This is a genomic window from Ruegeria sp. BF8, from assembly GCF_056538625.1.
Genome location: NZ_JBQFTL010000002.1, coordinates 445,398 through 624,902 on the forward strand (window position 1 = coordinate 445,398; position 179,505 = coordinate 624,902).

General features: G+C 62.6%; 162 protein-coding genes and 2 tRNA genes (1 of these 164 cut by a window edge). 74 read left to right on the forward strand and 90 right to left on the reverse strand.

Annotated elements, in window-relative coordinates:
• On the reverse strand, nucleotides 1–2,507 hold the 5' portion of the coding sequence (locus ACR0LD_RS09775) for a cyclic nucleotide-binding domain-containing protein (protein WP_170366023.1). 490 nt of this gene lie to the left of the window's left edge; the window shows 2,507 of its 2,997 coding nt (coding positions 1–2,507); it begins with the start codon at nucleotides 2,505–2,507; its stop codon lies off the left edge, out of view.
• Nucleotides 2,508–2,722: 215 nt separating this feature from the next.
• On the opposite strand from ACR0LD_RS09775, the gene ACR0LD_RS09780 reads away from it, so the two are divergent.
• Nucleotides 2,723–3,115, forward strand: a complete 393-nt coding sequence (locus ACR0LD_RS09780) for a DUF3307 domain-containing protein (RefSeq protein WP_093964572.1) — start codon at nucleotides 2,723–2,725, stop codon at nucleotides 3,113–3,115.
• Here ACR0LD_RS09780 and ACR0LD_RS09785 read toward each other — a convergent pair whose 3' ends face one another.
• The gene (locus ACR0LD_RS09785) at nucleotides 3,116–3,577 is read right to left on the reverse strand and encodes an Lrp/AsnC family transcriptional regulator (protein WP_244952314.1); all 462 of its coding nucleotides are present in this window, start codon (nucleotides 3,575–3,577) and stop codon (nucleotides 3,116–3,118) included.
• A 139-nt stretch (nucleotides 3,578–3,716) separates the two neighbouring features.
• On the opposite strand from ACR0LD_RS09785, the gene ACR0LD_RS09790 reads away from it, so the two are divergent.
• Nucleotides 3,717–7,145 carry an indolepyruvate ferredoxin oxidoreductase family protein gene (locus ACR0LD_RS09790; protein WP_480636667.1) on the forward strand — a complete coding sequence of 1,143 codons (3,429 nt, stop codon included), beginning with the start codon at nucleotides 3,717–3,719 and terminating at the stop codon, nucleotides 7,143–7,145.
• On the opposite strand, the gene ACR0LD_RS09795 is transcribed toward ACR0LD_RS09790, so the two are convergent.
• The 7 genes from ACR0LD_RS09795 to ACR0LD_RS09825 form a co-directional block, all read right to left on the reverse strand.
• Nucleotides 7,133–7,864, reverse strand: coding sequence for a hypothetical protein (locus tag ACR0LD_RS09795; protein ID WP_480636669.1), 732 nt, complete (start codon nucleotides 7,862–7,864; stop codon nucleotides 7,133–7,135). The two genes, ACR0LD_RS09790 and ACR0LD_RS09795, sit on opposite strands and share 13 nt — an antisense overlap.
• A gap of 54 nt (nucleotides 7,865–7,918) precedes the next feature.
• The gene (locus tag ACR0LD_RS09800; RefSeq protein ID WP_480636670.1) at nucleotides 7,919–9,223 is read right to left on the reverse strand and encodes an NAD(P)/FAD-dependent oxidoreductase; all 1,305 of its coding nucleotides are present in this window, start codon (nucleotides 9,221–9,223) and stop codon (nucleotides 7,919–7,921) included.
• Nucleotides 9,210–9,896: a TetR/AcrR family transcriptional regulator gene (locus ACR0LD_RS09805; protein WP_170460224.1), complete on the reverse strand. Its 687-nt coding sequence runs from the start codon at nucleotides 9,894–9,896 to the stop codon at nucleotides 9,210–9,212. Before ACR0LD_RS09805 ends, ACR0LD_RS09800 begins: the two co-directional genes overlap by 14 nt.
• A gap of 1 nt (nucleotide 9,897) precedes the next feature.
• A complete protein-coding gene (locus tag ACR0LD_RS09810) occupies nucleotides 9,898–11,442 on the reverse strand; it encodes a trimethylamine methyltransferase family protein (RefSeq protein WP_480636672.1) in 1,545 nt (514 codons plus the stop codon).
• Nucleotides 11,443–11,444: 2 nt separating this feature from the next.
• Nucleotides 11,445–13,847: a GcvT family protein gene (locus ACR0LD_RS09815; protein WP_480636674.1), complete on the reverse strand. Its 2,403-nt coding sequence runs from the start codon at nucleotides 13,845–13,847 to the stop codon at nucleotides 11,445–11,447.
• A gap of 78 nt (nucleotides 13,848–13,925) precedes the next feature.
• Nucleotides 13,926–14,555 (reverse strand): glutathione S-transferase family protein, encoded by a 630-nt coding sequence (locus tag ACR0LD_RS09820; protein WP_170357059.1) that lies wholly within the window; start codon nucleotides 14,553–14,555, stop codon nucleotides 13,926–13,928.
• Nucleotides 14,556–14,647: 92 nt separating this feature from the next.
• Nucleotides 14,648–15,145 carry a class I SAM-dependent methyltransferase gene (locus tag ACR0LD_RS09825; RefSeq protein WP_170340388.1) on the reverse strand — a complete coding sequence of 166 codons (498 nt, stop codon included), beginning with the start codon at nucleotides 15,143–15,145 and terminating at the stop codon, nucleotides 14,648–14,650.
• Nucleotides 15,146–15,376: 231 nt separating this feature from the next.
• Between ACR0LD_RS09825 and ACR0LD_RS09830 the strand changes: the two genes are divergently transcribed.
• Genes ACR0LD_RS09830 through ACR0LD_RS09850 form a run of 5 tightly spaced genes read left to right on the forward strand, consistent with a single transcriptional unit; the run spans nucleotide 15,377 to nucleotide 22,594 of the window.
• Entirely contained in the window at nucleotides 15,377–17,149 is a 1,773-nt protein-coding gene (locus ACR0LD_RS09830) for an ABC transporter ATP-binding protein (protein ID WP_170340386.1), read from the forward strand.
• Nucleotides 17,142–19,055 carry an ABC transporter substrate-binding protein gene (locus ACR0LD_RS09835; protein ID WP_170369774.1) on the forward strand — a complete coding sequence of 638 codons (1,914 nt, stop codon included), beginning with the start codon at nucleotides 17,142–17,144 and terminating at the stop codon, nucleotides 19,053–19,055. The genes ACR0LD_RS09830 and ACR0LD_RS09835 overlap by 8 nt, the downstream gene beginning before the upstream one ends.
• Before the next feature lie 13 nt (nucleotides 19,056–19,068).
• Nucleotides 19,069–20,097, forward strand: coding sequence for an ABC transporter permease (locus ACR0LD_RS09840; protein WP_093964561.1), 1,029 nt, complete (start codon nucleotides 19,069–19,071; stop codon nucleotides 20,095–20,097).
• On the forward strand, nucleotides 20,094–21,248 hold the full coding sequence (locus ACR0LD_RS09845) for an ABC transporter permease (RefSeq protein ID WP_170357056.1): 1,155 nt from the start codon (nucleotides 20,094–20,096) through the stop codon (nucleotides 21,246–21,248). Before ACR0LD_RS09840 ends, ACR0LD_RS09845 begins: the two co-directional genes overlap by 4 nt.
• Entirely contained in the window at nucleotides 21,245–22,594 is a 1,350-nt protein-coding gene (locus ACR0LD_RS09850; protein WP_480636678.1) for a CoA transferase, read from the forward strand. The genes ACR0LD_RS09845 and ACR0LD_RS09850 overlap by 4 nt, the downstream gene beginning before the upstream one ends.
• Nucleotides 22,595–22,678: 84 nt before the next feature.
• Here ACR0LD_RS09850 and ACR0LD_RS09855 read toward each other — a convergent pair whose 3' ends face one another.
• Nucleotides 22,679–25,051, reverse strand: a complete 2,373-nt coding sequence (locus ACR0LD_RS09855) for a mechanosensitive ion channel family protein (RefSeq protein ID WP_170529402.1) — start codon at nucleotides 25,049–25,051, stop codon at nucleotides 22,679–22,681.
• Between the two features lie 373 nt (nucleotides 25,052–25,424).
• Here ACR0LD_RS09855 and ACR0LD_RS09860 point away from each other — a divergent pair, with 373 nt between their 5' ends.
• The 7 genes from ACR0LD_RS09860 to ACR0LD_RS09890 are packed head-to-tail and all read left to right on the forward strand — an operon-like array spanning nucleotide 25,425 to nucleotide 31,923.
• Nucleotides 25,425–26,639: a glycosyltransferase family protein gene (locus ACR0LD_RS09860; protein ID WP_170340379.1), complete on the forward strand. Its 1,215-nt coding sequence runs from the start codon at nucleotides 25,425–25,427 to the stop codon at nucleotides 26,637–26,639.
• Entirely contained in the window at nucleotides 26,636–27,883 is a 1,248-nt protein-coding gene (locus tag ACR0LD_RS09865) for a glycosyltransferase family 4 protein (RefSeq protein ID WP_480636680.1), read from the forward strand. Before ACR0LD_RS09860 ends, ACR0LD_RS09865 begins: the two co-directional genes overlap by 4 nt.
• The gene (locus tag ACR0LD_RS09870; RefSeq protein WP_480636682.1) at nucleotides 27,883–28,959 is read left to right on the forward strand and encodes a glycosyltransferase family 4 protein; all 1,077 of its coding nucleotides are present in this window, start codon (nucleotides 27,883–27,885) and stop codon (nucleotides 28,957–28,959) included. Before ACR0LD_RS09865 ends, ACR0LD_RS09870 begins: the two co-directional genes overlap by 1 nt.
• Nucleotides 28,956–29,540: a histidine phosphatase family protein gene (locus ACR0LD_RS09875; RefSeq protein ID WP_480636684.1), complete on the forward strand. Its 585-nt coding sequence runs from the start codon at nucleotides 28,956–28,958 to the stop codon at nucleotides 29,538–29,540. Before ACR0LD_RS09870 ends, ACR0LD_RS09875 begins: the two co-directional genes overlap by 4 nt.
• A complete protein-coding gene (locus tag ACR0LD_RS09880) occupies nucleotides 29,537–30,679 on the forward strand; it encodes a glycosyltransferase family protein (protein WP_480636685.1) in 1,143 nt (380 codons plus the stop codon). The genes ACR0LD_RS09875 and ACR0LD_RS09880 overlap by 4 nt, the downstream gene beginning before the upstream one ends.
• Nucleotides 30,676–31,428 (forward strand): polysaccharide deacetylase family protein, encoded by a 753-nt coding sequence (locus tag ACR0LD_RS09885; RefSeq protein ID WP_170444386.1) that lies wholly within the window; start codon nucleotides 30,676–30,678, stop codon nucleotides 31,426–31,428. The genes ACR0LD_RS09880 and ACR0LD_RS09885 overlap by 4 nt, the downstream gene beginning before the upstream one ends.
• Before the next feature lie 18 nt (nucleotides 31,429–31,446).
• A complete protein-coding gene (locus ACR0LD_RS09890) occupies nucleotides 31,447–31,923 on the forward strand; it encodes a class I SAM-dependent methyltransferase (protein WP_093964551.1) in 477 nt (158 codons plus the stop codon).
• On the opposite strand, the gene ACR0LD_RS09895 is transcribed toward ACR0LD_RS09890, so the two are convergent.
• Nucleotides 31,924–33,066 carry an alpha-D-ribose 1-methylphosphonate 5-triphosphate diphosphatase gene (locus tag ACR0LD_RS09895; protein ID WP_480636687.1) on the reverse strand — a complete coding sequence of 381 codons (1,143 nt, stop codon included), beginning with the start codon at nucleotides 33,064–33,066 and terminating at the stop codon, nucleotides 31,924–31,926.
• Nucleotides 33,067–33,118: 52 nt separating this feature from the next.
• Here ACR0LD_RS09895 and ACR0LD_RS09900 point away from each other — a divergent pair, with 52 nt between their 5' ends.
• Nucleotides 33,119–33,802, forward strand: a complete 684-nt coding sequence (locus tag ACR0LD_RS09900) for a DUF1045 domain-containing protein (protein WP_480636688.1) — start codon at nucleotides 33,119–33,121, stop codon at nucleotides 33,800–33,802.
• Here the strand turns inward: ACR0LD_RS09900 and phnN are convergent.
• The 7 genes from phnN to phnG all read right to left on the reverse strand — a co-directional run bounded on the left by phnN (nucleotide 33,778) and on the right by phnG (nucleotide 39,028).
• On the reverse strand, nucleotides 33,778–34,332 hold the full coding sequence (gene phnN, locus ACR0LD_RS09905) for a phosphonate metabolism protein/1,5-bisphosphokinase (PRPP-forming) PhnN (protein ID WP_170451063.1): 555 nt from the start codon (nucleotides 34,330–34,332) through the stop codon (nucleotides 33,778–33,780). The two genes, ACR0LD_RS09900 and phnN, sit on opposite strands and share 25 nt — an antisense overlap.
• Nucleotides 34,329–35,012 carry a phosphonate C-P lyase system protein PhnL gene (gene phnL, locus ACR0LD_RS09910; RefSeq protein WP_170451065.1) on the reverse strand — a complete coding sequence of 228 codons (684 nt, stop codon included), beginning with the start codon at nucleotides 35,010–35,012 and terminating at the stop codon, nucleotides 34,329–34,331. The genes phnN and phnL overlap by 4 nt, the downstream gene beginning before the upstream one ends.
• A 24-nt stretch (nucleotides 35,013–35,036) precedes the next feature.
• On the reverse strand, nucleotides 35,037–35,807 hold the full coding sequence (gene phnK / locus ACR0LD_RS09915; RefSeq protein ID WP_170357044.1) for a phosphonate C-P lyase system protein PhnK: 771 nt from the start codon (nucleotides 35,805–35,807) through the stop codon (nucleotides 35,037–35,039).
• Nucleotides 35,804–36,664 carry an alpha-D-ribose 1-methylphosphonate 5-phosphate C-P-lyase PhnJ gene (locus ACR0LD_RS09920; protein WP_174819621.1) on the reverse strand — a complete coding sequence of 287 codons (861 nt, stop codon included), beginning with the start codon at nucleotides 36,662–36,664 and terminating at the stop codon, nucleotides 35,804–35,806. The genes phnK and ACR0LD_RS09920 overlap by 4 nt, the downstream gene beginning before the upstream one ends.
• A 235-nt stretch (nucleotides 36,665–36,899) precedes the next feature.
• Nucleotides 36,900–37,991, reverse strand: a complete 1,092-nt coding sequence (locus ACR0LD_RS09925; RefSeq protein WP_480636691.1) for a carbon-phosphorus lyase complex subunit — start codon at nucleotides 37,989–37,991, stop codon at nucleotides 36,900–36,902.
• Nucleotides 37,992–37,994: 3 nt separating this feature from the next.
• Nucleotides 37,995–38,570 carry a phosphonate C-P lyase system protein PhnH gene (gene phnH, locus ACR0LD_RS09930; RefSeq protein WP_480636693.1) on the reverse strand — a complete coding sequence of 192 codons (576 nt, stop codon included), beginning with the start codon at nucleotides 38,568–38,570 and terminating at the stop codon, nucleotides 37,995–37,997.
• Nucleotides 38,567–39,028, reverse strand: a complete 462-nt coding sequence (gene phnG / locus ACR0LD_RS09935) for a phosphonate C-P lyase system protein PhnG (RefSeq protein WP_480636695.1) — start codon at nucleotides 39,026–39,028, stop codon at nucleotides 38,567–38,569. Before phnG ends, phnH begins: the two co-directional genes overlap by 4 nt.
• A gap of 102 nt (nucleotides 39,029–39,130) precedes the next feature.
• On the opposite strand from phnG, the gene phnF reads away from it, so the two are divergent.
• Nucleotides 39,131–39,847 carry a phosphonate metabolism transcriptional regulator PhnF gene (gene phnF, locus ACR0LD_RS09940; RefSeq protein ID WP_170527506.1) on the forward strand — a complete coding sequence of 239 codons (717 nt, stop codon included), beginning with the start codon at nucleotides 39,131–39,133 and terminating at the stop codon, nucleotides 39,845–39,847.
• 6 nt (nucleotides 39,848–39,853) lie between these two features.
• Here phnF and ACR0LD_RS09945 read toward each other — a convergent pair whose 3' ends face one another.
• The 5 genes from ACR0LD_RS09945 to phnC form a co-directional block, all read right to left on the reverse strand.
• Complete coding sequence (locus ACR0LD_RS09945; protein WP_170357039.1) at nucleotides 39,854–40,471, reverse strand: LbetaH domain-containing protein; 618 nt, start codon at nucleotides 40,469–40,471, stop codon at nucleotides 39,854–39,856.
• Nucleotides 40,472–40,495: 24 nt separating this feature from the next.
• On the reverse strand, nucleotides 40,496–41,863 hold the full coding sequence (gene phnE / locus ACR0LD_RS09950; RefSeq protein ID WP_480636697.1) for a phosphonate ABC transporter, permease protein PhnE: 1,368 nt from the start codon (nucleotides 41,861–41,863) through the stop codon (nucleotides 40,496–40,498).
• The gene (gene phnE, locus ACR0LD_RS09955; protein ID WP_170357037.1) at nucleotides 41,860–42,741 is read right to left on the reverse strand and encodes a phosphonate ABC transporter, permease protein PhnE; all 882 of its coding nucleotides are present in this window, start codon (nucleotides 42,739–42,741) and stop codon (nucleotides 41,860–41,862) included. Before phnE (ACR0LD_RS09955) ends, phnE (ACR0LD_RS09950) begins: the two co-directional genes overlap by 4 nt.
• A gap of 66 nt (nucleotides 42,742–42,807) precedes the next feature.
• A complete protein-coding gene (gene phnD / locus ACR0LD_RS09960) occupies nucleotides 42,808–43,710 on the reverse strand; it encodes a phosphonate ABC transporter substrate-binding protein (RefSeq protein WP_170339782.1) in 903 nt (300 codons plus the stop codon).
• Between the two features lie 68 nt (nucleotides 43,711–43,778).
• On the reverse strand, nucleotides 43,779–44,600 hold the full coding sequence (gene phnC / locus ACR0LD_RS09965; protein ID WP_170357035.1) for a phosphonate ABC transporter ATP-binding protein: 822 nt from the start codon (nucleotides 44,598–44,600) through the stop codon (nucleotides 43,779–43,781).
• 184 nt (nucleotides 44,601–44,784) lie between these two features.
• Between phnC and rpe the strand changes: the two genes are divergently transcribed.
• A complete protein-coding gene (gene rpe / locus ACR0LD_RS09970) occupies nucleotides 44,785–45,474 on the forward strand; it encodes a ribulose-phosphate 3-epimerase (RefSeq protein WP_170365258.1) in 690 nt (229 codons plus the stop codon).
• Between the two features lie 153 nt (nucleotides 45,475–45,627).
• On the opposite strand, the gene ACR0LD_RS09975 is transcribed toward rpe, so the two are convergent.
• The 6 genes from ACR0LD_RS09975 to ACR0LD_RS10000 all read right to left on the reverse strand — a co-directional run bounded on the left by ACR0LD_RS09975 (nucleotide 45,628) and on the right by ACR0LD_RS10000 (nucleotide 53,251).
• Entirely contained in the window at nucleotides 45,628–47,118 is a 1,491-nt protein-coding gene (locus tag ACR0LD_RS09975; protein ID WP_480636700.1) for a class I adenylate-forming enzyme family protein, read from the reverse strand.
• 39 nt (nucleotides 47,119–47,157) lie between these two features.
• The gene (locus ACR0LD_RS09980) at nucleotides 47,158–47,577 is read right to left on the reverse strand and encodes a PaaI family thioesterase (RefSeq protein ID WP_480636702.1); all 420 of its coding nucleotides are present in this window, start codon (nucleotides 47,575–47,577) and stop codon (nucleotides 47,158–47,160) included.
• Nucleotides 47,558–48,685 carry an acyl-CoA dehydrogenase family protein gene (locus tag ACR0LD_RS09985; RefSeq protein ID WP_480636703.1) on the reverse strand — a complete coding sequence of 376 codons (1,128 nt, stop codon included), beginning with the start codon at nucleotides 48,683–48,685 and terminating at the stop codon, nucleotides 47,558–47,560. The genes ACR0LD_RS09980 and ACR0LD_RS09985 overlap by 20 nt, the downstream gene beginning before the upstream one ends.
• Nucleotide 48,686: 1 nt before the next feature.
• Nucleotides 48,687–49,877 (reverse strand): acyl-CoA dehydrogenase family protein, encoded by a 1,191-nt coding sequence (locus tag ACR0LD_RS09990; RefSeq protein WP_480636705.1) that lies wholly within the window; start codon nucleotides 49,875–49,877, stop codon nucleotides 48,687–48,689.
• A gap of 102 nt (nucleotides 49,878–49,979) precedes the next feature.
• The gene (locus ACR0LD_RS09995; protein WP_480636707.1) at nucleotides 49,980–51,155 is read right to left on the reverse strand and encodes an acetyl-CoA C-acyltransferase; all 1,176 of its coding nucleotides are present in this window, start codon (nucleotides 51,153–51,155) and stop codon (nucleotides 49,980–49,982) included.
• Complete coding sequence (locus ACR0LD_RS10000; RefSeq protein ID WP_480636709.1) at nucleotides 51,155–53,251, reverse strand: 3-hydroxyacyl-CoA dehydrogenase NAD-binding domain-containing protein; 2,097 nt, start codon at nucleotides 53,249–53,251, stop codon at nucleotides 51,155–51,157. The genes ACR0LD_RS09995 and ACR0LD_RS10000 overlap by 1 nt, the downstream gene beginning before the upstream one ends.
• Nucleotides 53,252–53,502: 251 nt before the next feature.
• Here ACR0LD_RS10000 and ACR0LD_RS10005 point away from each other — a divergent pair, with 251 nt between their 5' ends.
• The 3 genes from ACR0LD_RS10005 (at nucleotide 53,503) to ACR0LD_RS10015 (ending at nucleotide 55,061) form a co-directional block, all read left to right on the forward strand.
• Nucleotides 53,503–54,321: a cyclase family protein gene (locus ACR0LD_RS10005; protein WP_170365241.1), complete on the forward strand. Its 819-nt coding sequence runs from the start codon at nucleotides 53,503–53,505 to the stop codon at nucleotides 54,319–54,321.
• Nucleotides 54,322–54,323: 2 nt separating this feature from the next.
• Entirely contained in the window at nucleotides 54,324–54,719 is a 396-nt protein-coding gene (locus tag ACR0LD_RS10010) for a carboxymuconolactone decarboxylase family protein (RefSeq protein ID WP_170357026.1), read from the forward strand.
• A 123-nt stretch (nucleotides 54,720–54,842) separates the two neighbouring features.
• Nucleotides 54,843–55,061 carry a DUF1127 domain-containing protein gene (locus ACR0LD_RS10015; RefSeq protein ID WP_480636712.1) on the forward strand — a complete coding sequence of 73 codons (219 nt, stop codon included), beginning with the start codon at nucleotides 54,843–54,845 and terminating at the stop codon, nucleotides 55,059–55,061.
• On the opposite strand, the gene ACR0LD_RS10020 is transcribed toward ACR0LD_RS10015, so the two are convergent.
• The 6 genes from ACR0LD_RS10020 to ACR0LD_RS10045 are packed head-to-tail and all read right to left on the reverse strand — an operon-like array spanning nucleotide 55,058 to nucleotide 62,677.
• Complete coding sequence (locus tag ACR0LD_RS10020; protein WP_480636714.1) at nucleotides 55,058–56,356, reverse strand: aspartate aminotransferase family protein; 1,299 nt, start codon at nucleotides 56,354–56,356, stop codon at nucleotides 55,058–55,060. The two genes, ACR0LD_RS10015 and ACR0LD_RS10020, sit on opposite strands and share 4 nt — an antisense overlap.
• A gap of 10 nt (nucleotides 56,357–56,366) precedes the next feature.
• Nucleotides 56,367–57,473 carry a mandelate racemase/muconate lactonizing enzyme family protein gene (locus ACR0LD_RS10025; protein ID WP_480636716.1) on the reverse strand — a complete coding sequence of 369 codons (1,107 nt, stop codon included), beginning with the start codon at nucleotides 57,471–57,473 and terminating at the stop codon, nucleotides 56,367–56,369.
• Nucleotides 57,470–58,576, reverse strand: a complete 1,107-nt coding sequence (locus ACR0LD_RS10030) for a mandelate racemase/muconate lactonizing enzyme family protein (protein WP_480636718.1) — start codon at nucleotides 58,574–58,576, stop codon at nucleotides 57,470–57,472. The genes ACR0LD_RS10025 and ACR0LD_RS10030 overlap by 4 nt, the downstream gene beginning before the upstream one ends.
• Nucleotides 58,573–59,151 (reverse strand): dimethylsulfonioproprionate lyase family protein, encoded by a 579-nt coding sequence (locus ACR0LD_RS10035; RefSeq protein WP_480636720.1) that lies wholly within the window; start codon nucleotides 59,149–59,151, stop codon nucleotides 58,573–58,575. Before ACR0LD_RS10035 ends, ACR0LD_RS10030 begins: the two co-directional genes overlap by 4 nt.
• Nucleotides 59,148–60,227 (reverse strand): alcohol dehydrogenase family protein, encoded by a 1,080-nt coding sequence (locus ACR0LD_RS10040; protein WP_480636722.1) that lies wholly within the window; start codon nucleotides 60,225–60,227, stop codon nucleotides 59,148–59,150. The genes ACR0LD_RS10035 and ACR0LD_RS10040 overlap by 4 nt, the downstream gene beginning before the upstream one ends.
• On the reverse strand, nucleotides 60,224–62,677 hold the full coding sequence (locus ACR0LD_RS10045; RefSeq protein ID WP_480636724.1) for an FAD-dependent oxidoreductase: 2,454 nt from the start codon (nucleotides 62,675–62,677) through the stop codon (nucleotides 60,224–60,226). The genes ACR0LD_RS10040 and ACR0LD_RS10045 overlap by 4 nt, the downstream gene beginning before the upstream one ends.
• Nucleotides 62,678–62,745: 68 nt before the next feature.
• Here ACR0LD_RS10045 and ACR0LD_RS10050 point away from each other — a divergent pair, with 68 nt between their 5' ends.
• The 10 genes from ACR0LD_RS10050 (at nucleotide 62,746) to ACR0LD_RS10095 (ending at nucleotide 70,925) form a co-directional block, all read left to right on the forward strand.
• Nucleotides 62,746–63,633: a MurR/RpiR family transcriptional regulator gene (locus ACR0LD_RS10050; protein ID WP_480636726.1), complete on the forward strand. Its 888-nt coding sequence runs from the start codon at nucleotides 62,746–62,748 to the stop codon at nucleotides 63,631–63,633.
• Nucleotides 63,630–64,754 (forward strand): aromatic ring-hydroxylating oxygenase subunit alpha, encoded by a 1,125-nt coding sequence (locus ACR0LD_RS10055; RefSeq protein WP_480632586.1) that lies wholly within the window; start codon nucleotides 63,630–63,632, stop codon nucleotides 64,752–64,754. The genes ACR0LD_RS10050 and ACR0LD_RS10055 overlap by 4 nt, the downstream gene beginning before the upstream one ends.
• Nucleotides 64,738–65,130 (forward strand): carboxymuconolactone decarboxylase family protein, encoded by a 393-nt coding sequence (locus ACR0LD_RS10060; protein ID WP_170357019.1) that lies wholly within the window; start codon nucleotides 64,738–64,740, stop codon nucleotides 65,128–65,130. The genes ACR0LD_RS10055 and ACR0LD_RS10060 overlap by 17 nt, the downstream gene beginning before the upstream one ends.
• 191 nt (nucleotides 65,131–65,321) lie before the next feature.
• Nucleotides 65,322–66,524 carry a 3-oxoadipyl-CoA thiolase gene (gene pcaF, locus ACR0LD_RS10065; protein ID WP_480636728.1) on the forward strand — a complete coding sequence of 401 codons (1,203 nt, stop codon included), beginning with the start codon at nucleotides 65,322–65,324 and terminating at the stop codon, nucleotides 66,522–66,524.
• Between the two features lie 15 nt (nucleotides 66,525–66,539).
• Entirely contained in the window at nucleotides 66,540–67,532 is a 993-nt protein-coding gene (gene paaA, locus ACR0LD_RS10070) for a 1,2-phenylacetyl-CoA epoxidase subunit PaaA (protein WP_170340298.1), read from the forward strand.
• Nucleotides 67,533–67,555: 23 nt separating this feature from the next.
• On the forward strand, nucleotides 67,556–67,840 hold the full coding sequence (paaB, locus tag ACR0LD_RS10075; protein WP_005978248.1) for a 1,2-phenylacetyl-CoA epoxidase subunit PaaB: 285 nt from the start codon (nucleotides 67,556–67,558) through the stop codon (nucleotides 67,838–67,840).
• Complete coding sequence (paaC, locus tag ACR0LD_RS10080; protein WP_170390804.1) at nucleotides 67,840–68,601, forward strand: 1,2-phenylacetyl-CoA epoxidase subunit PaaC; 762 nt, start codon at nucleotides 67,840–67,842, stop codon at nucleotides 68,599–68,601. The genes paaB and paaC overlap by 1 nt, the downstream gene beginning before the upstream one ends.
• A gap of 6 nt (nucleotides 68,602–68,607) precedes the next feature.
• Complete coding sequence (paaD, locus tag ACR0LD_RS10085) at nucleotides 68,608–69,069, forward strand: 1,2-phenylacetyl-CoA epoxidase subunit PaaD (RefSeq protein WP_170340292.1); 462 nt, start codon at nucleotides 68,608–68,610, stop codon at nucleotides 69,067–69,069.
• Nucleotides 69,070–69,079: 10 nt separating this feature from the next.
• Nucleotides 69,080–70,153, forward strand: coding sequence for a 2Fe-2S iron-sulfur cluster-binding protein (locus tag ACR0LD_RS10090; RefSeq protein WP_480636731.1), 1,074 nt, complete (start codon nucleotides 69,080–69,082; stop codon nucleotides 70,151–70,153).
• A gap of 13 nt (nucleotides 70,154–70,166) precedes the next feature.
• Nucleotides 70,167–70,925 (forward strand): Phenylacetic acid catabolic protein, encoded by a 759-nt coding sequence (locus tag ACR0LD_RS10095; protein ID WP_170365211.1) that lies wholly within the window; start codon nucleotides 70,167–70,169, stop codon nucleotides 70,923–70,925.
• Here ACR0LD_RS10095 and ACR0LD_RS10100 read toward each other — a convergent pair whose 3' ends face one another.
• From ACR0LD_RS10100 to paaG, 5 genes are all read right to left on the reverse strand, one after another.
• Nucleotides 70,926–71,141 carry a hypothetical protein gene (locus tag ACR0LD_RS10100; protein WP_170390801.1) on the reverse strand — a complete coding sequence of 72 codons (216 nt, stop codon included), beginning with the start codon at nucleotides 71,139–71,141 and terminating at the stop codon, nucleotides 70,926–70,928.
• A gap of 71 nt (nucleotides 71,142–71,212) precedes the next feature.
• Nucleotides 71,213–71,809, reverse strand: a complete 597-nt coding sequence (locus ACR0LD_RS10105; RefSeq protein ID WP_170436209.1) for a TetR/AcrR family transcriptional regulator — start codon at nucleotides 71,807–71,809, stop codon at nucleotides 71,213–71,215.
• Between the two features lie 3 nt (nucleotides 71,810–71,812).
• Complete coding sequence (gene paaK / locus ACR0LD_RS10110) at nucleotides 71,813–73,123, reverse strand: phenylacetate--CoA ligase PaaK (RefSeq protein ID WP_480636733.1); 1,311 nt, start codon at nucleotides 73,121–73,123, stop codon at nucleotides 71,813–71,815.
• A 15-nt stretch (nucleotides 73,124–73,138) separates the two neighbouring features.
• Nucleotides 73,139–73,567, reverse strand: a complete 429-nt coding sequence (gene paaI, locus ACR0LD_RS10115; protein ID WP_170357010.1) for a hydroxyphenylacetyl-CoA thioesterase PaaI — start codon at nucleotides 73,565–73,567, stop codon at nucleotides 73,139–73,141.
• Nucleotides 73,568–73,569: 2 nt separating this feature from the next.
• Entirely contained in the window at nucleotides 73,570–74,355 is a 786-nt protein-coding gene (gene paaG / locus ACR0LD_RS10120; protein WP_170365204.1) for a 2-(1,2-epoxy-1,2-dihydrophenyl)acetyl-CoA isomerase PaaG, read from the reverse strand.
• Between the two features lie 166 nt (nucleotides 74,356–74,521).
• Between paaG and ACR0LD_RS10125 the strand changes: the two genes are divergently transcribed.
• The 12 genes from ACR0LD_RS10125 (at nucleotide 74,522) to ACR0LD_RS10180 (ending at nucleotide 87,946) form a co-directional block, all read left to right on the forward strand.
• The gene (locus ACR0LD_RS10125) at nucleotides 74,522–75,541 is read left to right on the forward strand and encodes a TRAP transporter substrate-binding protein (protein WP_170405156.1); all 1,020 of its coding nucleotides are present in this window, start codon (nucleotides 74,522–74,524) and stop codon (nucleotides 75,539–75,541) included.
• 56 nt (nucleotides 75,542–75,597) lie between these two features.
• Complete coding sequence (locus ACR0LD_RS10130; protein ID WP_170454181.1) at nucleotides 75,598–76,104, forward strand: TRAP transporter small permease; 507 nt, start codon at nucleotides 75,598–75,600, stop codon at nucleotides 76,102–76,104.
• Nucleotides 76,101–77,453, forward strand: coding sequence for a TRAP transporter large permease (locus ACR0LD_RS10135; protein WP_149775555.1), 1,353 nt, complete (start codon nucleotides 76,101–76,103; stop codon nucleotides 77,451–77,453). Before ACR0LD_RS10130 ends, ACR0LD_RS10135 begins: the two co-directional genes overlap by 4 nt.
• 43 nt (nucleotides 77,454–77,496) lie before the next feature.
• Nucleotides 77,497–79,527 (forward strand): phenylacetic acid degradation bifunctional protein PaaZ, encoded by a 2,031-nt coding sequence (gene paaZ, locus ACR0LD_RS10140; protein WP_480636736.1) that lies wholly within the window; start codon nucleotides 77,497–77,499, stop codon nucleotides 79,525–79,527.
• Nucleotides 79,528–79,578: 51 nt separating this feature from the next.
• Nucleotides 79,579–80,379 (forward strand): PaaX family transcriptional regulator C-terminal domain-containing protein, encoded by an 801-nt coding sequence (locus tag ACR0LD_RS10145; RefSeq protein ID WP_170365194.1) that lies wholly within the window; start codon nucleotides 79,579–79,581, stop codon nucleotides 80,377–80,379.
• A 72-nt stretch (nucleotides 80,380–80,451) separates the two neighbouring features.
• A complete protein-coding gene (locus ACR0LD_RS10150; protein ID WP_170509020.1) occupies nucleotides 80,452–81,933 on the forward strand; it encodes a flavin-containing monooxygenase in 1,482 nt (493 codons plus the stop codon).
• Nucleotides 81,930–82,904, forward strand: coding sequence for an alpha/beta fold hydrolase (locus ACR0LD_RS10155; RefSeq protein ID WP_480636738.1), 975 nt, complete (start codon nucleotides 81,930–81,932; stop codon nucleotides 82,902–82,904). Before ACR0LD_RS10150 ends, ACR0LD_RS10155 begins: the two co-directional genes overlap by 4 nt.
• A gap of 71 nt (nucleotides 82,905–82,975) precedes the next feature.
• Nucleotides 82,976–83,052, forward strand: a tRNA-Met gene (locus ACR0LD_RS10160).
• 231 nt (nucleotides 83,053–83,283) lie between these two features.
• Nucleotides 83,284–84,663: an amidohydrolase family protein gene (locus ACR0LD_RS10165; protein ID WP_480636740.1), complete on the forward strand. Its 1,380-nt coding sequence runs from the start codon at nucleotides 83,284–83,286 to the stop codon at nucleotides 84,661–84,663.
• Nucleotides 84,664–84,670: 7 nt separating this feature from the next.
• Nucleotides 84,671–85,474 carry a DUF3299 domain-containing protein gene (locus tag ACR0LD_RS10170; RefSeq protein ID WP_480636742.1) on the forward strand — a complete coding sequence of 268 codons (804 nt, stop codon included), beginning with the start codon at nucleotides 84,671–84,673 and terminating at the stop codon, nucleotides 85,472–85,474.
• Entirely contained in the window at nucleotides 85,471–86,652 is a 1,182-nt protein-coding gene (locus tag ACR0LD_RS10175; RefSeq protein ID WP_480636744.1) for a carbohydrate porin, read from the forward strand. The genes ACR0LD_RS10170 and ACR0LD_RS10175 overlap by 4 nt, the downstream gene beginning before the upstream one ends.
• Before the next feature lie 52 nt (nucleotides 86,653–86,704).
• Nucleotides 86,705–87,946, forward strand: a complete 1,242-nt coding sequence (locus ACR0LD_RS10180) for a dipeptidase (protein ID WP_480636746.1) — start codon at nucleotides 86,705–86,707, stop codon at nucleotides 87,944–87,946.
• Here ACR0LD_RS10180 and ACR0LD_RS10185 read toward each other — a convergent pair.
• The 11 genes from ACR0LD_RS10185 to ACR0LD_RS10235 form a co-directional block, all read right to left on the reverse strand.
• Complete coding sequence (locus ACR0LD_RS10185; RefSeq protein WP_480636748.1) at nucleotides 87,943–89,055, reverse strand: alpha-hydroxy acid oxidase; 1,113 nt, start codon at nucleotides 89,053–89,055, stop codon at nucleotides 87,943–87,945. The genes ACR0LD_RS10180 and ACR0LD_RS10185 overlap by 4 nt on opposite strands.
• Nucleotides 89,055–89,609, reverse strand: a complete 555-nt coding sequence (gene comE / locus ACR0LD_RS10190; RefSeq protein WP_170369871.1) for a sulfopyruvate decarboxylase subunit beta — start codon at nucleotides 89,607–89,609, stop codon at nucleotides 89,055–89,057. The genes ACR0LD_RS10185 and comE overlap by 1 nt, the downstream gene beginning before the upstream one ends.
• Entirely contained in the window at nucleotides 89,606–90,112 is a 507-nt protein-coding gene (gene comD, locus ACR0LD_RS10195) for a sulfopyruvate decarboxylase subunit alpha (RefSeq protein ID WP_480632571.1), read from the reverse strand. The genes comE and comD overlap by 4 nt, the downstream gene beginning before the upstream one ends.
• A gap of 49 nt (nucleotides 90,113–90,161) precedes the next feature.
• Nucleotides 90,162–90,572, reverse strand: a complete 411-nt coding sequence (locus ACR0LD_RS10200; RefSeq protein ID WP_170441386.1) for a universal stress protein — start codon at nucleotides 90,570–90,572, stop codon at nucleotides 90,162–90,164.
• A 22-nt stretch (nucleotides 90,573–90,594) separates the two neighbouring features.
• On the reverse strand, nucleotides 90,595–91,575 hold the full coding sequence (locus ACR0LD_RS10205) for a zinc-dependent alcohol dehydrogenase (protein ID WP_480636750.1): 981 nt from the start codon (nucleotides 91,573–91,575) through the stop codon (nucleotides 90,595–90,597).
• Entirely contained in the window at nucleotides 91,572–92,333 is a 762-nt protein-coding gene (locus ACR0LD_RS10210) for an SDR family NAD(P)-dependent oxidoreductase (protein ID WP_475142824.1), read from the reverse strand. Before ACR0LD_RS10210 ends, ACR0LD_RS10205 begins: the two co-directional genes overlap by 4 nt.
• Nucleotides 92,326–93,633, reverse strand: a complete 1,308-nt coding sequence (gene hisD / locus ACR0LD_RS10215; RefSeq protein ID WP_480636752.1) for a histidinol dehydrogenase — start codon at nucleotides 93,631–93,633, stop codon at nucleotides 92,326–92,328. The genes ACR0LD_RS10210 and hisD overlap by 8 nt, the downstream gene beginning before the upstream one ends.
• A 12-nt stretch (nucleotides 93,634–93,645) precedes the next feature.
• Nucleotides 93,646–94,974: a TRAP transporter large permease gene (locus tag ACR0LD_RS10220; RefSeq protein WP_170340241.1), complete on the reverse strand. Its 1,329-nt coding sequence runs from the start codon at nucleotides 94,972–94,974 to the stop codon at nucleotides 93,646–93,648.
• Nucleotides 94,975–94,985: 11 nt separating this feature from the next.
• On the reverse strand, nucleotides 94,986–95,498 hold the full coding sequence (locus ACR0LD_RS10225) for a TRAP transporter small permease (protein WP_480636754.1): 513 nt from the start codon (nucleotides 95,496–95,498) through the stop codon (nucleotides 94,986–94,988).
• Nucleotides 95,499–95,594: 96 nt separating this feature from the next.
• Nucleotides 95,595–96,740 carry a TRAP transporter substrate-binding protein gene (locus tag ACR0LD_RS10230; protein WP_170356993.1) on the reverse strand — a complete coding sequence of 382 codons (1,146 nt, stop codon included), beginning with the start codon at nucleotides 96,738–96,740 and terminating at the stop codon, nucleotides 95,595–95,597.
• 24 nt (nucleotides 96,741–96,764) lie between these two features.
• Nucleotides 96,765–96,947 (reverse strand): hypothetical protein, encoded by a 183-nt coding sequence (locus ACR0LD_RS10235; RefSeq protein WP_170365134.1) that lies wholly within the window; start codon nucleotides 96,945–96,947, stop codon nucleotides 96,765–96,767.
• A gap of 135 nt (nucleotides 96,948–97,082) precedes the next feature.
• Here ACR0LD_RS10235 and ACR0LD_RS10240 point away from each other — a divergent pair, with 135 nt between their 5' ends.
• Nucleotides 97,083–98,108, forward strand: a complete 1,026-nt coding sequence (locus tag ACR0LD_RS10240; RefSeq protein WP_480636757.1) for a LacI family DNA-binding transcriptional regulator — start codon at nucleotides 97,083–97,085, stop codon at nucleotides 98,106–98,108.
• Nucleotides 98,109–98,122: 14 nt separating this feature from the next.
• On the opposite strand, the gene ACR0LD_RS10245 is transcribed toward ACR0LD_RS10240, so the two are convergent.
• Together ACR0LD_RS10245 and ACR0LD_RS10250 are read right to left on the reverse strand one after the other, a co-directional pair.
• Entirely contained in the window at nucleotides 98,123–99,094 is a 972-nt protein-coding gene (locus ACR0LD_RS10245; RefSeq protein ID WP_170339623.1) for a LysR family transcriptional regulator, read from the reverse strand.
• A 90-nt stretch (nucleotides 99,095–99,184) separates the two neighbouring features.
• Nucleotides 99,185–101,620 (reverse strand): GcvT family protein, encoded by a 2,436-nt coding sequence (locus tag ACR0LD_RS10250; protein ID WP_480636758.1) that lies wholly within the window; start codon nucleotides 101,618–101,620, stop codon nucleotides 99,185–99,187.
• A gap of 185 nt (nucleotides 101,621–101,805) precedes the next feature.
• Between ACR0LD_RS10250 and ACR0LD_RS10255 the strand changes: the two genes are divergently transcribed.
• Entirely contained in the window at nucleotides 101,806–103,323 is a 1,518-nt protein-coding gene (locus tag ACR0LD_RS10255; protein ID WP_480636760.1) for a trimethylamine methyltransferase family protein, read from the forward strand.
• An 83-nt stretch (nucleotides 103,324–103,406) separates the two neighbouring features.
• Nucleotides 103,407–104,375, forward strand: coding sequence for an agmatinase (locus ACR0LD_RS10260; RefSeq protein ID WP_480636762.1), 969 nt, complete (start codon nucleotides 103,407–103,409; stop codon nucleotides 104,373–104,375).
• Here ACR0LD_RS10260 and ACR0LD_RS10265 read toward each other — a convergent pair.
• The 8 genes from ACR0LD_RS10265 to ACR0LD_RS10300 form a co-directional block, all read right to left on the reverse strand.
• On the reverse strand, nucleotides 104,372–105,352 hold the full coding sequence (locus tag ACR0LD_RS10265) for an arginase family protein (RefSeq protein ID WP_170390782.1): 981 nt from the start codon (nucleotides 105,350–105,352) through the stop codon (nucleotides 104,372–104,374). The genes ACR0LD_RS10260 and ACR0LD_RS10265 overlap by 4 nt on opposite strands.
• A 61-nt stretch (nucleotides 105,353–105,413) precedes the next feature.
• A complete protein-coding gene (locus ACR0LD_RS10270; RefSeq protein WP_480636764.1) occupies nucleotides 105,414–107,003 on the reverse strand; it encodes an ABC transporter permease in 1,590 nt (529 codons plus the stop codon).
• Complete coding sequence (locus ACR0LD_RS10275) at nucleotides 106,996–108,033, reverse strand: quaternary amine ABC transporter ATP-binding protein (RefSeq protein WP_480636766.1); 1,038 nt, start codon at nucleotides 108,031–108,033, stop codon at nucleotides 106,996–106,998. The genes ACR0LD_RS10270 and ACR0LD_RS10275 overlap by 8 nt, the downstream gene beginning before the upstream one ends.
• Before the next feature lie 84 nt (nucleotides 108,034–108,117).
• Nucleotides 108,118–109,068, reverse strand: coding sequence for an ABC transporter substrate-binding protein (locus ACR0LD_RS10280; protein ID WP_170356986.1), 951 nt, complete (start codon nucleotides 109,066–109,068; stop codon nucleotides 108,118–108,120).
• Nucleotides 109,069–109,415: 347 nt separating this feature from the next.
• The gene (locus ACR0LD_RS10285) at nucleotides 109,416–110,192 is read right to left on the reverse strand and encodes a heme ABC transporter ATP-binding protein (RefSeq protein ID WP_480636768.1); all 777 of its coding nucleotides are present in this window, start codon (nucleotides 110,190–110,192) and stop codon (nucleotides 109,416–109,418) included.
• Entirely contained in the window at nucleotides 110,193–111,266 is a 1,074-nt protein-coding gene (locus tag ACR0LD_RS10290; RefSeq protein WP_480636770.1) for a FecCD family ABC transporter permease, read from the reverse strand.
• Nucleotides 111,263–112,111 (reverse strand): heme/hemin ABC transporter substrate-binding protein, encoded by an 849-nt coding sequence (locus tag ACR0LD_RS10295; protein ID WP_480636772.1) that lies wholly within the window; start codon nucleotides 112,109–112,111, stop codon nucleotides 111,263–111,265. Before ACR0LD_RS10295 ends, ACR0LD_RS10290 begins: the two co-directional genes overlap by 4 nt.
• A complete protein-coding gene (locus tag ACR0LD_RS10300; protein WP_480636774.1) occupies nucleotides 112,111–113,163 on the reverse strand; it encodes a hemin-degrading factor in 1,053 nt (350 codons plus the stop codon). Before ACR0LD_RS10300 ends, ACR0LD_RS10295 begins: the two co-directional genes overlap by 1 nt.
• A 306-nt stretch (nucleotides 113,164–113,469) precedes the next feature.
• On the opposite strand from ACR0LD_RS10300, the gene ACR0LD_RS10305 reads away from it, so the two are divergent.
• From ACR0LD_RS10305 to ACR0LD_RS10330, 6 genes are read left to right on the forward strand one after another with little or no spacing between them, the layout of a single operon-like run.
• Nucleotides 113,470–115,434: a TonB-dependent receptor domain-containing protein gene (locus ACR0LD_RS10305; RefSeq protein WP_480636776.1), complete on the forward strand. Its 1,965-nt coding sequence runs from the start codon at nucleotides 113,470–113,472 to the stop codon at nucleotides 115,432–115,434.
• Between the two features lie 23 nt (nucleotides 115,435–115,457).
• Nucleotides 115,458–115,904 (forward strand): hypothetical protein, encoded by a 447-nt coding sequence (locus ACR0LD_RS10310; protein ID WP_480636778.1) that lies wholly within the window; start codon nucleotides 115,458–115,460, stop codon nucleotides 115,902–115,904.
• Nucleotides 115,905–115,908: 4 nt separating this feature from the next.
• A complete protein-coding gene (locus tag ACR0LD_RS10315; RefSeq protein ID WP_170356980.1) occupies nucleotides 115,909–116,574 on the forward strand; it encodes a MotA/TolQ/ExbB proton channel family protein in 666 nt (221 codons plus the stop codon).
• The gene (locus ACR0LD_RS10320; protein WP_480636779.1) at nucleotides 116,564–116,935 is read left to right on the forward strand and encodes a biopolymer transporter ExbD; all 372 of its coding nucleotides are present in this window, start codon (nucleotides 116,564–116,566) and stop codon (nucleotides 116,933–116,935) included. The genes ACR0LD_RS10315 and ACR0LD_RS10320 overlap by 11 nt, the downstream gene beginning before the upstream one ends.
• Complete coding sequence (locus ACR0LD_RS10325) at nucleotides 116,932–117,327, forward strand: ExbD/TolR family protein (RefSeq protein ID WP_480636781.1); 396 nt, start codon at nucleotides 116,932–116,934, stop codon at nucleotides 117,325–117,327. Before ACR0LD_RS10320 ends, ACR0LD_RS10325 begins: the two co-directional genes overlap by 4 nt.
• Nucleotides 117,324–118,064 (forward strand): energy transducer TonB, encoded by a 741-nt coding sequence (locus ACR0LD_RS10330; RefSeq protein ID WP_480636783.1) that lies wholly within the window; start codon nucleotides 117,324–117,326, stop codon nucleotides 118,062–118,064. Before ACR0LD_RS10325 ends, ACR0LD_RS10330 begins: the two co-directional genes overlap by 4 nt.
• 23 nt (nucleotides 118,065–118,087) lie before the next feature.
• Here ACR0LD_RS10330 and ACR0LD_RS10335 read toward each other — a convergent pair whose 3' ends face one another.
• Complete coding sequence (locus ACR0LD_RS10335) at nucleotides 118,088–119,017, reverse strand: LysR family transcriptional regulator (protein ID WP_480636785.1); 930 nt, start codon at nucleotides 119,015–119,017, stop codon at nucleotides 118,088–118,090.
• 111 nt (nucleotides 119,018–119,128) lie between these two features.
• Here ACR0LD_RS10335 and ACR0LD_RS10340 point away from each other — a divergent pair, with 111 nt between their 5' ends.
• Nucleotides 119,129–119,572 carry a cupin domain-containing protein gene (locus ACR0LD_RS10340; RefSeq protein WP_170339584.1) on the forward strand — a complete coding sequence of 148 codons (444 nt, stop codon included), beginning with the start codon at nucleotides 119,129–119,131 and terminating at the stop codon, nucleotides 119,570–119,572.
• 5 nt (nucleotides 119,573–119,577) lie between these two features.
• Complete coding sequence (locus ACR0LD_RS10345; protein WP_480636787.1) at nucleotides 119,578–120,387, forward strand: glutathione S-transferase family protein; 810 nt, start codon at nucleotides 119,578–119,580, stop codon at nucleotides 120,385–120,387.
• Nucleotides 120,388–120,559: 172 nt separating this feature from the next.
• Here ACR0LD_RS10345 and xylA read toward each other — a convergent pair whose 3' ends face one another.
• The 4 genes from xylA to xylF form a co-directional block, all read right to left on the reverse strand.
• Nucleotides 120,560–121,867 carry a xylose isomerase gene (gene xylA, locus ACR0LD_RS10350; RefSeq protein ID WP_480636789.1) on the reverse strand — a complete coding sequence of 436 codons (1,308 nt, stop codon included), beginning with the start codon at nucleotides 121,865–121,867 and terminating at the stop codon, nucleotides 120,560–120,562.
• Nucleotides 121,868–121,876: 9 nt separating this feature from the next.
• Complete coding sequence (locus tag ACR0LD_RS10355; RefSeq protein WP_480636860.1) at nucleotides 121,877–122,608, reverse strand: ATP-binding cassette domain-containing protein; 732 nt, start codon at nucleotides 122,606–122,608, stop codon at nucleotides 121,877–121,879.
• A 71-nt stretch (nucleotides 122,609–122,679) separates the two neighbouring features.
• Nucleotides 122,680–123,978, reverse strand: coding sequence for a sugar ABC transporter permease (locus tag ACR0LD_RS10360; RefSeq protein WP_170339578.1), 1,299 nt, complete (start codon nucleotides 123,976–123,978; stop codon nucleotides 122,680–122,682).
• A 63-nt stretch (nucleotides 123,979–124,041) separates the two neighbouring features.
• Entirely contained in the window at nucleotides 124,042–125,061 is a 1,020-nt protein-coding gene (xylF, locus tag ACR0LD_RS10365) for a D-xylose ABC transporter substrate-binding protein (RefSeq protein ID WP_170365098.1), read from the reverse strand.
• Nucleotides 125,062–125,212: 151 nt separating this feature from the next.
• Between xylF and ACR0LD_RS10370 the strand changes: the two genes are divergently transcribed.
• Complete coding sequence (locus tag ACR0LD_RS10370) at nucleotides 125,213–126,430, forward strand: ROK family protein (protein ID WP_480636792.1); 1,218 nt, start codon at nucleotides 125,213–125,215, stop codon at nucleotides 126,428–126,430.
• A complete protein-coding gene (locus ACR0LD_RS10375; RefSeq protein ID WP_480636794.1) occupies nucleotides 126,420–127,931 on the forward strand; it encodes a CRTAC1 family protein in 1,512 nt (503 codons plus the stop codon). Before ACR0LD_RS10370 ends, ACR0LD_RS10375 begins: the two co-directional genes overlap by 11 nt.
• On the opposite strand, the gene ACR0LD_RS10380 is transcribed toward ACR0LD_RS10375, so the two are convergent.
• From ACR0LD_RS10380 to ACR0LD_RS10395, 4 genes are all read right to left on the reverse strand, one after another.
• Nucleotides 127,932–129,233: a cytochrome-c peroxidase gene (locus tag ACR0LD_RS10380; protein ID WP_480636796.1), complete on the reverse strand. Its 1,302-nt coding sequence runs from the start codon at nucleotides 129,231–129,233 to the stop codon at nucleotides 127,932–127,934.
• Nucleotides 129,230–130,186 (reverse strand): aldose epimerase family protein, encoded by a 957-nt coding sequence (locus ACR0LD_RS10385; protein ID WP_480636798.1) that lies wholly within the window; start codon nucleotides 130,184–130,186, stop codon nucleotides 129,230–129,232. Before ACR0LD_RS10385 ends, ACR0LD_RS10380 begins: the two co-directional genes overlap by 4 nt.
• On the reverse strand, nucleotides 130,183–131,637 hold the full coding sequence (xylB, locus tag ACR0LD_RS10390) for a xylulokinase (protein ID WP_480636800.1): 1,455 nt from the start codon (nucleotides 131,635–131,637) through the stop codon (nucleotides 130,183–130,185). The genes ACR0LD_RS10385 and xylB overlap by 4 nt, the downstream gene beginning before the upstream one ends.
• 473 nt (nucleotides 131,638–132,110) lie before the next feature.
• Nucleotides 132,111–133,604, reverse strand: a complete 1,494-nt coding sequence (locus ACR0LD_RS10395) for a BCCT family transporter (RefSeq protein WP_170454122.1) — start codon at nucleotides 133,602–133,604, stop codon at nucleotides 132,111–132,113.
• A gap of 173 nt (nucleotides 133,605–133,777) precedes the next feature.
• On the opposite strand from ACR0LD_RS10395, the gene ACR0LD_RS10400 reads away from it, so the two are divergent.
• From ACR0LD_RS10400 to ACR0LD_RS10410, 3 genes are all read left to right on the forward strand, one after another.
• Nucleotides 133,778–134,860: an AI-2E family transporter gene (locus tag ACR0LD_RS10400; protein WP_480636803.1), complete on the forward strand. Its 1,083-nt coding sequence runs from the start codon at nucleotides 133,778–133,780 to the stop codon at nucleotides 134,858–134,860.
• Between the two features lie 72 nt (nucleotides 134,861–134,932).
• Entirely contained in the window at nucleotides 134,933–135,208 is a 276-nt protein-coding gene (locus ACR0LD_RS10405) for a hypothetical protein (protein WP_170339561.1), read from the forward strand.
• A gap of 11 nt (nucleotides 135,209–135,219) precedes the next feature.
• Nucleotides 135,220–135,690, forward strand: coding sequence for a phage holin family protein (locus tag ACR0LD_RS10410; protein ID WP_170339560.1), 471 nt, complete (start codon nucleotides 135,220–135,222; stop codon nucleotides 135,688–135,690).
• A 14-nt stretch (nucleotides 135,691–135,704) separates the two neighbouring features.
• Here ACR0LD_RS10410 and ACR0LD_RS10415 read toward each other — a convergent pair whose 3' ends face one another.
• Genes ACR0LD_RS10415 through napF form a run of 8 tightly spaced genes read right to left on the reverse strand, consistent with a single transcriptional unit; the run spans nucleotide 135,705 to nucleotide 142,202 of the window.
• Nucleotides 135,705–135,962, reverse strand: a complete 258-nt coding sequence (locus ACR0LD_RS10415; protein ID WP_093964456.1) for a hypothetical protein — start codon at nucleotides 135,960–135,962, stop codon at nucleotides 135,705–135,707.
• A 12-nt stretch (nucleotides 135,963–135,974) separates the two neighbouring features.
• Nucleotides 135,975–136,670, reverse strand: a complete 696-nt coding sequence (locus tag ACR0LD_RS10420) for a NapC/NirT family cytochrome c (RefSeq protein ID WP_170367712.1) — start codon at nucleotides 136,668–136,670, stop codon at nucleotides 135,975–135,977.
• A 30-nt stretch (nucleotides 136,671–136,700) separates the two neighbouring features.
• The gene (locus ACR0LD_RS10425; RefSeq protein ID WP_170339556.1) at nucleotides 136,701–137,138 is read right to left on the reverse strand and encodes a nitrate reductase cytochrome c-type subunit; all 438 of its coding nucleotides are present in this window, start codon (nucleotides 137,136–137,138) and stop codon (nucleotides 136,701–136,703) included.
• A gap of 12 nt (nucleotides 137,139–137,150) precedes the next feature.
• Nucleotides 137,151–138,068 (reverse strand): quinol dehydrogenase ferredoxin subunit NapH, encoded by a 918-nt coding sequence (gene napH / locus ACR0LD_RS10430; protein ID WP_480636806.1) that lies wholly within the window; start codon nucleotides 138,066–138,068, stop codon nucleotides 137,151–137,153.
• A complete protein-coding gene (gene napG, locus ACR0LD_RS10435) occupies nucleotides 138,065–138,883 on the reverse strand; it encodes a ferredoxin-type protein NapG (RefSeq protein WP_480636808.1) in 819 nt (272 codons plus the stop codon). The genes napH and napG overlap by 4 nt, the downstream gene beginning before the upstream one ends.
• 27 nt (nucleotides 138,884–138,910) lie before the next feature.
• On the reverse strand, nucleotides 138,911–141,403 hold the full coding sequence (gene napA, locus ACR0LD_RS10440; protein WP_480636810.1) for a nitrate reductase catalytic subunit NapA: 2,493 nt from the start codon (nucleotides 141,401–141,403) through the stop codon (nucleotides 138,911–138,913).
• Nucleotides 141,400–141,693, reverse strand: coding sequence for a chaperone NapD (locus tag ACR0LD_RS10445; protein ID WP_170365080.1), 294 nt, complete (start codon nucleotides 141,691–141,693; stop codon nucleotides 141,400–141,402). The genes napA and ACR0LD_RS10445 overlap by 4 nt, the downstream gene beginning before the upstream one ends.
• Entirely contained in the window at nucleotides 141,690–142,202 is a 513-nt protein-coding gene (gene napF / locus ACR0LD_RS10450; RefSeq protein ID WP_170434145.1) for a ferredoxin-type protein NapF, read from the reverse strand. The genes ACR0LD_RS10445 and napF overlap by 4 nt, the downstream gene beginning before the upstream one ends.
• 281 nt (nucleotides 142,203–142,483) lie before the next feature.
• On the opposite strand from napF, the gene ACR0LD_RS10455 reads away from it, so the two are divergent.
• Complete coding sequence (locus ACR0LD_RS10455) at nucleotides 142,484–145,783, forward strand: adenylate/guanylate cyclase domain-containing protein (protein WP_480636813.1); 3,300 nt, start codon at nucleotides 142,484–142,486, stop codon at nucleotides 145,781–145,783.
• A gap of 5 nt (nucleotides 145,784–145,788) precedes the next feature.
• Nucleotides 145,789–146,997 (forward strand): hypothetical protein, encoded by a 1,209-nt coding sequence (locus ACR0LD_RS10460; RefSeq protein ID WP_480636815.1) that lies wholly within the window; start codon nucleotides 145,789–145,791, stop codon nucleotides 146,995–146,997.
• Here ACR0LD_RS10460 and ACR0LD_RS10465 read toward each other — a convergent pair.
• Complete coding sequence (locus ACR0LD_RS10465) at nucleotides 146,978–150,646, reverse strand: flavoprotein (protein WP_480636817.1); 3,669 nt, start codon at nucleotides 150,644–150,646, stop codon at nucleotides 146,978–146,980. The genes ACR0LD_RS10460 and ACR0LD_RS10465 overlap by 20 nt on opposite strands.
• A 350-nt stretch (nucleotides 150,647–150,996) precedes the next feature.
• Between ACR0LD_RS10465 and speB (ACR0LD_RS10470) the strand changes: the two genes are divergently transcribed.
• Nucleotides 150,997–151,962 (forward strand): agmatinase, encoded by a 966-nt coding sequence (speB, locus tag ACR0LD_RS10470; protein WP_480636818.1) that lies wholly within the window; start codon nucleotides 150,997–150,999, stop codon nucleotides 151,960–151,962.
• 12 nt (nucleotides 151,963–151,974) lie between these two features.
• On the opposite strand, the gene ACR0LD_RS10475 is transcribed toward speB (ACR0LD_RS10470), so the two are convergent.
• Nucleotides 151,975–152,493 (reverse strand): ZrgA family zinc uptake protein, encoded by a 519-nt coding sequence (locus ACR0LD_RS10475; protein ID WP_480636820.1) that lies wholly within the window; start codon nucleotides 152,491–152,493, stop codon nucleotides 151,975–151,977.
• A gap of 284 nt (nucleotides 152,494–152,777) precedes the next feature.
• On the opposite strand from ACR0LD_RS10475, the gene ACR0LD_RS10480 reads away from it, so the two are divergent.
• From ACR0LD_RS10480 to speB (ACR0LD_RS10525), 10 genes are all read left to right on the forward strand, one after another.
• Complete coding sequence (locus ACR0LD_RS10480) at nucleotides 152,778–154,049, forward strand: imelysin family protein (RefSeq protein WP_480636822.1); 1,272 nt, start codon at nucleotides 152,778–152,780, stop codon at nucleotides 154,047–154,049.
• Between the two features lie 116 nt (nucleotides 154,050–154,165).
• The gene (locus ACR0LD_RS10485) at nucleotides 154,166–154,459 is read left to right on the forward strand and encodes a (2Fe-2S)-binding protein (protein ID WP_170599022.1); all 294 of its coding nucleotides are present in this window, start codon (nucleotides 154,166–154,168) and stop codon (nucleotides 154,457–154,459) included.
• Nucleotides 154,407–154,892, forward strand: coding sequence for a bacterioferritin (gene bfr, locus ACR0LD_RS10490; RefSeq protein WP_149776400.1), 486 nt, complete (start codon nucleotides 154,407–154,409; stop codon nucleotides 154,890–154,892). Before ACR0LD_RS10485 ends, bfr begins: the two co-directional genes overlap by 53 nt.
• Nucleotides 154,864–156,399, forward strand: coding sequence for a di-heme oxidoreductase family protein (locus ACR0LD_RS10495; protein ID WP_480636824.1), 1,536 nt, complete (start codon nucleotides 154,864–154,866; stop codon nucleotides 156,397–156,399). Before bfr ends, ACR0LD_RS10495 begins: the two co-directional genes overlap by 29 nt.
• A gap of 3 nt (nucleotides 156,400–156,402) precedes the next feature.
• Entirely contained in the window at nucleotides 156,403–157,413 is a 1,011-nt protein-coding gene (locus tag ACR0LD_RS10500) for an imelysin family protein (RefSeq protein ID WP_480636826.1), read from the forward strand.
• Nucleotides 157,414–157,416: 3 nt separating this feature from the next.
• Nucleotides 157,417–158,505: a DUF1513 domain-containing protein gene (locus tag ACR0LD_RS10505; RefSeq protein WP_480636828.1), complete on the forward strand. Its 1,089-nt coding sequence runs from the start codon at nucleotides 157,417–157,419 to the stop codon at nucleotides 158,503–158,505.
• A gap of 99 nt (nucleotides 158,506–158,604) precedes the next feature.
• Nucleotides 158,605–160,494, forward strand: coding sequence for a biosynthetic arginine decarboxylase (speA, locus tag ACR0LD_RS10510; RefSeq protein WP_480636830.1), 1,890 nt, complete (start codon nucleotides 158,605–158,607; stop codon nucleotides 160,492–160,494).
• 23 nt (nucleotides 160,495–160,517) lie between these two features.
• Nucleotides 160,518–161,729: a saccharopine dehydrogenase family protein gene (locus tag ACR0LD_RS10515; RefSeq protein WP_170340139.1), complete on the forward strand. Its 1,212-nt coding sequence runs from the start codon at nucleotides 160,518–160,520 to the stop codon at nucleotides 161,727–161,729.
• Between the two features lie 130 nt (nucleotides 161,730–161,859).
• Entirely contained in the window at nucleotides 161,860–163,029 is a 1,170-nt protein-coding gene (nspC, locus tag ACR0LD_RS10520; RefSeq protein WP_480636832.1) for a carboxynorspermidine decarboxylase, read from the forward strand.
• Entirely contained in the window at nucleotides 163,026–163,868 is an 843-nt protein-coding gene (gene speB, locus ACR0LD_RS10525) for an agmatinase (RefSeq protein ID WP_480636834.1), read from the forward strand. The genes nspC and speB (ACR0LD_RS10525) overlap by 4 nt, the downstream gene beginning before the upstream one ends.
• Here the strand turns inward: speB (ACR0LD_RS10525) and ACR0LD_RS10530 are convergent.
• A complete protein-coding gene (locus ACR0LD_RS10530) occupies nucleotides 163,865–164,455 on the reverse strand; it encodes an HD domain-containing protein (protein WP_480636836.1) in 591 nt (196 codons plus the stop codon). The two genes, speB (ACR0LD_RS10525) and ACR0LD_RS10530, sit on opposite strands and share 4 nt — an antisense overlap.
• A 104-nt stretch (nucleotides 164,456–164,559) precedes the next feature.
• On the opposite strand from ACR0LD_RS10530, the gene ACR0LD_RS10535 reads away from it, so the two are divergent.
• The gene (locus tag ACR0LD_RS10535) at nucleotides 164,560–165,396 is read left to right on the forward strand and encodes a LysR family transcriptional regulator (RefSeq protein WP_217360140.1); all 837 of its coding nucleotides are present in this window, start codon (nucleotides 164,560–164,562) and stop codon (nucleotides 165,394–165,396) included.
• A gap of 2 nt (nucleotides 165,397–165,398) precedes the next feature.
• Here ACR0LD_RS10535 and lptF read toward each other — a convergent pair whose 3' ends face one another.
• The 8 genes from lptF to ACR0LD_RS10575 all read right to left on the reverse strand — a co-directional run bounded on the left by lptF (nucleotide 165,399) and on the right by ACR0LD_RS10575 (nucleotide 178,117).
• On the reverse strand, nucleotides 165,399–166,538 hold the full coding sequence (lptF, locus tag ACR0LD_RS10540) for an LPS export ABC transporter permease LptF (protein WP_170365045.1): 1,140 nt from the start codon (nucleotides 166,536–166,538) through the stop codon (nucleotides 165,399–165,401).
• Between the two features lie 51 nt (nucleotides 166,539–166,589).
• Entirely contained in the window at nucleotides 166,590–168,029 is a 1,440-nt protein-coding gene (gene qhpG, locus ACR0LD_RS10545; RefSeq protein WP_480636838.1) for a flavin-dependent monooxygenase QhpG, read from the reverse strand.
• 11 nt (nucleotides 168,030–168,040) lie between these two features.
• Nucleotides 168,041–169,348: a radical SAM protein gene (locus ACR0LD_RS10550; protein ID WP_480636839.1), complete on the reverse strand. Its 1,308-nt coding sequence runs from the start codon at nucleotides 169,346–169,348 to the stop codon at nucleotides 168,041–168,043.
• A complete protein-coding gene (locus tag ACR0LD_RS10555) occupies nucleotides 169,345–171,102 on the reverse strand; it encodes a ferritin-like domain-containing protein (protein WP_480636841.1) in 1,758 nt (585 codons plus the stop codon). Before ACR0LD_RS10555 ends, ACR0LD_RS10550 begins: the two co-directional genes overlap by 4 nt.
• A complete protein-coding gene (locus ACR0LD_RS10560) occupies nucleotides 171,095–172,795 on the reverse strand; it encodes a hypothetical protein (RefSeq protein WP_480636843.1) in 1,701 nt (566 codons plus the stop codon). The genes ACR0LD_RS10555 and ACR0LD_RS10560 overlap by 8 nt, the downstream gene beginning before the upstream one ends.
• Nucleotides 172,796–172,839: 44 nt before the next feature.
• A complete protein-coding gene (locus ACR0LD_RS10565) occupies nucleotides 172,840–174,399 on the reverse strand; it encodes an FAD-binding oxidoreductase (RefSeq protein ID WP_480636844.1) in 1,560 nt (519 codons plus the stop codon).
• 123 nt (nucleotides 174,400–174,522) lie between these two features.
• Complete coding sequence (locus ACR0LD_RS10570; protein ID WP_480636846.1) at nucleotides 174,523–177,837, reverse strand: adenylate/guanylate cyclase domain-containing protein; 3,315 nt, start codon at nucleotides 177,835–177,837, stop codon at nucleotides 174,523–174,525.
• 204 nt (nucleotides 177,838–178,041) lie between these two features.
• Nucleotides 178,042–178,117: transfer RNA gene (locus ACR0LD_RS10575), tRNA-Trp, on the reverse strand.
• A gap of 144 nt (nucleotides 178,118–178,261) precedes the next feature.
• On the opposite strand from ACR0LD_RS10575, the gene ACR0LD_RS10580 reads away from it, so the two are divergent.
• Nucleotides 178,262–178,966 (forward strand): lysophospholipid acyltransferase family protein, encoded by a 705-nt coding sequence (locus tag ACR0LD_RS10580; protein WP_480636848.1) that lies wholly within the window; start codon nucleotides 178,262–178,264, stop codon nucleotides 178,964–178,966.
• Between the two features lie 45 nt (nucleotides 178,967–179,011).
• Entirely contained in the window at nucleotides 179,012–179,401 is a 390-nt protein-coding gene (locus ACR0LD_RS10585; RefSeq protein WP_480636850.1) for a hypothetical protein, read from the forward strand.
• 6 nt (nucleotides 179,402–179,407) lie between these two features.
• Here ACR0LD_RS10585 and ACR0LD_RS10590 read toward each other — a convergent pair.
• Nucleotides 179,408–179,505: EF-Tu C-terminal domain-related protein (locus ACR0LD_RS10590; protein WP_480636862.1), on the reverse strand; the 98-nt coding region annotated here is incomplete at its 5' end.

The following is a 179,505-nucleotide window of genomic DNA, read 5'->3' on the forward strand; positions in this document are numbered from 1 at the left end:
ACAAACATGTCGAAAGCGCCGGGGTTCTTGAACTGTTCGTTCAGGTAGATGATCGTGGCGTCCGGAAGCAGCTCACGCAGGTTTCTGAACACAGCCACCTGCGTGTCCATGCCATAGCTCGCCAGCGCGTTTTCCAGTATAAGGATATCCGGCTTCTTGATCGTCGCGCGGGTAAAGGCCAAAGGCTCGGCCAGCGCGGCCGGCAGGTTCTGCCCGCCCAGCGCGACCGGTACATCGTAGATCAGCTCAACCACCAGCGGACGGGCTCCGTTTTCGGTCAGCACGTCTGCGATCACTTTCCGAACCTCGTCCGACCGCGCGCCCCCGATCTGGCTGACCTTGCCGAACAGCGCATTCTCCATAACCGTCAATCCGGGCGCAAAGGTGGCCGGGTCCAGCGGCTCGAACACGTCGTTCAGGCGCTCCATCAACTTGTCGGAATGGCTGTGCCGCAGTTCGAGGATGCGGTTCTTGAGCTCTTCGGAAAAGGCCGGCCCAATCTGTTCGGCCGAGATCACGAAAGGCACGGCCAGCAGGCTGGCCAACTGATCATCGTCCAACCCCGATGCGCCGGTTTCCCGGGTCCTCTCTACCAGGTCGACAGCGGCTTCGTAGGTGGCGGCCTCGAGACCCAGCTTGCGGAACAACGGGTGATCCGTCCCGTCCAGACCAAAGATCTGACGCAGCATTTCGATCACGTCACGTGTCAGGCCGACCAGTGTTTCATCCAGACCCAACTCGCGCAACTGCCCCAGGAAAACGGTCTGCCGGGCCAGCAACTCTTGCGTCACCTGCACGCGTGGCACAGCAAACAGCAGGTTTTCGGCAACGGGCAGCGCAGCGTTGTACGTCATGCGGTCGAAAATCAGGGCTTGCGACTCCAGACCGGCCTTTTTGACGGCGTCCTGCACTAAGGGCCGCAGCTCGATCAGCTTGGCAGCAAGGTCGGGGTGTTTTTCAGGATCGAAACCCAACTCGGCCCCGCGTTGGAACAAGGTGGGCCCGGAGCCCAGTCCGTCGATCAGCTTCAGCCACCAATCGCGCAGCTGCTCGGCCGTTTCGAACCCGGCCAGGGAAGGGTCCAGCCAAGTGGCCCGGAAGGGATCGGGGCTGTTGCCCGCACGCAGCGTTTCAAGGTGGTCCGCGTCCTCCGGTGGAGCGGTCAGAGGCCTGAGCTGCATCGGCATCATCACGTTGCCGCCAACGGTTCCCTGGAACATCACCGGTCGCGATGTGGCATGACCGATCCGGGCCGCCACGACGGCCTGGTGCAGCGAGGACAGGTTAACACCCCCGATTTCGACCCGGCCCGAACTTGGCAGGATCTCCCGGGTCAATAGATCCGCCAGGGCCCGGCGGTCCTCTTCGCTGGGGGCCGCGATCCCTATGGTCTTGCCGGCAGGGAAGGTCAGGTTCAGATCATCCAGAACCTGATTGCCATCCAGATCACGCACCGAGACCTGCTCCAACTCGATCGGGCCATTCAGGTGCGGTCGGCTGTCGGGCTCGCCTTCGAACAGGGTTTCATCCAGCATGCCGCTCGGGGCGAACCGTTCGATGACCACCTCCCAGCGCAGAGACATGTCCTGTGTCTGGTTGTAATAGGTCAGCAGTTCCTTCCAGGGCGAGCTGAGGTCCTTGTAGGCAGCGAGCGCGGCCACGAGAGCACCGAGCGAAACTGACCCCTGCAGAACCAGCAAACCACCGACCAGGTAGAATAGGAACGGAGTCAATTGAGAGATGAAGTTGTTGATGAACTTCATGAAGAATTTTTTCTGGTAGATCTCGAACCGGATGCTGAACAGCCGGGACAGTTGATCTGAAATCAGCGCTCGGCGGTGGCGCCAGCCGCCGTTCTGCCGCAGGGTTGCCGCGCCTGCTGCATTCTCGCCGATCTGAGCCGCCAGTACGCGCACCTCTTGGATCCGGCGCTTGTTCAACAGGTTGATCTGGCGCTGCAATCGCGGGATCAGCCAGGCCTGCAATGGGATCAGCGCGACAGCAGCCAATCCGAACCAGACGCTTTGCAGGAATAGAAAGGACAGGATTGTCAGCATCTGCCCCGCCTGAAGGACAGGCTGGCTGATCGCATCGCCCATCAGCCCGCCCATCGGCTCGCTTTCGGCGGTGATCATCGAGACCAGTTCGCCCTGACTGACGCGCTCGAAATAGGGTTGAGGAAACAACAGTGCGCGATTGATCAACTGGTATCTGAACCGGCGCAGCATTCGTTCGCTGAGAACGCCTTTCATCGTGTTGATGCGCATCTTCATCAAACCATGCGCCAACACCGCCGCCAAAAAGGCGAAGCACAAAATTACCAGAAACGTCGTCTGCGACAGACTGTATCCCCAGACATCCACGATCTCGCTGGAGGCGCCGATTGCGTCGTTGATGATGCGTTTGGGCAATTCAAGCGTCAGGTACAGCAGCGGGAACAAAGTTGCCGTCACGGCCAGCAGAACAAGCTGATCACGCTTGGAATACTTCCAAATAAATCCAAAAATTGAACGTTCTATGGCCCCTGCCCCTACTGGTGACCCGAAACTGTTTTGCAGCGATCCTGCCGCGGTCAAAGCAGCACGACGGTACTGCAATCGCGCTTGGATAGGCAAATGGTTTCCAAGGCGAAAACTATTTCGACTTGTGTGAACTAGTTCATTTGCGATCCTGTCTCATAGCCCTTAGTCTGAAGGTCAGGACGATATCGGGAGGGTAGTTATTGCCTGCTACACTTGGCACTGTGTTGCTTCTGCTGTGTGCACTGCAGATCAAACACATGTTTGCCGATTTCTACCTTCAAACGCCCAAGATGCTGTCTGGGCGGGGGGAGTACCTGCATGTCGGGCGCGCACAGCATGCCGCGGTGCATGTTGTGGGCTCAGTCGTGGTTTTCCTGATATTCGGCGCGCCGCTTTCGTTCATTCTGATCATCGGTGCGCTTGAGTGGATCGTGCATTTCAATATCGATTTCGCCAAAGCCAGCTATTCCGACAAGAAACAATTGCAACCTGATCAGGCCGCCTTTTGGCGGGCCGCCGGTCTGGATCAATGCCTTCACAACCTCACTTACATCGCGATGGCCTGGGCCTGGGTTGAATTCGTCGCGCGCTAGTCAGAACTCGACCGAACGATTGCGTTTGACCGCGCGCAGTACCACATTCGTCTGCGCACTTGCCACGGCCGGCAAACGAAACAGAAACCTCTCCAAAAAGACGTTGTAGGCGGCAAGATCGGGACACTGCACTCGCAGGTGATAGTCTGCTTGACCGGTCGTTGCGAAACATTCCTGAACTTCCTTGCAGGTTTCGATTGCCCGGATGAACTCCACGATCTTGTCGGGATCATGCCGCGTCAGATGCACATGTACGATCGCCTCGAACCCCAACCCCAGCGCGACCGGGTTCACAACTGCGCCGTAGCGTTCAATGATCCCGGCCTCTTCCAATGCGCGCACCCGTCTCCAAAGGGCCGAGGTCGACATACCGACCGCGTCGGCTAGGTCCGCATTCGACACGCGGCTGTCCCTTTGTAGCAGGGTCAGAATCCGGCGATCTCTGTCGTCCAGCTGCATCATTTGGTAAACCTTTTCGTCTTCTTAGCGTTTATCGGCAAATTTTTTCGAAATGATATCAAGCTTGCGGACCCATTGGCACAACATTTCGCAAATACCGAACTACAGTTGTTCAATCTCAAAGCCAATCCAGGTCCAAGCCATGAGCCGCCACGACAGCACTCTTCGCACTTATCAACTCACAGACCGGTACGAACAGACCGAGGGTCGCGTGTTCCTGACCGGCACGCAGGCGCTGGCGCGCATTCTGATGGATCAGGCGCGGCGCGACCGCGATGCCGGGCTGAACACGGGCGGGTTCGTCTCGGGCTATCGCGGCTCGCCCTTGGGCGGGCTGGACCTGGAGCTGTGGCGCGCGCGCGAACGGCTGAAATCCGACCGCATTACGTTTATGCCCGCAGTGAACGAAGATTTGGGCGCAACCGCCGTTCTGGGAGCGCAGCAGGCGACGCTGGACCCGCAGTGCGAATTCGAAGGCATCTTCTCGATGTGGTATGGCAAGGGGCCGGGCGTCGACCGCTCGGGCGATGCGCTGAAGCACGGCAATGCCTATGGCTCGGCGCCTAAGGGCGGCGTGCTGGTCGTGGCCGGCGACGACCATGGCTGCGTCAGCTCCTCGATGCCGCACCAGTCCGACGTGGCCTTCATGGCATGGTTCATGCCCACGCTGAACCCCGCCTCGGTCGAGGAGTATCTGGAATTCGGCGAATACGGCTTTGCACTGTCGCGGTTTTCCGGCACCTGGGTCGGGTTCAAGGCGATCTCGGAAACCGTCGAAAGCGCCCGCTCGGTCGAGCTGCGCCCCGACCGACAGTACATCCTGCCCGAGATCGAGCTGCCCCCCGGCGGGTTGCATGTTCGCGCCGCCGACCTGCCCTCGCCCGAGATCGAGACCCGCATCCAGCACAAGCTGCGCGCGGTCCGCGCCTTTGCCGAGGCCAATCCGATCGACCGGCGCATCTATGACATCGACAACGCCAAGTTCGGCTTTGTCACCACCGGAAAGGCCCATCTTGACCTGATGGAGGCGTTGCGCCTGCTGGGACTGGACGAGGCCGCCTGCCGCCGTCTGGGCATCGACATCTACAAGGTCGGCATGGTCTGGCCACTGGCGCGGCGCAACGCGCTGCGCTTCGTGAAGGGCAAGGCCGAGGTGCTGGTGGTCGAAGAAAAGCGCGGCATCATCGAAAGCCAGTTCAAGGAATATTTCTATGACTGGCCCGGCGACAAGCCGCACAAGATGGTGGGCAAATACGACAGCCACGGCGAGCCGCTGATCCCCTGGACGGGTGAACTCAGCCCGCTGATGCTGGTGCCCATCGTGGCCGACCGCCTGCACCGGTTTTTCCCCGAAGAGGACCTGCCCGCCAAGGCCAAGGCGCTGACGGACCAGCCGCCGCAACTGATCAATGTGCCGGGCGCGACCCGCACGCCCTATTTCTGCTCGGGCTGCCCGCACAACACCTCGACCAAAGTGCCCGACGGCTCGATCGCGGCCAGTGGCATCGGCTGCCACGTCATGGCCTCGTGGATGGATCGCCACACCGTCGGCTATGCCCAGATGGGCGGCGAAGGCGTGCCGCATGTGGTGGCGTCCAAGTTCAACGGCGGCAAGCACATCTTCCAGAACCTCGGCGAGGGCACCTGGTATCACTCGGGCTCGCTGGCGATTCGGCAGGCGGTCGCGGCCGGGACCAACATCACCTACAAGATCCTCTACAATGACGCCGTGGCCATGACCGGTGGCCAGCCGGTGGACGGCCCGGTCAGCGTCGCCGGCATCGCCCAGACCTGCCGCGCCGAGGGCGTGGAACGGATCGCCGTCGTCTCGGACGACATCTCGAAGTTCCACCACGCGGATTTCCCGTCGGAAACCACGTTCCACGACCGCGCCGAACTGGACACCTTGCAACGCGAGTTGCGCGAGATCCCGGGCGTGACCGTTCTGATCTATGAACAGACCTGCGCCACCGAAAAGCGCCGCCGCCGCAAGCGCGGCACGATGGAGGACCCCAAGCGGTTCGTCTGGATCAACGATCTGGTCTGCGAGGGCTGCGGCGACTGCTCGGTCGAGTCCAACTGTTTGAGCGTCGAGCCGCGCGAAACCCCGCTGGGCCGCAAGCGCAAGATCAATTTGAGCTCGTGCAACAAGGATTTCTCGTGCCTCAACGGATTCTGCCCCAGCTTCGTGACCATCGAAGGCGGCGAACGCCGCAAACGCATGGCAAAGCTGGAACTGGCAACACTCGAGGACGGGCTGCCCGACCCTGCCCTGCCCCGCCTGGACAAACCGTTCGAGCTGCTGGTTACCGGCGTGGGCGGCACGGGTGTGGTAACGGTGGGGGCGCTGATCACGATGGCGGCCCATCTCGAGGGGAAAGGCGCCTCGGTCCTGGATTTCACAGGCTTTGCACAGAAATTCGGAACCGTTCTCAGCTATATCCGTTTGGGAGACACTCCAAACGCATTGAACCAGGTCCGCATTGATCAGGGCGCGGCCGATGCGGTGATTGGTTGCGACGTCGTCGTCAGTTCAGCCCCCAAAGCCTCGGCGCATTACCGCAAGGGTACGCGCGTGGTCCTGAACCGGGCGGAAATGCCGACCGGCGATATTGTTCTGCGCCGCGACGCTCAGTTGCAGGTAAATGCCCGTGAACAGGCCATTCAGAACGTGGTCGGGGCGGAAAACCTGTTCGGTTTCGACGCCAACGCGGTGGCGGAAACCCTGCTGGGTGATGCCGTGTTTGCCAATGTGATCATGCTGGGTTTTGCGTGGCAGCACGGTCTTGTGCCGGTATCGCAAGTCGCGCTGGGTCAGGCGATTCTGCTGAACGGCGTCGCTGTCGAGAAGAACCGTCTGGCTTTTGCAATCGGGCGCAACATGGCGGTTCGTCCGGACGTTCTGGCGCTGCCTTCCGACGACGTTGGTTCGGAAGAAACTCTGGATCAGATGATTGCGCGCCGCACCGCCTACCTGACCGAGTATCAAAACGCGAAATACGCGCAGGCCTATGCCGATCGGGTCGCCGCCCTCCGTTCGGCGCTGCCACAGGCTGACGAGACCCTGCTGCGCAGCGTCGCTCGCAACCTGTTCCGCTTGATGTCCTACAAAGATGAGTTCGAAGTCGCGCGGCTGATGACTTCGGACCATTTCGCAAAGGATCTGGCCAACCAGTTCGAGGGCGATTTTGCGGTCCGCTTCCACATGGCTCCGCCCCTGCTGAGCCGCAAAACGGATGCCCGGGGCCGACCGCTGAAAAAGGCGTTCGGACCTTGGATGCAGCCGGTTCTGCGGGGCCTGTCAAAGATGCGGGCACTGCGCGGAACAGCTCTCAATCCGTTTGGCTATCATGCCGAAGCGCGCCTGCACCGCGATCTGCTGAATTGGTACCAGGGGCTGTTGGACCGCCTTGTGGCAGAGTACGGGGATCGGGATACCGAAACGTGGCAAAGCATCCTGTCCTGCGCTGACGAGATCCGCGGTTACGGCCCGGTTCGGATACAAGCGGCCGAGACCGCCAGACGAAAGGTCGATGACTTGTTGCGCGCGCCGCGCGCTCAGGCCGCCTGATCCAGCGCCGAGGCTTTGTAGGCCGCAAGCCAAGCCGCATCCAGCCGGTCGACAACGGCTGGATTGAACCGGTCTTCGACCTCCCAATACCGGCCGGATGGCACCATGTAGCCTGCCTCGTACTCGGCCTGCAGCAGAGCATCGACGTGTTCAGTGCGCGGCCGGGCCTCGGGGATCTTTTCGGTATGAGAGACGGACGGATAGACCAGCCGGCTGGGTCCAACGGACAACCGCACCACGTTGCAATCCTGACGCGCCGCCAGCAGCGCCAGCCGTGCCGATTTCGCCTCGAGCGAACGCAGGGTGACGTCGGCACGCAAGGGATCGGCCGTTCCCTGGCCGTAGAAATGGGTATTGCCCGAGCGCGGATAGATCATGTCGCAGCCAAAGAAGGCAATCACCGATGGTTTGAGAGCGCCCAGCGCCCAGTACCCGGCGGTAAAGGCCATGGTGCCTCCGGCATAGACGAAACCGCCATACGCGTTCTGGATCGGGACATAATCCTGCGCCGTCACGATGCGCTGTGTCGCTGTCAGACAGTCGGGACGGTTCTCGGCCGGAAAATCCTCGGGATGGATCAGGAAATCCCAATCTTCGCGGATGCGCCAGGCGTTGTTGATGACCACGATGTGAGTGAACGGCCCACGCGCCCATTCCCGTGCCGCCAGCGCTGCGGGCGCACTTCCCAAGATCAGAACTTTGGTGTCATTCTCCGCCATCGCGCCCGCCCTTTCTCAGTGTTTCCCGAGAGCTAGCGCATTTGTCCGGCTTGGCTAGCCAAGGACCGAAAAACTGCTTTCGGCGTTGATCGGGCGCCTGCGAGAATAGAAGCCGACGTCGATGCTGCGTTGGATATGGGGCAGCTCGAATTGCAGGGGCTGTGCGTCGTGATCCGCCCCGCCCTCGCAATACTCGACCAGCGTGGCCATCATCTTGCCCGCAATCGGTGCGTTCTTGTACTGGTTCCCGCTGGTGCCGCAGGCCATGTAAAACCCGGGCAGGCTGGACTTGTCATAGATCGGAATCCAGTCGGTCGAGGCGTCGTACAGATCGACCACTCCCCGCGTTCTGGACGGGATGCCCAGGCTGGGAACGCGCTGCGCGTATCGCATAGCCTGCGTCGTCCACTGGTCGGTGAAGTCGTGGTTGTAGTGCACATCGTCCTGGCACCACTGATGCGGGTCGCAGTCCGGGTCTTCCGAGCCGATCAGGATATGGTTGCCATGTTCCGGCCGGCAGTAGCAGGCGATATCGCCGTCCGATACGATGGTTCCCTGACGCTCGAAATCGAACCCTTCCGGCGCGGGAACGTGGACCACCTCCTGCCGCAGCGGGCGGGTTTCGATGGTCATGTCGTCCAGCACACCCGCCATGCGGTTGATGATCGACGATCCCGGTCCGGCCACGTTGATCACCACCGGCGCGTAAATCTCTTCGCCCGAGGCCAGCCTGACGCCTTTGACTCTGCCACCATCCTGCAGAATTTCGACGACCTCGGCCCCGGTCCGCACCTGCGCGCCGCGCTGCGTGGCCGCTTGCATCAGGTTCTGCGCGGACAGGGCCGGGTCTGTGACATAACCGGCCTTGGGCCAGAACACCGCCCCCTGCATCCTGCTGCCATTGGGCTGACCAAAGGCTGGATCGTCCATCCGTTTGGCCGGGGCAAAACTGTCCAGAGAATAGATCGGCAGGCGGTCGAGTAACTGTTCGGCCGACCATTCCTCAAACGGGCAATCCAACTCGGCACTGTATTTCATGTGCCTTGACAGGTGGCCGTTGGCCTCGGTTTTCATGACAAGGCAGCCCGTCTCGCGGAACTGCGCCAGATCGGCCCCATCGGGCAGGCCAAGATAGTCGGCCCAGTCGCGCCAGTAATGGTAGCCCTCCCACGCAAAGGCTGTGCCGTCGAAGGTGGAGTAATGCATCCGGATGATCGCGCAGGACCCGGCGGTCGAGCCGTGCCCCACCTGCGCGTTGCGGTCCAGCGACAGGGTCTTCCAGCCGCCCTTGGCCATCTCGAACGCGATGGCCGCGCCGATCACGCCGGTTCCGATGATGATTGCGTCAGGCTGGCTCATGGCTTGATCCTCCCTCCCAACAGCGCTTGGCATAGGCGCTGAATTCCTCGATTTCCTCGGGCCGCGGTTCGACCCCGGTAAAGACGTACAGGTAGTGCGGCACCAGAGACAGGCGCGTGGCCAGCGGCTCGTTCAACTGCGCCAGATCATAGCCGATCTGCATGTAATACAGCACGCGCGCGCGGGTCTCGGCCTCGACCGCCTCATAGCCATGGCGGGCGAACATGGCCCGCAGCGCGGCCAAGCGGCGGGCATCGGACTGGTCCAGCATCCGCCGCACCTTGCCCGACCGCCGCGCCCAGTCGCGCACGGCAAAGTCCAGCGCCGTGTCGAACAGGGCGGTGTTGACCACGCAGCGATGCACGTTGCAGACGGCAGCGGTGATGGTCTCGGCCGGCGCTTCGGCCTGCGCGATCAGGGCGGCGGTGTTGGTGGCCTGCCAGCGATCCAGCAGCGCGTCCAGCAGGTGCTGCCGGGATTTGAAGTACCAGTAGAACGAGGACCGCGACACCGCCATGCGCTCGGCCAGGTTCAGCACCTTGACCTGCTCGACCCCGTCCGAGATCAGCACGTCCATCGCCACGTTCAGCCAGTCGTCGCGCGTGACCTTGACGTTGCCGACCAGAGGCTCGGCCTTGGGGTCGTCACGATGCAGGATGGGTTTGCTGTTCATATCAACTCTCCGGCGGCGCGCCGCCCTCGGTGGTTCGACGGGCAATGAAATCACGCATTGCGTCCAGCCCCGGCTGGTCCTGCGCGGGTGGTTCGAAATTGTTCAGGATGTCACGCCAAACCGCAGTTGCCCGGTAGTTCGCATCGACCGATCCGCGTTCGGTCCAGGTACCGAAATTGGCATAGTCATGCAGGTGCGGTTCGTAGAACTCGGTAGTGTAGCGCTCCATAGTCTGGCTGGCGGCGAAGAAATGGCTGCCGGGCTCGACCTCGCGCAAGGCAGTGTCAAAGCCAATCTCAGCCTGACCGGCCTGAGCCCCTGCGCACAGCTCGGCTACCATGTTCAGCACCTCGGCATCGCAGACCAGCTTTTCGAAGGACACGGTCAGCCCCCCTTCCAGCCACCCGGCCGAATGGATGATCACGGTGGCCCCCGCCATCAGGCAACCCCACAGCCCGAACTGGTTTTCATTGGCGGCCTGCACGTCATTGGCGTTCGAGGCCGAGCCGGCCGCCGACCGCCACGGCAGCCCCAGATGCCGCGCCAACTGCCCCGCCGCCAGCGAGGCCTGAAAATGCGAGGGCGTGCCAAAGGCCGGGGCGCCAGATTTCATGTCCACGTTGCTGGTGAAGGTGCCATAGCAGACCGGCGCGCCGGGATTTGCCAGTTGGGTCAGGGTCAGCGCCGCCAGCGCCTCGGCATGGGACAGGGTGATCGCGCCCGCGACCGTGATCGGCGCCATCGCTCCCATCAAGGTGAACGGCGTGATGATCGACATCTGCCCGTGGCGGGCAAAGTCGGTCAGCCCCTGCGCCATCGGAATGTCCAGGGTGCGCGGGCTGTTGGTGTTGATGATCGTGTAGCAATGCGGGTGGGCGCGGAACTCGTCATCGGACAGACCGCGCGCGACGGCCAGCATCTGGAAGCAATCCATCACCTGCGGCGTCCCGCGCGAGAAGAAGAACGGGAACTTGTCGGTCAGCTCGATCTGCGCCTGCGTGGTGAAATAGTGGCGCAGGTGGGTCGGCACGTCCTGCGGCTCGACCTGCGGCGAGATCATCTGGAACACGTCGAAATGATGGGTGAGCTTCAGGAACTCGAGGTAATCCTGCCCGCTGGCCGGGCGGCGGCCGCGCTCCAGATCGGTGGCATTGGGCGCGCCTGCGCCGGGCTGGAAAACAAGGCTGCCCAGTTCCAGCGTAAAGTCGCGATGCCGCGCCCCTGCCCGGCAGGCGATGGATTTCGGGGCCGAGGCCACCGCAGCCTCGACCAGATCGCGGCCGATGAACACCATCTGGCTGTCTTCATCCACCCGCGCGCCTGCAGCGGCAAAGAGGCGCCGCGCCTCGGGCAGCAGGACCTTGACGCCCAGTTCCTCCAGCGTGCGCAGAGCGGTTTCGTGCATGTCGGCGATCTGGTCGACGGGAAAGACCTCCATCACCGGAAACGGGTTGCGCAACTGGCGATAATTCACGTCCCGATGGGTCGCGGGTGCGGACTCCGCACCCCGGCCCCGCCTTCGCCGATCCCTGCCCCGGGCCGCCACGATCAGCCCCGCATCGCCTTGCCCTCGGGATCATAGGGCGACGGCGCGATTACCCGCGCGGGCCGCTCGACCCCGACCACGTGCACCGACAGCTCGGTGCCCGGCTGCGCCTTGTCGCGGTCCACCAGCGCCATGGCCAGCGACTTGCCGATGTAATGGCCATACCCGCCCGAGGTCACGAAACCCACGCGCTTGTCACCAGCCCAGACGGGTTCATACCCGCTGGCGTCGGCATCCAGCGCGTCCACCTCGAGCGTGACTTGAACCTGCGCCGGGCCGTTGCCCTCACGCTCGGCCAGTGCCGCGTCCTTGCCTACGAAATCCTTGTCCCAGTCGATCCAGCGGTCCATGCCGGTCATGCCGGGGGTGTAGGCCTGGGTGAACTCGGCCGACCAGATGCCAAAGCTTTTCTCAAGTCGCGTGGACAGCATCGCGTTGAAGCCGCATTCGCGGATGCCGTCGCTGGCCCCGGCCTCAAGCAGCGCGCGGCGCAGGGCGATGTGGTCGCCATACCGGCAGTTGATCTCATAACCCTTTTCGCCAGTGACCGACATGCGGGCCACCCGGGCGCGCACGAGGCCGATGTCATAGTCACTGCAGCCCATGAATTTCAGGGTTGAGATATCCTGTTCGGCCAGTTTCTCGACCACCGCCTGTGATTTCGGGCCAACCACGGCAAAGCCGCAGACCTCTTCGCCGAGGTCGCGCACCTGTACGCCATCGATCATGTGATCGTCGAACCAGCGCATGTGCCAGGCCCGCAGGTAATAGCTGCCCATGATCCACCAGGTGCCGTCGCCCCAGTTCAGAACCGTCAGGTCGCCCTTGAGCCGCCCGTTCTCGCCCAGCATCGGCGCCAGTTTCGCGCGGCCCGGTCCCGGCAGTTTCGAGGCCATCACCTTGTCGAGCCAGATTTCCGCATTGAGCCCCGAAACCTCGAACCGTGAGAACCCGGTGATGTCCATCAGGCCCACGCCTTCGCGGATGGTGCGGCATTCCTCGGCCACGATGTCGAAGGCGTTCGAGCGTTTCAGGGTTGGCGTTTCCTCGAACCCCTCGGGCGCGAAATAGAGCGGCACCTCGAGATCCCAGCTGACCCCCCATTTGCAACCCGCTTCGGTCATCGCGTCATGGGCCGGCGACATTTTCAACAGGCGTCCGGCGGGCAATTGCTCGTTCGGATAGGTCATCACGAAACGGCGTGAATAGAACTGGCCCGTCGTCTCGCGGATGTAGCGCTTGTTCTGGGCAAAGTCGCCATAGCGCGCCACGTCCATCGGCCAGGCGTCGGCCTCGGGCTCGCCATGGATCATCCATTCGGCCAGCGTCTTGCCGACGCCGCCCCCCTGCAGGAACCCGGCCATCACCGCGCAGGCGGTCCAATAGCCGCGCTTGCCCGGCACCGGACCGACCAGAGGGTTGCCGTCCGGCGAGAAGGTGAAGGCACCGTTCACCCATGTCTTAATGCCAACGTTCTGGATCGCCGGATAGCGTTCGAAGCCCAGCGTCAGTTCGTTCTCGATGCGGTCCAGCTGCTCCTGAAACAGCTCCTCGCCATAATTCCACGGCGCGCCGTCCATAGCCCAGTGTTCGTGATCGACCTCGTAGATGCCGACCAGAACACCCTTCTGGTCCTGCCGCATGTAGGTGAAGCCCTCGAGATCCACGGTCATCGGCATCTCGAAATCGGCCGCTGCGACCTCGGGCACCGTGTCGGTGATCAGGTAATGGTGCTTCAGTGGCGACACCGGCAGTTCGACCCCTGCCATGCGCCCCACCTGCTTGGCCCACAGGCCGGCGGCGTTGACCACATGCTCGCAGGTGATCGTTCCCCTGTCGGTCACCACCTGCCAGCCATCGGCGGTCTGGATCAGTTCCTCAACCTTGGTTTCCTCGTAGTATTCCGCCCCGCGTTTTTTGGCTGCGGTGGCATAGGCCTGCACGGTGCCGGTGGTGTCGATGTAGCCCTCCCGGTCGGCCCACATCGCGCCCAGAATGCCGTCGGTGGACATGATCGGGCAGCGTTTCTGCGCCTCTTCCGGGCTCAGCAATTCGCAGTCGTCGATGCCAATGGACTGAAAGATGCGGTAGTTCGCCTGCAACCACTCCCACCGTTCGGGGGTTCCGGCCAGCGTCAGGCCGCCGGTCATGTGCAGGCCGATATTCTGGCCCGATTCCTTCTCGATCTCGCTCAGCAAGTCGATCGTGTAGGCCTGCAGCGCCGCCATGTTCGGATCGGCGTTCAGCGCGTGGATGCCCCCCGCCGCGTGCCATGACGACCCCGAAGCCAGCCGCCGGCGTTCCAGCATAACCACATCCGGCCAGCCGAACTTGGCCAGATGATACAGAACCGAGGCGCCGACGACGCCACCCCCGATGACTACAACGCGATACTGCGATTTCATCCCGACCTCCCCTGGACGATTCCCAAAGGACGCTAGGGGCACTGTTCACTTCTGTCTAGACATTTCTGTACAGTGCTGTCAGGCGCTGGCGCTGGGTCGCGCCTGCACGCTGTCGAACCAGGCCCGGGTTGCCGTGTTGCCCTCGGGGATGCGCATCTTGATGACACGGGCGAAATCCACGAACACGAAGGTCGAGATATCGGCCAGCGAGAACGCCTCGCCCGCGATGAAGGCGCTGTCTTGCAGACGTTCTTCGAGCAGGTCGAAGAACGCTCCGACGCGCGCGAGGCCGCGTTCGGCCAGTTCCGGGATCTGCGCGTGGTTCTGCGGTCCGGGGATGGCGCGGTCCTTGAAGGCCGGATGCGTGTTGCGCAGCGCGTCTGCGATGGGCGCCCCGCCCTGTTGCTCGACGATCGCGTTCCACATCAGCACCAGCCCTTTCTCGTCCGGTGTCCGCCCCATCAACGGAGGCTCAGGGAAGCGCGCCTCGAGATAGGCAGCGATGCCGAGGTTCTCGGTCAGAACGGTCCCCTCGTCGGTAACCAGAACCGGAATGGTGGCGCGGGGGTTCACCTTTCGGAACGCCTCGCTCATTTGCTCGCCCTTGGCGATCGAGATGTCGCGGGTTTCGATCTGCAGCCCCTTTTCGGCGATGAACATCCGGGCACGGCGCGGGTTCGGGGCGGTCGAGCAATCGTAAAACAGCATGGGCGGTCCTTTGCGTGAACGTCACGCGTAGGTTAGACCGCCCGCCGTGCCGGGATCGAGTCCCCGCGCAAAGTGACCCTGCGGAACGCCGCTCAGCGCCGGTAGATAAAGCAGCGACCCGGAACCGCATCTGCGGGAAGGGTCTGCTCCGTAAGCGTCTCGAAATACATCCGGTCGCTCGAGACCATCAGCCCGCCCTCGGCCAGAAGCGGTTCGATCAGGGGTGACACAAAGCGGGCGAAGGCATCGTTCTTTTCGCGGTTGTGGCCGCCCAGATCGGCATGGATCAGGCTGGCGGTCGCGCCGAACCGATCCAGCGCGGCGGGCAGCGTCTCGCGCACGTCGCCCAGGATCAGACGATCTTCGGGCGGAGTGGAATCGGGGTGCGAGGCCACAGCGCGTTCGAACACATAGACGGGTCGGTTGCGGACCCGGTTCATCATGTGATGATAAGTGCGCCCGTTTCCCAGACCCAGTTCGAACACCGGACCGGCCAAATCGGCCGTGTCGGCAATCGCGAAATCCAGACATGCCCGCTGCGAGACCATGCGATCAATGAACAGATCCAGTCGGCTTTGCGCGTCGGACATTGCGAAATATCTCCCTGATACCTTAACGACCACCAATCGCGGCCAATCGCGGCTTTGATGACAAAAACTCAAGACTTTGTGTAGGCACAATGCACTGTTCGTCACGTTTCCGCGACATTTCAGCCCAAGAAGGTATTTGACTAGTCGCCCCCAAGCGCGCGAAACTGCGACAAAAAAACCAGGGAGTTCAAAACCAATGTCACGTGGTGGCCACACGGGTGGAAAGCCCGCATGACGGCCTTGCTGTCTGTCCGAGACCTGAGCATCGGTTTCGGCGCCGGGGAGCCCGTCGTCAGAGATGTGAATTTCGATGTCGAGGCCGGGCAAACGCTGGCATTGGTCGGGGAATCCGGGTCGGGCAAGACGATCTCTTGCCGGGCGGTGCTGCGCATTCTGCCCAGAACGGCCCAGATCCGCAGCGGCGTGATGCAGCTGAACACCTCCAAGGGCAGCGTCGCGCTGTCCGAAATTTCCGAACGTGAGATGCGTGGCATCCGCGGCAATCGAATTTCGATGATCTTCCAAGAACCTATGCGGTCGCTGTCTCCGTTGCACAAGATCGGAAACCAGGTCAGCGAAGTTCTGTGGCTGCATCGGGGCGCCTCCGAGTCTGAGGCCCGCAAGGAAGTGCTGTCGCAGTTCGAACGCGTGGGTTTTCCCGATCCAGCGCGTGCCTATGACTCGTATCCCTTCGAACTTTCGGGCGGGATGCGTCAACGCGCGATGATCGCGATGGCGATGGTGTCCAAACCGGAATTGCTGATTGCCGACGAACCGACAACTGCGCTGGATGTGACGACCCAGGCTCAGGTGCTGGGCCTGATCAAGGATCTGCAGAAAGAAACTGGTATGGCGCTGGTTTTGGTGACGCATGACCTGGGCGTGGTCGCCAATATGGCCGAACAGGTCGTCGTCATGCACAAAGGCCGGGTGATGGAGGCGGGTTCAGCCGAGCTGATCCTGAATGCTCCGGCCCATCCCTATACCCGCCAGCTGTTTGATGCGGCCCCCGAGATCCCGGACAAGGAAGCCGTGGGAATTCCGATGCCGGACGAGGATCTGATCCTCGACATGAAGGATGTGTGCAAGACCTACACGATGCGGTCGTCGCGCGGTTGGAAAGCGGGCAAGCTGATTTATGCCTGCCGGGGCGTCGACCTGAAACTGGCCCGCGGCAAGACGTTGGCCGTAGTCGGCGAAAGCGGATCGGGCAAGACCACCGCGGCCCGGATCGCGCTGGGGGCCGAGTTGCCAGACCCGGGCGGCGAAGTGCTTTTTCGCGCCGCGCCGGGCGAGGACCCGATACGCGTCCACCAGATGACCCGCGAGGAGCGCACGGCGTTTCAGCGCAAGGCTCAGATGGTGTTTCAGGATCCCTACAGTTCTCTGAGCCCGCGCATGCGCATTCAGGATGCGATGACCGAACCGCTGGAGATCCACAATATCGGTACGACGGCCGAGCGCCGCGACAAGGCCGCTGAGATGCTCGAACGCGTGGGATTGAACGCCGGGATGCTCAAGCGCTACCCCCACGCTTTCTCCGGCGGTCAACGCCAACGCCTGTCAATCGCCCGTGCGATGATGCTGGATCCGTCCCTGATCGTCTGCGACGAGCCGACATCGGCTTTGGACGTTTCGGTCCAAGAGCAAATCCTGACCCTTCTGGAAAGACTGCAGGACAGTCTGAACCTGTCCTATCTTTTCATTTCTCACGATCTGGCCGTGGTCGCCCGTATCGCGGACGAGGTCGCGGTCATGCGCCAGGGGCTGGTCGTCGAACAGGCTCCACCCGAGACGTTGTTCTACAACCCGCGCCACCCCTACACCAAGGCTCTGATTGCCGCACAACCCGAACCCGATATCAATCGTCCCATCGATCTGAAGCTGGTCGCCCTTGGCGCCGGGTCTCCGGACAGTTGGGATGACGCCTTTAGATTCTCTGACACCATGATACCTTCACTCGTGGAAATGGAGCCCGGCCATAAGGTACGTTGCCATGTTTAAGACCACTCGATTCAAGTTTCTGGCCGCCGCGCTGACGCTGGGCGCGGCGCTGCCCGCCTGGGCCGACACCCTTCCCGACCTGCAGGAAAGCACGTTCTGGAAAGCCGAGGTGGACATCGGAAACCTGCCCCCGGTGCAAGATCGCATCCCGCAGGAACCGCTGATCGTCGACCTGTCTTCGAAAGGGCGCGAATTCGGCAAACAGGGCGGAACCCTGCGCACGATGGTCACCCGGTCCAAGGATATCCGGCAGATGGTGGTCTATGGCTACGCCCGACTGGTGGGCTTCGATGCCCAGTACAATCTGGTCCCCGATCTGCTGGCGTCTTACGACAACGAAGAAAACCGCAAGTACACTCTGCACCTGCGCAAGGGGCACAAATGGTCGGACGGCACACCTTTCACCTCGGAAGACTTCCGATACTGGTGGGAAGACGTGGCCAACAACGAGCTCCTCAGCCCGTCCGGCCCCCCAGATTTCCTGCGGGTTGAGGGCAAACTCCCCACTGTCACGTTCCCGGACGAAACGACGGTGATCTACGAATGGGACGACCCGAACCCGAACTTTCTGGCCTCACTGGCGCAGGCGCGACCACCATTCATCTACCGCCCTGCTGCGTTCCTGAAGCGTTATCATGAGAAATATGCCGACAAGGAAAAGCTGGACTTCGAGGTCAGTGACGCACGTGTCAAGAGCTGGGCCGCCCTGCACAACAAGCTGGACAACCTCTACAAGTACGACAATCACGAACTGCCCACTCTGCAGCCGTGGCTGAACGCGAGCTCGGGCAAGAAGATCCGGCACAATTTCGTCCGCAACCCCTATTACCACCGCATCGACTCGAAGGGTTTGCAACTGCCATACATCGACGTAGTCGAGATGGAGATCGTGGCTCCCGGCCTAGTGGCGGCCAAGGCCAATGCCGGTGAGACCGACCTGCAGGGTCGTGGGCTTGATTTTCGGGATGCCTCGATCCTGAAAAAGGGCGAAGCCAACGGAAATTACAAGACGCTACTCTGGAAAACCGGTGTTGCGTCACAGATCGCGATCTACCCCAACCTGAATTTCGAAGACGAGGTCTGGCGCAATGTGCTGCGCGATGTCCGTGTCCGTCGCGCTCTTTCGCTGGCCATCGACCGTCAGACCATCAACCAGGCGCTGTATTTTAAACTGGCGCATCCGGCCGCCATGTCCGTTTTGCCTGCCTCGCCCTTCTACAGTGAAGAGAATGCGCAGGCCTGGGCGCAATACGACGTCGCACAGGCCAACGCCCTGCTGGACGAGGTCGGGCTGACGCAGCGCGACAAGAACGGCATACGCCTGTTGCCGGACGGCCGCCCCATGGAGCTGGTGATCGAGACGGCCGGGGAACGCCAAGAGGTCGAGAACGCGCTGCAGATCGTGACTGATACGTGGCGGGAAATCGGGGTGAAACTGGTCATGCGTCCGCTTGACCGCGACATCCTGCGCAACCGTGTTTTTGCCGGCAATACGATGGCTTCGGTCTGGTATGGCTGGGATGATGGCATCCCGCAGCTGCATACGTCACCGGTTTACCTGGCCCCGACCGACCAGGTGTTTCTGGCCTGGCCAAAATGGGGGCAGCACTATCAAACCGGCGGCGAAGCCGGCGAGCCGCCCGATCTGCCCGAAGCCCAGCGTTTGCTGGAGTTGAACCACATCTGGGAACTTGCAAAAACCGAGGATGAACGCCGGGCGGTCTGGGAGGAGATGTTGAAGATACACGCCGACCAGATCTATGGCATCGGAATTCTGAACGGCGCGCCCCAGCCGATCGTGGTTTCAAACCGTCTGCGCAATGTTCCCGAACAGGCCATGTGGGCCTGGGAACCCGGCGCGCATTTCGGAGTGCACCGCCCAGACGAATTCTTTTTCGCCGACTGACAGGAGCGGATAGATGATCATGCTCCGCTACGCGGTGTATCGCTTTTTCACGATGCTGCTGACCCTGTTGGTGGTATCGATGCTGATCTTCGTGATCATCAACCTGCCGCCAGGAGATTATCTCAGCAATCAGATTGCCGAGCTGCAGGCTTCGGGGCAGTCGGCCGGTGTGGCCAAGGCGGAATTCCTGCGAAAGGAATACGCTCTGGACCGCCCAATGTGGGAACAATACCTGATCTGGGTCGGCTTCTTTCCCGGCCCTCATGGGTTTGAGGGGTTGCTGCAGGGCAACTACGGCTGGTCCTTCGAATTCGATCGTCCGGTTGCCGACATCGTCGGGGACACGCTGTGGCTGACCGTGGTCGTGAACCTTGCCGCGATCCTGTTCGTCTATGCCGTGGCCTTGCCTCTGGGCGTTATGGCGGCGGCCAAATCGCGGACCTGGGTGGACTATTCGACCGCCTTCGTGGGGTATCTGGGATTGGCGACGCCCAACTTTCTGCTGGCGCTCATCCTGTTTTATTACGGGCACCGCTACCTCGATTTGCCCATCGGCGGATTGATGGACCCGGTGTATGAGGGGCAACCCATGAGCTGGGACAAGATGAAGTCCATCCTGGTTCATCTGATCGTGCCCACATTCGTGATCGGCACCTCGGGCGCCTCGGCCATGATGCAGCGCCTGCGCGCCAACATGCTGGACGAATTGGGCAAGCCATATGTTGAAACCGCTATAGCCAAGGGCATGTCGCCGTCGCGGATGCTGACCAAGTACCCGCTGCGCGTCGCCTTCAACCCCTTCGTGGCCGACATCGGCAACCTGCTGCCCTCGATGGTGTCGGGATCGGTTCTGGTTTCGGTGGTGCTGGGTTTGCAGACCATCGGCCCCACGCTGCTGACGGCGCTTAAGACACAGGACCAGTTCCTGTCAGCCTTCATTCTGATGTTCGTGGCGCTGCTGACGCTGATCGGCACCATGATCTCCGACATTCTGCTGGTCATGCTTGACCCGCGTATCCGGTACGAGGGGCGCGAAGCATGAGCAAACTTCCCGACGGTCGCTTTGTCGACGACGCCCCGTTTGATCCCGAAGCATCTTTGCAGCAATTGGAGCGCAGGGATCTGGACGCCCCGAATTGGGTTCTGGTCTGGCGCAAGTTCAAGACACACCGGCTGGGTCTGATATCGGGCATTTTTCTGCTGCTGTGCTATCTGATGCTCCCGTTTGCAGGGTTCATCGCGCCTTATGGCCCGAACGAACGAAATGGCGAACATCTCTACGCACCGCCCCAATCGGTGAACTGGTTCCACCAGGGCGAGTTCATTGGGCCGTTCGTCTACCCGATCGTGGCCGAGGCCGACCTCGAGACGTTCCAATGGAAATTCGTCCCTGACACCGAGGATCCGCGACCCGTGCGGTTCTTCTGCGAGGCATCCGAGTACAAGCTGGCCGGGCTCATCCGGTCAAACACGCATCTGTTCTGCGCCCCGGAAGGCACGACACTGTTCCTCTGGGGTTCGGACCGGCTGGGCCGCGATATCTTCAGCCGCATCCTCTATGGCGCGCAGCTGTCGCTGACCGTGGGCCTGATCGGCATTTCGGTCTCGTTCTTCCTTGGCATCCTGTTCGGGTCGCTGGCCGGCTATTTCGGCGGGCGGATCGACTGGGTCATCAACCGCGTGATCGAAATCCTGCGGTCTTTGCCCGAACTCCCCCTGTGGCTGGCACTATCGGCCGCGGTTCCGTCGAACTGGTCGCCGGTTGCCGTGTTCTTCATCATCTCGATCATCCTCGGCATCCTCGACTGGCCAGGGCTGGCCCGATCCGTGCGCGCCAAATTCCTGTCGCTGCGCGAAGAAGAATATGTGCGCGCCGCCGAGATGATGGGTGCCAGTTCCGGCCGGGTGATCCGCAAGCACCTGTTGCCGAACTTCATGTCACACCTGATTGCCTCGGCCACGCTGTCGATCCCCGCCATGATTCTGGGTGAAACGGCACTCAGCTTCCTTGGCCTCGGCCTGCGGGCACCGGCGGTCAGCTGGGGCGTGATGCTGAACGACGCGCAAAACCTCGCCTCGATCGAGATCTATCCGTGGACGGCCATCCCGATGCTGCCGATCATCGTGGTGGTGCTGGCCTTCAATTTCCTGGGTGACGGGCTGCGCGACAGTCTGGACCCTTATCAGCAATGAGCCTGCTGGCTTCGCTTCCACCGTCCGAGGCCTATCGGGTCGCCGGCTCTGGTGCGCTTCCCAGCGCATTTGCCGTGTCCGAGCTGGCAACAGCCAGCTTTGCAGCCGTGGGCCACGAGCTTGGACGGTTCATGCAGGCCACCAATCTTGTCTCGCTCCCACCCAATGCGATGGTTGATCACCGCCTCGCGTCACTGTGGTTCGGATACTCGTTCAAGCCCGAAGGCTGGGATATGCCAAGCCTCTGGGATCCGATCGCGGGCGACTATCGGGGGGCCGATGGCTGGATCAGGTTGCACACCAACCTCCCCCACCATAGGGAAGCGGCCCTCAAGGTTTTGGCGACCGAGGGGAATCGTGCGGCGGTGACGCAGGCCATCAAGAGCTGGTCGGTCTCGAACCTTGAAACGGATATCGTGGCGCAGGGTGGTGTTGCCGCCGCCATGCGCAGCCGGGCCGAGTGGCTTGACCACCCTCAAGGCCGCGCCGTGACGCGGGATCCGTTGATCGGCTGGCACGGCCCACGCCGGATCACGCTGCGCGACAGGCCTCAGGCGCGCGCGGATCGGCCTTTGGCCGGGCTTCGGGTTCTCGACATGACGCGCGTGCTGGCCGGCCCGGTTTCCACCCGCACGCTGGCCGGGTTCGGAGCCGAAGTGCTGCGCATCGACCCACCGGGTTGGGATGAGCCGGGCGTGATCCCCGATATCTCGCTCGGCAAGCGCTGCGCGTATCTGGACCTCAAGCCACCCGCTGGCCTGGAAAAGCTGCAAGAGCTGCTCGCGCAAGCGGATGTCTTTGTCCATGGCTACCGCCCCGGTGCGCTGGATGCTCTGGGCCTGACCAAAGAGGTGCGCGATACGGTCGCTCCAAACCGGGTCGAGGTTACGCTGGATGCCTATGGTTGGCAGGGGCCTTGGGCCACCCGTCGCGGATTTGACAGCCTCGTCCAGATGAGCGCGGGGATCGCTGACGCCGGTCGCGTTTGGGCCGGAGCCGACAAACCCACCCCGCTGCCAGTTCAAGCACTTGACCATGCCACCGGCTATTTGATGGCCGCCGCTGTCCTCTCGGCCCTGACAGAAGCGGCTTCGGGGCATTCGATCATGGATGGGCGTCTGTCGCTGGCGCGCACCGCCGAGTTACTGGCCAGCCTCGCGAAATCCGAGACAGGCGACCCGATCACCGCTGCCGAACCCGGGGACTACGCATCCCGATCGGAAGAGTCCGGCTGGGGCCCCGGCAAACGGCTGAAACCCGCGCTGAGCGTCGGTGAGGCACGGATGCACTGGCCGATCCCGGCATCCCGGCTCGGCACGTCCGATCCAACGTGGCAAACCACCTGAACAAAGGCCCGACCGCCGCGCGGCCCTGCCCAACGCTTGGAACGGCGGCACACCTGCGCCGCAGGTCAAAGGGGCGGGAGCGCCCTAGCGGTCGTCTCCACCGGGGCCGATATCGTCCAGATAATCCTCGTCAATCGCGGCTTGCACCGCGCCGGTGACCGCCTCGCGTTGTTTCGGAGACAGGTCTTCGGGCTCCTTGCCATCGGCCAGTCGTACCGTGACTTCGCGGTGTGCAAACTTGATGCCTTCGCGCGCGAACAACTCGCGGATTTCTTGGTACACCTTCTTGCGCACCAGCCACTGGTCGCCCGGCTTGGTCATGAACTTCACCCGGATGATCATCGCGGAATCCTGCATCTCGATGACGCCCTGTGACTTGAGCGGCTGGATGAAGTTGTCCCCGATCACCGGGTCCTCCAGCAACTCCTGTCCCAGCTTCTTGATCAGTTTACGGACCTTCTCGACGTCCGTGTCATAGGTCACGCGCAGAGGCAGTTTCATGATCACCCAGTCGCGCGAGTAGTTGGTCAGAACCTTGATTTCACCAAACGGGATCGTGTTCAGGGCCCCCAGATGGTGGCGCAGCTGGAAAGACCGGACCGAGATTTTTTCGACCGTACCTTTGACATCTCCGATGTCGATGTATTCTCCCTTGCGGAACGCGTCATCCAGCAGGAAGAACGCGCCCGAGAAAATGTCCCGCACCAGGGTTTGCGAGCCAAAGCCCACGGCCAGACCGACAACGCCGGCGCCTGCAAACAGCGGGCTGACATTTATGCCAAGTTCCATCAGAACGATCAGCACGATGGTCACGACCACCACGGCCAGTATGGCGCCCCGGAACAGAGGCAGCAGCGTGGCAAGGCGGCTTTGACCGCCCTCTCCGCCCTCGTCACCCAACTCGGCTTCGGCGGCTCCATCATCGGTTTCTTCGGCGATTTTGGTGTCGATCCAGATCCGGAAGAAGTGGAACAGGATGTAGCCGATGAACAGGATCACCATCACATCCAACGCCCTGCCAATGGGCAAATCCTCGCTCCAGCTGGCTTCGGGATTCCAGATGACGACCAGTGCGTAGATGCCGACGACAAAGGCCAGGATGCCCGCGACACGCCGCGCAAGATCTTCGTAGGTCACCAATGTGTGCTTGCGCTTCTCCGCCTCGGGCGTCTCCGAGGTCCGCATGGTATCTTCATCGGTATCGAGTTCGGCATTCAGAGCCTCGATCTGCCGGTTGCGATCGAAGTACCGCTCGAGCAGATAGTTCATGGCGCCATATGCGATGACGACCGACATGAAGATCATGTAGCTGCTTGCGACGATCGGCAGCGAGTCCTCGGTCTCGAGCACCAGATCCACCGCCAGCTTGAACCAGCTGAAGACCAGATAGACGATCAGGGCCGGGGCCCAGCCAAATGACACGAACCGCAGCAACCAGGACACCTGGTCTGGCTGGCGGCCGCCTCGGATAGCGTTCGAAATGGCCCGGGCGTTGAACAGGATCATCAGGATGTTTCCGACCATCCCGATCAGGGTCAGCCCGCCATAAACCATCGCGTAGACGTTGTAGTTCAGCCCGAAATCCGCCACCCAAGTGGAAAACAGAACAGCTGTGATGTCATAGGTCGCCAGCGCCGATGCCCAGATGTACAGCCGCTTGGCGTCACGGTCCGAGAATGGCGGCAGCCTGTACTGGCTGAGATACGGCGACAGCACCATCCGCCACAGGTCGGAAACCGTACGTGACAGGAAAAACGCCGTGAAAATCGCCGTGACGGTGAACTGGATCGAGATATCTTCGGCCTCGCCAAAAAACAGATACCCAACGATCAGAGCCATCAGCATTGCAAACACCGTGGCCCCGATACCCATCAGAAACCGGAACACAAGGAACGGCATCTTTTCCCGATACCCCTGCGGGTTTTCCTTGATCCGGGCGACGACCCACCGTCGGGCAAAGCGCTTGCCGTACAGCTCGATCGACAGCCATCGGCCAACCATCAGGAACAGTATGTTCCATCCCAGCACCTCGACATAGGTGAAAATCCGGCCATCAGGACTGGTTTGCTCGAGGATGTAGCGCACCTCGAAGATCGAATAGGGCAACGCCTCAAGGCGGGATCGCACGGCTTCGCTGAACTTGGCAAAGCGCTCCTGCGCCTTCATCAACTGCGAACTTTCCGCCATCGGATCATGAGCGACGTCCTCGGGCTGGCCACCAGCCTGCCCGACCGAGGATACGACCTGCCCGGCGCTGTCAATGACGATCACGCTGGCGCCCGCCTCGGTCGCGGCGCGGATCGCGGCCGCGACATCGTTGTCCTGCGGGGCCTCTGTTTCACCGGACGCCCCGGGATACCCCGGGATCAGCGAGGTCTGCGCCGCCGCACCGGTCGCGAAGGCCAGAGCGATTGTCCACGTCAGGAACAGTACACGGACAAGAAAGTTCGGTTTCATAAGGTCTTGCATCCTGATCTCTTGCTGCACGACAGCCTATAGAACGCACCGGCCTTGATCAAACGATCCACTCGCCGCTTCCCGACATCGTGTAGGACCGTGTTTTTGGCGCAAGCCCAAAGGCAGGATGTTTCCAACCCTATGGAATTCCTATAAGAGCAGGCAGCATCCGGCAAATCCGGGCTTTGCCAACTTCGGGGAATGTTGCAGGCTTCGCGTTATTGGTGACTTGCGCAATGGCTGTTGCCAAATCGCAATGATTGACGCATTTGCGGCTTTGACACAGACCCTTTGGCAGGCGGCGTCAAAAAATATAAGATAACTGGTGCGAAACGCGCGGAAACTGCACCGTAACAAAGATACGAGCGAGGGCATGAGCCTAGGCATCGACGACAAACAGACCGGTCGCGCTCCGCGCATAATGTTCTACAGTCACGATACGTTCGGACTGGGTCATCTCAGACGCTCCCGAGCGCTGGCTGCGGCAATGACGCGGGCGAACCCGCGGGCCTCGGCCCTGATCCTGACGGGCTCGCCCGTTGCCGGGCGCTTCACTTTTCCGCGGCGCGTGGACCATGTACGCCTACCGGGCGTGACAAAGCGGGCCGATGGTTCGTATGCCGCGCGCACGATCGGAATGGGGATTGACGAGGTCACCGAGCTGCGTTCGGGACTGATCCAGACCACCGTGCGCCAATTCGATCCGGACGTCGTCGTCGTCGACAAGGAGCCGACCGGATTCCGAGGCGAACTGCTGCCCACCCTGGAACAGCTGCATCAATCCGGGCGCGCCAAACTGGTGCTGGGTCTTCGCGACGTTCTGGACGAGCCCGAGGTTCTGGCGGCGGAATGGGCCCGAAAGGACGCAGTCGCCGCGACCGAGAAATACTATCACGAAATCTGGGTCTACGGCCTGCGGTCGGTTTATGACCCGACAGAAGGATTGCCGCTCAGCCCGTCGGCGCAGGCGCGGATTCACTGGACCGGCTATCTGCGCCGCGATCTCGGCCCTGTCGGCGAACCTCCCGAGCAGCCCTATATCCTTATCACGCCCGGAGGCGGTGGCGACGGGAAGGCAATGGTCAACCTTGTCCTGTCCGCATATGAAAAAGACCCTGATCTGTCCCCGCGAGCCCTGCTCGTCTATGGCCCTTTCCTGTCGGGTGAGTTGCGCGAAGAATTCGAGGCCCGCGTGGCGGCCCTGAACGGTCGTGTAACGGCGGTCGGGTTCGAATCCCAGATCGAAACCCTGTTCGCCGGCGCGGCGGGTGTGGTCTGCATGGGCGGATACAACACGTTTTGTGAGGTGCTATCGTTTGACAAACGCGCGGTGATCGTCCCGCGAACCACCCCGCGGCTGGAACAGTGGATTCGCGCCTCGCGCGCCGAGGAACTGGGCCTTGTGCGGATGCTGGACGAGACCCGCGATGGGTTGACGGCCGATGCGATGATCACGGCCATTCGCAACCTGCCGCAGCAGCCCCTTCCCTCGCAGGCGATCCGGGCTGGTTTGCTGGATGGCTTGGACTATGTCTCTGATCGGGTCGAAGCCCTGCTGAGCGTGGAACAGGAACGAGCGACCGGATGATCGACGCAGAGCCGAGACTGGCGGTGTTGGTCAAAGGTTGGCCGCGCCTGTCCGAGACGTTCATCGCTCAGGAACTGGTTGCTTTGCAGGATGCCGGCCACGCCTTTGACATCTGGTCATTGCGCCACCCGACCGACACCAAGCGCCACCCCCTGCACGACCGGTTTCAGGGGCAGGTGCATTATCTTCCCGAATACCTGTACCAGGAACCCCAACGCGTATTGGCGGCGAGACGAACCGCACAGGCGCTTCCCGGTTATGCACAGGCCTACCGGGTGTGGCGACAGGATCTGCGCCGCGATCCCACGCACAACCGGATCCGCCGCTTTGGGCAAGCTTGCGTTCTGGCCGCGGAATTGCCCGGCGGTACACGCGCGCTGTATGCCCACTTCCTGCATACCCCGTCCTCGGTTGCCCGCTATGCAGCAATCATGCGCGGCCTGCCGTGGAGCTTTTCGGCTCACGCCAAGGATATCTGGACGTCGCCCGAGTGGGAAAAGCGCGAGAAACTTCATGCTGACACCTTCGGAGCGGCGTTCGGCGCAACCTGCACCGAGATCGGCGCGCGGCACTTGCGCGATCTGGCCGATGACCCCGCCCGTGTGGATCTGATCTATCACGGGCTGGACCTGACGCGATTTCCTGAGCCGCCCGCACGAAAGCTGCGATCCGTCGATGACCGGTTCCATATGGTATCCGTCGGACGACTGGTTGAAAAGAAAGGCTTTGATCGCTTGATCCACGCCTTGGCCATGCTCCCCCCAGAGATCGACTGGCACTGGACCCACATTGGCGGTGGCACCTTGTCGGACAACCTGCGCGGCTTGGCGGAAAATCTGCTTCTGCAGGATCGCATCACCTGGAAAGGCGCCTGCGATCAACCCGAGGTCATTGCGGCCATGCGCGAGGCGGATCTGTTCGTGCTGCCCAGCCGCATCGCCGCGGACGGGGACCGGGACGGACTGCCCAATGTCCTGATGGAAGCCGCGTCGCAAAAACTGCCGATCCTGTCCACTCCGGTCTCGGCCATTCCCGAATTCATCCAGACCAACGTGCACGGCATCTTGTCCGATGACGAACCCAAGGCGCTTGCAGACGCTATTTCCACCCTGGCCGCCGACCCGCAGAAAGCGGCAATCATGGCCGATGCGGCTTATGACCGCTTGCTTGCCAGTTTTCGCATGGACCCTGGCATTGCACGTCTATCCCGCCGCCTGAAAGCCTTGTGCGCGGAGGGTGCCTGATGGTTCGGGTCGCCTTCTATGCGCCGATGAAAGCCCCAGACAGCCCGGTACCATCCGGCGACCGCGAAATGGCTCGCAACCTGATGGCTGCAATCGGGGCCGATGGGCATCTTGTTGATCTGGTCTCGCGGCTGCGCATCTATGACAAGACCGGAGACCCGGACCTTCAGAACCGTCTCTACCGCGAAGCCGCGGCCGAGGCCACCCGACTGAGCACAGAACTGCCTGCGGATACAGGCCTCTGGGTGACCTATCACAACTACTACAAAGCTCCGGACCTTTTGGGGCCCGCGGTCTGCCGGGCGCGGGGAATACCCTATGTTCAGCTTGAGAGCACCCGCGCCATGTCGCGCCTTTCCGGGCCCTGGGCCGGCTTTGCCCAAGCTGCGCACGATGCCTGCGACGCCGCGCAGGTGATCTTCTATCACACAGCAAATGACTTGATCACACTGAAACGCGAGCGGTTCGGTGATCAGTCATTGATTGAACTCCCACCCTTCCTGCCCCGATCGGACCTGCCTCGACCCTCTAGATGCGCGGGGCCGATGCTGACGGTGGGAATGATGCGTTACGGGGACAAGTTGGAGTCTTTCCGCATTCTGGCCGATACGCTGGCATTGCTGAATGGGGATTGGACGCTGAACATCGCCGGCGACGGACCAGCCCGCCCGGATGTCGAGGCTTTGATGGCCCCCTTCGGCACAAGCGTCCGGTTTCTGGGCCTGCTCAGCCGCGATGACCTTGAAACGATCTACTCCGATGCTGCTCTGTTGGTATGGCCGGGCGTCAACGAAGCCTACGGGATGACCTATCTCGAGGCGCAGTCCGCGGGCGTCCCCGTTGTCGCCCAGGATCGCCCGGGAGTGCGCGACGTACTGGCGCCTGCCAATCATCCTGCCCCTGATTACGGCGCCGCCGCGCTGGCCGAGCGAATTGACCGGCTGCTGTCCGATCTCGAACTGCGTCGGAGCGAAGGTCAAAAAGCGCGCGACTACGTGGCCGGCCGTCATTTGATGCCAAACGCAACACGGACGTTCTGGTCGGGTGTTTCTTCGCTGGTAGGGGAGATGTCATGACACGTCTGGCCCTTCTGCGCCACGGTCATACCGCCTGGAACCGCGCAGGGCGCATTCAGGGGCGCAGCGACATCAGCCTCGATGATCAGGCCAAGGCCGAACTGGCCCGATATCGCTTGCCAACTCCTTGGGACCGGGCCGAACTATGGTCCAGCCCCCTGACCCGCGCCAGCGAAACTGCGCGGCTGGTCGCCGGGCGCGAACCCGCAACCTCGGCCGCCCTGGTCGAGATGAATTGGGGCGACTGGGAAGGCCAACGCGGGGAAGACCTGATTGCAGATGCCAACACTGGTTACCGGCATATCGAGGATTGGAGCTGGGAATTTCGTCCCCCCAACGGCGAAAGCCCGGCCGACATTCGCCGCCGCCTTGTGCCATGGCTGTCCAGCCTGACCGGTGACAACGTAGCTGTCTGCCATATCGGAATCATGCGGGTCATCCTGGCGCTTGCCTGGGGGTGGGAGTTCACAGGCCCCGCGCCGTTCCGCATCAAACGCAATCGTCTCTACGTGGTCGATTTGGAGCAAATGCGACCGGAGGCTGAGCCCGTCCAGCTTATCCCGCGCGAGGCCGGGTCATGAGGACCATGATCGTCGTCACCCATCTGCTGGGGACCGGACATCTCAGCCGAGCCTTGACCTTGGGTCGGGCTTTTGCGGATGCCGGACACGACGTGACCGTCGCATCCGGCGGGATGCCCGCACCTCAACTGAACACGGATGGAGTTTCCCTGCTGGCGCTGCCACCCCTGCGTTCGGATGGTACCGATTTCACACGGTTGCTGACGGCCGACGAAGATATTGCAGACGCGGCCTATCTGAACTCCCGCGCTATTGCCCTGACCGAGGCTGTTCGACGAGTAAACCCCGATGTCCTGATAACGGAACTCTATCCCTTCGGCCGCCGTAGCCTGGCCGGCGAATTTCTGGCCCTGCTGTCCACTGCGCGGTCACTGCCGTCCTGTCCGGTTGTTCTGAGTTCGGTCCGGGACATCCTCGCGCCACCGTCGAAACCCGCCAAAGCTGTACGGACCGAAGAAATCATTGTGCGTTTCTATGACGGCGTACTGGTTCATTCCGACCCCGAAATCACGCCGCTGGATGCCAGCTGGCCGGTTACAGGCAACTTGGCCGGACGCCTGTTCTATACGGGCTTTGTTGCCCCGCCTGCGCCGGGTCCTCATGAACAGGGGGAAGGAGCGAATGAAATCCTGGTCAGCGCTGGCGGCGGATCGGTCGGACAACCGATCTTTCGCGCGGCCATCGAGGCCGCTCAAAAGATGCCCAACTGGCGCTGGCGCCTGCTGGTCGGCGGTCAGGATGCCCAAGACCGGATTGCCGAACTGAGGCACATGACAAATGGCGAAAATGTCCTTCTGGAACCCGTACGTCCGGATTTCAGACAAATGCTACCGCTGGCCGCAGCCTCGGTCAGCATGTGCGGGTACAACACCGCCATGGACTTGCTGCAATGCGCGACCCCGGCCGTTCTGATCCCATTTGACGATGGCAAGGAAGTGGAACAGACCCTGAGGGCAAAGAGCCTGGCGCGCCTGCCTGCGGTCGACGTGCTGCCCAGCGCGAAGCTGACCGGAGGGACATTGGCCCAAGCAGTCGACCGCGTCCTGCATCAAGGCTCGCGCGAACCCTTGGATGGCGGGTTTGACGGTGCCCGCAAGTCGGTAGAGATTGCCACCTCGCTCTGGGAGGCTCGGCAATGACAACCGATTGGACACCGCTGCGATCCGAATTGCAGGTGTGGCGAGAGGCTGGGCTTACGCTTCCACTGTGGTGGCGGGACGATGACGCGATCGCGCCCAGCCGGCATTTGGAGCGTTTAGTGGGCCTGTCATCCCGAACCGGGCTGCCGGTTCATTTGGCCATCATTCCACGCGATGCCAGTCAGGATCTGGTCGACCAAATTGCCAACCAGACCAGCTTGGTTCCGGTGGTTCACGGCTGGGCGCACCAGAACCACGCGCCTGAAGGCGAAAAGAAGTCCGAGTTCCGCCTGCATCGTCCGCTCGCCTCGATTGTGTCTGATGCACACCATGGCTTCCTGCGTTTGCAGGAGTCCTTCGGTGATCGTCTGTGCCCGATGTTCGTCCCCCCTTGGAACCGCATCGCGCCCGAAGTGACGGCAGAGCTTGCGGAGATCGGCTATCAGTTCCTGTCCACGGCCACGCCCAGAACGCACGTAGAAGCAGCGCCAGGCCTGACTCAGGTCAATACCCATCTGGATCCGATCGACTGGCGCGGTACGCGAGGGTTGGCCGATCCGAATGCGTTGATCGCCAAAACCGTCTCGATGCTGCAGGATCGCCGCGAGGAACGTGCCGACCCAACCGAACCTTTTGGCGTGTTGACCCATCATCTTGTCCATGATCAACAGATCTGGGACTTTACCGAGGCGCTTCTGGATTGTCTCATGGCGGGCCCCACACGCGTCTGGTCCGCAGGACCACACTGATTACCCGAGGAGACATTGATGAGCCGACTGGATTCCATGCTGCGACGCCTGACCGCCCAGCGCGACGGGCTGAACTGGGCTGCGGCGCGGATCAAAGGGCTGAAAGGCGATGTTCTGGACATGGGTTTGGGCAACGGCCGCACCTATGACCACCTGCGCGAGATCCTGCCCGACCGGCGCATCTGGGTCATGGACCGGGTTCTGCAATGTCACCCGGACAGCACCCCTCCGGCCGAAGATTTTCTGCAGGGCGAGGCTGAACCGATGCTGAAGAAGCTGGCCGAAGATGGCCCGCGGATCGCATTGGCGCATTATGATTTCGGTCGCGGGATCAAACACGAAGACGTGGCCGAAGCGGCGAGGCTCAGCAAGCTGATTGGCTCGGTCATGGTTCCAGGCGGTTTGCTGATATCCGGCCAACCGCTGGAAGGGTTCGAGCAGATCAACGGCCCGGACTCCATCGCGCCGGACCGCTATCTGTTCTACTTGGCCTGATCAAGCCACGCGCTGCCCGCGCGACCAGACCGCGGTCAGGGCCGGGACGTCGCCCCGCATTCGAAAACGGATCAGGTCTGCCCGCAGCCCCGGTTTCAGAGCGCCGCGATCCGCAAGGCCCGCCGCCTGTGCCGGAGCCCGTGTGACAGTGGCGATGCCACGCGCCATGTCATCCCAGATGCGCCCAAGAGTAACGGCTGACAGCAGCAAGGCTGACGGCACATAGTCCGACGACAGAATGTCCAAACACCCCAAGTCGGCCAGTTCCCGTGCTGCCACATTCCCAGAATGTGACCCGCCCCGGATCAGGTTTGGCGCGCCCATCATGACCTGAATGTCATGAACGTGACAGGCCCGTGCGGCCTCGACCGTCGTTGGGAATTCGGCCAGCCGAATGCCATGACGGGCGGATGTCGCCACTTGCGCCTCGGTCGTGTCGTCGTGGCTGGCCAGAACCGCTCCGAAGCGGCGCGCGGCGTCCACGGCCTCTTGCTCATGGCGGTCTCCATTGCGGTCCCTCAGCCCCCGCAACTGGTTGAGGTGCCGTGCGAACATGTCGTCATCCATAGCGTACTTGCCTTTGAGATAGGCTTCGAACTTGGACAGGTCCCTAAACTGGCGCTGGCCGGGCGTGTGATCCATCAACGAAACGATGCCAACCCGGTCTTCTGGACCGAATTCCTGCAATTCCTCGACCAGCGTCTCAGAACAGACTTCGGCGCGCAGATGCAGAAAGTGGCTGATCTTGAGTGCGTCCTGCTCTCGCAACTCCCACAGCTCGCGCGACAGTCCGCGCGCGTATTTCAGATACCGTCCAGCACCGGAGGGGATCGACCCCACCCGCATGGCGTCAAAGACCGTCGTGATCCCGGTGCTGGCCAGTTCCGCGTCATGCGCCAGAATGGCTGCGGCATGGGGCCAGTCCACCTTGGGCCGCGGCTGGATGTGGCGTTCCAGGTTGTCGGTGTGCAACTCGACCAGGCCGGGCGACACATAGTCCCCACCACAGTCAATCGCGCCTTTCGGAACAGCCGCGCCGGTGTCTATGTCAGCGATCGTCTGGCCAACGATACGGACACACCCCCGGACGGTCTCATCCGGCAGAACAAGCAACGCATTGGCAAGGGTCAGTTCATCTGTCATCGGATTTTCACGTGGTTTGAGGTAAGGAGAGGCCACGCAACAGGAGGCCATTGTGAATTTTGCGCGATACGCGATCTATTTCGTTCCCCCAGCCCAATCCGACTGGAGCAGGTTTGCAACCGCGTGGCTGGGGTGGGACATCGATGCGGGACGGACCGTCGACCATCCGGCCATCGACGGGTTGGACGTCGCCTCGGTAACACAAGTGCCGCGCAAATACGGGCTTCATGCCACGATGAAGCCGCCGTTTCGCTTGCGTGAAGATCAGTCGCTGTCTGCTTTGCAGGATACCTGCGCTCGTCTGGCCGGTAAATTCGCCCCCGTTTCGCTGGACGGGCTCGAAGTTGCACGCCTTGGTCGGTTTCTTGCTTTGCGGCCCGTGGGCGACACACGAGACCTGAACGCGCTTGCGGCGGCTTGCGTCCGCGACCTGGACCCTTTTCGTGCCCCGGCCTCGGAAACCGAGATGAACCGGCGCCGAGCGGCCGGGTTGACCATGGAGCAGGACGCAAATCTGACGAATTGGGGCTACCCATACGTTCTGGAGGCTTTCCGTTTTCACATCACCCTGTCCGGTCGCCTGAGCAAACCGATGCTGGCAAACGTGCAAACCGTGCTGAACCAACGGCTTGTCCCATTGCTGCCAGCCCCTTTTGACATAGGGGAACTGGCCCTTGTGGGCGAGGCTGAAGACGGGCGGTTCCATATGCTTCAACGGTACGCCCTTTCGGGTTGAAGACCGGACAAGATGGTTTCAACGGTCGCATCCAGTGACCCGGAATTGTCGACCTCGATCACGTGGTTCAAGCCTTCGGGCAGGGCTGCAGTGGCGCGCCCCAAACGCCGGGCTTGATCAGCCGCGCTTTCCCGGCCGCGCACTGCCAGACGTTGTGCCAGAACCTTTGGTTCGGCCGTCAGGGATATCACGATCAGCTCTCGAAATTCCTTCTGCGCCTCGGGCAACACAGCCCTTGAGAGGTTGACCAGAACCGCATCGGCCCTTCGGCGTTGGTCCGTGATCGCAACGGGTATGCCGTAGTGCAGCCCGTGCGCGGCCCAGCACAGAACAAAGCTGCCCTCTTGGACCATTGTTTGAAACGCCCGGTCGGACACGCGGTCAAAATCCTCACCGCCTTCGCCATGGGGACGGGTGATGACTCTACGCACCCTTTCGAAGTTCGACGCGCGCGCCAGCAGTGCTTGGATCACGCTGTCTTTTCCAACACCCGAAGGCCCGACAACTGCAATGACCGGGGCCATCTTCATGCCGCCGCCCCCGGCGCAAACTGCGTGACGTCGACCACGCGGCTGCAGACCCGGTCACGGGCCTCTTGGTCGTGGAATATCCCAATGATCGCCGCGCCGCGGGCCTTTGCCTCTTGGATCAGGGACAGCACGGTTTCGCGGTTTCGTGCGTCAAGGCTGGCCGTGGGTTCATCCAGCAACAGAGCCGGATAGTCATGCGCAAAACCACGCGCGATGTTCACCCGTTGCTGTTCACCGCCCGAAAATGTCGTGGGACTGAGGCGCCAAAGCGGTTCCGGGATATTCAGGCGCTGAAGGAGGCCCGCTGCCTTGTCCAGTGCGGTCTGCCGCTCGCACCCCTGAACCAGAAGCGGTTCGGCCACGACCTCCAGCGTCGGCACCCGCGGCACCACGCGCAGGAACTGACTGACATAGCCCAGGGTCTCCCGGCGGAGTTGCAGGATCTCGCGCGGTTGAGCCCGGGCGACGTCGAGGCCGCCCACCCGCACCTGCCCCGAGGCCGCCAGGTAGTTGCCGTAGATCACCCGCATCAGTGTGGACTTCCCGGCCCCGCTGGCCCCGGTCAGGGCCACGCATTCTCCGGCCCTGACCTTTAGCGACGCGCCCGCCATCACCGGGATCACGGCGCCGTCCTGATTGTGCAGGGTAAAGCTCTTGCTCACGTCGATCAGTTCAATCATCGGATTTCATCTTTTCTGTAGCATTCAAACCTGCAGGACGCTGGACACAAGCAGTTGCGTATAGGCATGCTGCGGGTCGTCCAGCACCTGATCGGTCAGCCCCGCCTCGACCACCTCGCCATCCTTCATCACCATCAAGCGATCCGCCAGCAGCCGCACCACGGCAAGATCATGGGTGACGATGATGGCGCTCAGCCCCATCTCGCGCACCAGACCGCGCAGCAGGTCCAGCAGCCGCGCCTGCACCGAGACGTCCAGCCCACCGGTCGGTTCATCCATGAAAACCAGCCGCGGACCGGTCACCAGGTTGCGCGCGATCTGCAACCGTTGCTGCATGCCGCCCGAAAACGCGCTGGGGCGGTCGTCCACGCGGCTTTCCGCTATCTCGACCCGGCCCAGCCAATCCAAAGCCTGCCCGCGGATCTGGCCATAGTTCCGGCTCCCCACGGCCATCAGCCGTTCGCCGATATTGCCGCCGGCGCTGACCGACATGCGCAGCCCGTCGCGGGCATGTTGATGCACAAAGGCCCAGTCGGTGCGCCCCAGCATCCGGCGGGCCGGTTCCGACATCGTGACCGTGTCCACCGGCCCGTCGGCGCGGGTATCAAAGATCACCTGCCCGGCATCCGACTTAAGATGCCCAGCCAGACAGTTCAGCAGGGTCGACTTGCCCGACCCGCTTTCGCCGACGATCCCCATTACTTCACCGGGGTAGAGGTCGAAACTGACATCCCTGCAGCCGATCCGCGCGCCATAGCGCTTCTCGATGCCTTTGACCTGCAAGAGCGGGGTCATGCCGCATCCTCCTGCGCCAAACGGCCTTGGTGTCCGGCCTCGCGGCGGGACCGGCAGAAATCGGTGTCCGAACACACGAACATCCGGTTGCCTGCATCGTCCGTGATCACCTCGTCCAGGTAACTGTCTTCGGCCCCGCACAGATCGCAGGCGTGATCGGCCTTGCTGGCCTCGAACGGGTAGTCCTCGAAATCGAGGCTGACCACCCGCGTATGCGGCGGCACCGCATAAATGCGCTGCTCGCGCCCGGCCCCGAACAGCTGGATCGCGTCCATTTCCAGTTTCGGATTGTCGAATTTCGGGATCGGAGACGGGTCCATCACATAGCGGTCGGCCACCCGGACCGGATAGGCATAGGCCGTGGAAATCGCGCCGTGCTGGCTGATGTCTTCGTAGAGCTTCACATGCATCAACCCGTATTCCTGCAGGCTGTGCATCTTGCGCGTCTCCGTCTCGCGCGGTTCCAGAAACCGCAGCGGTTCGGGGATCGGGACCTGATAGACCAGGATCTGATCGTCGCGCAGCCTGGCCTCGGGGATACGGTGGCGGGTTTGGATGATGGTCGCCTTCCCGGTCTCTTCGGTCGTGGCCACGCCCGCCGTCTTCTCAAAGAACTTGCGGATCGACACAGCATTGGTCGTGTCATCTGCTCCCTGATCGATCACCTTGAACACATCGTCCGGTGTCAGCGTCGCGGCCGAGACCTGAACCCCGCCCGTGCCCCAACCATAAGGCATGGGCATCTCACGGCTGGCAAACGGCACCTGATAACCCGGAACGGCCAAGCCCTTGAGAATGGCCCGGCGGATCATCCGCTTGGTTTGTTCGTCCAAATATGCGAAGTTATACTCATTCATTTGATGTATCACTTTCGTTTTTTGGTGTTGTTGTGGACGGTTTTCTGGTTACCTCGGCCTTCGCGGTCGTCATGCTCTACTTTCTCTGGCGCAGGATACATTCCCAGCGACGGCGCCGGGCCATGCGGCGGGACGCGCGAGGCGAATGGTCTGCGATCAGCGCGGACGCGCCACGCCGGGCTGCGGCTGGCAGGGCATCTCGGCCGGCGGACAGGATGCAGGAAGGGCACTGAAGTCATTCGGCGGCCTCGCGCGGTTCCAGGCGTTCTTCGGCTTCGCGGCGCAATTTGCGCACCAGTTCCAATTCGGACTGGAAATCGACGTAATGCGGCAGTTTGATATGCTCCAAAAAGCCGGTCGCCTGAATGTTGTCAGCATGGCTGAGGACGAATTCCTGATCCTGCGCCGGGGCGCCCAGATCGTCTTCGCCCAATTCCTCCCAGCGCAAGGCGCGGTCCACCAGCGCCATGGCAATGGCTTTGCGCTCGGACTGGCCGAAGACCAGCCCATAGCCGCGCGTAAATTGCGGCGGCTCGGTCTTTGATCCCTTGAACTGGTTCACCGTTTCGCATTCGGTCAGGGCGATCTCTCCGATCTCGATCGCGAAGCCCAGTTCGGGGATATCCATCTCGACCGCGACGGTGCCGATGCGCAGCTCACCCACGAAAGCGTGGTTGCGGGCATAGCCGCGCTGGGTCGAATAGGCCATGCCCAGCACGAACCCCTCGTCCCCGCGCGTCAGTGCTTGCAGGCGCAGGGGGCGGTCCGCCGGGAACTCCATCGGTTCGCGCGTTAGGTCGCCGGGCGGTTTATCGCTGGCGGGTTCGTCCTGGATCAGGCCTTCGTCCTTCAGGAATTTGGTGATGTGCGGGGCCGGTTCATGGCGCGGCGCGGCGGTGAGGGCCTCAGGCACCGCGCCGTCGGCGGCCAGTTTGAAATCCAACAGGCGGTGCGTGTAGTCGAAGGTCGGGCCCAGAACCTGCCCGCCCGGCGCATCCTTGAACGTGGCCGAGATCCGGCGGTCGCAGGCCATGCCGCCGGTATCGACCGGGGTCGAATAACCAAACCGCGGCAGGGTGGTGCGGTAGGCGCGGATCAGAAAGATCCCCTCGATCAGATCACCCCGCGCCTGTTTGATCGCCAGCGCGGCCAGATCGGGATCGTACAGAGAGCCCTCGGCCATCACGCGGTTCACCGCAAGGCTGAGCTGTTCACGGATCTGGGCCAAGGACAATTCGGCCACGCCGGGATCGCCCCGGCGTTCCTCTGCCAGCCAGGCATGGGCGTTTTCAATCGCCTTTTCGCCCCCTTTGACGGCTACGTACATGGCCTAACCCTCGGGCTGGATGCGGGTGCTGCGCGGCAGGGCCGCAACCATATCCCCGCAGGTGAAGAAGAAATCGCACCCCAAGGGGTACAGGTCCGAATTGGCCTGAACCGCCGCGACATCGGGCACGGCCAGGCGCGCAGTGTCGCGTATGCCCGGCCCTCGCAATCCGGCACCGGAAAGGTCTAGCGCGTCACACTCCACGATCAGGGTGGCGGATCGGTCGGGGTATTCCGGCGTTCCGATCAGGTATTGGTCCAGCGGCACAAGGTCCTGCCAGCAGCCAACGGCGAAATCGGCCTGCGCGGCGGGCACGAGGGGCGCACCGGTGTGGAAGGTCAGCCATTGGCGAATGGCCGGGTTGTCGGCCCCGCGCGCCAGATAAACGCCCGTGTCCGGGTCGCACAGCGTCAGCAGCAGCGTTCCCGCGGCGACCGACAGGCCGTCGGGCGGGGTCGCGCCGACCAGCTGCCGCAACTCACCCGGCCGCGCCATCACGGTCATGGCCGCACGAAAGGCGTGGGCCGCCTGAACCGGCGCATCGGTGAAACCGCCTGAAAAACGGGTCTGTGGGGTCATTGATCCTCTCCCCGAACCATCGTGAAGAACTCGACCTTGGTGGCCGCAGCCTTGGCGGCCCGGGCCGTTCTGGCCGCCTGGACCTGGCGGGTCAGCGGCTCCAGGATTCTCGCCCGCACCGCGTCGGCGTGCCCGGTCTGCATCAGCGCGTCGATCAGAGCGGCGGTTTCGGCATGGGTCTTGTCGCGCCCCTGCACATATCCGTGGCCCTCGGTTCCGTCAGGCAGAACCAGAGCGCAGCGCGTGACTGTCATCTCGCCCAGATTGAAGGGCGCGCCCGAGCCGCCTGCCCGCCCCCGCACCATGACGCCGCCGATCTCGGGCGTGCGCAACCACTGGAATTCGGAACTTGCGCCATAGGCGGTCCACAAGGCAGCCAGCGCCTCGGCCGGCGCACGTGCCAGAAGGCCCAGCCAGGCCCGTCGATCACCCGTCGCGATTTTTATCTGATCCGCCATCAAAGCCTCTTGGCCAAGTTGTCTACAACTACTATACAACTAGACAAATAATAGCGGAGCAAAGGGTGACTCGCAACGAATATGCTGTGAAGTTTTGATGACATGAGCCAAACACCGATCTGGAAGACCATCGCGCTGGCGCTGACCGCCGACATCGCCGAGGGGCGCTTTGCAACCGGCGACCGCCTGCCGACCGAGGCGCAGTTGGCCGCGACCCACGGCGTGAACCGCCACACGGTGCGCCGGGCCCTGGCCGAACTGGCCAAGCAAGGGCTGGTGCATCCCCGCCGCGGGGCAGGCGTGTTTGTTTCGGCAGCCGCAACCGATTACCCGATCGGCAAACGGGTCCGGTACCACCAGAACATCTCGGCCAGCGGCAAGATCCCGGGCAAGCAGGTGCTGTCGCTGATCACCCGCGCCGCCGACAAGACCGAGGCCGAGGCGCTGGCCCTGGCCCCCGGCGACCCGGTGCATGTCTATGACGGGTTGTCGCTGGCCGATGGCCAACCGATCGCGGTGTTCCAAAGCGTCTTTCCCGCCGCGCGCCTGCCCGACCTGCCCGAAGCGCTGGCCCAGAACGGCTCGGTCACGCGGGCGCTGCGGCACTGCGGCGTGGCGGATTATACCCGCATCTCGACGCGCCTGACCGCCCGCGCGGCTGATGCGATTCAGGCCCGGCACCTGCACCTGATCGAGGGCGCGCCGGTTCTGCATTCGGTCGGCATCAACGCCGATCCGCAGGGGCATCCGGTTGAATACGGCAAGACCGTCTTTGCGGGCGAGCGGGTCACTCTGACGCTGGATGACGATCACGGGTGATGCCGGTCAATCCTCGTATTTCTCCAAAAACGCCTCGGCGGGCAACGCGCGGAAATCCGGCAGCGCCGCGCGCAGTCGGGCATTGTCCCAGTCCCACCAGGCCAGAGCCATCATACGCTCGGCCACGTGTTCGGGGAACCGGCGTCGGATGGGGTGGGCAGTGACGCCGCCGACGATGGTATAAGGTGGCACGTCCTTGGTCACGATCGCCCCGGAGGCTACGATTGCCCCGTGCCCGATCGTCACCTCGGGCTTGATGATGGCCGCGTGGCCGATCCAGGTGTCATGCCCGATATGCGCCAACCGCCCGGCGCGCCGGGCGAACCAGTCCGCGTCGTCCTCGGCATCGTCCCAATAGTCGGCCGAGCGGTAGTGGAAGTGATGCAGCGACGCTTTCTCGATCGGATGGTCGGTGGCGCCGATCCGGGTGAAACTGGCGATATTGGCGAATTTCCCGATCCGTGCATTGGCGATGTCGCAGGTGCGGTCGCAATAGGTATAATCCCCAAACACCGAATTCGTCACCCGCGTTCCGGCACCGATTTCGACAAAGGCGCCAAAGCTGCTGCCGGTTATCTGGCAATCCGGGTGAATGAAAGGCTGGTCCGGTCGCAAGCGCGCCATGGTCTGCAAGTCCTCGTATACGGTTCAAGGCAACATCAGGGGCTTGGCCTGCGGGTCGCGCGGTTTGCGCGCCTTGGGCGGCCCGCCCTGGATCAACCGCCTGCGCAGCCAGCCCGAAAACCAGTCCATCAGCATGACCATCAGGATGATCAGCACGATGTAATAGGCGACTTCCTCCCAGTCTTTCTGGGTGATAATCGCCTGTGTCAGCAACAGACCGATCCCGCCCCCGGTTATCGCCCCGATCACGGTTGCGCTGCGGGTGTTGGATTCCAGGAAGTACAGGAGCTGACTGAGCAGAACCGGCGTGATCTGCGGGATCACACCGAAACGATATTTCTGCGGCGCATTGGCCCCGGTAGACTGCACGCCCTCGATCTGCTTCTGATCAACATTTTCCAGCGCCTCGGAGAAGATCTTGCCGAAGGTGCCGGTATCGGTGACCAGGATGGCCAGCGCCCCTGTTAGCGGCCCTGGCCCGAAGGCGCGTGCCAGAACCACCGTCCAGATCAACGCATCAACACCTCGCACGAAGTCAAAGATACGACGAGTGGCAAATCGGACCGTTCTAAACGGATTGAAATTTCGTGTCGCCAGAAATGCGAGGGGCAAAGCGATCATCCCTGCCCCCAATGTACCCAGAAAAGCCATCAGAAGCGTTTCAAAGATCGCCCACGCAACATCCTGATGGCGCCACATCTTGTTGGTCCAGAAATCGTCAAAGATTTCTGCGGCCTCGCCCGAAGCGGCACGCCCCATCAACTGGCTGAAAGACTGACCGTGATAGGGGCTGTCCAAAGTGAACCAGAACAGTTCCCAACCGTTGAAATACCGGAACACCTCGGCCCGGTTGCGTGTCACGGTCAGCCGACCCGCCGGCGTGGTGATCGCCAGGCGATTCTTTGACATGTTGATCCAGTCCGGCACCTCGGCAGTCGGTAAGTCGGCCTGCACTCCGGCAGACCGGCTGGGCGTTGCGCGCACGGTTCCATAACCCGGGATGTCATATTCCACGGTTTCAGGTCCAAAACGAACGATGTGGCCATCTTGCAGGTCAATCACGGTGGTTTCGCCCAAAGCGACCCATTCCGGCGCAGTGCCATCCGGGTAAGCGCCCTTGCGCTCTCCCTCGATCGCAACGGACACTTCTCCGTTTCGATTGTCCCGCGTCACATGTGTCTTGTAGCTGTAGCTGTCGGATACAAGCGTCTTGCCGTTTTCCCAGTTGGCCCGCTCGGCCAAGCCGGGCACGTCAAAGACAAAGAAAACATAGATCAGGTATAGAATGACCAGCCCCGGCAACCCGAAACTCAGCGCCCGTTTGCGCCGAAAGATGTGGTCGGTTCTGGCTTTCAAGTCGTTGATCGGCAGATCAGTGGCAAAGGTGCTCATGCTGCGGCTCCTTTGGCGGAACCGTGTGTCAGACGGTCACGCAAAACGCCGGACAGCTGATCCACGGCCACGATGGTGACGAACAGAAGCAGAAAGATGGCCGCCGCCTCGTCGTAACGCCCCTGCCCCCAGGACATGGCGTTGCGCAACTCGTACCCCAAGCCGCCTGCCCCCACGAAACCAAGAATGGCCGAGGCGCGGATGTTGATCTCGAACCGCAGAAGAGCGTAGCTGACATAGTTTGGCCCGACCTGCGGGATCACGCCCAAATACATCCGCTGCGACCAGTTGGCGCCAACCGACTGCAGCCCCTCGACCGGTTTCAGAGAGGCGTTTTCATTCACTTCGGAAAACAATTTGCCCAGGGCACCGGCAGTGTGAATGGCGATGGCAATCATTGCAGGCACTGGCCCGCCGCCAAGAACAAAGATCAGAACCAGAGCGATGACAATTTCCGGAACGGCCCGGCAAATATCAGAAATCCGCCGAAAAACGGGGATCAATGACGGCCACAGCGCCATGCCGCGGGTAGACATCAGCGCCAGAAAGGTGCCGCCCAGAGTGCCCACCAGCGTGGCCGCGGCGGCGATATTCAGTGTTTCGATCAGCGCGGGGAAGAACTCGACCAAATTCGCGGGCAATTCCCCGATCTTCTCCCAGGCCTCCGTCAGAACCTCGGCAGGGTAATCGAAAATGCGGTTCCACCCATCGGCAAAACTACCGGCGTTTCGCATGTCGGCGGTCCGGAATCCGGCCGCCATAAGTGCCACGAACAGGATCAGAAGTATCCCACCGTAGACCCGTTTTCGACGGGTCATGCTGGTGTAATCCTCCCGGATCCGGTCGAGGCCGGCGGATCCCGCGGTCAGGTCGGTCATGAAAGGCTCCGATGGGGATAATGGGGTCCGGTTTGCGGCCGGACCCCGAACAGAAGTTGCGCAGGCTTAGTTCGACTTCAGCTTGCGGGCCTCAATGATGATTTCGTAGGCCTCGTGGGTGATCGGCTCGAACGCTTTGGCTTCACCTGCGGCCACGCCATAGAAGCACTCACGGTCTTTGTCGGCCAGCCCGGCCATCAGAGCCGTCATCTTCTCTTTGACATCCGCCGGCAATGCCTTGCGCAGAACCACCGGACCTTCGGGGATCGGCTTCGATTTCCAGATTTCCACCATGTCGTTCATGTCGACCAGTCCGGCATCCACGGCGCGGCGTAGCGCGCCCGAATTGTAGCCGTCTTCCCAGTTGCCCAGACCGTCGGCCCAGGTCACGCCACCATCCACGTCACCGTTGTTCACGGCGACGATCGTCTGCTCGTGGCCACCGGTGAACTTCACCTCACCGAAGTAGTCACCCGACTCCATCGTCGCACCCGTTGCCTGAGGGATTTCGATCGAGGGGATCAGGTAGCCCGAGGTCGAGTTCGGATCACCAAAGCCAAACACCTTGCCTTTCATGTCATCAAGCGAGGTGATGCCGCTATCCTTGCGGGCGAACCCGACCGAGTAGTAGCCATACCCACCATCCACGTTCACCTTGACCAGAACCGGTTCGACCGCCTCGGGGTCGCTCAGATAGGTCTTGGCATAGGCGGAGGCGCCCAGCCAGGCCATGTCGATCGTGCCGCCCAGCAGGCCCTGGATCACGCCGTTGTAATCGGCCGGGGCGAACAGCTTGGTTTCGACACCCAGCGCGTCCTCGGTGTACTCACGCAGACATTCGTTGTTGTTCAGCCGGTCCTGCGCGTTTTCTCCGCCCAGGATGCCGATACGGAATTCGCTGATCTCCTCGGCCATGGCGGGCGCGCTCAGGGCGGTGGTCGCGACCAGGGCGGCAACTAGTTTCTTCATCTGTCTCTCTCCAGGTTGATTGGCCCACCCCATTCATCGGGCCGGGCGATAAATGAGGTGGTTTGGGCTCAGATCGTGGCCTCGGCTTCCATCAGAGCCTTCCGGGTGGCATCCAGTGTTTCGATCTCGGTCGAGGTCGCGGCCTCGGAGAAGCTGGCATCAGCGCCGTAGATCTCGCGGGCGACGCCGGTGGTCAGCTGCTCGGGCAGGCCGTCGAACACGATGCGCCCGTCGCGCATGCCGACCACGCGGTCGCAATAGCGGCGCGCGGTGTCCAACGTGTGCAGATTGGCGATCACGGTACGGCCGTCCTCTTCGTGGATGCGGCGCAGGGCCTGCATCACGACCTGCGCATTCATCGGATCCAGCGAGGCGATGGGTTCATCGGCCAGGATGATCTTGGGATCCTGCATCAGGGCGCGCGCGATAGCGACACGCTGCTGCTGCCCGCCCGACAACGCCTCGGCCCGTTTAGGGGCATGTTCGGCGATGCCAAGTCGGTCAAGAATGTCGATGGCGCGATGGATGTCTTCCATCGGGAACAGATTGAACATGGTCGCCAGCGTCGAGTGCCGGTTCAGCGTTCCGTGCAACACATTCGAGACCACATCCATGCGGGGCACAAGGTTGAATTGCTGAAAGATCATCGCGCAATCGGCCTGCCACGCACGTTTTTCGCGCCCTTTCAGCGTGGTCACGTCGCGCCCGTGAAACAGGATCTGCCCGGCGCTGGCATCGGTCAGGCGGTTGATCATACGCAGCAGGGTGGACTTGCCCGCGCCCGACCGCCCGATGACCCCGATCATGCATGGCTTGTCGACGTCCAGCGTTGCGGTGTCGACGGCGGTATTGTCGCCGAAGCGCTTGGTCAGTTTTTCGATGCGCAGCACGTGCCACCCCCAATTCGTGATGGAGGTCGTCTACAGCTGGTGCTCAAAGGTGATGTGTCGATCCGGTGAAGCTTTTGTAACGGGCTGAAAGCCGATGGCCTATGCAAGGGCTGGGCAATACCGCTCGTCCCGTCTATACGCGGGCTCAACACCTGAACCATCAGATCTGTCACATGAGGCCGCCATGAGCTTTGACCGCAAGATCAAGATCGCACCGTCGATCCTGTCCGCCGATTTCGCCAATTTCGGACAGGAAATCCAAGCTATCGAGGCCCAAGGCGCCGACTGGGTTCACGTTGATGTGATGGACGGGCATTTCGTGCCAAACCTCACCTTCGGCCCGCCGGCGGTCAAAGCGTTCCGCCCGCATGTCAAGACGGTGATGGATGTGCACCTGATGATCACGCCGGTCGACCCCTACATCCAGGCCTATGCCGATGCCGGCGCGGACTATCTGACGGCCCATGTCGAGGCTGGTCCGCACACGCACCGCACGTTGCAGGCGATCCGCGCGGCGGGCATGAAGGCAGGCGTGGCGCTGAACCCCGGCACCCCGGCCGAAGCGGTCGAACACCTGCTGGATCTGGCAGATCTGGTCTGCGTGATGACGGTGAACCCCGGCTTTGGCGGGCAGAAATTCATCGACATGACCGCAAAGGTGAGCCGCCTGCGCGAGTTGATCGGAGACCGCCCGGTGCATATCGAAATCGACGGTGGCGTCGACACCACAACCGCCCCGCTGGTCGCGGCAGCCGGCGCGGACGTTCTTGTTGCCGGTTCCGCGGTCTTCAAGGGCGGGTCGGTTGCGAACCCGGACGTCTATGGCCAGAACATACGCGCCATTCGCGCCGCAGCCGAAGGCCACGCGGTCTGACGGCGGCTCCCGCCCGTCGTCGACGTTTTTTGCAAAACGCCTCCTCCCCTTGGGCCCGGCATCGCGCATGGCGCGATGCCGGGCCCAAGGCCGCAAGCGGGATCGGCGCAGCCAATGTCGCGCGGGCGCGGGAGCGTTTTGCCGCCCCTGCTCCTAGGCCAGTTGATCCGCGAAATGCGTCAGCAGCCTGTGTTTTAGAATCTTGCCCGTAGGCGCCGCGGGCAGTGACGTGGCCAGCACGATCCGGCTGGGCCGCTTGTAGCCCGCAAGACGCTCGGCCACGAACTTCGCCAACTCTGCCTCGGACACAGCGCCGATTTCAGGCACCTGAACAAAGGCCAGCACCTGTTCGTCGCCGCCCACCCGATGCCCGATCACCGCAGACTGGATCACCTGCGGATGGTCGTTCAGCGCGGTCTCGACTTCGGGCGGATAGACGTTGAAGCCGCCGTGAATGATCAGTTCCTTGGCGCGGCCGACGACGTGCAGATTGCCCTGCACGTCGAGGCGGCCGAGGTCACCCGTGCGCAACCATCCCCGGACCAGAACCCGGCCCGTTTCCTCGCCGTTGCGATAGTACCCCTTCATCACATGCGGGCCGCGCGTCAGGATCTCGCCCACGCCATCTCCGCCGCCGGGTATGCTTTCGTCAATGTGCAGCTCGACCCCCGGCAAGGGCGGGCCGACCGAGATATCCGGATCCCCGATCCGGTTGTGCGAGGCGCAGATCCCCGCCGTGCTTTCGGTCATGCCATAGCCATTCTGCAGTGCGACGCCATAGAACGCCTCGGCCTTGCGTTTCCACGCCGGATCCAGCGGGGCAGCCCCGGACGAGGTGTAGCGCAGGGCGTCCGACGGCAGCCGCTCCAACCCCTGTTCCTTAGCATATTGCATCAGCAGCGCATGCATCTGCGGCACACCCGAAAACACCGTGACGCCCGCGTTCAACGCGGCAAAGGCGCGGTCCGCCGCGAACCGGGCATCCAGCTGGACGAAGGCCCCGGCCAGCGCCGACCCGGTGACGATCGAGGCCAGCCCGAAGATGTGCGAAATCGGTAGCACGCCATAGACCACGTCATCCTGCGTCAGCCCCCGGAAATTCGCCGAGGTCAGCCCGCCGAACCGCAGGTTTTCGTGGGTCAGCATCACACCCTTGGGCGTTCCGGTCGTGCCGGTGGTGAACAACATCGCCGCGACATCCGTCAGATCGGGGTCGGGCGCGCTCGGGTTCGGCGCGGCCAGGTGCATCTGCCCGAAGGACCCGGAAACAGGCCGGGCCCCGGCCCTTCGCGCATGATCGAGCGCCTCCGGCGACTCCTCGGACGTGAACAGGATCACCGCCGGGGTGACGTGATCCACGATGCGCACCAACTCGGCCGCGGTCTGACGGGCGTTCACCGGTACCACGCAGGCCCCGATCCGGGAACAGGCAAACAGCGCGGCCACTGCCGCACAGCAATTCTCGAGCACCAGCATGACCCGATCGCAGGGGCGCACCCCCGAGGCCAGCAGGATGCCTGACAGATCGGAAATCGCGCGGTCGAGGTCAGCAAAGCTCCAATTGGCGCCGAACCCGTCGGCGAAGGCGCGGGCCTGCGGGCGGGTCCGGATCTGGGCACCCGGATAGTCGTGCCATTTGTTCATGTCCCTTCGCCCTCCCCCGCGCCGGAACCGGTTTTTCGCTCAGCGTTTCGTGGTGCGCTTGAACACACCCGCCGCCGTTGCGATCAGGGTTCCGTCGTCGCCGTGCAACTCTCCGGTCACATAGGCCAGCGTGCGCCCGCCACCCGTTGCACGCCCGGTGGCCGTCACGCGCCCCTGACGCACCGCCGCCACATAGCTTGTGTTCAGTGACAGGGTCAGAACCAACGGATGTTCGTCCCGGTCGAACCAGGCCGAGGCGGTGTTGCCGCAAGCCACGTCCAGCAGCATGGCGATGATGCCGCCATGCAGGATGCCCTGGCTGTTCAGATGATCCGCCCGGATGGTCAAATGGCACCGGGCCCGGCCGTCGGGCTCGGACAGATCCACCTCGAACCCGATCGCGTTCTGACAGCCCGACCGCCGGACCTTTGGGTCGTCTTCAGGCCGCGCCGAGTGCAATGAACCGCTCCAAATGATAATCCGCGTCGCCGAACCTGTGATCCGACATGACGATCCGCTTGGCAATATGCGCCAGCTCATATTCCTGCGTCATGGCGATGCCGCCATGCATCTGGATCGTTTCCTCGGCCACCAACCGGCCCACCCGCGACACCAGGTTGCGGGCCGCGGCGATCTGCCGGTCGCGATCGGGCGCTTCAAGGTGACCGGCCGCGTTGATCACCGCCGAGCGCGCCTGCTCCAGCTCGACCAGCATATCCGCGAACCGGTGCTGCAGGGCCTGAAAGGTCCCGATCGGACGGCCGAACTGCTTGCGCGTCATCAGGTATTGCCGTGTCAGTTCCACCGCGCTTTCCATCGCACCCAGCACCTCGGCGACCAGCGCGACATTGGCTGCGGCCACAACGTTCATCAGCGGCTCGAACCCCTGCCCCGCCGCGCCCAGACGCGCGGTTTCCGGCAGGCGCACATCGTCCAGAGTGACCTCGGCCGCGCGGCCCCCGGCCAGCATCGGATACCCGCGCAAGCCCAGACCCGGCGTGCCAGCAGGCACCAGAAACAGCGAAATGCCGTCCAGATCGAACGGCCCGCCCGTTTCGCGCGCGGAAACGATCAACTGCCCGGCGACCTCGGCATTCACGACCACAGCCTTGCGTCCGTTCAGGATCAAGTCCGTGCCGTCGGTCCGCACGGTGGTCTCGACCCGGCTCAGGTCATACCGGCTGGCAGGCTCCCCATGCGCCAGCGCCAGATGCAGCGCGCCCGAGACCACCTGATCCAGCAGCGCCCGCTGATCGGGGCTGCCCACCTGCGCGATCAGCCGACCGCCCAGAATGCAGCTGTCCAGAACCGGCTCGACCACCCCGGCCCGGCCCAGTTCCTCGAACACGGTGGCGATGTCAAAGCCCGCCCCGCCGAACCCGCCATCCGCTTCGTCGAACAGCGCGCCCAGAACGCCCAGATCGGCCAGTTCGCGCCAGATGTCGGCGCTGAACCCCGCCGGGCTGTCCAGAATGTCGTTGCGCACCAGAGTCGTATATCTGTCGGCCAGATAGCGCCGCAGCGTGTCCTGCAGCATCTGCCGTTCTTCGGTCAGGTTGAAATCCATCTCAGCCCCCCATCTTGACCTTGGCGATGATCCCGCGCTGGATCTCGTTCGACCCGCCGAAGATCGACAGTTTCCGGTTGTTGAAATACTGGGCGGCGACCGGCGCGGCATAGTCCGGCCCGATCGGGTCGTTGTCGCCTGCCACCGCCTCGGAGGCGAAAGGCATCGCATAAGGCCCCACCGCGCGGCGGGCCAGGTCGTTGATCTCCTGCCGGATGATCGTTCCCTTGACCTTCAGCATCGAGCTTTCGACCCCCGGTGCCTGTCCGGCCGCAGCCTGGCTGATGATGCGCATGTTGGTGGTGGCCATGGCCATCAGGTCGATCTCGACCCGCGCCAGCCGAGCGGCGAAATGCGGGTTCTCGATCAGGGGGCGGCCATTCGCGGTTTCGATCCGGGCAATCCGTTTGACCATGTCCAGCCCCGCCTGGCTGAAGCCGACACCGGCAATGTTGGTGCGTTCATGCGTCAGCAGATACTTGGCATAGGTCCAGCCCTTGTTCTCTTCGCCCACCAGGTTTTCGACCGGAACACGCACATCGTCAAAGAACACCTCGTTGACCTCGGGCGTGCCGTCCAGCAGGACGATGGGGCGCACCTCGATCCCCGGCGTGTTCATGTCGATCAGCAGGAACGAGATCCCCTCCTGCGCCTTGGCCTCGGGGTCGGTGCGCACCAGGCAGAAGATCCAGTTGGCGTATTGCGCCAGCGTGGTCCAGGTCTTCTGGCCATTGACGACATAGTGGTCGTCGTCGCGCACCGCGCGGGTCTTCAGCGAGGCCAGGTCCGACCCGGCACCCGGCTCGGAATAGCCCTGGCACCACCAATGTTCACCATTGAGGATGCGCGGCAGGAAATACTCCTGCTGCGCCTTCGAGCCGAATTTCTGCAGCACCGGGCCCAGCATCGACAGGCCAAACGGCACGATACGCGGCGCATAGGCGGCGGCGCATTCCTCCTCGAATATATGGCGCTGAACCGCGTTCCACTCGGCGCCGCCAAACTCCTTCGGCCAGTTGAAATTCAACCAGTCGCGCTCGTTCAGCGTGGCGTGCCACCACTCATACCCTTCCTTGCCGATGTTCCGGCCAGCCCGGATCTTGTCCGAGATCTCCTTGGGCAGCTTTTCGGCCAGAAAGGCTCGAACCTCGTCGCGAAAGGCCTTCTCCTCGTCCGTATAATTCAAGTCCACAGCCGCCCTCCTCCTCGACGCGATCGGAACTTTGCCTGCTCGGCCCCCAGGGCCGGGCTGCGCCGGGCCGGCCCGCGATGAGCTGGCCCGGCGCCTCTTTCTTCAATATATCTCGAACAGACCGGCCGCGCCCATGCCGCCGCCGATGCACATGGTCACGACACCCAGCTTGGCCCCGCGCCGCCGCCCTTCGCGCAGCAGATGGCCGACCATCCGCGCGCCGGTCATGCCGAACGGATGCCCGATGGCGATCGATCCGCCGTTCACGTTGCATTTCTCGTCATCGATTCCCAAACGGTTTCGGCAGTACAGCGCTTGCGAGGCGAAGGCTTCGTTCAGCTCCCACAGGTCGATGTCCTCGATGCTCAGACCATGCCGTTCCAGCAGGCGTGGCACCGCAAAGACCGGGCCGATGCCCATCTCGTCGGGCTCGCACCCCGCCACGCAGAACCCCTTGAACGCACCCAAGGGCTCCAGCCCACGGCGCTCGGCCTCGGCGCTGTCCATCACGACCACGGCGGCCGCGCCGTCCGACAGCTGACTGGCATTGCCGGCGGTGATGTAGTTTCCGGGGCCGCGCACCGGCTCGAGTGAGGCAAGGCCTTCCAGCGTCGTGTTCGGGCGGTTGCATTCATCCCGGTCCACGGTGACCTGCCGGTGCGAGACCTCGCCCGTCTCTTTGTCCTTGATCGCCATGGTGGTCTGCATCGGCACGATCTCGTCGTCGAACTTGCCCGCCGCCTGCGCCGCCGCGATGCGCTGCTGCGACCGCAGGCCGTAGGCGTCCTGTTCTTCGCGACTGATGCCATAGCGCTCGGCCACGATGTCGGCGGTCTCGATCATCGTCATGTAGATCGCGGGCTTGTGCTCCTGAATCCACGCCTCGGGCACCGGGCGGGTTTTCGGCTGAACCAGCGAGATGCTCTCGACCCCACCGGCCACGATTGGCCCAGCGCCGCCCTCGGTGATGGCCTGCGCCGCCAGCGCCACGGTCTGCAGCCCCGACGAGCAGAACCGGTTCACGGTCATGCCCGAAACGCTGACCGGCAGCCCGGCCCGGATGGCGATCTGGCGGGCGATATTGCTGCCGGTCTCGCCTTCGGGGAAACCGCAGCCGATGATGCAATCTTCGATCTCGGCGCCATCCAGCCCCGACCGCGCGACCGCGGCCTGAACCGCGTGGCCGCCCATCGTGGCGCCGTGGGTCATGTTGAACGAGCCCCGGAACGACTTGGCCAGCCCGGTGCGCGCGGCGGATACGATTACGGCTTGTTTCATCACTCGGCGTCCTTGTTCAGATCATCAAAGCTGCGGCCCTCGGCCACCAGTTTTTCCAGCAGCGGCGCGGGCTGCCAGAAATAGTCATCCTCGGCCGACCAGGCGCGGATGTCGTCCAGAATTCCCGGCAGGCCCTGCAAATCGGCCCATTTCAGCGGCCCGCCGCGATAGCGCGGGAAGCCATAGCCATAGAGCAGCACCACATCCACGTCCAAGGGGCGGCGGGCGATGCCCTCGCCCACCACCTTGGCGGCCTCGTTGACCATCGAGACCATATATCGCCGCACGATCTCGTCATCCGTGAACGTGCGCGGGGTGATGCCCTGCGCCGCGCGGTCGGCCGCGATCAGGTCCAGAACCTCGGGGTTCGGCGTGCCGCCGCGCTTGCCTCTTTCATAGACATAGAAGCCCTTGCCGGTCTTCTGCCCGAAATGCCCGGCCTCGCAGAGTTTGTCGGCATAGCTGCTGTCGCGGGCGCGCGGGTCCAGCCCCTCGGCGCGTTTGCGTTTGCGTACCGCCCAGCCGATATCCAGCCCGGCCAGATCGGACACCGCGAACGGCCCCATGGCAAAGCCGAAATCGGTCAGCGCCTTGTCGATCTGGAACGGGCTTGCCCCGTCCAGAACCATGTGGTCGGCGCAGGTGCGATAGGTACTGAGGATCCGGTTGCCGATGAACCCGTCGCACACCCCTGCGCGCACCGAGACCTTCTTCAGCCGATGCCCCAGCGCAAAGCCGGTTGCGACCACCTCGGGCGCGGTCTTGTCGGCCACCACGATCTCAAGCAGCTTCATCACATGCGCGGGCGAGAAGAAATGCAGCCCGATCACGTCCTGCGGCCGCGTGGTGGTGGCGGCGATCTCGTTCACGTCCAGATACGAGGTGTTGGTCGCCAGAACCGCCCCGGGCTTGCAGACCGCGTCCAGCTGAGAAAAGACCTGCTTCTTGACGTCCATATCCTCGAACACGGCCTCGATCACCAGATCGACGGCGCTCAGCGCGTCATACCCAGTGGCAAGCTGCAATTGGTCCGACAGGATCGCGTCGTGCTGCTGCTGGCTGATCTTCCCGCGCTTCAGGGCCCCTGCCAGGTTTCCGGCGATCCGTTCCTTGGCCGCATGGGCGGCCTCCTGCGTCATCTCTAGCAAGGTCACGGGCAGACCTGCCAACAAGGCGGCGGTGGCGATCCCCGCGCCCATCGTGCCGCCGCCGATGACCCCGATCTGATGCACCGGACGCGGCTCGACACCTTTCAGTTCGGGCAGTTTTCCCACGGCGCGTTCGGCAAAGAAGGCGTGGATCAGGCCCTTGCGCTGATCCGATTCCATCAACTGCATGAACAGTTCCCGCTCGCGCGCCATGCCCTCGGCAAAGCTGGGCGCCTCGCAGGCGGCTTGCACGGCACGCACGGCAACGGCGGGGGACAACTGGCCGCGGCCCTTCTTCAGAACAGCCTCGTAGACCGCATCGAAATCGACGGGGTCCGGCGCAGGCATCTCTCCGACCGCGCGGCGGGGCGCACCCGAGTCAAGCAGCTCCTGCGCATAGGCCAGCCCGATCTCGCGCGGGTCGCCATCCTGCACCTTGTCGATCACGCCCAGCTTCAGCGCCTCGTCGGCGCGGACATGGCGACCGGTTGTGATCATGTCCAGCGCGGCCTCCACCCCGGCCACGCGCGGCAGACGCTGGGTGCCCCCGGCACCGGGCAGGATGCCCAGATTGACCTCGGGCAGGCCGACCTTGGCCGAGGGAACCGCGATGCGGTAGTGGCTGGACAGCGCAACCTCGAGCCCGCCGCCGAGCGCCGTGCCGTGCAGCGCCGAAACCACCAGCAGGGGCGAGGCCTCGATCCGGTCGCACAGGCCGGGCAACCACGGTTCCTGCGGGGGTTTGCCGAACTCGCGGATATCGGCCCCCGCGAAATAGGTCCGGCCCTTGCCGTAGATCAGCACCGCCTTTGCGCGCTCGGCCTCGGCCCGTTCGATTCCGGCCAGCAGGCCCCGGCGCACATCCACGCCAAGCGCATTGACCGGCGGGTTGTTCGCCGCCAGCACCGCGATATCGCCAATCCGTTCGTATTCCACCGCCTCGGACATCAGACTTGGTCTCCTCTTGCCAACCCCAGCTTGTTCCGCATTGCGGAACAATATTCCGCTACAGATTGAACCCGTCCGCGCGCGGGTTCAACCCCTTATACCCGACTGCGCCGCCGGGCCGCATTTGTTGCCGGCGAGCAGGCCCCAAACAACTTGTGAACCGGATCGCGGAAAACCGTGCTAGGCTTTGCCCACCCGGCCAATGAATTCGGCCCGGAACGAAAACAGATTGCAGAACAGGGAGTTTTGAAATGTGTGACGTTTGCGTAATGAACGCGGTGAAAGACCGGATGCTGTCGCGTCGATCCTTTTTCAAGGCTGGCGCAGCGATGGCGGCAGGCACGGCGCTTGGGACGGTGGCTGCCCCACCAGCGCTTGCGGCCGGCCATGGCGAGGTGCTGGACATGACCCATGTCTACGATGCCGATTTCCCCACCTATTTCGGCCAGCCGGGGATCGAGGCGACACAGGCCTTCAATTTCAAGGAACATGGCTTCAACCTGTTCAACCTGGCCGTCAACGAACACACCGGCACGCATGTTGATGCCCCGCTGCATTTCTCGGCGGATGGGCAGTCGGTGGACGAAATCCCGGTGTCGAACCTCGTTTGCCCTCTGTGCGTGGTGGACATTGCCGCCCGCGCGGCCGAGGACCCGGATGCGCAGGTGACCCCCGACGATCTGAAGGCGTGGATCGCGGCGAATGGCGACATCCCCGATGGCGCCTGCGTCGCCATGCATTCGGGATGGGCCGCCAAGACCGCCACGCCCGAATTCCGCAACGTCGACGGGGACGGCATGATGCATTTCCCCGGCTTCCACGTCGAAGCGGCGCAGATGCTGATCGAAGGAACCGGCGCGGTTGCTCTGGCCGTCGACACGCTGTCGCTGGACCACGGGCCATCGGCCGATTTCGTGACGCACTACGCGTGGCTGCCCACCAACCGTTACGGCATCGAGAACCTGGCCAATCTCGACAAGGTGCCCGCCAGCGGAGCGACGCTGGTGGTCGGCGCGCCGGCCCATCGTGGCGGGTCGGGCGGCCCGGCGCGCATCTTTGCGATGGTCTGAGCATGGCAACGGTTCGCCTGTTGACGGACGAAGAGGTCAGCGCCGAGGCGCTGGCCGTCTTCGATGACATCCGCGCCACCCGCAACACCGATTACGTCAACAATTTCTGGCGCGCTCTGGCCCATGACCCGGCACTGCTGAAAACGACGTGGGAGCGGCTGAAGACCGTCATGGCCCCCGGCGCGCTGGACCCGCTTGTGAAAGAGATGCTGTATGTGGCGGTTTCGGTCGCCAACAATTGCGAATACTGCGTGCACTCCCATTCCGCCGCGGCCCGCTCCAAGGGCATGACCGATCAGATGCAGGCCGAACTGCTGGCGGTGATCGCGATGGCCAGCCAGACCAACGCCCTGGCCACCGCTTTGCAGGTGCCGGTGGACGACCAGTTCAAGGTCTGAGGCGGCGCCTGTCGGGCCAGACTTGCACCAGATGCACAGCGGCTATTCCCTCAAGTGTCTAGCTGCACTGCAGCATCAGGTCTAAATCTCTTTGGTCACATACAGACCAGAGAGGCTCCGCTCATGGCACAGACAAGCACGCACCGCCCGGCAATCCTGAACCTGTTCTCGGTCGTCGCCGATGTGTTCAGCGGCATCTATGATGCTTTGATCCGCATGGGCGAAGCAAATGCCAAGGTCATCAAGATCAAGCAACTCAGCGAGTTGACCGACGAAGAACTGGCTGCGCGTGGCCTCAAGCGCGAAGACATCGTTCGCCTGGTGATGGCGGGCGTCTACTAAGACACGCCCGCGCCCTGCATTTCGGCCACGGCCTGCGCGGCCTTGGTATAGGTGGCTTCGCACAGGTCAAAGTCCGCCTCGGTCAGCGCCAGGGACGGATAGGTCTTGCCCGGCGACTTGAACATCCCGTTCTGCATCAGAACCGTATTGAACAGGGTTGCTCTGGCCGTGTCCGCGCAGACCACATCGCGATAATCCCGCACCTTTCCTTCCGTGAACACGATTTCGAACAGGGTCGGATCGCCGACGACGCGATGGGCGACCCCCTGCTTGTTCAGCGCGGCCGAAGCCATGTCCATCAGACGCTGACCATTGGCGCGCAGCCGGTCGTACTGACCGGGACGGCGCAGCACCTCCATCGTCTTGAGCCCGGCCACCGCGGCCACCGGATTGCCCGACAGAGTCCCCAACTGCATCAGCCATTTCTCCGCCCCAACGGCGGATTTGTCAAAATGGGCCATGATCTCGGCCCGCCCGGCGATTGCGGCGAGCGGAAAACCGCCGCCGATGATCTTGCCCAGCGTGGCGATGTCCGGGGTCACGCCATACAGCTCCTGCGCGCCGCCATAGGCGAAACGAAACCCGGTCACCACCTCGTCGAAGATCAGCACGATGCCGTACTTGTCGGCCTCGTCCCGCAGAAGCTGCAAGAAGCCGGGTTCGGGCGGGATGATGCGTTGCAAGGGCTCGACGATGATGCCCGCGACCTGGTTGCCGTGCTCGGCCAGCAGCGAGCGGATGTAGTCCGGGTCGTTGAACGGCGCGATCAGCATTTCGGCCTGAACGCTGGCCGGTATGCCCGCGCTGTCGGGAACCGCCTGCGGGAAGTTCACCATCCGTGACGGGGCCAGGCTCATCTGCGCCTCTGCGCTCATGCCGTGATAACCGCCTTCGAACTTCACGATCTTGTCGCGGCCGGTAAAGGCGCGGGCCAGCCGGATCGCGTACATGTCAGCCTCACCGCCGGACGAGACATAGCGGATCTGATCGGCGCAGGGCACGGCGGCGCAGATTTCCTCGGCCAGTTCGACTGCGCGCGCGTTGTTGGCGAAGAACGTCATGCCCTTGGGCATCTGTTCGGCGACAGCCTCCAACACCTCGGGGTGGCCGTGGCCCAGCAGCATCGGCCCCGAGCCGATCAGCAGGTCGACATATTCCATCCCGTCTTCGTCCCAGACGCGGCTGCCCCGGCCCTCGCGGATGAAGACCGACGGGTCGAAATTGCCAAAGCCACCGCCGGGCAGCACCGCGCGGGCGCGTTGACCCCAATCGGATTGGCTGAGATGTCGCGGCATGGTCGCCTCCCTAATCCAGTATCACGTCCGGCGCGCCCAGGAATTCGCGGTCTGGCGCGATGCCCAGGCCGATCCCGTCGGGCGGCGCGATCCGGCCGCCCTTGCGGGTCGGGCCATCCGGCGCCAGCCGCGGCGCGACATAGCCCGACAGGTCGCACACGTTCATCAGGCGCGCCGGTTCAGTTGCTGCGCCCAGATGCAACAGGGCGGCGGTGGTGATGTCAGATCCCCAGGTGTCTTCGACGCACATCTTCGCCCCCAGATGCAGGCACAAATCACGCGCACGGCGCGCAGCCGACAGCCCACCGAATTTCGACAGCTTCACCGCGACCGCATCCATGCAGCCCAGCGCATGCGCAGCCATCAGGCTGGCGGTGTCGTGTGCGCCCTCGTCCAGCTTCATTGGCAGGCCGGTGGCGGCGCGCACGCGGGCGCAATCCTCGATCGTGGCACAGGGTTGTTCCAGCATCACATCCAGATCCGCGACCGCCCGCCCCACCCGGCTGGCATCCAGAGACGTAGCGCCGCAGTTCCAATCGCCATAGACCAGCGGCCCGTCTCCCACCGCCTCGCGCACCAGACGCAGGCGCTCGACATCAGCCTGCCAATCGGCATCCGCGCCCAGCTTGACCTGGAACTGGGTGATGCATTGCGCCTGCGCCTCGCGGGCGATGCGGGCCATCTCGGCCGGGGCGATGCAGGTTATCGAGTGATAGAGCGGCATCGTTCGCGCCCGCCGACCACCCAGCAGCGCGTGCAGTGGCAGCCCTGCCACCTGCCCCGTCAGATCCCACAGCGCGATGTCGATCGCCGATTTGGCATAGACATGCCCCGGCAGGTGCCGGTCCAGCCGTGCCATCAACGCCTCGGGTCCGATCGGGTCGGCGCCCAGCAGAACCGGGGCCATGTCCTGAACCGCCGGGGCCACGCCGCGCGCATAGGCGGGCAGGTAATGCGGAATCGGGCAGACCTCGCCCCAGCCGGTCAGATCGTCATCGGTGTCCAGCGCCAGAACCACCGTTTCAACCGTGTCGCAGGCCTTGCCGTCAGCCATGTAATAGGCCTGATGGCTGGTCAGCGGCACATGCCAGAGCGAAATGCGGGTGATGCGGGTCATTGGTACACGGCCTTTGGTTCCCCCAGTGCATCTTCATCCGGGGCTACGCCGAGGCCGGGGGCCTGGGGCAGTTCAAGGTGGCCCTGACGGTTGCGCGGGCCGCGCCCGCCCGCGAGGTCCAGCGTCAGCATGTCCTGACAGGCCCAGACGCCCAAGCGGTTGTGGTCGGGGATGGTGGCGGCCAGATGCAGCGCCTCGGTATCGGCCAGAACCGAGCCGCCGGTGGCCATCACATACATGTCGATGCCATGCGCCAGCGCGATGTCCCGCATCCGCGAAGCCTTGGTCAGGCCGCCGACACGGTTGAGCTTGATCCCAAAGACCTCGGCCAGCCCGTCGCGGGCAATGCGTGTGGCGTCCTGCAGGGTGACCAGGCTTTCATCCACGCTGACCGGCGCGGAATGCAGGGCCCGGATGGCGGCGATGTCGTCCAGCGTCTCGCCGGGTTGTTCGAACATCACGCCCAGATCCTCGGTGGCCTTCATCACCCGCAGCGCCTGCTGCCGCGTCCAGGCGCGGTTGACGTCATAGAGGATGCGTTCTCCCGCAGGGCGGTGCGCCTCGACATCGCGGATGCGTTCTATGTCGCGATCCACGTCGCCGCCCACTTTGACCGAATGCACCCAATAGCCGCGGCCGCGATAGCGATCCATCACCGCGCGGGTTTCCTCGACGGTCTTGGCCCCGACCGAGGACGCGATCGGCGCAGGGCTGCGTGACCCGCCACCCATCAGATCGGCAATCGGCAGCCCGGTCGCCTGCCCGGCGATGTCCCAGCAGGCCATGTCAATCGGCGATTTGGCGTAAAGGTGCCCGGGCAGCGCGTGGTCCATCGCCCGCTCGACCTCCAGAACCCGGCGCGGGTCCAGCCCGAGGACGAAGGGCGCCATGGTCTCGATACCCGCCCGGATGCCCGGCCCATGCGCGGGCACATAGGTGTGGCCCCACGGCGTGCCCTCTCCCCAGCCGGTCAGCCCGGCATCGGTTTCGATCTTGACGAAAGTGGCATCCAGCACCTCGAATTTCAGACGTCCGCCGGACAGCCAATAGGGGTGTTCAAGCGGCAGATCGACTTGAAAGACCGAGATGCGGGTGATCTTCATGCGGCGTCCATCCTGGGCAGGTCGTTCAATCCCTCGCCCCGCCACAGTACGAATGTCAGGATCGGCTGATCCCCCGTGGACATGGCATGGCTTTGCCAACTGGCGTGCAACCGCGTGCCCTCAGCGCCAACAAAGGCCCGATCTCCTTCAACCTTGAAGACCGCGCCACCCGCCAGCGTCATGTAAAGCTCCTCGGCCTGATGGCTGTGCCAGTCATAGTCCAGCCCGGCGCCCCAATAGGCGACATAGCCCCGCAGCTGGGTCGAATGGAAATGACCGGTTGGCCCGAACAGCTCGAAATACCCGTACCGATTGCGGAAATCGGCACCGACCTCTGCCTCGGTATAGGTGCGTTTCCAGTGGGCAAGATGCGCCGCCGACCGGATCGCCTGAACCAAGCCCGTTGTCCGGGGTGATCCGGGTTGATCCAGCGCCTGCACCAGCGGCGTGGCGGGAATCGCCCGCGGTTGCAAACCGGTCGCGGTCAGGTCGGTGGGCCAAGTGCCGAATTCGGACAGCGCCGGCAGGGTCTGATGCAGGTGCCGCGCGGCTTCGAGAACGTTTTCAAGGGTCATGGGATCACCACGATGTTGCCGGTATGATGCTTGTCGATGAAGGCCTGCTGGGCCTCTCGCAGCTCAGTCAACGGGTAAGTGGCGGCCAAAGCTGGCTTGATTTGCCCATTTTCTATGTATTTCACGACATCAAAGAAATTCTGCGGCGTGTTCACGGTCGATCCGGTGAAGGTCAGATCGCGCAGATAGAAGGTGCGCAGGTCGAACTGCACGATCGGACCGGCAATCGCGCCCGAACAGGTATAGCGCCCGCCACGCTCCAGCATGTCGATCAGTTTGGGCCACATCTCTCCGCCCACGACGTCGGCGACGACGGTGATCCGTTCGCCTTTCAGCTCGGCCCGCAGGTTCCTGGGGTTGCGCGGCAGAATGCGATCCGGGCCCAGTTTGGCGACCTCGGGGTGTTTGGCCTCGCTGGCCATGGCGATCACGCGTGCGCCGCGCAGCTTGGACAACTGGATCAGCGCCCCGCCCACACCGCCCGAGGCGCCGGGGATCAGAACCGTGTCGCCCTCGCCGACCTGCGCCCTGTCCAACATGCCCTCGGCCGTCACATAGGAACAACTGAAGGTCGCCAGTTCGGTATCGCTCAGGTCGGAGTCGATCGCAGCCACGCCGTGGATGTCGGCCTTGGTGTATTCGGCAAAGCCGCCGTCACATTCCGAGCCGAAATATCCCGCCTTGTCGCGGTTCATCGGCTCGGACCAGTCGCGCAGCCAGCCCGCCACGATCACCCGCCGGCCGATGATCGCGGGATCGGCCCCCTCTCCCACGGCCACGACTGTTCCGACCGCGTCCGCGCCCTGAATGCGCGGGAAGGTCAGGGGCGCGCCGCCCCAGGTGCTGTCGTCGTCATCCAACTCGGAATAGGCGCCGCCGGTGGTGGCCTCGTCCACCGCCTTGGAATACCAGCCGGTGCGGGTGTTCACATCCGTGTTGTTCAGCCCGCAGGCGCCCACCTTGATCAACACCTCCATCGGGCCGGGTGTGGGGGTGGGCCAGTCCTCATGCCATTCGTATTTGTCCAGATCGCCATGCCCGGTCAGGACCATGGCCTTCATCGTCTTCGGGATCATTCCGCAGCCTCCATCGCGGTATCGGTTCGGGGCAGAACACTGTGCGGGTCATAGGCGGGCGCGCCCAGGATCCGCCCGCGACGCGGCACGCCCGCAATCACCACCTGCACTTCGGTTCCCGGCACATTGGCCTGCGGTTTGACATAGGCAAAGGCAAGGATCTTGCCGACCGTATGCCCGTAGGCCACCGAGGCGGTGGAGCCCACGACCTTGCCGTCCAGCAGGACCGCCTCGCCGCCATGCCCATCGTTCTGGCCATCTGGTTCGATCTCCAGATAGGCGCAGACCCAGCGCAGATCGGGGTTCAGGGTCCGGTCCTTGCCCAGGTATTCCTTGTCGGTGCGGGCAAAGCGCAGCACGTCGGCCTCGGCCAGGGTGACCTCGTTGGTCAACTCGCCTGCGCCCTTGAAGGCCTTCTCCATCCGCAGCGCGTTCATCGCGAACGACCCGTAATCGGCGATGCCGTGCGGTGCGCCTGCGGCCCAGAGCGTATCGTAGACGGCCAAGGCGCAGTCACGCGGCATGTGCAGTTCCCATCCCAATTCACCGGCATAGGACATGCGGAACGCCCAGAGCCGGTGACCCGCCACGTCTATTTCCTGCGCAGTCAGCCATTTGAAACCGGCATTGCTCAGGTCGGCATCCGTGCAGGCGGCCAAAACCTCGCGCGCCCGGGGGCCATTGAGGCTGAGCGCGGCCCAGTCATCGGATCGCAGGATGATTTCGACGTTTTCTTCGTCGCGATGCTGGGTCAGGTGGTCCAGCAGGCGCTGCTCGAAGAAGGCGGCACAGACGAGGTAGTACCGGTCCTCGGCCAGTTTCACGACCGTGGTCTCCAGCTCGATCCGACCACGGCGGTTCAGCATGTGGGTCAGCGCGATGCTGCCCACCTTTTGCGGCAGGCGGTTGGCAACCAGCCGGTCCAGCAGGGCCCGGGCATCCGGGCCGCTGATTTCGACCTTGGTGAAGGCCGAGATATCCATGATGCCGACCGCCTCGCGCACGGCCCTGCATTCGGTGGCCACCATGTCATGCACCACATTGCGGCGGAAGGAATAATGGTCGCGCTGTTCAACGCCGTCCTTTGCGAACCAGCGGGGGCGTTCATGGCCATAAACCTCTTCGAACACGGCCCCCTTTGCTTTCAGCCGGCCATACAGGGGGGACGGCTTGACCGGCCGCCCGGCAAGGCGGTTGAAATGCGGAAACGGAATTTCGTGGCGCAGCTTGTAATCCTCATGCGCCTTGGTGACCTGCCAGTCTTTGGTGGCATAGGCCCCGAACCGGCGCGGATCATAGTCGCGCATCGAAATGTCGGCCGCCCCATGCACCATCCACCGCGCCAGTTCGCGCGTCAGGCCCGGGCCCCAGCCGATGCCGATCTGCGTGCCGCAGCAGCACCAATAGTTTCGCACCCCCGGCGCCGGACCGATCAGCGGATTGCCGTCGGGCGGGTGCGAGATCGCCCCGTGAACCTCGCGCTGGATGCCCAGATCGGCGAAAATCGGCATCCGGTTCAGGCTTTCTTCAAGCCACGGCATGACCCGGTCGTAATCGGCGTCGAACAGCCAGTTTTCATAGTCCCACGGGCAATGGTCATGCCAGACCGAGTTCGAATTCTCCTTTTCGTAGATCCCGATCAGCCCGCGCTTCTGCTCCATGCGGATATAGCCCGAGACCTTGCGGTCATCGCGGATCACAGGCAACTCGTGATCGAGGTCCTGGAACTGTGGCACCGGTTCGGTCACGAAATAGTGGTGGGTCATCGAGGTCATCGGCAGTTGTAGGCCAGACCATTCGCCCATCTGCCGGGCATAGGTGCCGCCCGCATTTACCACGTGTTCGCAGCGGATCGTGCCCCGTTCGGTCTCGACCACCCATTCGCCATTGGCCGCCTGGGTGATGTTGGTGGCCCTGCAGCGGCGAATGATCCGCGCGCCCAGCTGACGCGCCCCCGCCGCCATGGCCATGGTCACGTTCGTCGGGTCCACATGCCCGTCATCCGGCGTATGCAGCGCGCCCAGAACCCCGTCGAGGTTGTAGAACGGGTGCAGTTCGGCTACGCGGTCGGGGCCGACCAGCTCGATGTTGAAGCCCAGCGACCGGCCCACCGACAGGGTATGGCGCAACCAGTCCACCTCATCTTCGGTATAGGCCAGCCGGAACGAGCCGCATCCATGCCATGTCACCGCCTGCCCGGTCTCGGCCTCGAGCGCACCGGAATAGAGCCCGATGTTGTAGTCCACGCATTTGCCCAGACCAAAGGAACTGGTCGAATGGGTGATCTGCCCGGCCGCATGCCAGGTGCTGCCGCTGGTCAGCTCGGCCTTTTCCAGCAGAACGACATCCGTCCAGCCCTCGTGCGCCAGGTGGTAGGCCAGACCGACGCCCATGACACCTCCGCCCACGATCACCACGCGGGCCTGTGACGGCAGTTCCTTCCCGGACATGATTTTTCCTCTCACCGAGTCGCATTTCTTCTCGACAAGCTAAAGCCACATTTGTACCATCGTCAATCATGAATGACACAAATGTATCAAACACCGTTCTTGACCGGCTGACCCGTGAATGGGACGCCCTGACGCCCGAGGCGCAGAAGGCCGCCCGCTATGTGTTGGAGAACCCCGCGGATGTTGGCGTTTCGACCGTGCGCGAAATCGCCGAGGCCGCAAACGTGAAACCCAACACCTTCGTCCGCATGGCGCGGCAGGTGGGGTTCGAGGGCTACGAGGATTTCCGCGCGCCATTCCGCGACGCCATCCGCCGAGGCACCGTGTCGTTCCCCGACCGGGCCCGCTGGCTGCAGGAGATCGGCAAATCCGGCGAGCTGGGCGGGCTCTATGCCGACATGGTCGGGGCAGCGATCCGAAACATCGAAGAAACCTTCGCCGGGATCGACGCCGCCCGATTGCAGGCCGCGGCCGAGGCGATCTGGACATCGCGGCAGGTGTTCACGCTGGGCGTCGGCGTCAACAACGCGAACGCGCGCAACTTCACCTATCTGGCCTCGACCGGGATGAAGCAGTTCCACGCCATCCCCCGCCCCGGCTCGACCCCGGTGGACGATCTCGCCTGGGCCGATGAACAGGACGTGCTGATCGCGATGACCTGTCACCCCTACCGGACCGAGGTGATCGAGGCGGTGAAGCTGGCCCGCGAACAGGGCATGACCGTGGTGGGCATTTCCGACAGCCCCGCCAGCCCGGTCATTCTGAACGCGCAACATGGGTTTGTCGTCGCCGCCGATACGCCCCAGTTCTTTCCGTCATCGGTTTCGACCATCGCGCTGCTTGAGACGCTTCTGTCTTTCGTGGTCGCCCTGTCCAGCGATGAAATCGTCGAGCGTGTGGAGCGGTTTCACCGCCGCCGGCACCAACTTGGCCTCTATGCGGAGGAACCAGAATGACCGCACCGCTGACCCGATCGCTGGAGGCCCGCTATTACACCGACCCGGCAATATTCGAGCAGGAGAAGCAGGGACTTCTGGCCCGCACCTGGCAATTTGCCGGCCATGTGGCGCAGGTGCGCGAGCCGGGCGACTACTTCGCCTTTGAAATCGCAGGCCAGAACCTGTTCTGCATCCGCGGGCGCGATGGTGAAATCCGCACCTTCTACAACGTCTGCCAGCACCGCGCGCATGAGGTGGTGACCGGGGCCGGCAACACCCGCGTCGTCGTCTGCCCCTATCACGCATGGACTTACGAACTCACCGGGCACCTGCGCGCCGGGCCGAACATCAAATCGGTTCCGGGCTTCGACCGCAGCGCGATCTGTCTGACCCCGGTGCGGACCGAGCTGTTCAACGGCTTCATTTTCGTCAACCTCGACGATGACGCCGCCCCGATGGACGACTGGTACCCCGGCGTGCGCGCGGAAATCCGCGCCTTTGTCCCGCTGATCGACGATCTTGAGCCGCTGGAATGGGTCGAGATTCCCGAAAACTGCAACTGGAAGGTCAGTATTGAGAACTACTCGGAATGCTATCACTGCCCGACCAATCACCCGACCTTTGCCACAGGTGTGGTCAAACCCGAAACCTATGACATTCAACCCGACGCAGGCGGCGGATACGTTCTGCGCCATACGACCGAGTGTCAGAGCCTCGACAAGATGACCTATCCCATCGACCTGTCTGTGCCCCATGCGGGTGACTATCAGTCGTGGTTTCTGTGGCCGATGTTCTCGTTCCAGTGCTATCCCGGCAATGTGCTGAACACCTATCACTGGCGCGCGCAGGATGCCGATCACTGCACCGTCTGGCGCGGCTGGTACACCGAGGGCGGATCCGAAAGCGCGGTGATCCGCCAACTGGCGGTGCAGGACCGGGAAACCACGGTCGAAGAAGACATCCGGCTGGTTGAAAGCGTGCATCGCGGCCTGAAATCGCGCGGCTATCGCCCCGGCCCGCTGGTGTTGGACCCGGCTTGCGGCGTAATGTCGGAACATTCGATCGCCCGCTTGCAGCAATGGATGCGCGAGGCGGTGGATACAGATGCAAGCGGAGTGGACGATGGCCGACATCTTTGACGAAGACCTGTTTCTGAAGGGACTGGCGCAGCGCAAGGCGACGCTGGGCGACGAATACGTGGAAAAGAACCTGGCCGCGGCGGATGATTTCACCCGCCCATTTCAGGAGGCCATGACAGCCTGGTGCTGGGGCTTCGGTTGGGGGGACGAGGTGATCGACCCCAAGACCCGCTCGATGATGAACCTGTCGATGATCGGCGCCCTGGGCAAGATGCACGAGTGGGAGATCCACTGTCGCGGAGCCCTGAACAACGGCGTCAGCAAGGAGGAGATTCGGGCGATCATCCATGTCGTCGGCATCTATTGCGGCGTCCCGCAGGCGCTGGAGTGCTTTCGCGTGGCGCGCAAGGTTCTGACCGAAGCCGGTCAGCTTTAGTCGGTTCCTGCCCCGAAGATCGAGATCGCCCGCCCCCGTGCGGGTTTTCTCATGTCGGCACAAATACGTTACCGAATTTCGATTTGGTGCACGATTGCGTTACATTTTCCTTGCCGCGAATCGCTTCCGGGCGTATTACCCGACCAAGCGGTCACTTATTGACCCGGACGCAAGACACGAGGTTCCGACGCATGGACGCTTTCATCTGCGACGCACAGCGCACCCCGATCGGACGCTATGGCGGGGCCCTGTCCCAGGTTCGCACCGACGATCTGGCCGCGATCCCGCTGGCTGCGCTGAAAGAGCGGAACCCGCAGGTGGACTGGTCCAGCCTGGATGACGTGATCCTGGGCGATTCCAACCAGGCCGGCGAAAGCAACCGGAACGTGGCGCGCATGGCCGCCCTGCTGGCCGGTTTCCCGGTTCAGGTGCCCGGCACCACGATCAACCGCCTGTGCGCCAGCGGCATGGATGCGGTCGGCATGGCCGCTCGGGCCATCAAGGCGGGCGATTATGACATGGCGATTGCCGGTGGCGTCGAAAGCATGTCGCGCGCGCCCTTCGTGATGCCCAAGGCCACCAGCGCCTTTTCCCGCGCAAACGCGGTCTATGACACCACGATCGGCTGGCGTTTCGTGAACCCGAAAATGCAGCAGATGTACGGCACGGATTCGATGCCGCAGACCGCCGACAACGTGGCCGAGGACTATGACATCAGCCGCGCAGATCAGGATGCCTTTGCCGCGCGCAGCCAGGCCCGCTGGGCGGCCGCGCATCAAGCCGGCGTTTTTGCCGAGGAAATCACCCCCGTCACCATCCCCCAACGCAAGGGCGACCCGCTGGTGGTGGACACCGACGAACATCCCCGCCCCGGCACCACGGCCGAAAAGCTGGCGGGGCTGAAGGGCGTCAACGGGCCGGACAAGACGGTGACGGCGGGCAATGCCTCGGGTGTCAATGACGGCGCCGCGGCCATTCTGCTGGCCAACGAGGCCGCCGCGCAGAAGAACGGTCTGACCCCGATGGCCCGTGTCGTGGGCATGGCGGTTGCCGGGGTCGAACCCCGTGTCATGGGGATCGGCCCGGTCCCGGCCACCCGCAAGGTGCTGGCCCGCACGGGGCTGAGCATCGAGCAGATGGATGTGATAGAATTGAACGAGGCCTTCGCCGCCCAGGGTCTGGCCACCCTGCGTGAACTTGGCGTGGCTGATGACGCACCCCATGTGAATCCTAATGGCGGCGCCATCGCCATCGGCCATCCGCTGGGCATGTCCGGCGCGCGGCTGGTCATGACGGCGGCCTATCAGCTGCGCCGCACCGGCGGGCGCTATGCCCTATGCACCATGTGCGTGGGCGTGGGCCAGGGCGCCGCGCTAATTCTCGAACGCGTGTAAGGGAGGAGACCCGACATGTACGCTCAGATGATCAAGACGGCAGGAACAGGCGTCAAATCCCGTGAGGAAATGACCGAGCAGGAACGCGCCTTTCAGGACAAGATCGACGCCGACATCAAGATCGAGCCCAAGGACTGGATGCCCGACGACTATCGCGCGACGCTGATCCGCCAGATCGGCCAGCACGCCCATTCCGAGATCGTCGGACAGCTGCCCGAAGGCAACTGGATCACACGCGCGCCCACGCTGGAACGCAAGGCGATCCTTCTGGCCAAGGTACAAGACGAGGCCGGGCACGGCCTGTACCTGTACTGCGCCGCCGAAACCCTGGGCGTCAGCCGCGACGAACTGACCGAGATGCTGCTGGACGGGCGGATGAAATACAGCTCGATCTTCAACTATCCAACGCTGAACTGGGCCGATATCGGCGCGGTGGGCTGGCTGGTCGACGGGGCAGCGATCATGAACCAGGTGCCGCTGCAGCGCACCTCGTTCGGGCCGTATTCGCGCGCGATGATCCGCATCTGCAAAGAAGAAAGCTTTCACCAGCGCCAGGGCTATGACGCGATCCGCAAGATGGCCGAGGGCACGCCTGAACAGCGCAAGATGGCGCAGGACGCGCTGAACCGGTTCTGGTACCCGTCGCTGATGATGTTCGGCCCATCCGACAAGGACTCGGTGCATTCGGCCCAGTCGATGGCGTGGAAGATAAAGATCAACACCAATGACGAGTTGCGCCAGAAATTCGTCGATCAGACCGTGCCGCAGGCCGAGTATCTGGGCCTGACCATCCCCGACCCCGACCTGAAATGGAACGAAGAGCGCGGGCATTACGATTTCACTCAGCCCGACTGGTCGGAATTCTTTGACGTGATCAAGGGCAACGGCCCCTGCAACACCGACCGCCTGGCCGCCCGCAACAAGGCCTGGGACGACGGCAAATGGGTGCGTGACGGTCTGCTGGAACATGCCCGCAAGAAACGCGCCCGCAAGGTCGCAGCCGAATAACCTGCCCGATAGGAGGACACCTGATGAAAAACGAATGGCCCCTGTGGGAAATCTTCATTCGCGGCCAGCACGGCATGAGCCATCGCCATGTCGGCTCGCTGCACGCGCCCGACGCCGAAATGGCGATCAAGAACGCCCGCGACGTCTATACCCGCCGCAACGAGGGCGTCTCGATCTGGGTGGTCGAGGCCAACAACATCACCGCCAGTTCGCCCAGCGACAAAGGCCCGCTGTACGAGCCCAGCGAAAGCAAGGTCTATCGTCATCCGACCTTTTTCGACATCCCCGAAGAAGTGGGGGCGATGTGATGACCCGCGACGAGGCATTCCTGCAATTCCTGCTGCGGATGGGGGACAACACGCTGATCCTGGGCCATCGCGTCAGCGAATGGTGCGGCCACGCGCCGGTTCTGGAAGAGGACATCGCCCTGGCCAACACCGCGCTGGATCTGATCGGCCAGACGCAGATGTGGCTGGGCCTGGCCGGAGAGGTCCAGGGCGAAGGCAAGTCTGCCGATGATCTGGCCTTTCTGCGCGACGCTTGGGATTTCCGCAACGTGCTGCTGGTCGAGGTGCCCAACGGCGATTTCGGCCGCACCCTGATGCGCCAGTTCCTGTTTGATGCCTGGCACTCGATCATGCTGGGCCGGTTGCTGAAGTCGTCTGACGACCGGGTCGCGGCGATTGGCGAGAAGGCCAGCAAAGAGGTCGCCTATCACCTGGAACGGTCCAGCGACACGGTGGTCGGGCTGGGCGACGGCACCGAGGAAAGCCACAGACGCATGCAGGAGGCGCTGGATTACCTCTGGCCCTATGTGGGCGAGATGTTCGCCAGCGACGAGGTCGATGCCGAGATGGCCGCCGCGGGCATCGCCCCCGATCCGGCCAACCTGCGCGAGGAATATGACGCGCTGGTTCGGCGCGTACTGACCGAGGCCACCCTGACCGTTCCCGACAGCCGCTTTGCCCACAAGGGCGGCCGCGACGGACGCATGCATACCGAACATCTGGGCCACCTGTTGACCCAGATGCAATGGCTGCAGCGGGCCTATCCGGGCGCAACCTGGTAAAGGCAGATGAACCGCGCCAACGTAGAGCAGGTCTGGGAATGGCTCGACGCCGTGCCCGACCCCGAGATCCCCGTGATCTCGGTCGTCGATCTGGGCATCGTGCGCGATGTGACATGGGAAGGCGACACGCTGAAGGTTGCCGTGACGCCCACCTACTCGGGCTGCCCGGCGACCTCGGTCATCGCGATGGACATCGAAACCGCCCTGCGCGACCACGGCATCGACAAGATCAAGCTGGAGACCCGCATATCTCCGGCCTGGACGACCGATTGGCTCAGCGACAAAGGCCGTGCGAAGCTGAAGGACTATGGCATCGCGCCGCCCCAGCCCGCGGGCGGACCCGACCGCTGCCCGCATTGCGGCAGCACGGCAGTGGAAAAGGTCAGCCAGTTCGGCTCGACCCCGTGCAAGGCGCATTGGCGCTGCACCGATTGCCTAGAACCCTTCGACTATTTCAAGTGCATCTGAGGAGGACCGGATGGCACGTTTTCACGATCTGGAAGTCACCGACATCCACAAGACCATCCGCGACGCGGTCGTGGTCACGCTGAAACCGGTGAACGGCGCGGCCGAGGAATTCGACTTTGTCCAGGGCCAGTACCTGACCTTCCGCCGCGAATTTGACGGGGAAGAGCTGCGCCGCTCCTACTCGATCTGCGCGGGCAAGGATGACGGCGTTCTGCAGGTGGGCATCAAACGGGTCGAGGGCGGCACCTTTTCAACCTGGGCCAACACCGAGCTGAAAGTGGGCGACAGGCTGCAGGCGATGCCGCCGATGGGGGCCTTCCACACACCGCTGGACCCGGCCGCGCATCGGCAGTACCTGGGCTTTGCCGGCGGGTCGGGCATCACGCCCGTGCTGTCGATCCTAAAGACCACGCTGGCACGCGAGCCGAATGCGCGCTTCACGCTGGTCTATGCCAACAAGGGCGTGAACACGATCATGTTCCGCGAAGAGCTGGAAGACCTGAAGAACCAGTATATGGGCCGCGTGAACGTGATCCATATCTTGGAAACCGACGCGCAGGAGATCGACCTGTTCACCGGGTTGGTGACAAAGAGAAAATGCGCCGAACTGTTCCAGCACTGGATCGACGTCGAGAACACCGACACCGCCTTCATCTGCGGCCCCGAGCCGATGATGCTGGGCATTGCCGAGGCGTTGCGCGAACACGGGCTGAATGACAGCCAGATCAAGTTCGAGCTGTTCGCCAGCGCCCAACCGGGCCGTGCCAAACGCAAGCATGGCGATGTGGCAACGGCTGCACAGGCCAACCAGACTCAGGCCCGCGTCACGCTGGACGGCGCCAGCCAGACCCTCACCATGCCCAAGGACCAGACCATTCTGGATGCGGCGCTGGAAAACGCGATGGACGCCCCCTATGCCTGCAAGGCCGGGGTCTGTTCGACCTGCCGCTGCAAGGTGATCGAAGGCGAGGTCGAAATGGTGGCCAACCACGCGCTCGAGGATTACGAGGTCGAGAAGGGCTATGTGCTCAGCTGCCAGGCCTACCCGCTGACCGACAATGTCGTCGTCGATTACGACCAGTAAAGGGAGAGGGACCATGGCCGAAGACATGAGCATCGAAAGCTACCTGGCCGCAGGCGGCGTTCTGACCAACCCGACCAACGTGCCACCCCGATACCGGGCCGAACTGATGAAGCTGATGGCGACCTTCGTCGACAGCGAACTGGCCGGTGCGGCGGGGTTCGCCGACATCATCAACCAGGGCCCGGGCATCAAGGAACGTATCGCGGCGGCGAAGATCGTTCTGGAAAAGACCGACAATGCCGACCGCGTTCTGAAGATCATGGGCGAGTTCGGCGCGGATACCGACCGCTATGCCACGCATCACCCGTGGACCGCACGGCTGAACCGTTCCGCCGATATCGGGGCCACGCGCAGCGAACATGACATGCGCCTTGCGGTCTTCAACTATCCGATCGAAGGCTGGACCGATGCGGTGGTGATGAACCTGCTGATGAGCCGGGCCGTGGGCGTGCAACTGGCCGAGTTCGCGCTGGTGTCCTATCAGCCGCTGGCCGAGGCGTTCCGCGCTATCGCCCCGATCGAGGCGCATCACGGTGAATTGGCCCTGGAAGGCGCGGTCAAGCTGTTGGAACAGGGCGCGGCGCCGGCGATGCAGGAATCGGTCGATTACTGGTGGCCCCGGGTGGCGGCAGGTTTCGGAGCGGGCAACCCCGAGCGGATGGAAAAGCTGCGCCAGATGGGCCTGCGCCGGGCCTCGGGGGTCGAACTGAAAAACCGCTGGCTGGCCGAGGCCGCAGAGGTCGTCACGCGGCTGGGCCTGCGCACCCCGTGATCACCGCCCGCTGGGGCGGCTGATCAGGCCGTATTTCCGGGCAAGCGATCGCAGGCCGCGACGCCTTGACCGGGCCAGCTTGCCCGTGCCCGCGTCACGCGCACCCGCTTTGCGGTTGAATTCATAGACGTCGATGATGCGCTCGGCGCAGCCGCAGGCCTCGCCCATCCCGACCTTGGCGAAATAGAATTTGTCGAACCGTTCCGGTTTTTGCATGGCGCCCTCCGACTGCAAGTAAACGCCGGGACACCCGCGAAAGCCAAATCACAATGCCGGCAGGGCCGGAGCTACAGCGCCTTGACGCCCGACAGGGTCAGGTTGCTGACCAGCGCGGCATAGTCCCGGCGCGCCTGCGCATCGGCACCGGAATTCCACATGTAGTACCAGTTCAGCATACCGAAGACCGACATCGTGGCCGACCGCAGCTTGGCTCCGTCGCCCTGGAACACGTCGGGTGCGACCTCGGACAGGATCCCGCTGAGGAAATTCACCATGTCGCGCTGATATCCGCGCAACAGGCGCTGCTGATCCTCGGGCAGAGCCGACATGCCGCTGGTCTGGACCCGGTGTTCGTCATCCACACCCTGATAGGCCAGCAGGATCTCGGCCACCACGCGGTGCAGTTTTTCGGGCGGGCTGAGGCCTTCAATCTCGAGACCGCAGATCAGGTCGCGCAGTTCCCGCAGATAGGTCTCGAGAATGTCGAACAGGATCGCGTCCTTGCTGTCATAATAGTGATAGATGTTGGCCTTCGAGATCCCGCATTCGCGCGCAAGCTGGGTCATCGAGGCGCGGTCGAAGCCTTCGCGGGCAAAGACCCGCGCCGCCGATTTCAGGATCTGCGCGCGTTTCTGATCGTGATCTTTTGCAATCGTACGGGCCAAACCTCACTCCTTGTCTCGGTTGTCGACGACGCGCTTGGCCTTGCCCTGGCTGCGCTCGACATCGCCGGGGTCCCCTACAACGATCTCGGTGGAAACGCCAACGATGTCCTTTATCCGCTTGGTCAGCATCCGCGCGGCGGCGGTCTTGCTGAGTTCATCCGCCGCGTCGGGCATCGCCTCGACATAGACGCGCATCGCGTCCATGCGGCCGGATTTGTACAGCTCGATCTGGTAATGCGCGGCGATGCCGCCGGTGGCCATGACCTGCTCCTCGATCTGGCTGGGGAAGACGTTGACCCCGCGCAGGATGATCATGTCGTCGCTGCGGCCGGTGATCTTCTCCATCCGCCGCATCGAGCGCGCGGTGCCCGGCAGCAGCCGCGTCAGGTCGCGGGTGCGGTAGCGGATCATCGGAAGGCCTTCCTTGGTCAGCGTGGTAAAGACCAACTCGCCCATTTCGCCGTCGGGTAGAACCTCGCCGGTCTGCGGGTCGATGATCTCGGGGTAGAAATGATCCTCCCAGATGACCGGGCCGTCCTTGGTTTCCACGCATTCGTTGGCGACGCCCGGCCCCATGATCTCGGACAGGCCGTAGATGTCGACGGCATGCATGTCAAAGGCCTGCTCGACCTCTTTGCGCATCGCATCCGTCCAGGGTTCGGCCCCGAACACGCCCACCGACAGCGAGCTTTCGCGCGGGTCCATCCCGACCTTGTGATACTGTTCGAGGATGTTGAGCATGTAGGACGGCGTGACCATGATGCCGTCGGGTTTGAAATCGGTGATCAGGGCCACCTGCTTCTCGGTCTGACCGCCGGACATGGGAACGACCGTGGCACCCAGACGCTCGATCCCGTAATGCGCGCCCAGGCCGCCGGTGAACAGGCCATAGCCATAGGCGTTGTGGATCATGTCGCCCTTGCGCAGACCGCTGGCGCGCAGGCTGCGGGCCACCAGATCGGCCCAGTTGTCGATGTCGTTCCTGGTATAGCCCACCACGGTCGGCTTGCCCGTGGTGCCGGACGAGGCATGCAGGCGGATGATCTGTTCGCGCGGAACGGCGAACAGGCCGAACGGATAGTGGTCGCGCAGATCGTTCTTGTAGGTGAAGGGAAACTTGGCCAGATCAGCCAAGGTTTTCAGATCGTCGGGATGCACCCCGGCCTCGTCGAACCGCTGCTTGTACATCGGCACGTTGTCATAGGCATGGCGCAGCGACCATTTCAGGCGGTCCAACTGCAAGCTGCGGATTTCATCGATCGACGCGATCTCTATCGGGTCAAGATCCGCTTTGTTCGGGGTCAGATCCTTCATGATGTCCTCCTCACCTCAAGATTCTGGAAACAGAGTGCCGTTGGTCGCGCGGGAAAAGCCCCGGAACTCGGCGATCTTTTGGCCGTCCTGATTGGTCACGGTCACGTCATAGATGCCGCTGCGGCCGGTCAGGCTCTGTTCGGTCGCGCGGGCGGTCAGCCGGTCGCCCAGCCGGCCCGGCGCGACATAGCTGATCACGTTGTGCTGGGCCACGGTCGACTGGTTGCGGCTGTTGCAGGCAAAGGCAAAGGCGCTGTCGGCCAGCATGAAGGTCACGCCGCCATGGCAGATCCCGTGCCCGTTGCAATGGTGCTGCTGCACGGTCAGCGCCAGCGTCGCGGTGCCCTCGTCGACCTCGACCAGTTCCATCCCCGCCCATTTCGAGGCATGGTCCTGCGCCCACATCGCGGCGGCGGCCTTTTCGGCGCGTTCTTTCGGCGTCATGCTCATTTGCCCCGAAACTCCGGGCTGCGCTTTTCCAGAAAGGCCGCGACGCCTTCGGCATAGTCGGCGGATTCACCGCAGGTCTTCATGGCGTCGGCCTCGATCTCCAGATGAACGGTCAGGCTGTTGGTCGCCGCGGCGTGGATGGTCTGCTTGGTCAGACCCAGGCCCAGCGTCGGGCCGTTCGACAGGCGTTCGGCCAGCGCGCGCGCCTCGGCCATCAGATCGGCATCGGGTAGGACTTTCCAGATCAGGCCCCAGTCCTCGGCCGTCTTCGCCATCAAGGGCTCGCCGGTCAGGGCCAGCCCCTTGGCGCGCGCCTCGCCCAGCAGATGCGGCAGGTGCCAGCTGCCGCCGGTATCGGGGATCAGCCCGACCTTGGCGAAGGACTGGATAAATTTCGCGGACTCGGCGGCCAGCACGATATCGCAGGCCAGCGCAAGATTGGCACCCGCGCCCGCGGCCACGCCATTGACCGCGCAGATCACCGGAAAGTTCAGCGACCGGATCAACCGCACCAGCGGCGCGTAGAAGGTGCGCACCGTGTGGCCCAGATCCGGTGGGCCGTCCATTTTCGACGGGTCGCGATCGGCCAGATCCTGCCCCGCGCAGAACCCGCGCCCGGCCCCGGTCAGCAGGATCGCCCGCGCGCCCTCATCGCGCGCGCCTTCGATGGCGCGGCGTAGGGCATGGTGCATTTCCTCGGTGAAGCTGTTCAGGCGATCAGGGCGGTTGAGAGTGATTTCCACATAATTTCCACGCCGCTGCGCAAGAATCGTATCGCTCATGGGCCGCTCGCTTTGCATTCGTTTCGATATTCTTCTTGCATTAACCGAACGGTTGGTCAATAAATTTCTCCGACGAAGCGCCGAATCCGGGCTTTCGGCCGGTTGATGGTTACAAAAAGGACCATTAACGCATTTGTGACTCATGTTTTGGAGGAGGAAACCAGTCATGAAACTCAACGGGATCAAAACGCTGTTGGCGACGGCTGCCTTGGCAGTGTCAGGCAGCGTGGCATTTGCGGCGGATTACACCCTGACGATTTCCAGCTGGGCGCCGCCCACCCACGGGATCAACGCCAAGATGTGGCCCAAATTTGTCGAGATGGTCGAAGAGGCCACCGACGGCAAGGTGACTGCCGAGTTGAAGCTGGGCATCGCCCCGCCCCCGGCCCAGGTGGACCTGATCATGGATGGCGCGGCGGATGCGTCGATCATCTTCCACGGCTATCAGCCGGGCCGCTTCGTGACGACCAAGCTGATCGAACTGCCGGGCTATGAAGGCTCGGCCGAGGCCGCCTCGGTCGCCTATTGGCGCGCTTACGACAAATACCTGAAGGCCGCCGACGAACACCGCGGCGTCAAGGTCATTGCCCTGCACACCCACGGCCCCGCCCAGCTGCACACAAGCAGCCCGGTGACCTCGATGGACCAGATCTCGGGCCTCAAAGTGCGGATCCCCGGTGGCGTCGGTGGCGATGTGGGCACCGCACTGGGCGCGACCGGCATCCAGGTTCCGGCCCCCAAGGTCTATGAGACGTTGGCCTCGAAGGCCGCCGACGGTGTGGTCATGCCGTTCGAATCCCGCAAGGGCTTCAAGCTGACCGAAGTGGCCCCGAACGTCTATGAGATGCCGGGCGGCCTGTATCGCGGGTCGTTTGCCTTCATCATGAACGAGGACACCTTCGCCGACCTGCCCGAGGACATCCAGAAAGCGCTGGAAGAAAACGTGTTCGGCGAACCGCTGAGCCGCGAAATCGGCAAGATCTGGGACGAGATCGACGCCATCGGCCGTGAAGCGACCCAAAGCACCGAGGGCAATGCGATCCACGAAGCCGCTGCCGAGGACATGGAGAAGTTCTCGACGATCGCCGAGGACGTGCGCGCCAAGGTTATTGCCGAAGTCAACGAAGCCGGCGTCGATGCGCAAGCCGCCTATGACATGATCAAGTCGGAAATGTCCTCGAACTGATCCCTGATGCGGGGCGGCACTGGCCGCCCCCGCCCAGCCCCTTCCGGAGCCACCCGATGACCCCTCTCATCCAGCTTATACGGCGCGCCAGCGTCCTGCCGGTGATCGTCGCCTGCACGGCCCTGTTCATCCTGATGGTGATGACCTTCTGCGACGTGATCCTGCGGTCGGTCTTCAACGCGCCGATCGAGGCCGCCACTGAACTGACGCGCATCCTGATGGCGATTCTGGTGTTCTCGGTGCTGCCCATCATCTCGGTCACCAACGGGCATATCGCCGTGGACCTGACCGACGGTATCTTTCACCGCCTGCGCCTCAGCCGCCTGCGTGACGCGGTGATCTATATCCTCAGCGGCGCCATGCTATATTGGCCGGTCCAGCGCGTGTGGATTCTGGCCGAACGCGCCCGCGACTATGGTGATGTCACCGAATACCTCAGCATCCCGACATACCTCGTCGGCTGGTTCATCACTGCGTCGGTGGCGATCACCGCCGTGGTGATGATCATCACCGGACTGCTGCACCTGTTTGCCCCCAAGACCCTGACGGAATCCACTCAATGACCGCTGCCCTCATCGGATTTGCCCTTGTCCTGATCCTGGTGCTGATGCGCCTGCCCATCGTCTTTGCCATGGGGCTGGTCGGCACGTTGGGCTTTGCCTATGAACGCGGCGGCTCGATCTTTGACGAGCGCGGGCTGAAGGCCGCGATGTCGATGGTTGGCCGCCAGATCACCGATACCGCGCAGGATTACGGCCTGTCGGTCGTGCCGCTGTTCATCCTGATGGGCCTGTTCGTCAACAAGGGCGGCATGGCGCGCGAGCTTTATGCGGTTTCCAATGCCTTTCTGGGCCATATGCGCGGCGGCATCGCCATGGCGACAGTCGCGGCCTGCGGCGGGTTCTCGGCGATCTGCGGATCGTCGCTGGCCACCGCCGCGACCATGTCTAAAGTCGCGATGCCGCAAATGCGCCGTTATGGGTATTCCGACGAACTCTCGACCGCCTCGATCGCCGCAGGCGGCACGCTGGGCATCCTGATCCCGCCCTCGGTCATTCTGGTCATCTACGGGCTGCTGACCGAAACCTCGATCGGCAAGCTGTTCATGGCCGGCATCATCCCCGGCATTCTGGGCATCCTGTTCTACCTGTTCGCCGTGCGCTGGACCGTGTGGCGCAACCCTCAGGCCGGACCAGCCGGTGAACGCGCCAGCTGGGGCGAGCGCATCAGCGCGCTGGGGTCCGTTTGGGCGGTGCTGCTGCTGTTCTTCCTTGTGATCGGCGGGCTGTATGGCGTGTTCGATTTCGAACCCCTGAACCTGACCTTTTCGCCGACCGAGGCCGCAGGCATGGGCGCCGCCGGCGCCTTTCTGATCGCGCTGTTCCGTGGCGGGCTGACCGTGGGATCGACCTTCGAAGTGCTGAAGGAAACCTGCTTTACCGCCGCCGCGCTGTTCGCAGTGCTGATCGGCGCGCAGATCTTTTCGAACTTCATCAACCTGGCCGGCCTGCCCGAGGCGCTGATCGCCATGGTCACCGCCTATGACGTGGCACCCTTCGTCGTGATCCTGATGATCCTGGGCATCTACATCATCCTGGGCTGCGTGTTCGAATCCCTGTCGATGCTGCTGCTGACGGTTCCGATCTTTTTCCCGCTGGTGACCTCGCTGGGCTATGACCCGATCTGGTTCGGCATCGTCGTGGTGGTGGTGACCGAGATTTCGCTGATCACCCCGCCGGTGGGCCTGAACGTGTTCATCCTGAAAGGCGTGGTGGGCGATGTCTCGACCGGCACGATCTTTCGCGGCGTGACCCCGTTCTGGGTGGCCGACATCTTCCGCCTGGCGCTGATCGTTCTGGTTCCGATCGTGGTTCTGTACTTGCCGCAACAGATGGGCGCGTTGGGTCACTGAGCAGATTTCGCCGCGCAAGGCGGCCCCAATACAGGAGCATTTCATGTCTCTGAAACAGATTTCCAGTTTCGCCGCGGGCCAGTGGGTTGCGCCCGGCGCCGGGGCCCGCACCATCGCCTCGGCCATCACCGGCGCGCCCTTCGCCACCGCCGGCAATGACACGCTGGACGTGCAGGCGATGCTGGCCCATGCCCGCGACGTGGGCGGGCCTGCCCTGCGCCGGCTGACTTTCCATGAACGCGCCAAGATGCTCAAGGCGCTGGCGCAGGCGCTGTCGGAACGCAAACAGGCGCTCTATGACCTGAGTTTTGAAACCGGCGCCACGCAGAAGGATCACCTGATCGACATCGATGGCGGTATCGGCACCATGTTCGTCTTTGCCTCGAAAGGGCGGCGCGAGATGCCCGACGGCCATGTCTATTTGGATGGCGATGTCGAGCAACTGTCGCGGAACGGCACCTTCCTGGGCCAGCATGTCTGCACCCCGCTGCAGGGTGTCGCGGTGCATATCAACGCCTTCAACTTCCCGGTCTGGGGGATGCTTGAGAAACTGGCCCCCACCCTGCTGGCCGGGGTTCCGGCGATCGTGAAACCGGCCACAAACAGCTGCTATGTCACCGAACTGGCCGTGCGAATCATGCTGGACAGCGGCATCCTGCCCGACGGCGCACTGCAGCTGGTCTCGGGCGGGCTGGGCGACATGCTGGATCACCTGACCTGTCAGGACGTGGTCAGCTTTACCGGATCGGCCGACACCGCGATGAAGCTGCGGCAGAACCCGGTGATCGTGACCAACTCGGTGCGGTTCGTGGCCGAGCAGGACAGCCTCAACGCGTCGATCCTTGGCCCCGACGCGGCACCCGACACGCCCGAATTTGACCTGTTCGTCAAGGAAGTCGTGCGCGAGATGACGACGAAGGCCGGGCAGAAATGCACCGCTATCCGCCGCATCATCGCTCCGCAGGCGCAGGTCCAGCCGCTGATCGCGGCGATCTCGGCCAAGCTGGCGCAGACCACGATCGGCGATCCGCGGCTGGACGGCACGCGCATGGGCGCGCTGGTCTCGAACGGGCAGAAGGCCGACGTTCTGGCCAAGGCCCGCCTCATCGGGCAAGAGGCCGAACGCGTGTTCGGCGACCCAGATGCCTTCGAGGTGGTCGGCGCCGATGCCGAAAAGGGCGCCTTCGTCCCGCCGATGCTGTTTCACTGCGCCGATCCCGACACCGCCCGGCACGTGCATGACACCGAGGCGTTCGGCCCGATCTCGACCATCATGGGCTATCGCGATCTGGACCACGCCATCGCGCTGGCCAATCGCGGCCAGGGGTCGCTGGTCACCTCGCTGATCACCCATGACCCCGAGGTCGCGCGCCAGCTGGTGATGGGTGCTGCCGCCTTCAACGGGCGGATCTACATCAACGACCGCGACTCGATGCAGGAATCCACCGGCCATGGCTCGCCTCTGCCGCACATGGTCCATGGCGGCCCCGGTCGCGCCGGCGGCGGCGAGGAAATGGGCGGCGTACGCGGCGTGAAACACTACATGCAGCGCACGGCCCTGCAGGGCTCGCCCCGGATGCTGGCGACGATCGGCCGGAAATGGATTCCCGGCGCGCCCGAGATCCAAGGCCCCGCGCATCCCTTCACCCGCAAGTTCACGGACCTGCAGATCGGCGAGACGCTGCAAACGGCGCCCCGAACCATCACGCTGGACGACATCGAACACTTCGCCCATTTCACCGGCGACACATTCTATGCCCACATGGACGAGGACGCGGCGGCCAGAAACCCGTTCTTTCCGGGCCGGGTGGCGCATGGCTATCTGCTGCTGAGTTTTGCCGCCGGTCTGTTCGTCGAGCCGAACGAAGGGCCGGTGCTGGCCAATACCGGGCTGGACGGCCTGCGCTTCATGAAACCGGTTGTGGCCGGCGACAGCATCAAGGTCCGCCTGACGGTCAAGCAAAAGACCCGCCGCACCGACGACTATGGCGAGGTGCGCTGGCACGTGACGCTGACCAATCAGGATGACGAGAAAGTCGCCGAATACGAACTGCTGACCATGAACGCCTACTGAGCGCACGGCAAAGTATTTTTCTTGCACCGCCGGGCCGGATAGACTGGGCGCATGACCAACGCGCATCCGTGGTTCACCCAGGCCGTGGCCGAACTGGCCGACCCGCAGAATCAGCGGGTCTGGTCGATCATCGTGTCGCTGTTCGGCGACATGGCGCAGGAACGCGGCGCCAAGATATCGGGCGGGGCGCTGGGCCGCATCATCGAACCGATGGGCATCAAGCCCGAGGCGATCCGCGTGGCCCTGCACCGTCTGCGCAAGGATGGCTGGATCGAGAGCGACCGGGTCGGGCGCGTTTCGATGCATTTCCTGACCGAATATGGCCGCACGCAGTCGGCCCGGGTCACGCCGCGCATCTATGCGCGTGACCCTGCGCCGGATACGCCGCTGCACCTGCTGATCGCCGAGGATGGCACCGGCACCCGGCTGCTGGAAGACATCCTGCTCAGCCACGACTACACGCCGATCGGGCGCAACGCCGCGTTGGGACCGGGGGCACCGCCCGAGGACCAGGACGATCTGCTGATCCTTGAGGTCACCGCCCGCTCGGTCCCGCGCTGGGTGCATGAAAAGCTGTTCCCGCCTGATCTGCGCGCGGCTTGCCGGTCCCTGCACGGGGCCGTGCGCCACGTGTCCCAAGGCCGCCCGGCCAGTTGGGAGCCCACGCCCTGTCAGATCGCCACGCTGCGCACGTTGATCGTGCACCGGTGGCGGCGCGTCGTTCTGCGTCTGCCCGACCTGCCCGACGGATTCTGCCCGCCGGACTGGACCGGCCCGGCCTGTCGCGCGCAGGTATTCCGCCTGCTGGATCAACTGCCGCGCCCCCTGCCCGACGAGCTAAACCAAGACTGACCCCACGGCAGGTTTTCCTGAAACGCCGTTTGACCCTATCCTGACCTTGTACCTTTGGGAGGAGGTGCAGGCATGACCCACGACACTGACATGCTGATCGTAGGGGCCGGGTTCTCGGGGCTGATCATGGCGATCGAGGCCCGCAAACGCGGCATCCACAACATCGCGATCCTTGAAAAGGCCGACGACATCGGCGGCACATGGCGAGAGAACACTTATCCCGGCGTGGCCTGCGACGTGCCCTCGCACCTGTATTCGATGGCCACCCATCCGAACCCGGACTGGACCCGCGCCTATGCAGGCGGGGCCGAAATCTGGGACTACATGCGCCGCGTTGCGCGTGACGAAGGGCTGTACGATCTGTGCCATTTCCACACCGAACTGAAGTCGGCCCAGTGGGACGGCACGCATTGGCAGGTCGAGACGACCGGAGGCGCGCAATGGACGGCACGGTTCCTGGTGTCGGCCATCGGCGCCCTGCACATCCCAAGCATTCCCGAGATCCCGGGAGCAGCGGGCTTTCAGGGTCCGGCATTCCACTCGGCCCAATGGGACCACACGATTCCGCTGCAGGGCAAACGCATAGCAGTTGTCGGCACCGGCGCATCCGCCGTTCAGTTCGTGCCGGAAATCGCCAAAACCGCCGCCCATGTCACCATCTTCCAACGCAGCGCGCCTTACGTTCTGCCACGCCCCGACGGGCCGATTGCGCCCTGGGTCCGGCACCTCTATCACCGCATTCCGCTGCTGCCGCGCATCCGCAGGCAGTTCATCTACTGGCTGTTCGAATTCCGCCACCGCGTGTTTCGCGGCGAAAAACGCGCGGTCGACTTTGCCATGAAGATGTGGCGCAAAGCGCTGGAGGAGGCCATATCCGACCCCGAAATGCGCCGCATTCTGACACCGAACTACCGGATCGGATGCAAGCGCGTCCTCAGCTCGAACGACTGGTACCCGGCGCTGGCCCGCGACAATGTCAGCGTGATCCCGCATGGGGTCGAGCGGATCGAGGGGACCGAGATTATTGCGACCGACGGCAGTCGGACGGCGGCCGACATTCTGATCTGGGGCACCGGTTTCCACGTGACGGACGCGGTCCAAAGGCTGGACATCCGCGGCGCGAACGGGCTGAGCCTGCAGGAGGCCTGGGCCGACGGCATGCAGGCCAATCTGGGCACCGCCATTGCCGGGTTTCCCAACTTTTTCATCCTGCTGGGGCCGCATACCGGGCTGGGCCACAACTCGGTCGTTCTGATGATCGAAGCACAAGTCGCCCATATCGGCCGGGTGCTGGAGGAGATGCGGCGCGCGGGTCTGCCCGCGATTGCTCCAAACGCTGACCGGCAGGCCGACTTCACCCGTGAAATGCAGGAGCGTCATACTGACAGTGTCTGGCAGGCCGGCGGATGCACTTCGTGGTATCAGGACGCACAGGGGCGCAATACGACGCTGTGGCCCGGCACCGTTTCGGAATTCCGCAAACGTCTGGCGAAGGCCGGGCTCGAGCATTACCATCCCGTTGATCCCGCCCAGACCAAAGGACCGCCGACATGACCACCCTGCTGACCATTGCGCTGATCATCGGCGCCGCGTTGATCCTGATGCATCTGTGGACCCGGCGCCTGACGCGGATGGGGGTCCAATCCGTGCCTCAGCCCGGGCAGATCCTGCCGGTGAACGGCGGTTCGATCCATTACGTCGAACAGGGCGATCCTGAGAAGCCGACGGTGGTTCTGATCCACGGGCTGACCGGCCAGTTGCAGCACTTCACCTATGCCATGACCGACCTTCTGGCCGACGACTTTCACGTCATCGCGGTTGACCGGCCCGGGTGCGGGTATTCGACCCGCGACCACGCGCGGCTGGCCACCCTGCCGGAACAGGCGCGGATGGTCCACGAATTCCTCGAAGCCAAGGGCGTATCGCAGGCCATTCTGGTCGGACACTCGCTCGGGGGCGCGGTGTCGCTCGCCATGGCGCTAGACAATCCTGAGCGGGTTCGGGCGCTGGCCCTGCTGGCCCCGCTCACACATCGGGTACCCAGCACACCCGCCATCTTCAAGGCGTTGGAGATCCGGACCGAATGGCTGCGCAGCCTGATCGCCAACACGATCGCTGTTCCCCTGGCGAAAACCACGGCGCCGCATGTGATCGGCGAGGCGTTCGCCCCTGAACCGGCCCCGAGTGATTTCCTGAACCGCGCCGGTGGCGCCTTGGGGCTGCGCCCGTCAGCCTATATCACCGGATCGCAGGATCTGGCGGGCGTGGACGCCAGCATCGATGCCCAATCCCAACGCTACCACGAACTGAAGGTAGGGGGCGGCATCCTGTACGGGGCCGAAGATCCGATCCTGTCACCCAGCCAGCAAGGCGCACCGATGGTGGAATACGGGCTGAGCTTTGAACAGCTCGAGAACCGCGGCCACATGATCCCTCTGACCGCACCCGAGGCCTGCGCAGAGTTCGTCCGCCGCGTGGCCAACGCTTCGCAATCGCCGTCGAAACCCGCCAACACGGCCGGATGAAGAATCCCGCAATTTCGTGGCATTTCCCTCTTGACCCTCTTCGGCCCCTCCCTTAAATCGCCTCTCACCGTGGCGGAGTAGCTCAGTTGGTTAGAGCAGCGGAATCATAATCCGCGTGTCGGGGGTTCAAGTCCCTCCTCCGCTACCACTTCCTTGAAATCCTCGAGTTTGGCCTTTGGCCGCGTCCGCTTGGCCAGTCGCGGTTATCATCGACTGCCGCTTATGCCCTCATGCCACCCGTCTGCATCAAGCGGTTTGGCCAAACGGCCTGTTCCCCCTCCAATGATCAACCCCGAAGGTTTGACTTTGGATCGCCGGCCCTATCACATTCAAATCTAGGATAATGATAGCCAAACAGGCACAAGCGGGAGGAACAGTGATGAAACGTCTATACCTTGGAGTGGTCTGTGCCCTCAGTTTCGCTTGGCCGGCGGCGGCCCAGGATGAAAAACCAGCTCAAACACTGTTCACCAACGTGCATGTCTTCGACGGCACAAGCGAACAACGCATCGAAAACGCCAGTGTTCTGGTCGAAGGGAACCTGATCAAAACGGTTTCGACCGAAGCGATCAACGCCCCAGACGCCACGGTGATTGAAGGCGAGGGGCGCACACTGACACCCGGGTTCATCGAGAACCACGCGCATCTCATGTTGATGGGGCCAAGTCTCAGCGCCATGGAAGCCAATTCGACATGGGAGGATTTCGGAATCCATGCGACGCGGATGGCCGAAATGTATCTGATGCAGGGGTTCACGACGGTCAGGGATGCCGGCGGGGCCAATGGTGGACTTCGACGGGCTATCGACTCGGGTCAGATTCCCGGGCCACGCTATTATCCGTCGGGAGCCTTTCTAAGCACGCGTGGAGGCCACGCCGACTTTGGCAACTTCACCGCACCTCCGGGGACGGACACCAATTTCAGCCGCCTGAACATGGCACAGGAAATCAGCGGCGTTGACGACGTTTACAAATTCGGACGCAACAACTTCCGGATGGGCGCGACGCAGCTCAAATTCATGCAATCGGGCGGTGTCGTTTCGGCCTTCGACCCCTGGCAATTGCTGGCCGGGTCGCCAGAAGAGATCAAAGCGGCCGTGCAGGTCGCGAATGAATATGGCAGCTATGTCATGGCGCATTCCTATCGGAAGGAAGCAATTCTGGGTGCGCTCGACGCGGGTGTGATGTCCATCGAACACGGATTTTCGTTCGACTGCGAAATCGCTGAAAAGATGAACGAAATGGGCGCGTATATCACGACCAATCTCACAGCGTTCGATCCCGGCCTTCTGGATATTCCGGCGGTCAAGAACCAACCATCGAGCCTTGCCAAGGCAATCTCGGCTTCGGCGACGTTCGAGAACTACATCCCGAACATGAAGGAATGCCCGGTCAAGCGCGGGTTCCAGACAGATTGCGTGGGCACAGTCGAGGCCTGCAACATCCAGATCGCGTATGAAAAACACCTGAACAACGAATTCTTCGGTCCCTATCAATCAATGGTCACACTGACCTCGATCGGAGGCGAGATCGCCCAGTTGTCCGGCGATTTCACCAATCCCTACACCGCCGGTAAGCTTGGAGTGATCGAGGAAGGCGCTTATGCGGACATTCTGCTGATCGACGGCAACCCGCTCGAAGATTTCTCGGTCGTGGGTACAGGCGATCAGTGGTTCGGTGCGGACCCGCGGCCTGACAGCCCCGAGACCATCCGCCTGATCATGAAGGATGGCGTGATCTACAAAAATACGCTCAACTAGGGCCATGATGAGGATTCGCGGTCGGGACCGCCATGACAAGCCCGCCTTTCTGAACTCCGTCCGAACTCTGCTGATTGCGGCGACGCTCAGCTTGGGTACGGGCGCGCCCACTTGGGCCGGCCTCTCGGTTGGTTGGGACGATCTGCCTGACCCGACCGTCCAGACCTTTGAGGACCCCTATCGCGACCTCAGCCCCGAACAATTCGACGACGTCCTGTTCGTCGTTCGGCTGCGTGGCCGGCTGCAGCAGGACGTCGGAACGGACGAGGACCGCCAGAAGTGGCAGGAACTTCTGCACGAGACCGAGGATGCGCTAGCCGCGGGCGGTGTCGACGTGGACTGGCTGCTGGGTCAACGCCAGGTCGTGACCGAACGCAGGGAAAAAGCAGCCACGCTTGGCAACCCCCTGTATGACGGGCAAGAGGTCACGCTGTCCGGTTTCGCCATTCCGGCTCCTGCGGACGCGGACGGGCGATCCGTTGTCTATCTGGTGCCCGAGCGGGGCATGTGCAGCCATATGCCGCCGCCGCCGCCGAACCAGATGATCCGTGTGATGCTGGATGCCGACTGGGTTCCCAGCTATGTCCACGAACCCGTCCGCCTGACGGGACGTCTGACGATTTCGCCGACCGATCACCAGATGGTCGTGGTCGACGGGCTGATGCCGATGCGCGCCACGTTCCAATTGGAGGCAGACAAGGTCGAAACGCTACAGAACCGCACCGACGGGCTGGAGTGGAGCGAGGACGCGACAGATATTCTTCGAGCCGCGGGGCGGCGCAAAACCGGTGGTCAGGCGGCCTCGGAATGATCCGGCGGATTGCGCCGGTGCTGGCGGCCCTTGTCTGGGCCTCGGGTGCGGTCGCTCAGGGATTGTCAGGTCCCTCATCGGTGAATGCCGAGCTTGAACCCGGAGACGGCTTGACCGACCCGCAATTCCGGTCGGATTTTCCACGCAATATCGCGCCTGGATGGTTTGCCTGGAAGGATCGTCTGGCCGAAGACGGGTTCCGTTTCAACATTGACTATCTGGCCCTTGGGCAAACGACGGATGCCGACCTGGGCGCAGGCGAAGCCGCCAGCGGAATTGCCCGTTTCTATGGCAGCTGGCAGGCAACCGAACAGGGTTCGTTGACCTTCAAGGTCGAACACCGGCACAGCTATACCGATGTCGCTCCGCAGTTTCTGGGCCTGGACGGAGGCGCGCTTTCGATCACAGGAACCGCCTTCAACGACACGGGTTTGCTGCTGACCAACCTGTTCTGGTCGCAGCGGGCCGCGGACGGGTCGTGGACGCTGCAATTCGGTCAGATCGACGTGACCGACTTCGTCGACATCAATGGCCTTGTCAGTCCCTATAGCGGTTTCCAGAACCTGTCGTTCAACACCAATCCGACGATAAACGCCCCCAACCCCGGGCTGGGTCTTGCCGGGGGCGTGCGGCTGGGCAGCAATTTCTATGCTGTGGCCAGTGTCGCTGACGCAAACGCCGATCCGTCCGATCCGAACTTCGACGTTTTCAGCGACGGCAACCTCTTCAAATCGCTCGAACTGGGGTACACGTCGGGCTTTGATCGGATCTATTTCGACAACATCCATCTGACACTTTGGCACGCGGATGCAGCCGATGACGGCAGCCGGGCCGAAGACTATGGCGCGGCCTTCTCCGCCGCGTGGTTCGTGGGCAACCAATGGATGCCGTTCCTGCGCGCCGGCGCGGCAAAGGGAACGGCGGCGCTGTATGATCGGTCCCTGTCAGCCGGCATCGGGTACTACGGCCGGAACACCGATCTGGCTGGGCTGGGGCTGAACTGGGCCGAAGCCCGTGGCATCGACGGCGATCAGTTCACCCTCGAAGCTTTCTACCGTTTTTCGATTTCGCCCGGCTTGCAGATCACGCCGTCGGTGCAGTTCATCTCGAACCCACTGCTGAACCCCGGCCAGGACAACGTGGCCCTGTTCGGCCTTCGGACAAGGCTCGTGTTCTGACGCTGGCCGGGTCTGCCCACTTGAGGCAATGCAACCCATGGAAGGACACTCGATGAAGCCACTGATGACTGCGGCCGCAACCGCCCTGGCAATCGCCACCCCCCTTCACGCCAGCGAAGAAAGCAAGACCTGGGACGCATCGGAGGAAGCCAGGCAGTTCGTGCACGACACGATCGTACTGGGCATGCTGGCCAGACCCTACGGAACCGGCTGGACCGAAGACGAACAACTGCACACCTACTTCCAACGCGCCCGGGACAACGGCATCACCGGCCATGAAATGACATTGGTCGCCGCTGACATGTCGTTCGACACGTTGATTGAACAGCACTATCATTTCCGCGCCGCCATGGCGCAGCAGCCCGAGAATTATCTGATCGTGAATGAAACACGCGATATCGAGGCCGCGCATGCTCAGGGCAAGACAGCTGTGATCTGGAACAGCCAAACGGCAACGGTTCTGGATGGCGACCTCAAGAAGATGGCCCTGCTCAAGGACATGGGCATCAAAAGCATGATCCTGGCCTACAACGACATTTTCCGAACCGGTTCAGGGCAGTTGGCAGCTTACAACGGACGGGACATCGGTCTGACCCAATGGGGCAAATCCGTGATCGATGAGATGGTGCGCTTTGGCATCCTGCTGGACCTTAGCCACACCGGGTCGAAAACGGCCAACGACGCGATGGACTACATGGATGAGAACTATCCCGGCGTGCCCTATGTCTACACCCACTCGGTTCCGGCAGGGCTCTATGCGAATGAGCCCAACGCCACGACCAAGGGCTGTTACCGAGCCATCCCGGACGACGAGGCACTGCGAGCAGCCAAGTCCGGAGGATACATATCGCCCACATTCACAGAATGGATGATGGACGGGGTATGGCCCGAAGACATCTCACCCAAACAAGCCGCCGATATGATCGACTATTATGTCCAACTTGTCGGCGTCGACCATGTCGGGATCGCGACGGACGACATGTTTTCAACCGAACTTGTCGTTCAGTTCGCGACCGCGAATGCCAGCATGTATGACGACGGCGGCTACATGATTGATGCGTTCAACAAAGGTGCAACCGGGAATGGTGAATTGGCCAAGATCCTTGCCGCAATAACCGACGATCTGTGGGCGCGGGGCTATTCAAACGAGGACCTAACCAAAATCTACGGCGGCAACAAAATGCGCGTCTATGCCCAGGTCTGGGAGGGCAAGCCGCCCGAACGGTTCTTGCAGGAATACCCTGAACGCCTGCGGATGAGGCAGGAGTTCCAGAACCTGTTCCACTCGCGCTAGTCCCCGTCCGGTCGCTGAATCTCCGACAAGGTGCTGACACCGATCTGGGCCATGGCGATGTCCATCTCCTCGGACAGCACATCCCACAACCGGTGCAAACCGGCCTCGCCGCCCGCCGCGACGGCGAATTGCAGGATCCGCCCGAAGAACAGGAAATCGGCACCAGCCATGAGCGCCTTGAGCGCATCTTCTCCGGACCGCAGGCCACTGTCATAAAACAGCGGATAGTTGTCGCCGACCGCAGCGCGGATCTGCGGCAGGACCGAGATCGGCGCGGGCGCGCTCTCCAACTGGCGGGCGCCGTGGCTCGAGACCTGGATGGCGTCGACTCCGGCAGCCTTCAGTGCAACCGCGTCTTCGACGTGCAGCACGCCCTTGACCACCAGCTTGCCCGGCCACCGGTCGCGCAACCTTGCCAGCGTGTCCCAATCGGCCATTGCACGGCTTTCGGTGCGGTCGAACGCGAACCCCTCCATCAGGAAATTCGCCATCTGCGGTTTGCCCTTCAGCAAGGTCGAGATCGACCAGCGCGGGTGCAGCGCGAAATCCAGAAACTGCCACGGCCCGACCCGGAACGGCATACGGAAGCCGTGGCGCAGTTCGCGCGGGCGGCGGCCGACTTCGGGCACGTCAACCGTCAGGATCAGAGTCTTGTAGCCCGCGGCCCTTGCCCGATCGACCAGCTTGAACGTGCCGTTGCCATCGCCGCTGAAATACAGCTGAAACCAGGCATGGCCCCGGGCCTCTTCGATCAGCGCCTCCATCGGTGTCGAGGCCACCGTGGAAACGCCCAGCGGCACCCCGTATTGCGCCGCCAGCCGCGCCAGCATCAGGTCGGCGCCCGGAGCGGACAGGTTGCACATGCCCATGGGCGCGATACCGAAGGGCCTGTCGGCTGGTTTCCCGAATACGCGGGCTGCCAGTGACCGGCTACTGACATCGCGCAGGATCCGGGGCTGCAGGGTCATGGCGTCCAGCGCCGCGCGGGTGCGCCGGGCCCCAGCCTCGGACCCGGCGGCCCCGTCGATATAGTCGAACACCATCCACGGCAGACGCCGCCGGGCCAGCCGACGGGCATCTTCGGCGCTGTGGATGGCGCTTGCGCCCATCAGGCCTGAACGGCCTTCATGAAGCGGTCGCGGATGACGACCGGGTCCATCGTGATCGGCGGCATCTTGGCGTTTCCGCTTTCACATTTGCTGACGATGATGGTCATCTGGCGAGCGTCCAGCGCCTCTTGCAGCACGCGGCCGGTCTCTTCGGCCTGGCATTCGATCACGCGCTCGCAGCCCGCCGCCTCGGCCATCTTGGCCAGCGAGGTCTTCTGCCCCGCATAGGTCGGCTGATCGCCGGTCGAGCCGTAGGATCCGTTGTCGATGATCAGCAGGATGTAATTGTCGGCCACGTTGTTGGCGATGGTCGGCAGCGTCCCCAGATTGGTCAGGATCGACCCGTCGCCGTCGATGACGATCACCGGTTTCGGCTGGGACAGCGCCAGACCCAGACCGATGCTCGAGGCCAGGCCCATCGTGCCCAGCATGTAGAAATTGGTGGGCTGATCGTCGATGGCATGCAGTTCCTGGCTGGGGATTCCGATATTGCACACGACCAGTTGGTCACGCAGGATCGGGGCGATTTCCTTCAGGATTTCAGAACGGATCATTGGTCGCCATAGCCTCCCCAGAAATTGGCGTCGGTCAGGATCGCGACGGGCTTGTTGCACATGAAGGTGTATTTCAGGATCGCGTCCAGTTCGCCCACGTCTTCCTGATGGTGGAAATGGTAGGTCGGGATGTGCAGCTGCGCCAGCAGGGCCTTGGTGTGAACGGCCATCTCGACCTGGCAGGCGATGGGCTCGCGCAGTTCGCCCCGGTACGAGATCAGCATCGGCAGCGGCATCCGATAATACTGGATCAATGTCGCCAGCGTGTTGATCGTGACCCCGATCGCGGTGTTCTGCATGATGATCGCGGGTCGCTTGCCGCCCATCCAGGCCCCGGCGCACAGGCCCATGCCCTCGTCCTCTTTGTTCGAGGGGATGTGGTAGATGGAGTCGTGGGCGTCGATCTCGGCGATGACGCCGGCCAGTTGCTTGCACGGCACCGTGGTGACGAACGAGATGTCGTTGGCCACCAGATCTTCGGTGATCTTCTTGTCTATGTTCATGTCGAAACTTCTGTTCCTGGGTTGGGGCGCCGAGGGCGCGATGGACGGGTCAGGCCCTGCGGTGGACGTGGACGGCACATTTTGCATGCCGCACCACGCGCGACGCGGTGGAGCCAAGGAAATAATCAGTCAGTCCGGGACGGTGCGAGCCAATGACGACGCAATCGAACCCGTGGTCGTTGGCATAGTCGATGATCGTGCGCGCGGTGTGGCCTTTGACCAGTTCGGGCTTTACGCCCGTAATGCCTTCCAGCTTGTTCATCAGGACTTCGCGGGCGCGGGCAAAGCCATCGGCCACGGCATCTTTGTCCAGATAGACGCTGACCGAGCCCTGCGGCATCTCATAGACATGCAGCGCCACGATCTCGGCGGATCCGCCGCCCAAGGCGCGGGCAATCTCGAGCGTTTGTGGCGAAATGCCGTGGTCAAGCGCCATGGGGACAAGAATTTTCTTATACATGGTTACCTCCAGTTCCGGGCAGTCAGGCCCACGGGGACAGCACGATTTTCGGAACCGCGACCTCACCCGAGCGTAACTGGGCAAAGGCCCGGGCGCCATCGGCCAGATCGCGTTCTTCGATCCAGTCCAGAAGGCCCAGAGCGCCGTCAAAGATGGCCTGCGCGGTCTGACGGAAATCCTGCGCGGTATAGGTGTAGGTTCCGATGAAGGTGATCTCTTGCAGGGTCATGCGTCGCACGTCCAGCCCGCCGGCGTCCTCGCCCAGGCCCACATGCGCGATCACTCCGCCGGGTTGGGCCCGTTCCGAGGCAACCGCACGGGTGGCGGCAAAACCCACGGCGTCGACCACGATCGGAAATTCGCCTTGCGCTTCGGGTGCGACCTTGGCGCAATCCAGCCTTTGCAGGAACTTACGCCGTAGGTCGTTGGGTTCGACGATGGTCACATCCACGACATCCATCGCCCGCAGCGCCAGCGCCGCCGCAAGGCCAATCGCCCCACCCCCGATCACCAGCGCACGACGCTCCATCGCCGGGTGCAGCGCCTCGAGCGCAAGGCGCGCGGCATGCCAGCTGACGGCCAGCGGCTCGGCCAAGGCGGCTTTGGCGAAGGGCACGTGATCCGGCACCTCGACCAGATTATCCCAGGGCATCGAAACATATTGAGCAAAGGCGCCTTCACGCGGGGGCATCGAGATGATCTGACGGTCGGGGCACAGGTTTTCCCGCCCCGCTTGGCAGGCCGGGCACTGCCCGCAATTTACAAGCGGATTGATCGTGACCCGCGTTCCGTCTTTGGGGCCGCCGATCACTGTGCCCGCCGCCTCGTGCCCCAGGATCAAGGGCGCCGGGCGGCGCGCATCATGGCCCAAGTAGGCATGCATGTCGGACCCGCAGATCCCAGCGGCCTCGACCCGGATCAGGTGCTCGCCCGGTTGCGGCGCGGCGTCCGGTACGTCGCGATAGACCAGCTGTTCGACACCTTCATAAACCAAAGCTTTCATTTCGCCGTGAACCCCCCGTCAACCATCAGGATCTGCCCGGTGACATAGTCGGATGCCTGCGAGCACAGAAAAAGGATCGGCCCGTCGATGTCTTCCATACGGCCATTGCGACCGATGCATGTCTGCGCCGCGTTGCGGGCCGCGCGGGCGGGGTCATCGAACACCGCCTGTGTCAGCTCGGTCGGAAAGAAGCCCGGGCCGATGGCGTTGGCGGTGATCCCGTGGGACGACCAGGCCTCAGCCATGGCGCGGGTCAGCTGTGCGATCCCGCCCTTGCTGGCGCCATAGGCGATCCCGCCGGGAAAGGCCCGCGTCGTCTGCAGCGAAGCAAAATTTACGATCCGGCCCCAACCACGCGCCTTCATCACAGGTACCATGGCCTGGCTGAGGAAGAACGGCGCACCGAGGTTCAGGCCCAGTGTCGCGTCCCAGCCTTCGGGCGTGACGTCATCGGCGACCTGTCGCGAGTTCACCCCGGCGGCATGAACCACGATATCCGGCGCGCCGAAAGGGGCCGAGATTTGTTCGACCAGCGATGGCAGGCCGTCCCGGTCGGCCACGTCACCTGCGACCACCGCAGAGCCTGCACCGATCTCGGCCTGCAACTCGGCCAGTGCCTCGGCCCGGCGGGCAACGCCCACCACCCGCGCGCCCGCGGTCGCCAGCACCTGCGCAACGCGCCGGCCCAGCCCCGAACTGGCGCCCGTGACGCAGGCCACCCGGCCGGTAAGATCGAACAGGTCGCGGGGGTCATTCATCGGCGGTCAGGTCAAAGGTTTCGTCCGGGAAATACTTGGCCAGACGCACATCTGCTGCGCGGGCGTGGCCCTCCATCCCTTCCAGACGCGAAATCCGCGCGGTCGCCTCGGCGATGGGTTTCGAACCCTCGCGCGTGGCCCGCTGCCAGGTGACGATTTTCATGTATTTGTGCACGCTCAGCCCGCCGGTATAGCTGGCCGCGCCTGACGTGGGCAGGACGTGGTTCGTACCGGTGGCCTTGTCGCCATAGGACACGGTCGTTTCTTCGCCCAGGAACAACGAGCCATAGCAGGTCAGCCGATCCAGCCACCAATCCAGATCCGCGGCCTGCACGGTCAGATGCTCGGGGGCGTAGTCGTCGGAACACGCGGCCATCTCTTCGCGGTCCGCGCATAGGATCACCTCGGCATAGTCGCGCCAGGCGGCGGCGGCGTTGTCGCGGTTCAGCTCAGGCAGATCGGCGATCAGGGTCGGAACCATCTCCATCACCCGGGTCGCCAAATCGCGGTCATCGGTCACCAGCCAGACGGGCGAGTTGTAGCCATGCTCGGCCTGACTCACCAGGTCGGTGGCCACGACGAAGGGGTCGGCCGTGGCATCCGCCAGGATCAGGCTATCGGTCGGACCCGCGATCATGTCGATGCCGACCTTGCCGTACAGAATGCGCTTGGCCTCGGCCACGAACTGGTTGCCCGGCCCCACAAGGATGTTGGCGCGCGGCAGCCCGAACAAGCCATAGGTCATGGCGGCCACGCCTTGCACGCCCCCCATAGCCAGGATGCTGTCAGCGCCGCTGATATGGGCGGCGTAGACGATCGCCGGGGCGACGCCCTCGCCCGGGCGGGGCGGTGAACAGGCGGTGATGTGACGGCACCCCGCCACTTTGGCGGTGGTCACGGTCATGATGGCGCTGGCGACGTGGCTGTACCGTCCGCCGGGCACATAGCAGCCCGCCGCATCGACCGGGATGGCCTTCTGCCCCGCGATGAAGCCCGGCACGATTTCCAGCTGCACATCCGACACGGTGGCCTTCTGCGCCTCGGCAAAGCGGCGCACGTTGTCCTGGGCAAAGCGGATGTCGGCCTTGAGCTTTTCCGGCACCCGGGCGCAGGCGGCGTCGATTTCCGCGGGGGTCATCAGTACGTTGCCCTCGAACTTGTCGAACTTGGCCGCGTATTCCATCGCCTTGGCGTCGCCGCCGGCCTCGATGTCGGCCAGAATGGTCTTGACCGTGTCATGCACCTCGGACGCGTGGGATTGTGCGGTCAGGGTGGCCTTCTTGAGGTATTCACGCGACATATTCAGAAGATCCTATTGGTAGATTTCAGGAAGCAAAGTGGTCGACAGCGCCGGAACGTAGGCGATCAGGATGACGACGATCAGCATGGTCAGCACGAAGGGCACGGCGCGGGCCGCGATCTTGAGGATGGATTCACCCGTGATCCCCGACACCACGAACAGGTTCAGCCCCAGTGGCGGCGTAATGAAGCCCACCCCCAAGGCGGTGATCATCATGATGCAGAACTGGATCTCGTTCATGCCGATATTGTCCGCCAGCGGTTTCAGGATCGGGGCTAGGATGACGATATTCGGTGTCGTCTCCATGACGCAACCGGCCGCGATCAGAATGCCGATCATCAGCAGGATCAGCAGGAACGGATCCTCGGTCAGCGAGGTCACCGAGGCCACGAAGCCCTGCGGCACGCCCATGATCGCCAGCGCCTCGGCCAGCGGGGCCGAGAAGGCGATGATCGGCAGGATAACCCCGTTCACCTTGGCCGAGCTGACCAGCATCGACGGGAAGTCCGCCAGCGTCAGCGTGCGCAGGATGAACCCCATGATGATGGTGACGACGACGGCGGTCGCGCCGGCCTCGGTCGGGGTCAGGCGACCCGAAAAGATGCCATAGAAGATGATGCCCGGCACGATGAAGGCGTACCAGCCCGACTTCAGCGCCTTGCCCAGGTTGGCCAGCCATTCGCCCATGGTCATCATCCCGCCGCCCTCATAGGCGTAGAGACGGTTCATGATGATATTGGTCACGAGGATCGAGATCAGGATCGCCAGCCCCGGGATCAGAGCAGCCAGAAACAGGGTCGAGGCCGAGATGCCCAGCACAAGACCGATGATGATATAGGCGATCGAGGGCGGGATCAGGATCCCGGTACAGGCCCCCGCCGCCACCAGCGCACAGGCATAGGGGCGCGGATAGCCGCTTTCGACCAGTCGGTTGATCGTCATCCGACCCACCGCCGCCGCCCCCGCCGCGTCAGAGCCTGAGATGGCCGCGAACATGCCGCAGACCAGAACCGTGGCCGAGCCGAACCCGCCTTTTGCGAAACAGGTCAGCGCCTCGGCCACGTCCAGAAACTTGCGCGACAGCCCGGTTCGCACCAGCACGTCACCGGTCAGGATGAACAGCGGCACCGCGGTCAGGGCAAAGGCGTCGATGCCGGTGAACAGGCTTTCGCCCACAAGGCTCAGCGGCAGGTCGCCCGACATGATCAGCATCACGATCGCGGCCGAGCCGATCGCGGCCCAGACCGGAACCGCCAGCGCGATCAGGCCGACGAACAGGATCACGGGCAGGTAGAAATCCCAGCCCAGTTCGACCGTTTGATTGAGAGAACTCCACAGCATCCGGTTTCTCCTCAGTCAAACAGCTTGTCGCCTTCGAAAACGGGCGTGCCGTCACGAAGACTTTTGATATCGTTCATCAACGATTGGATCAGGCGCCAGATCATCAGGGCAAAGCCCGAAGGCACCGCCATCAGGAACCACACCTTCGACACCCGCAGCCCGTCAGTGACCGACCCGAACTTGGCCGAGACATGCACCGCCTCGTAGGACCAGTAGAGCGCGATCACCGCCACCGCGAACATCACCAGATCACCGAAGATATACAGCACCGCCTTGGGCCGGGGGCCGAGGTAATGCATGATGACGTCGATCCGGATATGGGCGCGTTCCTTGACCGCCGCAGCCGCGCCGATCCAGGCCAGATAGATGAAGGAATAGCGGACGATCTCTTCGCCCCAGATCGAGGAATAGGCGAAGATCTCGCGCCGCAGCACCTCGATTGCCATCGTGATGACCAGCATCACGTAGAACACCAGCAGCAGCCAGCGTTCGGCGTTGCGGTCTATGGTTTTGAATAAGGACATCGCTTCCCTCGGCAAGGCTGGGGGGATGGGCCTGAAGGATCAGGCCGCGCAGGTCTGGAAAGGGCGGGCGCGCTTCCGACGCCCGCCCGGTCCGTATCAGGCGTCGTGGACGTAGTATTTGCCTTGGGTTCCGGCCGCTTCGACCAGCTTTTCGAAGGCGTCCATCGACCCGGCCAACTCGGTCTTGAAGGGGTCCCACTCCGAGCGCTGATAACCGCCGGTCTCCTGCCACTCGGCCAGTTGGTCGTCGGTCAGCGAGTGGAACTCGACTCCGGCCTTGTTCAACTCGGCCATGGCATGGGCGCGGGCCGAGGGGACCTTGGCCAGGTTCTGGTGGCTGGTCATCTCCGAGCCCCACATGATGCCCTCTTGCACGTCGGCCGGCATCGAGTTGAACCATTCCAGGTTGCAGGAATAGACCTGGCTGTCCGGCACCGCCTGGGTGAAGGTGACGTGAGACAGAATGTCCTTGAAGCCAAACACATAGAGCGCGCCGACCGACGGGTCGAGCGCATCCGCCACGCCCTGCTTGATGGCCGAGGGGGTCTCACCCCAGGCAACGGGCGTCGGGTTGGCACCGACCATGCGGTAGTATTGCTGCAGCATCTTGGACCCGGGGACGCGGAATTTCACGCCGCTCATGTCCGAGGGGGTGATGATGGCATTTCCTCCTTGGCGCACGGCCACGACGCGCGGGTCGATCACGACATAGAACAGCGCCTTGAAGCCAGCGGCCTCGACCTTGGGGTGCACTTCGTTCTTCCAGGTGTCGGAATGCACCAGATTGGTGAACCGTTGGTTCGAGCCGCACAGATACGGCATGTTGATCAGGTCCACGGTCGAAGCGAAGGGTGCGAAGTTCGACAGCGAATGCTGCGCGGCCTGGATGGTTCCACCCTGCACCTTCTGCACCAATGCGCCGCCCGCGCCCAGCTGCCCGCCCGGGGCCAGCTTGACATAGACCTTGCCGTTGGTTGCGTTCTGGATGTTTTCCTTCAGGTCCAGCTGCATGATCGGATAGCTGCGCGAGGCGCCCAGCACATAGGCCGTAGCGACCGTCATCACATGCTCGGCAGCTTGTTCGCGTTCCTTTTCCTCCTTCGCGGTCTGCGCCGCGGCCTCGGATGACCACAACACGCCGCTTGCGCCCGCCACCAGTGCGGCCGTGAACGCGCCACTGGCGCTGAGTTTCAGGAAATTGCGGCGTTCAGCTGACGCCAGTTCCATTTGATCTTTGTTCATTGATTGCCCTCCCATTGGAAAAATTCAGCCGCCGTTCTCCTCGCGTTCGGCCTCTTTTTTCAGAATTGCGACAACGAACAGGATCGACGCCGCGAACAGAACCAGCATCTCGCCCACGTCCCCAAGAAACGCGCGGCCTGCGAACGCACCCAGCGCCACGTTCGCGAAATAGACGACGAAGACGATGGCGGATGCGGCAAGAAACATGTTCGGGACTCCGGGTAGAATCGGCACTGCTGCCATTTGTAAGCGCTTACATGGAAAATGCAAGCGCTTACATTTCAACTTTCATTGCCAACCCGATCCGGTTAGAATTGGACAGAGCAAAGATTAGGTTTGGAAATGTCGAAGCTGAAGCCCGCCCCGACACTGGATGACGTTGCCAGAAAGGCGGGCGTTTCCACGGCTACGGTCTCGCGCTGCATCAATACGCCGGATCGGGTTGTAGAAGCGACCCGCGAACGCGTGCAGTCGGCGATCGAAGCCTTGGGCTATACACCAAATTTCGCGGCTCGGGTCATGGCGGCCAAACGCACGTTTACCATCGGCGCGATCATCCCGACGATGGAGAACGCCATCTTTGCGCGCGGCTTGCAGGCCTTTCAGGAAGAGCTGCACCAACATGGCTATACGCTACTGGTGTCCAGTTCGGCCTACAAACCGGCAACCGAAGAAGAGCAGATCCGGACTCTGGTCGCCCGCGGCGCCGATGGCCTGCTGCTGATCGGACACGACCGGGCGTCGCGCATCTACGAATTTCTTGAACACCGGGAAATTCCGGCGCTGGTCGCGTGGTCATTTTCCCCGGACGGGCGTTTGCCCTCCATCGGTTTCGACAACCGGGCGGCCATGTACGAGTTGGCGAAAAGGGTCATCGACCTCGGGCACAGACGGCTTGCGGTGATATCGGGCATCACCCACGGCAACGACCGCGCGCGCCTTCGATTGGACGGGGTGCGCGACGCTGTTCGGCAGCACGGGCTTGACCCGCAGATGCTTCAGGTCATCGAGACTCCGTACGAGATCGAAAACGGCGCAGAAGCCTTCGCGCGTCTCATGTCGCAGGACGCGCCGCCGACGGCTGTCATGTGCGGCAACGATGTGTTGGCCGCCGGCGCTTTGCTCAGCGCTCAGGACATGGGGCTGAAAGTGCCGCAGGATGTCTCGATCACCGGGTTCGATGACATCGAACTGGCCCGGATCCTGCGCCCGGCGCTGACGACCGTGCACGTGCCGCATCGGGAAATGGGCGGAAAAGCCGCCAAGGCATTGATCGAAATGGTTGAAAAAAGGGCCCCGGCGGCCGGTGAACACTTGTTCACGCACATCGTTGAACGACAGTCCCTGGGTCCGGCCAACTCGGCGTGATCCGTGTGCCCAGGTCAGGCGGCCTGATCTTCCATCGTCCGGAAATCACCCTTCAGCCACAAATGCCGCTTGCACATCGGTTCGGTAAAATACTGCCGGATCAAGCTGCTGAGGGCCTTGTGGATCAGTTTAGAAGTGGTGTCCGGATAGACCTCGGTCGTGAACAGAGAAACGATCCTGACAAAGTTCCGACCCGGAAAAGGCGTTGCCCGAACCGAGTCATGATAGCGATGCGCCCGGTGGAAACACCCGGCCGTGGTGATCGCCCATCCGCTGCCTTCGGCGACCAGCCCCATGATCGACTGGTTGCATTCCAGCTCGAACCGGTTGGGCAGGTTGTACTTGTTGCGCGTCAGCTGGATCTCGATCTGCTTGCCGATCGTGTAGTCTCGCGAATACCGCAGCAGCGGCAGGTCGGAATGGGGCGAGAACAGATCCTGCACCTCGCCTTTGAACTTTTCGGGCACGATCACGATGAACGGATCTCGCATCAAAGGATACTCGATCAGCCCCTGTGTGCCGCCCGGCGGTCGGGTCGCCACGCCCGCGTCCAGCTTGTGCTCCTGCAATTTCTCGATGATCTCGTGGCTGGGCCGTGTGAAATGCCGGAAATTGCAGCGCGGCAGCGCATGGGCCAGAAACCGGATCAGTTCAGGCGCGATCTGGTTGTCGAAATCATCCACCAGGGCCAGCCGCAGATCGGTGGCGTGGCGCCAGTTGCCAGACCGGATCTCGGCCTCGCCCCGCTTCAACACGGTCAGGCCATCGCGTACATAGCGCGAAAATACCTCGCCAGCCGGTGTCAGGCTCATCGGACGACGGCCGTGATCCACAAGTGCGATGCCAAGGGCGTCTTCCAGGCTGCGAAGATGGTTGGAAACGGTGCTGATCGACAAACCCGTTTCCGAGGCCACCTGCTGAATCGAACCGGACTTGGCGATCAGGCGGAACACTTCCAACCAGCGCAGGCTCAGTGTTTTGGACACGGGGCAAAACCCTCCCGCAATTTCGATTTCATCGAAACTAGCGAAACAGAGTTTTTGCTTTCGGGCAATGGTGAATGTTGGTCACACCCATTAGCTGCGCATGCGGGTGAACTCGGGATCGTAGGGGCAGGCAGGGATCACCCGCGCCGGAACCCTGTCGCCGCACAGGTCCAGCATCATCTCGCTGCCCTCAGCTGACAGTTGCGGCTCGACAAAGGCATGCGCCAGGTTCAGCCCGGTGCGATGCCCCCAGTCGCCCGAAGTCACCGTTCCCACCAACCGATCCTCGGCCATCAGCGACGCACCCGGATGCGCAGGCGCGTGCGCGGCCTGCACTTGCAGGGCAACCAGCTTGCGCGACGGCCCTTTGGCCTGCCGTTCGATCAGCGCCGCGCGCCCGATGAACTCCGCTTTGTCCAGCTGGACAAAGCGGTCCAGCCCGGTTTCGAACGGGTCATATTCGGTGATCAGATCGGCCTTCCAATGCAGGAAAGTCTTCTCCATCCGCATCGACTCGACCGCCCGCGCGCCGAACAGTTGCAGGCCAAAGGCCTGTCCAGCCTGTCGCAGCGCAAGGTAGGCCGCATAGAGCGAGGCATTGGGCACATGGATCTCATAGGCCAACTCGCCCGAGAAACTGACGCCCATCACGGTGGCGGGCGCAATCCCGACAAAGCACTCGCGTACGCTGAGCCACGGGAAGGCGTCCCGCGACCAATCCCCGCGCGAACAGGCCGACAGCACGTCACGCGCCCGTGGTCCGGCCAGAACCAGGATGGTCTGGTCGTTGGTCAGGCTGCGCAGGTGCACGTCCTCGTCGGGGGCGATGTGCCGGGACAGCCAATCCATGTCATGCAGTTCGGCCTCTGCGGCCGAGCCGTACCAAACCCGATCCGGCCCCCGGTCACTGGCGGGCAGATTGGCAATGGTCGCCTCGGCCTTGACCATGCCCTTGTGGTTCAGAAGATAGGCCAACCCCACCCGACCCGGGCGACGGGGCAGCGCGCCGCAGACCATCCTGTCGAGGAACGCATGCCGGTCGGTACCGGTGATCTCGATCCGGTTGAACCCGTTCACCTCGGCCAGCCCGGCATTCTGCTGCACATTGGCAACCTCGGCGGCGATCACGTCGAATGTTTCGTCAAAATCGAAACTGAGTGTCGGCGTGAAATCGGGCGCGGGCTTGATGTACTCGACCCGTTCCCAACCGTTCACCACGGTAAATTCCGCGCCCTCGGCGGCCAGAACCGGGGTTAGAGGTGTTGTCTTGGCGGGCCGCCCGGCGGGGCGGTGTTCGTGCGGAAAGTGAAAGCGGAACTCGTTCTGGTAGTCCTCGATCGCCTTCAGCGCGGTCAGTTCGACATTGGCATGCCCGGCGAACCGGCGCGGGTCGAGGCACCAGGTGTCATAACAGGCCTCGCCATGCACGATCTGCTGGGCCAGAAGCCAGCCGTGGCCGCCCCCCTCGCCCAGCCCGGCCCGCAGCCCGATGATGCAGAATGCGTTGCGTTTGCCGGGGATCGGCCCGACCAGAGGCGCGCCGTCGATCGTATAGGTGATCGGGCCGTTGACGACCGTGTGGATCCCGGCCTCCATCAGGGCGGGCATTCGGGCAAACGCGCCTTCCAGAACATCGGTCACCCGGTCCAGATCGTCCGGGCACAGCGCGTTGACGAAATTCGGGTCGATCCCGTCCATGCCCCAGGTCTTGCAGTCCTGTTCGTAGAAGCCCAACAGCAGCCCGTTCTTTTCCTGCCGGCAATAATAGTCGCTGATCGGGCAGCGCAGCAGCGGCATGCGGTGGCCGGCATCGCGGATCGCGGGGATTTCCTCGGTCAGGAAATACTGGTGCTCCATTGAGGCCACGGGATGGTGCACGCCCATCATCGCGCCCACCTCGTTCACACGGTAACCGCAAGCGTTCACCACGATGTCACAGTCGATGTCGCCGTGCTCGGTTTGAACGGTCCAGGTGTCGTCCTTGTGCTGGGTCAGGGCCGTGACCGGCGTGTTGCGATAGACTTCGGCCCCGGCCTTGCGCGCCCGCCGCGCCAGCGCCTGGCACAGCTGGGCGGGGTCGATGTCACCGTCCAGCGGATCCCACAACCCGCCCAACAGATTGTCGGTGGAGATCAGCGGGTGGCGACGGGCGCATTCCTGGGCGTCGATCACCTCGAAATGCACGTCCATCCCCCGCGCCATCGACGCGAAATGGCGATAGCCCTGCATCTGCGCTTCGGTATTGGCCAACCGGATGCCACCGTCGCCATGATGGTAGTTGATCGGATAGTCCGGGTCCTCGGCCAGTTCCTTGTACAGGCGGATCGAATGCGACTTGAGCCCCACCATCGTCTGGTTCATTCCGAAATTCGTCACCTGCGCGGCAGAATGCCATGTGGTGCCGGATGTCAGCTCGTTGCGCTCCACCAGAACCACGTCGCTCCAGCCTTCCTGCGTCAGGTGATACAGGGTTGAACAGCCGGCGATTCCGCCGCCGATCACCACGACCTTGGTACGCGATTTCATGGGTGTGCTCCTTCTGACGTTCCCCGAACCCTGCCGAACGGCGCAGCGGGCGGGCAATGGCGCAGTCACCGGTCCCGAAAAATCGAAACGGGGATTGAGATTTCTCAAAACGGCATTTCCGCTTTGGCCGCACCCCGCGTTGCCGCGTACCCTGCGGGGCAGGATCGGATCAGGAGCCTTCGGAGATGCCAGAAAAGGGCAAACGCGGCGGGCGGCGCGCCAGGCTGGCGCAACGGGCGGCCAAACCTGCCTTTGACCCCTGCCCGCCCGGCCAGATCGGCGGCCAGTACAAACCCCTGACCCAGCCCGAGATCGCGGCGATCCACGACACCGCCCTGCGCCTGCTGGAAACGCTGGGCATGGGCGAAGTGCCCGACCGTCTGGCACAAGACCTGATCGCCGCCGGCGCGCGGCCCGGTCCGCCGGGACGGCTGGTCTTTCCCCGCACGATGGTCGAAGGCGCGGTCCGGCAGGCCGCCAAACGGTTTACCCTGCACGGGCGCGACCCGGCCCGGTCGATCGAGGTGGGCGGCGACCGCGTGCATTTAGGCACCGGCGGAGCGGCGGTCCAGACGCTGGACCTGGACAGCGGGCTCTATCGCCCGTCGACCCTGGCTGACCTGCATGACTTCACCCGCCTTCAGGACACGCTGGCCAATGTCAGCTGGTTCACCCGATGCTGCGTCGCCACCGACGTGCCGGACAATTTCGATCTGGACGTGAATACAGCGTATGCGCTGATCCGGAATACCACCAAACCGGTGGCAACCTCGTTCACGCTGGCTGAACATGTCGCGCCCATCGTGCGGATGCTGGATATCGCCGCCGGAGGCCAGGGCGCCTTTGCGGAACGCCCGTTTCTGAAGGCGCATATCAGCCCGGTGATCTCGCCCTTGCGATACGGCGAAGATGCGGTCGACGTGGTCTATGAATGCATCGCGCACAACATCCCGATGTCCTGCATCACCGCAGCGCAGGCCGGGGCGACCGCGCCCGCAACCATGGCCGGGTTTCTGGCCCAGTCGCTGGCCGAAACCCTGGCCAGCCTGGTCATGGTCAACGCGATCCGGCCGGGCTTTCCCATGGTGTTTTCCAACTGGCCCTTCATCATCGATCTGCGCACCGGCGCGTTTTCGGGCGGCAGTGGCGAAACCGCCGTGCTGAACGCGGCCTCGGCCCAGATTACCAACTGGTTGGGGCTGCCCTCGGGCGTGGCCTGTTCGATGACCGATGCCAAGGCCATCGACGCGCAATACGGCGCCGAAAAGGGCATCACCTCGCTGGCCGCCGCGCTGGCCGGGGGCAACCTGATCTACGAAAGCTCGGGCATGACGGCCTCGCTGCTGGGGGTCAGTTTCGAGGGGTTCGTTCTGGATGACGAGATGCATTCGCACACCTATCGCGCCCTGCGCGGGATCGAGGTGACCGAAGAAAACCTGGGCTTTGACGCGATCTGCCAGTCGGTTCTGGGCGAGGGCCATTTCTTGGGCAGCGCCCACACCCATGCAGCGATGGAGCGCGACTATTTCTACCCCGCCCTTGCCGACCGGGCCGAGCCGCGCAGCTGGCAGGACAGCGGCGCCCGCGATGCCTGGTCCACCGCCCGCGACCGCGCGCGTGAAATCCTGCGCACGCATCACCCGCAATACCTCAGCCCCGAACAGGAGGCCGAGATCCGCGCCAATTTCCGGATTCTGTCCTGATCCGACGTTGCTGTGTCGCGGACCGGGTGTTTTTGACGCGGGCTTGGCGCTAGGCTCGGGCAAACCACGACACAGGGGGCCCCATGGCAAATGCGTTCTTTCAACCCGTCTCGGCGATGGAGCTGGCCCGCTTTGCCGGTGTCCCCACCTTCATGCGTCTGCCGGCCCTGACCGCGGACGACGACCGGATCGATCTGGTCGAGCTTGGGCTGGTCGGCATCCCCTGGGACGGGGGCACCACCAACCGGCCCGGCGCGCGGCACGGGCCGCGGCAGTTGCGCGACCAGTCCACCATGATCCGCGCCATGAACCCGGTGACCGGGGTTGCCCCGTTCGAGCTGGTCAACTGTGCCGACCTGGGTGACGTGCCGCCCAACCCGGTGGATATCGAGGATACGCTGGACCGCGTCACCCGCTTCTACACCGACCTGACGCTGCGCGGCATAGTGCCCCTGACGGCGGGCGGCGATCACCTGACCACCCTGCCCGTCCTGCGGGCGCTGGCCAGCGACGGCCCGCTGGGGCTGATCCAGTTCGACAGCCATACCGACCTGTTCGACAGCTATTTCGGCGGGCACAAATACACCCATGGCACCCCGTTCCGCCGCGCGGTCGAGGAAGGATTGGTCGATCCCGAACGCTTCGTGCAGGTGGGCATTCGCGGCACCGCCTACAACACCGAGGATATCGCATGGGGCGAGGCGCAAGGCATCCGCATCATTTGCATCGAAGAGTTGTTCGATCGCGGCATCGACGATGTCATGACCGAGGTCCGCGCGATCGTCGGCGACGCGCCCTGCTATTGCACCTATGACATCGATTTCGTGGACCCCACCCATGCCCCCGGCACCGGAACGCCCGAGATTGGCGGCCCCAACAGCTTTCAGGCCCAGCAGGTCATTCGCAAGCTGGAAGGTCTGAACCTTGTGGGCGCGGATCTGGTCGAGGTCTCGCCGCCCTTTGACCCGGCGGGCGGCACCGCGTGGCTGGGCATTTCGCTGATGTTCGAACTGCTGTGCGTGCTGGCCCAGGCGATCGACGCGCGGCGCTAGGCCCGCGCGACGTTCTCGGCGATCATCGAGATCATCTCGAACATCACCGCCGCCGCCGTCAGCGCGGTGATGTTGTTGGGGCTGTCCTTGGTCGGCATCATGCAGACCACATCGCCGCCGACGATGTTGAGCCCCCGCGCGGCATGCAGAATGCCTACGGCTTCGTCGATGTCAAAACCCTTCTCGCCGGGTTCCAGGTTCGACACGCCCGGCGCGATGGTCGGATCAAGGCAGTCGAGATCGAAGGTGATGTAGACCGGCCGGTCGCCCAGAACATCGCGCGTTTGGGCCACCACATCGGCCAAGCCACGCTGGCGGAACTCGCGCATAGTGACGATGTTGTAGCCATAGTCATATGAAGGCTGCAGCCAGTCCAGGCTGCGCGGATGCCCCCGCAACCCGATCTGCATCGACCGGGTCGGGTCCACCTGCCCCTGATCGGCCAAGTAAGCCCCCCAATGCGCGGCGGACTTCTTGGCCCCCAGGAAATGATCGACCTTGGTGAACACATCCGTATGCGCATCCAGATGCAGAAAGCTGACCGGTTGCCCGCCCGCCAGTTCGCCTCGGCCCAGCGCCTGCACGATCCCGCCCGTGATCGAGTGATCGCCGCCCACCGAAACGGGCCGCGCACCGGCGGCGTCGATGTCACGGTAGAAGGCGGTTATACGCTCGATGCAATCCTCGTTGTCGTTGGCGCGCGGGAACGGCACGTCGCCAACATCGGCAATGCGCGCGCTCGACCACGGATCGATCTGGAACAGCGAATGCACCCGGCGCTGCACGGCGGAGACATGACGCAGCGCACGCGGGCCCAGATGCTGGTCGCGCTCGGTGGTGCCGTTGCCGGCGGAATGCGGCACGCCCACAAGGGCGATATCCTGGTCCTGCGGCCCCACATGGGGGCACCGGAACAGGGTCGGCACGCCCCACCAGTACAGGTTGTCCATCATGGATTGTTCGTAGCGGTCCGCCATCATGTCTCCCCGCCCTTAAATGAAACCGCCCCCACGGGTGACCCGGGGGGCGGCTGTCGCGTCAGATCTTTTCGTCTTCGCGTCGGAAGGCGCCCTGAACGATGCGATCCATGACCATGGCCAGGAACAGGATCGCAAAGCCACCCAGCAGGCCCGGCCCCTTGGCCGCGTATTGCAGCGCCTCAAGGATTTCCTTGCCCAGACCCCCGCCGCCGATCAGCGAGATGATCACGACCATCGACAGACACATCAGGATGGTCTGGTTCACGCCGGTCATGATCGACGGCAGCGCCAGCGGGATTTCCACGTCCTTCAGCAACTGCCATTTCGAGGCGCCAAAGGCCACGGCGGCCTCTTTGATGCTTTCCGGCACCCCGCGCATGCCCAGCGCCGTCAGGCGGATCACCGGCGGCATGCCGAAGATGATCGTAGCAAGGATGCCCGGCGGGTTGCCGGTGCCAAAGAAGGCGATGATCGGGATCAGGTAGACGAAGGCCGGCAGGGTTTGCATCAGGTCCAGCACAGGCTCGGCCGCGCGATAGGCGCGTTTGGATTTGCCGAACCAGATGCCCAGCGGAATGCCGAAGGTGACGCACAGCAGCACGGCCGCGCCCACCAAAGCCACCGTCTCCATCGCCACGTCCCAATAGCCCAGCAGCGCGATATAGGCCAACGACGCGGCGGTGAAGATCGCCACGCGCGGACCCGCCGCGCGCCACGCGGTCACGCAGATCACCAGCATGACCACCGGCCAGGGCGACCCGATCAGGGCCACGGTCAGCCCGTCCAGAACCGAGCGCACACCGGCAACGATCCCGTCGAAAATGTCTCCGCCCGCGGCGGCTGCGGCGTCGATCCGGGCCTCCATCCAACTGGCCACGACCGAGAACAGTGTTCCCTGATCAGGCCCGAGTATCATCTCGGAGACTTGTTTCTCGGGGAAGGCATCCAGCAGCGGAAGCGAGGCATTCACCGTGAATTTGTAAACGATCAGCGGTCCGATCGCAGCGATCAGAACTGCCCCCAGAACCGTGTTCCGAGTCGAGCGGCCGCTTTCGGTGTTGTCGGGGTTGATCCGCCAGTTCGAGTACTGTTTTTCGTACACCCGGTCAGCGTAGAACCCCTGAACCAGCTTGAAAACCAGCAGCATCAGAAGCCCGGTGACCATGATCCCCAGGGCTTCGGACTGTGCCAGCTGCGCTTTCTCAAGGCTGCTGTCAGCCGCTTTCTGGATATTCGCGGCCAGTTTGTTGAACCGGTCTATGTCTGCCTTCTCGGTTGCATCCGCCGCGCGGGCCAGCAGCTCATTTGCGCGTTCCTGCTGACGGGCCGCGCGTTCGGCCAGATCGGCCCCCGGGTTACCCCAGGCACCGCGACCGATCTGCACCCAGGCGATGATCTCAAGGATCAGGAAGGTCCAGAACATTCCCCAGATCGCCCGCGAGGCGGACCAGAACGGCCCCAGCACCGCCGCCCACAGGTTGAACGTGTTCGGGATCGGACTGGTCGCATCGTGGATCTTGTGAAAGGCGTTGACGTAGTAGTCACCATTGGGGCCTGCGAATTCTTGGATCGACCGATCCAGCGCCTCGCGGTCCACCTCGATGTCGGAGGCGGCCGTGACTTTCAATTCCGTGGTTGCATCAGTCATTTTTGCCCCCCTGAATTCCGCGCAACAGGCGTGGTTTGGTCACGACACCGACATTCTGACCGCCATCGGTAATCACCACCGGAAGCTCAGTGTTCACGGCCAGGTCGATCAGCTGGTCGAGGTCTGCGCCCTCATCGGCGCGCGGCGCGCCATCCAGCGGGCCGGAATAACTCTCCAACGGCTCCATGATCGAATGTGCCTTGACCAGTTTAAGCTTGGATATGCCCTGCACGAACTCGCGCACGTAGTCGTCGGCCGGGTTCATCACAATGTCCTCGGGCGTGCCGATCTGGACGATCACACCGTCCTTCATGATGGCGATGCGGTGGCCGATGCGAATGGCCTCGTCCAGGTCATGGGTGATGAACAGCGTGGTCTTCTTCAGCTGCGCCACCAGCGCCTTGAACTGATCCTGCAATTGCAGCCGGATCAGCGGGTCCAGTGCCGAGAATGGTTCATCCATCAACAGGATTTCCGGGTCCGAAGCCAGCGCGCGCGCAATGCCCACGCGCTGCTGCATCCCGCCCGACAGTTCCTTGGGCAGCCGGTCCTCGTAACCGGTCAGGTCCACCAGGCCCAGCGCATGATCGGAGACCGCCCAGCGCTTGGATTTCGAGACTTTGCGGATCTCAAGCGGATAGGCCACGTTGTCGCGCACCGAACGGTGCGGCATCAGCGCCATGTGCTGGAACACCATCCCGATCTGCTGGGCGCGGATGCGGCGCAGTTCGGACTCGGAGATCTTGGACACGTCCTGCCCCATGATCTCGATCTTTCCGGCCGTGGGCTCGATCAGGCGATTGACATGGCGCACAAGAGTCGACTTGCCTGAACCCGACAGGCCCATGATGCAAAAAATCTCGCCACGCGGCACTTCGAACGTGGCGCCTTGAACGCCGACCACGCAATTGAATCTTTCAAGAACTTCAGGTTTTCCAATACCTTCATTCCGGACCGCAGCCATGGCTTCTTCGGCCCGTGCGCCGAAAATTTTCCAGACATTTTCTAGTTTTACGACAGGTTCGTCCATTTGCCCCTCATCTACGGGGTTGCATCCCGGCAAACAGGCAAAGGGCCGCCGCGATCAGTCGCGGCGGCCCCAAGCGTTTGTGATTTAGTTCGTCAGCCAGCCGATAACGGTGTCTTCGTTTTCAGCCACCCACTGGCGGGCGAAATCGGCTGCTTCCATGTTGTCCACGGCCAGCGCCTTGCCCATCGCGCTCAGATCATCACCCTGCATCTGGTAGTTGCGGAACAGGGCCGCGACCTCGGGGTGGTTTTCCTCAAGCTCTTTGGCGTAGTGCAGGTGCAGAGTTGCGCCGTTCCACGCGGTCGAGGCCTCGGACTTGTCCAGCCAGTCCGGGTCATCGGTGGGCTGCACGATTGTCCAGGTGGCCGGATCATGCGGCGGCTCTTCCAGCACGGTCAGATCCTGGGTCACGAAGATGTAGTGCGGGCTGTAGCAGAACCCGATCCACGGATCGCCGGCCTTCGTCGCGTTTGCCAGGTTGGCATAGGCGATGGTTTCTTCGTACTCGGTCAGCTCGAAGATCTGGTCATAGCCATAGGACTTGGCGCGGATCTTCTCGACCACGGTCGAAGCCCAGCCGGGTGCGCCGATCCAAACCTCGGGGGTACCGTTTCCGTCAGTGTCGAAGATGGCCATCTTGTCCGGATCGCTCAGGTCGTCGATGGATTTGATGTCATATTCCTCGGCAATGTAGGTCGGAACGCACATACCCTGCTCGGCCTGAACCGGGTTCTCGTTCATCACGACTGTGCCGTTCTGCTTGACATAGGTGTCGTGCAGGTTCTGCTGGTTCGGCATCCAGACTTCCGGATGGACGTGCATCGCGCCGGAATCCATCGCTTCAAAGACGATGGGGTTGGTGCCGTTCTGCAATTCGACATCAAGGCCAAGGTTTTCTTCGATAACGACTTCAAGAATGTGCGCGGTGGCGTTCACCGACGCCCAGTTCGGCACACCGATCACGATATCGGCAGCAAAAACCGGGGCAGCGACCGCCATCGATGCGCCCCCCAGTAACGTAGCAAGTTTGTTCATGTTGCATCTCTCCATGTTGGTCGTCTTCGGCGCTGATTCTCGTTGATCGAAAGCGATCAGGCGGACGGGCCTGATCGTCGAGATCGGGTCAGCGTCTCGGGTGTATTGAGCGCGTTTCGCATGTGAACACGCCCCGCACTTAAAAAAGTGAAGCACCTGCCGTTTGACCCATCAAGCGCAACTTCGAACCGGGGTCACGGTTTCGAAATTCTCGCAAAATGGTTTCGCTAAATTCCGAATAACGGTCCCACGCGTCGGGGTGAAGCCCGTTAGACCGTGCGTTGGATTGGTATGCCTGCTGCATGAAATCTGGCTGCCATGCAGTTTGGTTCAGTGGGGATTGGGCCTCAAACCAGCGCCTGCGGCAAGACAAACGGAACGTCAGTTGCCGGCAGCGTGCTGACCGGCAGATCGATGCCATAGACCTGCCGCATCACCGCGTTGGTCATGACGTCCGAAACAGCCCCGGTGCGCCAGACCTCTCCGTTCGACAGAACGCAGACCTTGTCGGCGAACAACGCGGTCAAGTTCAGGTCATGCATCACGACCACGACGCCCCCGCCCTGATCGGCGAATTCGCGCGCGATGCGCAGAACCGTGAACTGATGCGCGATGTCCAGGCTGGCGACGGGTTCGTCCAGCAACAGCCAGCGCGGCCGGTCGCGCCGCACCGCGCTCCAGACCTGGGCCAGAACGCGCGCAAGCTGCACGCGTTGCTGCTCGCCGCCGGACAGGTTCTGGTACGAGCGCGGCTCGAACCCCGCAAGATCGACATGCGCCAGCGCGCGCGACGGCAAGGCGTCGTCGCCGTCGGCCAGGCCACCGGGCAGGCCCAGCCGTACGACTTCCAGCGCGGTAAAGGGAAAGGCGACCGCCGAGGATTGCGGAAGAACGCCCCGCATCGCCGCCAGTTCCCAGGGCTGCAAGGCCGCGATGTCCTGGCCGTTCAAGGTGATCCGGCCGGTGTGCGGGATGTCGCCCGACAGCGCCCCGAGCAAGGTGGATTTGCCCGATCCGTTGGGCCCGATGATCGCAGTGACCTCTCCGGGTTCGGCCAGGAAATCCACATCGCGCAGGATCTGCTTGCGCCCGATGCGGACGCTGACATTTTCAGCTTTCATCATTCACATTCCCATCGATCCGTGGCGGCGCAGCAGGATCCAGAAGAACACCGGCGCGCCCAGAATGGCCGTGACGATGCCTATCGGCAGTTCGGCCGGGGCCACGATCACCCGGCTGATCATGTCGGCGGCTAGCAACAGGGCGGCGCCCAGCAAGGCGGAATTCATCAGCAGCCGATGGTGATCGGGGCCGGTGCCCAGCCGCAGCAGATGCGGCACGACGATGCCGATGAACCCGATCCCGCCCGACACGGCCACGGCCGCGCCGGTGGCGGCGGCCACTGTAAGGATCGCGATGTTCTTGCTGCGCTTCACCGGAATGCCGATGTGATGCGCCACCGCTTCGCCCATGGCCAGGCCGTTCAGGGCGCGGGCCAGACGCTGCGCGCACAGGATCGACGCCAGGATCAAGGGCGCGGCGGTGGCGACCTTGGTCCAGGTCGCGCCGGCCAGCGACCCCATACCCCAGAAGGTCAGATCGCGCAGCTGCTGATCGTCGGCGATGTACACCATGACCCCCGACACCGCGCCCGACAGGGCCGCCAAGGCGATGCCGGCCAGCAGCATCGTCGCCACCGAGGTCTGCCCCTGGCGCGTCGAAACGCGATAGAGGATCAGCACCGAAGCCCAGCCGCCCAGAAAGGCGGCAACCGCGACCAGGCCACTGCCGACCCAGGCCAGAACGGCGGCGGGCAGAAGGTTGCCGAAGACGATGGCGGTGATCGCGCCCAGCCCAGCCCCGGCGCTGACGCCGACGATGCCCGGATCCGCCAGCGGGTTGCGGAACAGCCCCTGCATCACCACGCCCGACACCGCCAGCGCCGCCCCGACCAGGATGCCCATCGCCAGTCGCGGCAGACGGATGTCCCACAGCACGATCCGGTTCAGATCCGACAGGCCTCGGCCATGCAGCAGATCCGACACGGCCATCTTCAACGAGGCCTCGGACGCGCCGACCGAGATGCTGGCCACGCTGGTCACGGCCAGAAGGCCGACCAGGGCCAGGGTGACCCATGCCGCCCGCGACCTGCGGGCCGCGGCGGTCGGGGGCGCGCCGTTGTCCAGTGCCAGCGTCATGAGCCCCGGACGCCCCGCAATGCGGCCGACAGATCCATGACCGCGTCGGCGGTGCGCGGGCCGAAGCCCAGCAGATAGGCGCCGGGCATCCGGATCAGCGCCCGGTTCCGCCCCGCCGGGGTCAGCCGGACCGCGGGCAGCGCGAACAGCTCTTCCTCCGAGAGGATCGGCCCGCCCTGACGCTCCATCATCAGGATCACGTCCGGCGCGGTGGCGGCCATGGCTTCGGGCGTCATCGTCTTGAAACCCGTCACATCGGCGGCTGCGTTTTTGCCTCCGGCCATGCGGATGATGGTATCGGCCTGGGTCTCGGCCCCGCCGACGACAAATTCGCCGCCCCGAGCCGAAAGCAGGAACAGCACGTTCACCGGCGTGTCCTGCGCGGCGGACGCCTGGGCCAGCGCCCGGTCCAGCCGGCGCGCGGTTTCGGCCGCCAGGGCTTCGGCCTCGGCCTCGACCCCCAGCGCGGCCCCGACGGCGCGGATCTTGTCGATGACGCCATCGCGCGAGAACTCGTCGGCAATGGTGACGTAATCCACACCGGCCTCCTGCAGCACCGCGATGGTCTCGGGCGGGCCCGACCCTTCGAGCGCAAGGATCAGGTCGGGGGCAACCGACAGCACGCCCTCGGGCGACAGGGCCCGGCGATACCCGACATCGGGCAGATCCGCCGCCTCGGGCGGCCAGGTCGAGCTGCGGTCACGGCCGACCAGTCGGTGCTGCTGGCCTAGGGCATGGACGATCTCAGTCAGCGAACTGCCGATGGCGATCACGCGGTTGCTCTCGGCCTGCGCGGCCGCCGCCGAAACCAGCAGGGCGGCGCAGAGTGTCACCAGGCCCCGCATCATGCCGCTCCGGTATCGGCCGGGCCGGGCAGCGCGGCCACCAGCGCGTCCCAGGCAGGGCGATGATCGGCTTCGCCGGTGCGGCGCCCGAAGATCTGCAGGATCAGGGCACCGTCCGCGTCGAAGGCCTCGACCGAGATCGCCGGGCCGCGCTGGGTCGGCTTGTCGACGGCCCAGACCTCGGCGAGGTGATCGCTGCGCAGATGCAGGTTGAAGCCCGGATCCAGCACGTTGAACCACGGCCCCATCTGCTGAAGATTTTGCACCGGGCCGCCGTGGATCTCGATGCAGCCGCGGTTGCCGACGAAGATCATCACCTCGATCTGCAGGTCCCGCACCTGTTCGAACAGGCCTGTGACCGCCGCGGGATCAACCGCGCGGGCCAGCGGTTCGCCCGCGATGCGATAGGCGCCCAGCCGGTTCATCTTGAGCTTGGAGGTCAGGTGCAGGAACTGGTGCGTGTCCGTCATCTTTGCCCATTCGCGGCGCAGGGCGTCGGCCTTGTCGGCATTGGCCTTGGGCGCTTCGGCCGGTTTGCGCGGCGCGACCGCCATCGTCTGGCCTTGATCCTCGGCAGCCAGTGTCCGGACCAAGCTGTCCCAGTGGCCCAGGTCCGAGCCATCGCGCAGGATGATCTTGTGAACCGCGTCCCCGGCCGCATCGAACACCTGGATCGAGCGGCGCAGACCGGCCTCGGTTTCCCGCTCGACGGCAATGACATGGTGCCATTGCGCGGGGAACATGCGCAGGTCGATCTCTTCGGTCAGCACCATCGCGGCATGCTGGCCGCTGTGGTAATTGTCGTATCGCCCGATCTTTTCGATCACGCAGGACGGGTTACGCGTCAGCGCCATGACCTCGCCCAAACCAGCCAACTGGCCGAACAGCCCGTCAAGGCCGGGGTTCAGCCGCGTTACGCTCTGCCCGGCAAAGGCCGCGACCAGCTGGCCCTCGCTCAACCCCAGCGTTTCCGCGAAATCGCGGTCTCGCTGGCCTGTCTTCTGCGCATAGGCAGCACGAATATCCTGAGGAGCCATAAGCACCTGTTCCATAGCGGGTTTCCCGTCTTCTTCGTGGTTCCAAGGGGGTGCTGGCCCAGGTGCTGATCGCAAACAGCGCCCTGCTGGCAGTGCCGAAATTACAGGCACGAAATTATGTTGACTGTTTTAGTCACCTTTATTAACGAGCACAAGTCGCCGCGAACAGGCGATTCCAAAAAACAGAAAAAAACTGACCAGCGCCAGCGAACTGCAAGCATCTCCGGTCCTCACACTTGTTTCGAAGGGACAGAAATGCGTGCGCGTACTCATATTGCAGGCCTGCTTGGGACTGCCTCTTGCCTTGGTTTGATGGCGTCCATGGTTTGGGCGCAGGAACAGGATGACGGGTTCCTCGGGACCCTGGAACTGGGCGAAAGCAAACGCGAGATCCAGACCGGCACCGCGGTTCCGGTCACGAATATCGACCAGGAAGAGATCAACGACCGTCAGGCCAACACGGTGGCCGAGCTGATCGATTCGGTTCCCGGCGTCACCTTGGTGAACGGCTCGACCCCGCAAGGATCGGGCATCAACATCCGCGGATACGGGGCCAACGGCACCTTCGGCACCGACCAGAAGGTTCTGATCCTGGTCGACGGCGCCACCACCGGCGCGGAAGAGCTGTACCGGATCGGCAACCAGCTGTTCACCGATCCGCAGCTGTACAAAAGCGTCTCGGTCATCCGCGGCACGGTCGGGTCCTTCGAATACGGCTCGGGCGTCGTCGGCGGCGTGGTTCAGCTGGAAACCAAGGACGCGTCGGACTTCACCGGCGGCGAGCCGGGGTTCCGCTTCCGCCAGACGCTCGAGGGGTATTCCAACGGCAGCGGCTTTGCCTCGTCGTCGATCCTTGCGTGGCAACCCAACCGGCAGACCGAATTCCTGTTCAACTACACCTATCGCGACCAAAGCGATCAGAAGGACGGGAACGGCGACACGATCGGCAACAGCGCCTTTACCCTGCCGTCGCTGCTGGCCAAGGGGAAATACAGCTTTGGCGACAACCTTGAACATTCGATCACCGCGTCCTGGAACCAGTCCACCTCGGAAGAGCGCGACGTGCCCTATGATTCCTTCGGTACGACGGCGGACGCCTTCGGCAACGTGGACCGCGACATCGAAACCCGGATCGCCGTTCTGCGTTACCAGTACCGGCCGGCGGGCAACGATCTGGTCGATCTGGACGTCAATCTCAGCTATTCCGAACAATCCATCGACAGCAGCTATGTGCCCGGTTCGTCCAGTCTGGAGGGAACGCCCTTCTTCCCCGGCATCCGGGCGCTGGCCGATGCTACGCACAATTACGAAACCACCAAGCTGACGATCAAGAACAACGCGTATTTCCAGACCGGGGCCGCGTCGCATGATCTGCGGTTCGGGTTGGAATTCATCGAGCGCGAGCGGCTGGACGCCCCATCGGCGCCGGGCGGCACCGACCGCCGCGTCGCGCTGTTTGCCGTCGACGACATCCAGCTCGGCGACCAGCTGACCGTCACGCCCGCGCTGCGGTATGAAACGCAGGACATCAAGGGCAACGGCGACGCGGCCGCGCCCTTCAACGCCAGCTATGACAACGACGCGCTGATGGGCGGCCTGTCGGCCCGTTACGAATTCGCCAGCGGCTTCGCGGTGTTCGCGGGCGGGGCCTATACCGAAAGCCTGCCGATCATCGACGATCTGGGCACACCGCTCTACATGACCCAGCCCGAGAAATCCCGCACCTGGGAGGCCGGCTTTTCCTATGACCGCGGCGACATCTTCGCCGCCGGCGACGCCCTGCGCGCCAAGGTCAATTTCTACAGCACCGATCTGTGGGACATCACCTCGTACGTGTCGGGCACCCCGTCCCTGCCCCTGTCCAAGGTCGAAACCGAGGGCGTCGAGATCGAGGCGTCCTATGCCCATGCCACGGGCTTCTACGTCGATTTCAACGCCAACATCGTCAGCGCCACCGAATTCAGCGCGGCGGGCATCGGATCGCCGTGGCGCAACGAACCCACGGACTCGGCGCGGATCACCCTGGGCAAGCGGTTCGGCGAAACCCTGGATGTCAGCTGGGAGATCTTCGGCGCCAGGTCGGGGCTCGATTCCTCGGGCGGTCCGGTGGGCGGCTACGGGGTGAACACCCTGCGCGCGACCTATCTGCCGCAAGAGGGCGCGCTGGCAGGCTTCGAACTGCGCGCCGGGATCGAGAACATCTTTGACAAGGCCTATCAGCCGAACCTGTCGACCCGCATTTCGCCGGGCCGGAATTTCAAGCTGACCGTGGCCAAGACCTTCTAAACCCACAAGGGAAAGGACCCGTCATGACAAAAGCCGTGCATCACCTTGTTCGGGCGGTCCTGCTGACCCTGCCCCCCATCGCGGGGGCGGGGTTGGCCAGTGCCGAAGACACGCAGGGCGCGGGCGGCGTCACGATCGAGCTCAGCTCGGCCGTGGACCAGGATCAGGGCTGCCTGCTGAGCTTCGTGGTCGAAAACGCCCATCCCGCCGATATCGGCGGCGCCGTCTATGAAACGGTGCTGTTCGGCGCGCAAGGCGAAGTGGCCCTGCTGACGCTGCTGGATTTCCAGGACCTGCCCGCCGGGCGGCCCCGCGTACGCCAGTTCAAATTCGCCGGCCTGGCCTGCAATCAGATCAGCCGGATCCTGATCAACGGGGTGCAGGACTGCGCCTATCCCGGCGATCTGACCGATGCCTGCCTATCCGGCCTGACGCTGCGCAGCCGCCTCGAGACCGAATTGATTGGATGACCCGATGGATGCGTTTCTGCAAAGACTGACCGCAATTCTGGACCTGGGCGGCCCGGTCGTGGCCGTGCTGATCGCAACCTCGGTCGCGACCATGGCGCTGATCCTCTACAAGCTGTGGCAGTACAAGGCCGCCGGGGTCGGGCGGCATGTCGAGCTGTCGCAGGCCATCGAAGCCTGGGACCGCAACGACCGGGCAACCGCGCGCGCGCATCTGGACCGAAGCCGCAGCTATCTGGCGCCGGTGGTCGCCATGGCGCTGGACGGGCACGGCCCGGAACTGATGGACCGCGCCGATGCCGAGGCCGAGGCGCGTTTTGCCGGGCTGGAACGCGGGCTGAACGTGCTGGACATGGTCTCGCAGCTTGCGCCGCTGCTGGGGCTGTTCGGCACCGTGCTGGGCATGATCGAGGCCTTCCGCACTCTTCAGGCGGCCGGCAACGCGGTGGATCCGGCGCTGCTGGCCGGCGGCATCTGGGTTGCGTTGATGACGACCGCCGCGGGGCTGGCCGTGGCCATGCCCACCTCGCTGGTCCTGACTTGGTTCGAAGCGCGGATGACCCGCGAACGGGTCTTTGCCAACCGCGCCCTGCGCACGGTGTTTGCCCCCGGCCACGCCGCCGCGTCACGCCCGGCCATCCCGTCCTCCGAGGTGCTGGCCCATGGCGCTTGAAACCCGCAAAAGGCGGCGCCGGCACCTTTCGATGACGTCCCTGATCGATGTCATCTTTCTGCTGCTGCTGTTCTTCATGCTCACCTCGACCTTTTCGAAATACGCCGAGATCGAGCTGACCACCGCCGCGGCGGGCGGGGCGCAGGCCCAGCGGCCCATCCGGTTCATCAAGCTGGAGCGCGACCGCATCCTGATCGACGGCACCGAAGTCGCGCCCGAAGCGGTCGCCGCCCGGTTCGACGGCCGGACCGACGAGCTGGCCTTTATCAGCCTGGGCGGCGGGGCGACCTCGCAGCAGTTGATCGACTTGCTGACCGCCCTTGCGCCCGTGTCCCGGCTCAGCACGCAGGTCATCGGATGATCCGCCTGACCCCCAAAACGAAACCCGGCCGCGAGCCGACGATCGCCCTGATCAACGTGGTCTTTCTGATGCTGGTCTTCTTCATGATCGCAGGCACGCTGGCGCCGCCTCTGGGCCAGGCGGTGCAACTGGTGCGGACGGCGGATCTTGAAGGGCGCGAGCCGCCGGATGCGCTGGTCATCCGCGCCGACGGCGTGCTGGAATATCGCGGGGCCGAGCTGACGGATGTAGCGGCCTATGTCGAGCGCGCCTCGATCGACCTGCCATTGGACGCCGTGCGGCTGGTGCCCGACCGGGCCTTGCCGGCGGTGCGGCTGAAACAGATCAGCGACGCCCTGCGGGCCCTGGGCGCCAACCGGGTCTTTGTCGTGACCGAGCGGGGCCTGCCATGATTCCGCAATCTCGCATCATGGCCGCCGCGCTGGTCGTGCTGGCCGCCGCGGCCCACGCCGCCGCCCTGTTCAAATTCGACACGGACGAGGCGGTTTTCGTCGAAGGCGGTGGCGCGGTTGCCCCTGCGGCGCTGGGGTCCTCGTTCCGGGATCATGCGGCCGGAACCGTGGCCCCGCCCCCGGCGGCCGCGCAGCAGTCACCCGTTTCCGCAGCACAGACCGCGCCAGAGGCCCCGGCCGACCGTGCGCGCGCGCAGCCGGCCACTAGGGTGCGGGCGCAGGCCCCGGCCCAGCGGCAGAACGCCCATACACCGACCTTGCAAAAACCCCAGCCGCAGCAGGCCCGGCCTCCAAAACCACCCACCCCGACCGGGAATGCCGCGGACAGCCGCAAAAAGGGCAGCGCCACCGGCAAGGCGGCGACCGGGGCGGCCTCGGCGAAATGGACGAACCGCGCCGCGCAGGACCAGGGAAATGCCGAGGCCAGCACCTATGCCGGTCTGGTCAAGCGCAAGATTTTGCGCGCCCGTCGAAAAAGCGTGAATATCCAAGGCTCGGTTCTGGTGGCCCTTCGTATCGCCGACAACGGTGCGCTGGCGTCGGTCAGCGTCGCCCGCAGCTCGGGTTCGGCCCGGCTGGATCAGGTCGCACTGGCGCAGGTCCGGGCCGCCGCGCCCTTCCCGCCGCCGCCGGCCTCGGCCCGGCGCGCCTATACCGTGGAAATCGTCAGCAAATAGAAACTCAACCCGCGCTTGTCCGGCTACCTGGTGTCCAGCGGCTTCAACAGATCGAACACTTGTTGCCGCATCCATTTTGCCATCGGATTTGCATCCGATCGTCTGTGCCAGATAGCTATGATGTTGACGGGTTCGATTTCGAACGGCGGGGCAAGTACCTTCAGGCCGAACTCCGGCGCCAACTTCCTGGCCAGCTGGGAAGGCACCAAGGCCACAAGATCGCTTGCACTGACCACTCGGCACACCCCTGAAAACACCGGAAGGGTCATCGCGACGTGCCTTTTCCGACCAACTTTCGCCAGAGCCGCATCACCCATCGCCGCCAGTTTACCCTCGGGTGAAAACAGCACATGCGACAAGGCGCAGAACGTTTCCATCGGAAGTTCGGTGCCGTCTTCGATCTGTGCAAGGAATGGGTTGTTAACGCGGCCGACGACCATGAAGGACGACCGGAACAGCACCTCTCTGCTGATCCAATCCGGTGCATCTGTGTCCGGGATCAACGCGAGATCAGCATTGTAGCGCTCAATACTCTCGACATAGTTCTCGGGAACAAGATCCACCAATTGCGCGACCATCTTCGGAGCCTTGCGGTTCAGAACACCCCCAAGACCAGGCATCAGCAGCTCGGCGAAAAAGTCGCTGGCCGCGATCTTGAAAGTTTCGGATGCCTGCCAGGGGTCGAAATCGTCATTGTGGCTCAGCAAACTTTCCAGTCGATTGAGTTCCTCACGCAGCCCGTCCTTGATCGAAACCGCAAAATCCGTTGGGACAAGCTGATTTCCCCGCCGCACAAACAGATCGTCACCCAAGGCGTGCCGCAGGCGGTTCAACGCATTCGACACTGCGGATTGCGAGACCCCAAGTCTTTCCCCTGCCTTGGTGGTGGACCCCGCCGTCAGAATCGCATCAAGAACACGGAGCAGGTTCAGATCAAGCGTTGCGAAATTCATGTTGGTAATACCGTGTATTATGAACTTTCGTTAGATTGATACCGTTTTTTGCGCCTACAAGTAAGGTACCGAAAGCGCTTTCGTTTCATGTCGGATCAAAGGACAGAAGCGATGCATGATCATCTGGTTGATGACGCCACGCTCGAATGGCAGGGCGTTCGTTACAAAACAATTCTGGACCCCGCTGAAACCGGGGGCGCCATGTCGATTGTAGACAGCCTTTCGCCGGTCGGAAGCGGTCCGCCACGGCACATCCATCAGGCAGAAGACGAAGTCTTCGTGATTTTGACCGGTGTCTGCAAAGTCTGGGTCGAAGGTGTCGAAACGCGTGTCGGCCCGGGCGAAAGCATCTTCATACCCCGCGGAAAAGAACACACGTTCAAGGTCATCGGTGATGAGCCCAGCCGTCACCTTGTCATTCTCACACCGGGAGGTTTCGAGGGCTTTTTCCACGCCATGGCAACGGCCCAGTACAAAATTCCGGAAGACATGCCGGACATCGAGGCCGTAGCCGCCAAGTACAACCTGTCATTTACTGGCCCTCCATTGGATTGAACGTCATGACCCAGCACATCGTCTATCATATTCCTGTGTGTCCCTTTTCACAGCGGCTTGAAATTCTGCTGGCGTTGCGGGGGATGAGGGACCGGGTGGAGTTCCGCGTCGTGGACATCACCAAACCCCGCGATCCAGAGCTGCTGAAGAAAACGCGCGGAACGACCGCTCTGCCGGTTCTCGAGACTCCGGACGGGCAGATCATCAAGGAAAGCCTCGTGATCCTGCGCTATCTCGATGAAATGCTCGAAGGGCCAAAGCTGCGGCGCAGCGACCCGGCCGAGCATGCGGTCGAGTCGATGCTGATTGCCAAAGAGGGCGCCTTCACGATGACCGGCTACGTCTATGTGATGAACCAGGACCCCGCGCAGAAAGATGCCCACAACGAAAAACTGCTCGCGCTTTATCGTGACCTCAATGACTTTCTTCTGACCCACAACCCGAACGGTGTTTTTCTGTTCGATCAGTTCGGGTTGGCCGAGGCGGTATTCACACCGATGTTCCAGCGCTTCTGGTTTCTGGAATACTACGAAGACTTTGAACTCCCGCCAAACGGCGAGTACGACAGAGTCCGAAACTGGAAAGCCGCCTGCATGGCCCATGAGGCCACGGGGCAGGTGACACAAGACGAAATCGTGAAACTCTACTACGACTATGCATTGGGTGCCGGAAACGGAGCGTTGGTGGGCGGCCGCAAAGTGTCGAGCTTTGCGTTCGAGCCACATTGGAAGTCGAGGCCAATGCCACCGCGGGACAAATATGCCGGGACGGCATCGGACAAAGAACTTGGGCTGGTAGTCCCGGCATCTGATTGAAGCCAGAAGGCACGCGGGTCGATCGGGGGCACCCGCCGCGGAGGACCGGCGCCCACAACACGCATTCGAATATGGCCCGGTGGTGCACAGTCGGTCTTAAGTCATGAATACCGGCTGATTAAACCGAACCAGTCTTCGGCTTCCGGGCGCGGAACCGTTGAACCTTTAGCCGTCAGACAAACCTGTTGACGTAGTTCTCCAAGCGCTCCTGCCTTCCGGATCGAGGCTCGGGATTGATACCTTCGGCCAACACTCGGGCCGCGATTTCATCCAGCGATGAGGCAAGCATGGATTGCGCCTCCGGGCTGTCCCATCCGGAATATCTGTCGGTCAACGCGGCATCAAGCCCGCCATCCTCGATCATCGCGGCCGCGGCCTTCAACCCGCGGGCACAGACGTCCATGCCGCCCACATGCGCCGCGACAAGGTCCTCGGGGTCGATCGACTGGCGGCGGATCTTGGCGTCGAAATTCGTGCCCCCGGTCGAAAACCCTCCGGCCTTGAGGATGTAGTAGTAGGCCAACGCGACTTCGGGCACGTTGTTGGGAAACTGGTCGGTGTCCCATCCGGATTGATAATCGTTCCGGTTCATGTCGATCGAACCCAGCATACCCTCGGTCGCCGCCACGGCGATCTCATGTTCAAAGCTGTGGCCAGCCAGGATCGCGTGGCCCTGTTCCAGGTTCAGCTTCACTTCGTCTTCCAGCCCGTATTTCCTGAGAAACCCGATGCAGGTTGCGGCGTCGTAGTCGTACTGGTGCTTGGAGGGTTCCTGTGGCTTCGGCTCGACCAGGATGGTGCCCTTGAACCCGATCTTGTGCTTGTAGTCGACCACCATGTTCAGGAACCGTCCCAAATGGTCCAGTTCCAGCCCCAGATCGGTGTTCAGCAACGTCTCGTAGCCTTCGCGCCCGCCCCACAACACATAGTTCTCGCCGCCCAGCTTGTGGGTCGCATCCATACAGGATTTCACGGTTGCTGCGGCAAAGGCAAAGACGTCCGGATCAGGGTTCGTGCTGGCACCCCCCATCCAGCGGCGATGGCTGAACATGTTGGCGGTCCCCCAAAGCAGCTTGGTTCCCGACGCCTGCATCTTTTCACCGATATAGTCGGTGATTTCCTCGAGCGTGCGCAGGTTTTCGGCAAAGCTGCCCTGTTCGGGGCGAATATCCGCGTCGTGCCAGCAGAAATAGGGCTGTCCCAGTATTTCAAACATCTCAAAGGCGACATCGGCCTTCATCCGGGCGCGTCCCATGTCGTCTTGCGGGTGCCACGGGCGGACAAGGGTCGGACCACCGAACGGGTCTCCGCCCTCCCATGCGAAAGAGTGCCACCAGGCGACGGCAAAGCGCAGATGGTCCTCCATGCGCTTGCCCAACACCACTTCGTCCGGGTCATAGTGACGGAACGCCAGCGGGTTCCGACTGTCTACGCCTTCGTACCGGACCTTTTCGATACCCTCGAAGAAACCGCTTGTCATACCTGCCCCCTATTCCGAGTTTTGCCCGGGCTGCTTGCCCAGAATGATCATCGACAGCAGATCGTCGTCGGTCACGTCCGCGATATCGACCGTGCCGACCAGCTTGCCGTTCTTCATGACCGAGGCCCGATCACACAAATCCATGACCGCATGGACATCATGGTCGATCAGGAAAATTCCGATCCCCTGCGCCTTGAGCTGGTGAATCAGATCGGCAACCATCTGCGTCTCTTGCGGGCCCAAGGCGGCCGTCGGTTCGTCCATGATCAGGATGCGGGCGTTGAAATAGACAGCCCGCGCGATGGCCACCGACTGTCTCTGGCCACCGGACAGAGCCGAAACCGGATCGTTGAACTTTTGAAAATTGGGGTTCAGCTGCGCCATGATCTTACGGCATTCGGCCTCCATCGCCGCGTCGTTGACCAGACCGAAAGGCGTAGTCATTTCGCGTCCCAGGAACAGGTTCGAGGTGGCGTCCAGATTGTCGGCCAGGGCCAAGGTCTGGTAGATTGTCTCGATATTGTTGGCCCGCGCGTCGCGCGGATTGTTGATCTCGACCGGCTTGCCATCGATCAGGATCTGCCCGTGGTCCATCTGATAGGCTCCGGACAGGACCTTGATCAGCGTCGATTTGCCAGCCCCGTTGTGCCCCAGCAATCCCACCACCTCGCCGGGATACAGATCGACCGAGACCTGGTCGACGGCCTTGATCCCGCCGAACGAGATCGAAATGTCTCGCATCTCGACCAGAGGTGGTTGCCCGGAACCGCGACCGGATGCCGGCGGCGTTTTCTGAGTTTCCTGCGCTTGCGTCATTTTCCACCCAATCGCTTGCGATAGACGATGTCGATATAGACGGCCAGAACCAGCACGCTGCCGACGACGATGTTCTGGAACGGCGCATCCACGCCGACCATGGCCATGCCCGACTGCAGCGCCTGCATGATCAACGCACCAAGAATCGCGCCATAGATGGTGCCGATGCCGCCAGACAGGGCGGTTCCGCCAATGACCGCAGCCGCAATCACTCGCAGTTCGTCCAGTGTTCCGATGTCATTGGAATGGTTGGCCAGCCGCGCCGAGGCGACCACTGCCGAAACCGCGCACAGGAAACCCATCAGCGCAAAGATCTTGACGGTCAGCAGGCGGGTATTGATACCCGACAGCTCCGCGGCATCCGGGTTGCCGCCGGTCGCGAAGATATAGCGCCCAAAACGGGTTTTGCGGGCCACGACCGTCAGGGTCACGGCGACAATGATCAGGATCAGGACCGAGATCGGGATGCCGTATCCGACGATCAGGCCCTCGGGCATCGTCTCGCCGCGGGCTTCGAACATACGCTGCAACCGGCGCGTCGGAATGGCATAGCTGTTCAGGATGTACACATATCCCAGAATGCTTGCGGCAATGATCCCGGCGAGCGTTGCCTCGGCCCAGACGGGTTTGACCGGGAAGCCATGCGCCGCCTTGGCCCGGCGGCTGCCCCACAGCGCCCAGATCGCAATGGCCGCCGCAAACAACCCGAACAGCCAGCTTGCCGTTGTTCCCAAGGTTCCGTTCGTTCCCCCGAACATCAGGAAATTGCTGTCCAGCGGCCCGATTGTCTGCCCGCTTGTCAGATACCAAGCGACGTTGCGCCAGACCAGAAAGCCACCCAAAGTCACGATGAACGCCGGAATGGTCAGGTAGCCGACCATCCAGCCATGAAACGCTCCGATCAGCGTTCCGATGGCAAGACCGACCAGAATGGTGATGATCCAGGTGGCGGGATGGTCCAGACCCATCCCCAACACGCGCGGCAACAACTCGGTCTGCGTCATGGCCATCACCGCCGACGTGGTCGCCAGCAAAGCGCCAACGGACAGGTCGATGTGACGGGTTACGATGATGAACACCATACCGCAGGCCATGATCGCCACCGAAACCGATTGGATCGACAGGTTGAAGAGGTTGCGGGGCGTCAGGAACCGTCCGTCAGTGACGATATTGAACCCGATGCACAGGATCACGAATGCGCCGATCATACCCAAAAGCCGCATGTCCAGTTCCAGCTGTTGGAACAGGCTTGGCTTGGTTTTCTGAGGTATCGGCTGAGACGAAGTTTCGGTCATTTCCGATCTTTCAAATTCAGCAATCGTCCCCGGCCCGCCCATGCAGGCCGGGGACTTTGAAGTTTAGTTGCAGGGTGCGGGGCCGTTCTCGACGCCTTGGCACAGATCTTCCAGCGCGATCCATCCGGCATCCACAACAACCGACAGATTGTCCTTGGTAATCGGAACCGGAGCGAGGAAGACGGAATTCATCGTCGTTCCACCCGGGGAGGTCCAGCTGACCACTCCGTCGATTTCCGACGGGTCGGTGCCACTGCTGAGTGCAACGGCAATCTCGCCGGCTGCCTTGCCCAGTTCGCGGGCGTCCTTCCAGACGGAAACGGTCTGCGTACCCAAGGCCACGCGGTTCAGCGCGGCGTGATCGCCATCCTGACCCGACACTGGGATACCTTCCATGCCCTGCGCGGTCAGCGCCGCGACAACACCACCTGCGGTCCCGTCATTCGAGGCGACAACCGCATCGACCTTGTTTTCATTGGCGGTCAGGATCTGTTCCATGTTCCGCTGCGCATTGGCGGGCAACCAGCCATCGGTATAGGCTTCACCGACGATCACGATGTCACCGCTGTCCAGCGCCGCCTGAAGGACTTCCTGCTGACCACCGCGCAGGAAGTCCGCGTTCGGATCCGTAGGCGAACCCTTGATCATGACGTAGTTGCCCTTCGGCATTGCCTCGTACACGGCGCGCGCCTGCATGCGTCCCACTTCGACATTGTCGAAGGTCAGGTAGAAGGCGCGGTCGTCCTCGATCAGGCGGTCGTAGGCGATGACGGGAATACCCTCATCCGCGGCGGCCTGTACGGCCGGACCGATGGCCTGCGCGTCCTGCGCCAGAATGATCAGAGCGTCCACACCCTGTGCGATCAGGCTTTCGATGTCGGACAGCTGCTTGGCCGAGGACGACTGGGCGTCCGCCGAGATATATTCGGCGCCACCAGCCTCAAGCGCAGACTTGATTGCCGCTTCGTCCGTCTTCCAGCGCTCTTCCTGAAAGTTGGACCAGCTTACGCCGACAACCGGCTCGGCAAAGACAGCCGAGCCAACCATGGCAACAGCAGCTGAAAAGCTGAGAATTCGTTTCATGATTTCCTCCCGTTGATGGGGCCATCGCGTCATGATTCGCGGCCCTCGTATTTCTGCGTATCATATTTATTTCAGCGGGTAAAATATTTACTCTGTTCGTGGGTCCCAAATCCCAATAGATTGAGGCCTAAAGAAGATTCGCGGAGACAAGATGCTGAAAAGCAAGGCTTCTCAAAACTCGCTGGACCAACGGAATGCCACGCGCCTGCGGGTGTTGGAACATATCCGGACCAAGGGGTCGATTTCGCGGATCGACATCGCATCGGCCCTGCAGACCAGCCCGGCCACCGTAACCGCCGCAACCGCTGACCTGATTTCCGCCGGCCTGGTCCGAGAGACCGAAGGCGAGGCCCACTCCAAATCGGCCAAACGCGGGCGGCCGCCGGTTCTTCTGCAACTGGACGGGCCCTCCTATCTTGTGGCGGGCCTCAAGGTCGCGCGCCAGGTCATCTCGGTCATCCTGGTCGATTTCGAAGGCAACGAAGTCACCTCGCACATGTACGCCCTGCAAGATGCCAGGATGTCACCGCGCGATTTCGTCCGCACCGTGCGCCTTGCGCTTGAGGAGACCTGCGCAAAGATCGACCGCACGATCGACGGGCTTTCAGGTGTTTCCATTGGCATCGCCGGTTTGGTCGATGCCGAGAGGAATTTCGTGCACTGGTCATCTTCGATCACCGAGCGCAATGTGAACTTCGCCGCGTTTCTCGATGAAGGTCTGCCCTGCCCGGCCTTTATCGAAAACGACGCAAACCTGGTGGCCAAGGCCGAACAGCTGTTCGGGCTGGGCAGGGGCCTGTCGAACTTTCTTGTCGTCACGATCGAACACGGTGTCGGACTGGGCATCGTTCTGGACGGCAAGCTGTTCCGGGGCAACCATGGCTGCGGAGCCGAATTCGGGCATGCCAAGGTCCAGTTGGACGGGGCGCTGTGCCAATGCGGGCAACGGGGATGCCTCGAGGCCTATGTCGGCGACTATGCATTGATCCGAGAAATGACGGTCGCCGGGCAAAGCAGCGCGTTGGAAACCGTATCCGACATTCACGACCGCGCGCACGCCGGAGACCAACGGGCGATTTCCGTTCTGGCTCGCGCGGGCCAGATGTTCGGCTTGGGCCTGTCAAACCTCATCAATCTTTTTGCCCCCGATTGCATCATTCTGTCCGGAGCCCAGGTCAGCTTTGAGCACCTGTGTTCGGACGACGTGATGGCGCGCATTCGAAACGGAGTGGTGAATGTCGACACCGCCCTGCCCGAGATCAAGGTGCATCATTGGGGCGACCTCATGTGGGCCAAGGGCGCGGCGGCCTACGGGATCGAGCAAGTGTCCATCCTGAAGGTGCAGGAGATCGCAGCCCATGCGAGCTGAACTCGCCCTGGTGGCGGCCCTCGCCACGACCGCCAGTGCCGATCCTGCCATCCCCCGGTATCAACCGATCGACATTCCCTCTCATGTCTACGACGGCGGCTGGGAGCATTTCGTGGGTGGTGGCGTCGCGGTTTTCGACTGCAGCGGGGACGGCTTGCCGGAACTCTTCCTTGCTGGTGGGGCGAACCCATCGCAGCTGTTCCGAAACACCTCTCAGGCGCAAATCTCCTTTCAGGCAAGCACGCCAGAGCCGCTGTCCCTGACAGGTGTGACCGGCGCCTACCCGATGGACATCGACGGCGACGCCATCCTGGACCTTGTGGTTCTGCGCGTTGGGGCGGATCTGTTGCTCAAAGGTGGGCCCGATTGCCAGTTCAGCCCATTCGCAGGGCTTGGGTTTGTGCCCGATGACCACTGGACCACGGCCTTCACGGCCACGTGGGAACCCGGACAGACACTGCCCACTCTCGCCTTCGGAACCTATGTGGACCGCGACAATCCGAATGGCCCATTCGAGGCCTGCGGCCCCACTCTGCTGTACCGCCCCCTTGGTGAAACCTATGGCCCGCCCGTTCGGCTGGAACCTGGGTACTGTGCGCTGTCGGCTTTGTTCTCGGATTGGGGCCGGGCCGGGCGCGCGGATCTGCGGATCAGCAACGATCGGCACTACTATGTCCGTGGCGGACAGGAACAGATGTGGGCGATGGAAGAAACTCCGCGCCTGTATGATCAGGCAGAAGGTTGGTTGCCCTACTCGATCTGGGGCATGGGCATCGCGTCGCGCGATCTGACGGGGGATGGCTATCCCGATGTCTACCTGACCTCGATGGGAGATCAGAAATTCCAGATTTTCGACCCCGAAGCCGGCGGTCCCACATGGCGTGATGCGACCTATGACAAGGGCACGACCGCACATCGGCCGCACATCGGCGCGGACGGGCGACCATCGACCGGTTGGCACGCGCAATTCGCGGATGTGAACAACGATGGGCGTGACGACATTTTCGTCGCGAAGGGCAATGTCGAGCAGATGCCGGATGCGGCTCAGGACGATCCCAACAGCCTGTTGCTGCAGCTGGAATCCGGTCAGTTTTTCGAATCCGCGGCTGAGGCCGGTGTGGCGTCGATGGCCAAATCTCGCGGCGCCGCGCTGCATGATCTGAACAATGACGGCTGGTTGGACCTGGTTGTGGTCAATCGCGGATCACCCGCCGAAATCTATCAGAACCAGCCCGCAACAGGGAACTGGGTCATGATGGATATGGGCCAGCATGACATCAATTCGCAGGCCATCGGCGCCTTTGTCGAAGTCCGGACCGCTGCCGGAATTCAGACCCGCGAGATCACGATCGGCGGAGGCCATGCCAGCGGGATGGCAGGGCCGCATCATTTCGGTCTGGGCGACGCCAGGACCGTGGACATTCGTGTCGTCTGGCCCGGCGGAGCCCCCTCGGACTGGGAGACATACGACACCAACCGGATCATCCGACTGCGGCGCTGATCACTTGTCGACTGGCAGCCCACTGGGCACTCGCTCTGGTACACCCAGCCGTTCGGCAGGATCCTCCAGCGCGGCCAGAAAACTCAGGATGTCGTCAATCTCTGCATCTGACAGGGCAATCGGTTGCAGTTCGTTGGCCGCGGCGATGGCATCGACCAAGGCCGGATCCTGTAGCGGCCGTTGATCATCGGCTCCGGGAAAGACAGGCAGCTCTGCCATTTCGATCGAGTAGCGCCGCAACGCGCCTTCGGGGTCAAGGTGGTGCCTAACCACGTCCTCGAGCCGAGCATAGGCACCATCGTGACCATAGGGCGCAGTCAGCGTCACATTGCGCAGCGACGGTGTCCGGAACGCAAACGCATCTTCGGCTGCACCGGTTACGCGCAGTCGACCATCATCCCGGACGTGGTTTTCAAAACGAGCAGCCTTTCCCGGACCGATCTGCGGCATCGCGATCGCATGAAACCCGTGGTCAGTCTGAAACCACCCCGAATGGCACGATCCGCAACCGGCCTTGCCGTAAAACAGCTGCATGCCGCGCGCCGCGTCGGGCGGCAGAGGTTCCCCTCCGCGCATCGCGCGATCAAAGGGGCTGTTGTCGGCACGCCATTCAAAGGCGATGAAATCGGCAATCACATTGGCGATGGCTACGAACGAGACCTCCTTTTCGGGGGTCACGTCGCGGAACATCCTTTGATATTCCGGAACCAAAGCCACCCGCCCGGCGATCAGGTCCCATGCACCACCCTGTTGCGTCAGAAGGCCCAGCCGCACCGCCTTGCTGATCGGGTTTTCCGAATAATGTCCGGCCATCTCATCGGGCGACAGAACCGGGAACATGGCCTGGGCCGCCAACGCCGAGCGGAACCCCGGCCGCATATGCTGCCCCAACGGTGTTCTGATGCCGAAAGGTTGCTCAGGATCATCCTCGAGCCTGCCGTCGTGAAAGAACGTCGTGAACTCGGTCGCGCCAAGGTTCCAGAGGGCCGGAGAGTTGCGCGGGATGCGCTGTTCGGGCAGGTTGTCGGACCCAAGCCCGCGGGCGCTGCCCAGCCCAATCCCGCCTTCTCCGATGCCCAGCGACATCCCGTCCGAGGTCCCGAACCGTGGGTGATGGCAGGTGGCGCAACTGATGTTTTCGTTTCCCGACAGGATCGGGTCGTAGAACAGCATTTGCCCCAGTTCCACGATCGCAAGGTCGGGCTCGATGAACTCGGGAGCCGGGCCAAGGTTCTGGGCCGCTGTCCCGGTGGCAAAGCTGGCGAAAACAGCCAAGGCCGATAAGGAACGGATCACGCTCATGCCCCTGCCTCGGATATCTCAAGCATCAGCGTCTGGTGATACGGTTTCTCGGACGTACATATGATCGAGGGGAACGCGGGGACGTTCGGCGCATTCGGATAGCCCGATGGCTCGATACAGAGCCCGGCATGCGGCGCAAATGGCGCGGACAAATGGGCGGCAGAGTAGACCTGCGCCCCGGGCTGATCGGAATGGACCGTCATCGTCAATCCCGACGGCGCCGCAAGGGTGGCAACCGGTTGGGCCACCTTGCCGCCGGTGCCGAACAGGAAGAAGTGATCGAGGTCCGTGGCGGCCTGTCCGATCGGTTCGGGGGCCGCGAAATCCAGCCCGACCGATGCAGAGTCGACGATCCCGCCAGACGGTATCCCCTGATCGTCCAGTTCCAAGTGACGATCTGACGCCAACTGCAATCGGTGCTCGGAGATGCCTCGAGCGGACCCCAACGTGTAGTAGTTGTGTTGCGCGATGCTGATCGGGGTCGGCCTGTCCGGCCAGGCAGAGATCGAATATGTCAGGCGAGGGAAATCCAACCGGACCCTGACCTCGAAGCGCACAGCCCCCGGAAATCCGCCCGCGCCGTGGGGCGAGACATGGACCAGCACCGCCTCGCACGGCGAAAGCTGCTCGACCTGCCAGAACTGGCGCGAGAGCCCTTCTGCTCCCCCATGCAGCGTATTCGACCCTTCGTTCGCAATCAGCGCATGATAAGTGCCGTCCAAATCGAACCCTGCGCCGCCGATCCGGTTGGCAACCCGCCCGACGAGCGCGCCCAGATAGAACGGGTCGTTCAGGTATTCGGTCGGGTCGTCATAGCCAAGGATCAGCGGTTGGCCCTTGTACCACCACCCTTGCGTGATCGCTCCATAGCCCAGCAATGACACCCGCATGTCCCCGTCTTGCAGGACGATAACCGGGATATCAGTGCAATCAGTGCGACTTTTGTTCATCATCCAGCCAATGGCGCCAGCGCCTTGTAATACGCTCTGTATCGTCTGTAGGCGCTGTCATAGGCTTCGGTCAAATCACTCTGCGGTTCGATGATGGCGTCGATCTCTGGCGGGGTCATGATCTGTTCGGGTGTTGCGTCTCCGGCTGCGCACATGGCCAGCCGCGCGGCACCAGTCGCAGCCCCGAACGCGCTTCCCTTGGGCAGGGCCAGCGGCACATTCAGCGTGGTGGCGATGGTCTGAAGCCAGTAGCGGGACCGCGCACCGCCACCTACGGCAATCAACTGCGCCGGTTCGGTACCGGTGCTCCTCAGGGCCTCAAGGCAATCGCGCATTGCAAAACCGACACCCTCCATCACTGCCTGCACCAGATCCGTCGGCTCCGAAGCGATGTCTAGGCCCAGAAAAGCTCCTCGGATGGTGCTGTCATTATGCGGCGTCCGCTCGCCGGACAGGTAGGGCAGAAAGGTCAACGACGACGGCCCGTTTGGCTGGTCGGGCAGCGCCCCGGCCAGCGCCTCGACCGGTTGGCCCAGATTGCGTGACAGCCAGTTCAGGCTGTTGGTCGCCGACAGGATGACGCCCATCTGAATCCATCGCCGAGGCACCGCGTGGCAAAAGCAATGAACCGCCGTCTCGGGTGCCGGTACATAGCTGTTCCGAGCCATCAGCAGCACACCCGAGGTGCCAAGAGACAGAAACCCGGACCCCTCGTCGATGCTGCCGATACCGCAAGCGGCCGCGGCGTTGTCGCCAGCACTGCCAGCGACCACAACCGGGCCGGACAGCCCCCATTCCCGAAGCAGTTCATCCCGCAGTTCGCCACCATGGTCAGTGCCCTCGACCAGTCGCGGCATCTGATCGGGCCTCATGTGACCCAACTCCAGCGCCCTGTCCGACCAGTCTCGCGCGCCGACATCCAGCCAGGACGTTCCCGCGCTGTCGGACATGTCACTGACATATTCCCCGGTCAGCCAGAACCGCAGATAATCCTTCGGCAACAACACCATGGCCGTTCGGGCGAACAGGTCGGGTTCATGGGCACGGACCCATTCCAGCTTGGGCGCGGTGAACCCGGGGAACACGATATTGCCCGTGATCTCGCGCATCCCGGGGGTCTGGTCCAACTCTTTGGCCTCTTGCGCCGATCTGGTGTCATTCCACAGAATGCACGGCCGCAGGACGGTGCCGTCCCGATCCAACAGCGTTGCGCCGTGCATGTGGCCACTCAGTCCGATCGCCCGCAGTTGCGCCAGTGCATCGCCGTTCGTCTCACGCAGCCGGCCCATGACGGTCGCGCAGGCGTCGATCCAGTCCTGCGGGGCTTGTTCGGACCATCCCGGTTGCGGGTTCGACGTGGCGATCTCAGCCTCAGCCTCGGCCAGAACCTGCCCGGCTTCGTCCACAAGAATTCCCCTGAGACCCGAAGTTCCCAGATCCAAACCCAGATACACGAGACGCGCCCTCACCCATATTATTTTAGTTGGTAAAATTATTAACCGAGATCAGAAAATGTCAACACCGGAATCCGCCGCGCAAATTCATACGAGACAAATAGGGCGGAACGTTCGGCCCCACCAGGCTTCTTTGATCGGCAGCGGATCAGCCAGTACTCTGCCAATAGGCTGTTTGCGCGCTGAAGACGTAGTTCGCTGTAGTTTGCCAACTCTTGCGCATGCTGCCCTATATCTCCGAGATCAAGGCGGGAGTCTCATTGCATGACGACCGCAACATGGGGCATGGCTGAAATTCAACCTGCAAGGAAAGCGCGCGCGTTCTTTGGGTTGCGCCCATCAGGTTTGACGGATGGCGACTTCCCATTTCTCGGCGAACGGGCCTCAGGGATCCGGGCGCAGGCACAGCCAGATCAGAAAGCCCAGGTAAAGAAAGACGGTAACGTTCAGAACGGTATCCAGAAACTCGCCTGTCATGGCCCTTCCTCCCGCGCCAGCACCCGGAACAGACAGACCACCAGAACCGGAACTATGAAAACAAAGGCGATCGCCGAAATTGCGATCACAGATCGCACCAGCCCGATATCCCCGACAAAGACCATGGCAAGCCCAAGCGCACCCAGAATTGCCCCCCACACCGTGCGGATCCGGGGAGACGGGTTTTCATCACCACCGGTTCCGATCATCGCGAGGGTAAATCCGGCGCTGACAACGCTGGTGACCACAAACAGAAACGCGGCGACGATGGTCGCTGTCTGCGTCAGTCCGGACAGTGGAAACCGCTGAAGCAACGCGAATGTGGTCGCGTCAAGATTCTGCTGATTGACCACGGACAAGGAACCTTGCTGCCGCAGCGCGTCGAAAAACCCAAGCCCGCCAAACACGCCAAACCAAAGGATCGAGAACAAGGTTGGCGCGACGATCACACCCAGAAGAAACGCCCGGATCGTTCGGCCCCGGGAAATCCGGGCGATGAAGATACCGACGAACGGCGACCAGGCCAGCCACCAGATCATGTAGTTCAGAGTCCAATCCTGGAACCAGTTGACGAGGTCGTCACCAAAGAACTCGGCCGTGGCAAACCCTGCGGGCAGAACGTGGAACACGTATCGTCCGAAGCCGCTCACGATACCGTTCATCAGGTATGAGGTGGGACCAAGGATCAACAGATAGATCATCATTGCCACGGCAATCAGCATCGCAGCATTGGACAGCTTGGCCATGCCGTCCCCCAGATCCCGGCGCAGAGGGATGACAAAGGCCACACACATGGCGAAAAAGACCGGAAGCGTCAGAGCCGCCGAATCCGCCACGCCAAGCAATCCGGCCAACCCGGTTTGCACCTGAAACACCCCCATGGCCAGCGAGCCAGCCAAACCCACGGCAATGGCAACGATTGACAGAAGGTCAAAGCCCCAGCCCATCGTCCGAACCCACGGGGCCGACCCCAGAGCGTCGTTCAACGGCGCGCTCAGCAACAGAGTGCCCCCACGGCGGAAGGCGAAATAGGCAATGATCAGACCGACCACCCCGTAGATTGCCCAGGCATGAAAGCCCCAGTTCAGGTAGGTTACGAACAGAGCGTTTCCGGCGGCCCTCGGATCTGGCTCGTATTTTCTGAGCTCTTCGAAATGGGTCAGCGGCTCGGCTGCACCATAAAACAGCAGCCCAACCCCCATCCCGGCCGCAAACAGCATGGCGATCCATGCGGGAGTCGAAAACTCGGGCTCGGCACCATCCGGCCCCAACCGGATGCGCCCAAAGCGCGAAAAGGCCAGAAACAGCGCAACGAACAACAGGCCGCTGGCTTCGAGCATGATGAACCAGCCCCGGCTTTCGAACTGCGTCGCAACCGCGGCAGACGCCAACCGGCCCAGCCCCGCCGGGTCGACAAGACCCCAAATCGCGATGCCTGCGCTGATCGCAAGCGCGATAACAAGCAGCGAGTTGGTCGATGTGCGGCGCATGGGCTTTGGTCCTTGGATTTGATCCAACGCCGAGCGTAGAGACCCGCTTGCAACCTGTCCAGAAATCAACTCTTTCGAGAATTTTGTTTGAGAACAGCCGAATATCTGTGCCTAATGGCGGAACCGACCAACGGTGGCGGGCCGCAATGGTGCTGAGCCCGCAGGAGACGTGCATGGCAACTCAACCCAAGGCCGACAACCAACGCGTGGGCAAGCCTGGGCTGACCTTCTGGTATCAGCTGGTTGTTCTGCTGTTTCTGACCATCGCGTCATTGGTGCTGGCGTCCTCGGTTCTGATACCGCTTGCCTTCGCCATACTGTTGTTTGTGCTGCTCACTGCAACATCTGACCGGATCCACCGGATCGTCATTCTGGGCCATTCCGTACCAAAATGGATGGCGCATCTTGGGGCATTGTGCCTGATCCTGTTTGGATTGCTGATCATCCTGTCGATCCTGTCCAGCCAGGCCGGTCTGGTGTCCGAGGCTTTCCCTAAATACGAAGAGCGCCTGTCCGGTATTCTGGCAAAACTTGTCGCCCTCGTCGGCAACGAGAACTATGCCGCGGCCCAGAAGGCGCTAAGCCAGATCAACCTGTCGGGTTTTGCCGGCAGCATCATCGGGTCCGCCGGCGCCTTTCTCAGCGCCTTCTTCCTTGTACTGCTCTATGTGCCGTTCATGCTGGTTGAACGCGTGCCGATGCAAACCAAGATTGACCTCGCGATCTCGGATCCAACGCTTGCCAACAAAGTTCGCAACGTGCTGCACAGCACGTCCGCCAGCATCCAGCGCTATGTCGGGATCAAGACTTTCGTCAGCGCGCTAACCGGGTTCGGCAGCTTTCTTGTCATGTGGGCGGTCGGGTTGGATTTCGCCGAAACCTGGGCGGTTCTGGCCTTTCTGTTGAATTTCATCCCCACGGTCGGCTCGATCATCGGTGTCGCCCTGCCCTCTCTGGTCGCTCTTGTCCAGTTCGAGGAACTGAGCCCGTTCCTGATGGTGCTGTTGGGGTGCGGGGCCGTGCAATTCTCGGTCGGAAACATTCTTGAGCCGACCTTGCTGGGCAAAAGCCTGAACTTGTCCCCTCTCATGGTCATACTGGCCCTGACATTCTGGACCGCGATCTGGGGCATTCCCGGTGCGCTGATGAGCGTGCCGATCACTGTCTGCATCATGATCATTCTGACCCACATTCCGGCCACGCGCCCCATCGCCATACTGATGTCGGGCGATGGCCGTGTGGGTCCCAAAGACTGATCTCGATGCCGCCAAACCGGATTATCGGCCCATCGCCCGCGCGACTGGCCGCTTCACGAAAGGACAAAGCCGATGGTTACCAAAGCGGAACTTGAACAGCAGGTTGCTGAGTTGAAGCGACAGCTTGAAGAGCAGGCCGAGGACAAAAAGTCGGGCGCGCGCAAGGCGGGCGAAAAGGTGAAAGAGGCCGTCCAGGACATTCCCGATAAGTTGTCGGCCGAGTTCGAAGACTGGTCCGGTGAGATCGAAACCGCGCTGGCCGAGCTGGATGCCATGCCACACAAGAAAGCCATCCTGTTCGCCCTGGGCGTTTTCGCTCTGGGCTACGTGATCGGTCGGTCCAGGTAGGAGACAGTCAGATGAGCCGCATTTCCCGAAACATTTCCATCATCCTGCGTACCGAACGGCTGATCGCTCAGCGGAACATGACCGTCTTGGCCAAACGCGCGGGCTTTTTCGCCGCAGCCGGATTGGCGGGCGGGTTGGCCATCATCATGCTGAATGTCGCGGGCTATCTTGCTCTGGCGTCAGTGATGTCCAAGCCGTTGGCTGCACTGGTCATCGCCCTGATCAACCTGATCGTGGCGCTGATACTCGCGGCTATCGCCAACTCGGTCAGCGCCGAGGCCGACACTGCGCCAGTAGCAGAACTGCGCGACATGGCGATCGGCGATATCGAGGCCGAGGTTCAGGACATGATGTCAGAGGCTCGCGAGACGGTCCGCGACCTTAGAACCGTCTCACGCGACCCTCTGGGAACGCTTGCCCCCGGGTTGGTGACCATGATCGCAAGCGCCGTTCTGAAACACCTGAAGAACCGCAAAGAGTAAGCGGCGACTGTCGCCTAGACGGTCGCCCCTTTCTGGCGGATCAGACAACCAATGCTGCTGGCGCAAACACCGACCAGAACGCCGATGATCAGCTCCATGGGCTCGACCTTGGCAAAGGTCCAATGCGCGAAAGCCAGGGTTTCCAGTATGCCGATCACCGCGCCCATCGTCGCGGCCAACCACAGTTGGCGGGTCATCATGCCCACCGCAAGGCCCAGAATGCCGGGCAGGCTCAGGATGTTGCCGCCGATTGTTCCAAGAATCTCAAGCATGTCGTGCCACTCCTAGTCGGATGCGCTGTTCAGGAATGATCGGATCTCGGCCGCGCCGGTACTCTGCGCAATTTCGGTGCCGGTCACCGGATCCAGCGAGGCGACCACTTTCTGATACTCCTCCAGATAGCCCGGCGGCAGGCTGTGCGCGATGCCCTGGTGGCAGTCGATGCAGGTCATGTTCTCGTCGATCGCACGCTGGTGTTCGTTGGCGGCGCGCGTTTCCTGAATGGTGAAGTCCATATATTCGAAATTGTGACAGTTGCGGCATTCGCGGCTGTCCGAGGCCTTCATCTTTTTCCACACGGCCGAGGCCATCTGCAGGCGGTGATCCTCGTATTTCTCGGGCGTGCTGATGGTGCCGACCAGCTCGTGATAGACGTCTTTCACCGCCATGATCTTGGCTTCGATCTTGAAGCTCCATTCCTTGGGCACGTGGCAATCGGAACAGATGGCCCGTACGCCGGAATGGTTGTTGTAGTGGATCGTTTCCCGGTATTCGCCAAGGTTGGTTTCCATCGTGTGGCACGAGACGCAGAATTCTTCGGTATTCGTCATCTCAAGGGTCCAGTGGAACCCACCCCAGAACAGGATGCCGGCCAGAAAGCCCGCCAGAACCAGAAAGCCTGCGCTGAACGCGGCGGCCGGAGTCCAGATCCACGCCCAGATGCGGCCGATCAAGCCGCGCTTTTCAGGAGAGTCTGCCATATTTGGTGCTCCTTTCAGTCCAAAGCTGGATCAGTTTCCGGCCGAGGGCTGGAACAGGTTGTCGACCAGGGCCGGCGCATCCGCCTGCGGCACATGGCACTGGTTGCAGAAATACCGGGTGCCCGCGATCTGATCGAGCTCGTTGCCTTCGCGATCCAGATAGTGGGTCATCGACAGGGTCGGCGCGTTGCGCTCACCGGCCTTGGTCCAGTCGTGGCAGGACAGGCACTGATTGGTGCGGATGTCGATCTGGTACTGGTCGATCTTGTGCGGAATCAGCGGCGGCTGCTGGCGATAGTTGCGCTGCATGCGCCCTTCGATGTTGCGGTGCACATCATCTAGGATGGCCGGATCATCGATATCCACGCCTCGCAACGTGGTCACGGACGCGGATTGCGCAAAGGCAAGCCCGGTCACAAGAAGAACAGGGATCAGGGCTATTGCGCCTGTCGCTATTGATTTTTTCATCTTGGCACTCCCTTAAGCAGGTCTGGCGGCGCGCGGTTCTGGCGCGGCGGCTGGATCGGGTGGCGCGACGACGGCGTCATCGAACCGGTGGGTAAGTTTGAAGACATCGACCGAGCACACATCGATGCAACGGCCGCATGTTGTGCAATCGGGCGACAGGATCAGCGGGCTGGATCCCGGCTTGCCCTTCAGTGCGGGCGAGATCACCTGGTTTTCCGGACAAACCGCATAGCAATCCATGCAGTCGTCACAGGCGGCGCGATTGGTCGCGCTGACCCGCAGCAGGCTTTTGGCGCCGATCAAGCCGTAGAAGGCCCCGACCGGGCAGATATGGCCGCACCATCCGTGCCGGGCCACGAACAGGTCAAAGACAAAGATCGCTACGACCATCGCCCAGACAAAACCCATGCCAAAGACCAGCCCGCGGTGCAGCATCGTGATCGGATTCACCAGTTCCCACGCAATCACGCCGGTCAGGGCGGACACGATCAGAACGGTCGCCAATATCCACAATCGGGTGCTGCGTTTGGGCTGCCAGCCTTTGGACAGGTCCAGCCGACGGTGCAGCCAATGCGCGGCATCCGTGACCGGGTTGATCGGGCACACCCACGAGCAATAGACCCGCCCTCCGATCAGCGCATAGGCCACCAGAACGATCAGCCCGCCGATCAGCGCGGTCATTTCCGGCCAGTGGCCGGCCACCAGCCCCTGCAGCAGGATGAACGGATCGGTCAGCGGCAGCACGTCCAGCGTCAACGATCCGGCCAGCGTGCCCTTGACCATCCAGATGCCGAACCACGGTCCCAACAGGAACAGCGCCAGAAAGAACACCTGACTGAACCGCCGCAGCAGCAGGAACCGATGGGCGCCGACCCATCCCTTGACCTCGCGGGCCTCGTGCCCGACGGGCATATGTGTCCGCGCCGTCATTGGCCTGCCCCCGGAAGGTTGTAGCCCGGTTCGTACCCGCCCGGCGCAGCAAGGTTGTCCGCGCCCGGTCCGGGCAGCCGATCGGGCAGGTCGATGATGCCTTCGACCAGCGGCCCGCCCTTTTCGGCCTTTTCTTCCCATCCCTTGCGGTAATGCTCGGCCGAACTGCCGCGCGCCAGCCGTGCGGGCAAAACCTTGATCGCCGCCTCGGGCAGAACGCAGCTTTTCTCGCAGACGCCACAGCCGGTGCAGCGGTCGGCATGAACCGTCGGCGCAAAGATCGCGTGGTGGCCGGACCGGTCATTGTGCGACAGTTCCAGCGTGATCGCCTCGTCGATGACGGGGCAGACGCGATAGCACACGTCGCAGCGCAGACCGAGGAAGTTCAGGCAGTTCTCCTGATCAACCAGAACCGCCACACCCATCTTGGCGTCGTCAATGTCCTGCAACCCCTTGTCCAGCGCTCCGGTCGGGCAGGCTGCAACACAGGGGATGTCTTCACACATCTCGCAGGGCACGTCGCGGGCGATGAAATACGGCGTACCGGTCGCCACCGCATCGACGCCCAGCTCGGCCAGCTTCAGCGTGTCATAGGGGCAATCACGGACGCAGAGTCCGCAGCGGATGCAGGCCCCCAGAAAGCCATCTTCGGGCAATGCCCCCGGCGGGCGCAAGGCCTCGGCTGGCAGGGCGCGGGCGTCACGGGCCAGATAGGCCAGCACCGACCCGGCGACCAGACAGCCACCCGCCGCGCGCGCCGAGTCCTGCAGGAACCGGCGCCGTTGCGGCGAAAGAAGTTTGCCGACCAGAGACATCACACGCGACCTTCGCGACCCCTGCCCTTACGCCCGCTCGACCTTGCAGGCGCATTTCTTGAAGTCCGTCTCCTTGGACAGCGGACAGGTCGCATCCAGCGTCAGCTTGTTGGTCAGCTGGCCTTCGTCGAACCACGGCATGAACACGAGGCCACGCGGCACCTTGTTGCGACCACGGGTCTCGACACGGCTGATCACCTCGCCGCGGCGGGTGGACAGCACGATCTCCTGCCCGCGGCGCACGCCGCGTTCCTTTGCGTCCTCGGGGTGCATGAACACAACGGCGGCGGGGAAGGCGCGGTGCAGCTCGGGCACGCGGCGGGTCATCGACCCGGAATGCCAGTGCTCCAGCACCCGGCCGGTGCACAGCCAGAGATCAAACTCTTCGTCCGGCTCCTCTGCTGCCGGCTCGTAAGGCGCAAAGATGATCTTGGCCTTCCCGTCCTTGTGGCCATAGAATTTGACCTCTGAGCCTTCGGGCACATACGGGTCATAGCCTTCGCGGAAGCGATAGAGCGTTTCTTTCCCGTCCACGACCGGCCAGCGCAGCCCGCGCGCCTGATGGTAGGTTTCGAAGGGTGCAAGGTCATGCGCCTTGCCGCGGCCAAAGCTGGCATATTCCTCGAACAGGCCCTTTTGAACGTAGAAACCGAAATGCTCGGATTCGTCGTTGTGGAACCCTTCGGCGGTTTCCGACAGCGGATACTGGTCGATCTTGCCGTTGGCATACAGTACGTCGAACAGGGTCTTGCCGCGATGCTCGGGCATCTTGGCCAGCAACTCTTCGTCCCAAACCTCCTCGACGGTGAAGCGTTTCGAGAACTCCATCAGCTGCCACAGGTCCGACTTGGCCTCGCCCGGGGCCTTTACCTGCTGGCGCCAGAACTGGGTGCGGCGTTCGGCGTTGCCATAGGCCCCTTCTTTCTCGACCCACATGGCGGTCGGCAGGATCAGGTCGGCCGCAACGGCAGTCACCGTTGGGTACGGATCCGATACGACGATGAAGTTTTCGGGGTTGCGATAGCCGGGATAGCCTTCTTCGTTGATATTGGGGGCGGCCTGCATGTTGTTGTTGCACTGCACCCAATAGACGTTCAGGTCACCATCCTTCAGCTTGCGGTTCTGCAGAACCGCGTGGAAGCCCGGCTTGGGCGGAATGGTGCCTTCGGGAATGTTCCACTTGGTCTCGGTGATCTTGCGGTGTTCATCATTGGTCACCACCATGTCGGCGGGCAGGCGGTGGGCAAAAGTGCCAACCTCGCGCGCGGTGCCACAGGCCGAAGGCTGACCGGTCAGCGAGAACGGTGAGTTGCCGGGCTCGGAGATTTTGCCCACCAGCAAGTGCACGTTGTACATCAACGAGTTCACCCAGGACCCGCGGGTGTGCTGGTTGAAGCCCATGGTCCACAGGCTCATGACCTTGCGGTTCGGGTCGGCATATTCCTTGGCCAGCTGCTCAAGCTGGTTCGCCGGTACGCCCGACAGCTCAGACACGTACTCCAGCGTGTAATCGGCGACCGAAGCGGCGTATTCCTCGAACGAGATCGGCTCCAGCTTGCCCGAGTCCGGGTTCGCAGCGGCCTGTTGCAGCGGGTTGGTCTCGCGCAGGCCATAGCCGATGTCGGTGGCGGTCTTGGTGATGTTGACGTGGTTCTTGACGAACTCCTCGTTCACCGCACCGGTCTGGATGATGTGGTTCGCGATGTAGTTCAGGATCGCCAGGTCGGTCTGCGGCTTGAAGATGATCCCATTGTCGGCCAGCTCGAACGAGCGGTGCTCGAAGGTCGACAGCACATGTACCTGCGCGCCCGCTTTGGTCAGGCGCGTATCGGTCAGGCGCGACCACAGGATCGGGTGCATCTCGGCCATGTTCGAGCCCCACAGCACGAACGTGTCCGCATGTTCGAGGTCGTCATAGCAGCCCATCGGCTCGTCGATGCCGAAGGTGCGCATGAAGCCCACCACGGCCGAGGCCATGCAGTGCCGCGCGTTCGGGTCAATGTTGTTCGTGCGGAACCCGGCCTTCATCAACTTGGCCGCGGCATAGCCCTCCCACACGGTCCACTGTCCGGATCCGAACATGCCCACGCTGGTCGGGCCTTTCTTGGCCAGCGCCTCTTTCCACTTCTCGGCCATCACGTCGAAGGCTTCGTCCCAGCTGACGGGTTCGAAGTCACCATTCTTGTCATAGACGCCGTTCGATTTGCGCAGCAGCGGGGTGGTCAGACGGTCCTTGCCGTACATGATCTTCGAAAGGAAATAGCCCTTGATGCAGTTCAGCCCCCGGTTCACCGGAGCGTCCGGATCGCCTTGCGTGGCAACCACGCGGTCGTCCTTGGTGCCCACAAGAACCGAGCAGCCCGTGCCGCAGAACCGGCAAGGTGCCTTGTCCCAGCGGATGTCGGCATTGGCGACTTGGGCGGCAGCTTGGCCCGTCGCCAGCGGGATACCGGCCGCGGACGCGGTCGCGGCGGCGGCGGTTGCTTTCAGAAACGTACGGCGAGATTCGGAAATGGTCATGACAAGGGCCTCCGGCTGGAATCTTGGCTGGGAGTTTCAGGACGCGGACGGGTCTCCGCGAGATCTTCGAAATGGTGATAGGTCAGGGTCAGCGAGACGACCCCGGGGATCTGGTGCAGGTCCATGATGATCTCGGACGCCAACCGTGTCGGCGTGTCCTCGACAACGACAACGAACCGGCTGTCGTCGGATTCGGCATGGACCTCGACCCCGTCAAACGCAGTCATCGCCGACCGTGCTGCCGAGGTCTGGTCCGGCGCGACATGCACGAGGCATCCACAGATATTCATTCACGCACCTCCACTGTGGCGGGCTGGTATCTCTCAAGGGAAACGGCACCGGTCGGGCATGCGGCCGAACAGGCTCCGCAACCGACACATGATGCCAGGTCCAGGTTCACTTCGGCACGGCCTCCGGTTTTCAGGCGGAATCGGATGGCCCCTTGATCGCAGCTGTCCTGGCACACCCGGCAACTGACACCATTTGCCGAAAGGCAGGTGTCGGACACTTTCGCGCGCCACGGCCACTCGGCGAACCGGTCCAGGCTCAATGCGTCGGTCTTGCACGCGTCGGCGCAGTCTCCGCAAAAGGTGCAGCCACCCTGCTGCGGCTGAAACACCGGCAAGCCCGCGTCGTCCATAGCCAGAACTTCCTCGGGACAAACCGAGACACAGTCGCCGCATCGAGTGCAGAGATCGTGGAAGTTTTCGCGCGCCGCTCCTGGCGGCCGCTTCACGCTGTCGTCTTCGCGAGGCAGGCGTCCCGTCAGGAACGCGCGCCTGCTGGCTACTGCAGACATGTGCCGCCCACCTGTTCTAGAAACATTTGTGGTACTCCGTTCATGCTGCGTGGATAGCGGATACGAGTCAACTCTGACTTGATCTTGATCAGATTTGTTCATGGATTGAGCAAACGAATCCTTCCTGAAACACAACTCTGGAAAGGCGCGACACAAAGCTGATCCGAAAACCCGGAAACGGCGGATTGCGCAGTCATAATCGAATATTACTATAAAAAATGCAGACTCGACCCGGTGGTCTGTACTAGGCTGCCTGCGGGTGGATACTTCTGAGGGCACCAATGTCTGGCGACCTACGGGAATGGCTGAGCGCCCTTGGGTTGTCCGATTACACCCAAGCGTTCGCGGAAAACAAAATCGACTTTGCAATTCTTCCGGAACTTACGGGCGAGGATTTGCGCGAGATCGGAGTGACCGCCGTCGGCGACCGTCGCCGGTTGCTGCGCGCGATATCCGAGCTGGACGTCCCGGACAACGTCGGCGCATTTGAACCCGAGGTCGAACTGGAGCCGGCAAAACGGCAGGTCACGGTTCTGTTCGCGGACCTGACCGGCTTTACCAAATTGTCCAGCGAACACGACGCCGAAGACATGCACGCGCTGCTGAATGCGTTCTTTGGCAAGGTCGACCGCGCCGTCGAGAAATTTGGAGGCCGGATCGACAAGCATATCGGAGACGCTGTCATGGCGGTGTTCGGGGCGCCGATCTCGCACACCAACGACACCGAACGGGCGGCCCGGGCTGCGTTGGAGATTCACGCCGCGCTGCCCACACTTGACCCGCCCCTGTCCTGCCATATCGGCATCGCCTCAGGGCAGGTCATCGCCAGCACCACCGGAAGCGAGGCCCATACCGAATACACCGTGACCGGGGACGGCGTGAATCTTGCGTCCCGCCTGACCGACATATCTGCGCCGGGTCAAACGTTGGTGTCGGATGATATTCAGCGCGCGCTTGGCCCTCTGTTCGTGGGCGAGGCGATCGGCACCAAAGCGATTAAAGGCCTGAATAAGGATGTCGAAATCTGGCGTCTGGACCGCCTGGCCCGGAACATCCGCACGCGGCGCCACAAATTCATCGGGCGGGAACGCGAGATGTCGTTGTTCTCGGCGACATTCGACCGTTGCCAGCGCCATGGAAAGGGTGAGGTTCACATCATTCTTGGCGAACCGGGTATCGGCAAGACCCACTTTTCGGAACAGGTGGCCGAGCTGGCCGCAAACCGCTCCTATTCGATCCACGGGGGCGTGGTGATGGATTTCGGCACACGCGAGGGACATTCGGCCATCCAGTCCATCGCCCGCAGCCTTCTGGGGCTCGACGCGACCGACGACTCCGATGCCAGCACCGCGGCCGCTCGTGACGCGATCAGCCGGGGGTGGATCAACCCTGCCAGTTCAGCCCATCTGAGCGCTTTGCTCGAACTTGAACAGGATCCAGGGCTGGCCGAAGTCTATGCCGTGATGGACAACGCCGCACGCATGCGGGGTCGGCGACAGGTCATCGACGAACTGCTGCAGGCCCGCAGCCGAGAGGCCCCCCTTCTGCTCCAGGTCGAGGACATACATTGGGCGCCACCGGACATTCTGACCATGTGTTCGTACATGGCTGCTGCGACGCGGGACCTGCCTTGCGTTCTGATGATGACCAGCCGGGTCGAAGGCGACCCGATCGATCGGGAATGGCAGATGGGAACGGATGGTGCACTGGTGTCCAAGCTTGAGCTGTCGCCGATGGGCGACGAACAGGCGCGGAAACTGGTGGAGGAATTCACCGCCATCGACCCCGAGCTGTTGGAAACCTGCGTGCAACGCGCCGGAGGCAATCCGCTGTTTCTCGAGCAACTGCTGCGCAATATCGACGGCCTGACCCGCGACACCGTCCCCGGCAGCATCCAAGGCATCGTGCAATCCCGTCTGGACGGGTTGGATCGTCGAAGCAGAACGGCGATTCAGGCAGCATCGGTTCTGGGGCAGCGGTTCTCGCCCGAAGTTCTGAACTACCTGCTGAGTGAAGGCCATCTGGACACGTCCGACCTGATCCGCTCGGCCCTGATCCGCGAGGCCGGGGCAGATCTGATGTTTGCGCATGCTCTGATCCGCGACGGATCCTATGCTACGCTGGTCAAGTCCGAGCGCGCCCGACTGCACCGGAAGGCAGCAAGCTGGTACGAAGGCAAGGACGCCACCTTGCGCGCCCAACACCTGGACCGTGCCGACGCCTCCAACGCAGCCGAAGCTTATCTGGAGGCCGCCGAAAACCTGATTCATGCCTTCCAGTTTGACGAGGCCAGCCCGCTGATCGAACGCGCGCTCGAGCTTTCGGCGCCGCCGGGTATCCGGTTTGACCTGATGTGTGCCCGCGCGGAAACCCATCGACTTCAGGGCCTGTCGGACGAGGCCCTGAGCGAATTCAACGAAGCCGCTGCCTTGGCCGAGACTGACGCGCAGAGTTGCCGCGTTCATATCGGTCTGGCACAAGCCGCACGCCAGGCCAGCCTGTACCAGGATGCGCTGCACAGCCTCGACATCGCCGAGGCCGCCGCTGACCGCAATGGATCGGAACGGGATCTGGCCCAGATCAGCTATGTTCGCGGAAACATCTATTTCCCGCTGGGACGGGTCGCGGATGCTCTGCAAAGCAACGAAAAAGCGCTGACGCTGGCCCGCAAACTGGAATCCGTCCGGCTGGAGGTCGGCGCCCTCAGCGGCTTTGGCGATGCGAATTTCATGAACGCCGCAATGCGTACCGCCGCAGGGTTCTACACTCAGGCCGTCGAAAGAGCGCGGGACAAAGGACTGGTCCGGGACTTGGCCGCCAACCTTCACAATCTCAGTGTTGCCCGCAGTTACTCGGGTGACGTGGAGCAAGGTCGGGCCGATGCGCAGGAAGCCATCGAAATCTCGCAGAAATACTTTGCCTTCGTGCCGGAATGTGTCGCGCAGACCTGCCTGGGCGTCGCGTGCACCTTTCAGGATGACTTGGACGGTGCGCTGCAGGCCTTCATCCAATCCGCCGATATCGCCCAGCGCGTCGGTGCCAAGCGACTCGAGGCTCAGGCGCTGGAACACTTGGCGCGGGCGCAGGTTTATGCCGGGCAAAGGCACGAGGCTGAACAGGTGGGGCGGCGCGCCGTGGAAATCGCGTTGGAACATGGCCGCAACTTTGTCGGCCCCAAAGCGCTGTCGGCATTGGCCTTGGCTCTGGACGATCCGGATGCCCAGGATGATCTGTTGGATCAGGGCGTCCGGATACTGGGCGAAGGCTGCGTTGGGCATAGCCACCTGCATTTCTACGCAGATGCCTGCGCCGTGATGTTGGCCCGCCAGAATTGGGACCGCGCGATCCGCTTTGCCGACGCCTTGTCCGAGTTCACCGCCTCGGAGCCGCTGCCGATGGCCGATCTGTCCATCCGTCACACCCGTCTTCTTGCTGCGACCGGGCAACAGGGCCTCGCCCTGTCTGACCACGCCGAGTTTCCGGAACTTCGATCACAGTTCGACGATCTGGGCGTGGTGCGGTCGCTGATGGGGCATCTGGATTTTCCGGTGGCCAGGATGGCCGGTCAACCGACGGCATGAACCGCATGACGATGGAACAACAGGAAGAAACAGGGCGCGGAATGACGGTCGAGAAAAAGGTCTGGGGCCTGTCAGGCCTCGTGTCGCTGATACTGACGGCCGTATTGTTCTACCTGTGGGCATCGCTGAACCATTTCGAGCAGGACCCGACCCAATTGCCGGATCAAGCCTCGGTCGATACCTATCTGGAGTCGCTGGAGAACGCGCCGGATTATCGGGTCAGGACGGGAATATTCCTCAAATCCTTCAGCTTCGTCGACGCAAGCGATGTCCACGTCACTGGCTATGTCTGGCAACACTATAAAACCGGCGTCCATGACGCGATCAAGCCCGAACCCGGTCAGGCCGGGTTCCTTCTGCCCGAGTCCGTGGATGTAGGGAGCGGCCTTATCGAAGAAGCCTACCGGATGCCAGAACCCGGTGGCGAAGTGATCGGCTGGTACTTTGAGCAGACCCTGCGCCAGTCCTTCGACTACACCAGCTATCCTTTCGACCACAAAACCGTCTGGGTGCGGTTCTGGCCGGGCCGGTTTGACGTGAACGTCGTCTTGGTTCCCGACTTCGACGCTTATCCCGCGACTGGGCCAAAGGACATTTTCGGGATCGACAACCGCATCGTCATGGGCACTTGGGAGCGCGAAAACACCTATTTTGACTACAAGCTGTCCGATTTGGACACGACGCTGGGCATCAACCAGAACGAGTTTCAGACCAGACTGCCCGAACTGCACTACAACTTTGTCATCAAACGCAACTTTGCGAACGCCTTCGTGGTGCATATGATCCCATTGATCGTAGTCACGATGCTTCTGTTCGGCGCCGTAATGACGGTGACGCGGAAGCCGAACCTGGTCGAACGGCACGATTTCAGCACCTCAAGCGTGATCGGAACCTGCTCGGTCCTGTTCTTCGTGATCCTGCTGGCCCATGTGCAATTGCGCGAGGGTTTTGCCGGGTCACCGGTAATCTACATGGAGTCCTTCTTTTTCCTGATGTACTTCATGCTGCTTGTTGTCTCGGTGAACACCTATCTGTTCGTCTCCGAGTCCGCACCGTCGCTGCGCTTGATCCACTATCGTGACAACCTGATTCCAAAGGCCGCGTTCTGGCCATTTGTCCTGAGCTGCATGATCGCGATCACCGCCTACAACCTCAGCCTCAAGTCACCTCCGTCAACGGATGCCCCCGAGGCCATCACGCATCAGGACGGCTAGCGGCCGCCTCATACCCGGGCTTGAGCGTCCCGGTGGCCATGTCGATCGAGTATTCGTCGACCAACTCGGACGCACCGCTTTCCAGTTCGGCAAGGTATTTTTCCGGATTGGCGATGACGTAGACATAGGCCGGTTTTTTCACGCCATCCATCAGGACATTGATCCGCTTGCGGACATAGACATTGTCAGCCGCGCCCGGTCCGTGAAAGCCCTCGAGCTTGTCGAGTTCCTTCAACCCGTCCGAGGTGACCCGGTAGACCTCGCCCTTGATTGGACGGCCAGTGCCCTTGCGATCCACCAGTGTGGCCATGCGGTGCAGATAGGCACAGTTCGGGTTGTCGCAAAACGGCTCTTTCGGAACGATCAGGGGCATAGGCTGCCGAGTGACCGCCTGTCCAACGAAATCATCCAGAACGTCCGCATGAGCGTCGTGGTTGGGAAATCCTTTTTTGAGCGATCCGTAGGTGAAATACAGATAGGTCTTTTCGCGATCATCGATCAGGTCATCTTCGTCTTCCACCTCTTCTGGTTCTGACAGTGCGTGCGTGTTGGCCCATTCATCCAGCATCGCGCGGATCTCGTCCGACACCCTGATGCCCCTGGACCGCACCGGATCCTGCAGGAAGTGGATCAGAGGGCTTGCATCTATGCTCTCCGCCGCCAGCAGGGTTTCGACCATCTCGGCCGAGTTGTTCATCGCGGCGACATGCAGGCTGGTAAATCCGTGATCATTGACCGCGTTCACGTTGATACCTCTTGCGATGAGGGCTTTGGCAGCCTCAATGTCCGGTTTTCCCAGATCTTGCCCGTCCTCGGTCAGCTCGCCCTCGCCCCCGGCCGCATAGTGCAGCAGCGTGTCGCCATTATGGTCATCGACAATGTCGATACCGGCGACCCCATCATCTATGGCCTGAAACACGGGCTCCCATTGGGCGAAGTCATCCGAGGCCGCAGCATCCTGCGCCCATTTGCAGATATTGTGTTCGTGGTTTTCCAGCTCTTCGAAGGCTTCTTCCAACACCTCCATGATCTGGTCGGGTGTGGCCATCATGCCGATGCCCATCATTCCGTTCGAAAGGCGCCCTTTGCGGGGACCCACAAGATCAATCCCCAGATCGCGCAGCTTTTCGACATTGTTCTGGGTGGTGACGTTGTTCCACATGTTGGTGTTGCAAGCCGGACAGAGGATCGCCGGCTTGTTGCGGTACTGCCAGGCCACAAAAACCGAAGTCAGCAGGTTGTCGGCAATGCCGTTGGCGATCTTGCCCATCGTGTTGCAGGTGACCGGCGCGACAATCACGCAATCGGCCCAGTCGCATAGCGCAAGATGCGACGCGCGCAAGGGCATCCCGAACTCGGTATAGCGAAAGTTCCACTCGTCATCGTCGCGGTAGTAGTCATTGTGGGTGATGTAGTCGTCGACTGTCTTGGTTTTCTTCCCGGTCTTTTTTGCCTTGCGGGCCTCGCTGGCCTTGTCGGTCCCGATATCGCGAAAGAACTTTTCGGCCGAAACCGAAGGGATCAGTTTCACGTTGTGACCAGCCTCGGTGATCCGGGCGACCAACTGAGGCACCTTGTCCGCAGCCGACGAGCCGCAGGCGCACAGCAGAACGTTCCGGCGACCGTTTGGCGGGGCTGTCAACCCGCCCTTGGGATACCCGAAGATGTTTTTGTCGAGGCTCGGCGACTCGTGGCGCAGCAAGACAGGCAGACCGGCTTTCTTCATGTCTTCCTGCAGGCCGCCATCCAGGATCATGTCAACGATATCGCTGCGCTTGCCCAGGCATTTCCCATGGAAGAAGAGATAAGGCACCTTTTCCTTGCCGCTTTCCGCCACCAGTTGCCGGCGCATTTTCATGGCGTTGGCCCCGTGTCCGGCGACATCGACCAACTTCAGACCGGTCGCGCCGATATTGGCCAGAATGTTCTTCAGCATGTTCGACCACGGGTCCTCATCCTCGTAGAACAGAACCAGCGGGTTTTCCCGGACGATCCGAGCCACGTCGCTGGGGTCTTCCGGGGGCTGGGTCTCCTCGATCACCAGCATGGCCGGGCTTTTCAGGTCGCGTAGCCCGCGAAAGATTTGCCCGCGCGGCGCCTGCCAGACCTGCGAAGTCGCAGGGCTCATATCTACGACGGTGACAAGGTCGGCCTTCTCGTCATAGGCCACGCACAGGCACCAGAACTCTTCCAGCAGCGCCGTCTCGCGGAACACGTTTTCGGGCGGCCGGATCACCTCGAACCCCAACACGCGGTTGAAGTCGATATTGATCATAAGGTGGCGCCCCTCATGTTCGTTCAGACTGCGCAGCTGATCCCGGAACCAGTCTTGCGGCGACCTTTTGTCCTTGCCGGGTCGTTCCGCATAGCTGCGGAAAGTGCTGCCGATATGCACCTCGGAGGTGCCGGCCAGATACCGCTGGGCCATCTCGCTCATCTTCTTGGCGGTCGAAACGCGGCTCAGCGCCTCGGTGTACGAGGTCTGGGTCGCGATCAGCAGCTTGTCTTCGGTGACCTGGACATCGCCCAAAATCTGCAGGCTTTCGGCCAGAACGCCCAGGCTGTTCATGTTCGGGCTGGCCCGCCGGAACAGGTTGCGGCGCTTCTTGGGATCGCGGGCCAGATACCTGGTGCTGTCCACATAGTTGCAGTCCTGCCGGAAGGTCTGCAGCGTGGTCTTGACCGCTTCCCGCGCGGAGAACCGCAGCAGCCCGCGCGCGCGCATCGAAGTGCCGTCGCGGTCGGACATGGCCGCGTACAGGCGGTCGATCGTGGTGACCCACAGCTTGCCGTATTTTTCGGGATGCACATCCATCATGTGCACCAACCCGGTGCTGGGGTTGCACTTGGCGATCACCGCGAAATGGCCGCCGGGCATGGTGGGCTTGCCATGCGCGACCCCAACCTGAAAATTCGCCACCAGAATATCGTTGTCTCCGCCCAGTCGATTGGATTCGTCAATCGCCTCAAGCAGCAGCGGCACCGAGGTCGTGGCCTCGTCCATGAAGTAGGCCTGGACCTGCACAAGGTCGCGCAGACCCTGCGAATGGATATAGGTGCACGCCACGTCGAACAGTTCACCCAGCGAGATGCCGTCATTGACGACAAAGCTGGTGGGCAGTTCGCAGACGCGGAAGATGTCGTTCACCTCGCAGCTGAAGCCCAGTGCCGACATGCTCAGCGCGGCCGCGGTCACGCTGCAGCAGTTGATCGGCTGCTGGAAATTCTGAAGATGCACGCTGACCAGATCGCCGAACAGCGTGGCGTAGCATTCGCGTCGAATTTCCGCGGGAATATCCAGCCACTCGTTACTGGCCAGAAAGGCCAGCCGAGTGCCGGGCAAGGCCACGGCCTGCAGGCTGACCGGTATGTCGCGGATCTCCAGATGCTCTTCGTAGAAATAGTCCCCGGTATCGGCGGTCGCCAGATCAACGTCGTTCTGGCGCAGCTTCACGATGCCGTCCAGAACCACATACATCCCGCGCGGAGGCAGAACCGTGTCCTCAAGAACTTCGAACAGATCGAAATGCTGCCTGAGCCGCTCGGCGCTCTGCCGCACCTTTTCGCCGGGCAGGACGGCGAATATCTTCTCCCAATCGGCAGATGTGGCTTCAATCGGTTTTGAATTGGAAATCGTCTGTGTGGACACGGCCAGTTCCTCCCCCAAAAAGTCAGTGGCGCAATGGTTTCGTATTTCGTGGTCACTTTCCTGAAATCAGCATTTGTACTTTGTAGTCTCCCCCGCCGGACAAACGGCAGACCGCCCGACGCGTGGCGCCATTCAATGCTGGCTCCACCCCTCAATTTGCGCAGGCAATACGAGCGATACCTGCATTCTTAGTACAGATTGGCAGAAAAATCACTGGGATTGTGGGGTTTACCCAGCTTCGCAATCTGATGCACCGCTGGGGCAGAGCGGCCTTGATTGATCGGGTGATAGACGCCAACGTGCAAGCAACCCGCCAGACCCGCGGCCGGTTCAAAGCAACGGAGCCCCCAATGTCAAAACATGGATATGAATCCGGCCGCCTGAATCTGCCGTTCGTCGGCATCGCCACATTCGGCAAGAAGCCATATGTGCAGGACTGGGACCAGATCGATGCCGATGTCGCCATCCTGGGCGCCCCGTTCGACTTCGGCTGCCAATACCGGTCCGGAGCCCGGTTCGGCCCGCGTGCGGTGCGCGAGGCATCCACTCTGTTCAGCTTTGGTCATGCAGGTGCTTATGATCACGAGGACGATGCCACCTATTTGGGCGAAGAGGTGCGCATCGTCGATCTGGGGGATGCCGACATCATCCACACCAAAACCGAAGCCAGCCACGCGAATATCGAATACGGGGTGCGCAAGATCCTTCAGGCCGGCGCTCTGCCCGTGACGATCGGTGGTGACCATTCCATCAACATTCCCTGCATCAACGCCTTTGATCAGGACTGCGCCCGAAACGGTCCCATTCACGTGGTCCAGATCGACGCACATCTGGATTTCGTGGACGAGCGTCATGGCGTTACGGCGGGCCATGGAAACCCGATGCGGCGGGCGATCGAGAAGGACTATGTCTCGGGTATGACCCAGCTGGGCATCCGAAACGTCTCATCGACGGCGAAAGAAGGTTACGAGGATGCACGCGCGCGCGGCTCCGACATCTTGTCGGTACGGCAGGTCCGCAAGCTGGGGACCGAAGGAGTGTTGGACCGCATCCCCTCGGGCGTCCGATACTACGTGACCATCGACATTGACGCGTTTTGCCCATCCATTGCACCGGGCACCGGAACACCAAGCCACGGCGGTTTTTTGTACTACGACGTTCTGGAAATCCTGCAGGGCCTTGCCCGGAAAGGGCAGGTCGCTGGCATCGACCTTGTCGAAGTTGCCCCGGCCTATGACCCGACCGAAAGCACGCAGATCCTTGCCGCGCAGCTGTTGCTGAACTTCATCGGCTTCATCTTTCACCACAAGGAATGAAAGAAACCCCGGTCACATAAACTCGGAGAGATCAACCAACGGGGTCTCTCGTGTAACCGCGACGGCGTGACTACCACCCGGTGACTGAACCCGCACGTCCACACGTTCAGCCTGCGAAAACCGGTCGAAGTAATCAAATCTCATTTCACCAAGCGCCTGAAGGTTGCTGCACCTGATCGTGTATTCGGCCTGAAATTCGGGCCGGTGATCGTCAGGCCCCAAGGCCGAACCGGCTTCGCCGCCGACCAGCGCCACGTTCGCCGTGGCCGTGGCACAACCCGCCTCGGCCGTGACCGCGAACAGGGTCATGGGCTGTGACAGGTCCGAAATGGCGACCGCGACCTTCGCCTTTTCCTCTGCGCTCGAAGCGGGAAGTTCAAAGCCAACGATTTCTGACGCAGGAACAGACAGGGACAGCGTGTACCCCGAATCCAAAAAGGCGATCTTCAGTGCTGCGGGTTTTGGCGCCACTTCCTGCTGCGCGTCCAACGCAAGGGGAAACACGCAAAGGGCAAACGCCAAGGATCTCATCACGCAACCACCACCAACTCAAGAATCACACCATCATTGTATCTTCGCGCCATCCGCAGGCAACGGCGCGCAACGCCGTCTGACCCCGCCGGAAATGGCTAGACAGATCCAGAGAACCCATCCAGCCAAACCGTATTTGGCCAAAACAGCGGCGTGTTTCAAAATTAATTCCCGACTTAAAGACTCGGGTTGACATAACTTACAATTTCACTCAGTAAATATTCATCTCTGCACCCGCACTGGGTGCTCTTGCCCATTCATTTCGACAGGAAGGCCTGAACTTGATGACCCGCGTATTTTCGACGACCAGCCTGGCAGCCTTGCTGATGGCAACGGCTGCAGCCGCCGGCGACGCCCCCGCCAAGGTCGACATTCTGGACACCTATGCTGACATTGCCGAAGCAAAATATGACGACAGCCTGCGTGCTGCCCGCAACTTGCAGGCCGCCGTTGCCGCGCTGGTTGACCAGCCTTCTGCTGAAAACCTGACCGCCGCACGCCAGGCCTGGGTTGCCGCGCGCGTTCCGTATCAACAGACCGAGGTCTATCGCTTCGGCAATCCCATCGTCGACGAATGGGAAGGCAAGGTGAACGCGTGGCCTCTGGACGAGGGTCTGATCGACTATGTGGATGCGGCCTATGGCGGCGCGACGGACGAAAACGAGCTTGCGGTTCTGAACGTGATTGCCTCGCCTAGCTTTGAGCTGTCTGGCCAGCCGGTCGACGCCACCGAGATCACGCCCGAGCTGCTGTCTGAGACCCTGCACGAGGCCGACGGGATCGAGGCCAATGTGGCAACGGGTTATCACGCCATCGAGTTCCTGCTGTGGGGCCAGGATCTGAACGGTCACGGCGAGGGCACCGGCAACCGTCCGTGGACCGACTATGCGCAGGACGAGTCCTGCACCGGCGGCAACTGCGATCGCCGGGCCCAGTATCTGGTGGCGGCGACCGACCTGCTGGTCTCGGATCTGGAGTGGATGGCCGCGCAATGGCAGGACGACGGTGCCGCGCGGGCGGCCCTGACCGACGACGCCGACTCGGGCATCAGTGCAATTCTGACGGGCATCGGATCCCTGTCCTATGGCGAACAGGCCGGTGAGCGCATGCGCCTTGGACTGATGCTGAACGACCCGGAAGAAGAGCATGACTGTTTCTCGGACAACACGCACAACAGCCACTACTATGACGGGTTGGGGATTCAGAACGTCTATCTGGGTCGGTATGTCCGGATTGACGGCACTCCGGTTTCGGGTCCGTCCCTGTCGGATTTGGTTGCGGCCTCGGACCCGGCTTTGGACACCGAGATGAAGACAAAGCTGGCCAACACAATGTACGCGCTAGGCCAGATCAAAACCGCAGCCGAGGCCGGATTAGCCTACGATCAGATGCTCGAGCGCGGGAACGTCGGTGGCGAAACGCTGATCATGGGCGGTGTCGAAGGTCTGATCGATCAGACCAAGACGATCGAACGTATCGTGTCCGTGCTGGGCTTGGGCAATGTCGCATTCGAAGGGTCCGACAGCCTCGACAACCCCGACGCCGTTTTCCACTGATGAACCAAAGCAGCCGGGCGCAGCGACCGCTTGCGCCCGACCCTGCGACAAGCTGTGTCTGGACCCGAAGCAAATACCCTACTATTTGACTAGGAATTACGAAAGGCCGAGTCGCCATGATCGTCTGCCACTGCACCAACATCACGGATCACGACATCCGCGCGGCAATCGACTGGATGCGCGCGGCAGATCCTCAAACCATCATCACGCCGGGCAAGATTTACCATGCTTTGGGAAAATCGGCGGATTGTGGCGGGTGTATGCCGCTGTTTCTGGACACGATGCGCGCAACCGATAACCTCGAAGTACCCATGCAACTCCGCGCCCTGCGCGTGGATGATACACAGGAGAGTGCAGATGAAGGGCGACCCCAAAGTCATCGAATACTTAAACAAATCCCTGCGGCATGAATTGACCGCAGTCAGCCAGTACTGGCTGCATTACCGCCTGCAGGAGGACTGGGGCCTGGGCCACATGGCCAAGAAAAGCCGCGAAGAAAGCATCGAAGAGATGCAGCACGCGGACAAGCTGATCGAGCGGATCATCTTCCTCGGCGGCCACCCCAACCTGCAAAAGCTCGACCCGCTGCGCATCGGCCAGACGCCCAAGGAAACCCTGGAATGCGACCTGGCGGCCGAGATCGACGCCCGGGCCCTGTACAAGGAAGCGCGCGAATACTGCCAACAGGCCGGCGACTTCGTGTCGATGGCGCTGTTCGAACAACTGATGGCCGATGAAGAAGGCCATATCGATTTCCTCGAAACCCAGCTCGATCTGTACGAAAGACTCGGCGAAGCAAATTATGCGCAACTCAATGCATCGAAAATGGACGAGGCCGAATAAGACGGGCCTCTTCGTGGTGGCCGTTTTTGCGGCCACCCCCTCCCTGTCTCAGGATCTGCGGGACAGTCATTTGAACCCCCTCCCCCGAACCGACGCTGAACGGGCACGGATCGCCACAGTCACCGCAGCGCCGTCGGATTTCACGCAGCCCCAGCGCTATGAGGACCTGCCGGCAGGCGCCGCGACGGTGCGCGCCCGGACCGATGCGGATGCGTTCTCGCAACCCTCGGCCAACCTGAGCTTTGAGCAGGAGCTGGATTTCAAGGTCGGCAACGGGCTGTTCAAGAAGGTCTGGGTGTCGTCTCCGTCCTCGACTCTGGCCTCGGATGGGCTAGGGCCGCTGTTCAACGCCCGGTCGTGCCAACGCTGTCACATCAAGGACGGGCGTGGCCACACCCCGGCCGGACCCGAAGACAACGCCATTTCGATGTTCCTGCGCGTTTCCATCCCCGGAACGCCCGCGGACGCGCCGGAAGAGATCGCGGGGTATCTCGCCACCCTGCCCGAACCCACCTATGGCGGCCAGATGCAGGATTTCGCCCTGCCCGGCCACCAGGCCGAATACCGGCTGGACATCACCTACGAGGAAATCCCGGTGGAACTGTCCGACGGCGAAGCCGTGTCGCTGCGCAAGCCCACCTACAGAGCGGCCGATCTGGGCTATGGGCCGTTGCACCCGGACGCGATGCTCAGCCCACGCGTGGCGCCGCAGATGATCGGTCTGGGCCTGCTCGAGGCGATCCCGGCCGAGGACATCCTGGCCAAGGCCGACCCCGACGACGCCGATGGGGACGGGATCTCGGGGCGGCCCAACATCGTGTGGTCGACGGAATTCGGCGAACCCATGCTGGGCCGGTTCGGGCTGAAGGCGGGCATGCCGACGATCATGGAGCAGTCGGCCGCGGCCTTCGCCGGCGATATCGGCATTTCCAGCCCGCTCTACCCCGCGCCATTTGGCGACTGCACCCCGGCCCAGGCCGATTGCCAGACCGCCCCGCATGGTGACGGCGACGAACGCGGCTTCGAGATCGACCAGCAGGGCATGGATCTGGTGGCCTTCTACAGCCGCAACCTGGGCGTTCCCGCCCGCCGCGATGTGGATGACCCGCAAGTTCTGCGCGGGAAAGAGGTTTTCCACACCATTGGCTGCGCGTCCTGTCACACGCCTGCTTTCGTCACCCACCGTCTGCCCGACCGGCCCGAGCACAGTTTCCAGCTGATCTGGCCCTACACGGACCTGCTGCTGCACGACATGGGCGAGGGACTGGCCGACAACCGCCCCGAGGCCCGCGCCACGGGCCGCGAATGGCGTACCGCGCCACTGTGGGGCATCGGCCTGACCGAACGGGTCTCGGGGCATACCCAGTTCCTGCATGATGGCCGGGCGCGCTCGCTTCTCGAAGCGGTCCTGTGGCACGGCGGCGAGGCCCAGGCCGCGCGCGATGCAGTCGTTTCCATGCCAAAACCGGATCGGGACGCCCTGATCGAATTTCTTGAAAGCCTTTGACCGATGCGCCTGATTGCCGTGATCCTTTCCGCATTGATGCCGCTCTGCGCGGTGGCACAAAGCCGCGATGCGATCCTGACCGACGTGACCCAAGCCCATATCCTGCCGCGTTTCGATCACCTTGTCGAAGCGACGGCTGCGCTGGATGCTACCGCACGAGCCGACTGCGCGCCGGGGTCCGCCGATCTGCGCGCGGCCTATCACGCCGCCTTCGACGCCTGGATATCCGCCAGCCACCTGCGGTTCGGCCCGACCGAGGTCGGAGACCGTGCCTTTGCCCTGGCCTTTTGGCCCGACAGCAAAGGGTTCACGCCCAAGGCGCTGTCGGCGATGATCGCGGCCGAAGACCCGGCCATTGCCGACCCCGATGCCTTTGCAGAAACCTCGATCGCCGGGCGCGGTTTCCTCGCGCTCGAGAGGATGCTGTACGACCCCGCCTTTGCCGATCAGGGCGATGCGGCCTATCGCTGCGGGTTGATCCGCGCCATCGCCGCCGACATCCATCGCACCGCCCGGGCCATCGACCGGGACTGGTACGGCCATGCCCGCATCATGACCCAACCCGGGCCGGACAGCCCCTATCGGTCCTCCGACGAAGCCCTGCAGGAGCTCTACAAGGCCCTGACCACCGGGCTCGAGTTTACGGCCGATACGCGCCTGGGCCGCCCGATGGGCAGTTTCGACCGCCCCCGCCCCAACCGGGCCGAGGCCCGCCGGTCGCTGCGGTCGCTGCGGCATGTGGAATTGTCGCTGACAGCGCTGCGCGACCTGGCGGCGCGGCTGGCGGCCGATCACCCACAGATTGCCGCCGCGCTGGACGACGCCTTTGCCCGCAGCATCGCCCGGGCGCAGGCGCTGGACGATCCCGCACTGGCCGGCGTGGCCGAGCCCCAGGGGCGGCTGCGGATCGAGGCGCTGCAGCAGTCGATCAACGACATCCGCAGCTTGGCCGCCGCGCAGTTGGGTCCGACCCTGGGCATAAGCGCCGGGTTCAATTCATTGGACGGAGACTGACCGATGACCAACCGCCGAGGGTTCCTGGCCGGTTTGGCAGCGGCCACTCTTGCCCCCCTGCCGGGCTGGGCTGAGGTCGGTTCGCCCGATTTCCTGTCGGCTGCGCTGTTCGACGATGGGTCGTACCGCCTGGTCGGGCTGACCGGTTCAGGAGAGTTTCGGTTCTCGGTCCCCCTGCCCGGCCGCGGGCATGCCGCCGCCGCCCATCCTCATCTGGCGCGGGCCGTTGCATTCGCGCGCCGTCCGGGGCGGTTTGCGCTGGTGATCGATTGCGCGACCGGGGACCAGCTGGCCCGGCTCGACGCGCCGGACGGGCGTCATTTTTATGGCCACGGCGCGTTTTCGCCCGACGGCCGCCGGTTGTTCACCACCGAAAACGACTATGAGGCCGGCACCGGGGTCATCGGCGTCTGGGACGCGGCCAACAGCTATGCCCGGCTGGGCGAGTTTTCTTCGGCGGGGGTCGGCCCCCATGACGTGGTGTTGATGCCCGACGGCAAATCGCTGGCCATCGCCAACGGCGGCATCGAAACCCATCCGGACACAGGACGCACCAAGCTGAACCTGCCGACCATGCGCCCGAACCTGACCTATGTCAGCCTCGACGGATCGGTTCTGGAACAGGTCGAGCTGCCCGCGGCGCTGCACAAAAACTCGATCCGGCACCTGGCCGTTCGCTTGGATGGCCTGCTGGCCTTTGCGATGCAGTGGCAGGGCAACCTGTCCCACAAGCCGGCCCTGCTGGGGCTGCATCGGCGGGGTGGCCGTTACCACCTTCTGTCCGCGACGGATGACATTCAGGCGACGCTGGCCGGCTATGCAGGCAGTGTCGCCTTTTCCGCCGAGGGGCGGCAGATCGCCATCACCTGCCCACGCGGCAACGCGCTGCACGTCTTTGATGCCGAGGCAGCTCGTTTTGACCGCGCCTATTCGCTCAGCGACGTGTGCGGGTTGGGCCCCGGGCCATCCGGCTTTGTCTTTACCACGGGGCATGGCGATGTGGGGCATCTGACCAGGCCAAACCCGGCGATATCGCCCCATCCGGGGATCCGATGGGACAACCATCTGATACCCATTCGCCCTGCGTTCTGAATTGGGCTAACCTCCGATACAGAATACACTTGGAAGAATCGAACGGCTGCCGTATTGGCGGGCGAAATTTTCACGCCTGCAACGCAAGGACTGACTGGATTGAAACAGACACCCGTCGCACCGCATTCCATCTACGGGGTTGAAAAATGGGGCAAGGGTCTCATCGAGGTGACGGAGGACGGCGAGATCGGTCTGCGCAATCCCATGGCACCCGATGCGGCGGCAATCAGCCTGCCCGGCATTCTGCACGACCTTGATCAGCGCGGAATCAAGGCGCCGATGATCCTGCGCATCAGCTCGTATCTGGAACGCGAGATCGCGCATATCAACGAAAGCTTCCGCGATGCGATTTCGCGCACCGGCTACAAGGGGTCCTATCGCGGCGTTTTCCCGATCAAGGTGAACCAGCAGGCGCAGGTCGTCGACCGGATCGTCGAATTCGGCAAGCAATACAATTACGGGCTCGAGGCCGGTTCAAAACCCGAACTGGTGATCGCTCTGGCGCACCGTCTTGCCCCCGAGGCGCTGATCGTGTGCAACGGCGTCAAGGACGCGGAATTCATCGAACTGGCCATCCTCAGCCGCAAGATCGGGTTCAACACGGTCATCGTTCTGGAAAGCCCGAAAGAGGCCGACACGGTCATCGAGGTCTACGAACGGCTGGGCATCGAACCACTGCTGGGCGTGCGGGTGAAACTGACCAACCAGATCAGCGGCAAATGGCAGGAAAGCTCGGGGGATCGGTCGACCTTCGGCATGAACACCGATCAGCTGGTCGCGGTCGTCGACAAGCTGCGCGATGCCGGCCTGCTGCATTGCCTGAAGCTGCAGCATTCGCATCTGGGCAGCCAGGTGCCCGACGTGAACGACGTGCGCCGCGCCGTGGGCGAGGCCTGCCGTTATTACACCGAACTGACCCGCGAGGGCGTGCCGCTGACGCACCTGGATCTGGGCGGCGGCATGGGCGTCGATTACACGGGCGAGAAGAAGGCGACCGAGAACTCGATCAACTACACGGTCGAGGAATACTGCGCCAATGTGGTGGAAACCGTGGCCTATGCCATGGACGAGGCCGAAGTGGACCACCCCACGCTGGTGACCGAGAGTGGCCGCGCGGTGGTGGCGACCTCGTCGATGCTGGTGTTCAACGTGCTGGAAAGCACGCTCTATGATGCGCCAAATGGCCCCGAGGTGGAACCCAACGACCACCACATGGTGTCCGATCTGGCGGCGGTGAACGGGTACCTCAGCCACGACCGGCTGCAGGAATGCTGGAACGACGCCACCTTCTACCGCAACGAGTTGCGCGCCCTGTTCCGCCGCGGTTACGTGGACCTGCGTCAGATGGCCCGGGCCGAGCGCATCTACCTGTCGCTGATGGCGCGGATCAAGGCGCTGGCGGCCTCGGACGAGGTCGAAACCGATGTGGACGACCAGTTGGAAAAGCTGGCCGACATCTACCACTGCAACTTCTCGCTGTTCCAGTCGCTGCCCGACGTGTGGGCGATCGACCAGCTGCACCCGATCGTGCCGCTGCAGATGCTGGACCAGGCCCCCGACCGCCGCGCGGTACTGTCCGACATCACCTGCGACAGCGACGGCAAGATCGACCGGTTCATTCTGGCCGACGGTGTCTCGCCCAGCCTGCCGGTGCATTCCCTGCCCGAAGATCGCGACTATTACATGGGCGTGTTCTTCGTCGGCGCCTATCAGGAAACCCTAGGCGACCTGCACAACCTGTTCGGCGACACCAACGTGGTCACCATCGACCTGCGCGCCGATGGCGGGTTCGACCTGCTGCATGAACAGGAGGGTGACACGATCAGCGAAGTCCTGTCCTATGTCGAGTTCGACCCAAGCGACTGCATCGCTGCCTTCCGCAAGATGGTCGACGAGGCGATCTCGACAGGCACGCTCAAGGCGAATGAACGCAAAACTCTGATGACTGCCTATCGCGACAGCATCAACGGCTATACCTACTACGAATAACCCCGGCGAAAGGAGAATTTCCCATGGGCAAGACACTGGTTGTTGGCGCGGGTGGCGTCAGCCACGCCGCCGTGCACAAGATGGCGATGAATTCCGACATCTTCACCGAGATCACGCTGGCCAGCCGCACCAAGGCGAAATGCGATGCCATCGCCAAATCGGTCAAGGAACGCACCGGCGTCGACATCAAAACTGCCGAGCTTGACGCCTACAAGGTCGCCGACACCGTCAAGCTGATCAAGGACACCGGGGCCGAGCTTCTGGTGAACCTGGCCTTGCCCTATCAGGACCTTGTGCTGATGGATGCCTGCCTCGAGGCCGGGTGCCACTATCTCGACACCGCCAACTATGAGCCCGAGGACGAGGCCAAGTTCGAATACCACTGGCAGTGGGCCTATCAGGACAAGTTCAAGCAGGCCGGCCTGACCGCGATCCTCGGCTCGGGCTTCGATCCCGGCGTGACCAGCGTCTTTGCCAAGTGGCTCAAGAAACACAAGCTGGACTCGATCCGCCAGATCGACGTTCTGGACGCCAATGGCGGCCAGAACGATCAGGAATTCGCCACCAACTTCAACCCCGAGATCAACCTGCGCGAAGTACTGGCCGACGCCCGCCACTGGGAAGGCGGCGAGTGGAAAGTGACGCCGGCCATGACCCACAAGGTCGAGTTCGACTTCCCCGGCATCGGGCCGAAGAACATGTACCTCATGTATCACGAGGAACTGGAGTCACTCTCGACCCACTTCCCCGAGATCGAGCGCGCCCGTTTCTGGATGACCTTCGGCGATGCCTACATCACCCATGCCAAGGTGCTGCAGAATGTCGGCATGACCCGGATCGACCCGGTGGTGCACAACGGGGTCGAGATCATTCCGATCCAGTTCCTGAAGACCCTGCTGCCCGATCCCGGCGATCTGGGCGCCGAAACCAAGGGCAAGGCCTGCATCGGCGACATCGCCACCGGCCAGGCCAAGGACGGCTCGGGCGAAAAGACCTACTACATCTACAACATCTGCGACCACGAGGAATGCTACCGCGAGGTCGGCAGCCAGGCCGTCAGCTACACCACCGGCGTCCCCGCCATGATCGGCGCGGCGCAAGTGCTGAAGGGCAACTGGCGCGAGCCGGGCGTTTGGAACATGGAGCAGCTCGACCCGGATGATTTCATGGACATGCTGAACAAGCATGGCCTGCCTTGGCAGGTCCACGAACTCGACGGCCCGGTCGAGTTCTGAACCCTCGGGGCGGTCCGCGCGACCGCCCTGCTTCATCTGGCCCAAAATATCCCGGGGGGTCGCCATTGGTCCGAGCGACAATGGCGACAAGTCGCACCCCCGGCTTATCCACCAATCGGAGACGCCGGACATGACCCAACTGATGCAGACACAGGCCGGAGACGCCGGTGCCTTCCGCACCTTCGACCTCAATCGCGTTCCTACGCCTTGCTTCGTCGTCGACGAAAAGGCAGTGGAGCGAAACCTTGCGGTTCTGGCCGATATCGGCGAGCGGTCCGGCGCACATATTCTGTCCGCGCTCAAGGCCTTCTCCATGTTCGCTCTGGCCCCGCTGGTGCGCCAGTATATCGGCGGCACCTGCGCCAGCGGCATCTACGAGGCCCGGCTGGGCCGCGAGGAATATGGCGGCGAGGTCGCGACCTTCTGCGCGGGCTACAAGGAAACCGACATCGACGAAATCCTTGCGCTCTCAGATCACATCATCTTCAACAGCCCCGCGCAGAAAGACCGTTTTCGTGCCAAGGCACAAGCTGAGGGGCGGCAAGTCGGGCTACGGATCAACCCCGAGCATTCCGAAGGCGAGGTCGCGAAATACGACCCCTGCGCCCCGTGCTCGCGCCTCGGCACCCCGGTCAGCCAACTAGACGCCAAGGCGCTGGAGGGCGTGGATGGCCTGCACATGCACACGCTCTGCGAACAGGGGTTCGAGCCGCTGGCGCGCACCTGGGCGGCGGTTGAACCGCACCTCGCCCCCTTCCTGAACGGCCTGAAATGGCTGAATTTCGGCGGCGGCCACCACATCACCCGCAGCGACTATGACCGCGACGGGCTGGTGGACTTCATAAAGCACATCCGCGCCAAATACGGCGTCGAGGTCTATCTGGAACCCGGCGAGGCGGTGGCGCTGGATGCGGGCATCCTGGTGGGCGAAATCCTCGACCTGCCGCACAACGGCATGGATCTGGCAATCACCGACATCTCGGCCACCTGCCACATGCCCGACGTGATCGAGGCCCCCTATCGCCCGGCCCTGATGGACGAGGCCGAAACCGGCCACACCTATCGCCTGGGCGGCCCCTCGTGCCTGGCGGGGGATGTAATCGGCGACTACACCTGGGCCGAGCCGCTGCGGATCGGGCAGCGTTTTGCCTTCCTCGATCAGGCGCATTACTCGATGGTCAAGACCAACACGTTCAACGGCGTGCCCCTGCCCACCATCGCATTGTGGAACAGCGAAACCGATGAACTGAAAATCATCAGGGAATTCGGCTACGACGACTTCAAAGAGAGGCTTTCATGAGCATTTTTCTCGACAGCGAACTGACCGAGGCCGAACGCAGCGAAGATGCCCGGTTCCGTGTAATCCCGGTACCGCTGGAGCGCACGGTCTCCTACGGTTCGGGCACGGCAGGCGGTCCCGCCGCGATCATCGCAGCCAGCAATGAACTCGAACGCATCACTGGCCATTCCGAACCCTGTGTTGATGGCATCTTCACCGAACCTTCGCTGGATTGCACCGGCCCGCTGCCGGACGTCATGGAGCGTCTGGCCCAGCGCACCGAGGCTGCGATCCACGCCGGCAAGGTGCCGGTCACGCTGGGCGGTGAACACTCGCTGAGCTATGGCGCGGTGATGGGCGTGGCCCGCGCATTGGGTCAGCCCCTCGGCATCGTGCAAATCGACGCCCATGCCGACCTGCGCAACGCCTATCAGGGCGAGAAACACAGCCACGCCTCGGTCATGCATCTGCTGGCCGAGGAAGGCGTCCGTCTGGCGCAATTCGGCGTACGCGCCTTCTCGACCGAAGAAGCCAAAAGCCGTCTGAGGAACCGTGTCTTCCATGTGGATGCCGAAGAGCTGGTCACCGGCAACATTCATGCCGTCGACCTGCCCGAGGACTTTCCCGAACTGGTCTATGTCAGCTTTGACGTCGACGGGCTGGACCCGTCATTGATGCCCGCAACCGGCACGCCGGTTCCGGGCGGGCTGGGATACTATCAGGCGCTGCATCTGGTCGAACACGCCTTGAGAGGCCGCCGCTGCGTGGGCTTCGACGTGGTCGAACTGGCCCCGGACGGCAACGCGGCGTGGGATTTCACCACGGCACAGATCGTTTATCGCCTGATGGCGTCCTGCTAGTCCTCGGCGGTTTCGTCGAGTTCCATGTGCCCCTCGCCCTTGTTCAACACGCGGCGCAGCATGGGCTCGAAGAACTCCAGTGGCCTGGTCGGATAGTCCGGGTCGAACGCCTTCTGATCGTATTCGTGGCAGAAATAGCGGCAGTCCTCCCAGTAAGGGCTGTCGCGATACTTGTCGCGCGCATTGCGGTCTCCGCCCAGATGGTGATTGTAGTAATAGCCCTGGAACACACAGTGATGTTTCAAAATCCAATGGGTGCGTTCGCTGACATAGGGCTTCATCATCGCCGCTGACAGCTCGCCGTGGTTGTAGGGTGACAGGATGTCCCCGGTGTCATGGATCAGAGCAGCCACGACCAGTTCCTCATCCGCGCCATCCTCGTAGGCCCGCGTCGCGGCCTGCAGGCTGTGCTGATACCGGTTGACCGGATAGGGTGTCCATTCCTCGTCCAAGGACCGGATCGCGTCCAGAATCCGGTCGGGCAAAGCCGCGTTGTACGCCTCTTCATATTCCATGACGGCGTCCCAATCGGCCTTGGTGGCCTCTTCGAAACTGGTCCAGGTGGGTTTGTGGCTTTTGTCCAGCATGGCGGGTCCTTTGTCTGCGGGTCACAGCCAGACTAGTCGCGACCAACCAATAGAAAAAATGAATTGATTTTATCACAGCGATCAAAAAATAGTGCCACATGCAGATGCGTGAGCTCGAAACGTTTTTGTGCGTGGCGGAAACCGGTGGTTTTCATGCTGCGGCACGGCGGATGAATGTGACACAGACGGCTGTCAGTGCACGGATTCGCCAGCTTGAGGCCGCCACGGGCAAAACGCTGTTTTCACGTGGTGCCGGCGGTACCAGCCTCACCGACTTCGGGGCACAGTTCAAACCCTATGCCGAACAGATGCTGTCGCTTTGGTCCTTCGCCTCGCAGGACCTGCCGGCCCAAAGTCAGGGTCGTGTGGCCCTTCGCTTGGGCGCTCAGCTCAGCATCTGGGACCCGCTTCTGGTCGATCTGGCCGTCCGGTTCGAGCAGAGGTTTGGCAAACTTCTGTTGACGCTCAACTATGACCACACGCTGAACATGGCCGAGGCCGTTGCTTCGCACGTTCTGGACGTGGCTTTGACACATGAGAGGCCATCGCGGTCCGGGATTTCGTGCCAGGAATTGCCGCCCGAGCACTTGATCCTTGTCGAGACGCCCCATCTGGCTGAGTCCGGTACCGATCCTGTTTTCATCAATCTCGAACTTGGTGAAGGCTATCAGGAGCATGTACGCGGTCTTGCCCGGCTGTCTGCTGGGCAAACCGTGTTTCTGGGCAATTGCATGATGGCACTGCGCTATATCCTGCAACGCGGCGGGCGCGGTTTTTTCCCGCACAGCGTTGTAGCCCCGCACCTTGAGAATGGCGCGCTGCGCATGGTCGAGGAAGCCGCACCGCTAATTCTACCGGTCCACTTGGTCTCGCGCGCAGAGGACGACCACCAAAAACTGTTGGGTGAATTACACCAGTGCCTGTCAGAGCTGCGGGACTGACCTCAGGCCGGGGATGGCGCGGGTGCGGCAGTTCTCACCCGCCGGCGGATGATCGGTCTTCCGGCGAAAGCCAGGAATACGGCCGATATTGCGAACCCGACAACGGCTGGACCATAGAGCAGCGGCCATAGCTTCGCATCCTTGATCACCACCGGAGATACGAACCCACGCACGCCTTCCAACAAGACAAGAATCGTGAATGCCGCGAATATCTGAGGCCAAAGGCCGAACCGGGAAAAACTGCCCAGCATCAGAGTCGAATACCCCACCAGCGCCACGGTGATGCAGATCGCGATCCAGGAAAACCGCTGGTGCAGCTCTTCCACCAATTCCCCCAACGGGTAGCCATCCGCCGCAGCGACGGCGTCAAGATCGCCCAACAACTCGATCGTCGGAATCGCCTCAAGACTGCGGCGTCCATTGTCGGTGTTTCGGGACAGCTCCGAAATGTCGTATGATGCATCGTCGAAAAGGGTCGACGACAGCGTCTTGCCTTCCTTGTTCAGCCGCAGTGCAACCCCATCCACCATCACCAGATGAACGCCGGATCCGTTGTTCACCAGATAGGCGGACGTGCTGGAGTATGTGGCGGGGTTTTCCTGATCGCGACGGTCGGACACGAACACCTCGTGCAATGTGCCATCCAGATCAATCCGACCGATATAGACGGTCACGCCCCGAGCCGGGTGCATGAACTCCCCCTCGTTGAGCAACTGCGCGGTGATGTCACCTGCCACCTCGGCCTGGCGCAATTCCAGCTGTTCTACGGATGCGGGCCGCAGAATGACGCTGACGATCGCCATCATCAGCCCCGCCACCAGACCAAACAGCAACACCGCCCGGCCCAGCCGCCATGGGCTGGACCCGGTGGCCAGCATCACGGTCAGTTCGCTTTCCCGGCTCAGCCGGTTGGTGGCATAGACTGCGGCGGCAAAGACCGCCATCGGCATGACCGTTCGGACAAGTGTTGGCAGGGTCAGCGCCGTGAACTCCAGAAAAACCATAGCCGACTGGCCGCCACTGATGACGTGTTCGAACAGGCTGACCGAGCGGGTGATCCAGAACACGCCCACCAGAACAAGCGTGAAAAAGCCGAAAAGAACCAATAGCTGCCGCAGGAAATACCCATCAAAGCGCGACATGTGACCTCTTTCGGCTGTTTTATCCTGGCGGGACATTAGGCCATTCGCCAGTCAAGGGGAACCGCGATTGCGCCCCAACTCACCGGCCGGCACAAGGATTTTGGTGTGCCACAGCCACCGCAGGACCTGTGCCGCCGAGGTGGGTCCGATGCGGCTCGACCATCGCTGCAGTATATCGGGCAAAGAGAGTGGGTCGCGCAGATCGGATATCAACGGCGCCAGTTCGGCCCCTGCCAGCGAGTGGACCGGGCGCGGCAAATTGGGGTGGGTCAGAATCTCAGACTGCAGAACATATGCGTCGCCTTGCACACCGCCCTGTACCAGCTTCGCCTCCGGCGACCGGCGAAGCACCTCGCCGGTGGACAGCTCGGCATTCTGCAGGTCCGCAGGCGGGCGGCGAAGCCAGTCCAGCGGCTGTGCGCGCTGGCTCCAGAACGGCCCAGAGGTGACCTCGTGGTGACGTGCATAGAATGCCGCCGCCAATTCGGCGTGAGTTTCGACGCGTTCGCGCTGTCGTTCCGAATAGAATCCCAGCGCAATGTTGGTGTCGCCGGGCCGGGTCAGAATCGTGTTTGCAACCACTGCGGCCTGCATGGCCTGCGCCATAGCCAGATGCACCCCTTGCGATGACAGCGCATCGACCGAGAAACTCGCTTCGCCCACACGCAGCAAATCATTGGCGGGCGGGGTCAATTCACATTGGCTGCTGGCATCGCACCGGCGCACCGGGCCCATCCGCGCCTGCTCCAGACAACCGGCCAATAGAGTCGATCGTGCCAGAAGGTTCAGATACAGATCACGCCGGGCTGCCGGCAACAAACCAGTGCAATCCGACGGGTCGACAAAAACGCAAGCGTTGACCGTACCGTCCGGCTGTGCTGCGCCCCAATACCAATGGGCATCACCAGCCTCCACGCGGGCCTGCGTGCCAAAACCCGGTGGGGCTTGCCAATAGGCATAGAGCGCCGTCAATGGCGCTGAGGCCGGGCGGAACCTCCGACCCAGTCCCGCATGCTTGCCTGCCGCATCCACCAAAAGGTCGGGGCGCAGCCGGCCTTTTCCCTGCGCAGTCAGGATCGGAACCTCCCAACCGGCGCCAGTGCGCCGTGGTCGATAGGCGCGTGCGGGTTGCAACACACGAACACCCGACTGGCGTGCAGCGTCCAGCAGGATGGCATCGAACCGGCTGCGATCCACCAGAAGGCCCGGATCGTCAACTGGCTCACCCCGCCTTTCAAACGCCCCGCCCCACATAAGGACGGAACCCGACGATTGCAGGAATCCCGCAGCTTTCATAGCATCGCCCACACCCAGAAACCGCAGAATGGGCCAGATGGAGGCAGGCAGTGACTCTCCGATGTGTTGGCGTGGGAAGATGGCGCGTTCCAGCAGACAGACTCGTCGCCCCAGCTGTGCCAGCCGCATCGCCGTCACGGCTCCGGCCGGACCACCGCCGATCACGCATATCTCGGCTTCAATCTCGGCCGCCATCCGCTGCGCCCTCAGGCCGAACGGCGGGCAGCGTCGCCGAAGAAATCCGGGCGGGCAGCCGACAGCCGGACATAGGCCTGCAGGCAATAATCCAGCCAACCGCGGATATAATCACACGCCGGGCGGCCACGATGAATGACCTCGTGATGGCAACCGCCACCGCACATGTACCGTGCCCAACAGATGTTGCACGGCGATTGGTTGTGCACGTGGCGCTCGGCCAGCCAGGCTTCTCGCCGCGCATCCGGGCCGTCATGGACGTTGCCCATCGCGGCCAAGTCATCCTCGACGAAGCGGTGGCAGGCGAACAGATCGCCATCCGCCGAAACCCCGAAATATCCGCCACCGGCTCCGCAAGCGTAGGGCCGGTGCGTGCCACGGTGGATCTCGTGCATTGCGGCGGCCATGTTCGAGAAGGGAAAGCGGCGGCCCCGCAGCACTGCGTCTTCGAAAACGCGTCCGCAGCGGATCATCTGCGAAAGCATTTCGGCCATGTCCTTGCTGCTCATTTCTTCGCGCCCGGTTGGCGAAGCCAGCATGGGTGAGAACCCGACCGAGTGGAAACCCAAGCCTATGAAATGGCTCAGGGTCTCAGGCAGCTCGATGTTGCGCGGTGTCACAGTGACTCGAGCGCCCACCTGCATGCGGTGCTGTTTGTCCAGCAACGGCAGCACCTTGCGCAGAATGGTGTCGTAGCTGCCGCGCCCACCCTGGTTGGGGCGCAACCGGTCATGTGCCTTGCCAACGCCATCCAGACTGATGGTGACGGCAAAGGCGTGGTCTTCGAAAAACTCAGCGTCTTCCGGGCGCAGCAACGTGCCATTCGTCGTGATCGAAAATCCCACATCCACTTTGTTGCGTTGCGCGTGTTCAGCAGCATAAACCGTCGTTTTTCGGATCAGGTCGCGATTGATCAACGGCTCGCCTCCAAGAAAGGCCAGATTGATCCGGGTGCCGGGTTCCGCGTCCATGATCAGCCGATCGACCGAGGCTTTCGCGACCTCCCATTCCATACTGCGGGCAGGACCACCAAAGCTGCCCTGCGAGGCATAGCAATAGGTGCATGCCAAGTTGCATTTCTGTGCGACCGCCAGCGACAAAGACCTGACCGGTATGCGGCGCGGCGGCGCGTCGTCAATGAACGGCACACCATCAAGACCCATCTGCGTCAGAAACTCTCGCTGACTTTCGGCGGCCATACGGGCGAAGTGATCCGCCGTTCCTTCGGGCACATCGAACACGCGCGAGCCATCTACGGCCAGCATGTGCTCGCCCAATGTCGTTTCGAAAAAATGCACCTCGGCAGATGGGTCGGTCATGTCTCGACCTCGGGCCAGAACGGGATACCGATACCCTTTTCCGCCAAGGCTTCACCGGCGACCCGGAAGCTTTTCATCGTGTCGCGCACCTGCTGGATATACTTCTGCGCTTCGGTAAATCGGTTCTGAGCCTCGTTTTGATAGGCCTGTTCGAGCCCATCGGTGATGCGGCGGAACAGATCCAGTGCCTCTTTCGCCTGCGTTTCCGAGCCCACTTGGATCGGGCGCAGATAGGCAGGTGTGCCGCGGCCCGTTTGGTATTTGGCCAGAACGTCCTTCATCTGGCGGAACCGCAGAAAATGCTCGTCGCCGTCGGTGTCGATCCGCACGGCCAAAGCATACAGACGCCGATCGGTAAACGCCTTGTGTTCCAGTGTCGCCACGCACTGGGCATAAGCACGGTCGATGAACCCGTCGGGGCGTTCGATCTCGATGAAGTCGTCGATGGCCTCAGGCGTCAAAGGGCGCAACGACCGTGGGATGATCCGCTTGGGTCCGATGGGCAGGGCAAGCGCGGGCGTCAGCACCGGTTCGTAATCCTTGCCCTGCAACGACCACAGCAACTGGTTTGCCCAGCGCATGTGGGTCATCTCGCCGATCGCAACTTCAAGCAGGGCGCGCCGAGCAAAGATCAGATCATCCTTCAGCGTTGGCCAGCGCTCGGAATCGACGGTTTCGGGATTGGCCAGCGAGAAATAGGCATAGAGGTACTGCAGGCTGAGCGTCATCTCCATCGGCGCCAGACGGGTCTGCAGGTCTTTGACCATCGCAGCAACGCTTTCATACGGTTCGACACCGGGCAGGTCCGTGTCGGCCTCGTAGACTTCGCCGGTCTCGCGTCCCTCGATGACGATCGGCAGGTCGCTCCACATCTGGTTGACCTCGTAATGGTCGATCTGAAACGGGCGGTTCTGTTCGACGGTATTCAACGCCGCCACATTGCCCGAGGGCGATTTGTCCGAACGCAGCCAATCCAGATAGGTTTCGGCCACAACCGGATCGTCGGGCGCACCAGTCGGCAGGCGGGTGTCATGCGGTACTTCGGCAGTGACCACATCCGGGTGGTTTGATGGCCAGTAGTGGCAGCCGCAATCCCGAAAGTCATGCGACCAGGGATTGCACAGGCTTTGGGTCAGCTCTCCGGGGTCGTAGGCCGTATCGAACACGCCGGCTTCGGTGCGGTACTGCCGGCGGTATCCATGCAGGACGACCGGCGGTGCGTCGACGACACCGTCGTGATTGCGCCGCTCCAGTGCGATGGTCACCGGATGGTCGTCGCCGCATTCAAGGCTGCGGATGAACCGCCAGACCAGCATGCCGTCGTAGGGTTTGCCCTTGTCGTCGCGGAACGAGATACGTCGACCGCCTTGTTCGACCCAGGCCAGAAACCACCGGCCGCTGGACAGCTCGGCGCCGATTTCGCCACGATAGGCGTCCAGCAAATCCTGCACCCAAGGTGTCGAACTGTCATCGGGCAACATCGGGTCATAGAAATAGTCGACATAGACCAGATGAAACCCTTGCGCGTTTTCGGGTGCTTCCGGAACCGGGTTCAGCGGGACACGTACGGCATTGAAAACCAATCCCGGAAAGAACCGGCGATCAAGGTCGCGTACGTCCATTTCCAGCCCCGGGAAACAATTTCCGACCGACCCGTCCAGCCGGGTGTTGTCAGGGTTTCCGGGCACCTTGTAGGCCGCACGGGCCGTCAGGTTGCGGGGTTTGATGCGGATCGGCGCTGGTTTGTCAGACATCCCGAGGCTCTCCTACCGGTTCGGTTTCGGGCGCGGGCGGGTGCGCCTCGAGGTAATCGATGAAAGACATCACCAGATGGTACTGCCGCCGTGACAACGAGAGCGGAAAATAGTTTGAATCCCGCATGTAGGGCGGCATGCGGGCGTCGTGCATCATGTCGCGCACGATCCGCGGGTCGCGGAAGGCGGGATCGGGTGTCTGGTCAGGGTTCGGGTCCTCTTCGAACTCGGCCAGAACGCCAAAGGGCGGGCGCATCAATCGCCGAACGAAATCAGGCCTGCGGCGCAGAAAATCCAAAAGGTTTTCCTCATCGATCAACTGCTCGTGCACAAACTTGGTGGCGACCGTATAGGGCAGCTGTTCATTCGGGACCGAGTTCGAAAAGACCGAAATCGGCTGTGGGCGGATCAACTCGTCGATCTTGTCGGGCGGCACCGCGTCCTTTTCCGTCATCGATGCAGCATCGGTGGACGGCAGGCCCGGTGTAGGTGCGATATTGGTCTGCGCCTGAAGAGAGGCATTGTCCTTGAGGCCCTGTGCCCGGATGTCATCCAGATTGATCAGGCTGTTGGTCTCGAACGCCCTTCGGAAGATGTCGACCACTTCGGTTTTTGCCTCAAGGTAGTTCTCGGCGGTGACCGAGATCAACGACATGTCGCGATCCGCCAGATCGTCTTCGAGGCTGTAGAAAGGCCGGCAATCCGGTGCGAAATCCGGCGGTCCGGTGAAGATGCGCGCCCGGGCGACCAAACGCTGACCGCGAACAGCCAGCGTGGCCTCGATCGTTCCATCACACGTGTCGTCAACCACCCCCCAGGACTGATCGTTGCCGACCCGTGCACCATCATAACTGTCATGCGGTTCGGGATCGTCAGACAACCCCGACATCATGATCCACTTCGACCACGGCGTGTCCGGGTTCAGGATGCGGTTCTGGGCCGGCACGATCTCATGAATCCGGCCATATTCCGATTTGGGCGGGTCATTCTTGTATCCCGGAACAGCAAGGGTTGCGGGACCGAAGGCGGCGTCGGGCGGGCCGTATACCTCGCCCTTGGGCGGAGTGAACCGCAAACGTAGAAGACTGCGGTCCACCATCTCGCCGGGCACCGGCTCGTCCGTCCCTTGGACCGGGCGGACAACCCGCACCGAGCCCAGCGGGATCGGGTTGTGTTCATAGACCAGCGGTTGCTGTTCCGACGTGTGCGGACTGAAGGCCAGCAAGGGTTTGGGAGTAAAATCCTCGGCCGCGATCTCGACCCGTGTACGAAACCCGCAGGCTGCATCTCCGGTGCGGCGGGCGGCTTTCTGATTACCTACAGCGACCGTGTAGCGGATGTTCTTCAGCGACAGCCCCTGCCCTTCAAGAAGGTTCAGAGTCACAGGAGTTTCATAGGCCTCGCCGGTTTCAGCATCGAACATTCGCGCCCACAGCTCAAAGAACGGCGCGACCGGGCGCAGGGCGCCGGTGCCTTCATCCCGAAATCGAATCTTCCGCGGGTCCGGCAGGTAGGCCGAGACACTCCCATCCTCGTTTTCCCGCAAAGTCACGTTCGAGCGTATGACCGTCTTGTTGTTGCCATGCGCGTCCAGATCCTGCTGCCATTCGTAGCTTTCCAGCGGGGTCTCGCCCGGGCCAAGCCTGGCAACGGCCATCGGCGGCAGAAAGAAGATTTCCTGTATCGTGTCCATGCCGGGCGCTCTCCAGTTTGGCCATGCCGGTCCGCAACCCGTTTTCAGGGGTACGAATAGCTTTGATAGGTAATCGTCGGGTCCGAGAAGAACGGAGTCGACTTGTCCCGAATGATGTTCGGCGGAGCGTCGTCCGGAACCGGAGAAATACTCTGCTGGTAGTGAAAGAAGTTCTGTGGGTCGAATTTCCGCTTCACGAACAGAAGTGAGTTGAAGTTGTTGCCCCAATAGAGCCAACGATAGTTCAACTGAGTGCGCCGCGGATAATTCTGATAACAGCGATCGATGAAGAAGCCCTCGTCCGTCATCATCTGCATGAACCCATCCAGCCATGGGACCACGACGTCTTTCTCATCCTCGGACAACCAGAACACGTCAACGTAGAAATTCATCGACACGTCGCGGTGAATGAAGGCGTTTCCCTGTTTGCCAACCGGCATTCGGTTGATCGCCCCGCCATACGGCTCGATCGCCACGGCCCCGTAGTCGTTTGGCGTGCTGTCCAGATAATCGACGACCCTTTGCCATTCATCTTGCGACAGTTGGCGGGCGATGTACCCGCCCTGCTTGTCTTCGCGGGCTTGATCCGGGACCACCGGGATGTCGTATTTCTCGTCATACAGCCAGGAATTGATCTGCTGGTAGGTCCCTGTCTTGCTGTTTTCCATGTGGCCGCCAATGGGTTCGTCCAACAGCGGCTGAATGACCCGGCGCCCTTCGTCTTCGGGCCCGTGATATAGGGCCGAGACCAAGAGAACCTTCTGGTCTCCTTGATAAGCCAGAAAGATGTAGGCCCCAAATTTGTCCGAGAGACCGTCCTTCATGTAGTTGGCCTGCAGAAACTCCAAAGCCTTGGCAGCCCTGTCCAGCGGCCATTTGATATGAACGCCCCAAACTTCGTACAGGTTGTGCAGCTTGAACCGGATTTCCAGAAGCACCCCTAAGTTGTTGCCGGTGCCTCCCCGGATCGCCCAGAAAAGATCGGCGTTGGTCGTGTCATCCGCGATTACGATACTGCCATCCCACAGCATCACCGTCACGCCCAGGACATTATCGCAGGCCATTCCGAACAGGCGCGACGTGAACCCGTATCCTCCGCCCATCATGAATCCGGCCACGCAGACATCCTGACACGCGCCACCCGGCACGTGCAGATGATAGGAATCCAGCACCGAGTTCAGGACCTTGAACGGGGTACCGGGGCCGACATAGGCCATCGGGGTATCTGGATCGACCGTCACGTAACACATCCTGCTGGTATCCAGCACCATCGCATTGTTGACCGAGTACCCGGCCGTACTGTGCCGGCCCGATCGGCTGACCACCCACAGATCATGGGCCCGCGCGAAGGCCAGACTGGCCCGCACGTCCTGAATGGTTTCGCAATAGACAATGATTTCCGGGTAGTCCTGAAAGGCCGGGTTCCAAAGCTGACGATCCGTGTTGTAGTTCGGATCCGTCGGCAAAACGACCGATCCAACGAGGCCTTTTTCAAACTCCCGTATCTGCTCGGGCGTAATCGGATGATAGCGCTGCAGCGACAGGTCCGTTCGGCTGGAGGCGACCCGATCCTTGGCCAGAATGGTCTTGCTTATCTTGCGCATGATGGACGCTCCCTTGGCATAACATTCAGAACGCGCAGGGAAAAAACACTGCGCGCACGTATTACGGTCTTTCCATCAACCCATTTCTGCCCGTCCCAAGCTGGCAGAAAGCTTCCGTGCCGGTCAAGAGATCGTTTCAAGCAATGCCCGGGCTTCGAGCAATTCAGGGATGTCGGCCTTTGGGTCGAAACGATCCAGGGCATCGGACAGCAATGGCCCCGGCCGCCCCCCGGTTTTGGATACGCAGCGCGTCAGCTCAACGGCCGCGCGCAATTCGAACAGGCTGGCCCCGCATTTGCGCGCCTCGGACACCGCCTGTTTGAGCATCGGTTCGGGATCTTTCCGCTCATGATCGTCAAGCAACGAGCGGACCCTGAAAACCTCGGCATCGGCCCAGCCTTCGTCGGTGTCTTTGCGCCAAAGTTCGGCCTGCGTCAGCGCCTGCTTGGCGGCCTTGAGCCCCCCGGCACGCACCAGAAGTTCCGCGATCAGCGACAGAAAGAAGCTTTTGTAGTTTCCGGCGCCACTGGACCACCAGTCATCCGACGCCTGCCGTAGGGCCGCGATGTGCTCGGCGTCCGGGGTCCGGTGCGCCCGCGCCCAACTGAGCCACATGCGGGCCGTGATCGACATGAAGGCCAACCTGTGCTCGCGAGAAATCTCCTCCAGCGGTGCGACGGTCGCGATCAGGGCATCGATATCGCGGTGCAACAGATGGACCATGCACGTATAGGTCAGGACCTGGGCCACGCTGTGCGCGTGTTGCAACTCATTGGCCCAGTCCAGAGCCTGCGCCTGAACCTTCTGCGCACGGGCAGGCTCACCCATCAGGCTGTAACAGACCCCCAGAAAACCGGCTGTGATGGCCGCATGGTCAGTGCCATAGACATAGGCCAGCTTCCCGTGTGTTTTGAAATCGTAAAGGGTCCAGGCCTGCTCAAGGTGCGCTCTGGCATCGGTCAGATTGCCGATGTGCAGTTGCACGGCCCCCATGGCGCGGTGCCCTACCATCCGGTGCTCGGTCCGGCCGCTGACTTCGGCCAGGTCCAGGATCTGGTCCGCCACCTCACCGGCCAGGCGGTACTCGGCCCGCACAAGGTGAAACGCATAAAGCCCATTGAGAACCGGGAACAGGCGTTCCGTCTCGCGGGCCCGACGGCACAGCTCGCGCAGCCGGCCATAAGCTTCGCCTGTCGCTTCGCCCGCAATCCCGTCAGTCGAGCGCAGTACACCCGCCCGAAGCACTTGCAGATCAATCTCGCGCAAGTCGCGGTCGTGGCTTTTCGGCAGCTCTGACACAAGACCAAGCGCTTTGGACAAATGGGTCAGTGCTTCGGACAGAGCCGACCGCTCGATCGCTCTCTGACCGGCGTTTTGCCAATGGGTAACGGCCTCTTCGGGTCGGTTTGCCAGCGTATAGTGCTGGGCCAGAACTTCGGGCTGGGTCTGTGCAAGATAGGGTTGCTGGTCCAGCAATACACCTGCGGCCTGGTCGTGCAAGACCTGCCGCTCGGACCGCAGAAGGCTGTCATAGGCCATGTCCCGGATCAGAGCATGGCGAAACAGGTATTCGTCCTCGGCCCCGTCCGGTGGCCGCTGGATGATGCCCGCCATGGCCAATTGTTCCAGGCTGGCCTGCATCGAGGCTGCCGGCAGCATTGAGACCGCCGCAACCAGAGCCACCGAAAAGCGTCGCCCGAACACCGCACCGGTCTGCGCCACGTCCTTTGCCATACCCAGGCGGTCGAGACGCTCCATCAGCGAATCCTTGAGCGTGCTAGGCACCGACAGCGACGGCAGCGGACCGCGCAGGACATAGCCATCCTCGGTCAGCCGCAACTGGCCGGATTCCAGAAGGCCGCGCGTCACCTCCTGTACAAAGAGCGGGATCCCGTCGGTCTTGGCGGCAATCAGGTCGCAGACCGGTCCCGGCAAAGATTTGCCCCCCGCAACATCAGTGACGATTTCCGCCACCTCGGCATTCGACAATCGGGTCAGGGGGATGTGCAACGTGTTGTGGTGGTGCCCCCAGCTAGGGTCGAATCCCTGCCGGGCCGTAACTACGATCAGAACCGGCAGGTCACGAATCCGCTCGATCACCCTATCCGTCAGCGAAAGCGTGGTCGGGTCCACCCAATGCGCATCTTCGAACAGCAACAGAACGGGTTTGCTTCGCGCCATCGACACCAATTGCTGCGTGACAGCTTCCAGCGTCTTTTCAAGCTTGACCTGCGGCGGCAAGTCCAAGGGTCCTAGTGCATCATCGGCATCGATGCTCAACAAATCCGCAATCAGGCGCTGCTGTTCGGACGTCAGGTACCGCAGCAGCGGCAGAAGCTTGTCCAGCTTTTGGGCGTCCGTATCCGCCGGCGCGAACCCGGCTGAACGTTCCAGTTGCTGCACGATCGGATACAGAGCACTGCTTGAGTGCAGCGGCGAGCATTGAAAATTCAGACGCAGAATGTCCTGACCCTGCAACTCGTGCGCCAACCCTTCGATCAGCCGGGACTTACCGATCCCCGCCTCACCCGAGATCAGAACGGATTGACCCGCCCCGTGACTGGCTTCGTTCCACTTGTCACACAGCTTGCGAAACTCGGAGCCGCGCCCGATCAGGCGGCCGGAACCCGCTTCGGGATTGATCTCGAACCGCCGTTCGATCCGTGCGGCACCCTCCACGGTCCAGGCCTGAATCTCGTCCGCAAACCCCTTCAGAACATGCCTTCCGGCATCCTTCAGTCGAAAAGCGCCCCCGATCAGGCGGCGCGTCGAGGGGCTGATGATCAGCGAATTTGGTTCGGCCAGCCCCTGCAGGCGGGCGGCCAGATTCGGCGTCCGCCCCATGACCACGTCGTTTTCCCGCAACCCGTCCCCATAGATGGTGCCGACCACCACAAGTCCCGTGGCGATTCCGATCCGCGCCTGCAGCTCTTCCTTTCGGTCGATCGCGGGCAGTTCGTCCAAAATCTGCAACCCGGCCTCGATCGCGCGCGAGGCCGCATCCTCCTGCGCGTGCGGATAGCCGAAATAGATCATCGCACCATCCCCCATGAAACAGGCGATGTGACCACCGAATTTCGAAACGGCGGTTGTGCAAGTCTCTTTGAATCGCCGCACCAGCTCGCCCAGGTCTTCCGGATCCAGGCGCTCGGACATTGCCGTTGAGCCGACGAGGTCGACGAACATGACCGTCAATTGCCGGCGCTCGGCCACGATTTTCCCCTGTCGGCGGGTGTGCACGGCGTCACCGGCCGTGTCCTGGGCAAAACGCGCGGTTGCGGCAAGCAGGCGACGTCGCGGACCCAGCGGTAGCCCGAGATCGATCAGATCATGCTCGGACAGATGAACGAGGTCGGACAAGGCCACTTCTGCCGCAGCGAAGGCGGGGGCGTATTTGGACAGCCCCAACTTCTCCAGAAAAGCGGCGATATCCGTCATTTCTCCCCCAACGGCCTGTCCAACGCCGGTTTGTTTTGGCTCGGTCCACCCTGCGCAGATCGCGCGTCGCAAACCGTGGCCTGTTCATTATCCAACTGACTGAACAGCCTTTTCGTTCTTTACCCGCACGTCAAGAGGTTTGGCGAACCAAACTGGCACAGCACGGTTGACCTTGGAGGCAGAATTGTTGAATTGCTTGGAGAATGGCAGGGGCAGCAGGGTTCGAACCCGCGACCTACGGTTTTGGAGACCGTCGCTCTACCAACTGAGCTATACCCCTGTGGTGCGCCATCAGATATGCCAGAGGCGCGACGGACTCAAGAGGCTTTTTCAGTTTCTCGGGCACATATGCAATCGACAAAGAAGTTGCGTGCGTCGTGCAGTTCTATAAGACAAGGTTCGGCCCACCGAGAGGAAATAACCCTTGAGCCTTCGCAAGAAGATTGCTGACAGCGAGACAACCCTGAACTGGGCCGCGCGCCGCATCGCCAGCTATATCAGGATGGTCCATCGCAACACCAAATGGCAGCGGATCGGCTATGATGAGTTGGACAAGCTCGCGGAACAGGGCGAGCCGGTCATCGTCGTGCTTTGGCACCAGCGGCTGGCCCAGTCGCCCTATTTCTTTCCGCTGGAAAAGGGGCGCATTTGCTCGATCACATCAGCCGCGCGCGCCGGCAGCATGGTGGGCCGGGTGCAGAAGCTCTTCGGCATGGACACCATCGCCATGTCCAGCCACAAGCGTCACGTGGCCCTGTCGCGTGAAGTGCTGGGCAAGATGAAACAGGGGATCTCGATCGGCATAGCTGCCGACGGTCCACGCGGCCCGGAACGGGTGTGCTCGACCGTCCCGCTGGTCTGGGCGCGCAGCTCGGGAAAACGCGTTTTTGGCATCACCTATTCGGCCCGCCATGGCCGTGAGGCGGGCACCTGGGACCGACTGCTGCTGCCGCGCCCCTGGCGCAACGAAGGCGTCTTCCTTTGCCGCGAATGGACTGAGTCCGTACCCCGCAAGGCGTCGGAAGAGCAGATCGAGCAACTGCGTCAAAGCCTCGAGAAGCACATGAATGACATCACCGCCGAGGCGGATCGTATGGTCGGTCGCGCCCCGTGGGAACCAAAGCTCTGATCAGCCCGCCTGCTTTCCGCCAAAGTCACAGCGAAGGGCACCGGTTTGCTTGCCCCCAAGCCTTCTGCGTTCCCGAAAAAAATCGCTGACGGTGCAGTCGACTTCGTGATCATCATCGCTGAGAATGGCGTCGCGCATGTCTTCCAGGTCCTTGTTGTGAAGGATTTGCGCCCCGTAATTCAGAAACTCAAAGCCAAACATCGCGTCCTCCTGCTGTTCGGGCATTCTGCCGAGCGTGCACAGGTCGCTTTCGGCGTTGCACATCAGGTAGACATTCAGCTTCTGGAGCAGATGGGCGGAAGGTTAAGATTTCTCAAGCCGAGGGTCGGGGGCACCATCAAATCGAAAACAATGGCAGACTTGGAACCACCTGATCTGCTTCCCAACAAGAAAAAGGGCGCCCCAAGGGACGCCCTTTCCATCAGTATGCGCTGATGCGCCTTACTCGATGATTTTGGACACGACGCCGGCGCCGACGGTGCGGCCGCCCTCGCGGATGGCGAAGCGCAGACCGTTTTCCATGGCGATCGGGGCGATCA

Excerpts from the sequence above, each read along its gene's own strand:
- ACR0LD_RS09850 (WP_480636678.1), top strand. The coding sequence starts at position 21,245 with ATGAGCCTGCTGGCTTCGCTTCCACCGTCCGAGGCCTATCGGGTCGCC.
- pcaF (WP_480636728.1), top strand. The coding sequence starts at position 65,322 with ATGGACGCTTTCATCTGCGACGCACAGCGCACCCCGATCGGACGCTAT.
- phnL (WP_170451065.1), bottom strand. The coding sequence starts at position 35,012 with ATGATTGAACTGATCGACGTGAGCAAGAGCTTTACCCTGCACAATCAG.
- ACR0LD_RS10010 (WP_170357026.1), top strand. The coding sequence starts at position 54,324 with ATGGCAACGGTTCGCCTGTTGACGGACGAAGAGGTCAGCGCCGAGGCG.
- ACR0LD_RS10280 (WP_170356986.1), bottom strand. The coding sequence starts at position 109,068 with ATGAACAAACTTGCTACGTTACTGGGGGGCGCATCGATGGCGGTCGCT.
- ACR0LD_RS10500 (WP_480636826.1), top strand. The coding sequence starts at position 156,403 with ATGCGCCTGATTGCCGTGATCCTTTCCGCATTGATGCCGCTCTGCGCG.
- phnH (WP_480636693.1), bottom strand. The coding sequence starts at position 38,570 with ATGACCCCACAGACCCGTTTTTCAGGCGGTTTCACCGATGCGCCGGTT.
- ACR0LD_RS10025 (WP_480636716.1), bottom strand. The coding sequence starts at position 57,473 with ATGACCCGCATCACCCGCATTTCGCTCTGGCATGTGCCGCTGACCAGC.
- ACR0LD_RS10475 (WP_480636820.1), bottom strand. The coding sequence starts at position 152,493 with ATGAGATCCTTGGCGTTTGCCCTTTGCGTGTTTCCCCTTGCGTTGGAC.
- ACR0LD_RS10205 (WP_480636750.1), bottom strand. The coding sequence starts at position 91,575 with ATGAAAGCTTTGGTTTATGAAGGTGTCGAACAGCTGGTCTATCGCGAC.
- ACR0LD_RS10535 (WP_217360140.1), top strand. The coding sequence starts at position 164,560 with ATGCGTGAGCTCGAAACGTTTTTGTGCGTGGCGGAAACCGGTGGTTTT.
- ACR0LD_RS09830 (WP_170340386.1), top strand. The coding sequence starts at position 15,377 with ATGACGGCCTTGCTGTCTGTCCGAGACCTGAGCATCGGTTTCGGCGCC.
- ACR0LD_RS09870 (WP_480636682.1), top strand. The coding sequence starts at position 27,883 with ATGGTTCGGGTCGCCTTCTATGCGCCGATGAAAGCCCCAGACAGCCCG.
- paaK (WP_480636733.1), bottom strand. The coding sequence starts at position 73,123 with ATGAAGGATCTGACCCCGAACAAAGCGGATCTTGACCCGATAGAGATC.
- ACR0LD_RS09865 (WP_480636680.1), top strand. The coding sequence starts at position 26,636 with ATGATCGACGCAGAGCCGAGACTGGCGGTGTTGGTCAAAGGTTGGCCG.
- ACR0LD_RS10090 (WP_480636731.1), top strand. The coding sequence starts at position 69,080 with ATGGCACGTTTTCACGATCTGGAAGTCACCGACATCCACAAGACCATC.
- xylF (WP_170365098.1), bottom strand. The coding sequence starts at position 125,061 with ATGAAACGAATTCTCAGCTTTTCAGCTGCTGTTGCCATGGTTGGCTCG.
- ACR0LD_RS10185 (WP_480636748.1), bottom strand. The coding sequence starts at position 89,055 with ATGGGCGCAAGCGCCATCCACAGCGCCGAAGATGCCCGTCGGCTGGCC.
- ACR0LD_RS10335 (WP_480636785.1), bottom strand. The coding sequence starts at position 119,017 with ATGAATTTCGCAACGCTTGATCTGAACCTGCTCCGTGTTCTTGATGCG.
- phnG (WP_480636695.1), bottom strand. The coding sequence starts at position 39,028 with ATGGCGGATCAGATAAAAATCGCGACGGGTGATCGACGGGCCTGGCTG.
- ACR0LD_RS10485 (WP_170599022.1), top strand. The coding sequence starts at position 154,166 with ATGATCGTCTGCCACTGCACCAACATCACGGATCACGACATCCGCGCG.
- ACR0LD_RS09985 (WP_480636703.1), bottom strand. The coding sequence starts at position 48,685 with ATGGATTTCAACCTGACCGAAGAACGGCAGATGCTGCAGGACACGCTG.
- ACR0LD_RS09785 (WP_244952314.1), bottom strand. The coding sequence starts at position 3,577 with ATGATGCAGCTGGACGACAGAGATCGCCGGATTCTGACCCTGCTACAA.
- ACR0LD_RS09800 (WP_480636670.1), bottom strand. The coding sequence starts at position 9,223 with ATGAGCCAGCCTGACGCAATCATCATCGGAACCGGCGTGATCGGCGCG.
- paaG (WP_170365204.1), bottom strand. The coding sequence starts at position 74,355 with ATGAGCGATACGATTCTTGCGCAGCGGCGTGGAAATTATGTGGAAATC.
- xylA (WP_480636789.1), bottom strand. The coding sequence starts at position 121,867 with ATGACAAGCGGTTTCTTCGAGGGTATCGAAAAGGTCCGGTACGAAGGC.
- phnN (WP_170451063.1), bottom strand. The coding sequence starts at position 34,332 with ATGAAGATGGCCCCGGTCATTGCAGTTGTCGGGCCTTCGGGTGTTGGA.
- paaI (WP_170357010.1), bottom strand. The coding sequence starts at position 73,567 with ATGACGCCGAAAGAACGCGCCGAAAAGGCCGCCGCCGCGATGTGGGCG.
- bfr (WP_149776400.1), top strand. The coding sequence starts at position 154,407 with ATGAAGGGCGACCCCAAAGTCATCGAATACTTAAACAAATCCCTGCGG.
- ACR0LD_RS10015 (WP_480636712.1), top strand. The coding sequence starts at position 54,843 with ATGGCACAGACAAGCACGCACCGCCCGGCAATCCTGAACCTGTTCTCG.
- ACR0LD_RS10170 (WP_480636742.1), top strand. The coding sequence starts at position 84,671 with ATGAGGATTCGCGGTCGGGACCGCCATGACAAGCCCGCCTTTCTGAAC.
- ACR0LD_RS10305 (WP_480636776.1), top strand. The coding sequence starts at position 113,470 with ATGGTTTGGGCGCAGGAACAGGATGACGGGTTCCTCGGGACCCTGGAA.
- ACR0LD_RS10250 (WP_480636758.1), bottom strand. The coding sequence starts at position 101,620 with ATGAAATCGCGTACCAAGGTCGTGGTGATCGGCGGCGGAATCGCCGGC.
- phnE (WP_170357037.1), bottom strand. The coding sequence starts at position 42,741 with ATGACCGACCTGACCGCGGGATCCGCCGGCCTCGACCGGATCCGGGAG.
- ACR0LD_RS10265 (WP_170390782.1), bottom strand. The coding sequence starts at position 105,352 with ATGGCGGACCGCTACGAACAATCCATGATGGACAACCTGTACTGGTGG.
- ACR0LD_RS10380 (WP_480636796.1), bottom strand. The coding sequence starts at position 129,233 with ATGAGCGTGATCCGTTCCTTATCGGCCTTGGCTGTTTTCGCCAGCTTT.
- ACR0LD_RS09925 (WP_480636691.1), bottom strand. The coding sequence starts at position 37,991 with ATGTACGTAGCCGTCAAAGGGGGCGAAAAGGCGATTGAAAACGCCCAT.
- ACR0LD_RS09855 (WP_170529402.1), bottom strand. The coding sequence starts at position 25,051 with ATGAAACCGAACTTTCTTGTCCGTGTACTGTTCCTGACGTGGACAATC.
- ACR0LD_RS09795 (WP_480636669.1), bottom strand. The coding sequence starts at position 7,864 with ATGGCGGAGAATGACACCAAAGTTCTGATCTTGGGAAGTGCGCCCGCA.
- ACR0LD_RS10200 (WP_170441386.1), bottom strand. The coding sequence starts at position 90,572 with ATGTATAAGAAAATTCTTGTCCCCATGGCGCTTGACCACGGCATTTCG.
- ACR0LD_RS09945 (WP_170357039.1), bottom strand. The coding sequence starts at position 40,471 with ATGGCGCGCTTGCGACCGGACCAGCCTTTCATTCACCCGGATTGCCAG.
- speB (WP_480636818.1), top strand. The coding sequence starts at position 150,997 with ATGTCAAAACATGGATATGAATCCGGCCGCCTGAATCTGCCGTTCGTC.
- ACR0LD_RS10410 (WP_170339560.1), top strand. The coding sequence starts at position 135,220 with ATGAGCCGCATTTCCCGAAACATTTCCATCATCCTGCGTACCGAACGG.
- ACR0LD_RS10050 (WP_480636726.1), top strand. The coding sequence starts at position 62,746 with ATGAATGACACAAATGTATCAAACACCGTTCTTGACCGGCTGACCCGT.
- phnF (WP_170527506.1), top strand. The coding sequence starts at position 39,131 with ATGAGCCAAACACCGATCTGGAAGACCATCGCGCTGGCGCTGACCGCC.
- ACR0LD_RS10555 (WP_480636841.1), bottom strand. The coding sequence starts at position 171,102 with ATGTCTGACAAACCAGCGCCGATCCGCATCAAACCCCGCAACCTGACG.
- napF (WP_170434145.1), bottom strand. The coding sequence starts at position 142,202 with ATGTCTGCAGTAGCCAGCAGGCGCGCGTTCCTGACGGGACGCCTGCCT.
- ACR0LD_RS10495 (WP_480636824.1), top strand. The coding sequence starts at position 154,864 with ATGCATCGAAAATGGACGAGGCCGAATAAGACGGGCCTCTTCGTGGTG.
- ACR0LD_RS10310 (WP_480636778.1), top strand. The coding sequence starts at position 115,458 with ATGACAAAAGCCGTGCATCACCTTGTTCGGGCGGTCCTGCTGACCCTG.
- ACR0LD_RS09835 (WP_170369774.1), top strand. The coding sequence starts at position 17,142 with ATGTTTAAGACCACTCGATTCAAGTTTCTGGCCGCCGCGCTGACGCTG.
- paaB (WP_005978248.1), top strand. The coding sequence starts at position 67,556 with ATGAAAAACGAATGGCCCCTGTGGGAAATCTTCATTCGCGGCCAGCAC.
- ACR0LD_RS10150 (WP_170509020.1), top strand. The coding sequence starts at position 80,452 with ATGACCCACGACACTGACATGCTGATCGTAGGGGCCGGGTTCTCGGGG.
- ACR0LD_RS10295 (WP_480636772.1), bottom strand. The coding sequence starts at position 112,111 with ATGCGGGGCCTGGTGACACTCTGCGCCGCCCTGCTGGTTTCGGCGGCG.
- ACR0LD_RS09975 (WP_480636700.1), bottom strand. The coding sequence starts at position 47,118 with ATGAACAAATGGCACGACTATCCGGGTGCCCAGATCCGGACCCGCCCG.
- ACR0LD_RS09815 (WP_480636674.1), bottom strand. The coding sequence starts at position 13,847 with ATGAAATCGCAGTATCGCGTTGTAGTCATCGGGGGTGGCGTCGTCGGC.
- ACR0LD_RS10460 (WP_480636815.1), top strand. The coding sequence starts at position 145,789 with ATGACGATGGAACAACAGGAAGAAACAGGGCGCGGAATGACGGTCGAG.
- ACR0LD_RS10220 (WP_170340241.1), bottom strand. The coding sequence starts at position 94,974 with ATGCTGTGGAGTTCTCTCAATCAAACGGTCGAACTGGGCTGGGATTTC.
- lptF (WP_170365045.1), bottom strand. The coding sequence starts at position 166,538 with ATGTCGCGCTTTGATGGGTATTTCCTGCGGCAGCTATTGGTTCTTTTC.
- comD (WP_480632571.1), bottom strand. The coding sequence starts at position 90,112 with ATGAACATAGACAAGAAGATCACCGAAGATCTGGTGGCCAACGACATC.
- ACR0LD_RS10375 (WP_480636794.1), top strand. The coding sequence starts at position 126,420 with ATGCGAGCTGAACTCGCCCTGGTGGCGGCCCTCGCCACGACCGCCAGT.
- ACR0LD_RS10055 (WP_480632586.1), top strand. The coding sequence starts at position 63,630 with ATGACCGCACCGCTGACCCGATCGCTGGAGGCCCGCTATTACACCGAC.
- ACR0LD_RS10400 (WP_480636803.1), top strand. The coding sequence starts at position 133,778 with ATGGCAACTCAACCCAAGGCCGACAACCAACGCGTGGGCAAGCCTGGG.
- ACR0LD_RS10290 (WP_480636770.1), bottom strand. The coding sequence starts at position 111,266 with ATGACGCTGGCACTGGACAACGGCGCGCCCCCGACCGCCGCGGCCCGC.
- ACR0LD_RS10020 (WP_480636714.1), bottom strand. The coding sequence starts at position 56,356 with ATGCCGCGACATCTCAGCCAATCCGATTGGGGTCAACGCGCCCGCGCG.
- ACR0LD_RS10155 (WP_480636738.1), top strand. The coding sequence starts at position 81,930 with ATGACCACCCTGCTGACCATTGCGCTGATCATCGGCGCCGCGTTGATC.
- ACR0LD_RS10325 (WP_480636781.1), top strand. The coding sequence starts at position 116,932 with ATGATCCGCCTGACCCCCAAAACGAAACCCGGCCGCGAGCCGACGATC.
- ACR0LD_RS10285 (WP_480636768.1), bottom strand. The coding sequence starts at position 110,192 with ATGATGAAAGCTGAAAATGTCAGCGTCCGCATCGGGCGCAAGCAGATC.
- ACR0LD_RS09840 (WP_093964561.1), top strand. The coding sequence starts at position 19,069 with ATGATCATGCTCCGCTACGCGGTGTATCGCTTTTTCACGATGCTGCTG.
- napA (WP_480636810.1), bottom strand. The coding sequence starts at position 141,403 with ATGACCATTTCCGAATCTCGCCGTACGTTTCTGAAAGCAACCGCCGCC.
- ACR0LD_RS09895 (WP_480636687.1), bottom strand. The coding sequence starts at position 33,066 with ATGACAGATGAACTGACCCTTGCCAATGCGTTGCTTGTTCTGCCGGAT.
- ACR0LD_RS10210 (WP_475142824.1), bottom strand. The coding sequence starts at position 92,333 with ATGAATGACCCCCGCGACCTGTTCGATCTTACCGGCCGGGTGGCCTGC.
- ACR0LD_RS09890 (WP_093964551.1), top strand. The coding sequence starts at position 31,447 with ATGAGCCGACTGGATTCCATGCTGCGACGCCTGACCGCCCAGCGCGAC.
- ACR0LD_RS10225 (WP_480636754.1), bottom strand. The coding sequence starts at position 95,498 with ATGTCCTTATTCAAAACCATAGACCGCAACGCCGAACGCTGGCTGCTG.
- ACR0LD_RS10370 (WP_480636792.1), top strand. The coding sequence starts at position 125,213 with ATGCTGAAAAGCAAGGCTTCTCAAAACTCGCTGGACCAACGGAATGCC.
- ACR0LD_RS10060 (WP_170357019.1), top strand. The coding sequence starts at position 64,738 with ATGGCCGACATCTTTGACGAAGACCTGTTTCTGAAGGGACTGGCGCAG.
- ACR0LD_RS10045 (WP_480636724.1), bottom strand. The coding sequence starts at position 62,677 with ATGTCCGGGAAGGAACTGCCGTCACAGGCCCGCGTGGTGATCGTGGGC.
- ACR0LD_RS10560 (WP_480636843.1), bottom strand. The coding sequence starts at position 172,795 with ATGGACACGATACAGGAAATCTTCTTTCTGCCGCCGATGGCCGTTGCC.
- ACR0LD_RS10145 (WP_170365194.1), top strand. The coding sequence starts at position 79,579 with ATGACCAACGCGCATCCGTGGTTCACCCAGGCCGTGGCCGAACTGGCC.
- ACR0LD_RS10570 (WP_480636846.1), bottom strand. The coding sequence starts at position 177,837 with ATGACGGATATCGCCGCTTTTCTGGAGAAGTTGGGGCTGTCCAAATAC.
- ACR0LD_RS10240 (WP_480636757.1), top strand. The coding sequence starts at position 97,083 with ATGTCGAAGCTGAAGCCCGCCCCGACACTGGATGACGTTGCCAGAAAG.
- ACR0LD_RS10130 (WP_170454181.1), top strand. The coding sequence starts at position 75,598 with ATGACCCCTCTCATCCAGCTTATACGGCGCGCCAGCGTCCTGCCGGTG.
- ACR0LD_RS10300 (WP_480636774.1), bottom strand. The coding sequence starts at position 113,163 with ATGGAACAGGTGCTTATGGCTCCTCAGGATATTCGTGCTGCCTATGCG.
- ACR0LD_RS09920 (WP_174819621.1), bottom strand. The coding sequence starts at position 36,664 with ATGAATGAGTATAACTTCGCATATTTGGACGAACAAACCAAGCGGATG.
- qhpG (WP_480636838.1), bottom strand. The coding sequence starts at position 168,029 with ATGGCGGCCGAGATTGAAGCCGAGATATGCGTGATCGGCGGTGGTCCG.
- ACR0LD_RS10035 (WP_480636720.1), bottom strand. The coding sequence starts at position 59,151 with ATGACCCTTGAAAACGTTCTCGAAGCCGCGCGGCACCTGCATCAGACC.
- ACR0LD_RS09790 (WP_480636667.1), top strand. The coding sequence starts at position 3,717 with ATGAGCCGCCACGACAGCACTCTTCGCACTTATCAACTCACAGACCGG.
- paaC (WP_170390804.1), top strand. The coding sequence starts at position 67,840 with ATGACCCGCGACGAGGCATTCCTGCAATTCCTGCTGCGGATGGGGGAC.
- ACR0LD_RS10180 (WP_480636746.1), top strand. The coding sequence starts at position 86,705 with ATGAAGCCACTGATGACTGCGGCCGCAACCGCCCTGGCAATCGCCACC.
- ACR0LD_RS09845 (WP_170357056.1), top strand. The coding sequence starts at position 20,094 with ATGAGCAAACTTCCCGACGGTCGCTTTGTCGACGACGCCCCGTTTGAT.
- ACR0LD_RS10040 (WP_480636722.1), bottom strand. The coding sequence starts at position 60,227 with ATGATCCCGAAGACGATGAAGGCCATGGTCCTGACCGGGCATGGCGAT.
- ACR0LD_RS10230 (WP_170356993.1), bottom strand. The coding sequence starts at position 96,740 with ATGAACAAAGATCAAATGGAACTGGCGTCAGCTGAACGCCGCAATTTC.
- ACR0LD_RS10005 (WP_170365241.1), top strand. The coding sequence starts at position 53,503 with ATGTGTGACGTTTGCGTAATGAACGCGGTGAAAGACCGGATGCTGTCG.
- ACR0LD_RS10330 (WP_480636783.1), top strand. The coding sequence starts at position 117,324 with ATGATTCCGCAATCTCGCATCATGGCCGCCGCGCTGGTCGTGCTGGCC.
- ACR0LD_RS10275 (WP_480636766.1), bottom strand. The coding sequence starts at position 108,033 with ATGGACGAACCTGTCGTAAAACTAGAAAATGTCTGGAAAATTTTCGGC.
- ACR0LD_RS10000 (WP_480636709.1), bottom strand. The coding sequence starts at position 53,251 with ATGTCCGAGGCGGTGGAATACGAACGGATTGGCGATATCGCGGTGCTG.
- phnE (WP_480636697.1), bottom strand. The coding sequence starts at position 41,863 with ATGAGCACCTTTGCCACTGATCTGCCGATCAACGACTTGAAAGCCAGA.
- ACR0LD_RS09860 (WP_170340379.1), top strand. The coding sequence starts at position 25,425 with ATGAGCCTAGGCATCGACGACAAACAGACCGGTCGCGCTCCGCGCATA.
- ACR0LD_RS10340 (WP_170339584.1), top strand. The coding sequence starts at position 119,129 with ATGCATGATCATCTGGTTGATGACGCCACGCTCGAATGGCAGGGCGTT.
- ACR0LD_RS10320 (WP_480636779.1), top strand. The coding sequence starts at position 116,564 with ATGGCGCTTGAAACCCGCAAAAGGCGGCGCCGGCACCTTTCGATGACG.
- hisD (WP_480636752.1), bottom strand. The coding sequence starts at position 93,633 with ATGTCGCGTGAATACCTCAAGAAGGCCACCCTGACCGCACAATCCCAC.
- ACR0LD_RS10445 (WP_170365080.1), bottom strand. The coding sequence starts at position 141,693 with ATGAATATCTGTGGATGCCTCGTGCATGTCGCGCCGGACCAGACCTCG.
- ACR0LD_RS10405 (WP_170339561.1), top strand. The coding sequence starts at position 134,933 with ATGGTTACCAAAGCGGAACTTGAACAGCAGGTTGCTGAGTTGAAGCGA.
- ACR0LD_RS09875 (WP_480636684.1), top strand. The coding sequence starts at position 28,956 with ATGACACGTCTGGCCCTTCTGCGCCACGGTCATACCGCCTGGAACCGC.
- paaZ (WP_480636736.1), top strand. The coding sequence starts at position 77,497 with ATGTCTCTGAAACAGATTTCCAGTTTCGCCGCGGGCCAGTGGGTTGCG.
- ACR0LD_RS10455 (WP_480636813.1), top strand. The coding sequence starts at position 142,484 with ATGTCTGGCGACCTACGGGAATGGCTGAGCGCCCTTGGGTTGTCCGAT.
- napG (WP_480636808.1), bottom strand. The coding sequence starts at position 138,883 with ATGTCTCTGGTCGGCAAACTTCTTTCGCCGCAACGGCGCCGGTTCCTG.
- paaA (WP_170340298.1), top strand. The coding sequence starts at position 66,540 with ATGTACGCTCAGATGATCAAGACGGCAGGAACAGGCGTCAAATCCCGT.
- ACR0LD_RS10420 (WP_170367712.1), bottom strand. The coding sequence starts at position 136,670 with ATGGCAGACTCTCCTGAAAAGCGCGGCTTGATCGGCCGCATCTGGGCG.
- ACR0LD_RS10425 (WP_170339556.1), bottom strand. The coding sequence starts at position 137,138 with ATGAAAAAATCAATAGCGACAGGCGCAATAGCCCTGATCCCTGTTCTT.
- ACR0LD_RS10255 (WP_480636760.1), top strand. The coding sequence starts at position 101,806 with ATGCCAGAAAAGGGCAAACGCGGCGGGCGGCGCGCCAGGCTGGCGCAA.
- ACR0LD_RS10135 (WP_149775555.1), top strand. The coding sequence starts at position 76,101 with ATGACCGCTGCCCTCATCGGATTTGCCCTTGTCCTGATCCTGGTGCTG.
- ACR0LD_RS10550 (WP_480636839.1), bottom strand. The coding sequence starts at position 169,348 with ATGACCGACCCATCTGCCGAGGTGCATTTTTTCGAAACGACATTGGGC.
- ACR0LD_RS10165 (WP_480636740.1), top strand. The coding sequence starts at position 83,284 with ATGAAACGTCTATACCTTGGAGTGGTCTGTGCCCTCAGTTTCGCTTGG.
- ACR0LD_RS10415 (WP_093964456.1), bottom strand. The coding sequence starts at position 135,962 with ATGCTTGAGATTCTTGGAACAATCGGCGGCAACATCCTGAGCCTGCCC.
- ACR0LD_RS09825 (WP_170340388.1), bottom strand. The coding sequence starts at position 15,145 with ATGTCCGACGCGCAAAGCCGACTGGATCTGTTCATTGATCGCATGGTC.
- ACR0LD_RS10345 (WP_480636787.1), top strand. The coding sequence starts at position 119,578 with ATGACCCAGCACATCGTCTATCATATTCCTGTGTGTCCCTTTTCACAG.
- ACR0LD_RS10260 (WP_480636762.1), top strand. The coding sequence starts at position 103,407 with ATGGCAAATGCGTTCTTTCAACCCGTCTCGGCGATGGAGCTGGCCCGC.
- ACR0LD_RS10270 (WP_480636764.1), bottom strand. The coding sequence starts at position 107,003 with ATGACTGATGCAACCACGGAATTGAAAGTCACGGCCGCCTCCGACATC.
- ACR0LD_RS10315 (WP_170356980.1), top strand. The coding sequence starts at position 115,909 with ATGGATGCGTTTCTGCAAAGACTGACCGCAATTCTGGACCTGGGCGGC.
- phnD (WP_170339782.1), bottom strand. The coding sequence starts at position 43,710 with ATGAAGAAACTAGTTGCCGCCCTGGTCGCGACCACCGCCCTGAGCGCG.
- ACR0LD_RS10175 (WP_480636744.1), top strand. The coding sequence starts at position 85,471 with ATGATCCGGCGGATTGCGCCGGTGCTGGCGGCCCTTGTCTGGGCCTCG.
- ACR0LD_RS10360 (WP_170339578.1), bottom strand. The coding sequence starts at position 123,978 with ATGACCGAAACTTCGTCTCAGCCGATACCTCAGAAAACCAAGCCAAGC.
- ACR0LD_RS10395 (WP_170454122.1), bottom strand. The coding sequence starts at position 133,604 with ATGCGCCGCACATCGACCAACTCGCTGCTTGTTATCGCGCTTGCGATC.
- nspC (WP_480636832.1), top strand. The coding sequence starts at position 161,860 with ATGACCCAACTGATGCAGACACAGGCCGGAGACGCCGGTGCCTTCCGC.
- ACR0LD_RS10505 (WP_480636828.1), top strand. The coding sequence starts at position 157,417 with ATGACCAACCGCCGAGGGTTCCTGGCCGGTTTGGCAGCGGCCACTCTT.
- ACR0LD_RS10095 (WP_170365211.1), top strand. The coding sequence starts at position 70,167 with ATGGCCGAAGACATGAGCATCGAAAGCTACCTGGCCGCAGGCGGCGTT.
- ACR0LD_RS10355 (WP_480636860.1), bottom strand. The coding sequence starts at position 122,608 with ATGCGAGACATTTCGATCTCGTTCGGCGGGATCAAGGCCGTCGACCAG.
- ACR0LD_RS10515 (WP_170340139.1), top strand. The coding sequence starts at position 160,518 with ATGGGCAAGACACTGGTTGTTGGCGCGGGTGGCGTCAGCCACGCCGCC.
- ACR0LD_RS09805 (WP_170460224.1), bottom strand. The coding sequence starts at position 9,896 with ATGAACAGCAAACCCATCCTGCATCGTGACGACCCCAAGGCCGAGCCT.
- phnK (WP_170357044.1), bottom strand. The coding sequence starts at position 35,807 with ATGACCCCGCTCTTGCAGGTCAAAGGCATCGAGAAGCGCTATGGCGCG.
- ACR0LD_RS10530 (WP_480636836.1), bottom strand. The coding sequence starts at position 164,455 with ATGCTGGACAAAAGCCACAAACCCACCTGGACCAGTTTCGAAGAGGCC.
- ACR0LD_RS10030 (WP_480636718.1), bottom strand. The coding sequence starts at position 58,576 with ATGAAGATCACCCGCATCTCGGTCTTTCAAGTCGATCTGCCGCTTGAA.
- paaD (WP_170340292.1), top strand. The coding sequence starts at position 68,608 with ATGAACCGCGCCAACGTAGAGCAGGTCTGGGAATGGCTCGACGCCGTG.
- ACR0LD_RS10100 (WP_170390801.1), bottom strand. The coding sequence starts at position 71,141 with ATGCAAAAACCGGAACGGTTCGACAAATTCTATTTCGCCAAGGTCGGG.
- ACR0LD_RS09885 (WP_170444386.1), top strand. The coding sequence starts at position 30,676 with ATGACAACCGATTGGACACCGCTGCGATCCGAATTGCAGGTGTGGCGA.
- ACR0LD_RS10125 (WP_170405156.1), top strand. The coding sequence starts at position 74,522 with ATGAAACTCAACGGGATCAAAACGCTGTTGGCGACGGCTGCCTTGGCA.
- napH (WP_480636806.1), bottom strand. The coding sequence starts at position 138,068 with ATGACGGCGCGGACACATATGCCCGTCGGGCACGAGGCCCGCGAGGTC.
- ACR0LD_RS10565 (WP_480636844.1), bottom strand. The coding sequence starts at position 174,399 with ATGCGCAAGATAAGCAAGACCATTCTGGCCAAGGATCGGGTCGCCTCC.
- ACR0LD_RS09880 (WP_480636685.1), top strand. The coding sequence starts at position 29,537 with ATGAGGACCATGATCGTCGTCACCCATCTGCTGGGGACCGGACATCTC.
- comE (WP_170369871.1), bottom strand. The coding sequence starts at position 89,609 with ATGATCCGTTCTGAAATCCTGAAGGAAATCGCCCCGATCCTGCGTGAC.
- ACR0LD_RS09820 (WP_170357059.1), bottom strand. The coding sequence starts at position 14,555 with ATGCTGTTTTACGATTGCTCGACCGCCCCGAACCCGCGCCGTGCCCGG.
- ACR0LD_RS10480 (WP_480636822.1), top strand. The coding sequence starts at position 152,778 with ATGACCCGCGTATTTTCGACGACCAGCCTGGCAGCCTTGCTGATGGCA.
- ACR0LD_RS10385 (WP_480636798.1), bottom strand. The coding sequence starts at position 130,186 with ATGATGAACAAAAGTCGCACTGATTGCACTGATATCCCGGTTATCGTC.
- ACR0LD_RS09995 (WP_480636707.1), bottom strand. The coding sequence starts at position 51,155 with ATGAAACAAGCCGTAATCGTATCCGCCGCGCGCACCGGGCTGGCCAAG.
- speB (WP_480636834.1), top strand. The coding sequence starts at position 163,026 with ATGAGCATTTTTCTCGACAGCGAACTGACCGAGGCCGAACGCAGCGAA.
- ACR0LD_RS10235 (WP_170365134.1), bottom strand. The coding sequence starts at position 96,947 with ATGTTTCTTGCCGCATCCGCCATCGTCTTCGTCGTCTATTTCGCGAAC.
- rpe (WP_170365258.1), top strand. The coding sequence starts at position 44,785 with ATGAGCTTTGACCGCAAGATCAAGATCGCACCGTCGATCCTGTCCGCC.